Genomic DNA, 230,686 nt, shown 5'->3' on the forward strand with positions numbered 1-230,686 from the left:
GAGCGTGTCTACCTTACTGGTGAAATATCCAATTATCGTCCGCGTCCGGGCCATCAATACTTCAGCCTGAAGGATGACCATGCCGTCATCTCAGCAGTGATGTACAAAGGCAGATTCGACAAGTTGGCCTTCAAGCCCAAGGAAGGGATGAAGGTGATGCTCATCGGACGGGTGAACGTCTACGAATCGGGCGGAACCTACAATATCATGGTCGAGCATATGGAACCGGATGGGGTCGGTGCTTTGTACCAAGCGTTTTCGGAACTGAAGGAAAAATTAACGCGTGAAGGGTTGTTTTCCCTGCCTAAGAAAAAGCTGCCAGTTTTTCCGAAACGCATCGCCATTGTGACTAGCCCAAGCGGTGCGGTCATCCGGGACATCATGACGACTGTGAAAAGAAGATACCCAATCGTCCAGCTCGTGCTCTATCCGACCATTGTGCAAGGAAAGGATTCCGCTGCCAACATCATAAAGAATCTTAAGGCAATTGAGCAAAAAGGGGATTTTGATGTGGTCATCGTCGCAAGGGGGGGCGGCTCCATAGAGGATCTTTGGTCCTTCAATGAGGAAACAGTCGTCCGCCAAATCGCGGCCATGAGTGCCCCGGTCATCTCTTCCGTAGGGCATGAAACGGATACGACGTTGGCTGACTTTGTTGCGGATGTCCGTGCCGCTACTCCAACAGCGGCGGCGGAGTTGTCTGTGCCGGTGTTGAGCGATGTCATCCGTTATATCCATCAGATCGACAACAGGCTCTATCAAAAGATGCGGCATCTGCACACGCTGCAACAACAGCGATTGAATCGCGCCATGCAATCCTATATCTTCAGACAACCGGAGCGGATGTATGAAGGTTATGCCATCAAAGCGGATCAGGTGCAACAACGCCTGGCGAATCAGATGCAGCAGCAGATCCATTTGCGCTCCAATGAGCTGCAACGGCTGCAAATGCGCCTGGAAAACCGCAATCCTGCAAGGGACGTGCAGCTGGCAGGAAATCGCAGACAACAGCTTGGCGATGAACTGAAAAGGGCCATGGATCGCTACCTGTTACAGAAAGGGATGCGCATGACATCGGCTATGCAGTCGTTGGACTTGTTGAGTCCATTGAAGATCATGTCGCGCGGGTACACTTATACGACAAGGGACGGGAACATAGTCGCATCCGTCAAAGAGTTGCGCAGCGGCGATAAATTGAAAGTGAATTTTTCGGACGGTTATGCCGAAGCAGAAGTAAAACATGTGGTGGAGGAAAAATGATGAAGGCCGAAAAGAAAGTAAGTTTTGAAGAAGCGATGAACCAATTAGAAGCTATTGTAACAAGACTGGAAGCAGGGGATGTCCCATTGGAAGAGGCATTGGAGCAATTCAAGGTCGGGATGGATCTCAGCAAGTATTGCCAAGACACTTTGAACAATGCTGAAAAAACGCTGACGAAAATCGTCAACCCGGATGGTTCGGAAGCGAATTTTGAAGAACCGGCAACCCAAACCGAAGGAGAATGACAAGCATGAATCTCAGCGAATTTCAATCGGAATGGATGCCTCGATTCGATGCTTTCCTCTACTCGGAATTGGATGAACGTGTGCCTTCGCAAGAAAATCTGCACAAAGCGATGGCGTATTCTTTAATGGGGGGCGGAAAAAGAATTCGCCCTCTTTTAGTGTTGGCGACCCTTTCGTTGGCAGACAGTGAAATTTCGGATGGCTTCGCAGCCGCAGCCGCTTTGGAATATATCCATACTTATTCCTTGATCCATGATGATCTGCCGGCTATGGATGACGATGATTACAGACGGGGGCGCCTGACTTCCCATAAAGTATTCGGAGAATCCACCGCAATCCTTGCGGGTGACGCGTTGTTGACGGCTGCCTTCGAAATCCTTGCGGAATCCTCCGTCATTTCGGCAGTCAAAAAAATCAAACTGATCGGCTTGTTGGCGAAAGCCTCGGGTCCGAACGGAATGATCGCCGGCCAGATGGATGATGTAGAGGGCGAAAAGAAGACACTGACACTAGAAGAGTTGAAGCAAGTGCACGATAAAAAGACCGGCGCATTGATAAGATACGCTGTCACAGCGGGATGCCTCATCGCGGAAGCGGATGAACCATTCACAACCGAGATGGAAGGATTCTCCAGACACTTGGGTTTGGCTTACCAGATCCACAACGATCTGAAGGATGTCGTGTTGGATGAGGCCGAAACGGGCAAAACCATCCATCATGATGCCGCATTGAACAAAAATACATACCCATCCTTATTGGGTGTCACCGGATCCATCCAGGAACTGAACGGCGTCATCCGCCAAGCGGAAGACTGTCTGGACCGAGTGGCACTGTCCAATGGCGATGCGGAGGATAAAATAGATGTATTCCGCCAATTGTTGGATTACGTCAGAATATAACGGGAGATTACCATGGAAAAAGAAAGATTGGATTTACTTGTAGTACAACAAGGCTTGACAGATTCCCGTGAAAAAGCCAAAAGATTGATCATGGCCGGGCAAATCTATGACGAAAACAACCAGCGTTACGACAAACCGGGCGAAAAGATTTCCGTCGAGAAAACCCTCCATATAAAAGGAGAAACATTGAAATACGTGAGCCGTGGCGGATTGAAACTTGAAAAAGCCATCGCTTTATTCCAAGTGGATCCCAAGGACAAAATCTTTTTGGATATCGGCAGTTCAACGGGCGGCTTTACGGATGTCGCGCTCCAAAATGGGGCAAAGCTATGTTACGCACTGGATGTCGGCTACAATCAATTGGATTGGAAGTTGCGCCAGGATGAACGCGTCGAGGTCATGGAACGGGTGAATTTCCGTTACAGCAAACTGGAGGATTTTGAAAAAGGGCAGCCGGAGATGGCTTCCATTGATGTGTCCTTCATTTCGCTGAAACTGATTTTGCCGGTTCTGAAGGAAATCATCGCAGTCGGCGGAGACGTCGTTGCGCTGATCAAACCGCAATTCGAAGCCGGAAGAGGGAAAATCGGCAAAAAAGGCATAGTCAGTGATCCGGCAGTCCATAATGAAGTGTTGCGGGATATCCTGGATTTTGCTTCCCTGACCGGATTCGATGTGAAAAATCTGAGCTTTTCGCCTATCACTGGAGGGACCGGAAACATTGAATTTTTGGTCCATTTACAGGCCAATGCCCATGTACCGGGTATCGTCTCTCCAGAAATCGACAGCCCGCAGATCGTCAAAGAGGCTTATCTGCAGCTGAAAAGCAAATCAATCTCAATTTCCGATAAATAGGCGTTTAAGGAACTGTTGCGAAGGGGAATGCGGAATGTTACAGGAGTTGTCCATTAAAAATTTTGCAATAATTGAAAATCTTCAAGTGAGTTTCGACGAGGGGATGACCGTGCTGACCGGGGAAACCGGAGCAGGGAAATCCATCATCATCGATGCCGTCGGTCTGTTGGCCGGCGGGAGAGGATCCAACGATTTGATTCGATACGGCGAAAACAAGACGGTCATCCAAGGGCTTTTCAGTATTCCCGAAAACGCCAAGACAGTGGCTGTGTTGGAATCGTATGGAATCGAAGCGGACGGGAACCAAGTTCTGCTGCAGCGGGAACTTTCCCGGAACGGTAAAAACATTTCCCGGGTCAACGGCACAATCGTAACGGTTGCGACTCTGCGCGAAGTCGGCGAAACGCTGATCGATATCCATGGGCAGAACGAGCATCAAGAATTGATGGATCCGCAAAAACATATCGACTTGCTGGATCAGTTCGCCGGGAATGAACTGGAAGAAGTCAAAATGGCATATCTCAATACTTATGCCAAATATGTGGATACACGCAAGCAATTGATCCAATTGAAGACAGACGAGAAAGAAACAGTCCAAAGAATCGACTTGTTGACTTTCCAAATCCAGGAAATCGAGCAAGCTCAGTTGAAGGATCCTGCAGAGGATGAAAAACTGGAAGAAGAACGTAACCTGCTCGTCAATTATCAAAAAGTCATGCAAGCTTTGACGAGCGCGTACGATTCAATGCAGAACAGTGAAGAGAACGGCATCGACAAAATCGGTCTCGGCATGGCGGCGCTGGAAAAAGTGCAGGACATCAATCCAGTCTACCAGGCAATCGCATCCTCGGTCTCGGCAGCGTATTATCAACTGCAGGAATGCGCCGCTGACATCCTGTCGGAGATCGAGCAATTGTCCTACGATGAAGGGCGCTTGAATGAAATCGAGAACCGATTGGAATTGATCCGCCAGTTGAAGCGGAAATACGGGAACACAATCAGTGAGGTGCTGGGGCATTACGAAAAAATTTTCCAAGAACTCGATTTGATTGAAAACCGAGAAAGCTACCTTGAGAAACTAAACGTGGACTACAACAAGGCGAAAGAAGAGATTCTTGCAATCGGCAAACAACTGACAGCCATCCGCGGAAAAGCTGCAGTCGTTCTGGAAGAACAGATTCAACTGCAGTTAAAGGAACTGTACATGGAAAAAGTCCTTTTCAAGACTGTTTTCCATGTACAACCAGGGAAGATTGCGATTACGGATAACGGGTTGGATCACGTGGAATTCTATATCGCGACGAACGTCGGCGAACCCCTGAAAGCCTTGGCCAAGGTGGCCAGCGGCGGCGAATTATCACGGATGATGTTGGCCATGAAAGCCATTTTCACCAAAACGCAAGGCATCACCAGCATCATCTTTGATGAAGTGGATACCGGCGTTTCAGGCAGGGTAGCGCAAGCGATAGCCAATAAGATCCACTTGGTGGCCAGCTACTCGCAGGTACTCTGCATCACGCATCTTCCGCAAGTGGCAGCGATGGCGGATCAGCATCTCTATATAGAAAAAGAGATCATCGCCGAGCGGACAAAGACACACGTCAAACCGCTGTTCGGGGCTGAACGCATCAACGAAGTCGCACGCATGTTGGCGGGCACCGACATAACGGAACTTTCTCTGGCCCACGCCAAAGAATTGCTGGAGTTGGCTGATACCGAAAAAAACAAAGCTTGAAGGAAAAACTGCGCAGAGGAGCAGAACGGAAGGGTTGGGGAGATTGGCACACACTAAAATCATCGCGCACAGGGGCAGTCGCGGAACGCATCCAGAAAATACGCTGGAGGCCTTTCAGGAAGCTCTGAAAGTTGCAAGCGACGGCATAGAATTGGACGTCCATCTGACTAAAGATGGTGAAGTCGTGGTCATCCATGATGAGACAGTGGACCGCACGACATCCGGAAAAGGCTATGTCAAAGAGATGACGCTGGAACAATTGAGAAAATTGGATGCCGGCAGCTGGTTCGATCCGAAATACAGCAACGCCCGCATCCCGACACTCCAAGAGGTGTTGACCCTTTTGGCGGATAATCATTTTACAGGCGTCCTTAATGTTGAATTGAAGACGGATGTGTTCCAATACCCCGCAATCGAAGAAAAGGTGCTTGCTTTGACAGAGCCTTATCTTGACCATTTTTCGGTCATATATTCCAGTTTCCATTATGAAACCTTGAAAAAAATCAAGGCTTTGCGCGAGGACTCAAAAATTGCCCTGCTTTTCAGCAAGAAAGGCAAGCAACAAATGGAGCTGGGTGAAGGCATCCCTGTAGAGGGTTGGCATCCGAAATTCTCGATTCTGCGCAGTCTGCCGCCTTTCGAACAATCCAAGATCCCGCTTCGCGTTTGGACGGTGAATCGAAAGGTCGAAATGCAAGTCTGTCTGCGCAAAAATATCGATTCGATCATCACGGATTATCCGGAACGCGCACTGCAAATGAGAAAGGTGATTCAGGGTGTCTGAAACAACAAAGGAAAAATTAGCTAAAATCATGGTCATTGTCGGTCCGACAGCAGTCGGGAAAACCGCGCTGAGCATCCGACTGGCAAAAAAATACAACGGTGAAATCATCAACGGTGATTCCATGCAGGTATACAAAGGCTTGGACATCGGGACCGCGAAGGTGACTGAGGAAGAGGCGGAGGGCATCCCGCATCATCTGTTGGATATCGTTCCGATTGAGCAGGATTACACTGCGTCCGACTTCAAAAGGGACGCAAGACTGGCCATCGAGGCGATCATCGCAAAAGGCAAGCTTCCGATTGTGGTCGGGGGTTCGGGCCTTTATATAGAAGGACTTTTGTTTGATATGCAGTTCGGCGGGGTGGCTGCCGAAGACCCTCACTACCGGAAACAGCTAGAAGCTGAATTGGAACGGACCGATGCCATGCATATATGGAAGCAATTGCAGGAGCAGGATCCCAAAGCGGCTGAACAGATCCACCCGAACAACAGCAGAAGGGTCATCCGTGCTTTGGAAGTGATCCACTTCAGCGGAAAACGCTTCTCGGATCAGACCGATCGGGAAGCAGATCCTCATTATGACGCACTGCTGATCGGGCTTGATACCGAGCGAAGCATTCTTTACGAACGCATCAACCGGCGCGTTGATCTGATGGTCGCAGGCGGACTGGTTGAAGAAGCAAAAGCACTCTTTGACAGGCAATTGCCTGCCAAGACGCAGGCGACAAGAGGTATCGGATACAAAGAATGGTTCGCTTATTTCAATGGGGAGGGCACATTTGAAGAAGCTATAGAACTGCTGAAGCAAAATTCAAGGCGCTATGCCAAAAGGCAGTTGACCTGGTTCCGGAACAGAATGAGCGGCATCCATTGGTTTGATCTGGTTCAGAACGATCAAGAGATGCAGAAAATCGAAGATTTAGTCGACTCGTTCTTAGCCTAATCGATGAGTATGAACGAAAAAAGAAAGTTGGAAATTTTATGGAAAATAAGAAAGAAAAAGTTATTCTGGTGAATGTTCAGACGAATCAAACAGATGAAGCCTTTGAATATCAACTGAGAGAACTGGCGGAATTGACCGAAACCGCGTTAGGGGAAGTTGTCGGCGTATTGACACAAAAGAGGGACCGCAAAGACTCCCGGACGGTCATCGGCAAAGGCAAAGTGGAAGAGCTGGTGAATTTGTGTGCAGAACTGGAGGCGGATACCGTCATTTTCCAACAAGAACTCTCCTCTAAACATGTCCGCAATATCCAAGAGAGTGTTGATTGTAAAGTCATCGATCGCGTTCAACTGATATTGGACATCTTTGCGATGCGCGCCCGCAGTAAAGAAGGTAAACTTCAGGTAGCCTTAGCGCAGTTGAGTTATCTGTTGCCGCGTTTGATGGGCCAAGGCGCCAATTTATCCCGTCTGGGCGGGGGAATCGGAACAAGAGGACCAGGTGAGACAAAACTCGAGACCGATCGCAGACACATTCACAGTCAAATGCAGGAAATCAAGAAGACATTGGAAGAAACAGAGTTGCACCGCCAAAGGGCACGAGAAAAACGCCATGCCAGCGAAGTCTTCCAGATCGGTTTGATCGGTTATACGAATGCAGGAAAATCCACGGTCATCAATCGATTGACCGACGCAGCAACCTTGGAAGAGGATAAACTGTTCGCGACTCTGGATCCGTTGACAAGAAAGCTGACCTTGCCGAATCAATTTCAGGCTACGATAACCGATACTGTAGGCTTCATCCAGGATCTTCCGACACAGTTGATCCATGCTTTCCATTCAACATTGGAAGAGAGCCGCAATATGGATGTATTTTTGCACGTGGTTGATGCTTCAACCTCCTTCATAGATGAACATGAAAAAACCGTATTGGATCTATTGAAGGATTTGGATATGGATAAGACACCTATGTTGACGATCTACAATAAACGCGATCTTGCCGGTCCGGATTTCCAGCCGCGCCTATTTCCGAATATCGTCATTTCAGCACTTGATGATGACGACATCAACCGATTGAAGGACTTCATCTGGGATGAAATCGCTAAAATGTTGGTTCCTTATACAAAAGACCTTGATGCAAGTGGCCCTGAAGCCCGCACGATGAATAAAATGCAGCAAGAGACCTTTGTGGAATCCATCGAATATATAGAAGAAACAAACGCCTACCGCTTAAGAGGGTACGCTAAAAGCAATTCAAAATGGTTAGGGGACAAAGCAACGGATGCAAGCGACGAATAAAGAAGCAAGGCTGACCGGGTTAGTCGAAAAAGTCGACAAAAAAATCCAGCCCGTTTTTAAAGGGATACAGGAAAAGGCTTTGTTTAATCAAGGCAAGGTGTTGGAAGCTTTCCGAAAGCACCGCGTCAGCGATTACCACTTCAACCCGAGCACGGGCTATGGCTATGACGATGATGGCCGCGATACGCTGGAAAGAGTCTATGCGGAGGTTTTTCAGGCTGAGGCTGCTTTGGTCAGGCCGCAAATCATTTCCGGAACACATGCGATCTCAACTGCGCTCTTCGGAGTGCTGCGGCCCGGGGATGAATTGATGTATGTGACCGGAACACCATACGATACCCTTTTGGATATTGTTGGCCTGACCGGGAACGGAATCGGCTCTTTAAAGGAATACAATATCGCTTATCAGCATATCGATCTGTGTGCAGACGGCAAAGTGGATATTCCGACGGTTCTGGAGAAAGTCAGCCCCAAAACAAAAATGATCGCGATTCAACGCTCCCGCGGCTATGCGGCCAGACCCTCCTTTACGATCGATGAAATTAAAGAGATGATTGCGGCAATTCGGCCACATGTGGGACCGGAAACCGTCTTTTTTGTCGACAATTGCTATGGGGAATTTGTCGAAACGCTGGAGCCGATTGAAGTCGGAGCCGATTTGATTGCCGGCTCCCTCATCAAAAATCCGGGCGGCGGAATCGTGAAGATGGGCGGTTATCTCGCTGGTAGGGAAGACCTGATTGAACGGTGTGCCTATCGCCTGACAACTCCGGGGATCGGCCGTGAAGCTGGAGCCTCCTTATACAGTCTTCTGGAAATGTACCAAGGTTTGTTTTTGGCGCCCCATGTTGTCGGTGAAGCGGTGAAGGGTGCGGTCTATACTGCTGGACTCTTGGAAGAATGCGGCGTATCTTCCACCCCAGCTTGGGACAGCCCGCGCACTGATCTGATCCAAATGGTCGCACTGCCGAGCAAGGAAGCGATGATCGCTTTTGCTCAGACGATCCAGAAATATTCCCCCGTTAACGCAGCGGTCAAACCGATTCCGGCCTATATGCCCGGTTACGAGGATGATGTCATCATGGCTGCCGGAACCTTCATTCAGGGCGCAAGCTTGGAATTGACGGCAGATGGTCCGATACGACCGCCATATTTACTTTACGTACAAGGCGGACTGACCTACGAACACGTCAAATTGGCAGTAACAGCAGCAGTGAAGGATACGTTCTTCGCAGAATAATTTGTGATTCCGGGCTGAATAGTTCGCAGATTCAGCCCGAAAATCACATTTTTTGGAAATAGGCAGCCCACAAAATGTGGCAATTCAAAACCTTCCCGCGAAAAAGTGTTGACTTTAAGCTGGTTTCCGCCTATACTATTAAATGTTGTGAGTCATTCAGACGGCTCAAATTTTTGTCTCAATAGCTCAGCCGGATAGAGCATTCGCCTTCTAAGCGAACGGTCGGGAGTTCGAATCTCTCTTGAGACGTCATATCTTTTCCCAGGTTCATAAGTCCATGGCAAAGAATCGGTTGCATCCGCGAAGAAGCGGATGCGACGTTTTTTTTCTCATGACAGACCTATGGACCGGTTGACAGATGGAAAGGCGGCGAAATTGTCCGTTTATTGCGATGGTGAAACATTTTTTGAGAAAAAGCCAAAATCATGGTGACAATTTAAACGATTTGCTGTATAATCATTTCTTGTGACACCGCTTTGGAACGGATCCAACCTTGTTTTGCCTAATACTTATTTTGTCTCAATAGCTCAGCAGGATAGAGCATTCGCCTTCTAAGCGAACGGTCGGGAGTTCGAATCTCTCTTGAGACGTATTTAACACAGAAAAAGCCCGCCGCAAGGATCAGATCCTTGTCGCGGGCTTTTTTTGTGTGGCTGATTTTCAGGTTTCGAGAAATCAATCCAGGTATTCAAAAACATTTTTTGCAGTTTCGTCGAAAACAACTTCATGCGAGTCGCTGTTGTCGATTTTCTTTAATGGGAAATTGGTGCGGTAGATACTCTGATCAGGGAACTGCTCCAAATAAATGACGAAATTCTTCGGATAGAAACTTACCATTTTCGTGAATACGTGATCTTGGTCGATGATGACAGTCTTCACTTCAGCCATGCTTTTCACCCAGTAAGTATCCACATTGAAATATTCACCTGGATGAACCGTGTATTCATATTTCAGTATCGTAATAAGGTCATTCAACATCATAAATCCCTCCTAAGCAGAATGTTAAACTCTTCACATCCTCATTATACCTCATTGCATACAGATAATTAATACATTTTTGAAATGAAATTGCGGACACGAATCAATAATTTGAAAGTTATATGCCGATATTAAAGGCAATAATTGAAAATATAGGCTAAATCATGAAAAGTGTGGTATACTACTACTTGTAAGTCTGTTGCAGTTCCTGGTTCTTAAAAGTGAGGCGATAATGGAAATGGTACGAAATATTACTAACGAAACGAAAACCATGATTGAGAGCGAATTACGTAAAGGTACGAGCAACTCACGTATTGCGAATCTGCTTGGCGTGTCGTATGAGCAGGCTTTGGAGGTCGTTGAAGCCATCAAGGAATCTATACGTCCTGAAATTGGTGATGAAATAAAATTTACATTCCGCAAGCAAGAAATGGTAGGGGTAATCCGAAAATTATTGACAAATAGCGCCGTCGTTGAAATTTATTGGGATTTATCCTCCGGCACGATGAAGGATATCTGTGAGGATAAAACGATTGTGAATTTCAAAGACATTGAAGAGTTTGTTAAAGTTGATTAATACATATATGGAAAGAAGCGGCGCTCATCGTCGCTTCTTTTTGTTGCGGCAAGCTGTATAAAGCAGGTTGTTTATCCTGCAGTTCAACGAAACCGTTTTAATATAGTAGGGAATCAATGAATCTTGCAGCACCGGAAGATATAACAGAAAAATTATTATCGAAATGCTTGACAGGTTGTATAAAATTTTATATAGTTTGAAAGTCGAAAGGTTTGAACATCAAACTATTTTGACCTTCAAACGAATGTGGTTTGATTGGGCATCGAAAGGAGGAGAGCTATCTTTGGATCATTCCATAGATAAAATTAACTCATATCTCGTAGCTGTCTTCAATGAAGTGTTGGATATCGAAGAACGTGCATTGCGTGTCAGTACATTTTCTGATTTATCCATCAAGGAGATGCATACAGTCGAGGCAATCGGCATGTATCAAGCTCATACAACTTCTGAAGTAGCAAAAAAATTGAACATAACTGCGGGAACTTTAACGGTGGCCATAAACGCTCTGGTAAAAAAGGGGTATGTCGAACGCATTCGGATGGAGAAAGACCGCAGAGTCGTAAAACTAGGATTAACCAAAAAAGGACGCTTACTGTATCGTCTTCATGATAAGTTCCATAGAGAGATGGTAAAGAATACCATTCGCGATATGGAAGATCAGGAAGTGAAAGTTTTGCTGAAAGGCCTAAACAATCTTCACGGTTTCTTATTTGGGTTAGTTCAAAATATCAAGGAACAGGGTTGATGGAATTGGGTTCAAAAATAAGCGCAACAGGTCACTATCTTCCTGAACAGATCATCACGAACGATGATCTGTCTAAAATCATGGACACGAGTGATGAGTGGATCAGCAAAAGGACAGGCATCCGCAGTCGACACATTTCGAAGGATGAAAATACTTCCGATCTGTCAAGCAAAGCGGCCTTCAGAATTTTGCAAAACGGCAACATCACTGCAGACCAACTGGACTTCATTATAGTAGCAACAATGACGCCGGATGCTCTTAGCCCATCGACTGCTTGCTTAGTGCAAGAAAAGATAGGTGCAGTAAATGCTTTCTGTTTCGATATCAATGCAGCTTGTACCGGCTTTGTCTACGCATTGTCTACCGGACTCCATATGATGCAGAGCGGTCTATATCAATATGGTATGATCATCGGTGCTGAGACAATGTCAAAAGTCGTCAACTGGGAAGACCGTTCAACGGCTGTCCTGTTTGGGGATGGCGCTGGCGGCGTGTTGTTGGAACGAACGGAGGACGATTGCTTCGTTGCAGAAGCGCTCCATTCTGATGGTGGACGTCATATGGCATTAGTGGCGAACACAATGAAAGTAGAAAACCCGTATGGAGACTCCTCTCAGGAGGAACAAGCTTTCCTTACGATGGATGGCAGAGCCATCTTCGATTTTGCAATCCGCAGTGTGCCAAGCATCATACGTGAAGTGATGGAGAAAGGAAATCTGTCTGAAGGCGATCTGAAGAAGATTTTGGCTCATCAAGCGAATGTACGCTTATTGGAGGCAATCAGCAAAAAAGTGAAAATGCCATTTTCATTGTTTGCCACAAACATTGCGGAAACGGGCAACACCTCAGCAGCAAGCATTCCGATATTGTTGGATCAGCTTGTTCAAACCAAGGAAATTCAACTCGGCACCAAAGATAAGGTGCTGATGACAGGATTTGGTGGCGGCCTCACTTGGGGAGCCATCGTAATATCATTAAACTAAAAAAAACATATTTGGAGGAATTTATTATGACATTCGAAAAAATCAAAGCAATCATCGTGGACCAATTGGACAAAGAAGAAGAAGAAGTACAATTAGCAACTAACTTCAGAGAAGACTTGGATGCTGACAGCCTGGACTTATTCCAAATCATCAATGACATCGAAGACGAATTTGACATCAAAATCGAATCAGACGAAGGCATCAACACTGTTGAAGATTTAGTTAAATACGTTGAAGCTCAATTAGCAGAATAAGCAGTAGAAGGAAAGTAGGCCTTGTATGAAATCAGAATTATGTGAATTATTAGGTATTCAATATCCCATCATTCAAGGGGCAATGGCGTGGGTAGCGGATGCTGATTTGGCAAGTGCCGTTTCTAATGCTGGTGGTCTTGGTCTTATAGGGACTGGACATGATAGTGTGGATGTAGCGAATGAAAAAATTTCGAAAATGAAAGCATTGACGGATAAGCCTTTTGGCGTGAACATCATGCTTTTGAACCCGCAGGTCGATGCTATTGTTGAAGCAGTGATCGCTTCTGGCGTTAAGGTTGTCACGACCGGAGCCGGAAGTCCAGCCCGCTATATGAACCAATTCAAAGAAGCAGGCATCAAAGTCATTCCTGTTGTGGCTTCCGTAGCTTTAGCGAGAAGAATGGAGAAAGACGGCGCACACGCTGTCGTTGTCGAAGGCATGGAATCCGGTGGACACATCGGAAAAACAACGACGATCGCCCTGGTTCCTCAGGTTGTCGATGCTGTTTCCATTCCTGTCATCGCTGCCGGCGGTATTGGTGATGGACGCGGAATGGCGGCTGCTTTCATGTTGGGCGCATCTGCTGTTCAAGTCGGGACCCGTTTTGTAGTTGCCAAAGAATCCAATGCCCATCAAAATTTCAAGAATGCCATCCTTAAAGCGAAAGACATCGACACAGTCATTACCGGTCAGATTACCGGACATCCTGTTCGTGTGTTGCGCAATAAATTGACCAGAGAATATCTGCAAGTCGAGAAAGAAGAGACTAGCAAGGAAAATCCGGACTTCGCAAAACTTGAAGAAATGGGCAAGGGCGCTCTGAGAAGAGCGACTGTCGATGGTGATAAAGACTACGGTTCGATGATGGCCGGCCAGATTGCCGGTTTGATTTCGAAGGAACAGACGTGTCACGACATCATACAAGAGTATATGACGGAATGCAAAGAAGTTATCTTGGCCCAAGCAAAATTGTGGGCTGAGTAACAAATATATAGAGGTGAAATAATGGCAACAGCTTTTGTCTATAGTGGTCAAGGTGCGCAATATTTCGGAATGGGTCAAGAACTTTATAACGAGTATGCCGTTGTGCGCACTGTTTTTGATGAAGCTTCAGCAACGCTTGGTTACGATGTTGCTGAATTATGTTTCCAAGAGAATGACAAGCTTCATTTAACTGAATATACACAACCAGCAATCTTAACGGTTAGCTACGCCCTTGATCAATTACTAGCTGAAAAGGGAATTCAGCCAGATTTTGTTGCAGGATTGAGCCTCGGAGAATATACAGCACTGGTGAAAGCCAATGCTTTTTCTTTTAATGAGGCTATTTCGCTCGTAGCGAAACGCGGCAAATACATGAGTGAGGCAGTGCCGGCCGGCCGTGGCAAAATGGCCGCCGTCATGAATGCAGAACGCTCTGTCATCGAAGAATCTTGTCGGGAAGCAAGCGAGACAGCTTATGTCGCGCCTGCCAACTACAATATGCCGACGCAGATCGTCATCGGCGGGGAAATCGAAGGCGTCAATAAAGCCATCGAAATCCTTGAGTCCAAAGGCGTGAAACGCATCATCCCGTTGAACGTCAGCGGTCCTTTCCATACAGCTCTGTTGCATCCTGCAGCGGAAAAGTTGGAAGTGGCTTTGGCCGAGGTGACTGTGGCTGAACCGAAGATACCGGTCGTAGGCAATACCGAAGCGACGATTGTAGCGAAAGACGCCATCAAGGGCCTTTTGGTGCGCCAAATCGAATCGCCGGTTTTATGGGAAGACAGCGTCCGCAAACTGGTTGAACTGGGTGTGGACACCTTCGTGGAAGTCGGCCCAGGCACGACTTTAAGCAAATTCATCAAGAAAATCAATAAAGAGGTCTCAGTATACAACGTAGAGGATTTAAAATCCCTCAACAAGACCCTTGAAGCGTTACAAAAATAAAGAGATCTGACAAGAAATGAGGGATAGTCTTGGATTTAAAAGGAAAGACGGTCATCGTCACTGGTAGTTCAAGAGGAATCGGGGAAGCCATCGCTGAAGCGTATGCGAAACGTGGAGCCAATATCGTTCTGAATGCACGCAAACCGATTGCTGAAGAAAAAGTTGCGCATCTGGAATCTTTCGGTGTCACTGTCAAAACACTCTTAGGCGATGTCAGCGATTTTCAGACTGCCAAAGAAATCGTCAGCCAAGCCAAAGAACTTTTCGGCTCCGTTGATGTTTTGGTCAACAATGCAGGGATCACCCGCGACAAATTGATCATGCGTATGGACGAAGAAGACTTCGATGCCACTTATCAAGTGAATCTGAAGGGTACTTTCAATATGATCCGCCACGCTTTGCCGCTTATGCTGAAGCAAAGATCCGGCAGCATCATCAATATCTCAAGCGTCGTCGGTGAAACCGGAAATACAGGGCAGGCCAACTATGCTGCCAGCAAAGCCGGAATCATCGGATTGACGAAATCTGTCGCCCGTGAAGCTGCGACAAGAGGCATTACATGTAATGCCATTGCTCCAGGATTCATCGAAACGGAAATGACGGATGTTCTTTCAGAAAAGATTCAGGAACAAATGTTGACTCAAATCCCATTGAAACGATTTGGAAAAGCCGAAGAAGTGGCAAACACTGCTGTCTTCTTAAGTGAGAATACTTACATCACCGGCCAGACCATCAGTGTCAATGGCGGAATGTACATGTAAGACAGGAGGATAAATATGAATCGCGTTGTTATTACAGGTATGGGTGCTATCACACCTTTAGGAAATACAGTCACTGAATATTGGGACGGCATCAAAAACGGTAAAAACGGTATTGCTGCCATCACTAAATTTGACGCATCCGAAACGGGCGTTTCTGTCGCAGGCGAAGTGAAAGACTTCGAGGCGACTTTATACATGGACCGCAAAGAATACAAGCGTATGGATCTGTTCTCGCAATATGCGGTAGCAGCCTCTGCTCAAGCCGTTGAACAAAGCGGCATCGACATGGAAAAAATCGATGCGGATCGCTTTGGCGTTACCATCGGTTCTGGTGTCGGCGGTTTCATCACTATGGAATCCGGCATCATCAAAATGCATGAAAAAGGACCGAAACGCGTACCGCCTATGTTCGTTCCGATGGCGATCGGAAACATGGCGGCAGGAAATACAGCCATCAAATTCGGCGCTAAAGGACCTAGCATGGACATCGTTACTGCTTGTGCTTCTGCGACGAACTCAATCGGAGAAGCTTTCCGCAGCATCAAGCATGGTTACGCAGACTTGATGCTTGCAGGCGGAGCAGAAGCAACGGTATGTGAAATCGGCATCGCTGGTTTCGCGGCATTGACTGCTTTGTCCACAAGCACTGATCCGGATCGCGCTTCCATTCCTTTCGACAAAGAAAGAAATGGTTTTGTAATGGGTGAAGGTGCCGGCATCTTGATGCTTGAAAATCTTGATCACGCATTGGAACGCGGCGCAAATATCTTGGCTGAAGTTGTCGGATACGGCGTCACTTGTGATGCTTACCATATGACGGCTCCATCTGCTGATGGAAGCGGAGCTGGCAAAGCGATGCTTCAAGCAATGAAAGAAGCAGGCATCACTCCGGCGCAAGTCGATTACATCAACGCTCACGGAACAAGCACAGCAGCAAACGACTCCGGCGAAACTGCTGCCATCAAATACGCTTTCGGCGAAGAGGCGCACAACGTCGCTATCTCAAGCACAAAGAGCATGACTGGTCACCTACTGGGCGCTGCCGGCGGTATCGAAGCTGTTGTCTGCGTAAAAGCCATTCAAGATGACTTCATGCCGCCAACAATCGGGTTCCAAGTGGCTGATGAAGGCTGCGATTTGGACTACATCCCGAATGTCGGTCGTGAAAAAGAAGTCACTTACACATTGAGCAACTCTTTGGGCTTCGGCGGCCACAATGCCGTACTATGTTTCAAAAAATGGGAGGCTTAATACGTGAATATTGAAGATGTAAAAAGCCTGATTTCCTTGATCGATGAATCAACCTTGACTGAATTGCATTATCAGACAGGCGACTTTCAACTTTTGTTGTCCAAGAACAAGTTGGTTCAATCGAACCAGCAATCAAACGACAGCGTTCCGGCAGCAGCTCCAACTCCAACAGTGACTGCTCCGGTCCAAAACATCAAAGAAGCCGTTTCTGAAGCGACTGCGAAAAAAGAAGGACAGATCATTACTTCTCCGATTGTCGGTGTTGTTTACCTAGCACCGACTCCGGATGCGAAACCGTATGCCACTAAAGGCCAGAATATCGCTAAAGGCGACGTTGTCTGCTTGGTGGAAGCAATGAAACTTATGAATGAAATCAAAAGCGAATTTGATGGGGAAATCGTTGAAGTGTTGGTTGAAAACGAACAAATCGTTGAATACAACCAACCGCTGTTCCGCATCGTCTAAAAAAAGGAGACTATTAATATGAGTTTATTAAGCGCACAAGAAGTTATGGCTATCATCCCGAACCGCTACCCAATTTTCTTCATCGACAAAGTTGAAGAGTTGACACCAGGCGAACACATCGTCTGCTACAAAAACGTAACAATCAACGAACCGTTCTTCCAAGGGCACTTCCCGGGCGAACCAGTAATGCCAGGCGTATTGATCGTTGAGGCATTGGCTCAAGCAGGATCTATCCCATTGTTGACATTACCTGATTTCGAAGGACAAACAGCTTACTTAGGCGGATTGAATAAAGTCAAATTCCGTCAAAAAGTTGTTCCTGGCGACGTTTTGCGTCTTCAAGTGGATATCATCAAATTGAAAAAATTTGCAGGTATCGGTTATGGACAAGCTTTTGTCGGAGACAAAAAAGTTTGTGAAGTTGAAATGACATTCATCATTGGTAGATAATATGTTTACGAAGGTATTGATCGCAAACAGAGGAGAAATAGCTGTCAGGATCATTCGTGCTTGTCATGAATTAGGAATCCAGACGGTAGCGGTCTATTCTGAAGCTGACCGCGAAGCGTTGCATACTCAGCTGGCCACCCAGGCCATTTGTATCGGCCCTGCAAAAGCGAGCGAATCCTATTTGAATATGACAAGCATTTTGAGTGCGGCAGTCGTTACAGGAGCCCAAGCCATCCATCCAGGCTTCGGTTTCCTCTCGGAAAACAGTGCATTCGCCACGATGTGCGAAGAAATGAATATCCGATTCATCGGACCTTCTTCCACCATCATCGACCTGATGGGCAACAAAGCAAACGCCCGCAAAACAATGATTGCAGCAGGCGTGCCTGTGACCCCGGGAAGCGAAGGCTACATCTCTTCATACGAAGAGGCAGTGCTGCAAGCAGAGAAAATCGGTTATCCAGTCATCCTGAAAGCTGCCGCTGGTGGCGGCGGTAAAGGGATGCGGAAAGTCTACCAAGAAAACGGTTTGGAGGCAGCCTTCAGCCAAGCGAAGGCGGAAGCTAAGGCTGCCTTCGGAGATGACCGCATGTATCTTGAAAAGATCATCACACCGGCTCGTCATATCGAGGTGCAGATTTTAGGGGATTCATTCGGCAATGTTGTCCATCTGGGCGAACGCGATTGCTCCCTTCAGCGCAATCATCAGAAAGTGCTGGAAGAGAGCCCGTCCACATTCATCTCTGAAGAGACACGCAAAGCGATGGGGGACGTCGCCATCCGAGCGGCTAAACATGTCGGCTACACGAATGCTGGCACTATCGAGTTTCTCGTTGATGCGGACCAACGTTTCTATTTCATGGAAATGAATACACGTATCCAAGTGGAGCATCCGGTAACCGAAATGGCGACTGGCATCGATATCGTCAAAGAACAATTGCGCATCGCAAGCGGTGAGCCTTTGTCCTTTACGCAAGATGAGGTTGTCATCACCGGTCACACGATCGAGTGCCGTATCAACGCTGAAAATCCGGCTTTGGGCTTCCGCCCTTCATCCGGGAAAATCGACTACCTGTTCTTGCCTAGCGGCGGGAATGGACTGCGTGTCGAAAGCGCCATGTATGGAGGATATATGATCCCGCCATTCTATGACTCGATGATCGCCAAAATCATCACAAAAGGCGACAACAGAAGTGAAGCCATCGCCAAAATGAGGCGTGCGCTTCAGGAACTGGTCATCGAGGGAGTCGACACGAACCAATTCTTCCAGGAAGATATTCTGCAGGATCCTAATTTCATTTCCGGAGATTACGATACGGAATATCTTCAGAATGTGTTCCTGAAAACGTGGGCACCTGAAGAAGAGGAAAGTGTATAAATCAATTAGTCAAGAAGTCACACTAGAGGTGAGGAAATGAAATTATTTCGTAAGCGTCCTTACATTCCGATAGCTCAAGTTCCCGCTTCAAAAGCAGACGATCAGAAACCGATCGTTCCTGAAGGCTTATGGGAAAAATGCCCGAATTGTCAAAAGACGATCTACAGCAAGGATTTAGGGAAAGATAAAGTATGCCCGCATTGTTCCTATAATTTCAGGATTTCGGCATATGAACGCATTTCCAGCATTGTTGATGAAGGTTCTTTTGATGAATGGAACGCGCTCATGCCCGAAGAAAATCCGTTGGCTTTTCCAGGGTATGAGAACAAACTGAAGATTGCCAAAGAAAAAACGGGACTTGACGAGGCGGTTGTAACCGGCGCGGCATTCATCAATAAGCATAAAGTTGCTTTGTGTGTGATGGATTCGAACTTTATCATGGCAAGCATGGGGAAAGTTGTCGGCGAGAAGCTGACGCTCGCGTTTGAACGCGCAACGTCAGAAAAGCTCCCGATCATCGTCTTCACGGCTTCGGGCGGCGCCAGAATGCAAGAGGGCATCATGTCCTTGATGCAGATGGCGAAAGTCAGCGTTGCGGTCTCCAATCACAGTAAAGCAGGGCTGTTGTACATCACAGTCCTGACCGATCCGACGACTGGGGGCGTAACGGCCAGCTTTGCGATGCAAGGGGATATCATCCTGGCGGAAACTGGCGCAACTGTCGGTTTCGCCGGCAAACGCGTCATCGAACAGACAATCAAAGCGAAATTGCCTGAAGGCTTCCAGACAGCTGAAAAGGTGCTGGAAAACGGCTTTATCGACAAAATTGTAGCCAGAAAAGATTTAAAGAGAGCATTGCAGCATCTTTTGCTGTTGCATGCTCCTGCAGAAAAGGCGGGTGAAGTGCAGTGAAGGATGTCAAAGAAATTATCACATCTGCAAGAAGCATCTCCCGTCTGACGGCGACAGAAATGATCCATGCCATCTGTGAAGGTTTTGTTGAATTCCATGGCGACAGAAAGTTCGGTGACGACCCTGCTATCGTCGGCGGGATTGCATTGCTGGATGACATGCCGGTGACCGTCATCGGAACCCAAAAAGGCCATGATGTGACTGAAAATGTCTATCGGAATTTCGGATCCCCACATCCGGAGGGCTACCGGAAGGCGATCCGTTTGATGAAACAGGCGGAGAAATTCAATCGTCCGATCGTAACTTTCATCAATACCTCAGGCGCTTTTTGCGACGTCGACTCTGAGGATCGAGGCATCGGTGAAGCAATCGCTGAATCGCTTTTGGTGATGAGTCAATTGACGGTTCCTTTCATCGCCGTCTTCATCGGCGAGGGAGGCAGTGGCGGTGCCTTGGCGCTGGCAATGGGTAACGAGGTATGGATGTTGGAGAATACCATGTATTCTGTCCTGTCCCCGGAAGGCTTTGCCTCCATTTTATGGAAAGATTCTTCACGATCCGATGAAGCAGCGAAAGTAATGAAGTTGACGCCTGATGATCTTTTTTCATTGGACGTCATCGACAAAATCATTATGGAAACCCGCAGGAAAGTGGCCCGTAAATCGGATGATGTCATGCTGGAACTGAAGCGGGAATTAAGTGCCAAGCTGAAAGAGCTGAAGCAACTGACTCCAGCTGAATTGGTCGAGCAACGACAAAAACGATTCCGCAACTATTGATTCAAGAACAGCTATCGACCGTCCGCACAGCAGCAGCTGTGTGGGCGGTTTTTTTCGCGTTCGCTTTTGTGTTATAATGACCTAACAGGAAAATCAGCGTAGATTGGGGTGATGGAAATGGGAGAAAAAATTGTTTTTCCATTAAATTACGAAGGATACTTGAAAAAGGGATTGTTGGCATTTGAAGAGGGGAATCTGCAGCTTGCGGAAGAATGGATCGGCAAGGCTGTTGCCATCAAAAAAGCGGACGATATCCTCCCGCTGTATCTCATGTTGCTGCAGGAGACCGATCAAGCAGAGAAGAGTCTGGAAATGATAACTGAAATGCGTCCGGATATTGCTTCCTCCATTTCGGTGGACGACATCGATTTCCTTTACTTGAAAGGCTTGTCGCATTCCGGATCATTCGACATGGCCCGCGAGCAAATCGAAGCACGCAAAAATGCTTTCGGTCTGTCGATGGAACATCAATTCGCTTTGGAGCAATTGGAGGCTGAAGTCGAGAAAGTTGAACTGAAGAATTTGGAGAAAAAACTGAAAAAAAGTTCAGAAATCCTCCAAGCCGAAAAAACCATCGATAAACAACCGTTCCACAAGCAACAAACATACGCGCAACAATTGAAGGAATTGGAGGATGACCAATTCGGCAAGATAGCGCAACGCTTGCTCATGAACAATAATCTCCACCGGATGCTCAAGACAGAAATCATCCATCAATTTCTTGCGCGCGGACTCCATCCGACGGTTACTGTCAGATTGGACGGGAACGAAGAAAAATTGGATCTGGCTGGAGTCGTCCCGTTGATCGACTCGAAAACGTACAAAGAAGGAATGGCGTATATCCGGGAAGAAATTGCCAATAAAAATCCGACTATGGCAGATGCCATGGAGAATGCCTTCTTCATGCAACTTTCCCTCCTTTATCCGTTCGAAGACAGGACGATTCCGTCCGTTTCGGAATGGTTGGAGGTGCTCTACCGCATTTACAACGGGGCCGGATCGACGGGCGAGCCAAGCGAAAAGAGCATCCGCGATGAAATTGAACAACTGGAAAATAAGCTGGCCGAATTTTTCGGGTTTTTTGAATAAGTGACAGTGAAGCTATCAGAATAATTGACTCTATAGGGATTCCTCTCTATAATGGGGGTAACCCGTCTTTGTGAAAGCAGTTCCAAAGAAATGAGTGTTGAAGGAGGATGTACAATGGAATTTGGCAAAGTAAAGTGGTTCAATAATGATAAAGGGTATGGTTTTATTGAACTCGATCAACAGGATGACGACATTTTCGTACATTTTACCGGTATAGCTGGAGAAGGCTTCAAAAGACTTGAAGAAGGGCAACGCGTTCAGTTCGATATCGCTGAAGGCGTAAGAGGACCACAGGCCACTAATGTGATCGTCATGGCAGAATCATAAAAAAGTACAGTAAACCGCAAAGGTGAGGGGAATCCGTTCAGGATTTTCTTTCACCTTTGTTTTTTAGGATGTGGAACATTTGATAAAATTATTTGTGGATGGGGCGGCCACCGGAAAAGAAGGCTATGCAGCCATCGGGATTTTGATCGTTGAGGACGGCGTACAAGAGCAGATAGGCCTGCCTTTAGAGGACAGAATGGACAATCATCGGGCTGAATTCGAAGCGCTTCTGTATGGATTGCGTCATCTGAAAAAACACAGCAAACAGGATCAGCTCGTCTTTTGTTACACCGACAGTAAACTCGTTGCCGAATCAATCAGGAAAAAGTATACCAAAAAAACGGAACATAAGCTTTTGCTGGAAGAGACCTTGCAGGATTTGGCTGCGTTCACGAATTTTTACTTGGAATGGATTCCGGAAAAGGAAAATAAAGGGGCCGATAACCTCGCCAAAAAAGCGCTCTATCAGCTCACCAAAAAGAAAAAATGATTCTGGATGGGCTATCTTCCGGAATCCAAAAAAGCATTTATCATCACTCAATTAAGCCCCTCTCCGTTCTCATTTTGAAACGGGGATGGCTTTTTTTGTTAGCCGCCAGTCGCTTTTTAGTGCATACGAGTCATAGATTATGCTTGACTTGGAGTCCACTTCAAGGAGTATACTTTCAGCAACATAGTGAATTTCTATGTCATCAAATTTGAACTGGAGGAAAATATTGATGGAATATGTAACTTTAAATAATGGTGTCAAGATGCCAATTTTAGGCTATGGCGTGTATCAGATACCTGATGCCGCAGAATGCGAACGCTGTGTGCTGGATGCGATCGAGGTAGGCTACCGCTCGATCGATACCGCCCAAGCATATGGGAACGAAGAAGCGGTCGGCAATGCAATCAAAAAAAGCGGTGTCGCACGCGAAGAACTATTCATTACAACAAAAGTCTGGATATCGAATGCCGGGTATGAAAAAGCCAAAGCTTCGATTGCAGAATCGCTGCAGAAACTTCAATTGGACTATCTGGATCTGGTTCTGATCCATCAGCCCTTCGGTGATTACTACGGGACCTACCGCGCCATGGAAGAATTGTATGAGCAAGGCAAAATCCGTGCCATCGGCGTGAGCAACTTCTACCCTGACCGGTACATCGATCTGGTTCGTTTCACAAATGTCGTACCGGCCGTCAACCAAGTGGAGACCCATGTATTCAATCAGCAACTGGATGCGCATGAAATCATGGAGAAATACGGCACACAAATCGAATCCTGGGGTCCTTTTGCTGAAGGCAGAAATGAACTGTTCACGAATGAAACGCTACAAATGATCGGCGACAAATACAACAAAACGACGGCTCAAGTCGCGCTCCGCTATTTGTTGCAGCGTGACGTCGTGGTGATTCCGAAAACGACGCATAAAGAGCGAATGATCCAAAATTTGGATGTCTTTGACTTCAGTCTGACTGAAGAGGATATGGAAACGATCAAGGGACTGGACAAAAAAGAGAGCGCCTTCTTCTCGCACTACGATCCGAAGTTGGTCGAAATGCTGGTGAACCGCGGTTAATGCCAGGCAGATGAGTTGATTAAACAGGCATGGACTGCGATCGAACGGCAGTGGTCCTATCCTCAAGAAATGGAGAGATGATGATGGATTATGTGAAATTCGGCAATACAGGGATGGATGTTTCACGGATTTGTTTGGGAGCCATGGGATTCGGCGATCCGAACAGCGGCTTCCATAATTGGGTTCTGGAAGAAGAAGAAAGCAGAAAAGTCATAAAAAGTGCGTTGGATTTGGGGATCAATTTCTTCGATACGGCAAACATCTACTCATACGGAGCCAGTGAGAGCATCCTTGGGAAAGCGTTGAACGATTACGCCAACCGTGATGAGATCGTGGTGGCTACAAAAGTACATCAGAAGATGCGCCAGGCACCGAACGGAGGGGGCCTTTCCCGCAAAGCGATCCTGACTGAAATCGACCACAGCTTGGAAAGGTTGGGCATGGACTATGTGGACCTTTACATCATCCACCGCTGGGACTACAACACACCGATCGAGGAAACGATGGAAGCTCTGCATGATGTCGTGAAATCCGGCAAAGCCCGCTATATCGGAGCGTCCGCCATGTTCGCATGGCAATTCGCCAAAGCGCAAGCTGTTGCCGAAAAAAACGGCCTGACAAAATTTGTTTCGATGCAGAATCACCTGAATCTGCTGTACCGGGAGGAAGAACGGGAAATGCTGCCGTTGTGCGTGGATCAAAAGATTGCCGTGACGCCATACAGCCCGTTGGCTTCAGGAAGGCTCACCCGTGATTGGTCGGCCACTACGAAACGCTTCGAAATGGACCAGGTGGCGAAGCATAAATATGATACGACCGAAGCACAGGACCGCGTCATCGTGGAACGGGTTGCAGCGATTGCCGAAAAATATGGTGTCGAGAGGGTTCAGGTTGCTTTGGCTTGGCTGCTGCAGAAGGATCAAGTCGTTGCACCGATCATCGGAGCCACCAAAGAAAGCCATCTGACCAGTGCCATTTCGGCTCTCGACTTCAAGCTTTCTGCGGAGGATATCCTATCTCTGGAAGAACCATACATCCCTCATCACATTATGGGCCACAACTGAAAAGATTAGAGTTTGAAAATACAAATAAGCCCGAATGGATTCCTGCAGACAGGTGATCCATTCGGGCTTTCTTTTATTGGATTATTCTCTATGTTCAGCGGTTATTTCCTTTGTTCGGGTGAAAGGGATTATTCCTTGTAGTCCGTCGAGGCGGCCAATTCAGTTTGCGTCCGGAAATCGGCTAAGCGCTTCTCGAGCGTAGCAATGGTGCTGGCCAGCGCTTGCGAGCCGAGGACCATGCGAAGCGGCGCGGGTGTGACATCCACGCTTTCGATGATTCGTTTTGCCATTTCCGCAGGATTTCCGGGGGCCAGTACATTTGTTGAATCAAGCATCGCAAGAAAGCTGTGCGCCGGGTTGCCATCGTATTCAGGCATCAGGTCAGCGACTTGCGCGCTGCCGTAGCGGAATTCAGTTCGTGCGCCGCCTGGCTCTACAATGGTAACGCCAATATTGAAGGGTGCCACTTCCTGGGCGACGGATTCGCAGAAGCCTTCGATCCCGAATTTCGTGGCATGGTACATGGAATTACCCGGGAAAGCGACTTGTCCGCCATAGGAAGATATTTGGATGATGCGGCCGTGACCTTGTTTGCGTAAGAACGGAAGGGCGGAACGAATCATCTGGATGGAGCCGGTCAAATTGGTTGCGATGATGAGATCCACTTGCTCGTCGCTCAACTCTTCTGCAGCACCGAACAGGCCATAGCCTGCATTATTGATGATGACATCGATTGCTCCGTGTTTTTCAAAAGCTTCCTTCACAACTTGATGTACCTTGGGCGTATCGGTCACATCAAGAATCTGGCAATCGAACAGTGTCGGGTACTCCGCAATCAAATCAGAAATTTTGGCTTTATTGCGCACCGTTCCGATCACCGTATCGCCTTTATCCAACAACTGCCTGGTCAGCTCGTAACCAAAACCACTGCTCACCCCTGTAATCAACCATGTTTTGCTCATCATTTTTGCCTCCATTTCATTTCTATTCTGACTATAGCTCTTGGAGTGAACTCCAAGTCAAGCGCTTTGTTTATGAAATTTGGACAGGGCTTCATTTGCTTTGTTTGATTTTATTATACCGTTACGGTTATGTATTGACCATTTAAAGGCTGGATTCATTGCCGAGAAAAAAAGATGACCGTTCATGGTTGACTTGGAGTGAACTCCAAGTGTTACCATGATCGTATCAAACAGAAATATGAGGTGGATATGATGACAAAAATAGTGATTATCGGCGCAACCGGTTCAGTCGGTCGCGTAGCAAGACAACTTTTCCTTGAAAAAACAAATGATGAACTGACCCTTTTTTCGCGACGGCCGGATAGACTCAAGCCAATTGATTCAACGAGAGAGGTTGCCGTTTCGGGCGATGTGATGAACGCATCCGACCTTGACAAGGTCATTTTAGGCCAGGATGTTTTCTTTGCCTCTTTGACAGGGAATCTAGGGAAAATGGCCAAGGCGATTGTGGGATCGATGAAACGCGCTGAAGTCAACCGTTTGATTTTTATCATTTTCCGCCAGAAGACTCCCACCTCAAGAAATGGAAAGGGCATTGCCAATGAGTAGGGGGGAGATGAATGGCGATAGGCGGTAGCCTACATTTTCTTTCTAAGGTATTCTTTGCCTGCTGCACACCTCCCCATTTGATAAAGAACGTTTGTTCGTGTATCATATACTGTAGATGGAGGTGAGAAACAATGCTCGTCAACAAAGCATACAAATTCCGTATCTATCCCACCAAAGAGCAACAAATACTGATTGCGAAGACCATCGGCTGCTCCCGTTTTGTGTTCAACCATTTCCTGTCCGAATGGAACAAAGTCTACAAAAATACGGGAAAGGGACTGAGCTACGGCACTTGTTCCGCCGGGCTGCCTGCGTTGAAAAAGGATCCGGCAACCGCCTGGTTGAAGGAGGTGGATAGCATCGCCCTGCAATCAGCCGTGCGGAACCTGAGCGATGCCTATGACCGGTTCTTCAAGAAACAGAACGATGTCCCGCGGTTCAAAAGTAAACGGAACCCGGTCCAGTCCTATACGACCAGACAGACCAACGGGAACATCGCCGTTTTGGGGAACAGGTTGAAGCTGCCTAAGTTGGGACTGGTCAGGTTCGCGAAGTCCAAAGAAGTGGACGGCAGAATCTTGAGCGCCACTGTTCGGCGGAATCCTTCGGGCAATTACTACGTTTCCCTTTTGGTTGAGACTGAGGTTCAGCTATTGCCGAAAACGGGATCCGTTTGTGGGATCGATGTCGGCTTGAAGGATTTTGCCGTCGTTTCCGACGAAACTGTCTATGGAAACCCAAAGGTTTTCCGAAAACTGGAGCGGAAACTGACCAAAGAACAGAAAATCCTTTCCCGGCGTATGGAACAGGCCACAAAGGACGGACGCAAGCTTTCCGAATCGAAAAACTATCAGAAGCAGCGTGTCAAAGTCGCCAGAATCCATGAACGAATCAGTAATGCCAGAACCGATTACCTGCAAAAGATTTCTACCGAAATCGTCAAAAACCACGACGTCATCGGTATCGAAGATCTGCAGGTGTCCGGCATGCTGAAGAACAAAAAGCTTTCCAAAGGAATAGCGGAAGCATCCTGGGCGCAGTTCCGGACAATGCTGGAATACAAAGCGAAATGGTACGGCAAGCAAGTCGTCGCCGTCGCCCGGAACTTTCCTTCTAGCCAACTCTGTTCGTGCTGCGGCTACAAAAACAAAGACGTGAAGAATCTCGTTGTCCGGGAATGGGATTGCCCCCAATGCAGTGCCCACCATGACCGGGATTTGAACGCAAGCATCAATCTCAAAAATGAAGCCCTGAGGCTTCTAACCGCAGGAAGCTGCGGGGATAGCCTACTAAGATAACCGGGGGATACTCCGGTGTTCGTAGGAATCTCCCACCTCTAAGCGATAGCGTAGGTGGGGGTAGTTCAAGTCCGTGAAAGTGTCGGCATCAATCGCCCGGAATGATCCGACTTTAAACCAAAAGCTTTACCCACGCAAATAGGGTTACTAACCAAAAAAAGCAGTCCGAACGCCCCGCTGATGCGGGTGTCCGGACTGCTTTTTATTTACAAAAATTATTTTTCTTTGGTTTCGCTGGCGTCAAGCTCTTTTTTGATTCTTGGCGGGCGCGTTCCCCAATATTGGAAGAAGTCGGTACGCAATCTTCCGTTGTAGAGTTTGCGTTTTTTCGTGGCTCTTTCGCCGTAGAATTCTTCGAAAAGCAATTCGCTCGTCAGGATGTATTTGCTCCATGTCTTCAATGGACGAAAAACTTGGCCCATCTCTTTGTAGAGTATCTCGATCTCTTCCTGATCGGAAAGACGCTCACCGTATGGCGGGTTGCAGACGATCGTGCCGTATTCCTTGGTAGTCGTGAAGTCGGCCAAAGCCAATTGTTTGAAAGTGACATAATCCGCAACGCCTGCTTTTTCGGCATTGCTCTTCGCGATGGCGATGACGTGCGGATCGATGTCCGAACCTCCGATATCCAGCTTCACATCGAAGTTGGCGGCAGCTTTTGCTTCATTGCGGATGCGATCCCATAAACCTTCTTCAAAAATGTTCCATTCTTCGGAAGGGAATGAGCGCTTCAAGCCTGGAGCGATGTTCAGCCCGATCAAGGCCGCTTCGATCGGAATCGTGCCGGAACCGCAAGTCGGGTCATAGAAGGGACGGTCAGGGAACCAATTGGTCAACATCACCAAAGCGGCTGCCATATTTTCCTTCAATGGTGCGCCGCCTTTTTCGGAACGGTAACCGCGTTTGAAAAGGCTGGAACCGCTCGTGTCGATCGTCAGGATCACTTCATCCTTGTTGATGGCCACTTCGATCGGATAGAGTGCGCCGGATTCAGGCAAACGGGTACGGCGGTGGTAGTATTCGCTCAGGCGGTTGACGATGGCCTTTTTGACGATCGCTTGGCAATCTGGCACACTGTACAAAGTCGATTTTTGCGATTTCCCGGAAACAGGGAATTCCGCATCCATCGGTAGGATTTGTTCCCATGGCAAAGCTTTCGTTTGTTCGAAAAGATCATCGAAAGTTTTTGCTTCGAATTTGCCGAATACGATTTTGATGCGGTCAGCGGTGCGCAGCCACAGGTTGGTGGTGATGATATCCGCTTCCGTACCGGAGAAGTAGGCTTTGCCGTTCTCGACCTGGACGTTGTAGCCCATTTTTTTCAGCTCATTGCCGGTGATGGCTTCGATGCCGCTTGCGGCCGTAGCCATTAATTGATATGTTTTCATGTATTGCTCCTTATTGTTTTGCCTTAGAAATTGCCGGATTATGCACGAAAAATGGGACAAAAATTAGCTTGTCCCATCCTCGATCGTATTCTTTTTGAAGAAAAAAAGCCTGATTTGTAAATTTCTGTAAGCCATGTTCTGTCGCGCCACCGGAGCCAGGCCTCTGATGGCGGAGGTAATTATCTATCTGCATTTCTGCCTCTTTCCCTCGTTCATTTCCTTGGAAAGAGTGCCCCTACCAAAGTTTGGGTTGCTCGCTCGAGGGGTTTACCGCGTTCCACCAGAAAGGTTTCCCCGTCTGCTTCGTCACTGTGGCACTTTCAAGAATACTCAGGCATAGGCAGAGCCCTTAGCCTTTTTTTCTGCCGTCAATCTATCGATTGCCTTAGCTTATGGTTTCGCTAAGCACGAACACTACAAGCATCTCAGCTTGTGCGAGCATGGACTTTCCTCAGCCTCCATGAAGGAGACCGCAATTACCCGAAATTTACAAATGTTTTTTTGATGCTAGTTTGCTTCTTCGTTGGTTTCATCCAGTTTTGAACCGAATACATGTTTCTCCAAGTTGGAAAGGCGTTTCAGAATATCAAAATTCGTTACACCGCTGCCGACTGATGATGCGTTCGATTGGGTCGGCTTAGCTAAAACTGCTTGCTTCGTCAACTCATCCACACGGCTCATCAGACGTTCATTTTCGCTTTGAAGATAAGAAAGATCTTTTTGATAAGATTCATAATCTCTTATGATCATATCCAGATATTCATCGACTTCTGCAACATTATAGCCTCTCATAGCGCTTTTGAATTCTTTTTGCAGAATATCTTTAGTTGTTAGATTTTTATCTGCCATATTTGCACACCTCGTTAGTTGTCCTTGTTACCTAAACAGTATAGCATAAAATCGCAATATTAATAAGCAAATATTCTAATCAACATCATATCAGGCTTTTCGCATAAACTCAACCTAATTTTTTATTGTCCCCGCCGATGTTCAGGAAAGACCTAAGTGATCGGAAAGCCTAATAGGGCATGGCTCCTTGGAAATTGATGATGATGTAGTGCTTATTTCCGGAGTTGGTTGTCGTGATGGATAAATTTTCATTAAGAACAGGCTGCTTGCCGAATATTTCCAACAGAAAACTCTTGAAGACTTTATCCGTTTTGGATTGCAGGACCTCTTTGAAGAGTTCGCTTTTTGTGGCGGGATCGATGCCATCCTCGAAAATGATTTTTTCATCCGCTGTAAGGTAATCATCTTCCATCACTATTTCAGCCCTTCGACCGAATGGAATCTGGACTTTCAAACTTTCTTTGTATTCTGTTTTCTGGTAATCACGGGCGATGCGCGTCACTAAGTAATCGATGGATTGTCTGATCTCTGATTGTTCTGTCATGAAATATCCCTCCAACTTTTTTCCTGACCTAAATATATCACAAACCGACCCTTTTATAAATCGTTCCTTGCACGGCGCGTGCCGTTTTTAGGTAAATGACCAGCTGATGCATAGCCCGGAATATATCTTTTTCCCGTTTTTTGCTACAATGGATTGAGAGCTTCATCCTGCGGCCGTACACAGCCATTAAGGTACTGCCGAAACGAAGATACGAGGAGGAAGAAAATGGACAAAAGTATGATCGACAAAATCCACGAAGAATTGGAAGAGCAACACTTGCCTTGCGAATGGCGATTGGAGTGGCATAAACCCTTCCATACAGTCGAAATTGTGTTATTATTAGAAGTCAGTTATCCTCCAGACAACAGTATTTCTGATATATTCGGCCATTCGAATCATGAAGATCGGTTCGTTTTTGAAGATTCCGTTTTATTCTATGATCGTGCATCCTCAAAAATCAAAACGGAGGAGTATTTGACCGGCATCCCATTCGATCGGAAAAAAGGGATCCAAGGCGGATTGGCCGAAGCAGTGGTCAAGAACATACGCCTGACGGTCGGCGAAGCTAACAGCAAACTCAGGGATTTTCTGAATAATGAAGGAGACTCCAGCTTCGAATTGCATTGGAATGAGCTGAATTTTATGCAGACAATCGAAACACTGAAGGAATTAGGAAGATATGATGAAACGTATTATCGTTATCCTTGATGATAGGAAAGGTGATTGCAAATGGAATGGAATGAAGTAAAAGTTGTGACTGCTACCGAAGCGGTTGAGGCTGTATCGAATATATTGATGGAAGCAGGTGCGAAAGGCGTCGCGATAGATGACGAATTGGACTTCGTCAATCTGAAGGATGACGGTTTCGGCCAGATAAAAGAGGAGCGTGCGTTGCCTGAAGAAGGGCATGCCGTCTACATCATGGCTTATTATCCGAACAATGCGGGGTTCCAGGACACTGTGTTGTTCATCAAAGAACAGCTGGCGGAGCTGGAAAAAATTGATCTGAAAATAGGGAAGAATGAGCTGCAGATCAACCAAGTGAAAGAAGAGGATTGGGAGAACTCCTGGAAGGAATATTTCCATCCGATCCGCTTGACGCGTTTTCTTACGATCGTACCTTATTGGGAAGAATACACGCCGGAAGATGAAAAAGAAATGCTTATTCTATTGGATCCGGGGATGGCCTTCGGTACCGGCACGCATCCAACGACGCGTCTGTCGATCGAAGCGCTTGAAGCAGTGATGCGGGGGGGCGAAAAAGTGATCGATGTCGGAACCGGGTCGGGCGTTTTGAGCATCGCAGCCAAGGCAATGGGCGCGGACACTGTCTATGCCTACGATATCGATGAAATCGCCACACGTGTTTCCAAAGAGAACATCGCTTATAATGCCTATGCTTCGGACGTCATCGTGAAAGAGAACAACCTTTTGGTAGGGATCGCCGATCAGCAAGCGGACATCATTGTTGCGAATATCCTGGCGGAAATCCTGCTGCTGTTGCTTCCCGATGCCTACAAGAACCTCAAGGATGATGGCTATTTCATCCTTTCGGGCATCATCGATTCGAAGAAAGAGGAACTGATCGCAGCTTTGATCAGCAATGGCTTTGAGATCGAGCAAGAAAAGCAAATGAAAGATTGGGTTTGCCTGATCTGCACAAAAAACGTGGAGGATTGAACCATGCAACGATACATCATTCCGCCTCTAGCAAAAGATTATCAAACGCAGCCGATCATTTTGTCGGATGATTTCCATCACCATATGGTGCATGTGATGCGCATGAAGCAGGGAGAGCAGGTATATTTGGCCGACAACTCCGGCATTTCATTCGTTGCGGAAATCACCGATATATCCGCAAGTACGGTCGGATTAAAGTGGGTGGCCGATGAAGACCGCTCCACGGAATTGCCGGTCAAGATTACGATCGCCTGCGGATTGCCGAAGGGCGACAAGCTGGAATACATCGTACAGAAGGGCACTGAGTTGGGCGCGGCAGCCTTCATCCCTTTCGCAGCCAAAAATGCGGTTGTGAAGTGGACGCCGGACAAAAGCGCAAAAAAACAGCAGCGCCTGCAGAAAATTGCAAAAGAGGCAGCGGAGCAATCGCACCGCCAAAAAGAGCCTTTTGTGCATCCTGTCCACAACCTCAAAGAGTTGCTGGCGGAAGCGGCAAAATACAGCAAAGTGTTGATTGCCTATGAAGAGGATGCAAAGGCCGGTGAAGGCAGCATCTTGGTGAACACGCTGGAAAATCTTGAACCGGGCGATTCGTTGTTGTTTGTGTTCGGGCCCGAAGGCGGATTGGCGCCGGAAGAACTGGCGGCATTCAGACAAGCCGGCCATCAGAGCTGTGCTTTGGGGCCGAGGATTTTGCGGGCTGAAACAGCCCCTTTGTATGCGTTGGCGGCAGTATCCTATGAAATTGAATTAAGAAAAGGAGCGGATAAGAATGGTTGAAAAATTAAACAAATATATCGATCACACTTTACTAAGACAAGATGCAATAGAGGAGGAAATCAAAGCCCTTTGCGAAGAAGCGAGGGAATATGACTTCAAATCCGTTTGTGTACAACCCTTCTGGGTCAAAAAGGTTGAAGCTTTCTTGACCGGTTCGGATGTGCTTGTCTGTACCGTCGTCGGTTTTCCGCATGGCGCCAATACGGCAGAAGTGAAGACTTTCGAAGCGAAACAGGCGGTGCAGAACGGTGCCGATGAAGTCGATATGGTCATCAATATCGGAGCTTTGAAGGATGGCAATTACCAAACAGTCGAACATGAAATCGCAGCTTTAGTCGAAGCCGTCAAAGGCAAGGCGATCCTTAAGGTCATCATCGAGACGTGCCTGTTGACTGATGATGAAAAAGTCATCGCTTGCCAGTTGGCTCAAAAGGCAGGCGCCGACTTTGTCAAGACATCCACCGGTTTTTCAACAGGTGGCGCAACATTGGAGGATATCGCACTGATGCGCAAGACAGTCGGCCCTGTGATGGACGTTAAAGCAAGCGGCGGAGTGCGCACGTATGAAGATGCTTTGGCTTTCATCGCAGCCGGCGCAACGCGCTTGGGCACTTCCAGCGGCAAGAAAATCGTCGAAGGTTGGCTTGCGGCAAAGTAAATGTTAGGGATGCTCCGATTGCATCCGAATAATCGAATGACCAAGAAAACCTTGAGGGCCTTCTTTTTTAGGAAGCTGTCCTTCAAGGTTTTTTTATGGTTTGAGGTTGAAAAGAGAGAACAAATGTTGATGGCGCATCGTTCCGATTTAAAGTATAATAAAGGGAAACATATTTTCTTTTTTGTTTGCAAAATATGATATATTCAGCAGCTTTTCCGTTTGCGGACGGAATTGCAGTAAGTAAATACATAATCTTAAGAGTCAGGAGTGACAACATGCCGAAAATCAAAACCTATTCACCTGAAGAGGTTGTGCAACTATGCGCGGAATATATGAATGAAACCCATGTGGCATTTGTCCAAAAAGCGTGTGATTTTGCCAGGGAAGCTCATAGCGGACAGATGCGGAAGTCCGGCGAGGAGTACTTCGTTCATCCGACCCAAGTCGCAGCGATATTGGCAGATTTGAAATTAGATCCAGAAACGATTGCAACGGGATTTTTGCATGATGTTGTGGAAGATACAGAATATACCTTAGAGGATATCGAACGGGAATTCTCCAAAACCGTAGCCATCCTGGTCGATGGCGTCACGAAATTGGGGAAGATCGAATACAAGTCGCATGAAGAGCAACAGGCCGAAAACCATCGCAAGATGTTGATGGCCATGGCGAAGGACCTGCGGATCATCATGGTGAAGCTGGCGGATAGATTGCACAACATGCGCACGCTGAAATACCATAAGCCGGAGAAACAACGGACCATTTCCAATGAGACGCTGGAAATATACGCCCCCTTAGCCCACCGCTTAGGGATGAACCGGATCAAATGGGAATTGGAGGATACGTCGCTCAGGTATCTGAATCCGCAACAATATTACCGGATCGTTCATCTGATGAACAGCAAACGCGATGAACGGGAACTGTACATCAAGGATACGATCAACAAAATCAAAGATTCGATCGATGAATTGGAAATTGAAGCCGACATCTACGGCAGACCGAAGCACATCAACTCCATCTACCGAAAAATGAAGGACCATAAGAAACAGTTCACGGAAATCTATGATTTGTTGGCTATCCGTGTCATCGTCCATTCCATCAAAGACTGTTATGCCGTTTTGGGGGCCATCCACACTAAATGGAAACCAATGCCGGGCCGATTCAAAGACTATATCGCCATGCCCAAAGCGAATATGTATCAGTCGCTGCACACGACCGTCATCGGGACGCAGGGAACGCCTGTCGAAATCCAGATCCGGACAATCGAAATGCACCAAGTCGCGGAATATGGGGTTGCGGCTCACTGGGCATACAAAGAGGGCATCACCAAAAAAATCGATCCGGATAAAATGCCCCATCAGATCGATTGGTTCCGCGATTTGATCGACTTGCAGGATGATTCCAAAAATGCCAGCGAGTTCGTCGAAAGCGTCAAGGAGGATATCTTCAAGGATAAGGTTTATGTTTTCACTCCGAAAGGCGATGTCGTTGAATTGCCATCAGGTGCCGGCCCTTTGGATTTCGCCTATAACATCCATACCGAAATCGGACACAAAACCATCGGGGCGAAAGTCAACGGTAAGATTGTCCCTTTGAATTACAAGCTGCAGAATGGCGACATCATCGAAGTGATGACATCCCCGAACTCATTCGGTCCGAGCAGGGACTGGGTCAACTTGGTTTCCACCAGCAAGGCAAAAAATAAAATCAAACGCTACTTCAAGCTGCAGGACCGCGATGAACATGTGATCAAAGGCCGGGATATGCTGGAAAAACAATTGACGGAAATGGAATTCTCGCCGAAGGAATTCCTGACGAAACTAGCGATCAAAGATTTGTTGAATCGCTTCAATGTGAATTCAGAAGATGACCTCTATGCCGCCATCGGCTTCGGCGAACTGTCTGCGTTCATCGTATCGAACCGTTTGACCGAAAAAGCCCGCCGTGAGCGGGACAAGCACAAAGCGGAACAGCAGCTGGACACGATTGAGCAAAAAACGAAAAAAGATAATCCTAAAATGAAAATCCGCCATGAAGGCGGCGTAGTCATTCAAGGAGTGGACAATCTGCTGATACGCATCAGCCATTGCTGCAATCCGGTCCCGGGTGATGAAATTGTCGGCTACATCACAAAAGGGCGCGGCATATCGGTCCACCGGAAAGATTGCCCGAATGTTCAGGTATCCGGTGAGCACGGCGACCGGCTGATCGATGTCGAATGGGAAGATACCGGCACCTCCAATATCGATTACGAAACCGAATTGACGGTCGAGGGCTACAACCGCTCCGGTCTGCTGAACGAAATTTTGCATGTGGTCAATACGATGACCAAGAATCTCAGCAGCGTAAACGGGAAAGTCGACAGCAATAAAATTGCGGTCATTACGTTGAAGATCGGGATACAAAACTTGAGCCAACTGGACAAAATCGTCGATAAAATCAAAAATATCCCGGACGTCTACACTGTCAGAAGGGTCACATCCTAATCAAAATGAATCGAGGGCAGATATGCGAGTTGTTGTGCAGAAAGTGACGGAAGCATCCGTCTCGGTTGATGATGAAATCATCGGGGAAATAGGTGAGGGCTTTATGCTTTTGGTCGGTATCGGCAAGGATGACACACAAGACGATGTGCTCTACCTCGTCCGTAAAGTTTCGAATCTCCGGGTTTTCGAAGACGAAGAGGGCAAAATGAACCGCTCCTTGAAGGATGTGGATGGAGCCATCCTCTCCATATCCCAATTCACTTTGTTCGCTGACACCAAAAAAGGGAATCGCCCAAGCTTCACCAATGCGGCCCCTCCGGAAACCGGGGAGGCACTTTACCAAGCGTTCAACGAGCTGTTAAGAGCGGAAGGTTTTCCTGTGGCATCGGGTAAGTTCGGTGCACACATGTCTGTCCGTTTGAACAACGATGGACCCGTAACCATCCTCATCGATTCCAAAAACAAATAACAGAGCCGGCAGCTTGAACCATTCGAGGTTCAAGCTGCCGACTCTGTTTTTTATTCAGTGTTTTTATTTATTGGAAATATTCGGTCAATGCTTGGTAGACGCTTTCCGCCACCAAGGAGCGATAATAATCGGAATTGAAGGTCTTGACGTCGGAGTCATTGTTCATATAGCCGAGCTCCAACAACAAGGAGGGTTGCTCATTTTCGCGTGTGACCAAGAAATCGCCGAATTTGGAACCATTGTCCTGCAACGGTAAAGTATCGGCCAGGTGATCATCGACCAGATTTGCCAACGGAATATCCGCATCAGCATAATAATACGTCGTGAAACCCGTCGCGGAAGTACCGCTTGCGGTGGAATCATAATGCAGACTGATGAACAGATCGGCGTTGTTGACATTGCTCATTTCTGCCCGATCTTCCAAGGTTACGTAGACATCAGAGGTGCGCGTCAATATGACGTTGGCTCCGGCACTGCGTAATTTTTCAGCCACCGCTTCAGCGGTTTTGAGTGTGACTTCCTTCTCGTAAATATAAGTCCCTTCCGCTCCCGGGTCTTCTCCTCCGTGGCCCGGATCGATTACGATGGTCGCTTCGGCTAACGTGGTGGTGGATGACGCAGTGACGGGAGTATTGAGCGACTCGGATGTTTCCACCAACCAGGAGGCGACGTAGCCTTCCTTATTTCCCTCATAAAGGATCTTATAGAAATCACCGGATTGGCTGATCAGTTCGTACTCTTCGCCTTTTTCAGCAATGAACAGGATATCACTGCCTGTCGAAGCCCCACTGCGGACATTTACGCCATCCATCGTGATGATGACTTTCGGATTGGCATCGTCTGCAACCACTGCTGTGGTATCGACTGTTTCCGGCGCCAATTGGATGCTGCCTGGTGAAATTTCGATCAGCTCCGACAAAATCCAAGCGACTTTATTGTTGTACTGGATTTGGCTCCAGCCGTTCTCTTCATACAACAGAGCAAATTTTTCACCTTCACTGGCTGTTCCAACGACTTCAGCTGTTTCATTGTTCTCTTGCCGAACGTTGGCGGAGGGCACCAGTACTGTAGCCAACAATTCGGATGTTGCCGCGATTTCGGTGTTGTTGATCAGCCAACTGGCTACCCAACCGATTCTTCCGTCCGAAAGCCGGACTTTATACCATTCATTCTTGTCAGCCAAAACATTGACTGAGGAACCGCCTTGTATTTGCGTCATAATGTCGTAGGATAACCCTGGACCGGACCGGACATTTACGATGCTGGCGGAGATGCTGACCGTAGTATAGTTGGCTAATGCTACCGTACCGAAGGAGCCCAATCCGACAAATAGCAGAACAAGCGCCAAGAAGAATAGATGTCTATTTTTTGCGATAGTCTTCACTGATTGTCTCCTTTCTGGTTTGGGATGCATAAAATTTACAAAAATTGTTCAATTCTTCTATCATTATAGCAAAGATACGGCATCCAATGCAAAGCCTTTTCAGAAATTATGGATCTGTTCCCTATATGGACAAAGCTGAACCGCGACGCAGCCATCCGACACAGAATATGCGATTGACTATGCTGGCCCGGAAAGTGAAAATATGATGAAAACAGTATTGACAATTCGGTGCTTATCTTGTATCGTTAAGGAAATTATAAATGTCCAGTGAAGATCGAAGTAGAATAGATTGGTTTGATTCAGAGAGGATTGCCACGGCTGAGAGCACTCCCAAACGTTTATTCGAAAGACAGGTTGGAGGATTAATAGTGAAAAGCTATTACGCCACGAACGTTACTCGTTAAAGGAAAGCTATGCTTTCGAATAAAGGTGGCACCACGTCTGACTAATCGTCCTTTTCCATGATGGAAAGAGGGCTATTTTTTTGCTTTTTTTCAGACAGAAAACAGTATGAAGCGAAAGGAATGGTTATAAAAAATGATACAAAAACCAAAAGGGACTGCCGACATATTTTTGCAGGAAGCAGAAATTTGGCAATACGTGGAAGAAACAGCCCGGATCTTACTGCATGACTATCAATTTTCAGAAATCCGCACCCCGATGTTCGAAAGTTATGAACTGTTCTCCAGAGGGGTCGGCGACACGAGTGACATCGTATCGAAGGAAATGTACGACTTCTATGACAAGGGCGAACGACACATCGCATTGAAGCCTGAAGGAACGGCTCCAGTGGTCCGGGCTTACGTCGAAAACAAGCTGTTCGGTCCTGAACATCCGAAACCGCTGAAAGTCTATTACATCAGCCCGATGTTCCGCTACGAAAGACCACAGGGCGGACGGATGCGTCAATTCCACCAACTGGGTGTCGAAGTTTTCGGAAGCGTGAATCCGGCGACCGATGTCGAAACGATGGCATTGGCATGGGATATCCTGAAGGAATTGGAATTGAGCGATCTGAAATTGGTCATCAATTCGTTGGGCAAAACCGAAGATCGGATCAGATACCGTGAAGCGCTGATCGCCTACTTGGAGCCTTTCCATGATGAATTGAGCAAAGATTCCCAGACCCGTCTCCATAAGAATCCGTTGCGCGTGTTGGACAGCAAAGACAAGCGCGACAAGGAAATCGTTGCCCAGGCACCGAGCATCTTGGAGTTCCTCTCGGATGATTCAAAGAAACATTTTGAATCGGTTCAGGAAATGCTTCAGGCATTGGAAATCCCGTTCACTATCAACAGTAATATGGTCCGCGGACTCGACTATTATCAGGATACCATCTTTGAAATCATGACCTCATCCGCAGTCTTCGGGGCGGAAACGACCATCTGCGGCGGAGGCCGCTATGACGGCTTGGTCCAGGAAATCGGTGGGCCGGAAGTGCCTGGTTTCGGCTTCGGAATGGGCTTGGAAAGACTGATCCTTTTGATGAAGGATCAGCAAGTCGATGTACCGAAACTATCCGAGTTGGATGTCTATGTTGTCGGTTTGGGAGAAGCTACGAACATCGAAACCTTGAAATTGGTCCAGAATGCGCGCCAAGCAGGGTATTCGGCTGATCGGGACTTCCATGACCGCAAAGCCAAAGCGCAATTCAAAACCGCCACGAAAAATGGGGCGAAAGTAGTGCTGACCATCGGTGAAGATGAGTTGAACAACAAGCAAGTGCAATTCAAAGTGATGTCGACCGGCAAGGAGCAGAAAGTGGCGTTGACTGAGATTTACGCGGATTTTGATAAAGTGTACAAAACACAGACAGCCGATATGACGGCTTTCAATGAATTTTTCGGAAAAGAAGACTAGAACATACAGAAAAGGGTAGTGAAAATGGATAGAAGAACAGAGTATTGCGGATTATTGACGGAAGCATCCGTTGGACAGACTGTCGTCGCCAATGGTTGGGTTAACAAAAGAAGAGACTTAGGCGGATTGATCTTTATCCATCTGCGTGACCGTGAAGGCATCGTCCAAGTCGTTTTCAACACAGAATTCAATGAAGAAGCTTTCCGTATTGCGGAAACGATCCGTGGGGAATATGTCCTGCAGGTCAAAGGTAAAGTAGTCCTTCGTGAAGCAAATCAGATCAATCCGAACATCGGCACAGGTACGATCGAAATCGAAGCGGAATCCGTGGAAATTTTGGCGAAAGCGAAAACGCCGCCGTTCTATATCGAAGGCGATCTGAACGTGTCCGATGAATTGCGCATGAAATACCGCTACATCGATTTAAGAAGAGACAAAATGATGAACAACATGAAAATTCGCCACCAAACGACGCGCACTGTCCGCAACTATTTGGATGACTTGAATTTCATGGACATCGAAACGCCTTATTTGACGAAATCGACTCCGGAAGGTGCGCGTGACTATATCGTTCCGTCCCGTGTCCATCAAGGCGAATTTTACGCGTTGCCGCAATCACCGCAACTGTTCAAACAGATGCTGATGGGCGCAGGCTTTGACCGCTATTATCAGATCGTGCGTTGCTTCCGCGATGAAGATCTGCGCGGTGACAGACAGCCGGAATTCACCCAAATCGATATCGAAACCAGTTTCCTGTCTGCTGCTGAGATCCAGGAAATCACCGAAACTATGCTTCAGAAAGTCATGAAGGACGTTTTGGGTAAAGACATTCCGGCTCCATTCCCCCGCATCTCCTACGATGAAGCGATGAACCGTTACGGCAGCGATAAGCCGGATACCCGTTTCGCATTGGAATTGATTGATATGAATGAATTTGCGAAAACTTCTTCATTCAACGTATTCAAAGCGACCAGCGAAAGCGGCGGCCAAGTCCGTGGCTTGAACGTCAAAGGCAAAGCCGATGCCTATTCGCGTAAAGACATGGATAACCTGATCGAGTACGCCAAACAATACGGCGCAAAAGGCATGGCTTGGATGAAAGTCGAAGAGGACGGACTGAAGGGCGCCGTGGCAAAATTCTTCACCGAAGACAGCGAAGAATTGATCAGACTGATGGATGCGGAGCCTGGCGACTTGCTGGTGTTCGTTGCTGACAAAAAAGAGATCGTCTATCAAGCATTAGGAGAGCTGCGCCTGAAGTTCGGCCGCGATCTTGATCTGATCGACAAATCCCAATTTGCTTTCGTTTGGGTTGTGAATTGGCCATTGCTTGAGTACGATGCGGACGCAAAACGCTACACTGCAATGCACCATCCGTTCACTCGTCCTAACGATGAAGATCTTGTCAAATTAGCCGATAATCCGGAAGAAGTCTATGCGCAAGCCTACGATATCGTCTTGAACGGTTATGAAATCGGCGGCGGATCTCTGCGTATCTACACAAGGGAAGTACAGGAGCAGATGTTTGCGGCACTTGGCTTCAGCAAAGAAGATGCCGAAGAGGAGTTCGGTTTCTTGTTGGATGCCTTCGATTACGGTTTCCCACCGCATGGCGGCATCGCTTTAGGACTGGATCGTTTGGTCATGTTGTTGGCTGGCGAATCAAACATCCGCGAAGTGATCGCGTTCCCTAAAAACGGGAAAGCTTTCGACCCGATGACGAACGCTCCAAGCGAAGTGAGCGCAGCTCAGTTGAAAGAATTGAGCCTGAAAATCGCTTCATTGGACTAACATCGGACTAACAATTGCACTAAAAAGAGCATCTGATGGTAAGGAAAACAGGCCTTATGATACAATAATCGTATCATAAGGCTTGTTTTTTTCGTCTCTTGTTTTGGAGAAGACGGAATTGCTTTTTAGGATAATACACAATAAAAGGGTGAAGATATGTTAAAGATAGGTTCACATGTTTCTATGGGCGGTAAAAAAATGCTGTTGGGTTCAGCAGAGGAAGCAGCATCGTACGGTTCTTCGGTATTTATGATCTACACAGGCGCTCCGCAGAATACCCGGAGAAAAAGCGTCGATGAGATGAATATTCCGGAAGGCATGGACTATATGGCCAAGCACGGTCTGGTCGAGCTGGTCGTTCATGCACCCTACATCATCAATTTGGCCAACACCACAAAACCGGATCATTTTGAGTTCGCCATCGGATTTTTGCGCGATGAAATCGTGCGGGCGCAAGCGCTGGGCGCAAAACAGATCACGCTGCATCCAGGTTCGCATGTCGGCGCAGGTTCTGAGATAGGCATCAAACAGATCGTCAAGGGCCTGAATGAAGTGCTGGAGCCCAGCCAGACTGCGCAGATTGCGTTGGAAACGATGGCTGGAAAAGGCACCGAGATCGGCCGGACGTTTGAAGAGTTGGCTGCCATCATGGATGGTGTAGTTTATAACGATAAGTTGTCCGTAACGTTGGATACGTGCCATACGAACGATGCGGGCTATAACGTCAAAGAGGACTTCGATGGTGTGTTGGAAGAATTCGACCGTATCATCGGCTTGGAACGTTTGAAAATGATCCATATCAACGATTCGAAAAACGAGAGAGGGGCCCACAAAGACAGACATGCGAATATCGGCTTCGGCACCATCGGCTTCGAAACTTTGAACAAAATTGTTCACCATCCGCAACTGCAAGATTTGCCGAAAATATTGGAGACGCCGTTCGTCGGCGAGGACAAAAAGAACAAGAAGGCGCCTTACAGATTCGAATTGGATATGCTGAAGTCGCAGACATTCAATCCGCGCTTGTTGGAAGATATTCTGAACCAGTAAGAAATACATCTTTGGATGGATGCGGTTTTGCCGAAATTCAGGGATAATTGTATGTAAGCAAATAATGAAAAATAAAGGAGATGGAAAGATGAAAGGTTGGTTGAAAGGCTTAATCGGAGTGTTTATTGCGGTGCTGCTGTTGGGAGTGCCATTGATCAGCTCCTATAATGGTTTGGTGACGGAGGAAAGCAACGTCGATGTGCAATGGGCGAATGTGGAAACCAAACTGCAAAGACGTTATGATCTGATCCCCAACTTGGTGGAATCGGTAAAAGGCGCCATGGAACAGGAACAGGAAGTATTCGGTGCAATCGCTGATGCCCGTGCCAGAATCGGCAGTGCCCAGACGACCGAAGAACAGGTTACAGCCAGCAACGAAATGGAATCCGCGCTTTCGCGCCTGTTGGTGATTGTCGAGAACTATCCGGAACTGAAATCGAACGAACAAGTGACGGCTCTGATGGATGAGTTGGCGGGTACCGAAAACAGGATTTCGGTCGAAAGGGATCGTTACAATGAAGCGGTCCAACAGTACAACAACAAAGTCAAACGCTTCCCTGGATCGCTCATGGCAGGGCTTTTCGGATTTGATGAAAAATCTTATTTTGAAGCGGTCAGCGGCGCTGAAACTGCTCCAAGTGTAGACTTGAATACAGACGATGAATAATTGAGGGGCTGATGATGCTTTGTTTCAAATGAGAAAAAAGACGCGGTGGCAATTGCTTGTGGTTTTGGGGTTGTTCTTCTTTTCGATGGCGTTCGCGCCTTCCAAGCATGCGCAAGCGTTGCCTGATCCGACAACCGAATTTTATGTCTATGATCCAAGCGGCACGCTCTCCGAAGAAACGAAATCATTCATCCTGAGCGTGAATGAGCAATACGAATTGACGGAGGAAAAACCCCAAGTTGTCGTGGCGGTGGTCGATTCGCTGCAGGGTGAGACAATCGAGGAGTATTCTGTCGACCTGTTCGAAAAGTGGGAAATTGGCCAGGCGGATGCCGATAACGGCGTGCTGATTTTGTTGGCGCTGGAAGAAAGGGAAATCCGCTTCGAAATCGGATACGGTCTGGAAGGTGCCTTAACGGACAGCAGGACAGGCAGAATTCTGGACAATCATCTGGAGTATCTTTCGGCCAATGACTTCGATGGCGGTCTGAAAGAAATTTTTACAGAAGCGGCGGTTGTCGTCAATGAGGAATACCAATATGATGACGAAGTGATATTCTCCGGCTATCCCGTTGATACAACGCAATACTCTGAAGGCGATTCATCGTTCTTCGCGTCTATCGTCCAATTCCTGTTCATCCTTTTAGTGTTGTCCTTCTTGTTTGGCGGCAGAGGCGGACGCGGTGGACGTGGCGGCGGAATGAACCCGTTGTGGTGGTTGCTTCTTAGCGGAGGCGGTGGCGGTTACCGAGGCAACAATCATCGTGGAGGATACGGCGGTGGCGGTTTCGGTGGCGGTGGCTTTGGCGGAGGAGGCGGCTTCGGAGGCGGAGGTTCTTCCGGAGGCGGGGGATCCAGCAGAGGGTTCTAACGCACCTGTTGCAGCAATGGATATAACTACAAAAGAAGAGGGCCCGAATTTTGATCCGGGTCCTCTTCTTTCGATTTCAGGTAATGATGGTTGTGTCTGAGATTTCGATGCTGCTCATGATGATGGCGGCTGTTTCTTCTATGGAACGTTTGGATACATTGATGACGATGCAACCCAATTTGTTGTACAATTCATAGGCGTATTCCAGCTCAGCCCGGATGCGGTCCATGTCCGAATAAATGGTTTCCGGTGATAATCCGTAGGCAATCATCCGCTCCTTGCGGAAATTATTCAATACCTCTGCATCATTGGTCAATCCGACGATTTTTTTCGGATCCACTTGCCAAATTTCGTCAGGCACTGAGGCTTCCGGCATAATCGGCAGGTTCGCCACTTTGATGGTCTTGTTCGCCAAAAACATGGATAGCGGCGTCTTTGAAGTGCGGGAAACGCCCAGCAGGACCAAATCGGCATCCAAGAAACCCTTTGGATCTTTCCCGTCATCGTATTTGACTGCGAACTCGATGGCGCTGATCCGGTTGAAGTATTCATCATCCAAACGATGCAGGGCGCCTGCTCTCCGGATGGGCTGCTGCCCGGTCTTTCCGGTGATATCACTGACCAATGCTTTCAATATATTATAGCAAGGCAAGTCCTCCGCAGCGCAGAAGCTGTCCGTGTATTCACTCAAATCCTCGACGACCAAAGTATGGATAACAAATGCTTTCAGTTCTTTGGCCTCTACCAATACAGGCTCTAAATCTTTCATTTTTCTGATGAATGGATAATGATACATATGAGCAGTTATCGATGGAAATTGTGCCAATACGGCCTGGAGGACTTTCCTGGCGGTGTCTCCTACCGAATCGGATATGATGACAAAATGCAGGTCATGTGGCTCTTGTTGTTCCATATAATCTCGTCCTTCCTGAATCTTAATGATTGCAATCTCACTAATAATATACTATAGTCAATTTGAAATTGATAGAGTCGGGAGGGAAAATGATGCCGGTAGATACCGTAACCATTGCACTGCAGCAATTAAAGAAACAAGGTTATAAATATACCCAAAAAAGAGAAGATATCATTACGGTTTTTGTGGAAGCTAACCGCTATCTGTCTGCAAAAGCAGTTCTGCATGCGTTGCAGGATGAATATCCGACACTCAGCTATGACACGATATACCGCAACCTGTACACTTTTGTGGAAGTTGGGATCCTGGAAGAGACAGAATTGAACAACGAAAAACTGTTCCGGATCACATGTTTGCACGAGGGTCACCATCATCATCACTTCATTTGTCAACAATGCGGAATGACGATTGCTTTGCAGATGTGTCCGATGGATTTCTTTGAGCAACAGTTGGAGGGATGCCAAATTTCGTCCCATCGCTTCGAAATATTTGGTGTTTGCAAGAATTGTTTGGCGGATGCGTAGTGCTGCGTGACGGCAGCCAGACCGACGCTTTAGCCCAGTTTGATCATTCACTATTTTGTTTTGCAATAAAACGTTGCAATTGCTTCCTCCTATGATATAATATCAAAAGAACAATTTCATTTTGATTTCTTATAATTTCAAAAGGAAACGTTACTTTTAACGCTCGGAGGGAGGGAATATTTAATGTCAAAAACAGTTGTTCGTAAAAACGAATCTCTTGATGATGCTCTTCGTCGCTTTAAACGTACTGTTTCAAAAACTGGAACTCTACAAGACGCTCGTAAACATGAATTTTATGAAAAGCCAAGTGTGAGACGCAAGAAAAAATCTGAAGCTGCCAGAAAACGTAAATTCTAACAGCCAGATGCTTGCTTTCTAAAATTCTTAGAGACTAATCAATAAAGAATGGGATGATCTCCGTATCATTCCATTTTTTTTGTCGTCCAGAAAAAGCGCCTCGAATACAAGGGGGATAAATATTTTCATAAGCCATGCCGCTTTATGTTATACTATTAGCAATAAGCAGTGAAAAAAATCCCCAAAAAGAGGAGTGTAGCTTGTTTGACCGATAAAGTGAATAAAACAGAGAAAATTGAAGTGATGGATGCATCCGTTTTGCCTCAATTATTTGGATCGCAAGACAAGCATCTGAAGATGTTGGAAGATGCTTTGCATGTGACCATTACAAGCCGCGGCATGAAAATCGAAATCAGTGGTGAAGAGTCGGCTGTCGACAAAGCCCGTTCCCTGTTGAAGCAACTTTTGGAATTGTTAGCGCGCGGCATCCCTATTTCACAAACAGATATCGTCACAGCTATAAAAATGTCGGAACGCGGAAGCCTTGATTTTTTCATCAACCTTTATGAAGAGGAAATCGGCAGGTCATACGCAGGCAAGCCTATCCGGGCGAAGAATTTCGGCCAAAGGCAATATGTGCAGGCCGTCAAGAAAAAAGATGTCGTATTCGGAATAGGGCCTGCCGGAACCGGAAAAACCTTCTTGGCCGTAGTGATGGCTGTGGAGGCCCTGAAGAACGGAAAAGTAAAAAAAATCATCTTGACCCGCCCGGCTGTTGAAGCTGGAGAAAACCTCGGCTTCCTTCCCGGAGATTTGAAGGAAAAAGTTGACCCGTATCTGCGCCCGATTTATGACGCGCTTTATGCCATCTATGGCGTCGAGCACACAACACGCTTGATGGATAGGGGAGTCATCGAAATTGCGCCGCTCGCCTACATGCGCGGACGGACGCTGGAAGATGCCTTCATCATCCTTGATGAGGCTCAGAACACGACTGTCGCACAGATGAAGATGTTCCTGACGCGGCTCGGGTTCGGATCGAAAATGATCGTCAACGGCGACAAGACCCAGATCGATTTGCCAAAAGGCGCCCTATCAGGATTGATCGATGCCGAGAAGAAACTTCAGGGCATCCCGGACATTACTTTTGTCACCTTTGATACTTATGATGTCGTGCGCCACCCGGTTGTTGCGAGCATCATCAAAGCATACGATGTCAAAGAGGAAACAAAACACAACATAGAAAAGTGAGCGATTATATGGAAATAGATATTTTTGATGAAACCGAATCTGTACAGAATGAGCACACCGAATTGGTCCATTCCTTGATTGCTTTTGCGGGGGAGTATTTGAAGTTGGCGCCCGATACCGAATTGTCGATCACTTTTGTGGACAATGAGCGCATCCGGGAGATCAACCGGGAATACCGCAACAAAGATCAGGCCACGGACGTCATCAGCTTTGCGCTGAACGATGACATGGATGACGACTTCCCGATCAATATGGAAAGCATAACCGGCGCCTTTCCGACGAATATCGGTGACATCATCATCTCGACCGACAAAACCGCTGAACAAGCGGAGTCCTATGGCCACAGTTTCGAGAGAGAACTAGGCTTCCTTGCGTTGCATGGTTTCCTGCATTTGAATGGTTATGATCACATGACGGAAGAAGACGAAAAGGAAATGTTCGGTCTTCAGAAAGAGATACTGGATGCTTATGGACTTAAAAGAGACGAGTAGGGAAAAGTTGGGGAAAATCGGAAAGAATCCAAGTTTTTTTGCTTCAGTGAAGCACGCTTTGGACGGCATCGGCATTATCCTCAAAGAAGAAAAAAACATGCGCAGTCATGCTTTGTTTGGCTTGATACCGCTCTTGTTGGCTTGGTTCTTCGGATCGAGCACAATGGAATGGATCGTGATCATCTTCTGCATATTTTTGGTCATCATCATGGAGTTTCTGAACACGATATTCGAAAATGTGGTCGATTTGGTGACTGATTACGAATATCATCCTCTGGCAAAGAAAGCAAAAGACATCGCTGCCGGAGCGGTCTTGGTTACGGTGTTCTTCACCATCCTAATCGCGGCCATCATTTTTTTGCCCAAGTTCGTGGAATTATATTATAAGTTAATTTGAGGAGTTTTATATGAATAAAAAAGAAGGTTTCAAATCAGGATTCGTCTCCATCATCGGGAGACCGAACGTAGGAAAATCAACACTTTTGAACCGCATCGTCGGTCAAAAAGTCGCCATCATGAGCGATGTCCCGCAAACAACCCGCAACAAGATCCAAGGCGTAGTCACTTCGGATGATTCCCAGATCGTCTTCATCGATACGCCCGGAATCCACAAACCGCAAACGCGCTTGAACGATTTTATGCTCAAGAGCGCTTACAGCACGTTCAATGAAGTGGATTTGGTTTTGTTCATGGTGAATGCGGCAGAAAAAAGAGGAGCGGGCGACAATTTCATTCTTGAGAAACTCAAGAATTTGCGCACGCCGAAATTTTTGATCATCAACAAAATCGATCAGGTCAAGCCGGAAGAATTACTGAAAATCATAATGGACTACACTTCAGACAACGAGTTCAATGAAGTGGTCCCGATTTCTGCCATTCAAGGGAACAATGTCGATGAGATGATGGCCACCATCAAAAAATACATGCCAGAAGGGCCACAATTCTATCCGGACGATCAAGTCACGGATCACCCGGAATACTTCGTCGTGTCCGAGTTCATCCGCGAAAAGATCCTTCAGTTGACCAAAGAAGAAGTGCCGCATTCCGTGGCAGTCGTTGTGGAATCGATGCTGCGCAACGAGGACGATAAAGTCCACGTCCATGCAACCATCATCGTCGATCGAGCCAGTCAAAAAGGCATCATCATCGGCAAGGGCGGGAAAATGCTGAAAGAAATCGGTGTCCGGGCACGTCGGGATATCGAAGCGATGCTTGGTGATAAAATTTACCTCGAACTTTGGGTGAAGGTCCAAAAAGATTGGCGCGACAAGCAGAGTTATCTGCAGGACTACGGGTATCGCCAAAAAGATTACGATTGATCAGCTAATGCTCAATTGGTACATGAATAGCAATCAGTAAGAGTTTGGGAGGCTGCCTTCCGGACTCTTCTCTTTTCGAAAGGGTGCGACATGGAGACATATCAGGAATTTGATGGCATCGTCTTATCGATCCGAAAACACAGGGAAAAGGATGCTTTGGTAAAAATATTTACGCGTAATCATGGAAAACGGATGTTTTTTGTGAAGAACATCAAAAATCCGAACCATTCCTTGAAAGCTGCGCTCCTGCCATTCACGAAAGCGACTTATCTGGGCCGCATCAAGGATGACGGCCTCAGCTTCCTGCAGGACAGCCGCGAAATCATCCACTTTTCCAAAATGCAGACGGATATCCATCTGAACGCCTACGCGACTTATTTGAACAACCTGGCTGATGCGGCCATCAACGATGCCATCAAGGCAGCCGACCTCTACGATCTGTTGGAGGAATCCTTGGTCGCCATGCAGAACGGGATGGATGCGGAAATCGTAGTGAACATTTTCGAAATGCGGGTGCTGAAATATTTTGGTGCAGCACCGCAATTGCAGGAATGTGTCATCTGTCACAGCAAGCAGGAACCTTTCGATTTTTCGGTCAAATATTCCGGGGCCCTGTGTCAGGAGCATTATGGGGAAGACCCCAGGAGATCGCATGCAAGCCCTGCAGCTGTCCATTTTGCCCGGATTTTCCAGTTGGTCACGCCGAAGCAAGTCGGGAATATCCAGATCAAAGCCGAGACGAAACAGGCGCTCAGAGCCTTCATCGATGAATTATATGAAGAATATGTCGGGATCCGCCTGAAAAGCAAGAGCTTCATCGATCAGATGTACGCTTGGGAGACAAAGGTTGAGATCCCATTCCGTTCCGCTTCCGAACCGGAGCCAAATAAGCCGAGCGAAAGCGGACAGTCCGATCCAAGTAGTTCTTGACATTATGCAGGAACAAGGCTACTATTGAGAAGAACTAAATACTGGACGTTGAAGATAAAAGTACCTCTGGTCAGTACCGAAAAGCGAATTTGGGATAGTGTGAGCCAAAGCGGGAGACTATTGCGGAAAGGCGTATCCGAGTCCTGTAACGAAGTGCCGGCAATTGCCGGAATTAGGGTGGAACCGCGAAAATATTCGTCCCTATGTTTCAAGGAGACTTGATGCATAGGGACTTTTTTTATGTATTATTTCAAGTGGAGGAGATTTATGATGGAAAACAAATTAACTGTGCAAAAAATGATTCAATCGCTACAAAATTTTTGGGCAGATCAAGGCTGCCTCTTGATGCAGTCCTATGATACTGAAAAAGGTGCCGGAACAATGAGCCCGTACACTTTCTTGCGTGCAATCGGCCCGGAACCTTGGAACGCTGCCTACGTGGAGCCTTCGCGTCGTCCTGCTGACGGCCGTTACGGTGAAAATCCCAACCGTCTGTACCAACATCACCAATTCCAAGTGGTCATGAAGCCATCACCGGACAATATCCAGGAACTTTATCTGGAAAGTCTGAAAGTATTGGGCATCAATCCGATTGAACATGATATCCGCTTTGTAGAAGACAACTGGGAAAACCCTTCATTGGGTTGCGCAGGCTTGGGCTGGGAAGTCTGGTTGGATGGGATGGAAGTCACCCAATTTACCTATTTCCAGCAAGTGGGCGGTTTGGAATGCAGCCCTGTCACAAGCGAAATCACCTATGGTTTGGAGCGTCTGGCTTCTTATATCCAGGATGTGAACAGTGTCTATGATCTTGAGTGGACAGAGGGCGTGAAATACGGCGAAATCTTCGGCCAGCCGGAATATGAACATTCCAAATATTCATTTGAAGAAAGCAACGTCGATTTGCTGTTCCAACTGTTTGATTCATTTGAAGCTGAAGCGACGAAACAGATCGAGAATGGTCTCGTGCATCCGGCTTATGACTATGTCCTGAAGAGTTCGCATGCCTTTAACCTTTTGGATGCAAGAGGTGTCATTTCTGCGACTGACCGCGCGGGGTATCTCGCACGAATCCGCAATATGGCGCGCCAACTGGCGAAAGCTTTTGTCCAAAAAAGAAAAGAACTGGGTTTCCCTTTGCTTTCGGATGATCAAAAAGAACTTGCCCTGAAGGAGGACTAAATTGATGAGTCAAACTGTATTATTAGAAATCGGACTTGAAGAAATGCCTGCGAAATATGTGCGCAGCAGCAGTATCCAACTGAAAGAAAAAATGGCCGCTTTTTTTGAAGAAAACCGCATCGGCTTTGATGCTATCGAAATGTATGCGACGCCGAGACGTTTGGCGGTCATCGCCAGCGGAGTCAGCGAGAAGCAGGCGGATTTGGCGGAAGTCGTCAAAGGACCCGCAAAAAAAATCGCTTTGCAGGCGGACGGCACTTGGTCAAAAGCTGCACTGGGCTTTGTCCGCGGGCAAGGCTTGACTCCTGAAGACATCTTCTTTGATGAACTGAAGGGTGTGGAGTATGTTTTCGTCAAGAAGGAAATCAACGGAAAAGCTTCATCCGAAGTGCTGAAGGAATTGAATACAGTCGTTGAGTCTTTGACTTTCCCTGTTTCGATGCATTGGGGCAACCATCATTTCAAGTACATCCGACCGATTCATTGGATTGCGGCATTGGCTGATGCTGAAATCATCCCATTTCAAGTCTTGGATATCGTTTCAGGCCGGACCACACGCGGTCACCGTTTCTTGGGCGAAGAAGTGACGTTGGCGCATGCAGGCGAGTATGTGGAGAAATTGGCGGAACAACACGTCATCTCCGATCAGGAAAAAAGGAAAAACATGATCTGGGCCCAATTCCAACAGATTGAAGCTGAAAATGGCTGGATTATCCCTAACGACGAAATCTTATTGGAAGAAGTCACTTCTCTGGTCGAATACCCGACAGCCTTCTTCGGTGAATACGACAGCAAATATTTGACATTGCCGGCAGATGTATTGATCACATCGATGAAGGACCACCAACGCTATTTCGAAGTGAAGGACAAATCCGGCAAACTGTTGCCGTATTTCATATCCGTCCGCAACGGGAATGGCATATTCATCGATAACGTGAAAAAAGGCAACGAGAAAGTCCTGACAGCAAGGCTTGAGGACGGCCTGTTCTTCTTCAACGAAGACCAACGCATCACCATCGCTCAGTCGGTCGAAAAATTGAAGAAAGTCACATTCCATTCGAAAATCGGCTCCATTCATGATAAGATGGACAACACAGCGAAAATCGCTGCCCATCTTGCTGATGTGCTTGATCTGGAAGAGGACGACAAAACACAATTGTTGCGTGCGGCTTCCATCTACAAGTTTGACTTGGTGACCAACATGGTTTCCGAGTTTACGGAACTGCAAGGCATCATGGGTGAGGTCTATGCGTTGCAACAAGGCGAAACCTCTGCTGTAGCAACCGCAATCCGCGAACATTACTTGCCGGTATCCAGTGAAGGCGAATTGCCGGGAACCCAAATCGGAGCAGTTTTGGCGATGGCGGACAAATTGGACAGCATCATCAGTTTCTTCCTGCAGGGTATGGTTCCGACAGGATCGAACGACCCGTATGCTTTGCGCCGTCAAATGATCGGGGTCATTCAGATCATCGAGAAATACCAATGGTCATTCTCGTTGGATGAATTGTTGTCTGCCTTGTTGACGGAGGTTTATGCGGTTGAAGATGCAGAATCGTTCGATAAAACAATGAATGAACTTGCCGTTTTCGCAAATGGCCGTATCCAACAGAAACTTCAAACCTACGGCATCCGTTATGATATAGTGGAAGCTGTGCTGCAATCCGGCGAAAAAGACGTCAACACCCTATTTGCTAACGCCAAAGTATTGCAGGCGCACAGTGAAGAGGAATCATTCAAGGCGATCATGGAAGCTCTTGCGCGCGTCGTAAACATTTCCGGAAATCCTGATGAATCGATTCCCGTCCAGAAAGATCTGCTGGAAACAGCCAGCGAGAAGAATCTGTATGTGCAGATCAACCATCTCGATTTGGCTCTGTCCCACGGCGATCCGGAAGCGGATTACGCTGCATTGGCTGCGATTTCGCCATACATTGAAGCTTATTTCGATGAAAATATGGTCATGGTCGAGGATATTGCTATCCGCAGCAACCGTTTGAATACGCTCGGCAACCTGACCTTGAGCATTCTGCAGTTTGCTGATGTCAGAAAATTGATCCTTAAATAGTGAAGTGATGGAGGCGGGGCTAACATTGTTTACTCCCGGCTCCATCATTTTGTCTTCCGCCGGGTGCGGGCTGGATCAATACCTTCAAGACTGTATTTTCTTTTCGTTTTTTGGTTAATATGGTAAATTAAGAGGGAAGAATGAGCGCTTCAATCGTCGGAGCTCAAATTATTTGTTAAAGATACTCGTCCGAATTATTGACTGCGGAAGCGCATTTGAAAAAGGTGGACCAATCGAATCATTTTGTTCGGCATAAAGAATGCCGAACAGTTTTCCAAGGGGGAAAAAAGATGTCAATGTTTTTGGATCATGCAAAAGTGCATGTAAAAGCCGGTAAAGGCGGCGATGGAATGGTAGCGTTCCGTCGCGAAAAGTATGTTCCCGATGGGGGTCCTGCAGGTGGCGATGGCGGCCGTGGGGGAAGCATCATATTTGAAGTGGATCCAGGTCTGCGCACGTTATTGGATTTCCGCTATAACCGTAATTTCAGAGGTAAGCCCGGCGAAAACGGCATGAGCAAAAGCATGTTCGGCCGCGGCGCAAAAGACACAATCGTAAGGGTTCCGCCTGGCACGATTGTACGCAATGCGGAAACAAAAGAACTCATCGCTGATTTGACCGAACCTGGGCAACAGGCTGTAGTCGCAAGAGGCGGACGCGGCGGACGCGGGAATAACCGTTTTGCCACTGCGAGAAATCCTGCACCCGAAATCGCCGAAAATGGTGAACCTGGGCAAGAGCTGGAGTTGGAGCTTGAGCTGAAAGTCATCGCGGACGTCGGTTTGGTAGGCTTCCCGTCAGTAGGTAAATCGACATTGCTGTCGATCGTGTCAAAAGCGAAACCAAAAATCGCAGCCTATCACTTCACTACGCTTGTGCCTAACTTAGGTATGGTACAGACACGCAGCGGAGAAGAGTTTGTCATGGCCGATTTACCGGGATTGATCGAGGGCGCGTCCCAAGGCGTCGGTCTGGGGATCCAATTTTTGCGCCACATCGAGCGCACAAGAGTCATTCTGCATGTCATTGATATGGGCGGCACAGAAGGCAGAGATCCATTCGATGACTATGAAAAAATCAATAAGGAATTGGAAAGTTACCAATTGCGTTTGCTGGAAAGACCGACCGTCATTGTAGCCAATAAAATGGATGTGGCGGAAGCGGAAGATAATCTTGAAATCTTCAAACAGCAAATCGCCGAAAAATTCGGTGATGACGAAGCACCAAGGATTTTCCCGATTTCAGCCTGGTCGACCACCGGCGTAGCCGAATTGTTGGATTACACTGCTGAAGTTCTGAAGGACACGCCTGAGTTCCCATTATTCGATGAAGAAGAAGTCGAATCATCCGTCCTTTACAAATTCGAAGAAAATCAAGAACAGTTCACTATCGGACGCGATCCAGATTCCACATGGGTATTGGGCGGCGAAAGACTGGAAAAACTATTCAACATGACCAATTTTGCTCATGACGAAAGCATCATGCGTTTCGCGCGTCAATTGCGTTCCATGGGCGTAGATGAAAAACTGAGGGCTAAGGGAGCGAAAGATGGCGACATGGTCCGCATCATGACCTACCATTTTGAGTTCGTCGATTAAAAAGCAACACCAGTATCATTAAATGGGGGATAATTATCGTGACATTACAGACACGCTCCGTTCCATTGGATGGGATGCGGGCGCTTGCGATTCTTGCCATCATTTTCTATCATTTGATGCCTCATGTTTTGCCTGGCGGCTACTTGGCAGTAAACATCTTTTTCGTCCTGACTGGTTATTTCATCACAGCGTCTGTGATCGAAGAATACGGCCAAAAGGAAAAATTGGCTTACAAGCGCTATTTGGCCAGAAGGTTCAACAGATTGTTCCTGCCGTTGCTGGGGATGTTGGTTTCGGTGACTGCCTATATCACTTTGTTCCAAAGGGACTTATTGCTTAATTTGCGGCCTTGGCTCCTTACGTCATTGGGGATGGTCAACAACTGGTGGCAAATTTCTGTTGGCGGTTCGTATTTTGAACAATTCTATGTGCAATCACCTTTCCTGCATCTCTGGTTCCTTTCGGTTATGAGCCAATTCTATGTCATCTGGCCTTTGGTTGTGCTGTTGCTGTTGGCACTTTTCAAGGATAAACGGATCATCCTTTACACAGCGGTCGGACTTTCTTTGTTTTCTGCCCTTACGATGGCCATGCTGTATGTACCAGGAGAGGACGCTTCTCGCGTCTATTATGGGACGGATACGCGCTTGTTTTCATTTATGATCGGCAGTGCGCTGTCGGTTGTTTGGCCGTTAGCGAAATTGAACGAGCCGGTGTCGAAACGAACGAAGCGAAGATTGACGCTTGCGGGCTTTTTCAGCTACGCTGTTCTCGGTTTGATGTTCAGCAGGATGCTGGATAGCCAGTCATTCACCTACAGAGGCGGAATGTACCTTAACAGCATCATTATCGGCGTTGCGGTAGTCTTAACAGCGCATCCGGCAACGAGCCTTTCAAGAATGATGCGGTTCAAACCGATTCAGTGGCTCGGCAGGCGGAGTTTCCTGCTGTATCTCTGGTACTATCCTGTCATTTCCCTTTATCAAGCGAAAGTAGTCGATACGAGCGTTGATCCCGGACGGCATATATTGATCCAGCTGGCAATCATGCTGAGCCTTTCCGAAATAGGCTACCAAATATTCGAAAAAAAGCGTTGGAAGATGACGTCCGTGCAGTCTTGGCGACCTGCCGATACGATTGCCCGAATGAAGGCTTCAGGATCCGAAGGTTCAACCAGGCCTTTTTCGTTAAACCTTGCGGCATTCGTCGGGTTCTGCTTGTTGCTGACCGCTCTGACGGGATTTGTCCAAGCACGATCCGGCGAGAATGCCGCTGTGCTGGAACTGCGTGAGCAGATCGCTGCCAGCCAAAGCAAAATGGAAGAGATCAATCGCGACGATTCCACCCGCAGCAGGGCCATCAACAATATCGAAGGGCTCGAACGAGAGACTGTTTTGTTTGCTCACGGCGCGGATATTACCTTCATAGGCGATTCCGTGCTGCTTTCCGTCGCGGATCAGCTGGTTACGATTTTCGGTCGGGCAGTTGTCGAAGGTGCAGTCAGCAGGCAGCTCTACCAAACCACTGAGGTGATTGCTGACTTGGAAAAACGGGAACAATTGCATGACACAGTCGTGGTCTTTCTGGGTTCCAACGGGACTTTCACTCAGACGCAAATGGAAACTTTCATAAAGGAAATCGGGACAACCCGAGATCTGTTTTTCCTCACGACGAATGTACCGCGAATCTGGAAGGACAGCGTGAACGAGCAGTTGGCGCTTGCCGAAAGCAACCATTCCAATGTCCACATTTTGGATTGGAATGCCTACAGCAACGGACACGACGAGTGGCTTCTGGAGGACCAGGTCCATCCGAATCCGATGGGCGCGCAACAATTGGCCCTTTTTGTGGCAGAGGAAATCTATCAAGAATTAAATGATGAAAATGGGAGCAACTGATTATGAAAATTCAATTTTTAGGCACCGGAGCGGGTGTTCCTTCCACCAGCAGAAATCTTTCCAGCATAGCATTGAAATTGTTGGATGAACGCAATGCCATCTGGCTTTTTGACTGCGGAGAGGGGACACAGCAGCGTGTGCTCAAAACAACGATCCGGCCCAGGAAAGTCGAAAAGATCTTCATCACCCATCTGCATGGAGATCATATATTCGGCTTGCCCGGGTTCTTGAGCAGCCGGGCTTTCCAAGGCGGAAATACGCCTTTGAACATCTATGGGCCTGTGGGAATCAAGGAATTTGTGCTGACCAGTCTGCGCATATCCCAGTCCCACCTGCGCTATCCGATCTTCTTTCATGAAATAACCGAAGATGGCGTAGTCTTTGAAGACGAGCAGTTCCGTGTGAGTTGCGCAAGACTGAATCACGGCATCGTTTCTTACGGGTACCGTGTCGAAGAGGCCGACTATCCGGGCGAGCTGCAGGCCGATAAGCTGAAAGAGATGGATGTTCCCGCGGGACCTCTCTACGGAAAGCTGAAAAATGGGGAGACCGTTGTTTTGCCTGACGGGAGAACCATCAATGGGCTGGATTTTATCGGGAAAACGACTAAAGGACGCGTCGTAACGATTCTGGGCGACACAAGGAGAACGAAAAATACGGTCATTTTGGCAAAAAATGCCGATGTGTTGGTTCATGAGAGCACCTTCGGGAAGGAAGACCAAGCGATTGCGTCGGATTATTTCCATTCCACCTGTATCGATGCAGCCAACGTGGCCAAAGAAGCAAACGTCAACCAACTTTATTTGACTCATATCAGCGCGCGTTACCTCAACGGCAATGCGCATCAGTTGCAGCGGGATGCCCGCAAAGTCTTTCCCAACACGAAACTCGTCAACGATTATGATGAGTTCGAGATAGCCTTAACGAAACAATCGTAAAAAAATTATGTTGATTTGAGAATCGGATCGCATCTAAGCGCTATAAGTTGACTAGGGAACTGCAAAAAGATGATAATAAGGGTGGGAAATATCAAAATGAGTGGGGCGATTGTAATGAAAAATCAATGGAGATTAGTAGCGGGCATTATTTTGATCATCATCATTGTGTTGTTTGCCGTTTTCAATGTCGATTCTGTGCCGGTCAATTTTGGTTTCGCTGTTGTGGATGGACCCCTTATCATCGTCATCCTGGTTTCTCTCCTGATGGGCTCGCTCATCACCTTGCTGGTTGCGACAGGCAGTGCAACGAAGAAGAACAAGGAATTCAAACAGATGCGCGCTGAAATCAATACAAAAGGTAAGGAAATCCAAAATGCAGTCGATGCGACGAAAGTCGGGTATGAACAGCAAATCGCTGATCTGCGGACGGAATTGACTCAGAAAGACAACAAAATCAATTCGCTTGAAGAAGAATTGATCAAGAAGTTTACTGGGGGAAGCCCGGATCAGCCAAGCGGTGTTTGAAGAAAATAGAGCGGCAGATCTTCCTGATCTGCCACTTTCAGTTGCAAAGAAAAGACTAGAACGAGTTCAGCTTCTAGTCTTTTTTGGATTAGTGGGAGCCTCCGTGCGCCTGCATAGTTTATATAGTTAGGAGTCGGTAAATTGTTATCGTCAAAGATGAATTGGAAAATACGCAAATCAGAAATTGATGATTCTGTGAGCAAGGAAATCATTCAGGCTACAGGTTTATCAGAAAAATTCGTCGTGCTTTGCATGCAGCGAGGATTGGAAACAAAAGAACAGATCAAAGCTTTCATTGATGGCGCCGAAATGGAATTCCATGATCCATATCTACTGCACGATATGGATAAAGCGATCCTTCGCTTGACTGAAGCCATTGAAGCTGGAGAAGAAATCGTCGTATATGGGGACTATGATGCGGATGGCATCACAAGCACTAGCATTCTTGTGGAAACGATCGAAGTGCTGGGCGGCAATGTCGGCTATTATTTGCCGAACCGCTTCACGGACGGCTATGGGCCGAATGCTGCTGCGTTCAAGAAATTGATCGAAAACGGGGCGCAACTGATCCTGACATGCGATAACGGGGTTTCCGGCCACGAGCCGATAGCGATGGCTAAAAAAATGGGCGTGGATGTCATTGTTTCCGACCATCACGAATTGCCTGATGTCTTACCTGATGCGTATGCCATCATCCACCCGAAAAATCCGGCAGGATCCTATCCTTTCCCGGATCTTTCCGGAGCTGGCGTCGCCCTGAAAATTGCGGCGGCCCTTCTGGGGGAAATGCCTTACGAATCGCTCGATCTGGCCGCTATCGGTACGGTCGCGGACTTGGTCAGTTTGACAGGCGAGAATCGTTGGATCGTGAAGCAGGGACTGCAAGTCATGAAACAAACGCATCGACTCGGGTTGGCTGCGTTGATGGAAGCCGCGGGAATAGATGCGGCCAATTTGGACGAGGAAAGCATCGGTTTCATCATCGGTCCGCGTTTGAATGCTGTCGGTCGGTTGGAGGATGCGGGTCCCGGCGCTGAACTGATGCTGTCATTCGACGAAGAAAAAATAGCTGAACTGGTTGCGTACATACAGGAGAAGAACGTCGAGAGGCAAGGCATTGTCCAATCCATCCATGAAGAAGCCAGTGCCGAACTGGCGAAGAAAGACAGTATGCCGGATGTTGTCGTGTTGGGCAACAAGAACTGGCATGAGGGCGTTCTCGGCATCGTGGCCAGCAAGCTGGTCGAGGAATTCGGGCGCCCGACAATCTTGTTCCGCATCGACGAAAAAAGCGGCATCGCGAAGGGATCGGCCCGCAGCACGGAAGCGCTGGATATGTATACTGCATTGACCGATTCAAAAGCCCTTCTCACGAAGTTCGGAGGGCACAAAATGGCTGCAGGCATGAGCCTTCCCGCTGCCGATTTGTCAGCCTTCACTGAAAAGATAAACAGCTATGCGGCTCTTTATCACGATGCCATCGTGTTGGGCGAATCCATTTACATAGATGCCATGCTGCCACTTGCCGATGTCACGCTGCCGTTTTTGAAGGAATTGGAATTGCTTAAACCTTATGGGACCGATAATCCAAAGCCTATATTCGGCTTCCAAAATGTACCTTTGACGGACATCAGACAAATCGGTGCCGACAACAAACATCTGAAGTTCAAACTCAAGGACAAAAACCTCTTTCTGGACGTGATCGGCTTCAACAAGGGGAGCATCAGCAACCACTTGAACGAGGCGGATGTCGTTTCCCTCATCGGGGAGCTTTCGATCAACGTTTGGCGGGACAGCGCGAAACCGCAACTGCAGCTGAAGGACATCAAAAACAAGCATGTCCAGTTTTTCGACAAAAGGAGTTCGGTCATCCAAGAATCGGTATTGGCTGTGGAAGATGCCTTGTATCTATTTTCGACTTCCGGCATCATGAAACAATTTTATGAGCGCATCCCTAACAGTTCGAACGCCGCGTTGCTCACTGACAATACAGCGGACGCCTTGCAGGATGTCAGCGCCAGCAACCTCGTGCTTTTCGAATGTCCTTTGAAGATGGGCTTGCTGGCTGATCTTTTGAAGAGCAATCAGTTCGAAAATGTGTATGTCGTCTCTCATGAATCAAACAGCGTTTACGCAGACGGAATCCCTCCTAAAGACCAGTTTGCAAAGTTCTACCAATATATCCGTTCCCATAAGGATATCGATGTGAGAAATCGGTTAGATGCCTTGGCAAAATACTTAAAAATCAAAAAAAATCTTGCCATTTTTATGATTCAAGTGTTTTTGGAGGCGGGATTTGTTACAATAGACAATGGTTTCATCAATGAGGTCCAAAACCCTGTCAAAAGGGCTTTGGACGACACCCAGATATACAAAGATCGCCTGCAGAAAATGGAAGCTGAAAAGGTATTCATCTACAGCCCGTTTTCGCAGTTGACGAAATGGTTGAATGAACAGATGATGGTACAATAATTAGGAGGAACACAAAATGGACTTGAAACAATATATTGCTGATGTCAAAGATTTCCCGGAGCAAGGCATCATTTTCCGCGATATTTCACCCTTGATGGCGAACGGTGAGGCTTACCGCTATTCGATCAAAGAGATTGTGAAATATGCCCAGGACTTGAATGTCGATAAAGTAGTCGGACCCGAAGCGCGTGGATTTATGGTTGGTTGTCCGGTCGCTGTGGAATTAGGCTGCGGATTCGCAATGGCCCGCAAAAAAGGCAAATTGCCGCGCGAAACAGTGGAAGTATCCTACGGACTGGAATACGGAAAAGCAACGCTGCAATTGCATCAAGATGCTATCCTGCCTGGTGACAAAGTGTTGGTATGCGATGATTTGTTGGCCACTGGCGGGACAATAGCCGCAACCATCGAATTGGTGGAAAAATTAGGCGGAGAAGTCGTCGGGTTGGCTTTCCTGATCGAGTTGCTGGATTTAAAAGGCCGTGACCTGGTTCAAGGGTATGACATCTTCACACTGATGGAATACTAAGAACAATTAATAATCCAAATATGGATGCACATGCAAAAAGGCTGCCAATAGTTGGCAGCCTTTTTGTAGCAGACGGGGGAATATCCGTCATATGATGTGGTTCCGGTACAGACCGACTACTTTCCCCAGAATGATGACGGAATCCAGGATGATCGGATCCATGCTCGCATTTTCCGGTTGTAGGCGATAATAGTTGTTTTCTTTGTAGAATCGTTTACAGGTCGCTTCATCATCATCCGTCATGGCTATGACGATATCGCCGTTTTCAGCCGTGGCTTGTTTTCTGATGATGACTGAGTCGCCATCGAATATGCCGGCGTCGATCATGCTTTCTCCGCGGATTTTCAGCATAAACAAGCTTCCGGAAGAGGATTTCAGATCCGGCGGAACCGGGAAATAATCTGTTGCTTCTTCGATAGCCAGGATAGGGGCCCCGGCTGTGACGGTACCCAATAAAGGCATTTTATCCGACATGATCCCGAGTTTGTCCAGACCCGCTTGAGTCAGTTCGATCGCACGTGGTTTTGTAGGGTCGCGTTGGATGAAGCCATTTTTTTCAAGCCGCGACAGATGGCCGTGCACTGTAGATGTTGAGGAAAGTTTGACTGCATTCCCGATTTCCCTGACGGTCGGCGGATAGCCTTTTTCTTGGACTTCTTCATAAATGTATTGAAGCACTTCAACTTGGCGTGAATCTTTATTTTTAACCATGAGATCATCATCTCCGTAATCCTATATTTATAAGTTTAGGATACCATTAATCATCCAAAAAATCAAACAGATGTTCGCATATTCTTGGGGATGACGCAAGAATATGCCCAAAATTGTCCCGAAACCGGCAACGGCTGAAGCGTTTTCGAAAAATCACTAAATTTATCCGTGATTGCTATTTCTTTTTCGCATAATCTTTAGTACAATTAATGAATGAATGCTTTGGAAAGGGGGATGAATACGTGTCAACAACAGCATGGGTAATGATGGTCATTTTAGGAATAGTAATAGGCGCGGTTGGCGGATTTTTCCTTGCAAGACGTTATATGGTAAAATATTTTGAAGAAAATCCACCGATCAATGAAGAAATGTTGCGCTCTATGATGATGCAGATGGGTCAAAAACCATCCGAAAGAAAAGTAAAACAGATCTTGGCTTCTATGAAAGCACAATCAACAAAGAAAAAGAAATAGACTAATGAAATAATATACAAAATGTGGATCTCTACGGTTCCACATTTTTATTTTGTCTGAATACAGGTAAGAAGGGAGTAATATACGTGAGTATTTTCAAAAAATTGAGTTGGTTTTTCCGTCAAGAATGGAAATCGTATTTTGTGGGCGTCTTTTTCCTGATCATTGTGGCTATACTTCAGGTTGTTTCGCCGCGCGTTGTCGGAATCATCATCGATGAAATTGCCTTAGGGACCTTAACGATGGCTTCTTTGTGGAAGTGGTCGGCGGTCATATTGATTGCGGGCATCCTGCAGTACCTCTTCCGTTACATTTGGCGGATGAAGATATGGGGCACTTCGGCAGAGTTGGAAAAGATACTTCGTTCACGATTGTTCAAGCATTTCACCGAAATGGACGCTGTCTTTTTCCAGAAATACAGAACCGGCGATCTGATGGCGCATGCGACGAATGACTTGAATGCGATCAGGATGGTCGCAGGCGCAGGCATACTGACATTGGCGGATTCGATTTCTTCAGGCGGGATCACGCTTTTCACAATGTTTTTCTTGATCGATTGGCGTTTGACGCTCATCGCCATGATTCCGCTGCCGGCTTTGACGCTGGTGTCGAGGATCCTCGGACAGAAGATGCACAAGCGTTTCCGCAAGGCACAAGCTGCTTTCTCTAATCTGAATGACAAAACGCAGGAGAGTGTATCCGGCGTGAAAGTCATCAAGACATTCGGCGAAGAAGAAGAGGATATCCATGATTTCGAGGCGATGACGAAGGATGTCGTCGCGAAAAATAAAGCTGTCTACTTGGTCGATGCGTTGTTTGATCCGGCGATCCAACTTATTTTGGGGCTTTCTTTCGCATTGACGATCATCTTTGGTGGCCGTTTTGTCGTGGAGGGCAGCATCAGTATCGGTCAGCTGGTTTCGTTCATCAGTTACATCGGAATGATGGCATGGCCGATGTTGGCAGTGGGCAGATTGTTCAATGTGCTGGAACGAGGCAGTGCCAGTTACAGCAGGATCGATGAGCTTCTGAAGGAAAAATCAACGATTCAGGAGCAGAAGGATGCTATCCGGACTCCGGTTACAGGCGATTTGGATTTTCAGGTGTCCTCATTCGGTTACCCGAACAGCGAAGAAATCAGCCTCCAGGACGTCAACTTCCATTTGGAGCGGGGACAAACGTTAGGGATTGTCGGCAGAACCGGATCGGGCAAAAGCACGATTTTCCGTCTGCTATTGCGTGAGTATGACCAATATGCCGGCAGCATCAACTACAACGGGATCGATATCCGTGATTATTCATTGGATGCATTGCTGAGCGGAATCGGTTACGTTCCCCAAGACAACTTCCTGTTCTCTTCTGACGTCAGGGAAAACATCCGTTTCGCTGACCCATCCATCAGCCAGCAAAAGGTAGAGGAGGCAGCGCGCTTGACTGCCATCCATCAGGATATCCTCGGTTTTCCGGATGGCTACGATACGTTGGTCGGTGAAAGGGGCGTTTCCTTATCCGGTGGACAAAAACAGCGGATTGCGATTGCGCGGGCATTGGTGACCGAACCTGAGCTGCTCATCCTGGATGATTCCCTATCCGCGGTGGACGCGAAGACGGAGGAAGCGATCCTGACGGGGCTTAAGGAAAAGAGAGCCGATCAGACAACAATCATTGCGGCCCATCGGATCAGCAGCGTGATGCATGCGAATGAGATCATCGTCCTTGATGAAGGGCGCATTGTCGAACGCGGGACGCATTATGAGTTGATGGAACAGGACGGCTGGTACCGCAGGATGTACGAAAAACAACAACTCGAAACCAAATTGGAAGGGGCGGATGAAGCATGAGTGGATCAGTATGGTCTAAGACAATCCCATTGAAGGAACAACTCCGGGTAATCAAACGCATCTTCCGATTTGCCCATCCTTTCCGCTATAAATTTTTGATGGCTTTACTTTTCAGTATCGCGTTGTCGTTGGTCAATGTGGTGGCACCGCGCATCATCCAAATTTATATGGATGATTATCTGGCTGTTGGCACTGTCACGACCAACATCAGTGTGCTATTTGCGCTGGCTTATGTAGGAGTCGTCCTGCTGAAGATGTTGGTCACGTATCTGCAGCGCTATATTTTCAGCATGGCGTCTGAACAAACCGTTGAGAATATCCGCAATGCCGTTTTCCGTAAGATCAATCAATTGGGGATGCGCTATTATGACACGACGCCGGCCGGATCGATCGTTTCGCGCGTCACGAATGACACAGAAACCATCAAGGAATTCTGGAATGTATTTTTGGCCTTGGCAGAGGGAATCTTCAGCATCATCACAGTGTTCATCGCTATGTGGACATTGAATAAGCAGATTTCCCTTCTGTTTATCGTTTTTGTCCCGATCATGGCCGGTCTGATTTGGTATTATCAAAAGTACAGCACGCGCGTTTACCGCACCATGCGCGAAAGGCTGAGCCAACTGAACACGAAATTGAATGAATCGATTTCCGGCATGGCAATCATCCAGCAGTTCCGCCAAGAAAAACGTCTGCGCGCAGAATTTGATGCGATCAATGACGATTACAGCAAAGGCCGCGTGGCGATGGTCCAGATGAACGCCTTGATGTTGATGCCGATCGTCAATCTGTTGCAGGCAATTGCGTTGGCGATCGTCCTTTGGCTGTTTGGCTATCAGACGTTGAATGGCGTCGTGGAGCTGGGGGTCATCTATGCGTTCACTACCTACATCCAAAATTTCTTCCGTCCGATGGGGATGATGATGGATAACCTCAGCGCCCTGCAGGACGGCATCGTCTCCAGTTCACGGGTACTGAGCGTATTGGATAATGCCGAATTGGCGCCAAGCCAACCCGAAGATTCGGAATTGGAGATCCTCCAAGGCAGGATCGAATTCAAAAACGTTTCCTTCTCTTATGACGGCAAGCAGGATGTGCTTAAGGACATCAGCTTTACAGCGAATCCGGGCGAAACGGTCGCGCTGGTAGGCCATACAGGCAGCGGCAAAAGTTCCATCATCAATGTTTTGCTGCGTTTTTACGATTTCGAGAAAGGCGATATTCTGATTGATGGGAAATCAATCAAGACGTATCCGATCGATGAGATCCGCTCGAAAATAGGCCTGGTCCTGCAGGATTCCTTCCTTTTCTACGGCGACATCTCGCACAATATCCGTTTGATGAGCAAGGATTATACCGACCGCGATATCGAAGGCGCGGCTGCCTTTGTGCATGCCGATTCATTCATCGAGTCGCTGCCGGGAGGCTATCATGCAAAAGTGATCGAGCGCGGAGCCAGTTATTCAAGCGGTGAGAGACAATTGATTTCGTTTGCCCGAACCATTTTGCGGGATCCGAAAGTGCTCATCCTCGACGAGGCGACGGCCAATATCGACACCGAAACGGAACTCCTGATCCAAGAAAGCATGCGGAAGATGCGTGAAGGCCGAACGACGATTGCGATCGCGCACCGTCTGTCCACTATTCGCGATGCCCATCTGATCCTGGTGCTTGACAAAGGCCGCGTCATCGAAAGAGGCACACATGAAGAGCTGATCGCCAAACAGGGAACCTATTATGACATGTACATGCTCCAATCGATGAACGACTGATTGAGTGATTAATGGATACGGCAGCAATGCCAAAAAAGCAGCGCCGGAATTTTCCCGGCGCTGCTTTTTTTTTTGAATTTGTAAATGATGCTTCTGGACAATGCCGGGGCATCATTTTGCTATGTAGACAAAATTCGGATCGATTTCCTGATCCAATTGGCGGAAAGTGGTTCCGAGCAGTTCGTCATAGGCAGCAAGTTCATCTCTCGAAATCCGCTTTTCCTTTGGCAGGTAGATGGGCTTGCCGAAGCGGACAGTCGCCTTTTTGCGTTTCAGGAGATCCTTGAGTGTGAGCGGGCCTTGATAGACAACCGGAAGGATCGGAACGTTGGCCAGCTTGGCGATGGATGAAGTGCCGCCTTTGATTTCTGCGGAATGCCTTGATCCGGTCGGGAAAATCAGCAGGTTGGTTTTGCCTTCCTTCAGAATCGAAACAGGTTGCTTTAGGGCGCTCGGACCCGGGTTTTCGCGATTGACAGGGAAAGCGTTCATGTGAGTGAGCAGCCAATTCATGAATTTCCCCTTGAAGAGTTCTTGCTTCGCCATTGATGAAAATTCGTGTGGATACACGCCAAACGAAATGAAAATGGGGTCCAGCAAACTTCTGTGCGGTGCTGCAAGGATATAGACTGTGTCTTTCGGAATGTACTCTTTGTTTTGGATTTCGGTCTTGCCGTTCAGGATACGGACCAGAAATCTGACGATGATGACGACTGTTTTAAAAAACATGACAGGGCTCCTTTTGCTTTGGCATTATGCTAATCAGTATGAGATAGTTTGTCGAATATTTCAAGTTAAATATTCCGTTCCGGCCTCCATCAAAGGGGAAGAAGGTATATTTTTCGACGAAATTGCAGTACAATAAAGGATGGACAGCAAGAAGCAGAGGAAGTGATAGCGTGAAATGGAGTATGCCGGACAAGTTGATACAAGAGGGACGCGAATATGTGAATGAGGATCGCGTACTATCCGTGCAACCGGATTTTCACAGCCAGGTTTGGCATTGTGAGGTGCTCGGCAGTAAAATGTATCATGTCACCTTAGACGGGACAGCCAAGGAACAGGATGTATGTCAGTGCAAGTACTGGAAAAATCATCAGTATTGCAAGCATACGATCGCTGTTGAATTGTATCTGAAGGAGAAATGCGGCACCCGTATTCTGACGGAAAGCAGCGCTGAACAGTTTCAGGTCGATGCGGAAACTGCCGGTCAAGAATTTGTGAACGACTTGACGCAGATTTTCTTCCAAGAAAACAAAGGCGCCCAGGGCCTGAACACCCAAGCAGATTTTATAGTGCAGTATACGCTGCAGGTTCTGCGCATGAAACCAAATAATCTGATGCAAAACACAGGTGAGCATGTATTGGCTCTATCCTTGCGTGCAGGGGTCGATAAACCCTACATGGTCACCAATATCGAACAATTTACGGAACAATTCATCAAACAAGAAAAATGGGAATACCGTCTCGGCGATGGGATCGATTTCCGGACAGTGAAGATACAGGAAATGGACCAGCCCATCATCTACCGGTTGCATAAGTTGCTTGAGGAGCAACCCGCTGCCTTGAATAAGCAATTGCTGAATGTTACGGCCAGAAAATTGGATTCCTATCTGATCCTTCCGCCGAGTGCAGCGCACTCCATCTTGGAGGATTTGATCCAAACCGGCCGGGTCGAATGGATCGCCGGCGAGCAAACGTATCCGGATGTACAGATCAGTCCCGAAAAACCGGGCTATCAATTCCTTTTGGGAAAGAAAGGCAAGGGAATAGAACTTCGCATCCAGTGTGACAATATCATCCAGCTGTTGGATTATGACTGGCTGATCGAGGGCAACAAAGTTCACCCACTCAGTGTGCAGCAACATAAACTGTTGGGGTACCTCTCGTTCTTTGAAAAACGTTTTGACGACTCAAATGTGATCGGAATCGAAGAACCTGATGTATCGGATTTGCTGACTTATGTCATCCCGTTGCTGAAACAAATCGGAACGGTGCACTTCAGTGAAGAACTGGAGCGCAACATCATCGATGAGCCGTTGACTGTATCCATCCAATTCCGTGGTCCGGCGAAGCGCATAAAAGGGGAAATTTTCTTCAAATACGGGGAAACGGTCTTCCGACAGAACCGCGCCTCGAAAACAGAGTCCCAATTTCTGATCAGGGACACAATAGGGGAAGAGCGGATCCTGCAGGTATTGGAAAATCTGGAATTCAACATAATCGAAAACCAAGTATCCTTTCTGGCTTCGAAGGATGTGGATCTATTCAGCTTTCTTTACAGGAAAATACCTGTTTTGCGCCGTTATGCGGAGGTCGAATTAAGTCCTGACCTGCAGAATCTGATAGTGGAAAATACTGAAGTGTCAACTTCGGTCCAACGCAGAACAAGGGATTCCTTTTTGGATATCCGTTTTGATGTCGGTGGCATTTCGGAAAATGAAATAGACAGATTGTTGAACAGCCTCAAAAAAAATGACGCCTACTACAAGACGGAAGACGGTCGCATTTTATCTTTGGAGACGGAAACAATGAGAGAGATGAATCGTTTCCTTTCATTGATCAAAGATGAGTCCCAGCTTCACGACGGGACACTCTCCATGCCGATGATCAAGAGCATGACGCTCGAAAAAGAAATCAATGACCTGAACCCTGAGCTCGGCAGCCAAGATTTTCTGAACGAACTGTATCATTTCATCAAGCACCCGAACGAGTTTCCTGCTGAACTGCCGAAAACATTGCAGGCGGATTTACGTCCGTATCAAGTGACCGGCTTCAAATGGCTGAAATTCCTTTCCAACTACGGTTTAGGCGGTATTTTGGCTGATGAAATGGGACTCGGCAAAACGCTCCAGCTGATCACTTTTCTGCTCAGCGAAGTTGAGGAAGGCAAAAATGATGCCAAACCCGCTTTGGTCATCGCACCGGCTTCTCTGATCTACAACTGGAAATACGAATTCCAAAAATTTGCGCCATTGCTCAAGATAAGCGTCATCAGCGGCGTGAAAAAGGAGCGGGATGAGCAGTTGTCCCAGTTGCCCGAGAACGGCATTGCGATAACCTCTTACCAAAGTTTCCGGCAGGATATCGAGTCCTACCAAAAATGTGATTTCTACGCGATGATCCTGGACGAGTCCCAATACGTCAACAATTACAATACGAAGACGTTCCGTGCCATAGCGAAGATGAATGCCCGGGTCAATATCGCGTTGAGCGGTACACCGATTGAGAACAGCGTGACGGAATTCTGGGCAATCTTCCAATTGATTTTGCCGGGATTGTTCCCGAAACTGCAGGAATTCAAAAAAATGTCACTCGAGGACATTTCGAAAACAGCCAAACCCTTCATGTTGCGCAGGCTGAAGGCCGATGTTCTAGGCGATCTTCCGGAAAAATCCGAAGCCGATATCTACAGCAGCCTCAACCGCGATCAGAAAATCATGTATTTGGCCTATCTGCAGCAACTGCAGGAAAAGGTATCTGATTATGACAGTGAAGATTTCCAACGGAACCGCATGGAGATCTTGGCCGGTCTGACCCGCCTGCGCCAAATCTGCTGCGATCCCCGTTTGGTGGATGCAGCCTACGAAGGCGGTTCGGGGAAATTGGAGCAACTGGTCGAAATATTGAAAAATGCCCAAGAGAACAACCAGCATGTTTTGGTGTTTTCACAGTTCACTTCCATGCTGAAGTTGATCGAAGCAGAGTTGGCCAAGGAAAATTTAAGCCATCTCTATCTGAGCGGAAAAACCCCTCCCGCCGAAAGGATTACGTTGGTCAATCAGTTCAACGAAGGCCACACGGATGTCTTTTTGATTTCCCTGAAAGCGGGCGGCACCGGATTGAACCTGACCGGCGCAGACACCGTCATCCTATTCGATCTATGGTGGAACCCGGCAGTAGAAGAGCAAGCTGCAGGGCGAGCACACCGCATCGGCCAAAAGAAAAACGTGCAAGTGTACCGTTTCATCGCGGAGGGAACCATCGAGGAGAAAATCAACCAATTGCAGCAGGACAAAAAGATGCTCTTTGATCAGTTGATCGTATCCGAAGGGGAAGAGGCGCTCAGCCGACAACGGTTGACGAACGATGACATCAAGCAGATTTTGGGGATCCAATCCTGAAATAACCAGTAATGAGGCTTTTTGATAGCCATTTTCTGAAAAAACACTTGCTTCTTTCAGTATAATTCGATATAATTATCAACGGTGCAAAACCACATTTCACACCTTGATCGATACGGCGGACGTTGCTTATCGTAAGATGAGTTTCTGCTGTAGAAGAAATCGGGGGAGGAAAATAAAAACAAACTTGGAGGAAACAAACATGGCAGTAATTTCAATGAAACAATTATTGGAAGCAGGCGTACACTTCGGTCACCAGACTCGTCGTTGGAACCCAAAAATGAAGAGATACATCTTTACAGAAAGAAACGGTATCTACATCATCGACTTGCAAAAAACTGTAAAATTAGTCGACGAAGCATACAAATATATGCTTAACGTTGCTGAAGAAGGCGGCGTAGCTTTATTCGTAGGGACTAAGAAACAAGCGCAAGATTCAATCAAAGACGAAGCTATCCGTTCAGGTCAGTTCTTCGTAAATCACCGTTGGTTAGGTGGTACTTTGACTAACTGGGATACTATCCAAAAACGTATCAAACGTTTGAAATCAATCGAAGCTATGTCTGAAGACGGCACTTTCGAACTACTTCCTAAAAAAGAAGTTTCTATCTTGAAAAAAGAACAAGAACGTTTGGAAAAATTCTTGGGCGGTATCAAAGATATGCCTAGAATCCCGGATGTAATGTTCATCGTTGACCCAAGAAAAGAAAGAATCGCTGTTCAAGAAGCTCACAAATTGAACATTCCTATCGTCGCTATGGTTGACACAAACTGTGATCCAGATGAAATCGACGTAGTAATCCCTTCAAATGATGATGCTATCCGCGCAGTTAAATTGATCACTGCTAAAATGGCTGATGCTTTCATCGAAGGCAACCAAGGAAAAGACCAAGCTGAAATTTCTGTTGAAGAAACTTTTGCAGCTGAAGCTGACGAAGCAACTTCATTAGAAGAAATCGTTGAAGTTGTAGAAGGCAACAACGAATAATATTTCCTATTTAGTTTGAAGCAACGAGCTGTCTCAGAAAAGAAGAAAGATATAGCCGATTTGGCAGCCGACATCTTTTCTATTCTCTTTGGGACAGCTTTTTTTATGAAAAAGAATATTCAGGAGGAATCATAGAATGGCACAAGTAACAGCAAAAATGGTTAAAGAATTACGCGACATGACAGGCGTAGGCATGATGGATGCTAAAAGAGCTCTAGTAGAAGTCGATGGCGACATGAACAAAGCGGTTGACTACCTAAGAGAAAACGGTATGGCTAAAGCAGCTAAAAAAGCTGACCGTATCGCTGCTGAAGGACTTGCAAACGTATATGTTGACGGGAATACAGCCGTAATCGCTGAAATCAATGCAGAAACTGACTTTGTTGCGAAAAACGACAAATTCCAAAACTTAGTAGCTGATATCACAGCAATCATCGCTAAAAACAAACCAGAAACTGTGGAAGCTGCTTTAGCAATCGAAACTGCTGACGGTACATTAAACGATGTTATCTTGAACGCTACTACAGTAATCGGCGAAAAAATTACTTTGCGTCGCTTTACTATCGTTGAAAAAACGGATGCTGATGCTTTCGGCGCTTACCTGCACCAAGGCGGACGTATTGCTGTATTGACATTATTGGAAGGATCTGCTGATGCGGATGCTGCTAAAGACATCTCTATGCACATCGCTGCCATCAATCCTAAATATGTTTCACGCGACGAAGTTTCTGCTGAAGAACTTGAACATGAAAAGAAAGTTCTGACTGAACAAGCTTTGAACGAAGGCAAACCAGCCAACATCGTTGAAAAAATGATTGTAGGCCGTTTGAACAAATTCTTGAGCGAAATTTCATTGAACGATCAACCTTTTGTTAAAGATCCAGATCAAACAGTTGGACAATTTGCTGCTTCTAAAGGCGGCGCTGTTAAATCTTTCGTTCGCTACGCTGTAGGCGAAGGCATCGAAAAACGCTCTGTGGACTTTGCTGAAGAAGTAATGAGCCAAGTTAAAAAATAATGAAAATTGCCCCTTAATTGGGGCTTTTTTATCATAGTCATAAGCCTGATTGATCAGGGGTCAGCCAATTACGGAGGGAAATATAGAATGAGTGAACCAAAATACAAACGCGTTGTTTTAAAACTAAGCGGTGAAGCTTTAGCGGGCAACACTGGTTTCGGAATCAATCCGCCGACGATCGAAGAAATCGTTAAAGAAATCAAAGAAGTACATGACTTGGGCGTAGAAATGGCTATCGTTGTGGGCGGCGGCAATATTTGGCGCGGCACGACAGGCGCTGAAATGGGCATGGAGAGAGCGCAAGCCGACTATATGGGTATGCTTGCGACTGTCATGAATTCTTTGGCTCTGCAGGATGCATTGGAGAATGCCGGCGTGCCGACCCGTGTTCAGACTTCCATCGAAATGAGACAGATTGCCGAACCTTACATCCGCAGACGTGCTGTCCGTCATCTTGAAAAAGGACGCGTTGTGATCTTTGCTGCCGGTACCGGCAATCCTTACTTCTCTACTGATACGACAGCAGCCCTTCGTGCCGCTGAAATCAATGCTGACGTTATTTTGATGGCTAAGAACAATGTTGATGGGGTCTATTCATCCGATCCGATGAAGGACTTGAACGCAACAAAATTCTCTGAATTGACTCATTTGGATGTTATTTCCAAAGGACTGCAAGTAATGGATACTACAGCAAGCTCATTAAGCATGGATAACGACATCCCGTTGGTTGTATTTAACTTAAACAGACAAGGGAATATTCGCCGTGTTATACTTGGAGAAGATATCGGAACGACTGTTAGGGGGAAATAATCATGGTTAAAGAAATCCTTGATAATGCGATCGACAGAATGAAAAAAACGGAAGCTGCATTGATCCGCGAACTTGGCTCTATTCGGGCAGGCCGCGCGAATGCAAGTTTATTGGACCGTATCGAAGTGGAATACTACGGAACGAACACGCCAGTAAATCAATTGGCTTCCATCACGATTCCTGAAGGACGCATGTTGTTGGTGACGCCTTACGATAAATCCAGTATCGGTGATATCGAACGTGCGATTTACCAAAGCGACCTGGGCATCAACCCAGCCAATGACGGTAACGTCATCCGTTTGGTTATCCCGGCACTGACTTCAGAGCGACGCAAAGAGTTGGCGAAAACTGTCGGCAAAGAAAACGAAGCGGCTAAAGTCTCTATCCGTAATATTCGCCGCGATGCCATCGAAGCGTTGAAAAAAGCAGAAAAGAACAAAGAAATCACAGAAGATGAGTTGCGCACTTACGAAAAGAAAGTGCAAGAGTTCACCGACAAATCTTCCAAAGAAATCGACAAAATAACAGCGGACAAAGAAAAAGAAATTTTGGACGTTTAAAATTTCATCCGCAGAAAAGTAGCCGGGGCACAAATCATTTCGAATGATTTGTGCCCTGGCTCTTTTTAAAATAGTGGCCACACTTAAAAATTTTATAAATTCCTGTTAATCATAGGAATTCAAGCGGGTTTTTGTTAAAATATAGAGAGTTATGAAAAAGTGAGGGATAAAGCATGGCTCTATTCAAGAGTGAGAATCCAAAAACAGAATTGCCGTTCGATGAGAACGGCATCGTTCCAGCCCATGTCGCCATCATCATGGACGGGAATGGCCGTTGGGCAAAGAAAAAATTGATGCCGCGGGTCTACGGACACAAAGAGGGCATGAACACCGTGAAAAGGATAGCCATAGAAGCAAGCCGCCTTGATGTGAAGGTGTTGACGCTCTATGCCTTTTCGACAGAAAATTGGAAACGTCCGACTGATGAAGTCAATTTTTTGATGGGTTTGCCCATCGATTTTTTTGATGTGTTCATGCCGGAATTGATGCAGAACAACATCAAAGTGACGACCATCGGCTGGATCGATCAATTGCCCGAAAAGACGCTGAAGGTCGTGCAAAATGCGATCGAAAAAACGAAAGACAACACCGGCTTGATTCTGAATTTCGCTCTGAATTACGGTTCCAGGGCAGAAATCCTCCAAGCGACAAAAATGATTGCGCGCGATGTCGCATCGGGAAAACTCTCAGAAGACGACATCACCGATGAAGTATTCGCCGGATACCTATTCACAAGTGGACTTGGCGAATGGCAAGATCCCGACTTGCTGATCCGCACCAGCGGGGAAATCCGTTTGAGCAACTTCTTGCTTTGGCAGGCTGCGTACAGTGAAATGTACTTCACGGAAGAATTTTGGCCTGATTTTTCAACAGCCAGCTTGCAGGCTGCGCTAGCAGAATATCAGCATCGCAATCGCCGCTTCGGCGGCATATAGGGAGGATACCATGAAGGAAAGAGTAATCACAGGCATAGTGGCTGCCGCCGTTTTTATCCCATTCTTATGGATTGGGGGACTGGCGCTGCAACTGCTCATGACAGCAATCGGCTTGATTGCCGTCCAAGAACTATTAAAGATGAAAAAGCTGACCATCTTCAGCATGGAGGGAATCATCACCGCTTTGGCGACCGTCCTTTTGATGTTGCCGGAATCCTACCTGCATTTCATCCCAGACGGCATCGATGCGATGCTTTTGATTTATTTGGAAGCATTGATACTGTTCGTATTCACAGTGTTCTCAAGAAATGATTTCACCTTCGACGATGCAGCTGCTTCCGTGCTGACTTCCCTTTATGTCGGGAGAGGTTTCTATTACTTCATGCAGACAAGGGATATCGGATTTTGGATGGTTCTTTTAGTGCTGTTCATCATCTGGGGGACGGATATCGGCGCTTACATGATCGGAAGAAAAATAGGCAAGAACAAATTGGCACCGGCAATCAGCCCCAACAAAACGATCGAAGGCTCCGTCGGCGGATCGATCGCTGCTGTGCTGATCGCTATCGTATTTTTCCATTACTACAATCCGTTGGAGTTATCGATGGGCCTCCAAATCATGCTGACAGTCCTGCTTTCGGTCTGCGGGCAGATGGGTGATTTGGTCGAATCGGCATTCAAGCGCTATTTTGGCGTCAAGGATGCCGGGAAGATATTGCCCGGACATGGCGGCATGCTCGATCGTTTCGACAGTACGCTTTTTGTGATGCCTGTGTTCCATATTTTTCTGCATTTCATATTTTAAGAACAGCAAGGCAAGATACAGAAAGGGAGGGATCACATGTTTCAGACAATCATAACATTCATCATCGTGTTCAGCATATTAGTGATCATCCATGAATTCGGCCATTTCTATTTTGCGAAAAAAGCTGGTATTTTGGTTCGTGAATTCGCAATCGGAATGGGACCGAAAATCTTCTCTCATCGCAAAAATGGAACGACCTATACGATCCGGATGCTGCCTATCGGCGGCTATGTGCGGATGGCAGGCATCGGGGATGAGGATACCGAGTTGAAACCCGGTATGCCGCTTAACATAACCATGGATGAGGCACAACAGGTCACTCAAATAGATTTAAGCAACAAACAGCATCTGCATGCTGTTCCGATAGAATTACTGGAAGCTGATCTGGAACAGGCTCTCTTCATAAAGGGCATCATTCCGGGAAGTTCGGAACCCGTTACCTATGAAGTCAAACGCGATGCGACAATCATCGAAGCGGACGGGACGGAGCTTCAGATCGCTCCCATCGATGTGCAATACCAATCAGCGCCCTTGCTGAAACGGATGATGACAAACTTTGCCGGACCGATGAATAATTTCATTTTGGGTATTGCGGTGTTCATCACGATTGCGTTCATTCAAGGCGGCGTTACGGTCAACGATAATCGCCTAGGTGAAATCCAACCTGACAGCCCTGCGGAAGCAGCCGGTTTACGTGCGGATGATGAAGTCCTGGCTGTGAACGGCGAAGAAATCGCTGAATGGACGGAACTGGTTGCCGCCATCCAAGCCAATCCGGGCAACGAAATCACACTCTCTGTCGTGACTGACGGCCAGGAAGCGCGCGATGTCCTCGTCACGCCAGACACGAAAACCGATGAACAAGGCAATGACTATGGGCTGATTGGTGTCGCTCCCCCGATGGATCGCACCTTGATGGCTAAACTCAGTTACGGCTTCGAAGAATTTTGGTTGATAGCCACTTCGATCTTCGGATTGGTCTTCTCCATGTTCAGGACCGGCTTCCAAGCCGATTCATTCGGAGGGCCTGTCGCCATCTATGCGGCAACGGAACAAGTCGTTGATTATGGCTTTCTGAGCGTGCTCAGTTTCCTGGCCTATTTGAGCATCAACCTTGGTGTCGTGAATCTTTTGCCGATTCCGGCATTGGATGGCGGGAAACTGCTGCTGAACGTAGTGGAAGGAATCCGAGGCAAGCCGCTGGACCCGGAGAAGGAAGGCATCATCACAGCTATCGGAATGGGGCTGTTGCTCCTGCTGATGGTCATCGTCACTTGGAACGATATCCAAAGATTTTTCTTTGGCCAATGATAGGAAGAAAATAGGAAGATTCAAAGAAAGGAAAGCTCATTCTTTGGATCTTTTTGTTTGTTAGTTGAGAAGGAGAGATCAAATGGCATTATCGAAACATGAATTGTTCCAGCAGATGCTGGAACAGATAAATCTGCATCACAAGCCGGAGTACCTGCCGTATTTTGAAAACGGGGAAATCGAACAGGTCATCGTGCATAAAAAGTCCAAATTATGGTCATTCCAGTTCGTTTTTGACAACGTCCTGCCTTTCGAAGTGTTCAATGCTTTGATGAACCACATGAAAATAAAATTCCAATCTATCGCCACGATCGATTTTCAGATCAAAACAAGGAAACCGATCCTGACCAACGAGAGCATCCTGGATTATTGGGAAACGGTCGTCCAGCGCAGCAACATATCCTCGCCGCTGGTCCAGACGCTTTTTGCTAAACATACGCCAGTCGTCTTGAACAACAAAGTCGTGATCAATGTTGAAAATGAAATAACCAAAAATCATTTGGCGGATAACTACCTATCGGTGATCCAACAGAATTATCTGGTCTTGGGGTTCCCCAGTTTCCAAATCATGATTGAAGTGGACGAGGAAGCATCCGAAGCCAGAATGGCGCAATATCTGGCAAGGAAACAAGAGCAGGATGAAATGTTGGTCAAACAAGCAGAAGAAGCCATCAAACAAAACCAACAGGACAGACAACGCAGTGACGGCTCGCAATCGAAAGCAGGCAACAACGGCCCCTTGCTGATCGGCAGACAGATTTCAGGCAAGGAAGAAATCAAACAGATGGCTTCGATCACTGAAGAAGAGCGTTCCGTGGTCATTGAAGGCTACATTTTTGACAGCGAAATCCGGGAACTGCGCTCCGGCCGGAAACTGCTCGTATTCAAAATGACGGATTACACTTCCTCGTTTTCAGTGAAGTTGTTCTCGTCGAATGAAACAGATGAACAGAATTTCGAGTTGGTCAAAAAAGGCATCTGGGTGCGCGTCCGCGGGAGTGTCCAAGAAGACACGTTCATGCGTGACTTGGTTGTGAATGGCCGCGACGTCAATGAGGTGGCGCATGCGGAACGGAAAGATCGTGCGCCCGAAGATGAAAAAAGAGTCGAATTGCATCTGCACTCAAATATGAGTCAGATGGATGCCACCAATGGCATCGGCGATTTTGTCAAACAAGCAGCCAAATGGGGACACAAAGCCATCGCGCTGACTGACCATGCCGCCGCGCAAGGCTATCCCGACGCCCATGCAGCCGGAAAAGCGAATAATGTGAAAATATTGTACGGTATTGAAGCGTACGTCGTCGATGACGGTGTTCCGATTGCCTATAATCCGGTCCATGAAGATCTCAGCGAAGCAATCTATGTCGTATTCGACGTGGAAACGACGGGCTTGTCTGCAGTTTACGACAAAATCATCGAGCTGGCTGCCGTAAAAATGTACAAAGGAAATGTCATTGAGACATTCGAAGAGTTCATCAATCCGGGTCATCCGTTGTCGCAGACGACCATCCAATTGACCGGCATAACCGATGACATGGTGCGCGACTCCAAACCGGAAAAAACGGTGTTGGAGGCATTCACGGCATTCTCTGAGGGTTCCATTCTCGTAGCCCATAATGCCAGTTTTGACATGGGCTTCCTGAACAACAGTTATGAACGCCATGGCATGCCAGAAGCGCCGCAACCGGTGATCGACACCTTGGAGATGTCCCGTTTCCTGCATCCGCAATTGAAATCCCATCGTTTGAATACATTAGCGAAACGCTATGGTGTCGGCTTGGAACAGCATCACCGAGCAGTTTATGATTCCGAAACAACAGGGGCACTCTGCTGGATATTCCTGAAGGAAGCACGCGAAGATCATAACATCCTGTTTCATGATGAACTCAACAAATACATTGGCGGCGGCGATTCTTATAAACGGGCACGGCCGTTCCACGCAACAATTTTGGCAAAAAATCAAGATGGATTGAAGGACCTGTTCAAAATCATTTCCGCTTCGAATATCGAGTATTATTACCGGACACCGCGCCTTCCGCGCAGCGTCCTGCAAGCAATCCGGGGAAACTTATTGATCGGTTCTGCCTGCAGCGAAGGCGAGATATTTGAAGCGATGATGCAAAAAGGGGCAGAGGTAGCAAAAGAGAAAGCCAAGTTCTACGATTACATCGAAGTCATGCCGAAAGAGGTTTATGCCCCGCTCATCACGAAGGAATTAGTCAAGAATGAAAGCGACCTGGAGGAGATCATCACCCAAATCGTCGCCATCGGGGATGAACTCGGCAAGACGGTCGTCGCAACCGGAAATGTCCATTACCTGAACAAAGAGGACGCCATCTACCGGGAAATATTGATCGGTTCCCTGAAGGTGAACCAAGGCAAGATCCTGCATATGCCGGAAGCCCATTTCCGGACGACAGATGAGATGCTCGACTGCTTCTCCTTCCTGGGCAAAGAAAAAGCCAAGGAAATCGTTGTTTATAATACCCAGAAAATCGCTGACAGCACGGAAGTGATCGTGCCGATCAAAGACCAATTGTATACACCCAACATGGAAGGTGCGAATGAGGAAGTCACGCGACTTTCCTACGATGAGGCTAAGCGTCTATATGGCGAAGAACTTCCTGAGCTGGTCGAAAAGAGACTGGAGAAAGAGCTCAACTCGATCATCGGCAACGGCTTCTCGGTAATCTATCTGATTTCCCAAAAATTGGTGCTGAAGAGCAACCAGGACGGTTACTTGGTAGGGTCCCGGGGCTCGGTAGGCTCAAGTTTTGTAGCCACCATGACCGGGATAACGGAAGTCAACCCTTTGCCGCCGCATTACCGCTGTCCGGAATGCAAATATTCCTATTTCTATGAAGATGGATCGATCGGTTCCGGCTACGACTTGGAAAAGAAGGACTGCCCGAAATGCGGGGCGGACATGGACCGCGACGGCCACGATATCCCATTCGAAACGTTCCTTGGTTTCTACGGAGACAAAGTACCCGATATCGACTTGAACTTCTCAGGGGAATATCAAGCACATGCCCATGCCTACACGAAGGAGCTCTTCGGGGAGGAGTATGTGTACCGTGCCGGGACGATAGGTACGGTAGCGGACAAGACGGCCTTTGGATATGTGAAAGCCTATGAGCGGGATCACAACTTCAGATTCTCATCAGCGGAAATCGATCGGTTGGCAAAAGGCTGCACCGGCGTCAAACGGACGACAGGACAGCATCCCGGCGGCATCATCGTCATTCCGGACTATATGGATGTCTACGATTTTACGCCCATCCAGTTTCCGGCCGATGCCCAGGATTCTGAGTGGAAAACGACCCACTTCGACTTCCACTCGATCCATGATAACGTGCTGAAATTGGACATACTTGGACACGATGATCCGACCGTTATCCGGATGCTGCAGGATCTGTCCGGGATCGATCCGCAAACAATCCCGCCCAATGATCCGGATGTCATGAAAATATTCAGTGGCACCGAGGTGTTGGGCATCACGCCGGACCAGATATTCAGTAAAACCGGAACACTCGGAATACCTGAATTTGGAACGCGCTTTGTCCGGGGGATGCTTGAGCAGACGAGTCCGAACACCTTTGCGGAGTTGCTGCAGATTTCGGGCCTTTCCCATGGGACCGATGTCTATCTGGGCAATGCCGAAACGCTTATCCGCGAGAACAACATCCCGCTGGCGGACGTTATCGGCTGTCGTGATGACATCATGGTATATCTGATCCATCACGGTATGGATGACGGTCTGGCCTTCAAAATCATGGAGAGTGTCCGTAAAGGGAAAGGAATCCCTGATGATTGGCAGGCGGAGATGCGTGCTAAGGAAATACCTGAATGGTATATCCAATCGTGCCTGAAGATCAAATACATGTTCCCGAAAGCCCATGCGGCGGCGTACGTACTGATGGCTTTGCGCGTCGCTTATTTCAAAGTGCACCAGCCGATCCGTTATTACTGTGCTTTCTTCTCCGTGCGCGCGCAGGACTTCGATTTGGTCGCGATGACGCAAGGGAAAGAAATGATAAAGACCCGCATGAAAGAAATCATGGATAAGGGTTTGGAAGCTTCGGTCAAGGAAAAAAGTTTGCTGACCGTATTGGAATTGGCGAACGAAATGGTCGAGCGCGGTTTCACCTTCAAGATGGTCGATCTCGATAAATCGCACGCCAATAATTTTGTGATCGAAGGGGATACGCTGATTGCGCCATTCCGGGCCATCCCGGGATTGGGAGGCAACGTGGCGAACCAGATCGTTCAAGCGAGGGAAAACCAACCGTTCCTGTCCAAAGAAGACTTGGCAACGAGAGGGAAGGTTTCGAAGACGATCATCGATTACATGAATGAAAATGGCGTGTTGAAAAACTTGCCTGACGAAAATCAACTTTCTTTATTTGATTTTTAGGGGAAGGCTATTCCAAAGCCATTAGATTGGTAAGTCCTTGCATTTACTGACACAATGGTGTATGATTATATGAGAATAAGTCGTCGGATGGAGTGAGCGGAAACGCTCACTCTTTTTACGCAGTCAGCCAATGTATGACAGTGGTGTAGGATTGATAAAGGAGGATTTCTGTGAGTCGTGTAGTAGATGAAGTTCGGGTAGTGGTTCAACCAATAGTTGATGAACAGAATTTAGAATTAGTGGATATGGAGTTTTTGAAGGAAGGGAAAAACTGGTTTCTCAGAATCTATATAGATAAACCAGGCGGCATCGATATCGAGGAGTGTGCATTGATCAGCGAAAAAGTCAGTGAAGCTTTGGATGCCATCGACCCGGATCCGATCCCGCAAGCGTATTTCCTGGAGGTGTCCTCACCAGGCGCAGAGCGTCCATTAAAGACTGAAGCAGATATGCAGAATGCCATCGGTAAATACGTGCATCTGTCCTTCTATCAAGCAATTGATGGTGAGAAGTTCTACGAAGGAACGTTGAAGGAATTAAATGACGAATCCGTCGTATTGACGATCAGAATCAAAACAAGAACAAAAGATATCGAAATCGAAAGAAAACAGATCGCAAACGCAAGATTGGCTATCCAATTTTAATCATTTTTTGAGATAGGAGTGAAGAAATAATATGAGCAAAGAAATGTTAAGTGCTCTTGAAGTGTTGGAAAAAGACAAAGGTATTTCAAAAGAGATTGTCATCAGTGCGTTGGAAGCTGCGCTTGTGTCTGCATACAAACGTAATTATGGTCAGGCCCAAAACGTTGAAGTGGAATTCGATACGAAAAAAGGGGACATCCATGTCTACGCTGTCAAAGAAGTAGTGGATATGGTGTTTGATTCGACTTTGGAAGTAAGTCTGGAGGATGCTCTGCAGATCAACAAAGCATACGAATTAGGCGACAAAATTCGTTTTGAGGTCACTCCCAAAGATTTTGGACGGATTGCCGCTCAGACAGCTAAGCAAGTCATCATGCAGCGTATCCGTGAAGCGGAACGCAGCATCGTCTACAATCAATTTATCGCATATGAGAATGACATTTTGACGGGTGTCGTCGAAAGAATGGACAGCCGTTACATTTATGTGAGCCTTGGGAAAATTGAAGCGGTATTGTCTAAGCAGGAGCAGATTCCGAATGAAACGTTCCAGCCGCACGACCGCATCAAAGTGTACATCACAAAGGTCGAAAACACTTCAAAAGGGCCGCAAGTTTTTGTCAGCCGCAGTCATCCCGACTTGCTGAAGCGCTTGTTTGAGCAAGAGGTTCCTGAAATCTTCGACGGCGTTGTCGAAATCGTCTCGATCGCACGTGAAGCCGGAGACCGTTCAAAAGTAGCCGTGCGCTCCCGCGATAAGAACGTCGACCCTGTCGGCACCTGCGTAGGCCCAAGAGGCCAACGTGTCCAAGCGATCGTAAACGAATTGCGCGGAGAAAACATGGATATCGTTGAATGGAACGAAGATCCGTCGATCTACATTGGAAATGCATTGAATCCGGCACAAGTCGTGAAGGTGGATTTCCATCAGGCAGACGGCAGTTGCACAGTCATCGTTCCTGATTATCAGCTATCATTGGCAATCGGTAAAAAAGGTCAAAATGCGCGCTTAGCGGCTAAATTGACAGGCTATAAAATCGATATCAAGTCCGAAACAGAGTATAATAAGTTATTGATGGAATCCGGTGCTCAAGAAGTTGCAGCAGATGAAGAAGACGCTGATGCAATCCATTCCTTCGCTGGCTTGGATAAGATATTTACGGCTGAGGAAGTCGCTGAAGATATCGCTGTTCCAGCTGACGAAACGGATTATACGGAAGAATACGAAAACGATGAAAAAATCCTTGATCCTGAAGATGTAGAGCAGCTGATCTCGGAAGTCGAGACAGATCCGGAACAAAGCTATGATGAATTAGCAGAGGACTATCAAGACTAATCAGTGAGGTGAAGGTTAATGAAGACAAGAAAAGTTCCGATGAGGAAATGCGTCGTCTCCAATGAGATGAAACCAAAAAAAGAATTGGTCCGAATCGTAAAAAATCAAGCAGGTGAAATCGCCATTGACCCTACCGGCCGCATGAATGGCCGTGGAGCCTATGTCTCTCTGGAACCTGCATTGGTGCAGAAGGCTTGGAAGCAACACATTTTGGACAAACACCTCGAGACCGCGATCAGTGATGCGTTCTATCAAGAGTTGTTCGATTATGTCGAACACCAAAAAGCAAGGAGCTTATTATGACACCTGAAGATAAGATGTTGAATTTGCTGGGGTTGGCATTGCGCGCCGGCAAACTGATCACAGGTGAAGAAATGACCATCAAATCCATCCAAAAAAATGAAGCAGTCTTCGTCCTCTGTGCGACGGACTGCAGCGATAACACCAAAGAAAAATTAGAAAACAAATGCCGCTATTATGAAGTCCCGTTCCTGGTGCATTTCACTTCGGAACAAATCAGTCAAGCAATAGGCAAGTCCCGTTCCATTTGCGCCTTGACAGATAGAGGATTCGCCAAAAGTTTCATGCGGCTGAAAGGAACAAAGTAATGAGATAAGGGAAGGTGATGACATGGAAAAAAAACGTGTCTACGAGTATGCAAACGAACACAAAATATCCAGCAAAACGGTGTTGGATAAAGCAAAACAATTGGGGATCGATTATCATAGCCATATGTCAACCATGGAAGACGGAGACATCAAAAAGTTGAACCAATCCATCTCTTCCACTGCTGGGAATCAGGTTGCCAAGCCAAGTGCACCGCAATCCAATGCGACACAGAAAAAGCAACCAGCAGACAACAAAAAGGCGCCTGCAACCGGAACACATAAACCTACTGATAAGAGTGAACTGAGGAAAAAAACAGACATGAAAAATAAACCATCGAATCCTTCTCCGAATCAAAAAAACGGTTCCGAAAATAAAGGACAAACAAGAAATACTGCAGAAAAGAATACAAATCGGCCGGCGCAAGCCACAAGCCAAGCTGGACAAAATCGTCCAAATACTAAAATGAATCGAGTTGACTCTGTTTCGCCAAACAAATCAAATGACAAACCAGTGCAGAAAACTGCAAACACGAATACTACTACCAATGCGCCAGCCAAATCAAGCCGTCCATCATACGGTCAAAATTCAGGCGGTTCCAATCCGCGCAGTCAAGGAAATCAAGGGAGAGGCAACAATCCCTACAACAAAAACAAACGTTCGAAGTTCAAAAAAGGCACGGCTAAGCAAGGACCTGCAGTACCACCACGCAAATTCCGTGAGTTACCGGAAACATTCGTCTATACAGACGGCATGAATGTAATGGAAGTTGCCAAAAAACTGCACCGTGAGCCGGCTGAAATAATCAAAAAGTTATTCCTGATGGGCATCATGGTCACGCAAAACCAAGCATTAGGAAAAGATGCTTTGGAATTGTTGGCTACTGATTATGGCATCGAAGCCGAAGAAAAAATTGTTCAGGATATTTCCGATTTGGACAGCTATTTCGAAATCGAAGAAAATCCGGAAGAATTAGTTGCAAGACCTCCAGTTGTCACTATCATGGGTCACGTCGATCATGGTAAAACGACGCTTTTGGATTCACTGCGCAACACGAACGTAATCCAAACCGAAGCAGGCGGAATCACGCAGCATATCGGTGCATATCAGGTCAAAATCGATGGCAAGCCGATCACGTTTTTGGATACACCAGGACATGCTGCCTTTACGACGATGCGTGCCCGCGGAGCGGATGTCACAGATATCACGATCATCGTTGTCGCGGCTGACGACGGAGTGATGCCACAGACAATCGAAGCTATCAGCCACGCAAAAGCGGCTGATGTTCCCATCATCGTTGCCGTAAACAAAATCGACAAACCAACAGCAAATCCAGATCGCGTAATGCAAGAATTATCCGATCAAGGTTTGGTTCCGGAAGCTTGGGGCGGCGAAACGATTTTCGTCAACATCTCAGCTAAATTCGGTCAAGGGATCGAAGAATTGTTGGAAATGATCTTGTTGGTTGCTGAGGTCCAGGAATTGAAAGCTAATCCGAATCGTTTAGCGATTGGTTCTGTTATCGAAGCCCGTTTGGATAAATCAAAAGGACCGATCGCTACCGTCTTGGTGCAATCAGGTACTTTGAAAATCGGCGATCCGATCGTAGTCGGTAATACGCATGGCCGTGTCCGCGTAATGACCAACGATCAAGGCAGACGCGTGAAAACGGCTGGACCTGCAATGCCAGTCGAAATCACAGGTTTGAATGCAGCACCGCAAGCCGGGGATCACTTTGTTGTCTTTGAAGATGAGAAGACAGCGCGTCAAGCCGGTGAAGAACGTGCGAAACGTGCCCTTATGGAGCAACGTTCAACGCAGAATCGCGTGACTTTGGACAACTTGTTCTCCAGCTTGAAAGACGGAGAACTTAAAGACGTCAATGTCATCATCAAGGCTGACGTGCAAGGTTCAGTTGAAGCCTTGGCTGCGAGCTTACAAAAAATCGAGGTAGAAGGTGTCCGCGTCAAGATCGTCCACTCGGCAGCAGGCGCAATCAACGAGAGTGACGTTACCTTGGCGGCAGCCAGCAACGCAATCATGATCGGATTCAACGTCCGTCCGACGCCTCAAGCGAAGATCCAAGCGGACAACGAGAATGTGGACATCCGTCTGCACCGTATCATCTACAATGCCATCGATGAAATCGAAACAGCGATGAAGGGCATGCTGGATCCTGAATTCGAAGAGCAAGTAACCGGTCAAGCGCTTATCCGTGAGACCTATAAAGTTTCTAAAGTCGGCACAATCGGTGGAGCTTTCGTAACCGATGGCTACATCGGAAGAAGCAGCAGTATCCGTATCATCCGCGACAACATCGTCATTTTCGACGGCAAACTTGCCAGCTTGAAACGATTCAAGGATGATGCCAAAGAAGTTAAAAAAGGCTTCGAATGTGGTGTGATGATCGAAGATTACAACGATATCCGCATCGATGATGTCATCGAAGCGTACCATATGGTTGAAATCAAGAAATGAAGCGCCACAAAAATCGAACTAGTGAGAGGTGAACCGAAATGGCTAATTTCAGAGCAGGAAGAATCAAACAAGAAATACAACGCGAAGTGAATGATATCCTGGCTAAGCGTGTAAAAGATCCGCGTGTTGCGAACGTAAACATCACTGATGTGGAAATCACCGGTGACTTGCAGCAAGCAACCATCTATTACAGTACATTGTCGGAACTTGCAAGCGATCGTGAAAAAACGCAACTAGGATTGGATAAGGCTACTGGCCTTGTCCGCAAGGAACTTGGAACGCGTCTGACCCTTTACAAGACACCGGAATTGATCTTCAAACGAGATGAATCGGTGGCTTACGGCAGTAAGATCGATGAATTGATCCGCAAAATGCATGAAGACGAAAAGAAATAAATTCCGCTAGTGTTGAAACAAATAAAAGAATAGGGTTCCGGGATAAAACCGGAATCCTATTCTTTTATCTGCATTTCTGCCTGATCGGGCGTCTCAGCCGCGATGTAGATGGCTTGTTTGCCCATTTGTTCCCAAGCCAGGGTAAAGTTCCGCCTGTCGACTTTCTGGTCCTTTTGGCCGTAGGGATTATTTATGTAAAGACTATCGGCGTCGTACCCGACAACCACAACGCTGTGCATGATGTAGCTGATGTTGACCGGGCCTGTCGGCGTTTGCCACACTTCCAACGCATCATCGGGCAGGAAAGTTGTCGTCGTGACGACCCAAACAGGAAAGCCTCGGTCAAGGGCAGCAATGACAGAAGAGAAGTCCTGTCCGCTGATATCCTCCACGTGATTGGATGGGATGTATTCGGCTGCCAATGACGCGATCGGGCCATGGTAGACGCAAAAACCGTAGTCCGATCCGGTCACATCGCCGACAAACCCCTTATTTGGATTGCCGTGCAGCCCGTTTTCGTAGTAGATCGGAACCACTGGGAGCCTGTCGGCGAGATCGTTTTTCGTGACCGGTATTTCGTTGTACTGCAGGATCATGGCAAGGGCGGTGACTTCGCAGCCGAGCAGCAGGGCAGGCGGATCCAATTGATTCAGGAGCGGCACATCCAGCCGCACTAAAACCGCAGGTTCGGTTTGCAGGGGCATGGCGGATTCTGCGGTCACTTCTTCGGATTCATCGGGTCTCATTGGAATGAGACTCAGCGGTAAAAGAGTGAGTAATATGCCAGAAAATAGCGTTATGTTGTTGAGCCTGCCTTTTTTCATCCTGATTCTCCTTGTCCGGCATGCCTGGCTGCGCTTTTCAATCCTCTACACACTTATATTTTAGCATATTCCGCGATGCAGACCGATTGAAATGTCCTGTTGCGACAGCGTGACAGTAAAGCATATGGGCCATGCGTTCGCCGGATGGCAAATGCCATAAAAAAATGATTCGCGTGCCTGAAAGGCTTGACCTAGCCTAGCTTTTTTGGCAATAATGAAAGCAGTCAGATTGAAGAGGAATGGACAACAGAAAGGTTGTCTGATGGAGGATATAAAATATGATTTGGAGTAAAATGAAGCAGCAGTTGGAGAATTTCCTCGCGCCGGCGTTGGCGGGCAGAGTGGGGTATTTATCCACCAGCTATCGCTATACACCCGATAAAAACGGCCAGTGCTGCATCGCCGTGGACAATAAAAAAATCTTCAATATGAAGGACGGAACAACAGGAATAAAGTGGTACCAGTCGGAACAGGATATCAAAAATGATCCCGCACTCGTAATTCCACTCAGTGACGCCGAAATTGAGCATATCCGGATGGAAACCGGCGGAAAAGTCCCGGAAGAACGGTTGGCAGTGATTGCGAGGGACCGCAAACTGTTGGCCTACGCGAAGGAAACAATGGCTGCCCAGGTGGCCTTAAGCAAAGCCGATTTCTACAAAACCGCAAATGTTTTTCTGACCCAACCCATCGAAGCCAGCCTTGCCAGCACGGACATCCTGTTGAACTGCTTGGCCTTGCTGGACAGGCGCGTCGGCAAAAAGCGGATCATGGATATGGAAAAATCAGTGAAAATGAAGCATCCGATTGTGCAATACTTCTATAGGTTAAGGCGCAATACTATATAGTCTCAGTTGGAGAATCCAATATCCATGCATGCCATCGGGAAAAACAGCTGTCAGATACAAAAAAGGAGCCGCTCAGGTGATTGGCCTGAGCGGCTCCTTTTTTGCGTCTATGCGTTTAAAAGTAACGTTTATAAATTATTTTCAAGCGACAATTCTGCCCGTTTCCTTTCGAACCTCTGGTAAATGCTGCTGCCGAGAAGCCCGAACAAAATCGGTCCAATGATAAGCAACAATGCTTGGACATATTCTCCGGTATGGAACGGCTGGTAGACTTGGAAGGTGATGGCGATCAAGGTAGCCGTACAGACGCTCAGTGAGCAAAGGTACCCTTGCCAGTGCGAAGCAATCAATGAATGCTTCAGCAGCCCAGGGTTCTTGATGCGATAGAACGGATAACTTGCGGCTACGACGAAATACGGAATGGCGCGGGCTACATTTGTCATATAGGTTAATTGATTGAATAATGCGCCTAAAATGGTACTATTTAAGGATAATCCTATGATGCACACAGAAACGACTGCGGCTTGGATCCATAGAGCCGTTTGAGGCATTTCTTTCTGATTGATTTTTGTCAGGAATTGCGGCCAGATTTCCTTCGGCGTGCCCTGAATCAAACTTTTTAACGGTGTATAGGTGATGGACGACAACAACCCGATATAGGCTACGAACAAGGTGAATGCGGTATAGCGTATGAACGTTTGATAAAGGAACGTTTGAGCAGCTGCGGACAAACCGAATGTAACACTGATGTTATTGGCTAGGCTGCCCATCAAGCCGTACATCAGATTGCCGAGGTGGAACTGATCGGTTTCGCGAAGCACATTCAAGTTATTAGCGCCGCTCCAAAGCATGATGCCACCGAAATAAAGGACGACGATGATCACGGCACTGATGATCAGTGCTTTAGGAAATTTCTTTCTTTGTTCGCCGGATTTGTCGACTAGGCTGGCGATTGTGTCGAGTCCGCCGAATGCGGTGATGGCGAAAATAAAGAAGGGCAACTGCGAAAGGAATGAGTCACTGGTTCCCTTGAAAAAACTCGGGGCAGCCAGGCTTTGCTGCACATTTTGCATGATGAGCTGCGGATTGTTCACCATCAGCAACAGATTGCCGATCCCAGAAATGAGCAACAGACCGACCATCGCGTAGCTGCTCGTCTTCAGAAATGAAAAGACGGCTTGGTATCCACGGTTGATCACCCAAGTCATGCAAAATACGGCGAAAAGCGAGAGCACCATGATCCAGTAGGATGTGTCGATCCCAAACCATTGCTCAGCAGAAGTCAAGTCCTTTCCGAAAAGCATGATGGTGAAAGGAATCAACAATTTCATGAAAAGGCTGATGATCCAGGTGAAGTAGCTGCAGTACCACAGGAAAGCGGTAATGAAAGCGATACGCGGCGAGAAAGCATCCTTCAGCCAATCATAGATGCCGCCTGTGCGATTCGAATAGCTGCGCGTATATTCTGATACAATAAGGGCATAGGGGATAAAATAAAAAAACGCGCTGATCAAAAACCAAGGGAATGATTTCAGACCCATCATGAAAAAAGAGGACGACATACTTGAAAAAGAGTATACTGTCATAACGATGATCAGAACCAGATTGAAAAATGATAGACTTTTGATTTGTTTCATAATAAACTCCTTAATAAATAATTTGCTTCCGACATTTGGTATCATCATAGTAACTTTTTGGATAAAGGGCAATAGAAATACATAGATTTTGAAAAATATAGGGAATTGGAGTAGTGAACAATGTCACAAACAAATTTGTGGTTGGAAGAGAAAAGAAAGGAATGGCAGGCGGATTTTTTAGGATTGGCTCAGGATGTTGCCCCGCCTTGCCAGCAAACCGAACTGCGCTGGACGCATGTAGCCGGAAACACAAGCGATCACTACAAAACCATCCGCCTGCGGATCGGTAAAGGCATCGCCGGCGAAGTTTGGCGCACCGGCAGGGAACAACGCGCCACTGAAATTCAATCAGACAGCCAGAATCTTTTGAATTATCCAATCGCAAGGCTCGAGCAGCTCGATATGACAATCGGCATTCCGATAATGAAGAACGGCATCATCCGAGCGGTCTTGTTGCTGGGATACCGCCATCCGATCGATTCTGCCATGGCCGATGTGACCGCTGTCTACGCAGCTTTGCCAGGCTTAGCGGCCCTATTGGAAGAGGAGGAGCACAAAGATGGCTGATCCGAATGAACGCATTTCCAAAATTTTGCCCCAACCGACTTGGCTCATGGATTCTGACTACATTGTAATCGACAAGAATGCACAGGCAGAAAAGTTCGAGAAAGATTATGTCATTTCAATGGAATATGCGGTACAGGTGGCCAAGGGCACTTGTTGCGCTTTCCATACCGATAAAACAGCATGCAAAAACTGCCCGCTCGAGAATAAATGGGCTGCTTCGGATGGTTTTCCGATCACTTTTATGGGCCGCGACGGAGTGTCCTATGAATTTTTCGGGAAACTAGTGAAAAGGGAACACATCTGGATGCTGGAGATCCGCTATATCGATAAGCCCTTCGAATCAGAGGGGAAAAGCATGCTGACATACTTGAACGAGGCACGAGAGAGTGAGCAGAAAAGGATTGCGCGTGAACTCCATGATGGGATTGCCCAGAGCATCTACAGCTTGATGCTTGAAACGAGAGGGCTGAAGTGGACACCGGTTGAGGAGCATCAGCAGAAGCTCCAGGCGATCGATCGGCATTTTGCGGACGTACTTTTGGAAATCAAGAGTTTGGCTACCGAATTGCGGCCGAGCATTCTCGATGATGTCGGGCTTATCCCGGCGATAAATCAGTTTGTCGAACAGACAATGGAAATGACAGGATTCATCATCCATGTTATCGTAGACGGGGACAGAATCGAGCTAAGCAGCCGAGGGAATGTCGTCATCTACCGCAGTATTCAGGAGGCAATCTCGAATGCTCTGAAATATTCCGGAGAGAATGAAGCGTCCATAACCCTTGATTTTGGCCAAAATGGACTGCGCGTCACGATTGCGGACGATGGAAAAGGGTTCATCTACGATCCTTACCATCTCGGATTCGGTCTGCTGAATTTGCGGGAACGCGCCCACTCTGTAGGCGGGAAAATGGAAGTCGATACAGGTATAGAAAAAGGGACACGCATCACATTGATCGTGCCTTATAAGGAGGGCTTGGCATGAAAATCATTATTGCAGACGATCATGCATTGGTGCGCAACGCGCTGACCTTCATGTTGAATGCGCAACCGGACATGGAGGTCGTCGGGGACGCCGCTGACGGCAACGAAGTCTTCATGAAGCTGGAAAATACGCAGGCCGATCTGGTGCTGATGGACATCAGTATGCCTCCGGGGGAAAATGGTTTGCATACGACGCGCCGGATCAAAGAGACACATCCGGAGATCAAAGTGATCGTATTGACGATGCACGATGAGGAAAGCTACGTGAGGGAAGCATTGAATGCAGGTGCCGATGGTTTCATCCTCAAAAGCACGACCGACGACATCTTGTTGGAAGGCATCCGGAAAGTCCATGCAAATCAGCGCTACTACAGCGGATATACAAGCGACAAGTTGGATGAGATGGACACTTTTGAGGGTGACAGCCTCTATGCCAGTCTTTCGAAACGGGAAAAAGAGGTATTGCCGCTCGTCGCTTTGGGCTACAACAACCGGGACATAGCCGAAAAACTGTTCATTTCAGTCAAAACGGTAGAAGTGCATAAAGCGAACATCAGAAAAAAACTGAAGGTCGACAGCTACGCCGATCTTTTGCGTTATAGTGTGAAAAATCATCTGGTCGATTTCTAGGAGGAATAAGATGAAAATAGGAATCATGTACGTGCTTCACGGCAGAAAAACCAGCATCCCGCAAAAACTTTTGAGTATCGTCAAAGATTTCACCGATACATTGGACCTGCCGCAGGCAATCGGCATGCTGGAAGGTCAACAGCAGACGTTGGAGGATGCAGTCAAAATGCTTGAGGAACAGGCAGTGGAAAAGATATTCGTCGTTCCAGTTCTCCTTTTCCCGGCCACGCACGCTCGGGAGGATATCCCGCAGCGCATGCAGGCATGCGCTGCGGTTCCGTTTGAAATCAGCGAGACACTGGGGACAACGAAAGCTGTATACGACTGGTTGAAAGACCGGTTGCAGGAAGCTGCAGAGACACACCCGACGTTTCCAATCATGCTGGTCGCGCACGGAACGACCCATTATCCGGAACCTGGCGAACAACTGGAAAGGATTGCGGCTGCCTTGAGATCCGATTTGGGTCGCGAAGTCTTCGCTACCAATCATCTGGGCGAACCGCATTATCAAGCGATTTCCGGAGAACTGCCATACATCGTGCAACGGCTGTTCTTTACGGATGGATACTTGGCAAAAAAAATTGGTTTCTGGTTCGAAAAAAACCGGCCTCAGGATGTGTTGCTGGAACAATTGCTCGATGCAGAAGCCGTCCATACAGCCCTTAAGGAACGGTTGGAGGATGCCGGATGTATCCGATAATGGTCGACATCAGCAAACGGAAAGTTGTGGTGGTCGGCGGCGGAAAAATCGCGACGCGGAAATTGCAGGAATTGATCCGTTGCGGTGCCCAGCCGACCGTCGTCGCTCCTGCCGTCAGCCCGGAAATCCTGGAGTGGGCTGAAAGCGGCAAAGCATTACTGGACAGGCGGGCATACAAATCCGGCGATCTTGATAATGCAACCTTCATCTTCATCTGCACGGATGACCCGGCTACAAACAAAGCGATAAGGTCGGAAATCGGACCGCATCAGTTCCTGAACGACACGACCGACCGCAGCAACAGTGACTTCATCAATCTTGCGACGCTGCGCCAGGATGACTACCTGGTGGCTGTCTCCACGTACGGGAATGATCCGCGGAAAGCCAAACAGATTCTTCACGAAATAGCCGAAAAAATAAATCCGACTCAAGCCTAGTGCTTGAGTTTTTTTGTTTCGGCAGTGTTGCTATATCCGGCGCTGACTGAGGAACAATTTTGGTTCGAAGACCGGAACTCCGACGAGCGCCCCTTCGCCGGAGGTAACGGCGCTTTTACGTGCTGTCCTCCGTCGAAGGCTGCTTAATCGGACCTGAGCATGGTGAACGCGACACTACCTCCGACCGGCTTGCCTTTGACCGGAGGTAGGCAGCTCTTACCGGAGCCGGATTCTCCATTGCTTTCTCCGTTGCGTCCGCGCATAACGTTTTTGTCCAAATTATGGCATTACTCAAAACATAGGCGTTTCCCTAATATTAAATGATTCACAAATCCTTTATTGTGAATTTTATAACAACGAATAGAAGAGGGTGCGCAAATGAGAGAACATTTGGTCTTGATCGGAAACGGTATGGCAGGGGTTCGTTTGGTTGAAGAAATTCTGGAAAGGGATCCGGAACGCTATGATATCACCATCATCGGGAAGGAATGCTACCCGAATTACAATCGTATCATGCTGTCCAATGTGCTGCAGAATAAAATGACGGTGGATGAAATCATCACCAATCCATATACATGGTACGAAGAGAACAACATCACACTGATCAATGAGGATCCGGCGGTAGGAGTCGATACAGCGAACAAACTGGTCACAAGCGAAAAAGGGCTGAAGATACCTTACGATAAACTGGTTTTTGCGACAGGTTCCCATCCGTTCATTTTGCCGATACCCGGTTCGCAGAAAGACGGCGTAGTCGCCTTCCGAACCATCGATGATACGGCTGAAATGATGGAAGCTGCAGGCAAGCACAAGAAAGCTGTCGTCATCGGCGGCGGTTTGCTTGGCCTGGAAGCCGCGAAAGGCCTTCAGCTGCAGGGAATGGACGTCACCATAGTCCATTTGGCCAAATGGTTGATGGAAACGCAATTGGATGAAAGAGCAGGGAAATTGTTGCAGGGGGATTTGGAGGCGCAGGGACTGAAATTCCTGCTGGAATACGCGACAACCGAAATATTGGGTGACGAGCGCGTCACCGGCCTGCGCTTCAAGGACGGCACCACGATCGATACGGATCTTGTCGTCATGTCGATCGGTATCCGACCAGCTGCCGAATTGGCGCGCGAAGCCGGTCTGGAAGTAAACCGCGGGATTGTCGTCAATGACTTCATGGAAACCAATTTGCCGGCGATATACGCAATCGGTGAGTGCGTGGAACATGACGGGAAAACCTACGGATTGGTTGCCCCCTTGTTTGAACAAGGAAAAGTGCTGGCCGATGTATTGACCGGCATCGAAGCCAAACCATACCAAGGATCCAAGACGTTCACTTCCTTGAAAGTTTCCGGATGCGATCTTTATTCAGCAGGGAACATCATGGACACTGAAGGGATGCAGAGCATCGAAGCATTCGATGGCGTCAACAGGAACTACAAAAAAGTGTTCATCAAGGACAACCGCATCGAGGGGATCGTCCTCTACGGCGAAACAGCGGACGGAAACCGATACTACAACATGATGAAAAAAGGCCAGGAAATCGCTGATCTGCAATCAATCGCGATCCTGCAGGCCGCAGGTGAAGAGGCAGGAAGCGACGATGTCGTTGCTTGGGATGATGACGAGACCGTCTGCGGCTGCAACGGCGTCACGAAAGGCGACATCATCAGAGGCATCCGCGACAAAGGCTTGACAAATGTAGCTGAAGTGGGAAAAGTCACCAAAGCCGGAACCAGTTGCGGAAAATGCAAGCCACAAGTCCAGACATTATTGGAGCACGAACTGGGCGAGGGCGTCACGGCTTCAACAGGCATCTGTTCCTGCACGGATTTGAACAGAGACCAGGTCATGACGCAGATCTATGCGAAGCATCTGACGACAAGCTCGGATGTATTCAGGGAACTTCACTTTTCAAATCCTGAGGGCTGCGCGAAATGCAGACCGGCAGTCAATTTCTATTTGAATGTTGCCTTCCCGACTGAACACAAAGATGAGCGCCAATCACGCTATGTGAATGAGCGCATGCATGCCAATATCCAAAAGGACGGAACGTTCTCTGTCATTCCGAGAATGAGGGGAGGCCAGACGAATCCACAACAATTGCTGCAAATCGCCAAAGTAGCCGAAAAATACAGCGTGCCATTAGTGAAAGTCACCGGCAGCCAAAGGATTGGCCTGTACGGCGTCAAGAAGCAGGACCTTCCGGCCATCTGGAAAGAATTGGACATGGTTTCAGCACAGGCCTATGCGAAAGCTTTCCGTTCGGTCAAAACTTGCGTCGGGAAGAACTTCTGCAGATTTGGCACCCAGGATTCGATGGGGCTTGGCATCAAGTTGGAAGAACGCTTTGAATTCATCGACACACCGCACAAATTCAAAGTTGGCGTATCGGCTTGTCCGCGCAGCTGCGTAGAATCCGGAGTGAAGGATTTCGGCATCATCTGTGTGGAGAACGGCTATCAAATCTATATCGGCGGAAATGGCGGTACTGAAGTCAAGGAAGCACAGTTGCTTACGACCGTGGAAACGGAAGAAGAAGTCATCGAATATTGCGGCGCTTTGCTGCAGTACTATCGCGAAACGGGCATTTATGCCGAAAGGACTGCTCCTTGGGTTGAACGTTTAGGATTTGATGCTGTTAAACATATCCTGAGCGATGCTGCAAAACGGAAAGACTTGATTGAGGCATTGGATGTGGCAACAGCAGTGAAACGGAAAGATCCATGGCATGAAATTGTCGGCGATCGCGACATCCAGGAAAAATTGTATTCGATAGACAGAAGAGAACTTGTGACGGTGGGTGATTAAGATGACAGAAAAAATATTTTTGACCACAACAGATGCTTTGCTTCCGCAGATTGGACGATCCGTATCGATCGGGAACAAAAAGATTGCCCTTTTCCAACTATCAGACGGCCGCATCACGGCCATCGAAGATTTTTGCCCTTTGACTGGCGGACCTGTTCTGGAAGGGACCGTATCGGGTGAATACCTCTACGAACCGCTGCGGGATTATAAAATATCCTTGCTTGACGGGCGCATCCAGGACCCTGATGAAGGCCAATTGAAGGTATATGAGCTGTTGCTTGAAGACGGGGACATTTACCTGAAGGGCGCTTTCTTATGATCCATTTCGTAGGTGCCGGACCGGGCGATCCGGAATTGATGACTGCAAAAGGTGTGCGGCTGTTGCAGCACGCCGATGCGGTCATCTATGACCGGTTGGTTAATCCCTTGTTGCTCTTTCATTGCAAGGAGGATTGTCTTTTCATCTATGTCGGCAAAACACCTGATCGGAAATCGACCAAGCAAACAGAAATCAATGCGAAACTGATCGAAACCGCAACAGCCCATGATTCTGTCGTACGTCTGAAAGGCGGCGATCCAGCCATCTTCGGACGTATGACGGAAGAATTGGAAGCATGCGAAGAGGCGGGGGTCCGTTTCGACATCACTCCAGGAATCACTGCCGCCAGCGGAACAGCCAGCTACAGCGGGATTTCGCTGACGCAAAGAGGCATAGCCACTTCGGTGACTTTCACGACAGGCAGACTGATCGATAACGAGAAAAACACTTTCCAGCAATTATTGAATGGCCAGACCGTCTGCCTTTATATGGGTGTGGAGGCGCTCGACCGCTTCGTGGAGGCTGCCTTGGAACAAGGGCTGAAAGTGGAAATGCCCATCCTGATAACCCAATGGGGGACATACGGCAGACAGTCGAAAATACAAGGAACGCTTGCAGACATCAGGCAAAAAATCAGCGAAACCAAAATCGAGAATCCGGCCATGATCATCCTGGGCGAAGTCGTCCACGCCGGGGAACGCTTCGACTGGTTTTCTGACTTGCCTGAAAAAGGCGACTCTAAGCTGTACGTCTCAACCCGGAAACCAGTTATGGAAGCCTTGCTCGAACAGACGCAAAAGGGCGCGGATGTCTGGTGGATGCAAGTAGGCGAAAAGCGCGACTGTCGCTTTGATGAGGTAAACAATCACTACTTGGCGGAACAGCATTTCGATACCATCATCTTTGATGATGAGACAGCAAAAAATATATATGAAGCGGAAAAGGTGAAGCCATTATGGGAGCATTGAGCCCGAAAGAATTATTAGAAGAAGCCATTCTAAGAGGCAAACATAAAGCCGATTACAGTATCATGACGATGGCTGCATTGGGTATCATGGCCGGCGTCTTCATAGGACTGGCGGGCGTTGCGATGATCCGCACAATGGGATCGATGCCAGCTGAGTGGGGTACGCTCGTCAACTTGTTGGGGGCGATGGTTTTCCCGGTCGGACTCATCTGCCTGTTGTTGGTGGGCGGTGAATTGGTGACAGGAAATATGTTGTCCGTGTCGCTTGCGTTGTTCGCAAAAGAAATATCCGGAAAATCATGGTTGAAGAACATGGCGGTCGTCACACTGTTCAACTTGATTGGAGCCCTTTTTGTAGCTTACTTCTTTGGCTACTTGTCCGGCACGCTGCAAGGAGCGTTTATCGATAGGACGATTGCTGTCGCCAGAGGCCGTATCGATGTGGCACCCGTTCAATTGTTCTTTTCTTCGGTTGCCTGCAATATCCTGGTCTGCACAGGCGTTTACATGAACTATGCAGCCAAGGATTTCATCGGGAAAATCTTCGGCACTTTTCTGCCGATCATGGCTTTTGTGATTGCTGGTTATCAGCATGTCGTTGCAAACATGTTCTTGATCCCGGCAGGAATTTTTGCCGGTGGGGCGACTTGGGCGGAATTTATTCTGAACATCAGCATCGTCTGGATCGGGAATCTGGTAGGAGGCGGTTTCTTCATGGGCGGGCTTTATTTCATGGCGTACAGAATCGGTATGCAGAAGTGAAGATATCCGTTTGATTACAAGCGAAAGTCCTCTATAATAGTGAAAGAAGGGAGGTCGCTGCATGAAGACACTAAAAGTAGGGACGCGCAGTAGTGCGTTGGCCCTGAAACAAACCGAACTGGTCATTGAGGCCCTGAAAAGAGTGGATCCCGCGGTGAATGTCGAGGTTGTCGGCATCACCACCAAAGGGGATAGGCTGGTGCATGTGCCCTTGACGCAAATCGGCGGGAAAGGCGTATTCGTGAAGGAAGTTGAGGCCCAATTGTTGGACAAGACAATCGATTTTGCTGTGCACAGCCTCAAGGACGTGCCTGCCCGGTTACCGGAAGGATTGACGATCGTTGCCACACCCAAACGGGCGAATCCGCTCGATTGCTTGATCTGGAACGACGACAAACCCTTTTCAGGGACAACAGCGCCTTTGGTGATAGGCACGAGCAGTGTGCGCCGGATCAACCAATTGAAGACTGCATTTCCTAACATGTCGTTTGTGCCGATCCGCGGCAATATCGAGACCCGCCTCCGCAAGATGAAGGAAGAAGGCTTGGACGGCATCGTACTGGCAGCAGCCGGGCTTGAAAGGATGGACTATCTGAAGGGGCTGCATACGCTCATGCTTGAACCGGAAGTCTGTGTTCCGGCAATCGGGCAAGGGATCATGGCTGTCCAATGCCGTGAGGAGGACAAGCAACTGATCGAACTGCTTAGTGGCATCAATGATGAAGCTGCTTCGTTGGCTTGTCTTACCGAGCGTACCTTCCTGCATCGCGCAAATGGCAATTGCGACTTGCCGATAGGCGGCTATGCGCATCGATTGGATGATGGGAAATGGGAATTTTTGGCGTTCTTGGCTGGTTCCATAGATGAAACCGGAGTCACGAAACGTTACATCGGAGAAGATCCGCTGAAGTTGGCGGAAACGGCAGCGGACGAATTGTTGCCATGACAAAAGCGATACTGTTGACAAGGCCGCTAGTCATGAATGCCGCAGATCAGATCCGGTTCCGTGCGCAAGGGTTCGGACGGTTTTACGAGATTCCTTTATGTGAAATCAAACAGTTGCCGATAACGGAAGCCATCAGAAGAGAAATCAATGCGGCCGAGTGGCTTTTCTTTACGAGTCAAGCGCCTGTAGCGAGTGTTCTGGCCGTCATCGAAAAGGGAAGGCGCCCGTTGATTGCCGTGATCGGCAAAAAAACCGGGGAAATGGTCCGATCTTGCGGATTTGAGGTGGCTTTCGTCAGCCCGCAGGAAACAAAAAAACAGTTTGTTTCCGCTTGGCAGAAAAGTTTTCCGGCGAGAACATCGATTTTCTATCCGAAGAGCCAGCTTGCCGATGATGCCATCGAACAACTCCTGGGGATTGGAAACGTAGTAACCAGTTCGGTCCTTTACCACAATGTCTTCCTTTGGGAACGACAAGCGGAGTTGACGGAGCTGCTCAATAAGGGCGAGCTATCCGCTGTTTACTTCGCCAGCCCATCGGCATGGAAAAGATTCCTTTCGGTCTACATCAAAACCGAAAGAAAGCCGCTCGTTTTCTATGCTATAGGTGATACGACAAAAAAAGCCATCAATGACAGCGGCTATGAGGCAGTTCTAATCCAACGATAAGCAAGCAGGTGCAAAGATCATCCCGATCTCCGCGCCTGCTTTTTTGTCGACTCAGCCTGATATCCGGATACCCTACATTGAAAAAGGCCTTCTTGCTATACGATGCGGTGCGGAAGTTGTAGAATGTATATAAAAGGTATGTTAGGCACCGTAGAGAATACGTTCTGCAGAAAGGAGAAACGAGATGGGGAATCTGTACAAGGATAAATTAAGCGGCAGTCGGATCGGCATCGTTTTCGGAGCCTTCGCGCCTTGCCATATCGGCCATTTGGAAGTCATCTTGGAGGCAAAGAAGGAGAATGACGGTTGCGTCGTGATCGTCTGCGGCCAGGAGGGCGATTTCGGCGAACCTTTCGGTCTGGATGTCTACAGAAGATTCCGGTATATGCGCGAATTGTTTGCGGATGATAACCAGATTTATGTCGTGATGGCAGCCGGCCAAGGTATTCCGAATAAGGAAACCGACTGGGAACCATGGTTACAAATCATCAAGCTCAAGATAGCCGATTCGCTTCAGCACAGCGATGCGCAAAAGATATGGTATACCGGGAAAACAGCGCAGGCTGAGGCATTGGGAAAAGAGTCCGAGGATGAAGTCCATCTGGTGGACACCAGCCTGTACCCGATCACCGGCCTGAATATCCGCAATGATGCCTTGCGCCATTTTAACGCCATCGCTTTGCCTTTCCGGCGCGCGTTCACGAAAAAAGTGTTGGTTTTGGGCGCCCCGAGCGGGGGGAAAACGACGCTGGTCAAGGATTTGGCGAAACTGTATTCCTGTCCCTATAGTTTCGAATATTCACGCCAGTACCAAGAGGAATCGAATGTGAATGATTTTGAACTGGATGGCATGGATTACCAGCGGTTGGTCACCGGTCAGTTCCAGCTGAACCGGGATACCATCGCGGATCCCGCCAGTCAAGGGATGGCCATTTTGGACACGGATGTGATGGTCACAAAAGTCTACGCACGCCTAGGTGCTGAGGATGCGGATTATGCGATCACTTCGGAAGAGTATGCAATCGTGGAGCAGTCGGCCAACGCCTTCATTGCGCGACAATTGTGGGATTTGATCCTAGTCGTGCCACCGACTCTGAAATATGTCGACGACGGCTACCGCAATATGGAATTTTCTGAGGATGCCTTTTTGACGACCATCCACGAGATGATGCTGGATGAAATCGCAAGAAGCGGAAACTTGGATAAAGTCGTCATGCTGGATGCAAAAGGCATCGGCGATAAGGATGAATTCAGTTATTATGCCCGTTACAAACAAGCAAAAGAAGCGATAGACAAGTTGATGGGGCATCAATAATCGTGATGATAATTTTGACAGAAAAAAGACAATCATTGTTAAAATGACCGAATTACACCGGACAAGGGCCAATTTTTTTACTTGTATTCGACAAAAACCTCGATTTTTTCGTCCGTATGTTGAATATAGCTAGCGTTCATCAAACTTTTTATTTGAACAATCACCATCACAAAAAAATTTCGCGCGGGTTTCTTTGCTGCGCTTTTTTCGAAAATATTCCCTTGAACATCGAAGGCGCATAATCATTTCGAAGTACCGACCGCCGAGAATTTGGTGTAAATAATTGGAACTAAATAGCGATAGGCAATGAAAGAAGCGGCCAGATCCTTGGAGGACTCAGCCGCTTCTTTTTGCGTCTATTATTTGGCTACTATTTATTAGTTCTGAAATATATTTTGATAGGCCCGATACCTTCGATGCTTCTTTTAACGCATTGTCAATTTTTTCCTTACTCATTAAATATTCACATACAGAGACAAGAGTTTTCGAATCTTCAACTTCAGTGGTAATGATTTTATATTCGATAATTTCCGAAATATCCTTAATTTCGAAAAAAACAGCCAATTTCTCAATTGCAGTTATATCTATCATTTTTCTGTTATGTTGATTTACATAAGCGTTCAACATAGCAGGACGCATACCTATTAGACTGGCAATAGTTTTTTGAGGAATTTTATATTTTAACTAATTCGGGGACTTATAATCAAAATTCGACTCGTTTACGTTTCATGACTTATATAATATCCCTTTCTATCACATCATATACTATAAATATTGTCAGAATAGCATGATTACGAATAAATAAAATGCCGTAGAAGTGAAATTTTAGTTAAAACGATAAAATAAATCAGCATATTTAATCAAAAAAATGATTGACAGTCAAATGAACGGTACGTTAAGGTTAAAATAAATATAATTAGACGTAATTACGAATTAACAAAATTTAAGCGAAGATTGGAATTGGAGGAAATAGTGCATGAGGCAAAAAAAAAATAAGTGGTTATTTGTTGTCATTCCATTTGTGATGGTGATAATATTGGGAATGAGTTTCATTACGACGGAGATAGAAAATGTGGTTGAAGACGGACTGAATGAAAAATCCGTTCAAGTTATCGAAACATCAATACGAGAACCCCAGACGGAAGCACCGCAAGAATTCGAATCTTCCGAATTAGCATCGAATGGAGAATTTATAAAACCGCTTCAGTCGACAGGGGTTTTCGAAGGCATCGGATTACCAGAAGAAGACGACTACATGAATGCCATCCATAAAATGACACATCAGAAGGTTCATGCGTTCGCGAAGTGGGGCGTAATCCAAATGACCGATGAAACAATCGATGAAATGCTTCGTGTGTTGGACGAAGCTAATTATGAACACGAAACGTTCTATCGTGAAACACTGGAAGCGTGGATGAATGGGGATTTCTCGAATGCGGTGGACGTACACAACCAGCTTTGGGAAGCGCAAGGAGGTACAATTGGCAAGGCAAAACGATTGTTGACACCGGAAGAAGAAGCGGAATTCATCAAAAATAACCTAAAGTAATAACGAAAGGTGTCGAAGAAATTTCGGCTTTTTTTTTGCGCCAATTTTCTTTTGGGCATTTCGATAATTAACAAGGGTGTTCGGGAAAACCGATCACCCTTGTTCGTTTATGTCTGATTTTCACAGAAGCTTTCGCGTGTTATGCTACCCATATCAACCAAGGTCAGAGAAGGAACACCATTCTCGAATTTTGGCACATACAATCGTACATAACAAACTTAACGGGGGAATTAACATGGCTAAAATCGTATCGTCAGTAGCAGAGTTGATTGGAGATACACCGATCATCAAATTAAGCAAAGTCGTGCCGGAAGGCTTTGCCGATGTCTATTTGAAATTAGAGGCGTTCAATGTAGGAGGCAGCATAAAGGATCGCATCGCCTTGAATATGATCGCGACAGCGGAAGAAGAAGGAATCTTAAAGCCAGGCGACACGATAGTAGAGCCGACCAGCGGTAACACCGGCGTAGGCTTGGCGATGTTGGCGGCAGCGAAAGGCTATAAAGCCATCTTTGTGATGCCGGATACGATGAGTATCGAGCGCCGTCTGTTGCTTTCGGCTTATGGCGCCGAACTCGTGTTGACTCCTGGGGCAGAAGGGATGCCTACAGCGATTGCGAAAGCCAAAGAAATTGCCGCACAACCCGGACATTTTCTGCCTCTTCAGTTTGAAAACCCAGCCAATCCGGCTATCCATGAAACGACTACCGGCCCGGAAATCATTGCAGCTTTCGACGGGATCGGCCCTGATGCTTTCCTATCGGCTGTCGGAACAGGCGGAACGATCACTGGGGTAGGAAGAGCTTTACGAAAAGCAAATCCGGATGTCGGCATCTATGCCTTAGAACCTTCCGAGTCAGCAGTATTGAGCGGTGGCCAAAAAGGACCGCATAAGATCCAAGGAATCGGTACCGGCTTCATTCCGCAAGTATTGGACACGGCAGTTTTCGACGGCGTGTTCCAGGTTTCCAGTGAAGAAGCTTTCGAAATGACCCGCAGATTGGCCAAAGAGGAAGGCATTCTTGTGGGCATCTCCAGCGGTGCAGCAGTGGCAGGAGCCATCGCCTTGGCCGGTCAACTGGGCGCAGGCAAGTCGGTAGTGACAATCGCACCGGACAACGGCGAAAGATACCTTTCCACACCAGTGTTTCAAAATTAGCAATATAACGAATAATGATAGTGCCCCAACCACAGCAGGAGCGGTTCCTGTGGTTGGGGAAATTTTTTGTGCGTTCTGCTTTTTATTAGCCGGTACTGATTCAGTCGTTCACTCTAAATAGTGGCGCTTCCGGCCTTGGAGAACTATAATATAGGTAATGGATTCAGTGAGATGAGGTGTAGTGCATGTTTACGGATAAACGACTGACGGAGGCCTACGAAAAAGCCAGGGTCGAATACATCGACGAAACATCAAATTATGTTTTTTTGAGTGACTGTCACAGAGGCGATGGGAGCCTTTCTGATGAATTCGCACGGAACAAAAACATGTTTTTGCATGCGATGGAATACTACTATAAGAATGAGTTCATATACGTTGAAAACGGGGACGGCGATGAATTGTGGGAGCATCACGAATTCAAGCACATCAAAAATGCCCATCCGGAGGTATTCACTGTCCTGAAACGTTTCTATGACGAGAAGCGCTTGATCATGATTTACGGTAACCACAATATCTATCTTAAAAACCAATGGTATGTAAAGCAAAATTATTACCGCAACTACGATGAGTATACCGAGTTTTTCTATGATTTCCTCCCTGGGATCCGGCCAATCGAAGCGTTGGTATTGAAGGACCGGACGACGAAACAGGAAATATTCGTCGTCCACGGCATGCAGGGCGATCTGCCGAACGATCAACTCTGGTACCCGACGATGCTTTCCCTGAAGTACTTTTGGCGCTTCCTGCACGCATTCGGCGTCAAGAGCCCTACAAGTCCCGTTAAAAATATGAACAAACGGCATAAAATCGAAAAAAACTATGTGAAGTGGATCCAGAAGCATGAAAAAATGCTGATTTGCGGCCATACGCACCGCTTTAAATATCCGAAGACCAAAGATTTGCCTTATTTCAATTCGGGCTGCTGCATTTATCCGACAAGTATCACCGCCATCGAGATCACTGGTGGACAGATCCAATTGGTCAGATGGAAAACGCGCGTGAATGAGGACGGCCTGCTCCAGATCAAACGGGAAGTCATGCGTGGACCGGATCCGATCGGAAAATTCGATATCCGGGCGAGTGTAAAAAATGAAACAGCAACTGAATAATATTGCCCAACCGACTCTTCTTGCCTTACTGAAGAGTCTTTTTTTTTAAAACAATAAACTGCAAAAGTTAATGGAAATGTGTTCGCTCTTTGCCGGAATTTGGTTTGCACTCCTAATGGTTGACTGATAGAATGTAGGAATGCGTTCATTGGATGAAGCCGTTCTTTATCCAGATGGAACGACTTTTCAATTCTTAACAGTGGGGGAAGAAATGGCAAAAAGAAAAATATCAGGCAAGCACAAACTGGTGCGGCTGCTGTTGCTGTTTACCTGGTTTCTCATCCTTACCTGGATCGAGATTCATGAGGGAGTCGATCCGACTTCAAACCAGGATGGCACAAGCAACACTTCAGTTATCCTTTCGGCGGATGATGCGCCTCAATATACGGGTCCGGACTTTCTTGAAATTAACGGTGGTAGGAGCACCTTTGATCCTTCAGAATTACACTTTGAAGGTTCAGGTTGGATCAGATACGGTGATTTGGATGAGCTGAACCGTGTCACCACAATGGACGCCCTGATTACGCCGGAAATGTACCAGACGGGAACCGATGCAGACAGCAGCATCCTGCCGACTGGCTGGTCGAAAAGCAATCAGAATGAATCGAATCCCAAACAGCTGAACCGCGGCCATCTGTTGGCGGATGTGCTCGGAGGAAGCGGTGAGGACTGGCGCAATCTGGTGACGTTGTACCGCAACGCGAACTATCCGGCTATGTATTTCGCCTCGGAATTCATTGTCAGTGAAGCGATCCAATCGGGCACTACGGTCCGTTATCGGGTAACGCCCCTCTTCAAAGACGATGAATTGATCTGCGAAGGGCTGCACATCATGGCTAAGAGTGTCACTGATGATTCGGTCGACCTGAACATCTATGTCTTCAACGAGCCCAAAGACGCTGTCGATTAGGAATGCGGTATAGAGCTTCAATCATTTTAAAACAGGCATCCATCAAAAAGACGGATGCCTGTTTATTTTTTGCTGTAAATCGGATTTTGACGCGCCATCATCCGCTGCTTCCATTCATAAAGCATGATGCCGGTCAGTCCGCCTGCTGTATCGATCAATACATCGGAAAAGACCGGACCTCTTCCCGGAATGAAGGATTGATGAAATTCGTCCGATGAGGCATACAGAAATACGAACAGAAACGCATAGAAAGCTGATTTTCCCGATGATCCTTGTTCTTTCCGATAACGTAAAAACAGGACAGCCAAAATCAAGTATTCGCTGAAATGGCCTGCCTTACGGACCAGGTAACTGAGTGCACCTTGAACGGAACTGCCGGGCCCGATCCCAATAAATTTCAGCAATTCCAACAGGATGCCGCTTGTTTCGGATGAATCCTGACCATTTTGGTGCGACAGGAGAAAAATGACGCACATCCAGAGGCATAAAACTGTAAATTTGGTGTTAAAAGTAAACCGCATGCTCGTTAGTCCCTCCATCCTATTGCATCAGTATAGCGCAGCAATCCATGCCTGAAAAGTGGATAATGATTTTTTGCGAAATAATCACTGGTGTAATAATCAAATCAAAAAGGAAAACATTCCACATCCCAGCAAAATTGTTATACAATAGAGTTGGAGATTGACAGCGCTTACGATTCGGCGTCAGGAGATGACTTTTGCCGGCTCAAATAGCGCAATCCAACAGTAAAGGAGTCCTTTGCATGTCACTTGAAGAAAAATACCGTATTCCGGTCGAGAAGCTGCGCTGGAGCTATCTGCATACCGGCGAACTGAATTTTTGCGAATCATCCAGGGATGTCCCTCCCTTGCAGGGCATCATCGGGCAGGATCGGGCCGTGAAATCGTTGGACTTCGGGTTGGGAATGACTGTGCCTGGCTACAATATTTTCGTTTCCGGCCCGCCTGGAACCGGAAAGAGCACCTACGTCCAGACCGTAGTGTCCAGTTTGGCCGAGAAAGGCAACACGCCCGATGATTGGTGCTATATCTATAATTTTACCGATCGGGACAAACCGATTGCAGTGTCGCTGCCTGCTGGGCAAGGCAAAATATTCCGTAATGACATGACCGAGTTCGTAGAGGACATGCGCAGCCTCATTCCGAAAACGTTCGAGAGCAGTGATTATGATCAACAGAAAGGTACCATCATCCAAGTCGTCCAGGAAAAGGTGGATGCTGTTTTTCGGAGCATCGAACAGGAAGCCCTCAATGCGGGATTCGTCGTCAGGCAAGCACCTGGACGCGTGGCCTTGATTCCGATCAAGGATGGCAAGCAGCTTTCCCCAGAAGAATACAAAGCTCTTTCGGCTGATGAACGCAAAATCATTGATGAGAATACCTACAAGCTTGAAAAGAGGCTCGATGAAATCATCCGCGGTTCCCGCGCGCTCGAAAAAGAGGCCGATAAACAGCTCAAGGAATTGGACAGGCAGATAACCCGGTTTGCGACGGAACCTCCCATCGCCAGATTAAAAGAAAAATACGCATATTCGGAAAAAATCCAGGATTACCTCGACAAAGTGCAAACGGATATCACCGAAAACAACATCATTTTTCGTTTGGCCGATGCACCGCAAGCGCAAAATCCTTTTCAACTGCCGGAAAACGACGGTGATCCCTTCATAAAATACAAAGTCAACCTCTTTGTGAACAATGAAAACAGCAAAGGCGCCCCAGCGATCATCGAGCCTTTTACGAATTATTACAATATCTTCGGGAAAATCGAATACAAAAACCAATTCATGTACACGACGACAGACTTCACGATGGTTAAGGCCGGTGCCATCCATCAGGCCAACGGCGGGTATCTGGTGCTGCAGGCGAAAGATGTCCTGTTCGATCCGTTCATGTGGGATGCCCTGAAAAAGGTGTTGAAACATCAACAAGCCCTGATCGAGAACATCGGCGAGCAGTACCGCTACGTGCCGACCGTAACGCTGAAACCAGAGACCATTCCATTGAACGTCAAAATCATTTTGATCGGTAGTCCGATATTCTACAAAGTGCTGACCTATGATGAAGATTTCAGGAAACTCTTCAAAGTAAAAGTCGATTTCGATATCAGTATGGACCGCAATGGAGAGAATATCAGAAAATATGTCTCATTTATCAGCTCAATTTGCGAGGAAACCGGAATACTCCATTTTGACCGCAGCGGCTTAGGCAAAATCATTGAGTACGGATCACGCCTTGCGGGCAACCAGACCAAATTATCCACTCAATTCAACGAAATTACGGAGATTGTCCATGAATCCAGCGCCATCGCCAAATACGAGGGGGCAACGATGGTTTCGGATATTCACGTGAAAAGAGCTCTTGCTGACAGGAAATACAGGGCAAATATGATCGAGGAAAAATTCCAGGAAATGTTATTGAGGGACAAGATCATGATCGATACTCAGGATACGGTCATCGGTCAAGTGAACGGCCTCTCGGTCATCCAGACCGAAGAATACGCTTTTGGCCACCCGACGCGGATCACAGCCCGTACCTATATCGGTTCTAACGGAGTAACAAACATTGAGCGCGAAACCAAAATGAGCGGCAGCAGCCATTCAAAAGGAGTACTGACGTTGGCTGGCTTTCTCGGCGGGCAGTTTGCCCAGGAAAAACCGCTGGCAATGAGCGCCCAATTGACTTTTGAACAGAATTACGGAGGCGTCGACGGAGACAGTGCCTCCAGTGCTGAACTGTATGCGCTCCTGTCCAGCCTTGCTGATGCGCCGCTGAAGCAGAATCTTGCTGTCACGGGTTCCATCAATCAGAAGGGTGAAATCCAACCGATCGGCGGCGCCACCGAAAAAATCGAAAGCTTTTTCGATCTTTGTGAGGCGAAAGGTTTGACCGGAGAGCAAGGGGTCATCATTCCGAATCAAAACGTGGACGATCTGATGCTGAAGGAGGAAATCATCGAGGCAGTGAATGCTGCCAAATTCCATATCTATTCCGTCAAAACAGTCGCGGAAGGGATCGAACTGTTGACCGGAATGGATTGCGGGAAACGCGAATCGGACGGAAATTTCACGGAAGGAAGCGTTTTCCAGAAAGTCCATCTGAAACTGGAAAAATACAACAAGAGCATTGAAGCCGCTCAGGCTGCAAGTGGCCGGTACGGCAACAGCAGCAGCGACGAGTACGACTTAGAATGATGTAACCTTGCCGTAATGTACTCGTGTATTTAGCTGAAAGGAAGAGTTGAGCAGGGAGCCGATCGGTTTCAGCTCGGCTCTTTTGATGTGTCCGGCAGCCAATTTTTCAATAAAAGGCAGGAATTTGATGAAATATATTGAAGATACAAAATATATTGATATACTAGAAGTATAAAGATGATTTTCGAATCGCCGGCCTCAAATTTTTGCGTAAAAATGTAAGCCTTTACAATATCGAATGGATTGATGGGGTAAGTCATGAAAAAATTACGTAAAGTCAAATCTCAATGGTGTGCCATTATGGTTTGCGGTCTGTCTGCAGCCATGCTGACTGCGGCACCGGCACCCTCAGTTTTTGCGGAAACTACCGACACGAATGCAAGCAGTTCCAGCGGGAGTGCGTCTTCCCAAACTGAAACACCGGATATAATTGAGCAATCATCCATCCTCAACGAGTATACAGACAAAGCTGCTGATGTTCCGCCAGAAGAGCAGGTGACTGGAACACCGGACCTTACAGAGGTTGCGCCATCGGATAACACTTCGGAGGCACCTGAAGAAGTGGTGCCTGCAAGCAACGAGGACATTCCTCCGGTGACCGGATCGATACCAGATGTTACCGAAGCCGACCCTCAACCAAGCGCTGATACTCCGCTTGAGTCTGCACCCGCAGTGGGAATTACTGCAGCGGCTGTTACGTCACTCCCTGAAGTGATGGAAAGTCCTTCTGACGTTGCCGTTTCCTACACAGCTGTCATTGCAAAAGGGGACTTTACGCTCGACAGTCTTCCTTGGGGCTACTCAGGCTATGCATTCCGCTACATGACGAACGATTTTGTAGGTCAAAAAATCGAGGTGATCAGAGAATCGCAGAACGGTCTTTACGCATTGGCAGTGCTGAACGGAGAAAAGTTGGGTTGGATCGACAAGCGTGCCTTATCCGATATTGTCATCATCCCTAAGGTACAGGACCTTGATTCAGCGATTGCCGTTGATTACACTGCACGTATCAGCGGGACAGATTTTTCGATTGATAGTCTTCCTTGGGGATACACTGGCTACATGTATATGGGAACGAGCACAGCTTATTTGGATCAGAAAATACAGGCTGAAAAAGAAACCGCAAATGGGCAGTACGTGTTGATTTCCCTCAATGGCGAAAACTTGGGTTGGATCGACAAGCGCGCTCTGTCGGACATCTACAGTCCGCCTAAAGTGCTGGATATTGCCTCAGCGCTGACGGTGGACTATGTTGCCCGAATCGGTGCAGCCGGCTTTTCCATCGACAGTTTACCGTGGGGCTATGCCGGATATGCTCAAATGACAACAAGTTCGGCTTACTTGAATCAAAGCGTACAGGCAGTCAAGGAGACCGCCAACGGCCTCTATGCTCTGATCGCACAGAACGGCAACAGCTTGGGATGGATCGATAAACGGGCACTGACGGATATCTACATCCAGCCCAAAATACAGGAGCTGTCAACGGGGATACCAGTGGATTATAAAGCAACTATAGCAGTAGCCGGCTTTTCCATCGACAGCTTGCCTTGGGGATATTCCGGGTACGGGCAAATCGACACGACCAGCAACCATACCGGAGAGCGAATCCAGGCAATCCAAGAGTCGCCGAACGGATTGTATGTTTTGATTTCTTCCAACGGGACCCGATTGGGATGGGTCGATAAGCGAGCGCTCACAGATATCGCGCTTCCGGCAAAAGTCCAGGATGTAGCTTCCGCAGTCGTTGTCGCCTACACGGCAGCCATCACTTCGCCGGGCTATTCGATTGACAGTCTGCCATGGGGTTACGCTGGCTATCAGCAGATGGCAGCTTCGACGGATTATCTGGGACAACGATTTGAGGCGGTGAAGGAGACAGCAAACGGGTTGTACGTGCTGCTTTCGCTGAACGGCAAAAAAATTGGTTGGATCGATAAGAAAGCTTTGGGGGATTTCAGTTACAGATCCCAGGCACAAAATATTTCCGGTGGAACCGTCGTGAACTACTCACCAACAATCGCGAAAGCCGGTTTTTCAGTCGACACTTTGCCTTGGGGTTATCCTGGCTACCAATGGCGGACAAGCACGGACAGCTACGTCGGTCAGCAAGTCGATGCTGTAAAGGAATCAGCCGATGGTCATTACGTTCTGATTTCCCTGAACGGCAGCTATATCGGTTGGGTGGACAAAGCAGCACTTTCGGGATTGCCGACCTATGCAAAAGGGCCGGACTGGACAGTGATCAACGGATATTTCCGCAGCATTTCCGGAGTCAATTATTACATCGGCAACAGCTACATCATCGTCAGCTTGAGCCAACAAAGCGTATGGGCCTATAAAGGCGAGACGATGCTCGTTTCCGCTCCGGTCATCACCGGCAAACCATCGGCGAATAACGCCACGCCGCGAGGCTTGTTCTATATCCAGCCGTTTAAACAATCGCCATCCGTCCTGATCGGCGAGGACTATGCTTCGCCCGTCAGCTTCTGGATACCGTTTGTGGGCAACTCGGTCGGTTTGCACGACTCGCCTTGGCAGACGCATGGCTATGGCGGTGATATCTACCTCTACTACGGTTCGCATGGTTGCGTCAATACGCCATATGAAGCGGTCCGGACACTTTATTACAGTTATCCGGTCGGGACACCGGTCGTAGTCTACTAGCATCGAAAAGCAGGGACGGGCCATTCAGCCGTCTCTGCTTTTTGTGACACTTCGTCGGTAAAACGTTATACTGATAAAAACAAACAGGAGGGTGATGGGGATGGAGATAGCCTTGCTTCAGATGATGGTCACAGCGGATAAGGGAGCGAACCTAAAACGGGCAGAGGCATTGGTCAAGAAAGCGGCAAAGGGTGGAGCGGATATGGCGGTGCTCCCGGAAATGTTCAATTGTCCTTATGATAATGCCTATTTCAGAGAATACGCTGAGCCGAAAGGCGGGGAAACCTACAGAAGGCTCTCGGAGATGGCGAAAGAAAATGCCATCTATGTTGTCGGCGGATCGATTCCCCAGATCAAGGAAAATAAAATATACAATACAAGCTATACGTTCAATCGGCAAGGTAACGAGATCCACGACTACAGCAAAACGCATTTATTCGATATCCAGGTCGACGGCGGGCAAGCTTTTAGAGAATCCGATACGCTGACGCCAGGGGACGGAATGGGCGTGTTCCAGACCGAATTCGGCCTCTTCGGCTTGGGCATCTGCTTTGACGTCCGATTCCAAATCGACTGGGAGCTGCTCCAAAAACAAGGAGCGCTTGTCTGCATTGTGCCCGGCGCATTCAACATGACGACTGGCCCGGCACATTGGGAATTGCTGTTCCGGGCGCGCGCAGTCGATAACCAGCTCTTCATGGTGGGGGTCAGTCCTGCCCGCGATCTCGATTTCAGTTACCATGCCTACGGCCATTCGCTTGTGGCGGATCCCTGGGGAAGCGTTCTGGCCCAACTTGGTTTTGAGGAAGAAATGACGATCGTAACAGTGGATCTCGATCGTGTCGCCTCAGTCAGAAGGCAAATTCCTATCCTCACTCCGCCAGGTACGGAGTGAAATGATTTCTGCGACTATACAAAATGAAATAGCTGATTAAAGCATAAAGAACCTTTAAGCTTTCGGAAATTCGGGAATAAACGTCTTTCTTTGTGTACCGGAGCACTTACTTTTTTGCTATAATAAAATCACACGAATGCACCAGCTCGTCATTTTCTGCGACTTTTGGTCGAAAAACATCAGAAAAATGACCCGCTGTATGTGAACTATACGATTTGAGAGAAGGAATCCTTTATGTCCAACGAGAAAATGTATATGACTGTCGACGGCAATACTGCCGCAGCCTATACATCTTACGCCTTTACCGAAATTTCAGGGATTTATCCCATTACACCCTCTTCACCGATGGCAGATGCTGTCGACCATTGGGCGCAGGAGGGCCGCAAGAACATCTTTGGCCAAACCGTGAAAGTGACCCAAATGCAATCCGAGGCCGGAGCAGCTGGAACTGTTCACGGAGCGCTGCAAGCGGGGGCTTTGGCGTGTTCCTATACATCATCGCAAGGATTGTTGCTGATGATACCCGACCTATACAAAATGGCCGGGCAACTGTTGCCCTCCGTCATCCACGTTGCCGCACGTGCGGTGGGGGGCCATGCGCTTTCCATCTTCGGCGACCATTCGGACGTGATGGCCTGCAGACAGACGGGCTATGCTATGCTGGCATCCTCCAGTGTACAGGAAGCGACGGACTTGGCAGCTGTCGCCCATTTGGCGGCGATCAAAGGGCGCGTGCCGTTCCTGCATTTCTTCGACGGCTTCCGGACTTCGCATGAAATCCAAAAAATCGAGGTCCAATCGTATGACGACCTAGCGGAAATGTTGGATCAGGATGCTTTGAAAGCGTTCCGTGACCGAAGCCTTAGCCCGAACCATCCGACATTGCGTGGAACGGCTCAGAATCCCGACGTCTTTTTTCAGACCAAGGAAGCGGCAAACAGATATTACGATGCTGTTCCGGAAATTGTCGAAGGTTATATGGAAAAAATGAACCAGTTGACCGGCCGGGACTACCGCCTGTTCAATTATTACGGTGCAGTGGATGCCGAGCGGGTCATCATCTGCATGGGCTCCGTGTATGAAACAGCCTGCGAGACAGCTGATTACCTGAATCGCTTAGGGGAAAAAGTGGGTGTCCTTAATGTGCATCTTTACCGACCATTCAGCGTTGGGCACTTTTTGAAGGCTTTACCGGACACCGTTAAACGGATTGCTGTTCTCGACCGCACGAAAGAAGCCGGCTCCATCGGCGAACCGCTTTTTCTGGATGTCGTGGCTGCCTTCAACAATCGCCTTGACCGTCCGATGATCATCGGCGGCCGTTATGGCTTGGGTTCGAAGGACACAACACCGGAGCAGTTGTTCGCAGTTTATAAAAACCTGAAGAAAGAGGAACCGAAACATCCCTTCACGATCGGCATCAATGATGACGTCACTCACCTGTCGCTTGTGATCGATGAACAGATCGATGTCCGTCAGGAAGGCACATTTGAAGCGCAGTTCTGGGGATTCGGTTCCGACGGGACTGTTGGGGCCAACAAAAATTCGATCAAAATCATCGGAGATCATACCGATATGCACGTACAGGCTTATTTTTCCTACGATTCGAAAAAATCGGGCGGGGTCACCATTTCCGATTTGCGCTTCGGCAAAGAGCCAATCCATGAGCCGTATCTGATCGAAAAGGCTGATTTCGTGGCTTGCCACAACCATGCCTATGTAAAAAAATACGACATGCTGAAGAACCTGAAGCCAGGCGGCGCTTTCCTGTTGAATACCAATTGGCGCGCCGAGGATCTCGAAATGCGTTTGCCTGCCAAGATGAAACGGTACATCGCAAAAAACAAGATTGACTTCTATACGATCGACGCCATCAACCTCGCCAAGGAAATCGGGCTGGGGGGACGGATCAACACGATCTGTCAAGCGGCCTTCTTCAAAATCCTGCCTGTCATACCTGCTGAAGAGGCGATGCAGTACATGAAGGAAGCGGCCCGCAAATCATACGGGCATAAAGGCGAAGCGATCATTTCCATGAACGAGAAAGCGATCGATGTCGGCATGGAAGCTGTCCAAAAAATCAGCATCCCGGATAGCTGGAAGGATGCGCAGGATGAGCCGGAGGTATTGAATGACCACCCGGATTTTGTCCGCAACATCGCCAGCATGATGGAGCGGATGGAAGGCAACCAATTGCCTGTCAGCGCCTTTTTGGACCGGGCTGACGGGACTTTCCCGCAGGGGACGACGCAATACGAGAAACGCGAAATCGCCGTCCAGATTCCGATCTGGAACCCCGAGGAATGCATCCAGTGCAATCAATGCTCTTTCGTTTGTCCTCACGCCGCCATCCGACCGTTCCTGGCCACCGAAGACGAGGCAGCCAATGCCCCTGAAGGCGTGGAATTCCTGGACGGGATGCGGCCATACAAAGACTACAAATACCGGATCCAAGTGTCGTCTGCCGATTGCACGGGCTGCGGCATCTGCGTCCTGACCTGTCCCGCCCGCAAAAAAGCGATCGAAATGAAAAACCGCGAGGATCATCTGGAGGAAAACAATAACTGGGATTACATGATCCGCCTGCCGCACAAGGAAAATCCTGTCGGCATCAGCACGGTGAAAGGCAGCCAGTTTGAACAACCGTTGTTCGAATTTTCAGGTGCCTGCGCCGGCTGCGGCGAAACGCCATACATCAAACTGGTCACGCAAGTGGTGGGCGATCGCATGCAGATAGCGAATGCGACAGGCTGCTCATCCATCTACGGCGGATCGGCTCCTTCCACGCCGTATACGACAAATGAAGCCGGCTGCGGGCCATCATGGGCAAATTCGCTGCTTGAGGATAATGCGGAATTCGGCCTGGGGATGCACCATGCGACGAAACAACTGCGCCAACGGACACTGGAATTGACAGGGGAGCTCTTGAGCCTGCAGATCGATGATTCGCTCAGAACGGCCGCTACAGCCTGGATTGAGGGATTCAACGACAAAAACAGCGCCCGCAAATTAGCCGAAGCGTACATCAAGGCTTTGGAAACTGCGGACACAACGGATCAGGAGATCCAACAATCGGTAAACAATCTGCTTGGCTATAAGGACTATCTGATGAAACGCTCCACTTGGATGATCGGCGGCGACGGCTGGGCCTATGATATCGGCTTCGGCGGAATCGACCATGTTCTCGCGAGCGGGGAAGATGTGAACATCCTCGTGCTGGATACGGAAGTCTATTCCAACACAGGCGGACAGGTCTCGAAATCATCCAACCTGGGTGCCATCGCCGAGTTCGCTTCCGGCGGCAAATCCGTCCGCAAAAAAGACCTGGGCATGATGATGATGAATTACGGGTACGTCTATGTCGCGCAGATTGCTATGGGCGCGAATCCGCGGCATACGCTGAAAGTCATCTCCGAGGCGGAAGCCTACGATGGTCCTTCCATCGTCATCGCCTACTCGCCATGCATCAGCCACGGCATCACGTGCGGGTTGACCGTATCGCAGGAACACGAAAAAGATGCTGTGGATGTCGGGTATTGGCATCTTTACCGCTTCCACCCGGAAAACAAACTGAAAGGGAAAAACCCATTCAAATTGGATTCCAAAGAACCGCAGTTTGAACGTTTCCAGGATTTCCTGATGGAGGAAGTCCGCTACTCTTCATTGTATAACCTGTATGATGCTGCGCATGTGCAGGCGATCTTCGACGAAAGCCTCCTGGCAGCAAAAGACCGTTATCAGTCCTATGAACGCTTGAATTCCTATACTGACTAGCATCAACCCGGACCAGTCTTCCCTTAATTGTGGCGACTGGTTCTTTTTGCGTTTAGGCAATCCTCCAAAGGTACGACTGCGTCCGTAATGTTTTGAGAAAAGCGACCGGGAAGGCTATAATGGAGGAAAGAAAGCGCTTTTTAGTGAAAGGGTTTATTAAGGAAGCGAGGAAACGTCATGACGGCAGAAGTAGGGATATTGAATGCGAACGGATTGGTCCTGGCGGCTGATTCAGCTCTTACGATGGGGAACAGCGAACAAATGAAAATTTTCAATTCCGGCAATAAGATTTTTTCTCTCGGACCGACCCACTCGATCGGCATCATGATGTTCGGGAATGTTCAATTTATGGGGATTCCTTGGGAAATTATCGTAAAAGGCTTCCATCAGAAAATAGGTGCCCGCCCCTTGGATTCGGTCTGGAATTACTGCACGGAATTCTTCAATTATCTTGAGAGTGTGGATGAAATCTACTCCTCGATCTATACCGAAGTGCTCATCATCGGGTATGCGGAGAATGTCAGCTATATTTTGGAGAATACGACTTATGTACCATCCCCTGGGGCATTCACTTTGGCGGATTACCAAAAAGCTGTCGAAGAAAAGATTCCGGCGTTGCTGAAAGAAAGCGAAAAAATGAAAAGTATCACCAAAAAAGCGCCGATAAAAGTTTTCTCCGACCGATATGGGGAGAAAATGGATGAGGTCTTCAAGGAGCTCTTCGATACCGTATTCCTGGGCTTGAACCTCTACGATAAATTCAAGGCGGATCTTTACAAAATCGTGAGGAATTACGTATATAGCGACAGCTACTATCCCGACACGTACTCCGGCTTGGTTATCGGCGGATTCGGCTACGATGAACTATTCCCCAGCATCTATCAATACGACATATCCGGCGTCGTCGATAAAGTGATCAAGAAACGGCTTGTTGTCAGGCAAATCGTGATGAATGACTTCGCCGAAGACAGATGTTCCTCGGCCATTGTCCCGTTTGCGCAACAGGATATGGTCCATACTGTCATAAACGGCATAGCGCCGGATTTGGAGGCCGACCTCGGGGGACTGCTCCGGGCCACACTTGAAAAACTCATTTCGGAACTGACGGAGAAAAAGCTGTTGAAGGAAAGCGACGCCCCGGAAATCAACAAACTGAAGGCGATGCTGGTCGAATCGGGTCTGGATGCCTTCGACAATATGAAACAGGAACGGCATTTGACCCCCGTATTGATGACGATCGATTCGATGCCTAAGGAGGAACTTGCTCTGATTGCGGAAACGTTGGTCAACATCACTTCCTTCAAAGGGAAAATTTCCTTTTCCATGGAAACGGTCGGCGGACCGATTGATGTGCTCCTGATCACGAAAGGCGACGGCCCGGTCTGGGTAAAGCGGAAAAACTACTTCAATCCCGACATCAATCGCCTGCGATGATAGGACAGAAAATTTTCCGAAATTCCCGGAATTGGTGTAAAATGAATGAAATGAGCTTTATGGAAGGTGTTATTATGTACCTGAATATTCAAGAAACGGCCGATTATCTGGAAGTGCCGATCAGCGAAATCCAGCGTTTGATCCGCGAGCGCCAAATCCGCACAATTTGCGTGGATGATGACATACTGCTGAACCGCGATCAGTTCAATTTTTTCATTGAACAAAGGGAAAAGTACAAACACGAACTGGAGGCCTATATGAACACGCCTCTGCCGGAAGATCCCGATATCAAGGACGAGGATTAAAAAAAGCAGCGAACCCTCATCAATAAGAGAGTTCGCTGCTTTTTTCGTTTGGGAAGGTAATGATTTGCGCTGTTTAGCTGTTTTGTTTGCGTCTGTATTCAGACCGCGAGAGGCCGTTTGCATCCACGTTTTCTACAGGAACTGGCTGTTCCGCTGAGAAGACAGGTTTCGTTTGTTTGGCCGACTTTACAGCAGCGCGCTTCTTGGCTTTGAAATTTCCGGATTTTAATAGGTCCAGCGCCAGAAAAACTGCGGCTGCGATGAAGAGACCGAACGAAAGGGTGCCCATCCAACCGGAAACACCCAATAGGTCATCCAGCGTTGTCCGGAGATGGATGTATCTAAACAATCCCCCAAAACCTGCGCACAGAATCGCCCGTTTGCTGTTGCCGCTGGTCACTTTTAAGCGTTTGTTGCCCTCCATAAGCATGCTGAAGACGGCAATCGCATAACTGACGAGTGCGGCGTACAGAAGCAGGCCGTTCTGCCCGGTGGTGTTCGCTAAAAAGTCGCCGGCCAGCGTTTGTGTATCCAGAAAAAGGAAAACTGTGCCGAACAGCGCGCCGATCACACCGTTTCTAAAATGAGTTCCTTGCTTCTTCAGGAGTTTGTTCAAGTTGGCTGAAAAGGACAGGGCCGCCAGAGCGTAACAGCCAATGGCCAAATAGAGTGTCAAATCAGAAATGCCTGTTCTGGCAGCTATGAGTTGATCGCTGGCTGTTTGGTTGTGCAGATAGAGGAAACCGGTCCCCAGGATCAAGCCGGATACGCCGCTGCGGAATCGGGCATTCGCTTCGCGTTTCTGCTTGCTTTTTCCAACCAGGACCTTGAGAGTGGCTAGGCCTAAAAATGCGAGCGAAAGGTAAAAACCAAGGTCCGGAATGCCGCTGATGCTGCCGATAGCAGTAGCCTGCTGTAGGTATCCGAATAGTACGCCGAGAAATACTGATGTGAATGGAAATCTGGCTGCCTTGCCGTTGCGTTTTTTCATGATATGGATAAACGTCAGGACAAGAAGAAAAGCGATGATGATCGGGTAGGTCATACAAATCCCCCTTGCATATGTCAATTTGCTCAGAACAACCGTTGCTAAGAAACTGCTTTTGTTGTTCAGGAGCATTCAATCGACATCATAACACAGATTTATGATGGATTTGTTTCGGAATGACGATTCTTTTGTTAAGAAAGTATGACCGGGAAAATTTATTGTTTGAGATAGAGCGCGTATAAAATAACAATTGACACAGAAACAGCAGACCACTTTTTACGGGTGGCCTGCTGTAATTTTTTGAACGTTCAATAATTGGGCGGCGAATCTTCCGTTTCATCAGGCAATGCATCATCCCAGCTTGCATCGATCGCATATTCTGACCCAAAGTCTTCATATTCCGTGTCGAAAATATCCGAGTCGCCCAACTGGGATAATGCGAAGTTGATCAAACGGATCAACTCTTGTGTGTCCGTCAGTTTCAATTTATCCCGATTCTGTAGAATCGTGGTGCGGTCTTCCATTTCGTCGGGACTGGCATTTTCCGCGGCTACACAAATCGGATAGCTACAATCTTCTCGCGGCACAACCATCTCCGTGAGGTGGATATCCACTTCAATGACGGCATCCGTGAAATAGATGTAGGTCGCCGCATCATCGATATCGGTGAAAAATTTCTGCAGCGTTTGGTCTTCATTTTCCGCGCTGTCGTCTTCATCGTAATAGTCGTAGTCATTTTCTTCGATTTCATCCACATCTTCACGTTCCTCATCGGAATATTCCCTGAGGTCGCTCTCGTCCGTATAATCTTCCAAGGTGTCCAACGGTGTCTCCTCAATGATGATGGGAAGTAGGTCTGTGCCCCCGGAGCGCGTGATTTCAAAACGGTGTTCGAAAAACCCGCTCCAACTGAATGCTGCTTGGATGATGCTGTTGAAGTCGTAGAAAGTCTCATCGCTGTTCACCTGGATATCCCGCCAAATTGGCACGCCGATGTCGCGGACAGCAATCCTGAATTCATAAATCATCTTGACCACCCCTGTTCTCTGCTTTACTTAAGTATAACCCTTTCTCAACGGTGCGAGCAAAGAATAACGCACAGATTGTGAATCGAAAGTCCAAAGGTCGAGCAATCAATATTCCATCATTAGAAATCTATGGTACACTGATATTGTCGTTTGAATCAGCTTTGATTTCATCAAATTACTAAATCATCATTAATTTTTCTTTCAGAAACGGAGAGGATCAGTTGGGGAATTTTTCCATTGCGGTGAATGCAGTTATGCCTTTATTGTTGTACATGTTGATCGGACAAGGATTATTGCGGGCCAAGCTGTTGGACGGCATGACTTATCAAAAATTGAATAATGCCATTTTTCGGTTCTTTTTGCCGATCAACCTCCTTATGAACGTTTACGAAGCGGATGTCAGAAGCACCTTCAGAGTGGATGTGCTCTTTTTCGCTGTCGGACTTACTTTAAGTTTCTTCTTGCTTTTTGCTTTATTCATTCCGCGGATCGAAAAGGACAATGCCAAACGCGGGGTGATGCTGCAAGGGACATTCCGTTCCAATTTTGTCCTGTTCGGGTTGCCGATTGCTACTTCGTTGTTGTCGGAAAGCCAGTTGGGGATGACATCGATACTGATTGCGGTCATCGTTCCTTTGAATAATGTTCTGTCCGTCGTGGCGCTTTCCATCTATTCGGATCATAAAATCCAACCCGGTCGCATCCTCTTGGATATCCTTAAGAATCCGATGTTCATCGGTACGATGGTAGGGATCCTGATCAGCCTTTCCGGATTGAAATTCCCTCTGTTCCTCGACGATACGCTGAGCGGCATCAAAGGGCTGGTCACACCGTTAGCGCTGATTGTCATGGGCGGTACTTTCCGCTTTGATGCCTTGAATAATGCGCGGCTCCAACTGGCGATGACTGTATTCTTCAAATTGGTTTTGATCCCGATAATCGGTCTGACGCTGGCTGTCCTCTACGGATTGACCAGAGAAAATTTGGTGCCGATGATGACGATGCTGGGCGGTCCAACAGCCGTATCCAGCTACACGATGGCGCAACAGATGGGCGGGGACCCGGATTTGGCGAGTCAAATCGTCGTTTTCACTACCATCTTTTCGATGTTCAGCTTGGTTGTGTTCATAACGGTCCTGAAATCATTATTTTTGATTTGAATACAATGTAAGGAAACGAGAGCCTGCCGCTGAAGCAAATTCTTGTTTCCTTTTTTATCCATTCGCGTTCGCCTAAGCTCCTGTGAAAGCTTATAATGGATGTAGAAGGAACACAACCATCACATATGACGGGGGACGATAAAGATGATCATCATCGGGATTACCGGAGGCTCGGGAGCCGGCAAAACAACCGTTGCAAAGACAATCGCGAAAAGACTGGGCAAGGGCAATGTCGTCTATGTGTCGCAGGATTGGTACTACAAGGATCAAACGCATCTGAGCGCAATTGAGCGCGAAAACCTGAATCTCGATCACCCGAATGCTTTCGATAACGAATTGTTGATAGCTGATTTGGCAAAACTCCGTTCCGGACAAGACATCGAGGCGCCAATCTACGATTTCGGTCTGCAAGCGCGTTCGAAAAAGACGACCCCGATCGAGTCGAAGCCGGTCGTCATCCTGGAAGGGATCCTGATTTTGGCCATACCCAAGTTGGTATCCATGATAGACATCAAAATATTTGTCGATGCCGAACCGGACATTCGCCTGATCAGAAGAATCGAAAGGGATATCCGCGAACGGAACAGCACGTATGAGAGTACGATTGCCCGCTATCTGACGACCGTCAAACCGATGCATGATGCCTTCATCGAGCCCTCCAAAATCCAGGCCGATATCATCGTGCCGCGCGGAGGCCAGAACGACATCGCCACTGATATGCTCGGGGACTTGGTTGAACACTACAGCCATCACCATGTCTAAAGAGCGGTACGTTCCCAATAGATAAATCCCAAAAAAACATTTCATGAAAAAAGCATTAGAAATAGACAAGAAAACGGAAATGGTATATAGTGTTCCTATGCAGTAATACTACTGACAAAAAGCAGAACACGCATTGAAATGGGAGGATTTATTCAGTGGATAACACAGAATTGTTGACGCGATTTAATCTGACCAGGCATGAAGCGACGATCTACCTGACCTTGCTTTCGGACGGGGACCTGAATGGTTATGAAGTATCAAAAATAACCGGTATTTCGCGCTCGAACGCCTATGCATCATTGGCTTCGTTGGTTGAAAAAGGAGCGGCCTTCATCATCGAAGGGGAGACGACCCGCTACACTCCAGTACCTGTGGAGGAATTCTGCGGGAACAAAATCCGATCCCTTCAGGAATCTAAGCAGGAATTGATAAAGAATATCCCCCAAAGAAGAGAAGATGCGGAGGGGTACATAACCATCACAGGCGAACACCGCATAATGGACAAAATGCGCAATATGATTTCAGAATCGAAGTCACGCGTCTACTTGTCCGTTTCCGGGAATATCCTGCCGGAACTTTTGACAGAAATGCAGGCAGCACATCAGCGCGGCATAAAAATGGTTGTCATAACCGATACGCCATTCCCGCAGGATGGGATGACTGTCCATGTTTTGGAGAAGCCGAAGAAACAAGTACGGATCATCGTGGATTCCACGACCGTTCTGACTGGTGATATCGACGAGGGCGAGTTTTCCACTTGCCTGTACTCCGGGAAGAAAAATGTAGTTGATTTATTGAAAGAATCGTTGCAGAACGAAATCAAAGTAGTCGAAATGATGAGAGGATTTGAAGCGAAATGACAAAAAAAGTATTTGTTGAAAAAGAACAATTGGAAGAAATCGTACAACAGTATCCGACGCCCTTCCATTTATATGATGAAAAAGGTATCCGTGAGAATGCGCGCAAATTGAATGCGGCTTTCTCCTGGAACAAAGGCTTCAAAGAATACTTCGCTGTGAAGGCAACACCGACACCGGCCATTCTGCAGATTCTGAAGGAAGAAGGCTGCGGCGTCGATTGTTCGACTTATACAGAGCTGATGATGTCCGATGCACTCGGCTTCAAAGGCGATGAAATCATGTTCTCTTCGAACGTGACGCCTAAGGAAGACTTCCAATTTGCCCGCAAACTGAATGCGACCATCAATTTGGATGACATTACCCACATCGATTTCCTGGAAGAAGCAGCCGGATTGCCGGAAACGGTCAGCTGCCGATTCAATCCAGGCGGTGAGTTCACGATCAATAATGAAATCATGGACAAACCCGAAGACGCAAAATACGGCTTCACTCGTCCGCAATTGACGGAAGGCTTCAAAAAGTTGATGGCAAAAGGCGTGAAACACTTTGGCCTGCATTCTTTCCTAGCCAGCAATAACGTAGCGGATGAGTACTATCCGATCCTTGCAGGCATCCTGTTCCAGACTGCCGTTGAACTGAAGGAAGAAACAGGCGCGGATATCACTTTCATCAACCTTTCAGGCGGAATCGGAATCCCTTACCTACCGGAACAAAAAGCTGCGGATGTAGCTAAAATCGGCGAAGGTGTCCGCAAGGCGTTCGAAGAGATCTTAGTACCAGCCGGCCTTGGCGATGTTGCGATCTATACGGAGCTGGGCAGATTCATGCTTGGGCCATACGGTTGTTTGGTGGCGACGGCCATCCACGAAAAGCACATCTACAAAGATTACATCGGTCTGGATGCCAGCGCAGTCAATTTGTTGCGTCCGGCGATGTACGGTGCTTATCACCACATCACCGTGATGGGCAAAGAAAATCAGCCAGCAGACCACTTGTATGATGTGACCGGAGGATTGTGCGAAAATAACGACAAATTCGCCATCAACCGCATGTTGCCTAAAATCGACATCGGCGACTTGGTCGTGATCCATGACACAGGAGCGCACGGCTTCTCAATGGGTTACAATTACAACGGAAAATTGCGTTCGGCCGAAATCCTGTTGAAGGAAGACGGTGGCACGGAAATGATCCGTCGCGCGGAAACACCAGCGGATTACTTTGCAACGTTCGACTTTACGGGTCTTTTCAAAGACGTGAAATAAACGGAATCAAATAAGAGGGCCAACGAGCACATAAACTGTTCGGTGGCCCGTCTTTTTTTGCTTCGCTTCAATAAATTGATCTGACTGCATGATATAATGTTCCCTGGATGAACAAACGAGGGGTGAAATACATGTTCCGAAAAGAAACGATCAAGGAAAGCGTATCGGCGCTTCAGTTGAAGCCGGGAGACTATTGCGTCATCACCGGAACGGCACTGGTTATGCATGGCATAAAAGAGGAAACAAAAGATATCGACATCAGCTGCACAAAGGAAGCGTTCCATACTTTAGCGGCTCAAGGATACCCAATCAAACAAGGCGACTTTGCCCGCAAAGTGATCTACAGCGATGATGTGGAAATTTTCGAGGATTGGCATAGAGGGGATATCACGATGATCGAGGAGGTTCCGGTCGCGAGCCTGGAATCAGTCATCGTTATGAAGAAACAGCTGGGCAGAGAAAAAGATTGGATCGACATTGCCAAAATTGAAGCGCATCTGGCCGAACAATAACACCAGCAAAAAAAGCTGAAGAATGCCATTATAGAGGCGTTTCTTCAGCTTTTTGTATTATCTGATTTAAACCAACAGTAGTTGCAGCCAAGAGGGGGCGAAATACGCTACGCCCATGGCAATGAGAAAGAATACTTTCCAGATGATGGTAGGGATATATGTTTTTGTCGCCAAGGCTGTTCCGTCCCAATGGCTGTCATTTTTCAAAAGCAAAACAATGAAAAATTGATGGGCCAAACCAAGCATATACCAGACGACGAAACCGATTGTGATGACGTCAACGGATTGATAAATCCGCAACAGGAAGCTGTAGTTGTTACGGTAAACCAGAACAGAACTTCCAATCACAATCAGGATAATCAGGTTCTGCCAAAAACTCTTTTCCTTCGCCAACAAATTGGTTAGCAAATAGATGCCCAAAAAAAGCGGAATAATCCACAACAGCAGTCCCTGTAAATAGAGATAGGACATTAGAACAAAGAACAATGCCTGCGAAATATAACCGCCCAACAGGCTAAAGAACATCCCCAATCCACTGCGGTATCCAATTTCGGCCAAACCGAGGATGCCGCCGCTTTTGACGATTGAGGGAAGGACATTGAATTTTATCGACTGAATGCTTCCACCCCATAAGCGCGCCGTCAAAGCATGGCCGCATTCATGGATGATGACGTTGGGGAGGTCCAGATAAATTCCGAACGTATACGCAAGTATGCCGCGGCTAGAAAAGGTGAAATAGGCCACCGCACAAAAGAGAGCAATCAACACGGGAAGGTCCATCATACGAGTATCCTCCTTTCTATAAATGCATCAATACTCATACAAGAGGATAACATGCAAATTGTATTTTTTTGTGAAGATAACAGGGAATTATCATGATTGATTCCAATTGAATCCCTAAACAGCAAGAAGCCTTCCTTTCGATAAAATCAGAAAGGGAGGCTTCTTTTACATGCAACTAATGGTTCTTCAATTATTCCGTTTCAGTTGTTGTGCTGTCATTCCCGCCGAAAAGGTTCGAGAAGAATTGGACGATGGATTCCCATATGCCCATGCTGTCTTCCTTCAGTTGTTCCTGATCGACATTGCTCCAGGCCGTTTTTGCCTGTTCGAACAATTCTCCTCCGGTTGCCTGCAGTTCCTCACCGAAAGCGGCAATCTGTTCTTTCTGCGCCGCAGTAAGATTGATGTCGCCGAAATTGATCATCAGGTTCTGGATGTTCGTGATGTTGTCTTGGGAAAGGATGTCGTCGAGATTGTAGTTCTTCAGCACATCCTCAACTATTTGACGGATGTCGTCAGCGCTGATGTTACCGTTGTTCGCATCCTTGGCTTCTTGGATGTCCTGTTTCATTTCCACGATTGCAGCGTTCATCAATTCATCCGAATAGCCGCTGTCGGCTTGGTTTTCCTCGGTTACTGCAGAAGTGACAGCCAATTCTTCCTGGGCGACTTCCACAGCTGCTGCGTCCAGTGTGTTTCCTGAATCAGCAAAAGCTTTGTAGACACCGGCCAATGCGCCGGATCCGTCAACCGTTACAGCGGACGCTACCTTGATGTCCACATCCACTGCGCCCGCTGTGATGGCGGCATTCTTGTATTGCGCCTCCGTGATTGCGGTGATGGTTTCAGGAGTCAGGATTTCCACCGAAACAGCACCATCGCTGTCGGCAGGCGTGATGTACGTGCTCGAATAGACTTGGCTATAAGGATAATCATCCTGCAGCAAGCCGTTCAGTTCATTGACGGCCACGACCAGCTCGTTCGTCCCCTCGGCTACTCCCAGTGTTTTTCTGGTTTCCTCCAGTTGGGCGGCATTCAGACTTTCGCCGTAAGTGAAAATCGGTTCGATTGCAACTTTATCGGCGAATGCTGCCGGAGCGGTAATTCCCAATAAGGTCAACGAAGCCAGACCTACTGTCATAAATTTTTTCAGTTTCATGGTTTAACCTTCTTTCTTTCGTAGCATGCTTGCATTGTATCAAAGATAACCTACGAAATGTATTATGATTTCTTTAATTAATTATGAAGCTTCCGTGACGCAAAGTCAAAGTATTCCCATAGATGAGCCTGTCGTGCCTTTTCGCGCACCGTTGGCCGCAGTCATGCCCGAAATCGTCTCAAAAGTCGTTTCTGCAGCCAATCAAAAGATGGGATTGAGATACCAAATGGGGGAACACATGTATAATTGTGTTCCTCATAAAACATTGATTTATCAATGCCAAAATGGTATGCTTTTTTAAGCGAAAACAACAGAAATCATCCCATTATCAGAGGGCAAAAATAGAGGAAACAAGAGGTCATTTCAGTGAATACCACCCATGCAATCAAAGACATCCGCCAAATCCAAACATTGATGGACGTTTATCCGCCTCATTCGAAAAATCGCCTGCTGCTTGAGTATGCCATCCGTACCGGGTTGCGCATCAGCGACATCCTGAACGTGAAGGTAGGGCAAGTACTGGGGAAAGAGTCGTATCAGATCGTCGAGATGAAAACGGGCAAGAAGAAGGAACTGGCCATCCATGACCGCCTGAAGCAATCCATTTCGGATTATGTGGAAAGGGAGGGGCTGGCTGCTGCTGATTATTTGTTCTATTCCAACGCCGACAAGAACAGCCACATCAAGCGCACGCAGGCACACCGCATCATCGCGCATGCCGGGGATATGATCGGCATCACCTTGAGCGCCCATTCGCTGCGGAAGAGCTTCGGCTATCATTCCTACAAGCAGGGCGTCGACATTTCCTTGCTCCAGACAATCTTTCAGCATTCATCGCAGGCGGTCACGCTCCGCTATATCGACATCACCCAGGAGAACATCAACAACGTTTACAAACGGGTCGATTTCGGATTTTAACGCCAATAAAAAATAACGCGTTTTGAGAGAGTTTCGTGATGGTGGGTACACATTTCCGGTTGAAATCGCCTCAAAATGCGTTTCAGAAAAATCAGCAAAAAGTGCACCTTGCCATCCAAAACCGGCAGGGTGCACTTTATTTAATTTGATGGGATTTACAATCCCATATCTTTTTTCATTTGCTCAAGCTCATCTTCGACAGATGCCGAGCCTTGACTGGCGTATTTTTCTTCCAGCGCTTTCGCTTCATCGATCGGTGTCATGTTCAGCTCGGACATCGCATTCGCTTCGTCCAACATTTTGTCGGCTTTTTCTTCCATGCGTTCGAAGGAGGTCATGGCACCTTTCGTGCTGGCGATGGAATCTGTCGCTTTGTTGAGTGTTTCCTGGGTTTTGGCGACTGCCATCTTGGATTTGATCATTTCGCGGCGGGATTTGAGCGTTTCGATGTCGGTTGCCAATTTATCATGCATCTGGCGCATCTTGACGGCATTTTCATGAGCCGAGGCGTATGAAGTCGCCAATCCTGCACCGACATTTTCCAATTCTTGCTTTTTGGTCAGGAAGATGCGGGCGTCGTTCTCGTTGCCGGCTTCCAAGGCTTTTTTGGCATAATCGGTGTATTTGATGACTTCCGCCTGGTTTTCATCGACTAAACGCTTGGTCCGGGTCTCTTCCGCCATGACGCCGGCTGTGCTTCTTTTGACCTCGGCCAAATCTTCCATCATGTCGCGCAGGTATTGGTCGATCATTTTGGCCGGATTTTCCATTTTGTCGATCAAAGCATTGATGTTCGCACTGATGATATCCGAGAATCTTTCCAGTATTGCCATTTCAGTTTCCTCCTCATGGGTTCGTGTCTTCCTTGGTTTCTTCTTCTGCCTGCGGGGTAGGGCTGGTATCGACTTGCTGCGGGACATCGGCCTCATATTTTTTCGTGAGTTCTTCCGCCTCGGTGTTGCCGAACGTATCCAACGGCGTCTTCAGAATTTCTTCGGTTTGCTGCGCCTCCAGATTCTTTTGTTTTTTTGCATGCCGCCACCACAAGAACAGAAGGGCGAGCAGGATGACGACACCGAAAATAATCAGAATGGCAATCCATGGGGACCGTGTGACTTCCATGATGCGATCAGCTGAATCCCGGAATGCGTCGCTGAAAAATTCTTCATCCGTTCTGTTGTCATCATAATAGTAGGAATCGATGTAATCAAGCAAGACATCTCCAGCCTCGGTATCGATGACAGTCGCAGCCTGCGTACCGACCACATAATAATCCATATACATGCTGGATTGATATTCGAAGAAGACCAACAGCAGATGGGCTTCGTCTGCAAATAGTTCATCATACTTTTCGTTCGCGAAGCTTTCCAAATCCTCCATCGAAGGATTCGTCGACCCGTTGATGTCATCCGTCAAGTACAGATAGGGTTGCACGCCGGTTTTTTCGTAGAAATGCCTCATCCCCGAGGTCAGCTCAGAGCGGTTCCCGATCCAACCGATCGTGTCTGTGTAATAATCCGTTTCCGTGACCGAACCATCCGGAAGAGGCTCCCGTTCCACAGTCGAAAGGGTGATTTCGTTGTTCCCACCCGACCCGGAAAGGGAAGATCCCGAATTGAAAGAGAAAATCAAACCGAAAACAATAGCCAGAATGATCACAACCAATGCGATCGTACCGCAGCCTAAACCGCAGCCCGGAGCACCTCTGAAACCGCCGCCGGAATAATTGGGACCGCCGGATGAGGGTCCTCTGATAATGGGTCCACTCCGGAAAATCGGACCGCTTGAACCGGAACGGGGGATATTAAACCCACCGCCTCCGAAAGATCCGCCCCGGCCTCCGCGACCGCTTTTACTGCCGCCGAAGGAACCGCCTCCAAAAGAACTGCCGCGACCACCACTGCTACGGCCTCCGCCACCACGACTCCCGCCGAAAGAACCACCACCTCCCCGTGATCCGCCACCGCCTCCTCTTGCCATACATACACCTCCTTGAGTACTTATTCGCCTCATCAAAGTCAATCTATCATAGTGCGTAAGCGCTGTCAATTTAAAGCCATTGGATAAATATGACAACACTTACAGCCCTCAGAAAAATCCATGTCAGATTTTCTGACGAATAATGTAACGATATCATCGACAAAATCAAAAAGAAACGGTAAGATATTCTTACATAGAGTCAACAAATTGTGTTAATTGTACGGCAAACTGCATCAGGAACAACCTGTTGCGGGAAAATGCGGAAGGGGTGGGCCAAGTGAAGTTGACCGAAGGAACAGAAATAGACGATTTTTTATTTTTGACGAAGAATGGGAATTGTGAAAGTTTCCGATCTCAGCTGAAACGTGATTTCACTGCGGTGATTTTCCTGAGACATCTGGGCTGCGGCATGAGTCAGTTGGACATGCTGAAATACCGGGATGCCTATCATTTCCTCAAAGATCAGGGGATCGAGATCATGATGGTGATACAAGGTGCAGAAGCCGCTGTTTCCGAAAGAACAGCAAAAATGAAAATCCCATATACCGTCATAGCAGATCCTGACCAGTCCTTGTATGAACACTTTGATATCCCTTCATCGGATTCGATGCGCAATCTTGTTTACGGCGTCTCCGAAGAAAAACTGCTGGAATTCGAATACTATGGGATCGAATGTCAACGTTTTGAGGGGAATGAACTGCAACTGCAAGCGACAATCGTTGTCGATAGAAAAGGGCAAGTGGTTTTAAGCCATTACTCCGAAAACATAAGCGACGTGCCATCTCCATCAGAATTGTACCAAATGCTGCAGGCTGTGCCTGTAAGAAGCTGAAAATAATAAACAGAAGCGAATGCGACCATTTCCCTGGAGAAGGAAAGGGCACATCCGCTTTTTTATTGTCTAACCTCCAAACGCTATCATTCGTCCAATCAGCTCCCAAGGTGGTAATATATAGGTGTAAACGACACTGGTAGCCTGTCTGGAGCGAGGAGTGGATGGTACTATGAAAAACGTAACAGTCAACAGATTGAAATTGGAGCAATTTTTGCTGGTTCTGAAAGAAAGGGTGGCTCCGGAATACAAGAGTCAAACGGAACAAGATATCCTGACCTTCATGGAAGAAATCGTAACCGAGCAAAGAAAAAACGTGAATTATGATGATTTGATCAGGAAGGTTCAGTCCTGTTCAGGTTGTAATCGTGCTTATCTGGAAGCTGGGCTCGACATCCGTATGAACAAATTTCCCCATGGCTCTTTAGCCGAACTGGTCCTCAACAGCGTGGATACGGATGATTATCTCACATTGCTGGAAATCGAAAATCCTACTGCTTCAGATTTGGAATTTCTTGAGGAAGTCAAAGAAAAGCTTTTTGCGTATTTCGATTGACAACTATACTATAATGTTTGTTCAGGCTTATCTGTGATTCGGGCGGGATTTTATCCCGTTCGTGCAGCCCAGATAAGCCGATTTGTATTTCAGGCCCATACTAAGACCCGTTCGTTATATGGAAGCTCCCATTACTCAAGCCAAATGATCCAAATACCAGTGCAAACCTTCCTGTGCCTTAAGATTCCTTCAATCGCGGCTCAATAACTTCAATCAGCTGGCCCTTCAACAATAATTATCTGCTGCGGCCTGATTATGTTCATGTCAATCTAATCCATAAATGCTTGTAATGGCTGACTGTCCAGCTGATTATTTTGTTGGATTGCCGGCATTTATGGCTTGATTACCCCTGAAGCAACGAATCCAACGGATGAACATGAAAAATAATGTTTTTGTTGCCAATAATTATCAATAGATAACCTGAGGCGATTTTGGACCTATAAAAACCTGAAAAACGGGGGGTTAAGACCGCATCAGATCGTATCCGGGAAAATCCTATATTCTAGTTTACATAATATATATTATACGAAGTTAAATATAAAAGTGATAAGAAACAGCAATAATCAAATTCATCCTGATCACACCGCATAAAAATAGCAAAATTGCGAAATGATCATTCTTATCGCAATTTTGCTACATTATGTTAATTATTCGTTATTTTAACTTATTCCGTGCCAACTTCATCATGCATCGAATCAATCGCTGCATACAAGATTTCTTCCGCAATCAAATCTTTTGACCGCACCGAAATTTGGATCGGTTCTTTATCCGCTTGGTAAATGATCACTTCGTTTGTATCTTTGTTGAATCCTGCATATTCTTTTGAAACGTCGTTCGCTACGATCATGTCCGCGTTTTTGCGTTTCAGCTTGTCCAGCGCATAATGTTCGACTTCATGCGTTTCAGCCGCAAAACCGATCAAAAATTGACCCGTTTTTCTTTTCCCGAGTTCAGCTAGGATATCCATGGTTTTCTCCAAAACCAACGTCAAATCCTCGTTCGTTTTCTTGATTTTGACTGACGCTTGCGTTTTGGGCCTGTAATCTGATACAGCAGCTGCCATGATGACCATGTCGATATTGTGAAATTTATCTAAAACTGCCGTTGCCATTTCTTCGGACGATTGTACGGATATTGGTTCGACCCCAAACGGAATCGGCAACAGATTCGTTGCGGTTACCAATGTCACTTCAGCGCCTAAGTCACGGGCGGCTTTCGCCAAACTGTAGCCCATTTTGCCGGAAGAATCATTGGTGATGAATCTGACCGGGTCTATGCGCTCTTTTGTTCCTCCCGCTGTGATGAGCACCTTTTTGCCTTTCAAAGGCAGTTCTTTGGCGTTATTCAGAACGACTAGCTGCGCTGCCTCCACAATTTTATCCGGTTCAGGCATGCGCCCTTTGCCTTCATATCCTTCAGCCAAAAAGCCTGTGTCAGGTTCCATGATTTCATAGCCGTAACTTTTCAGAGCTTCCATATTCCGGACTGTAGCCGGATTCTCCAGCATATGCTGGTTCATGGCTGGCACGATCAGCCGTGGAGCCGTCGTAGCCAATAGCGCTGTCGACACAAAATCATCGGCAATGCCGTTCGCCATTTTGGCGATGATGTTTGCTGTTGCCGGCGCTACGACGGCAAGCTCAGTCCAATCCGCCAAATGGATATGGCTGACGAACTGTGCATCTTTTTCATCGAATGTGTCTGTGTAGACGTCGTGCTTGCTCAATACCTGGAATGTCAACGGCGTGACGAATTCCTGGGCCGAAGCGGTCATCGCGACTTTAACTTCGGCGCCCGCTTTGATGAATTTTCTGACGAGATCGGCTGCTTTATAGACTGCAATGCCGCCCGTTACATAGATGGTTACTTTCTTGTTTGTTAACAAATTATACGCCCCGCTTACATTCGACTATTTTCCTTGCTTGTTGCCCTCTTGGCTAGCGATGAAGGCTCTTGCCCGGCTGATGAATTCTTTCAGCACTTTGATCCGGGCATATTCTTTTTGGGTCCCTTCGACAATGATCCACGGAGCATCTTTCGTGTCCGTCCTAGCGACCATTTCGTTCATTGCTTTTTCGTATTGCTCGAATTTTTCGTGGTTTCGCCAATCCTCGTCGGTCAGCTTGTGATTCTTCTCCGGGTCGTTTTCCCGGTCTTTGAAGCGTCGTTTTTGCTCTTCTTTGTCGATCACAATCAGGAATTTAATGATCAACAAGCCATCATGGACCAAGTTGTGTTCCATTTCATTGATTTCATCATAGGCAGCGGCCCAGCGGTGCTCTGGCGTGAAACCTTCCACCCGTTCAACCAATACGCGGCCGTACCAGCTTCTGTCATAAATGGTCATCTTTCCTTTTACCGGGAAAGTCTGATAGAAGCGCCAAAGATAGTTATACCGGCTCTCGTTTTCCGTAGGTGCGGCTGTCGTGGCGACATCATAACTGCGGGGATCGATCAACCTTGTCAATCTGCTGATTGCGCCACCCTTGCCGGCTGCATCCGTCCCTTCGAACACAAGGATACACGGGATCTTTTTCAGCCACATTTCGTAGACCAATTCACCCGCTTCTTCCTGCAGTTTCGCTAGCTGCGCTTCATACTCTTCTTCCGTTATGGAAGCTTTCAAATCGATTTTAGCCAGTGGCTTTTCCTTCAGGCCGGAACGTATCGGCGCCGGTGGTTTCTTTTCAGTTTGCTCGAGGTGGCTCTTCAAAGTGCTGCTCGCGATGCTTATCGCTTCTCGGGAAGCGTCTTTCAGATCCTCTGAAGAAATCACGTGCCACGGAGATGACTCGAAATTTGTCATTTCCAAAATTTTGTCGAAGTGTTTCAAATATTTAGTGTATTTTTTAAGTTGTTTTTCATCGTCTTTCGTGATGAGGAATTCTCTGTACGGATCTTCTTTCAGTTTCGCAATCCGTTTTTCCATCGTGTTTTCCGAGTGGTGAAGAAACAGTTTCAGGACAATTGTGTTGTCGGCAACCAGCATCCGCTCCAGAAAACTGATATAGCCGAGGTGATGTTCCAGGCGTTCATCCTTCACTTTCAGATCGTTCATAAGTTCAGAATAGAAACTCCGATCAAAAAAAGCAATCCTTCCTTTTCCGGGCAAATCCCGTGCGAAGCGCCACAAAAACGGACGCTCTGCATAATCGTCCAAGGCATCATCGAAGACGCTTACTTCGAAAAAACGCGGGTCCAATTCCCTCGTCAGATCCTTCAATATATGCCCTTTACCTGAGGATTCCCAGCCGTCGACGATGATCAGCATGGATGAATCGCTATCGACCAGTTTTCTTTGCAAAGCGGCCAATTCACTGCCGAGTTCGGACCTTTTTGTGCCGGATAATGTCGTGTTTTTTTTGTCAAAATCGAAATCTTTTAACATACGCTACGCCACCTTTTCTGCTTTTCACTATTTTATCACAAAACAGACTGATGCAAAGGGATACGGATTAGCTGCCGATTAAAGCAAAGGTTCTGAAGGTAATAATTATTCTGCGTACGGGACAACTTCCAGCGTGATGTGATTATAGTCGCCGATGATTTTTGAAACAGGACAGCGTTTGTGGGCTGATTGCGCAAGTTTCTCGACATCTGCCAACTCCATGCCTTCGACCGAAATAAACGCCTTCAAATCGAAATAAAAACCTTTTCCGTCTTCTTCCCTGCAGAAATCGACATGGACCTCCGCTTTGCTTCTCGCCTCGGCTTTCCTCGCTTTAAGCAAAGACTCTATTGTAGCATTCAAGCAAGTAGACCATGATAATCCGAATAATTGTTCCGGATTGAAGCCGGCTAAATCCTTCAACGGGTCTGAAGTTTGCAAGGATTCCCCATCCGAAACAGATACGGTCCCGTTCAATCCCTCATCATTGATGATTTCCGTATGATATAACGATTTGTTCATTTTTAAAAAGTCCCCTTTCCAGTCACAAAAATTGTTGCTGCTTTCCTCTATCTTAACATGATTCACCGCATTTGGCTGAAAAAAAACAGCACCGGATATCCCCTAAAGGGAAATCTGGTGCTGTCGGATGTTGCGTGATTAAGCGGTGATCAACTGTTCAAGCAAATCGGGTCTGAAGCCGAAAAACGGCTCCACGCCATCAAAGACGACTACAGGCAAAGATTGGAAACCCAACTCTTTGACTTCCGCTAGGGCCACTTCGGATTCCTGGATGTCTTTGATTTCATAACGGATGCTGTTATCATCCAAAAATTTCTTTGTGAAATTGCACTGCATGCAATTCGGTTTCGTATATACTGTGACATTCTTGTTAGACATAATAGTTTCCCCCATTGGTTATCCGATAAGAATTTTCTTTTCGAATAAAGCTTATGGATACATCATACAGTATTATTTTGTAAAAAACAAACCATATATAGTGATTCGGAACGTGAATAATCAGTCCAGATCGATGGAAAGTTCCTGAGCAGCTGCGGAAGCTTTAAGTTTTTCATAGATAAAATTCATGCTTGGCGGGAAGAAAAGCATGCTGAGGATGGTCCCTTCACGCACAGTGATGGCCGTGTCAGTTGAGAATGCGATCAGCAATGCGGATGCGATCAACAGCACGTCGACCATTTGGCGAACTTTCCCGAAGTTAAGGCCAAAACGATTACTGAAGGCCATACAAGCGCCCTCCAACGGCATATTGATGTAATTCAAAGCCATCATCGATCCGACACCGATTGCGGCTATGATGCCCCCTAAAATGACCATCGCAATCTTCACCCAGTATTGATCGATCGCTACGCCGGAAAATACCGTATAAAGCATCAGGTTCATCACTTGGCCGAGGATCAATGTGACAGGAATCTGAAACAATTGTCTGAGCGAAAAATCTTTTTTCATTAATAGCCATTGGATCACGACACATATGACATTCAGGATGATTGCCAGCGTTCCGATTTTGATGCCGGAAAGTTGGTTGATGCTCATGTTAAGGGCTTCGTAGGCACCCACGCCCACGTTGGCTTTCACCGTGATGCTCGCACCGATAGCGGTTATGATGACCGCAACGATGACCAATAACATGTTTTTTAAATGTTTCGTCATTTTTTCACCTATCCATTCATTATTCTGCTAAGTCATTATAAAGAAATAAGCAACGAATTGCAATTCGTTGCTTACTCCGGATCTTCTATTTATTTTGAGTAGACGACTTTTCCGTCCACTAGTGTATAAAGCGTTTCGCCTTTTACTTTCCAGCCGGTGAATGGTGTATTTGTCGCTTTCGAAAGGAAGTCTTCGCTGCGGATTTCGTATTCGTTGGCCAAGTCGAAGATGGCGATGTCCGCTTGGGAGCCAATATCCAGTGTTCCTGACTCCATACCGAACAATGCTGCTGGCTTGATGGTCATCCAATCAACCAGTTGTTTCAAGGTGAAGACGCCGCCTAAGACGAAGTTGGAATACATCAGTTGGAAAGCAGTCTCGATGCCGACGATGCCGAATGGAGCGCCGACCATACCGCCTTGTTTCTCTTCTTCGCCGTGCGGTGCATGATCAGTTGCGATGCAGTCGATTGTGCCATCCAACAAACCTTCGATCAAGGCTGCACGGTCTTCAGCGCCGCGCAACGGCGGATTCATTTTGTAGATGGCAGTATCCGTTGGGATCGAACCATCGATCAGGATCAGGTGATGCGGTGCTACTTCGGCAGTGACATGGATCCCAGCGCGTTTGGCATCACGGATGACGCGCACGCTCTCTTTCGTGGAAACATGGCAGACATGGTAATGACAGCCTGTCGCTTCCGCCAAAAGCACGTCGCGGGCGATTTGGGTCGATTCCGTCACACTCAAGATGCCCGGCAGATCCAATTCGTCGGAACGGGTGCCTTTATGCATCACGCCTCCGAACAACAGCGAATCGTCTTCTGTATGCGCAACAAGAGCGACATTATTCTTTGCGGCTTCCTTCATCGCCAAATACATCGTTCCAGCTGTTTGGACACCTACACCATCGTTAGTGAAAGCGAAAGCGCCGGCTTCCAATAATTGCTTCTGATCGGTCAGGACATCACTGCGCAAGTTCTCGGTGATGGGCGCGTACTGCTTGACTTTGATGATGGCTGTGTCTTTGATCAGCTGTTGGATTGCAGCGAATTTATCTGCTGTGTCCGGAACTGGATTCAGGTTCGGCATCGCGCAGACAGTTGTGAAACCTCCGCGAGCAGCTGCTTGTGTTCCTGTTTCAATTGTCTCTTTATAGGTGAATCCTGGCTCGCGCAAATGTACGTGCACGTCGATCAATCCTGGAGTGACCAAACCACCCTTGGCATCGATGACTGTCGCATCCTTAGCCGTTCCTTGCAGATCCTGGCCGATTGCGGCAATTTTATCGTCTTTCACATATATCTCTACAGGAATAAGTTCCTCTTTTTGACCCAACATTTTCGCATTTTTTATCCAAACTGACATGTTATCCCTCCACTGGTGAATTGTTATTGTTATACGTTCGTCGTTCTTCCGTTTACGATGGCTTCCAATATGGCCATTCTGGCAAAGACGCCATTTTTCATTTGCGTCACGATCCGTGAGCGGCGGCATTCCACTAGGCTGTCCGCCAATTCCACATCGCGGTTGACAGGAGCGGGATGCATGATGATGGCTGTTTCCTTCATGCGTGCTTCCCGAGCGACAGTCAGTCCGAATTGATCCAGGTACTCTGCTTTTGTATAGCGCATTGCTTTACCGCCATGGCGTTCCGTCTGGACGCGGAGCAGCATCATGACATCGACTTCTCCGATGATGTCATCAATGTCCATGTGCGTGCCGTATTGGTCGAAAGTAGGATCGTACCACTCTTCCGGACCCGTGAAATAGACGGTTGCTCCAAGTCGTTGCAGCATCTGCATGTTTGTTTTGGCGACGCGCGAGTGCGACAAGTCGCCGCAGATGGCCACCTTCACACCGCTGAATGTATGGAACTCTTCGTAGATCGTCAACAGGTCAAGCAAGCACTGGCTCGGATGCTGGCCAGCGCCGTCTCCGCCGTTCACGATGGACGCGGTAACCCCTGGGCTTTCGATCAACTCTTTGTAGTAGGCTTCTGCACTGTGGCGGATAACGACCACATCGACACCGATCGCCGATAAGGTCAGGACTGTGTCATAAAGCGTTTCGCCTTTGGTGACGCTGCTGGTCGAAGTGTCAAAACTGATGACTTTCATCCCCAACTTATGTTCCGCCATTTCGAAACTTTTGTGTGTGCGTGTGCTATTCTCGAAAAACAAGTTCGAAGCGTAGATTCCCTCAGTCAAAGTCCTGTCAGGTTGGACGCCGCTTTTGAATTCGGATGCGCGCATGATCAGCGACATGATTTCCAGATTCGTGAGTTCCTCGACACTTACAAAGTTTTTTAATGCGATCTGATTTGTTGTCTGCATCATTTTAAAGCCCTCCAATTAGTTTTTTTGTGAATGGAGGCAAAAAGAACCCGAAGAATTTGTAAGCTCTTCGGGTTCTAGGCCAGCCGCTCCCGGATTTGGATACAGAGCGGCCATCTAGTGACCTTGCGGGCCTCACAGGACCCCCTTAAAGTCTCACATTCGCTATTAAATTGTGCGATAGGATAAATCTCCAGAAAAAAAGCCCATGGTCAAAGAGACAATGGGCATAAAGTCATGATGAAGGCGCAGTACGCCTGATATGCTCCTTAGTAGTCTCTCTGGACTCTCGTTAAAGGAAATTCATTCTGTTGCTAAAATAATAACGCGCATAGACACTTTTGTCAATGATGACTAAACGGATGTTGTGTTTTTTCGCAATCAAGCAAGAAACATTTCCTTCAGCCTATACGTATCGGCTTGGAACGGTCATCATGTCCGATGAAGTCCGTTTCCCATACCGGGAACCCATACCGTGAAGCATAGACACGGCACACAGCCAGAAAAGCAGCCGTTTTTCCATCCAAAGCCAATTGCGTGAATTGCCCGATGAGCATACCATTGATTTTTTCGAACGCGCCCAATTGTTCCAGTTGCGCCAACCCGCTGCACATCGCTTCGTATCTGCCGCCTGCCGATTCGAGGACCAACACTTTATTTTCCAATTCCGGCCAATAAGGGGTCCCTGCCAGCTTCAGGAAACAGCGTAGATTCCCGCCTGCAAAAACTGCCGAAGATTGCTCAGAGGTACTGTTTCCGCTTATTTCGAACGTGCTGGTCCAGTCTGCGTCATTACCGCTGGATAAATCACGGAGGGCTTGTGTTTGGAATGCTTCCTCCCGGCTCACGAGCACTTTGGGATTATAGAGGATATTTGGGATGCCGGTTTTGGCTTGGATCGCATTTACGATCACGGAATTATCGCTGTAGCCGAAATAAGGCTTGGGATTGCTTTTGATGATCCCGAAATCGAGATGAGGCAATATTTCGTTTGCCAAATCCCCGCCGGATAAGTCAAATATCGCTTTTACGCTCGCGTTGGAGTAAAGGGACAACAAAGCCCCTGCACGGGATGCAGGGGCCTCGGTTTGCTGTGTCTCTTTATCCAGGAAAAGTACGTCACTCATTACGGTCTCAAGGCCAAAATCATTCTTGAGTTTCCGGCTTAGTGATGACACAATTTCCAACGAGCGATCATTATTCGTCAATCCGTTCGAACAGCTGATGAAGCCGATCGCATCTCCCGGATGCCACATAAAGATCACTACCTTTCTGTCAGACCAAGATATCTTGGATGGATAATTCCTGAAGTTCAGCAAACACTTTTTCGGGCGTCAATGTTTTCTTCGTTTCAGCGTCGTAATCGTTCATGATTTGACCGTGATGCAGCACCAGCATACGATTGCCGTACTGGATGGCATCTTGGAGGTTATGGGTGATCATGATGCTGGTAAGGTTGTTGTCGACCACTTGTTGATTCGTCAATTCCAGAACCAATTTAGCCGTTTTCGGATCCAATGCTGCTGTATGTTCGTCAAGCAGCAGGATATCCGGTCTTTTCATCGTTGCCATCAGCAGAGCGATCGCTTGTCTCTGACCACCGGACAAGAGCCCGATTTCTGAGCCCATCCGGTTTTCCAGGCCTAAGCCCAATTTTTTCAGTTCCTCTTTGAAGAATGCTTTTTCTTCATGCGAAGTCCCGAAGCGCAGCGTCCGTTTTTGGCCTCTGCGGTATGCCAAGGATAAATTCTCCTGCACCGTCATCCGTGGGGCGGTACCCATTTTTGGATCCTGGAAGACCCGGCTGATGTAAGGCGCCCGTTTGTCTTCTTTGAAGAAGGTAACATTTTGTCCGTTCACGATGATATCGCCTGTATCAGGCAGGAAGTTTCCGGAAATGGCGTTCAACAAGGTTGATTTGCCGGCACCGTTGCCTCCGACCAAAGTGATGAAATCGCCTTGTCTGACCGTCAGATTGACGTCCTGCAGTGCGTTGACCTGATTGGGCGAACCAGGGTAGAACGTTTTGGAGACATGTGACATCGTCAACATCGCTTCCTGATTAGTCATTTCGCTTCACCTTCTTTCGCAATGAGTACATATAGTAGGTTTCCTTGATTTTCGGCAACGCCAAGAAGAATGTCAACAATACAGCTGAAATCAACTTGAAGTCATTCGGGTTCATGCCGGCTTCCAATACCATGACCATGATCAAGCGGTACAGGACAGAACCGAGCATCAGGCAAACCAACCGCATCTTGAAAGAGACATTCGTGAACAATACTTCACCGATGATGATCGAAGCAAGACCGATGACGATTGTTCCGATACCCATACTGATGTCGGCGTAGCCGTTATCCTGGGCGATGATGGATCCCGCCAAAGCGACGATCCCGTTCGAAATCATCAAGCCGACGATTTTCATCGTGTTCGTGGAAATACCCAATGAGCGGGCCATTGCTTCGTTGTCACCCGTTGCGATGACAGCTTGACCGAATTCCGTTTTGAAAAAGATGACGTAGAGCCCGATGATCAGGACGACTACCAGCAAGCCCAACATAATCGTGTCGAAATGTCTGGGAAGATTCATATTTTCGAAAACCGTGAAAATCGTATTCTTGCCCAACAGACTGATGTTTGCTCTTCCCATCACGCGCAGGTTGATGGAATAGAGGCCGGTCATCGTCAGAATACCTGCCAAAAGGCTGGGAATCTGCAGTTTTGTGATCAGAAAACCAGTGATCAGTCCGGCTGAACTGCCGGCAATGATGGCAAATATAATCGCGATATAAGGATTTGCCCCTAATGTGATGGCTTGTACAGCCACAGCTGCACCGAGGGGAAACGCCCCCTCGGTTGTCATGTCGGCCAAATCCAAAATGCGGAAACTTACAAATAAACCAAGTGCCAGAATACTCCAAAGCAAACCTTGGGAGACGGCGGAAATAATCATGTTCATTAAATCTACTCTCCTTCTCCTACAAAGATGGCATTTTGTGCGACATCATCGGGAATCGTGATGCCCAATTGGTCGGCTTTCGCTTGATTGATGACCAGTTGAATGCCAGTCGCGTATTGTACTGGGTAAGTAGCGGGATCTGCTCCAGCCAGGATATCAGCCGCCACAGCACCAGTCTGGGTACCCAATGCATATTGATTCAAACCGATAGTCGCCAATCCACCTTCTTCAACCATCGTGTCCACAGCGGGGAATACCGGGATGTTGTAAGAATCCGCAACCGGGATCAATGTCGCTAATCCGCTTGCGATTGTGTTGTCTGTCGGTACGTAGATGGCATCCACTTCGGAAGCAAGGCTTTCAGCGACCTGCGCGATGTCATTCGTTGAAGTGACTGTTTTCGTGACTGTCTTCAAGCCTAATGAAGCAGCAATTTCTTCAGCCTCTTTAGCGGAACTGATTGAATTGTCCTCTGCGGATGAGTAAAGGATACCGATTGTTTTGGCGTCAGGAAGCAATTGTTGAATCAAAACAAATTGATCGCGGGCCGGGGTTTTGTCGCTGACGCCGGTGATGTTGCCGCCTGGTTTTTCCATTGACTCCACAAGGCTGGCAGCCACCGGATCCGTGATGGCTCCCAAAATGATTGGAATATCGCTGGATGCGTTCGCCAAAGCTTGTGCTGCAGGGGTAGCGATGCCGATCATGATATCCGCGTCATTCGAAACGAACCGCTCCGCTATCGACTGCATATTTGACTGGTCGCCTTGCGCATTCTGGAAATCGATCGTTGCCGTTTCACCATCCACATAGCCGGCTTCTTCCAATTGGTCGATGATGCCTTCCCCGATCTGATCGAGTGCCGGGTGGGTAGTCAATTGCATGATGCCAATGTAAGGCAAATCCGGATTGATGCTGTCGGTGGAGCTTGCAGCGGAACCGTCCGAAGAGGTGTCCGAATTATTGGCATCCGAATTGCCGCATGCCATCAATACTGTCGCTGCCATTAGGGCCAAGATACTTGCGCGTGCTCTGAATAATTTTTTCATTTCTGATTCCTCCAATTTTTCTGCTTCTTATTCTGTAAAAAGGTGATAAAAAAAGCCGCCATCTGAACCAAGTATGGCGGCTGAATACAGAAAACGCCACACAGACCGATATTGTCTATGTGGCGGCTTAAATATCTTTAGTAATCCACATAGATACTGTTCAGATGCTTCATCTGAGGCTGTATCTACGGACAATCAATACGTCACAAAGAACAACCTACTCCACGTGGCTTTGCCAATCGAAAAAATTCAATTTGGAAACGCGAGTATATGCAGACATGCTTGATTGCTCCTTTTTGATTGATAATTTAATAGTAACCAATGCGAAAAATAAAGTCAAGAGTTGGATTAGAAAAAGATGAGGTATTCTCATATAACCTTCCGCTTCCTTTCCGCAAAACAAAAAGCATGAACAAGGAACTACCTTGTGATCATGCTTTTTCGCTTTGATCATCCCAAAAAAACTTCGGGGGAAGTCCACATTGGCTTTCAAAATGATTTCACCTATTCTGCGTATACGTGTAATCGAAGGGTGCTGAATAAAGGATGGATATGCATTGAATAATGGCAGTATACGTTTGCTGATGAAGCTTATGAAAAATTGAGCAAAACACCATACTTTGCAATCTTGTTGATTCATCCATTACGTACTCCATTCCCCCAAGGTTATCCTCATCACCATGCCCAGCAATGAGATTTTTAATAAGCGACAAGCCCCAAGTTGAGTTGTCGCGATGGATTCAGTTTGGATATCACAAGCCTTTTCTTCTGCAACACCGCATGACGCGTAGTTGATGACTTTCTGCTGGTGCTTATGAATGAACAGCAGGCCCCCATTATGATGGGCTCCAATCACAGTGGTGCTGACATTCAAAAAACACAACGGCAAGCAAGTTGCAACCGCTTCCATGTTTCGATTACTTCCTTAGTATAAGTCACCTTCGTTTTAAAAGCAACATTTTTATGTAAAATTGTTATCTTATTTATTTTTGAGTGTAAAGACCCATGTAATCCCCGTCCTAAAATAATTTCCAGTCGTGTAAATTGATGGAATGAACTTCCAAAATCGTTCACCAAGGATCCCAGGGTAAAACACTAAAAATACCTATGTATAAGCATTTCATCATACTATATTTACACTCTGTTCACGAGGACTTTACATTTTTTGAATGAGATATCCGACACAACTTGCATTGTTGTTTATTAAAAATTGGCAAACTCTGAAAATTAAATATAATGTCATTATGTTGATTGTTCACTTGGGAAACTAACAGTATTTTGTTTTCATCCACCCCCCCTCCCGAATTTTAGCAGCAACTGGAGCCCCTCGTCGAATTGATACTGTTTTTGTTTTAAAATCGCTCGTTTGGAACATGTGTTTATTTATAAATCTACTTGTTTTGGAAATATAAAAGTAAAAACCCGAATATTTTTGCATGTTTCTTCTTTATTCTGATATTATACGAACTAAAAAAACTTATGTTTGTGTATTTTGTTCGTTTTTAGGTTTGAATATTGCCTTCTTGCATGCCGTTTTGGGTATCTGCCATCCGGTGAATGACACTCTAGATACATACCAAGTGCGTCTTCCCTTATGGTTTGCACCAAAATATGACACAGAGAAGAAACACGCCAGACGCCGGAGATGATATGGTATAATGAAAGGCGTATATTGACATGTACTAGGAGGTGTTCTCATGTCTTTTGATGGTGTATTTACACGTGCCATGGTCAAGGAATTGAACCGCGACCTGGAAAACGGCAGGATCAGTAAGGTCTATCAGCCGTTCCAGCACGAAATTATTCTTACCATACGAGCCAATCGGAAAAACAAACGGGTATTGCTGTCAGCTCACCCATCCTACGCTCGGATACAAGTAATCAATGATAACTTATCCAACCCCGATTCAGCGCCCAATTTCTGTATGGTGCTGCGCAAAAATCTGGAGGGTGCCTACATCGAAGACATCAAACAATTGGGCAACGACCGGATCATCATTTTCTCGTTCCGGAATTTCGATGAACTCGGTGACCAGCGCCAGATGGAATTGATCATCGAATTGATGGGTCGCCACAGCAACATCTTTCTGATCGATAAGCAAACCAGGATGATCATCGATTGTCTGAAGCATGTGCCGTTTTACCAAAACAGTTTCCGGCCGCTGCATCCAGGCGTCGCCTATCAGTTGCCGCCCCATCAGGACAAAGCGAACCCTTTTGAGATGGAAAAGGAGGAACTGGCATCTGTCGCAGCCACATTCAGCGATGAATTACCGCTGTTCAAATCATTTCAAGGAGCTTTTCAGGGCTTAGGTAGCGATTCCGCAATGGAAATCAGCTACTACACGGAGCAAGATGGATTATCTGCAGCGGATGCGATTATCGCATTTAAACAACAGTTGGAAACAGCTATCCCTACATTGACCGAGGAATCCGCGAAGAAACAACATTTTACCCCCTTCCCGTTCCGGAGTCTTCCGGGAGAAAAAAGGCATTACGACAGCCTCAGCGAATTGTTGGACGCCTACTATGATGAAAAAGCATCCCGGGACCGCATCAACCAAGTGGCTTCCGAGTTGCTCCATATCGTCAACACGGAACGCAAGAAGAATCAGCTGAAGCTGAAGAAGCTGGACCAAACGCTGTTGGAGACGGAAAAAGCTGATGTCTACCGGATCAAGGGAGAGATCTTGACGGCCTATCTTCATCAAATGAAAAAAGGCGATATGGAAGTGACGCTCAACAACTTCTACGATGATGAGAATCCGATCACGATTGCTTTGAATCCAGCGCTGACCCCTTCCCAGAATGCCCAAAAATACTTTTCCAAATATCAGAAGCTCACCACTGCCGTCGCATACGTGAATGAGCAGGTCGAACATACCCATGCGGAGAACGAATATTTGGAATCCATCGAAACGCTGATCCAACTCTCCGACCCGCAGGACTTGGAGGACATAAAGGACGAGCTGCGCGAATCTGGATATTTGAAGAAAAAGTACAAAGGTAAACAGAAAAAACACAAAACCAGCAAGCCCCACAAATTCCTGTCATCGGACGGCACGACCATCCTGATCGGAAAGAACAATGTGCAGAACGACCAGCTGACGCTGAAGACGGCAAAAAAATCGGATATTTGGCTTCATACGAAAAACATACCCGGTTCGCATGTCATCATCGAAAGCAATCACCCTTCCGAGGAGACGCTCTTTGAAGCGGCGACCTTGGCCGCTTATTATTCCAAGTTCCAGAATTCTTCGAACGTCCCTGTCGACTACGTTGCGGTCAAGAACATCCGCAAACCAAATGGCGCGAAACCCGGCTTCGTCATCTACGAAGGACAAAAAACCCTTTATGTAACGCCGGATAAGGAACTGGTCCGGACGCTGAAGGCCGATTGAGAGCAGGTTACCGTTGCATCGCAAGATCAACAATACAAAGTCCGCTTCTCCTAAAGCGTGCAAAGAGGCCCGAGAAATATTTCTCGGGCCTCTTCATATACCTGCGCGATTTTCGTATTTGTGCTGTGCGGATCGTCGGGCTGCCTCTAAATGAGGCAGTCATTTTTTTTGCATCCGGTTTCCGTTCAGAATGTGTTGATAATGTTCCCCAGAAGATTGGCTCACCGATCGACATCATTATGTCCTTTTTCTTTTTGAACTGGAGGGTATGCCCAAACCCATGCGGTATTTCGCCACCGTCCTGCGGGAGATATCGATCCCCTGCGCGGTGAAATGATCGGCAATCATCTGGTCGGAAACCGGCTTTGCCTTTTCTTCGCGGCCGATCATTTCCTTTATTTCGGTTTCGATGACGATGGATGAGATGGCTACCTGATCCCCGTCATCCTCTTTCATAAAACCGCTCCGGAAGAAAAAGCGCAATTCAAAGATGCCTTTCGGGGTCGCCATGTATTTATCGTTCACGACCCGGCTCACCGTCGAAATACTCAGGTCCGTCAGTTTGGCGATGTTTTTCATCGTCATAGGCTTCATCGATGAGACTTTTTCCAAGAAATAATCCGCCTGCAGCTGCAGGATGGCTTCCGTTATTTTGATGACGTTCTGTGTCCGTTGGAGAACACACTGCTGGATCCAGGAAATTTCTTTCTTTTTTTCTTCCAGATAACGTTTCATATCTTTATCCGCCAATGCCAACAATTCACTGTAATAGTCTTCGTTGAACGCAACCGATGGCAGGCCGCTTTGATTGAACGAGACGTCCAGTGTATTGTCCTCGACTATGGCTACATGGATGTCCGGTTCGATGAAGACCGTCTCCTCGAATGTGGTCTCCCACTGCAGCTTCGTCTTCAGCTTGCTCATGTAGGTGATGATTTCGATCAGTTCGTCATGGTCGATCTCTTCGGCGTCCGTAATCGACTCCAAGCGATAGGTAGACAGCTCCTTGAAATAATTTTCCAGTATGTAATAAGCCAGCGGGGGCGACTGTTCGTCCCTTTCGGTCTGCAGCATCAGAAACTCCTGCAGGTCGCGGGCACCGACACCGGGAGGATCCAACTGCTGCAACAGCGTCAAGGCGTCCAACACTTCCGTATCCTCGGCCGAAGTTGCCTCCGCAACCTCTTCCAGCTTGATATCCAAATAACCGTCATCGGTCACATATCGGATGAGGAACAGCACCAACTGCCTGAGCGGCGTGTTTTTCATGTTCAAATAAATTTGTTCATGCAGAAAATCATAGAGCGACTGATTTTTGCTTTCCATCCGCTCATACCAGGGCGTCTGATTATCCGCTGTGTAAACATTGGAGACAGCCACACTGCCTGTGCCCGATTCCCGCTTTTTGATGTCCATCAAGGGATTCCCCAATGCCTTGTCATCAATGTAGGCGGAAAGTTCCGACATGGGCATCTGCAAAATGTGCAATGCCTGTCGCAGCTGCTGCGTCATCCGGATCGATTGTTGCTGCGTTTGTTTCAGTTGGAATTCCTGCTTCGCCATCATTTTCACCTCTTTTCGTCCTTGTCAAAAAACATATGCAAACAGTATACCACCATTAGAGCGCTTACTTGCAAAAAATTAATGAGAAACCCCCGCAAACAAGATTCAAGCTCTTGTTTGCGGGGGTTTCTCATTATATTCATTTTAACGTGAGTTTAGCCCTTGAACCAGTTCTCAGGGTCTTTGCTCCAGTCTTTCAACAAATCCAGTTCAGCTTCGGAGATGTAGTTTGTTTCATGGGCAACTTCCAGCAGTGTGCTGTAGTTGGATAAGGTGTCGATCGCTAAACCGGCATCGGCGAAGTTTTTCGTTCCTTTAGCCAATTCATAAGTGAAGATGGCGACGCAGCCTAATACGTTTGCGCCTTCCAGTTCAGCTGCTTTGGAAGCTTCGATGACGCTGCCGCCTGTGGAAATCAAGTCCTCGACTACGACCATTTTTTGGCCTTCGGTGATTTTGCCTTCGATTTTGCGGCCTGTTCCGTGGTCTTTCGCTTTGCTGCGAATATAGACCATCGGCAAGTCCAAAATGTCAGCGATCCAAGCTGCGTGCGGAATGCCTGCAGTCGCAGTTCCAGCAATCACTTCTGCATCCGGATATTTCTCTTTGATCAGATCAGCCAATCCTTGCGCGATCTGTTTGCGCACAGCCGGGAAGCTCATAGTCACGCGGTTGTCGCAGTAGATCGGGCTTCTCAAGCCAGATGCCCAAGTAAAAGGGTCTTGCGGGCTTAAGCTCACTGCTTTGATATCCAATAATGATTTTGCTACTTCTTTTGCTATCGTCATTTTATTCCGCTCCATTCCATTGGTTCTTGATTTCGTGATAGGCTGCAACCGGATCGGCTGCTTGGGTGATCGGACGACCGACAACGATGAAGCTTGAGCCGATTTCTCTTGCGCGGCCTGGTGTAGCGACGCGCTTCTGATCCCCAACCGCACTGCCGGCTGGACGGATACCCGGTGTCAAGCAGATGAAGTCTTCGTTCGTGTGGTCCTTGATCATGCGCGCTTCCCATGCGGAACAGACGACGCCGTCGAGTCCGGATTTGCAGGTAAGGTCTGCGTAATGCAGGACGCTCTCCTGCAAGCTGACTTTGATCAACTGCTCCGACTGCATCGCTTCTTCGGAAGTGGAAGTCAATTGCGTGACCGCGATCAGTTTCGGAACGGCGCTTCCTGCCGGCGTGCCGGCAATCAGGCCTTCTTTAGCGGCTTTCATCATTTCCGAACCGCCTGCTGCATGGACATTGACCATATCGATATCCAAAGCGGCCAAGCCTTTCATGGCGCGGTGCACAGTGTTCGGGATGTCATGCAATTTCAGGTCCAGGAAGATTTCGTGGCCCATTTCCTTGATCTTTTTCACGATTTCCGCTCCGTGTTGGTAATACAGTTCCATACCCACTTTTACGTAAAGCGACTCATCTTTGAATAACAAAAGGAAGTTCTTGATTTCTTCGCTCGTTGAAAAGTCCAACGCTATTATCGGTTTATCGTTCATTGAGGATGCCTTCTCTCACTTCATTGATTAATTCCTGCAGGCTGTTGATGCCCAATTCGTCCATGCGTTGTGGAAGCTGTTCGATCAGTTTCGGGCAAACGAAGGGATCGGTGAAGTTGGCCATGCCGACGCCGACTGCGCTTGCTCCAGCCATGAACATTTCCAGCACATCATCCACCGTATAGACGCCGCCCATCCCGATGATCGGAATATTGACTGCGCGCGCCACTTGATAGATCATGCGGATCGCTACCGGTTTGATGGCAGGACCGGAAAGTCCGCCCGTCTTGTTGGCGATGACCGGTTTGCGCGTGTGCAAATCGATGCGCATGCCCACCAAAGTGTTGATCATCGAAATGCCGTCCGCTCCGGCCGCTTCAACCGCTTTGGCGATCTCAACGATATCCGTAACGTTCGGTGATAATTTGACGTAAACCGGAACGGTTGCGCCTTCTTTGGCCGCACGCGTGACGGCAGCTGCCATCTCCGGATCGGTGCCGAACTGCAGCCCGCCTTTGTGGACGTTCGGGCAAGAAATATTCAATTCGATCGCTTTGACGTTCGGTGATTGGGAAACTGCTTTGCAGACTTGGTAATAATCATCGACTGTGTTTCCGGCAACGTTCGAAATCAAAGGCACATCGTATTTTTCAAGCGCCGTGTGCTTCTGTGCAACAACAACCTCAACACCTGGGTTCTGCAAGCCGATGGCATTCAGCATGCCGGATGGCGTTTCCGCCAAACGCGGCGTAGGATTGCCTCTGCGGGGCTCCAGCGTCGTCGCTTTCGTCATGATGGCGCCCAACAGGCTCAAGTCGTAGAACTTGCCGTAATCCTCGCCGAAACCGAAACATCCGCTTGCAGGGATGATCGGGTTTTTTAATTCCAAACCGGGTAAACTGACTGCTAATCGATTCATAATACTATCTCCTCTGCTCTGAAGACCGGTCCTTCGACACAGACTCTGTAATTATCGTAAGCTGATGTGCTGTTTTTCTTGTCGCAGACGCAACCATAGCAGGCTCCGATACCGCAGGCCATGCGCTCTTCCAGCGAAAGGTAAGTTTTGCTCGGGTCGAATGTCTTCGCTACCGCCACCAACAAGCCTTTCGGACCGCAAGCGAAGACTGCGTCCGGAACAAAGCCGTCCAGTTCATCGAAGTATTGCGTCACGAAGCCTTGCTTGCCGTAGCTGCCGTCATCCGTCGCGATGTTCACTTTGCCGAATGCCGCGAATTCTTCCTCATAGAAGACTTCCTCTTTGTTTTTGAAACCGAAGCAGCTCACCACATTGACGCCTTTCGCATGCAATTGTTTCGCCAATTCATAAAGCGGAGGAACGCCGATGCCGCCACCGATCAGCAGAGCATTCTGACCTTCTTCGAGCATATCGATCGGATAACCGTTGCCCAATGGCCCCAGGATATCCAATTCGTCGCCTGCCGTAAGCTGGCTGATGATTGTGGTGCCTTTTCCTTCGGTACGGTAGATAATGACGCATTCTTGCTTTTCGGCATCGATTGAAGCGATGCTGATGGGGCGTCTCAAAAGCAGTTCATCCCCTGGGACACGGATATGCAAAAACTGATCCGGTGCTCCCATCTCATTCACTAATGCACCTTTCAGGCGCAATTCGAAGATATCTTTTGCGATTTCTGTCTGACTGACGACTGTCATCATAGCTTGACTCATAATTATTTTCCTCCTTAATTTTGACAAAATAAGGTGATCTAAAAAAATGCGATGGAGCAAGCTTCAAAGCAAATTCTTCTGTGTCTCTCGGGACACAGTTAAAGAATCACCGACCTATTTTTTTATGCTCTGATCAATGTAACTTTTTCGATGCCGTCGACTTCATCCAAACGGACGGAAATCTGTTCTGCCTGGGATGTCGGAATGTTCTTGCCGACATAATCTGCTTTGATCGGCAATTCCCGGTGTCCTCTGTCGATCAGGACTGCGACCGTGATCCGTTTCGCTCTCCCGAGATCCATCACTGCATCCATGCCTGCCCTGATCGTGCGGGCGGTGAACAGCACATCATCCACCAGCACGACATGCTTGCCGGTAACCGAAAACGGAATGTTCGTTTCGTGCAGCACCGGGTTGGCATTCGTATCGCGGTGCACATCATCGCGGTACAGCGTGATGTCCAATTCCCCCACCGGAACCTCGACACCTTCAAAATCTTTGATCCGTTCAGCGATGCGCTGGGCCAGGTAAATGCCGCGCGTCTTGATGCCAACCAAAATCAGATTCTTTGTACCATCGTTCTTTTCCAATATTTCATGTGTGATGCGGGTCAGCGCGCGTTTCATTGTCTGGGCATCCATGATTTCAATTTCTTCTGCCATGTCCACTACTCCTTCATCGTCAAAATGAAAAAAAATACCCTTATGCATGTGGGCATAAGGGTACAGTCACGTGACGCTATACAAAATGTGATGCACCTTTTAGCCTCTCTGGACTATTTTAAAGGTTCCTTCAATATTACTGTAATGATAACCAATAGCGCCGTTGCTGTCAATCAGTTTTTGCGCAGCTCCGCCAATTTTTCGCTGTAGAAATCCGGCAATGGTGCTTCGAAGCGCATTTCCTTGCCCGTCGTCGGGTGGATGAAGCCCAAAGTCGCCGCATGCAAATATTGTCCATGGCCGCTGAGCGTTTCAGCCGGTCCGTACATAGGGTCTCCGGCAACTGGATGGCCAATGTATTTCATATGGACACGGATTTGGTGCGTACGGCCGGTTTCAAGGTGCAATTTCAGCAAAGTGAAGTCACGGAAACGCTCGATGACATCAAAATGCGTCACTGCCTTTTTGCCGCCGTCAGCAACTGTGCGTTTTTTGCGGTCGATCATCATCCGGGCGATTGGCGCATCGATAGTGCCGTCATCGTGCGGGATCACACCATGGACCAAAGCAAGATAGGCACGCTCCATCGTGTGGTTCTCCAACTGCTCCGCCAATTTCTGGTGGGCTTCGTTCGTCTTAGCGACGACCAATAAACCGGATGTATCCATATCGATGCGGTGAACGATTCCCGGACGGATATTAGCCGTGCCATCGGACAGGGAGTTTACGTGAAACAACAAGCCATTGACCAGGGTGCCGGAAAGATGCCCTTTGGATGGATGCACAACCATACCTGACGGCTTATTGACGACCAATAGCGCCTCGTCTTCGTAGATGACATCCAATGCAATATCCTCTGGCGTGACGTTGATCTGCTCCGGTTCCGGAATCGTCAATTCCAGAAGATCCCCTTCTTGGACCTTATAATTCGATTTGACGGGTTTATCGTTCACCATCAGATTGCCGTCTTTGACCCATGCCTGAATCTGCGAGCGGCTTGTGCCGGTCATGAAATCCGCCAAGATCTTATCGATTCTACCGGTTTGACCATCAATATTAAAAACGATTTTTTCTGTCATTTGAATCCCACTTTACTTTAGCTTATTTTTTGAACTTATTTTTTCTTCTTCCTCTTCCATGAAAAGGATATAGATCGTCATCAGGATGACGCCTATCGTCAAACAGACATCAGCCACATTAAAAATCGGAAAATCGATAAAATCCAGGCGGAACATATCCACCACATATCCCAAACGCATCCGATCGATGAAATTGCCGAGAGCACCGCTCAAAAGGAAAGCGTAACTGATGCCCACGATTTTTTTGTCGAAGCCTTGCTTGTGTGCATTATAGACCATCGCGCCCACAACAACTACGGTAATGATGAAGAAAAAGAACATTCTTCCTTCAAAAATCCCCCAGGCAGCGCCCTCGTTCTGAATGTAGAACAGGGACAAAATGCCCGGCAGCACTTCCTTTACTTCGTGCAATGCAAAATTATTTACGATGGCAATTTTGCTCCATTGGTCCAGGACCAACAGCAAGATGGCCAATATATAATAGATAATCATCCGATAGCCTCACTTATTCTGAAATTAACGTTTTTCCGTATCTTTTGCCTCTATCTATTGTAAACTAATTTTCAAAATTGTATAGTCATTGATTCCGGCATTTCCGCTTGAAGCCTTATTTGCCTTACACATCAGGTAAGTTGTGACTATCATTTTAATGTATCTTTAACAATTTTCTGCATATAGCGCAATCGACCTTGATAAAGAATCCTCATTTTCGGTATAATGAAGATTGTATTGTTATATATCACGTAATAAAGGAGCTTGTTTATGTTGAGAGGTAAGAAGATTGCATTAGTTTTTACCAGTGCACTGGTATTGTCAGCCTGCGCAGATCAAGTGAAAGAAACGACAGAAACAATCACCCAGATCAGAACCGAAGAAACCGAAATTGTTGCCCAATTGAATGAGCTGCAACAATTGGAGACCGCATTACAGAAAACATTTGACGAATCGCTGGCCAGCGATGAAGAATTGAAGACTTTCAAAGACGGATCGGCAGCCGTGTTCAGCAACCTGGAAGAACGCCGCACTTTAGCCGATTCGATTGAAAGCGCTTTGGAGGGATTGGCCGAAACGAAAGCCGACTTTGTTGCCTTCGACGAAGAGACCTTGCCGCTGGATCAGATGCAGGCAATCGGCGAAACGTTGGATTTGTTCAGCGAAAATTCGTTGACTTACTTGGCTGCCTATAGAGACAGCTTGGACAAGGAAGAAGAACTGTTGACCGGCTTCGGAGCAGATGATGCCACTTTTGATACGTTCTTTGCAGGCATCGAAGCGATCAATCTTAGCGCCGAAACAAACCAAGCCAACCTCGCTCCAGTCGCTGAGAATTTGACGACATTGGATGCGCAATTGATTGAATTGGAAGCAGCCATCGCCGCAATCGGTACGGAAAGAAGTGCAGAAGCCGATTCTTCTGCCGGCACTGCGGAATCCTCTGAGGCTGCCGCTGCAGAAACGCCAGCAAAAAAAGCAGAGCCCGTCAGCTATGAATACCGCATCAATCCAGAGATTTCCACTGTCCAACCGATTGCTGAGGACGGCAACACGCAGGTCGCTTTGTTGACTTTTGATGATGCGCCGCAGCAACCGAACAGCTATACCGTGGAAATTGCCGAAACCGTCAAATCGAAAGAGGCAAATGCCATTTTCTTCGTGATGGGGCAATTCCTTACGAACGAACAAGCGCGCGAAGACATCAAGACCGTCTATGATATGGGCTTCGAAATCGGAAACCATTCCTATTCGCATCCCGATTTCCAATCTTTGACCTACGATGAGCAACTGGAAGAGATCAAATCAACGAATGACCTGATCGAAGAGATCACCGGCGAGCGTCCGCGCTTCCTGCGCGCGCCTTACGGACAGTACAATGACGACACCATCGCAATCGCCGCAGCGGAAGGCATGACGATCATGAACTGGACCTACGGCTATGATTGGGTGGAGGAATTCATGGAAGGCACTGCTTTAGCCGACGTCATGGTGAACTCGCAGTACCTGGGAGACGGCGCGAACTTGCTGATGCATGATCGCCCATGGACAAACGACGCGATCGGCGCCATCATCGATGGCCTGCGCGCGAAAGATATCACAATCGTGGACCCGAACGTAATCGAATCGCCTGAACGGGAGGAAATGTAATGATGACATATTTTAAACAGACACTCGCTGCCGCCAGTTTATTGTTTTTCCTATCAGGCACGACAGTTGCATCGGCCAGCGAAACCGAAAGCTCAGTTTCCAGCGATAGCGCTACTGCAGAAACGACAGTAGCCACTAGCACGCTTACACTGCGCCAAGGTGCCCTTTTGAAGACACCTACCGCCAAGGAACTGCCGAAGAAATTCTTCTACGACAGCGGCGTCGAAATCGCCTATCCGGCTGACGGCGTCAAAGGGATCTATGTGACGGCCTACTCGGTCGGCTATGAAGAAAAATTCAACAAACTAGTCGATTACGTCGATTCGAACGATCTGAACGCGATGGTCATCGACATCAAGGATGATATGGGCGTCGTGACGGCGGATTTCAACTCCGCTGATTCGCATATTCAAGAAAACACGGAAGAGTATATCCCAGATGTCCATGAACTGATGGACGTGATGGAAGAGAAACAGATCTATCCGATCGCTCGAATCGTTACCTTCAAGGACACCTTGTTGGCAAACGAACAACCTGAAATGTCATTCACCAACAGCAACGGCAGCGTTTGGAAAGCTTCCAACGGTGAATCATTCATCAACCCGTTCCTGAAGCAGACTTGGGATTATGCAGTCAATGTCGGAATAGAAGCCGCTAAAGTCGGATTTAAGGAAATCCAGTTCGACTATGTCCGTTTCCCGGAAGGCTTTGAAGTCTGGGGAGACACACTGAATTACGACATGGGCGAATACGCGGATCTTGATATGACCGACGACGAAAAACGCGTGAAGGCCATCACCGACTTCACCGCTTATGCGAAAGAAAAACTGATGCCTTACGGCGTGGATGTATCCGTTGATATCTTCGGCTATACCGCTTCTGTCGTCGAAGCATCGGGCATTGGCCAGAACTTCCCGCAGATTTCCGAGAATGTCGATGTCATCTCGTCGATGATCTACCCGAGTCACTGGGGCACCGATTACTTCGGCATCTACAAACCGGATCTGTACCCGTATGAACTGGTCGCCGAATACATAAAGGTCGAAAATGAGTTGCTTGCAACCCTTGAGACACCGCCTACTAGCCGACCATGGTTGCAGGACTTCACCGCTTCCTATCTAGGGTCCGGGTTCTACCAAACCTACGGCAAAGCGCAAGTCGATGCACAGGTTCAGGCGTTAGCCGATGCCGGCGTCAACGAGTTCCTGTTGTGGAATGCGCTGAATAACTACACTTACTAAAAATGCATAACAAAAAGCTCGGCCGGGAAATTTTCCGGGCCGAGCTTTTTTGCCTTTGATAGATTCCTAAACAATTCGTGTCCCGTGTACTTCGGTGAATTCCAAAACCTTTTCAAGGTCAGCGAGATTGTCTTTCGTAATGCCGCCACCCGGCATGATCGTAATCTCAGGACTGATTTTCGCAAGTTCGGCAATGTGGGCTGCATTATCGAAAATCGTGTTTTCTGTTGGACCGCCATGCGTCAAAATCCGTGTAAAACCAATTTCTCCCAACCATAATAATGCGTCTCTTTGCTTCTCTTCCGGTATTTGATCAAATGCCATATGGAAAGCAAGCTCGGTTCCATTATCGCTGGCCAGCTTGGCGAGTTCTTCCAAAAATGGTTTATCCAATTCGTTGGCTGCGGTTAAAGCTCCTACCGCAATACCATTGGCATGCAAGGCTATTATTTCTTCTAAATCACGCATCATGATGGCTTTTTCCATAATGGAATAAACAAAATCTCCGCCTCGTGGCCGCAGTATCACGATGATGGACACAGCTTTGTCGGAACAATACTCCGTCGCAATTTTGATGACGCCAATGCTGGGTGTCGTTCCCCCTACTGCCAAGTTGTCACACAATTCAATCCGTTTAGCCCCGCGTTCGATGACTCCTGGGATGTTCGTAAAATTTTCTACACATGCTTCTTTTAGCATTCTGTCACCTCATGGATAGTATACCGTTCCGTCTAAAAATAAAGAAGGCACAAGGCGCTGTTCCATTCGCTTTGTGTCTTCTTTTAATATGGGCTCACACTAATCCTTCTTTTTTCAGCACTTGCATGAGATCTACTTTATTGTCAGCGACGACCTTCCGGATATCCAAGTGGATGCCCTTATAGTTCAAGTACTCAAAAGCCTGAATATCGCGTTTATCGACCGCTACTGCGTTTGTGATCATCTTCTTACCATCCGAATAGCTCATGCTGCCGATATTGACGGAATCAATTTGAACGCCACTTTGCACGATTCGTGCGATATCGGTAGGATTCGTAAACAAGAGCATCGCGCGGAATTGATTGTGTGTATCATCAAAGTAAATTTCGATAAATTTTTCTACCGGAATCACATTGACCTTTACACCTGGTGGAGCGACCTGACGCAAGAGCGTCTTTCGCAGATGATCCTGCGCCACCTTATCACTGATGACAATAATCCGCTCTGCTTTGCTTTGCTTTGTCCACACGGTTGCCACCTGTCCATGAATCAAACGGTCGTCGATTCGGACTAATCGAATATCCATTACCACCTTAGAACCTCCTTAAATCGCTCATCCAGCAACCGTCCACCGTATGCATCTTAGTTAATTGCCGCCGCAATTCAGGATGCTTTCTTTTTGAACATTTGCTTGAAGGCATTCTTCAAAACATCGAAGAAACCCAATGATTGAACCATGTGATCTGGACTAACGTAGATGCGGATCGCACGTAACACGTCCTTGGGATTTTTGGCTGAAAAAGTATACGTACCATCTTTCTTTGTTTGAAGCGCAAACCGTGGAATCCATTTTCCTTTGAACATCACGGATGCCAAGACATAATCGACCTCTTCCCAAGGGATTTGAATGAACTTTCGGGGGTCACGATGATGATAAAACTCAAACGCTTTATCTCCGATCATAATTTTCCCATAGTCCGTCAACCCCATATAAGAAGTACCATCCACTGCCATATCAACCTTTGCATTCAGGGATTCAACCATTGCATATGCCCCTCTCTCTTTTCGTCTGGTTTGAGTATAATATACACTCTTTGCTTTTTACAAGAAAAACAAGGCTCAGGCTGGTTTGCCTGAGCCTCATAATCGTCATTTTTGATGCATTCGGGAATTATAGCAATCCGATCAAGCGTCCGCCGATACCAACAACGAACAGTCCAAGAATGATCACGATTGGAGAAACTTTCTTCTTCAACAACCACATGCAAAGGAATGTCAACAGCAACGCTGCCAAGCCAGGGATCAATTGATCCAAGTTATTTTGCAAGGTTGTAACTTTTGTGTCGGTCAGTGACAAGCCAGAAGTATACTGTGTCAGGGCTTCCTGGATACCGGCAGTGCCAGTAGGCAGGTTTTCCCAGTCGATAAATGCGCCTTCTGAAAGTTTCACTGAAGAAACGGTTGGAGCAAACGAGATGGATACCCAACGTTGCACCAAGGCAGCCAATACGAACATCCCAAGAATGGAAGCTCCTTTTGTCAAATCCTGCAGTATTCCGCCAGACAAATCCTCAGTGATCTTTGATCCAGCCTTATAACCGAATTCTTGGGTATACCACATGAATCCCCAGCGGATAGCGTTCCATGCAACAAAGAATAAGATAGGTCCTAAGATGTTTCCTGTTAAGGCCAAGGATGCACCTAAAGCCCCCAGAATTGGACGGACTGTAAACCAGAACACTGGGTCACCAACACCGGCAAGAGGTCCCATCATTCCGACCTTCACACCTTGAATCGTAACATCATCCACTGGAGCTCCGTTTGCGCGTTCTTCTTCTAGAGCCAGCGTTACTCCTAATACTGGAGATGCCACATATGGATGTGTATTGAAGAATTCCAAGTGGCGTTTCAATGCTAGGACGCGATCTTCTTTTTCTGGATAAAGTTTCTTGATTGCTGGAATCATTGCGAAAGCCCAGCCACCGTTTTGCATCCGCTCATAGTTCCATGATCCTTGAATGAAGGTGGAACGCCAAGCAACTGCTAATCGATCTTTTTTAGTTAATACGAATTTTTTATCTACCGTATTTTGTGCCATGTTTGCAGTCTCCTTTCCTAATAGTCGTTGAGTATTGAATCAAGTGGATCGCCAGTATTGCCAGAACCGCCATTACCGGAACCGCCCATTTTAGAAAGGTTCAAGTAGATCAAGGCCATTGCAACACCTAGGGCTCCTAATGCGATCAACGTCAATTGAGATACAGCGGCAACAACGAAACCAATGATGAAGAATGGCCATACTTCTTTGGTGGCCATCATATTGATTACCATTGCATAACCAACGGCTACGACCATACCGCCACCGATTGCCATTCCATCAGTCAACCAACCCGGCATTGCTTCCAACCCAGAACGGACAGCGTCTGCAGGGATGAACAGTAGCAAGGCAGCAGGAATTGCGATACGCAAACCTTGCATAGCAATAGCCCCAATTTGAAGCCATTCAATCTTGCGATAGTCGCCTTGTTCTGCAGCTGCGTCCATCAAATGAACGATAGGAACAGCGAGCGTACGAACGAACATTGTCAAAACTAATCCAGCTACAGCCAGAGGAATCGCAATGGCGATTGCGGAAGATACGCCATTTACACCTTGTCCACCCAAAACCAAAATAATTGCCGATGCAACAGAAGCAAGTGCTGCGTCAGGAGCTACAGCTGCTCCGATATTTGCCCAACCTAATGCGATCATTTGTAATGATCCGCCAAGAATAATACCAGCTTCAAGATTACCTGTGACAAGTCCGATAAGTGTACATGCAACGAGCGGTTGATGGAATTGGAATTCATCTAAAATGCCTTCCATCCCGGCAAAGAATGCCACGATGATGACTAGAATAATTGAAACGACTGACATAATATACCTCCTCTTTTCTTGTTATGCCTTTGCTAATTCTTCTTTAGCTTTTTTCAGCAACGAATCCATTTTTTCCGATGAATCATTCGGAACTTTCCGGACATCAAATTTAACGCCTTTTGCTTTCAATGTTTCAAATGCTTTCACATCTTCAGGCCCCATTGACAAGACCTTATTTACAACAACCTTGCCGACTGAGTGGGCCATTGACCCGACATTCAATTCCTCAATCTTCACGCCGCCATCAATTACCCGAACGACATCTTGCACATTTTCAAAAAGTAAAAGAGCATGCGTATTCCCAAATCGTGGATCCTTGGCAATTTCAATCATTTTTTTGATTGGAATTACATTGGCTTTAACTCCTGGAGGAGCTGCTTGCACGATCAGGTTTTTCCGTAATTCATCTCTTGAGACATCATCAGAAACCACAATGATTCGATTTGTTCCGGCTGATTTCGCCCACGTTGTTGCCACTTGTCCATGAAGCAACCGTGAATCCAACCGAACCAAAGCTAACTTGATTTTGCCATCGCCCACGACTGTCCCTGCAGGAAGGCTGCCTGTTAGCTGTTGCCCCTTAGAAGCCGCTTCCACTTTCTTTGGCTCTAAACTTTCAGGCTTAGCTCTTACGCCATCCTTCGCTGCTGGAAGAATTTGCGCGGCAATCTTTTGTGCCGACTCACTGCTTAGGCGCGCAGCATACGCTTCGATGACCATTGGAAGGTTCATTCCAGCGATGATTGCCCATGTGTCTTTATGCGCTTCAAAAAGGCTGTTGGCCTGATTGAACGGTGTTCCGCCCCATAAGTCCACTAAGAACAACACTTCCTCTGGGTTGTCAAAAGATGCGATAGCCTCTTGCATCTTTGCTTTGACATCGTCAGGCCCTTCGCTAGGCGCCAAGGTCACTGCTGTGACATTTTCTTGTTCGCCGAAAATCATCGAAGCAGATTGCAGAATGCCTTCAGCGAAATCCCCATGACTTGCTAGGATAATTCCTACCATTTGTATACCTCCTATTGAATGTATTTTATGACTGTTTGGATAAATAGCTTGGTAGGCTATTTGCCAGACACTTAACTATATGCAAAAAGCGTGCCAACTTAGTGTATGGCTCATTCTCTCGGAGAAAAAAATAATAAAAATACACTAAAACCCACAGTGTTTTAGTGTATCGTTTTTATTTATCATTAGTGTATGATACAGTGTATCGTTATTCTTGATAGGCCAGCAGTTGCTGCAGATAGTATACTTCATCTTTCGGCATTTCAATTTGAAAGGTGCCGCTCAGGAGATTTAAGGACTGTTCCAGCTGCTTAAATGTTTCTGTCTGTTCGTTCGTTTCCAACTCTTCTTGCGGCGCGATCAATGTATCTTGGCGCAGTGACCGCTCAAACATTCCCGCGAGGTGCATCAAAAGATTGATTGCTTGGGAATAATTCTCTTCATTCTTCAATAGGGAAGAACTAAACTTCCACAAAGGTTCGATCAGCTTTTGCGGATTCAAGAAAGTAAAGCTTTGCGTCATGTATTCCACGCATATCTGCTTTGCCTTTTCCAATGTCAACTCGCTATCATCATAGGATTCGGACTCTTCCACTAAATAGTCCAATACTTTTTCGGCATCTCCGTTGAAGAAATTTTCCATTGGAATGTAAACGGCATCGATTTTTGGTTTGACGATTCCTGTTGTCGCCAGGATTTCATACTGCTGTTGCAAGTTGACCAGCTGCTCATCCATTTCGATCACCGAGATCGGCAGTACCTCGATTTCCACGTCAAAATATTTCTCTAAATGCTTGTCGATGAGCTCTTTCATCTTTTGCGCGGTTCCTTCACCCGAGGCGCAGATCGCAATGATTGCCTTTTTGCGCTCTAAAGTGTGCCCGTTCTCTTCTCTCGTGGTCACGGTGGTGCCTGCATAACCACGAAAAGATTTGAGCGATCGATAAATTTCATCAAGTGTCGTTTCAACAAGATTCGTCTTGCGCACCGTCTCCAAAACGATTGGGGTCGTGACCATGTCGATCGTTTTGACCTCAATTCCGGTTTTTTCTGTGATTTTTTCCGAAAAGGTCGTCAGCGAGCCCATATCGACCAGCAAAATGACGCCGCTCCCTCGATCGATTTCTTGGACACAATGAATAATTTTTTCGAGGGCCACTTGGGGCTTCATCTCAAGAGGCATATCTACAGCGCGAATATTGTCGACCCCCAACAATGTCGTCACAACCTCCGCCATGCTCGTTGCTGTACTCTTGCCATGGGCTGCAATCACAACACCCACTCGCCCGGTGACCTTGTCTTGCTTTAATGAAACCAGCAACAAAGTCAGATAATAGGTCTCCACCTCAGGGATGTTGATGCCGTATTCTTTTTGCAGCTCCTGTTTCATCCATTTTGCGACCGTAAACTCTTGAGGATAATCTTCCACCATATTTTTGATGCTTGCATGGAGTGTCCGGCTGCTTTCCCCTAATTGAATCCGCTTTAAAAACGAACTGATATGAAGACTCATCGCATAGACGAAATTCCGTTGGATGTGATAATCCAAATGATCTTGCGCATACTCAAACATATCTTTTGCAAAGCGAATAATGCGTTGATCAATGATTTCGGAAAGCTTTTTCTCCGTGTCAAAGGTCAAACCCGTATCACGATAAAAAGACTTCAGATGGACATTGATGTCGGTCGTGATGTAATGGTTAATGGATTCCTTATCTAGCCCCTCTTCCCGCAGCAGCGCGGCCTTATTCCCGATAATTTCATATAAATTATAAGGAAGCTCATAGGAATCGTCTTTCAGCGGGCTCTCCGCTCCTTCATTCGGCACCAACGTCAGCACGGGCTCCAGCATCCGAGTGAGCTCATTCAAGCGTTCGCGATGATTATTCGCCAGATTGAGCAGGCCGTTTTGGATCTCTGGAGTCAGCTCATCCAAGGTAATCGATATTTCACTTGAATTCATATAGTTCAAAAAAGCTCGCGCACAAACAAGCTGGACATTCGATTTCAGCTGCCCGACATTTCCGTAGGTTACGCTGCCGATCAAAGCCTTCACTGCGTCCTGTTTCACATGGATACTTTTTTGGATTCGATTGGCTTCGATCGAGACCATCCGCTTCAACAAATCCACCTGTTCAGCGATTGGACGCTCCGAAAATTGCGGTAATTTAATGACGATCGGGATACGTCGCACAAAGGTCTGGAGCAAACTGGAAGCGGGATCTTCCGTCGTTGCACAAACAAGACGGACATTGACTTTATTGGCTTTATCGGTTTCGCCCAATCGATTATAGGTGCCGTGATCCAGAAGATAAAAAATCATTTCTTGCCCTTCAGGCGGCAGGCGGTGCACTTCGTCCATAAAGAGCATGCCGCCGTCTGCCCGTTGGATCAAGCCGTCCGTCGTTTCCGTCGCTCCTGTAAAAGCACCCTTGCGATAGCCGAACAAATGAGCCATCAATAATTCGGGATTGTGCGCATAGTCGGCACAATTGAACACAACCAGCTCTTTATCAGCTGCAAAAACTTGATTTGCTTGCGCAAAACGAAACATCGCATGAACAAAAAAGGTTTTCCCGCTCCCTGTCGGTCCAGTGATCAAGCAGCTTAACCCCTTAGGCGGATAGAGAATCGCTGCCTTTGCCTGATCAACTTGAGTCCGCATACTGTCTTTTGAACCGATTACATTCGCAAAAACCTCATTATTTGTTTCCCGGCTGCCCGCATGCTTTCCTTCCCGGGTTGCGGGGACACGAGAAATTTCAGAAACAGGGCCGCGTTTTTCGCTGGTTGGCCTTGCTATTGGCTTGGGTTGGTCTTCTTTATATGAGTGCATCTTTTTTTGTGGTCGCTCAGGCCATGCCAAAGAGTGATCCGCATATCTGACCGGTCGACCAGAGGATTTGATCAGTTTTCCCTGACGCACGAGCTCATTTAAGTCGCTGCTTGCATTGGGCCGTTTGATCTCGAGCTGCATCACGACATCCTGAGTCGTCACGCCTTCGTCTCCCTGCTCAAAAGCAGCTTCTGTCCACTCCTGCGAGCGGATTTTGATATACTCGTAGATTCTGTCAATTCGTTTCACCCGGATTCCTCCTTTTACTTCATCACCCTAAAAGTACCATAGTCCCGAAAAAAACGAAAGAGTAAGCTTACGAAAAGTCCTATTTAAAAGAGCCTTTAAGAGGAAGCTCAAAAGACACTTATGCAATAGCCATATAATGATTTCCAAAATACTTAAACTATTTATGAAAATACTTCTTACACGCTTTCTACATTTGTGATACCATGGTTGACGTTGCACAAAAATAGAAGGAGTGTTTATATGCCCACAAACAAAAAAGAAGGAATTATTTTTACAATGATAATGTGCTCTATGATGGTGTTAGGAATGAGCCTTTACAATCTGCAGTTACATGACAATTTAGCTCTTATGCCGCTTGTGGCAGGCTTAGTACCCGGTTTTGTTGTTGCCTTTGTTTTAGACGTATTCATTGTAGGAGTGATCGCAAAGAAAATTGCTTTTCGACTACCCATCAAAAAAGAAAATAAGGTGCAGTTAATTTTGACAATCTCCAGTTTGATGGTTCTAGGGATGGTCACTTTCATGTCATTATTCGGTGTTCTTATGGAAGGCGGCATCCCTGATAATTTATGGGCGGCCTATAGCGAAGCGTGGAAAATGAATGTTATTGTCGCTTTGCCGTTACAATTGTTGGTTGTTGGACCTATTTCTCGGACAATTCTTGGTAATATCCAAGCCAATAGTCAGCTTATTTTGGAATAACCCTTAACGCACGATTGTTGAAAAATCAGAAAAAGGTGGAGTATCCTGGATTTAATCCTTGGATGCTCCACCTTTTTCGGTTTAATTTAAACGGAAATATTCGTATGGTTCGAAAGCAGCGCGATGTATGCCGCACTGACTGGTTTCTGACGGATGGTCTCGAGGCCCTTCTTGTACAGGTTCATCTGGCCGCGGTACTTGTCGACGATGTTCTCGGGCAATACCGGAGCTTGATCGCCCACGAAATCGGTTTTGAAGTCGTAGAGGACGATGTGATCGTCGTACTCGATGAAGCCGTCGATGATACCGTGGATCAGCAGATTGTCAGTTGAGTCTTCCGGCATCTCAGCGAATATCCGACTTGCCGGAATCAGCAACGAGAACGGCATTTCCCGTCTCACTCTGTCGGCATTCGCCTGGATTTCCTGCCCCAAATCGGTTTGGAAGAACAACGCGATCTGTTCCGCGTCCAGCTTCTCCGCAACAGCCTTCTCCAGCAGTCCATCATCTACCAATTCAAGCAACAATTTCGCCACATAGGCTGCGGTGATTTCCTTTTCCAGATCCACGGACTGCATTACAAAGTGGGTCGCTGTACCGATTTCGGCGCTATTCGGCATCACCATCTCCTGCATGAAGCGCGGGCGCGGGAATTCGGGCTCCACATAGCGGGAGACCCGTTTGGTGTCGGAAAGGTCCAGCTTCAGCATATGGCTCTCGTCCGGATCCTCGAACAGCCGCTTGATCTCGGAAACGGACTGGTAGCTGGTGGTCGTCGTTGCCGCTTCATAAGGATATTTCGCCTCCATCAGGGCAACGGCCAGCTTCATCTCTTCAGCCAAAGAATGCTCATGCGCCTCGACTTTCGCCGTCGCCATCTGCTCGATTTCGTCTTTCCACTGCGATTCGTTGATCTCCTCCATGGCGACCGGGATGTAGGACAACAGGTCTTCCTCGCGGAAAGTCTGGATGCTGAAATGCACCGGGTAATGCGTCAGTTCGCCGCGGTACTCCTTATGGAAATGGTCGTTCTCGGCGTCCTCATGACGGTAGAGACACATGCCGAGCCATTTCATCATCGAGCTAGCCTGTAGGCGCAGGTAATCCGGCAGCAGTTTCCCGCTTGTTCCGTCGGCCACTTGCCAATCGGCCCAAAGCTTCTCTTCGGATTTGTAGGAGCCGACCAGGAACAATTTCTGTTCGGCGCGGGTCAGGGCCACATAGAGCTTGCGCATCTCTTCCGCCAACAGTTTCTTTTTCTTTTCAATCGCCAACGCTTGGCGCGCCAAGGAAGGGTACTGGACCCGTTGCTGGACGTCGAAATAATCGGTCCCGAGGCCGTGCGTCTCCGAGAAGATGTATTTGCTTTGGGTATCGCTCAGGTTGAACCGCTTTGACAGATCCATGAGGAAGACGACCGGGAACTCCAGGCCTTTGCTGGCGTGGATAGTCATGACCCTTACGGCATCCTCATCGTCGCTGAAGGAAGTCGGCTCAGCCAAATCCTTGTCGCGCTGCTGGATCTTCTCGATGAAGCGGATGAACTGGAACAGCCCTTTGTAGTTCGTTTCCTCGTACTTCTTGGCCCGCTCATAGAGAGCGTGGAGATTGGCCGTCCGCTGTTTGCCGGCGACCATGCCGCCGACGTAATCGAGGAAGTGGGTGTCGTTGTAGATGGTCCAGATCAGGGTGACGAGACTGCTCCGTCTGGCCGTGTTGCGCCATTCGTGCAATCGTCCCATGAACAGCGCCAGTTTGCTGTGCGCGTCCTTGATTTCCGCAGTCTGGTCGATTTCAGTTGCTTCGCAGATTTTGATGAAATGCTGCACGGCTTCATAGAAATCGCCGTTCTTCTGCTGGATGCGGATCAGCGCCAGCTGCTTCTCGTCCAAACCGACAATTGGCGAACGCAGCACTGCCGCAAGCGGGATATCCTGGCGCGGGTTGTCGATCACCTTCAGCAAGGACAGGATGATCGAAACCTCGGTGCGCTGGAAATAACTCTCCGTGTCGTTCAGGATGAGCGGTATCTGGAAATCCTTGAAGATCTCCAGGATGACAAGGTTGTTCTTCTTCGTCGGCGTCAGCAGCACGATGTCCCGGTAGGAAAGCGGCCGTTCTTCCTTGTTCTTCTTATCGTAGATCAGGAACTTCTCATCAATCAGCGCCTTGATCTTCTGCGCGACCATCGTGACTTCCCCGGCTGTCTTGTCGTCGATCGTCAGGTCGGCTTCGAGATCGTTCTCCGGCGTGAGTGTTTCCTCGCCGTTGTCGGCATCCTCGGACAGGTAGATCAGCAGTTCGGTCTGGTTTAGCTCGCTCTCCGGAAAGGATTTGTTGCCGGCCTGGAGCTTCGCGGCTTCGTCGTAGTCCATCTGGCCGACTTTTTCGTCCATCAATTGCTCGAAGATGAAATTCGTGAAATGAATGACCTCTGCGCGCGATCGGAAGTTTTCCGCCAGAATGATCCGTTCCCCGCCGTTTTTGTCGGCAAAGGCCGCGTATTTGCGCAGAAACAGGCTCGGGTCGGCCAAGCGGAAGGCGTAGATGGACTGTTTGACATCCCCAACCATGAACAGGTTCTCGGTTTCCGGCTGATGCCGCGTCACCCAGTAGAGGATGCTCTCCTGCAGCTGGTTCACGTCCTGGTATTCGTCGATCAGCACTTCTTCGAATTTGTTGCGGTAATAAGCGCTCGCGTCGCTCATCTTGCGCTCCCCGTCCTCGGCGATTGGCGCCAGAATCTGCAGTGTCAGATGCTCCAGGTCATTGAAATCGAGCACATTATCGTCCAATTTCCGTTCCCAATAGGCTTCGGAAAAGCGTTTCGTCACCCGGGCCATCTCTTCGGCATACGGGTGGATTCCCCGCAGGACTTCCTCCTGTTCCGCAAGTGGCCGGTTGAGGTATTGTGCGCTCAATGAGGCGAAATCCTTCTTGTATTTGTCGCGCAGGTTTTTCAGCAGTGCTTTCTGATCCTTCACTTCATCAGGATCGGCCTTCTTGCTGCTTGGCCAACGCGCAAACTGCAGTTGTTCGTTCGCGATCGTGTAGGCCAATTCGTAGTCATCCTGCTGAATAGCTTCCAACAGGCGATCGGCATAGCCCTGCTCGGTTTCGAAAATTTCCCGCTGGGCAGCCGTCTCCACGTTTTGTCCGGCCAGATGCCGAGCTTGATCGATGTCATAGCGGATGCCTTCGATCAGGCTCAGCAGCTGCGGCTTCAGCAATTCCTGATAGAGGACGCTGTTCGTCAACCCGTCTTCGGTGTTGTATAAAGACGGCAAGGAATCCAACCATCGGTAAGGGATCGGATTCGCGCGCGAAAAGTCGTAGAGCGAGAAGATCAGCTTCATCAGATCGTCGTCGCTGCGGTCCTTCGAATAAGCCTTGGCCAGATTCTTGAAGTGCGTATCCGGCTCCCCGTAGAGTTCCTCCTTGACCTCTTCCCAGACGTCCTCCTTCAGCAGCTCGACTTCGATCGTGTCGGCCAACAAGCGGAAAACCGGATCCAGATCGATCAGGTAGAAATAGCGCTGGATGACCTTCAGACAGAAGGCGTGGATCGTCGAGATGTTCGCCTGCGGCATCAGCGAAAGCTGCTTGATCAGGTGCAGGTATTGCTCTAGTGACTGCGCTTCGTTGATGGCGGTCTGGATGGCTCCTGTCATGCGCTCCTTCATTTCCTTGGCGGCGGATTCGGTGAAGGTGACGACGAGAAGTTCATCGACGTTCGTCCCGCCCTTCACTTTTTCGATGATCCGCTGAATCAGAACGGTCGTTTTGCCGGAACCTGCCGAGGCGGAGACGAGGATGTTGTCCCCGGTCTGGTAGATCGATTGCCATTGCGTTTCCGTGAATTTTTCATTGGGTGTGCGTGCCGGTATGCCCGTCATCATTGCTCATCCCCTTCCTCGTTGGTTTCTTGATTATTCCCGGCATGCCCTTCAATTTCTTCCTTGATCTTCGAAAGGACATCTTCCTTGCTCAGTTTGATGTATTTGCGGTAGCGGTTCTCCGGCAAAGTGTTGTCGAACTGCGAGATGGCGCGGTAAGGCCCGCTGACTGTCGGCGTATACGGCCGTTCCTTGATCGGGTCAAGCTTCAGGTCGCCGGACAGGATCTTCTCGCCGGCTTCCACCATATTCGCCCGGTTCTTGGCGATCAGATTGTGGAAATCATCCAGCGTGATCAATTCGTCCTTTTTGCCCAAATTGCCGGCCTTCAGTTTGTTGAAAGGGAAGATTTCCGAAGACTTGCCGCTTTCGACAGACGGATCGATTGTGTCCAAAACGGCCGTGTCGTTCAGCAACAGCCCTTTCAGCTTGTAATCGGTGATGATCGTCTTCTGGTAATCCTCGAGCGTCATGAAGCTGTTCTGCTTGATGAACGGGTTTTTGACGTGCAGATAGAACGCTCCTGCCGGCAAAGTCTTCCCAGCCAGCAGCTTGTCGGCGTTCAGCAAAGCCACGTCCAGATAAGTGATCATCTGCATCGCCAAGCCGTAGTAGGCATCGGAGAAATTGAAACTGTGCGCGCTCGACTTGTAGTCGAGGATGGTCAAGTAATTCTCGTCCCCGGCATTGACCAGATCGATCCGGTCGATCTTTCCGCGGATGTGCAGGGTGCCGCCGTTGTTCAGCGGCATGTCCAATCCGTCCAGCATCTGTTCGCCGCCCATTTGGCCGAAAACCGCTTCGGTGCGGATGTTCTTCAGCGCCGTCCGTCGGCTGTGCTGGTTGAGCACCCAAGCCATTTTCTGGATCGTTTCGCCCAACTGGTCGCGGATGAAGGCCATCCGGTTGGAGGTCCTCAGAATTTTGAATTTTTCGCTCCCATAGAGCTCATCCAGGACGGCATCGGCAATCTGTTTGACCGTCTCCTCACTCAAATCAGCGGTGTCGATGAGCCTGCTCTTCAGCTGGTTGACGATCTTTTCCAAAGCTTCATGGAAAAATTCGCCCGTGCCGGCTGCGGACAGCTCGTATTTCGCCCGTTCCTTGAGCTTCAGGCCGTATTGAAGGAAATGGCTGTACGGATCTTCGAAATAGCGCTCGAGCTGCGAGACCGACAGATACAGGTCTTTTCCGTAAAGCTGTTCGGCGACAGGAGCCGTCAGCTTGCTCGGCACGTTCTTGTGCCAAAGGCTGGCAAAAACCTGCTGCATGATCCGTTTTGCTTTTGGATCCTTAGAGATGTACGCCAAAATATATTTCCACAGCGTCGGCACCGGCTCATTCGTCGTGCGCTGGTGGCGCAACAGATGAACCAGTTGGCTGATGTTCTGTTGTTTGCTGCCGAGGAAGGCAGTCGTATCCTCTGCATCGGCGATGTCCTGGTGCTTGATTTCGACAGGGATCTGCAGCGCATTGGCTACGCGCGACACATAGGGCGAAATCTTCGGCGATTTCTTGCTGTCGTCCGCACTCATCGGATAACTGAAGATGACCTTCTCCGTCCCCGATAGGAAAGCCTGGTAGGCCACATACGGTTCGGCGGCCATCGATTCCGCGGTCGTCGGGTGCAGGTATTTCTCTTCATTATTCAACGAACCGCTGAGCCGCTCGCGGTCCTCTTCCGTAAGCAAAGATTTATTGTCCTTCTGCGCAGGCAAATGGTCCTGGGTCATCCCCATCAGGAAGACCACCTTCGCCGGTTCGAAGCGCGCGCCCTCGATGCTCGAGAAGACGACCTGATCGATGCTCGGCGGCACCAGACTGAAGGTCGCGTTCTGGAAACCGGTCAAAAGGATCTCATGGAAAGCTGCCGCCTGGAAAGGGCTGTCGCCCAAAATCTCGACGTATTCATCCAACAGGTTCAGGAAAACTTTCCAGATCTGTTCCTGTTGCCTTGCTTGGATCAGGTCCCCCTGCGCCAACGCTTCGTCGCGCCAGAAAAGCATCTGTTTGTCAACCTTGGCGGCGATCAGGAAATTGTACAGGTTCCTCGCTGCTTCCCGGCCGGTCTTGGCCTTCGCCATCTTCTGGAAAAACGGCAGCAACAGATCCCTCAGATAATTGCGGACTTCGTTGGAAGTGTCCTGCATCCGTCTGTCCTCGGCGCTCTGGTTGTTGTTGCCGTTCTCGTCCCTGAATGTCGCAAAATACCAATCATCCTTTGAAAGCCAACTGTTGCCTTCATAGCCGTATGCCAGCAAGACATTCTCGATCACATCGACCTGTTCGCGGAAGCGCAGCACGGCTGCCGACGTTTCCTCAAGCCCTTGCGGATTGTCATGGTTGGCCGGCATCAACAGTTCCGTGCGCAGCAAGCGCATAATGTCCGGATAACGCCAATGATGGCGGCGGATGCGGAACAGCGCGTCAATGAAGTCCATGAACGGATGGTGCTTCATGGCGTCCGCTTTGTCGTAGAATACGTCCATCCCGTCCTTGTCGAAGACCGGCTTCACCATCGTTTCGTATTCCTCGACCGTACGCGCCAAAATCAGGATGTCCTTGTAGCGGTAGCCGTCCTCTGCGACCAGTTTTTTGATTTCATTGGCAACGTGGAAAACTTCCGCCTGTTTCGTTTCGCAGCCCCAGACCCGGATAGCTTCCTTCTGATCTGCAGTCAGCTCGAACGAGCCTTGGACTTTGTTGGCTGTGGCATCCGTGGACGCGATCCAATAATTCTCCAGCACCAAAAGCGCATCCTTGTAGCCGTCCGTATCCTTCGCAACCCAATGGTCCTTCATGACCTGAACGCGCAGGCTGCGCGCCAAATGATAGAGCGTGTGGTAGGTCGATCCTGCGGTATAGAACAGCTGATGCATAGCCGGCGGTTCGTCGACGTAAGCTTTGTCCAACGCCAACGTGATCGTTACCTGTTTCGCAGAGCGCAGCAGCGTCGTGACGATCTGCAGCTCGCGGGCCGTGAAACGGTAAAAACCGTCGATGAAGACATAGGTGTTCTGCATATCCAGTGTTTCGATGACGCCTGCCAATGCCTCAAGGATGACTTCCTTCTCGAGGTACTTGTCCAGCAGCGCTTCATTGAAGGCACGGTAAAGCTCCTTCAATTCCGTCAGCTTCAGCTGGAAATCGGCCTCGTTGCCGGATTCGGCTTGGTTCGCCAGGATCCCCTGCAGGTCATCCTCTTCGATGCGGCCGCTGCGCAGCTCCAGAAACAGATCAGTCAGCTGCTTGATAAAGCCTTCTTTGTTGGCTTCCCGGCGGAAAAGGATCAGTTCCTGCTCCTTCTCCATCAAAATCTTCCGCACCAGCATGCTGAGGCCGGCTTCCGACAATTGCTGCTGTTGGAAGATCGGCGACTTCTTCAGCAAATACCACGCCAAACGGCTGAAACTGAACGTCTGCAGATTCATCGACCCCATCATGTCCTGATCGCGGAAAGCCTCGAATTCCCATAGCTTTTCCAGGATCGACATCTCCGCCTCGAACTTCGCGTGCTCCGGAACCAGCACAAATACCTCCGCATCCGGCTCCTCCGTCATGATCCCCGAAATCCGCTCATATATCGCTTGTTTCTTGTCCGCTGATTCCTTGCCTAAAATAAACTGCAACCCCATCGGATCGCCTCCTGTTCGTGTAAGTCAATATGGTTATTTTACCATACAGGGGTGGTGAAACATTGGGTTGAAGGGTAAATAAAAAAAGCGGAAATCCTCAATCAGGATTTCCGCTTTTTATGTTATTGGCACAATTTCTTCTACACACCTATTTTTTCACAGTTCAAAATTTTTTTATCTATAGTATCAATTTGTTTGAAAATCTCTTCCAAGATAGGCACAACTATACTATTACCGGCTAATTTATACAATTTAGAGGGACTCAAAATACTTCTGCTTTTCGTAATTAAGGGGTTATTCTCCAATAATAAGTCATATGATTCTTCATTAAAACCCATTAACAAGAAGCACTCTCTTGGAGTTAGGTTTCTATACTTCGCGCCATCAACCAAATTAATATCTCTGAATTCGATTAGACCTGAGTTAGGATTCCTATCCTGTTTTGTAGTTACAGTATTCGCAATCATGGTATCATTCGACACATTATCTACAGCCAATATTTTATTTGTCTCAAAAATCTTTACTCTTGATGGTGTATAGTTCGGAGTACTTTCAATCGCTTCTCGTTTGTATGTAGCATTAGAATAGTCTAATCTTAAAAATTTTCCAATAGGATGGATCTCGTTATCATCCAAACAAATATTTTCAAGATTATTTTCAAAAAAGTATTCTTCAACTGCATTTCGTTTATTAGTGTCTTCTCCCACTAATACACTCACCATGAATGTTCGTTGTCTATTTTGAGGAATGTGAAAGTTTTTGGAATTTAATGTGTATACCTGATTAATATAACCTAAATTTTCAAGAAAAGACTGCCACATTCTAAAATTGCCTATATTTCGTTTGGATAAAATAGCACTAACATTTTCCATTAATAGAAATTTAGGCATTTTTTTTCCAATGTTGCAATAATCTTTCAACAACCTTTCAATTTGCCACAATAAACCAGATCTATTGTTGGCATCCTTATCTATCCCACTTGAATTATTGTGCCAAAAGCTGCCGATAGATAAATCTTGACAAGGGAATGAGTATGTTAAAACATCTACATCATCAGGAAGTTCTTCTGCTGTTACATTAGAAATATCAATCAAATTATTGGTTCTCTCAATAGAAGCGTATATTGATTTCAACTGTCCCATAGGCATTTTTGTTAGCGCTTCGTTAGACAAGTGCTCTTTGCCATCTGTGCTAATATTAAATTTCAATAATTCTTGGACTAACGAGTCTTTTGTATGGAATCTATAATCTTTTAAATATTGAGGACCGTTGTGCAAAATATCATAAGCATACATTGCACCAACTTCCCACTCCACTATTGCAGGAATATTATGCTCAATTTTTGCATTTTTAAGTGCTTCAGCTTGGCTGCCTATCCCACTAAATGCTTCCACAACATTTAACATAAAATCCCCCCTTTTTTTACTGCTTGAGTCATTATATAACTTTCTTTTCAAAATAAGCAATCGTTTTTCTACTTTACAGAAAAATCCAGTAAAAATTGATCCCCATTTAATTTGTAAAAATCAACTTTGGTTCTGCCATAACCATAAAAATCATCATAAGATATTGCCCTATCTTCCTTTATTCCTAACCTAGTTGAAAAATATTCATAAAAATTCATTCCTTCAACAACTATTAAATATTTTCCGTATTCACCTGCTCGCTTAACTATCCATTCCTTATTATCATCCGAAATTAATTGAATATTGATTCCCCTTGGAAAAAAATCTAATTTACTATCCCCTAGTTTATTAGTCCTATCAATGTCAATGTATGAATTTTCCTTGGTATTATTAGGTCTAGTCCATATATTCAAGGATTTAGATTCCCAATGCGGATCATCTTTAAGCATCAATTCAATGGTTACATGATTGTAAGGCGTTAAACGTAGATTATTCAATAATAGCCTTTTTAAATCCACTTTATTATGAGCATAATCCCTGAAATTCTCAGAAATATTTTGATTATTAACTTTTTTCGGTGATTGCTCTTTAAAATTGATTAATTCATTGTTGCATTCTCTTTCGGAATCTAATGCATTACCTTCTTCATCATACAAAGGAATCTTATTCAATACTTGTTCATCTAAACAAAACATTGACTTTAATAGTACCTCATCTATCAATTTTGAAAAAATATCTATCACTGGGGATAGTATTTCCTTTTGTCCAAAAAAACCTGTTTCAGAGAAATTAGCGGATCCTATAAATGAGACCCCTGGCTCTCCACTAACATACCATTGATAAATTTTCATATGTGTCGGCGGTGATTCTATTTGATAAAAAACTTGAACATTGGCAAATTTCTTACAAATTTCTCTGAAGGCCTGATGATTTTGCATTGATATACCTTGAGTAGCCATCCCAATAATTAAAGTTATTTGATAATCAGGAAAATCATCTGTTACTCTCTTCAAAAATTTAGCTGAAGCATAGCCACTTATTATTTTCAATTGATTAAAGTGTATAGCCGGATCTTCTATGACTCGTTTGTATAAATTTTCTGTATAAAATACCATAACTTAACGCCTCGAGTTTTCAACATCTCTAAAAATGTTGGCTACGTATGTTTCTATTCCGCCTTTGAATAATTCAGGAGATAAGGTTACAGAACGAGCTGTATTCATTATCAATACTCTACGGAATAGCAATCTCGAATCATTTGACCCGTCAACGAACTGACTATATTTTTTCATTATTTCTCTAAAAAGTGCTATATCATATCCTAACCCAGGTCGCTCTACGAGATTCATAATCGTATCGGTGGTGTTATTTTTCAGTATCTCGTGGGTTAATGTTTTATCTTCATTCCAAGATAAGTGCACATACCACCATAAAGTTTTTAGCCAAATTCGCCTGTTGGTTTTGTAAAACCTTTCTTCATTTAGTTCCCAACGACTAAATACAACATCCGGAATTATTTGTATTTGCAAAAAACGCCAAATATCGTCATTTGATGCATCTCTAAATTTAAAATCGAAATGATTATTTAAAATATCGTACATTTCTATTCCAAACGTCAAGTCAAAATTGTATCCCAGCTTGTCGCTAGTATCAAAGCCATTTGCATCAAACACTTCATCTCTAGCACTTATTAATGAATTACGAAGAGTCAAATATTTATCAGAGACTTCAATATTTTTTAATTTATCGATTGTCAATTTATCAAAATCTTGGCGCGCTTTTTCAGAACTATACTTTATTTCATCCCAAATTATCATTGCTTCCTCCTATCACATAAAAAGTGGTTCTATTTTATCACGTAACGAATAATTAATTGCTTCCAAAGAAGCTACGTTGACTTCAAATGTCAGTATCCAATATAAGACAACACTTGCTATGCTACCTGGTATAAATTCTCCGTCCATTTCGAAGTCATTATCATTTACTACTTGAAATATTATTTGAGATATTGCATTTGAGAGGACCTCAACTAATAAATATTGTGACGGTTTAGTCGATTTATATATATAGTCGTACATATGATGTTTACTATTAATTTCAATTCTCACATTGTCCGTGTCAAACGTGTCACTATTGACATCAGTCCAATTAGTAATCACATTCCATAAAGGTTCTCCGCTTTTTTCAACTTCTACAACCGGAAATATTGATCCATCACCATCCACAATAATTTTAAAGGAAATTAGTTCTCCCAATCGTATGCCTGGAATGCTAGCAAACATTGGAATATTCTTTATATTATTAGCAAGATATATAAAAAAGCTAAAAATGACTTCTCCCTTTATCTCTGCAGGCTGAAATACATGCCTGAATTTAACTAAATGGTTTATACTGAATTCAGTAATTGCTACAGTTAACGGAATCGTTGTCTGGAAATTTGAACTTCTACTATATATATGGACACCAATACCAAGCTTTCCTTCATTGGTGGTCACGCCATCAATTCCAAAAAGGGCTTTTGGATTATTAATGACAAATGATCTTTCAACTATCAAATCGTTTGAATTAGGATCCCAAAAGCTATCTGATTTACCCATATAGTAAGACTCAGTATCATCTTGGTTTTCCAATAATATAGGCACCTCGTCATCACCTTCGGTGGAATAGAATGAAGTTTCAAAAGAACTTAACTCTAATTTTTCAAGAGTTGAATGGTTAAGCGTTCGGTACAAAGAAATAATATTATTTGCCATTTTTTATTTTACCTCACAAACTACTAATGTTGGTTGCATCAAACCATCATTTACTTTCATTAGTAACTTTCCTTGAATATTTAGAATTTCTGTTCCCAAATTATTTTTCACTCTAAACGAGCTTAAATTACCGAATGATGTAAAATGAATCGATAGCCGTTCATCTACTAATTTGTCACTATATAATTGAATATCAGCATCGTTTATTTTTTCGACAAATATACTTTGTATTGAAAAAGGATACATTACATCGTTACCCATATCCTTTTTCCAATTATTCTCGTCATAATTTTTTGTTCCAATTCTAACGTCTACAGAAACCTCGGCAACGATTGCTTGTTCAATGCCTAGGTTAAAAAGAACTATCAAGTCATTAGATTCATTCGTTTCAACTCCTATAACATCTATGCTGGCAGTACGTTTTTTCCCTGTCTGTCCTGTGCTCCCTTTAGATCCTATCCCAGTTGGCCCGACGGAAGATTTACCAACGACTTCATTTTTGGGAAGAAGTTTATCACCTATTTTTTTCCCTAAAACTGATGCCATAGAATGGTGTATTTCTTCTTGAGAACCATTGTATTTTTCATCTATTACTTTTGAATTGTTCCGCTTAATTCTTTCTATAATAGTAACTTTTGTATTATTTAGCGGAATGTCTTCCCATTTTGCGTGATCAGACTTCTCTGTTTTTCTGAGATAATCTTCCAATGTATTGATATCTTTCTCCCTATATTGCTCATATAGCAGCCCTTCACTATTGGGTATAAAAAATGAGAATAGAAATTTATCATCAAATGGTTGTATATCTTTTGACCAATCGCCGTTAATGTCATATTCGACTATCATCCCCGGTTTGCGAGCATAGGCAACTATTTTTGTATTTGTTTTTTCAAGCGCGCTGACATCACCATAACCAAAATATTCTAACGGGTGACACTCATTATCTGGCGGCAACATTTTTAAATTACTATTATCATAGGCTCCATAAGATATCCACCCAACTATCCCATTATCAGAGCTTAATCCTCTTCTGCTCAATTTGATTGGCTCTACATTTACATCGCCATAACTTTCTTTTTTTATTCCTTGTAAATATAAATCATAGAATATTTTAAAAAATGGTTGGAATTTATCTGGACTTAAGATATTTCCGTTAATCGATGGAATTAAATACGCTCCATCAAAATATGGGTTTAGGATTCTTGGCGCGTACCATTTTTGAATTGCTATTTCAATTGCACTTTCTAAACTAGTTTCCCACCAATTTAACGCCTTGCATTCATCTTCATGTTTAGGTAAAAGTTTTTCTTCATCTATAAACGGAATAATAATTGTAGTCCCAGTTTCTCCATCTATATAAGGCTTAATTCCAAAAACATCTAAAACTGTGAGTATTTGATTATGATCAGTAAGTGGATATGTAGAATCAAATTCGTCAGTTTTATCTTTATCCTTTCTTCCCCACCAAGCTATACCACGATTATTATCTAATAATCTATTTTCTTGAGTAGAATCTTCTATAAGAGAACCCGCAAGTCTTTCTTCATAAGTTCCATCATTTAATTGTACTCTTGAATAATAAAGCACAATTCCATTTCCTAAACGAAAATAACTAGTTTTCCCAAGCCCCCATGATCCACCAGCTCCTGCTTGCTCTTGATTCTTTTGAATTGTGTAAATCAAATTATAGATATTGCCTTCTTTCGTTCTTACATCACCAATTAATCCCATCGTATTTTTATCAGAGATATAGATAGCTTTCGAATTATTATTAGCATATCTTTCAATTAATACTGTAGTTAGGCCTTCCAAATGTTCAGCTAATGATTTTACGTCAAATTGGCATACACCTACATTAACGTTGGTTGCTTTTACACCTGGAATCGTAGCATCTAAACTATTTTGAAAAGCTTCTCTAATCAACAAATCTACCAAAGGTAATGTATCATTTTGAAGAGAGCGCAGAACTCCTTTACCTTCGACACCCATTCTCTCTTGCTTCATCAATTCAATTTTCAAAATTCTTCCTCCAAATCAGCATTGCTATCATCAGGCTTTAGATGAACCATCAGTGATGTAGCAACATTTTTCCCTTTTTTCATACCCGGAATCATTAGGCTTATACCAATAATATCTTGTGAAAAATCTAGCGGAATACGTCTACTCTTCTTATTATTTATCACAGTTGGTTTTGAATCTTTGTCTATTCGGTAAATCACTAATTGAGGGACGTCCGAAAACCCGTGTTCTTCACGAATTATACGAACTTCTTCAATTTTTTTAGTTCCTTTAATTTCGTCATCATTTAGTTCAATTATATCGGATAGCAAATCTTTAGGCGATCTAAGTGCTCCTATACTAATAGTTTTACCATCACTTTGCCCTTTCCCCAATATCGTACGCGAAACTTTTGCAACATTAAATCCATGTATTTTCCATGTGTTATTCTCATCTTTATTTTCAATAATATTTCCTTTTGAACTTAAAACTACACTCCAGTTTGCCAATAAATTATCATTATCGACTGTATCACACCACTCAATAAATGCCTTTAAATTACTAAACATTAAATCTTTATCCGAAGCAATGTATTTACTGAAAAATTTTTCTTTAATAATTTGATAGTCTACGCCAGTCCAAACCAACCTTGATTCATTAACGATAGGAGTTTGTAGACTATTCAAAAATTCTTCAGTGACAATAATATTACTGTTTAATTCATCATAATCATCTTTAAATAGGATTGTTTGTTTTTGAATTCCCTCAAAATCCAATTCTGCTGCTATTGCACTTTGCATCTTATTTTTAGACGTAACCTGAATAAACGCATTGTTCGGAGAGTTTTTAACTCTTACTCCAAATTCCTTCGGAGTTTTTCCTAATCTGCTAAATCCTTCAATATCATCACGTAATTCTTCATCAAGTTGAGTAACGAATTCAAATCGTTCTTTTACTACTTCATTTAACCAAATTCTAGGATATACCTCATAGCCAATTCTGTAACCAAACCATCTTCCCATTTGCATTAAGGTATCTGATGCAATAGTGTTTCTCATGAAATATGAAGTAGTAAGGCCTTCCAATGTTAAACCCCTCGAAAGTGTATTACCACCTATAACAATAAATGTGGTCGCAAAGCCTGGGTCATTAGATTTATCTGGATATACTAATCTGACGAATTCATCATCAGATCCTGAAGACTTACTATTATCAATACACAGATGGATTCCTTTAGTATACTTTTTTGCCCCATCCTCATCTAATTTTATTCTCGTTAAATATTCTGATTTGTCTCTCGCTAATAGTGCTCTCAACCCTTTTTCAATTACGTCCCATTCAGGATAATCTGATACATTTTCTGTCGAAATGCTGTATTCTGGCATACCTGTTAAAAAATCTTTTTTTGTAAAGTCAATTGATTCAGTTAAATACAATTTTTCACATTGTTTTAAAAAACCATCAGAGTCTACATCTCTAATATGCTTAAGATAATTTTTAATTACTTCTTCGATTCTTTCATGTTCGCTGACTACGTGACTAGTGTGAACAAGCATACTAATTGGCCTTTTATATCCTCCATTTTTCATAGCCACACTTGTCATCAAAAACCATTGTATTGCCTTTATAAGACTCATTGGCGCTTGAAAGTACTCTTCTTTGTGAATTTGGTTTAGCAATTCAGTATCTGTTTTCGTAATTTCTCTAACAATGTCTAATGAGGGATTCTGCTCTGGTTCAGATAATCCAAAAATCTGTTTTGGCCCGATATAATTTTTGGAAGTGGGTAAGGAAATAATAAAATCTTTCGGATATAGCGAATAATTTGACGATTCATTTAGTACATTTGCATAGGGTGTAGCTGTATAACAAATGTAATTAACTGCTTTTAATTTTTTGTCATCGTATCCATTTACTAAATTCATTATATGGTTATTAATTGCTGTACGCTCTTGTTTCTCTTTTTCCGATAAAGTTATATCCATTCTCTTTGTATTTATACTTGCCTGATCTGCTTCATCATCGATAATCAGTATCTTTAATTGCTTTATTTTGGATTCGTTTGAATATAAGTACTTAACTAACTTTTCTAACCTAACACTATTTTTTAAAACTACACTCAAATGTCTTCTACCACCCGAACTATCTTTACTTAAATTTAATCTATCTATCTGATCAGCGGGTGTAGAAAATTTAGTTGGGTGAGGGTTTTTTATAATTTGCCAATTAATATTCCCTGGAGAATTTAAATCATCGTACAATCTTTTTTCTGTTTGTTCACGCAAATTATCAATCATACCAGAAAGAACGATAAAATAATTAAACCCATAATCAGCTGCCATTGCAATTAACCCAGCCATGTTGGCTGTTTTACCAGATTGAACGTTCCCTAAAACAAGTCCTTTAACGGGCTCTATTTCTTCAGTATTTTGACTTAACATTTGAAGTATTTGAAAAGCTGACTTTTCAATATTGTTTATTGATTCTACATCCCACTTTTTTGAACTTAATCTTTTTCTATATAGTTGCCAAGCTGAATGTGATGACTTTGAAATCTGGGCATCATTCTTTGTCCCTTCAGCTAATTTATTCAATTCATTTATAATAGGGCTCTCAAGCTCTCTTAGGTAGTTTACTAATTGGCACCATTCATCCATTGTATATTCATACTTCGAAGAAATTATTGTAATCAACAGTTTCATCTTTGTATCAAAAGCAAGGTCATCACCCAATAGAAAAGATAGCGATTCTATTTCTTCCCATGTTTTATTCTCTGTTCTCCATCCTTCAATACTAGCTATAGATTTATCGTGAATATTATCTTTAAAATCCATCTCTGTCTCCCCCTATATTCATAATTCAATAATTATTAATTGCTAATCTGGTACTATAAGTAATAAATATTTAAACTCGTTACATTACTTGGGAATATTTCATCACTAATTATAGCATTTTTTATAAGTAATTTTTCTTGTTTTCTAACAAAATATTACAAACCTAATATTCTAAGAATATTAGGTTTGTAATATTTTTACCTCAACAACTTTTCGTGAATATAATTAAAATACGATGATTAAACAATAGTAATTCGGTATTCCTTATTTCTTGCAAGGCAAAATTCATCTATTAGATTATAAATCAAGAAAGTATCATTATAAGTGACTTCTAGTTATAATTATTTTAGGAAGGTGAACTCGTATGGCTGATAAAATCACTTCTGAACAACGTAGCGAAATTATGCGAACTATTAAAGCACAATCACATTTAGAGAATACCGTTGCTAAGGAACTTTATAGGCGTGGCATTCGTTATAGAAGAAACAACAAGAAGTTAATGGGGAATCCTGATATTTCCATCCAAAAGTACAAGGTAGTTATTTTCATTGATTCCTGCTTCTGGCATTGTTGCCCTATTCACGGTAATATACCTAAAAGTAATATTGAATATTGGGTGAGAAAATTAGATAGAAACGCAAAAAGAGATATTGAAGTGAACAAATATTATGTGGATAATGGGTGGTACATCCTCAGAGTGTGGGAACACGATTTACAAAATAATTTTGAATCTACAATTGAGCGGATTATTGCCTTCGTGAAAGAAGCAAAAATAAGTCTTATCTCAAGAAAATTATAAGAATAATTTTGCTAGCACCACCGTCTTACAATAACTGTGATTCCGAAATTACATTCCGTGCATAATTACCCTACTGACAAATTTTTAAGATATACCCTTTCGGATAGCACATTATCAAAAAAATTTTACTGATATTTTAGTATAATTATTAGCAGTATACGGGTGTGTCATCAATGTAATTCAAATGCATATTTTAACTCTTGTTAAAGTATGTTCCCAGATCTTATGAAAAATTAGAAAACGTAAAGAGGCTGGTGTTTGAATTGGTCATTTAAAAATTGTTTTCACGGTATGCAATATTTAGTTATTTCCTTTAACTTAATTATCTTAATAGTCATATATTTATTCAATCTACTTTAAAGATTGCATCGCAAAGGCAGAAGGCTTATTTAAATTTTATTTTTTTAAAGAAAGTAGAGAAAATACAAAACTCTTTACGATTCGTTTCAGTCTATTATTTTTTGACACTCATTAACCGATTGGTTCCTTTTACCAAGTATTTGACCTGACTTCATACTCTTTAATACTTGATAATGCAAAAGCGCGAAAATCCCCAAAAAATGAGAATTTCCGCGCTTTTGGATTGTCGTAGTCTGATAATGAAAGAGAATAATACTACGAAATCCAGTAATTTTATTGTTTAGCCACCACGTGATGCTTAGGAACCTACTTAAAACTATATGCTGTATCTTTAGTATTGTAGGCCAGAAAATATATCCTGCCTCTAAACAATTTACAAGCCATTGTTTTGAATGACGTTTTTGTACCAATCAAAAGATTTCTTTTTCATTCTTTTCATTGTGCCTTCGCCGAGATTGTTTCGATCAACGTAAATAAATCCGTATCTTTTTTCCATCTCGCCGGTTCCTGCTGAGACAATATCGATGCATCCCCAAGGTGTATAAGCAATCAAATCGACACCATCTTCGTTAATTGCTTTTTCCATTTCAGTGATGTGTTGGGTAAGGTAATTAATTCGATAATCATCCTGGATCGAACCATCTTCTTCGATTTTATCGTAAGCCCCCAACCCATTTTCAACAATCATCAACGGAATTTGATAGCGATCATAGAGATAGTTCAAGGAAATTCGTAAACCTACCGGGTCAATTTGCCATCCCCAATCATTCGATTCCAAATAGGGATTTTTCAGGCCGCGATCCATCAAGTTGCCCCCGTCTGCAACTTCTCCAACTGTTTTATCTGCTGCTGCAGTAATGGACATATAATAAGACAAAGCCAAAAAGTCAACTTTTCCTTCCAGCAATATTTTCTCATCTTCTGGTTCCATTACGATTTTTATATTTTCTTTTTCGTATTTCTTCAGTTGGTATGACGGATAATATCCTCTGCATTGAACATCCGAATAAAAATAATAATCATGCGTTTTATGCAAAGACTCCAATACATCGTTAGGGTTGCATGAGTACGGGTAGGTCAACAAATCCGCCAACATCATGCCGATTTGGAAATCTGGATTTATTTCATGTCCAATTTTGACAGCTTTTGCACTGGCTACGAATTGGTGATGCGCAGCTTGTGCTTGAATTTGTTTATTTGAATGTTTTACACCTCCTGCAACGTAAGGCAAAATCCCCATGCAATTGATTTCATTAAAAGTCAGCCAGTATTTGACCAGATTCTTATAACGTGAAAAGACTGTTTCGCTATATTTTGCGAATAAGTCAACCAATTCACGGCCGGCCCAGCCATTGTAATGTTCGACCAAATAATACGGAGTATCGTAATGGGAAAGCGTTACGATTGGTTCGATGTTATATTTTTTGCATTCTGAAAACAGATCTTCGTAAAACTGAAGTCCAGCTTCATTGGGAGTTTCTTCCATTCCTGTCGGGAAAATTCTTGTCCAGTTGATGGAAGTGCGGAAGGATTTGAATCCCATCTCAGCAAACAACTTGATATCCTCTTTGTAATGATGATAAAAATCAATTGCTTCCTGATAAGGGTAAAACAGATCTTTCTCTATCTTATCTGTTGCGGTTCGCGCAACACCATGTTTGGCTGCTGGCAGCATATCAGCAGAAGAAAGACCTTTACCATCGACATTATATGCTCCTTCACTTTGATTAGCAGCTACTGCCCCACCCCATAAAAAATCTTTTGGAAAACTCATCAATTCTTTCCTCCTCTTATAAAACTACAGTTAATGCTTTTTCATCATCTTGGTGTGCTAATACATCTAAATACTGCGAAGTATTGGTAATGACAACCATAGTGGTCGTGTCATATCCGTCTTTTTGAATTGCCTTCAAATCAAACTCAATCAGTAACTGTCCTTTGGTGATTTTCTCATTCATAGTTACATGATTAGTGAAATGTTTACCGCCCAATTGGACTGTGTTAATTCCGACATGAATCAGAATTTCAATACCTTCATCAGTCGTTATCCCAATTGCATGCTTAGTTGGGAAAATAGCACTTATACTGCCTGATACTGGCGATAGGACCTTGCCTTCACTCGGAATGACCGCGAATCCTTTTCCTAATGCCAGTGAGGAGAATGCACTGTCGTTTACATCCATCAAGTCAATAATTTTACCTTTAACAGGACTTGCTAAATTCATTTCTTTAACCAAAGATTTGTCGATTGTAACCACAGGTTGTTGTTCTACATCCACTATATCTTCAAACCCGATCACATAGGCTGCTGCGAATGCAACACCATAACCGAGAGCACATGTCACAATAGCATTAATAAAGTTTGTGGTACTGGCAAGATAGCTTGGAAGCGCAACTAATGAGGAAACCAAAGCATAGGCTTTTAGTCCTGAAATCCCCGCATAAAGTCCACCAGCAGCACCACCAATCATTACTGCAACGAAAGGTTTTTTCAATCTTAAGTTGACCCCATACATCGCTGGCTCCGTCACACCCATTAAGGCGGTAATTGCCGAGGAGCTAGCTAATTGTTTCATTACGCTGCTCTTTGTTTTCAGAGCGACAGCTGTTGCTGCACCCGCTTGTGCCATATTTGCAGCGAGCATTCCTGGTACGACCAACATATCATAACCATTTGTTGCAAAAGCGGTCATTAACATTGGGAATAATGCATAGTGCATACCCGCCATTACTAACACTGGTGAGAAAGCACCCATTACTAAAACTGCAGCCCAACCTAAGTTAGCTTGTAAAAACTCTAAGAACATTGCTAAATAATTACCCACCGTAAATCCTAGTGGCCCTAAAACGATTAGTGTCAATGGCACTGCAATCATTATCATCACAAGCGGTTTCAAAACAAACTTCAAAGAGTTCGGAATAAATTTATCTGCCGCTCGATCCAAATAGGACATTGCCCAAACACCTAAGAAGATAGGCAAAACACTTGAACTATACGTAATTGCTTGTAACTTGAAGCCAAGTAGCGTTATGCCTCCTTCTTGAGTCAGTAATGTACTCATTTGAGGGATCAACAGCACACCCGCCAACAGCATTCCTAAGAATGGGTCAATTCTGAATTTCTTCGCTACTGAATAGCCTAGATACATTGGAATAAAATAAAATGCCGCTTGAGAAACCTGAGCAAAAATCAGGTAAGTGTCTGATGTTTCCGAAATGAGTTTGAATGTCACTAATAACGACAGGACGACTTGAATCATACCACCAGCAGTAATAACCGGCAGGACTGGCGTAAATGAACCAGCGATATAATCCAACACGGTATTTAAAATACCTTTAGCTCCTTTTGATTCATTTTTAGTTTGGCTGCTGTCAGATGACACACCCAATTTTTGGAATTCGCGGTAAACATTTGCGACATCTGGTCCAATAATGACTTGGTATTGCCCACCGCCTTTGACTAAACCGACTACACCAACACTATTTTCGATTGCTGCATCATTGGCTAAGCTTTCATCCTTTAGATTAAACCGTAATCTCGTTGCACAGTGGACCAGTGACTGAACATTTGCAGGGCCACCAAGATTTTCTAATATTTTTTTAGCTGTATCTGTATAATTCATAATTGCTACCTCCTGGTATCTTGTCTTTGGGTTACACGCATGACATGCAGAGTAAGATAGACATCTTCGTCATTGGACATCAAAACTTGATGCTTATTGTAGATGTACACTTTGATTTTTTGTACGCACTGGAATGCTTCTGGATAGAGCGTTTTCACTTGCATATAAAGTTCATTCTCTTGCTGTTCATGAAGATCATGTGAGACGATGCGTTGCGCAAAATACTGTAGATGCGTAATGAAACGAGCGTAATTCATGGAGTTTTCGTCCAAGGTTATTTTATATTGATACTTAACAATATTTAAAATATCCTGAACCATTTCTGTAATCGCTAATGTGGTTTCCATATCTTGTTTATTGGTTTGAATATTAACGAAATGCAGCGCAATTGAGACAGCCTCATCATCATTCAAAGTTATTCCGGTTTTGCTTTGGATGATTTTTAAAGCGTTTAGGCCAATGTCATATTCTTTTTTGTAGAATTTTTTTATTTCCCAAGCAAGTGGACTCTTTAAAAAATACCCATCCTTGCTTCTTTTGAGCGCAAATTCGATATGATCTATCAATGTTAGATAGATGTAATCATTGATGATCATCTTATGATTTCTCGTAGCATATTCTACAATTTCATCGATCATGTATATATGTTCGGGTGGTATCTTTCCGAGCAAGTAGCTAAAATGCTCGACCATTTCATGAGTATCCAGAACAAATATTTTATCGACTTCTTCCTCGTTGACAAATTGGCCTATCTTCCTCTTAAATCCAATGCCGTTAGCCAGAACTATGAGCTCATTTGTCCCTTTTTTCACCAACACTGCATTGTTATTAAGTATCTGCTTTATCTTCATATTCTTCACCACCTTAAATTTTCACCACAAAAAGACCTAAGATAAATTTTTCACACCAAATAAAGGTATAAAAATTTTATCTTAGGTCTGCCTGTTTCCAGTAACACTCCTAGTTATTGCGAATACTATATCGCAACCGCTCTCATCTACTCCAACATTCTACAAAACGATTTATACTTTGTCAATAATTTTCTTTTTCATAAAATTATACCTAAACAAAAAGATGCTCTCGATTAAGAGAGCACCCTTTCAAATCTCGTTCAGATAACAATTTTTGATTATATATAGGTCGTTAAGCCCTTTTGAGCTCACGTTTCCTTAACGTTACCGCGAAGAAGAACGATGCTAAGCATACAACCATGAAGGCGATGCTGACGAGGATTGTCGTGTTGTAGCTGCCGCTTGCATCATAGAAGTAGCCCAGCAGAGGGCCGCCCAAAGCTAAACCCAGGCTGCTTGCTGTCGATAAGATGCCCCAAATAGCAGTGAATTCTTTTTTCCCTAAAATATCAAACGTCACTAATTGGTTCATTACGGCAGGAACACCTGTGCTGACTGCATAAATCATCGCTGCTCCGGTTAAGATAGTGATGTTATCCGTTGCGGCAAAGATGCAGAATGCTAGGATATAGATAATCGTGAAGATGTAGAAAGCTTTTGTTGCACCCAACTTGTCACTGGCGATGCCCATGATGATCTTGGAAGCGATCATGACGATGGCCGCGATCGACAAAACCATACCTGCTTGAACATCAGTCGCACCTTTTGTCGTAAAGAAAATCGGAATCTGTTGGGTGAATGTGGAAATCATTGCGAAACACACGAATGACAAGGCCAATAAGTAGAATACTGGCGAACGCAATGCTTGCGCATAGGTCATATCCGTATCTTTATGGTTGGTGTGAACCGTCGAAGAATCATTCGTTGCTTGTTCTGCTACAGCTGCATGTGAATCTTCCGTCACGCCATAAGGCAACATGCCGACGTCAGCGGGCTTTTCGATCAACAGGAACGCTCCCAGGAACAATGCCACAGCGTACATGCCGCCCAATAATAAGAATCCTTTTTCCCAGCCATAATTTTGAATGAAAGATGGGACAATTGCACTGGTAATCGCCGTGCTTAAGCCGATTGATGCAGCAACGAGTCCCATAATCAAGCCATGGCTTTTGCGGAACCAATTATTCACAAGCGTTACAGAAACGATTGCTGTTGACGACATCATAAATATGCCGATGACGATTGCCCCCAAGTAGAATGCAAGCAAGGATTTACCGTTGGACAACAGGAAGAATCCTAGCGCTCCGAAAATACCACCTAAGATAGATGTTTTCCGCAAGCCAATTTTAGGCAGCAAAAATTTGGTGACTAAAGGTACCGCTACAATCCCGGTCAAATTAAGGAAGCTGCCCACCAAACTAAATTGAGAAACAGAAAATCCGGTTGCTTCTGTTACCGGTTTGAAAAACGATGCCAACCCATTCATCGGAATCCCTACACCAAGCATCAACAGCATACCGGCAATGATAATCCGTATATATTTTTTCGACAAAATAAAACGCTCCTCACAATTTTATATTTTTGTGTTGTTCAAAATTAATCCACCATTTGTAACTGGATATATACTCTCTCACAGATGGTGGTTCATCCTGTAATGTAAATATATTTATCCACACCAGAAATACCGCTTTCATTTATGGGACATTATTCACATATGTTCTCATTTGAATGCAATTTTTCAGGTAGTTAGCAAATGGACTCAGACTGATTAACTGTTATTTGTTCAGATTAATTATCAGAATGCATCCGTACCAACATCCCTCATTATAAAGAGTCCATCTGACAAGTCAAACGGGAAAAATTCCACAGAATCCGCTTTCCACCTTGCAACAACAACGTTTTTCTGAAATGTTGTCCAAATTTCAACTTTTTATTGAATTCTATATAAATTGCATTATAATCCGCTATATTATCTTTTTTATTAACAGCATTACGGATCTATTTTCACAATATTCGATCGAGAAATACAAAAAGGCCGGAACCGAAGTCCCGACCTTTTTGTGTATTGGGGATACTATTATCGCTGACTAAGACGACAATTGCATCTCTTATTATTGATTTATCAGGACGGATGCAGGATCAATATCGGAACTGAATGCTGGCGCTAATGTCTTCTCGTATGCCTCTGCGATAAAGCCATTTTCGTTCAACGTGTCAATTTCTTCATTCACCCATTCCAACAAAGCGGCATCGCCTTTTGCTACTGCAGGTGCAATGGTATCTTCGTTTCCTATCGCTTCAACCCCTGCCACAAAGCCAGGATTTTCTTTGATCCATCCGAAGATCAAGGTATTGTCGTGTGCCAGAGCTGCACCACGGCCATCCAATAACGCTTGGAACGTTTCTGTATTTTGTTCATAGACCAACAGCTCGATATCAGGATAATTTTCTCTGAAGTAAGCTTCAGCAGTTGTTCCTTTGTTGACGATCAGCTGTTTGCCTTCCAATTGGGAAACATCGGTGATGACTTCACCTTCAGGAGAGACGATCCCGATGGATACTTTCATGTAAGGATTGGCGAAATCCACTACTTCTGCTCGTTCAGGTGTGACGGTGAAGTTAGCCATCATCAAGTCAACCTTCCCTGTTTCCAGATATTCCACACGGTTTGCCGCTTCTGTGATGACCCATTCGATTTTTGAAGAATCACCCAGCAGATCTTCTGCGATTTTTTTGGAAATCTCAACGTCGAAGCCTTGGTTGTCTCCGTTCGCATCCACATAACTGAACGGCGGTTTGTCGCCGAAAACACCGATGCGGATGACATCATTTTCTTTGATTGTGTCCACTGTTGTTTTATCTTCAATATTGGCAACGGAGCCTTCTGAAGAATCATTTGTTGCACCCGCGCCGCAAGCCGCTAAGCCCACTGTCGCTGATAATATAGCCAATGATTTGATAAATTTGTTTTTCATTTTTCATTCCTCCAATGTTTTTTCCTATATATTGTCTTTCTATTGAAACCTGAATGTGTTGATGAATTCGTTAGCCCTTTGCGATTGTGGCTGCTTGAAAAAAGCTTTCGGATCCTCAGAAATTTCAAAAATGTTCCCTTTTTCCATAAAGACGATTTTATCGCTGACTGCCTCAGCAAAAGCCATTTCATGGGTGACGATCAGCATCGTCATGCCGTCTTTTGCCAGATCGAGGATGACGTTCAGGACTTCCCTGATCATCTCGGGATCGAGCGCCGCCGTCACTTCATCGAAGAGCATGATTTCCGGGTGCGTCATCAACGCACGCACGATTGCAACCCGTTGCTGCTGCCCGCCGGACAACTGCCTCGGGAAGCTATGCGCTTTATCTTCCAGACCAACCCGTTTCAGCAACGCAATGGCTTCTTCGGCTACCTCCTCTTTCTTGCGTTTTTGAACTTTTAAAGGAGCCAATAGGACATTATCAAGAACTGTCATGTGCGGAAACAGATCATACTTTTGAAAGACCATTCCGATTTTCTGCCTGACTTCTTTCCAATTCGTCCCTGCTGCGGCTATCTCTTTTCCATCCAGCAAGATGCTGCCGGACTGAATTTGCTCCAGACCATTGATGCAGCGCAGGGCAGTCGATTTGCCGCAACCTGATTGTCCGATGATGGTCACAACTTCTCCTTTGGCTACATCCAACTGGATATCAGCCAAGGCCTGAGTTTCTCCGTAATATTTATTTACATGTTTCAGCTTTAATATTGGACTTTCCAATGTTTCTTCACCCCTTCTCACTCTTGCCATTTCAATTCCAATTTTTTGGATAATTTCGATAACGGGTAACAGACGATGAAGTACAGGAAGAAGATCAACCCATAGATCCAGAAGGAAGCACTCGGATAGTCCTTCACGGATACTTCAATCACTTGCTGTCCGACCTTGATGACTTCAATAATCCCTATCAACGGCAACAGCGCTGTCGTTTTCACCATCCTGGTAGCCAAGTTGATGGCCGGTGGAACGATGCGCCGGACGGTCTGAGGAATAATGACATACACATAGAGTTGCCCTGCAGTCAATCCTAATGCCTGTCCGCTTTCCCATTGGATTTTTGGTATGGACGTGACGGATGCTCTGACGATGTCGGCCATTTCAGCCGTACCCCAAAAGGTAAACACGAAAATGGCGATCACTCGATTATCAATATTAATGCCTGTCCAACGTGTAAGGCCGAAGTACAGGATATACAGCATCACCAATACGGGGACAATCCGGACGACTTCGAGGTAGAGCCTTGTGACGAACCGAACAACGATATTTCTGCTTGTCATGAGCATTCCGACCAAAAGTCCCAGTATGAATGAAAGTACGACTGATATGATTGCGACAAAAACCGTTTGCCCAAGGCCTTCCAAGATACGTTGCAGATTTTGACCTTCGAATAAAATGTTAATTCCCGAATCCTGCAAAACGCAACCTCCTTTCGATGAAATGGATCAAAAGGGATATCGGCAATAAAAACACCAGATAAGTTGTGACCATCAAGAATAGCGCTTCATTGGTCTTGTAATACAATCCCATGATATCTTTCGCGACAAAAACCAGGTCGGCTAACGCGATTGCGCTAAAAATGGAGGTTTCTTTCAGCAAAAAGATGATGTTCGCCCCAATGCTGGGAAAAGAATTTGCGATTGCCTGCGGGAAAATAACGTACAGGAAAATTTGAGTGTTTGACAATCCCAGACTGGACGCTGATTCCATCTGTATATTCGGGACGGATTCCAAACCACCTCTTATCGCTTCCGCAAAGTAACTACCTCCCAAAAAGGTTAACCCTAATATGCCACAGACTTCAGCGCTCAAGTGGATACCAACCTGCGGCAAGCCAAAATACAAGAAAAACAATTGTATCATCAAGGGCGTATTGCGGGACAATTCGATGTATCCTTCAAAAAACTGCGACAACACAGGCAATTTATAATAGCGCACGATACTGACAATTAGGCCGATGATAAAGGCAAAGATGATCCCAATCCCACCCAAGCGCAACACAAGGAAGGCCGCTTCCTGGTACATGGGGATAGCCTTTCTTATAAAATCCAAGTCCATTGTTTTCCTCCAATCCTTTATGGCTTTTTCCAGTTTCTGATCATCGCCTCACAAATAAAAAACTTCCCGATATTTTAGGAAGCAACGATTACTTTATCGCCTTTGTCAGCTTTTACTGTTTGCTTGTATCAATATACCAAGACATTATTTCTGTAAAAAGAAGATTAAACCAGCAATTTTCTGTCGTAATTTTTCCATTGAATTTCTATTCACATATGGTATCATGACTGCCAATAAATGAATATTATGTAGAACCGAACACAGTTGATAGGTTTTTCCGAACAGTTAGATGCTATTTTGATCATCTTTTTGGTAAAGTGAATAGCTGAACGTAGCAAAAAAGACTTGACCCTTCGGCAAGTAAAGGTTCAAGTCTTTTACATACATTATGATTTATTCATTCTCAAATGCCTAAGCCATCAAGGATATCTTGATGTTCTATCATTTAGTTATCGAATTTGTCGTCTGACCGCTAAGAGTACAGTTCACACCTCCTATAACGACACTATCGACAACAAAAGTGAATGTTCGTAGTTCCGGTGACTGGACTAATTTCTCGGATGTGAATGAGACTGTCCCGTTTGCTCCGGTATTTCCTGAGTTAAGGATTGTTCCTTCTTCCCAGTGGCCGGTGAGAGTTGCGTCAGCTACTTGGGCACCGGCTTCCATGACCTTCACTTTAGCTGTTGCCCATACATAATTAATTTTGTTGATTTTTCTGGTTGTAGCGCTCATCTGCACAACCAAATCAACTGTCCTTGCAGGAGCAACTGTAGGTTCAACATTTACGGCTACTGTTGCAGTGGCAGTAGAGCCTGCGCCGTCTGTTACTTCATACGTGAAGTTATCTACGCCAGTGAAGTCAGGGTTCGGTGTATAGGTGATTTCTGATCCCGAGCCACTCACAGTTCCGTTTGCCGGAGCTGATGCAATCGTATAGGTCAGCGGATCACCATCCGGATCTGCAGCGATTAGCGTGATAGCTACAGGGGTGTTTTTCATTGTATTTACAGTCTGATCATACGCGACAGGGGGATTATTTACAATCTGCCCGATCCCCAGAGCTGAGGAAGCGTCCACTAATCCGTAACCGTATAATTTATCCTTACCGATTTCCCCCAAATCCAGAGCTGTGCCATTAATTTTCTTGCGGACTGCCTCCGCAGTATAGTTCGCATCAGATGCCATCAGCAAAGCTGCAACACCTGCGACATGAGGTGCAGCCATTGATGTTCCGTTTGCTTCAATGAAGTACTCGCCTACGTAACCTGCAAACGAAAATGGCTGCGGGCCCGCAAAGTTGGTGCTGTCTTTCCATGTCGACAGAACGGATACCCCAGGCGCAGCTATTTCAACGTCCGAGCCCGTACTGGAAAAACTGGCTCGCAGATTGTTTTTGTCGAGAGCCGCAACTGCTACTACCGATTCATATCTAGCAGGATAACTGACATTATTACCGTTGCCCGCAGCACTCCCGTCGTTGCCTGCAGAGCCTATATGCAGAACCCCGGAGCTGGCCAACACATCAAAAGCTGCCTCAAGCTGTGACGAATTGGATCCGGTGCCATAACTGTTATTTGTGATGCGTATCGGAGAATCGGGATGCGCGGCATTATAATTCTGAATCCACTGCAGCGCTTCAATGATCCTGCTTGAGGTACCTTCCCCATTGTCATCCAGAACTCTGAGTGCCACTATCTGTGCATTTGGTGCAACACCGACAACCCCAAATCCGTTGCTCGCTGCAGCAAGTATTCCTGCTACATGGGTACCGTGTCCATAAACATCCTCGGGGAAGAAATCATCCGAAACAAAATCGTAGCCCAATTCATTTGCGGATAAATCAAAATTATCTATCAGGTCAAAGTGATTGAAATTCACTCCGGAGTCCAAGACGGCAACCTTGACCCCTTCGCCAGAATACCCGGCTGCAAGAGCGGCATCGGCATTGATATGATCCACACCCCAACTATTTCCAAGTTCGTTTTCTGCCGAATATTCAAGTGCTTGCACGGAATAATCCAATTCGACTACTTCCACTTGAGGATTATTTTTAAGGGCTTCGATGGCTTTCGCCGGAAGTTTTCCTGAAATCGCGGGAATGATAGTGAAAACATTGCTGACTTCGCCACCCAGTCCCTTAAATGCATGCAATTCTGCCTGACCCGGTTTGTCTTTAAATCTTACAATTACATCCTGAAAATCGGCCGAGTTATTCGGGGTTGCTGTTGTCTCGGATGATGATTGGGATGCCATTGCCTCAGTGGTTATTGATGTATAGCTAAAAATGAATAAAGATGTTAATACGACTGCATAAAATCTTTTCGAAACCATATCATTTCCCCTTTCTTGATAAAAAAATCGAGCGTGTATAGTCGGTTAAGCCACAAATAAAGAAATTATGAACAGAGCTATGATCTGCTTAAATCTCAGCGATTCAAACATTTAGTTTACAGTACAATATTCTTCGATTGTATACCGTTGCATTGATGATGTACAAGAAGAAGTTTCTTTTTATCGAAATTATCTTTTAAAAATTGAACGTGATCGTGCTGTTGTGGTAGATTGGTTCAAAAACATTCAATGCTAATCTCTTGACTGGTCTCAACCGCAGGAATAATATGAAATGGAAAATGGATATTTAATGCTGAAAATACATCAAAAAATAAAAAGGAGAGCAGACAATGAACTTTGATAGCGGCGACTTACGTTTCTACAAAAAAGACGAAAACGAAAACTTAATCTGCGAAATAACCTATTCTCTTGCAGACAGCAGCATGATCAGCATCGACCGTACCTATGTGAATGACGATTACCGTGGCCAGGGAATTGCCGCACAACTGGTTGATCGCGTGGTCGAAATGGCCAGAGAGGAAAACAAAAAAATCATACCTCGCTGCCCTTTCGCCAAGGGCATGTTCGAAAGAAACAGCTCGCTCTACGCAGATGTAATAGAATAGATTCAAAAAGCGGAATGACTGTGTATTGAAACAGTCGTTCCGCTTTTTGATCAGACTTCTAGACTTAAAGTTCGTGGCGGAATTCCCCGCAAAAATGGTTTTGACGAGGAATCTTGTGTTGTCCGAGGGCGTTTTTCCCCGCCAAGGTGGTTTTCGCGGGTTTTCTGACTGTGGTTTGAACGGAAATAGCCCGCCAAAATGCTTTTGGCGGGCTATTTCTGCCTTCATATAGTCAATTCGGATGCTACTTTTTCTGTACTTTCTTGCCGACAGCCGCCAGGAAGATCGTGAATTCATCTTCGCTGTCCAAGTGCAGCAGCTCGTCGACCATGTCCTGATCGTAGATGCCCAATGCGCAAGTGCCGGCATCGATCGATTCGCTCGTCAGGTACAAGTTTTCCATGACCGCACCGATGTCGATCAGGATTTTTTTGTGCGCGGTGATGTCGTATTTCCACTCGGAACGGTAAGGGATGCAGCTCCAGGAGAAGATGACCGATGCGCGTTTGGCGAAGTTCGGCACGAATGGCTGATCGAGCGTCATTTTGTCGACTTGTTCATCGATATCGTTGACTTCGCTCAGGTACAGCAGTTTGTGGCAATCCGCCAAATAGCGGTATACGCCCTTCTTCAAGCCATCTACATTGAGGATGAACAGATAGGTCTCAAAAGAATGCGTTCCGCCACTGCAGGGAACAGTGCGGAAAGTGATGCCCGATCTGTTGGTGCCAGTGATGGCTTGCGTGCTCCACAACAGGTAGGAAAGTTCGTCCAGCGTGAGCGCGTCTTTCGCATAATGGCGGACGCTTCTTCTTTCCTTGATGATTTCGTAGATGTTTTCCTTCTTCACAACTCCTCCATCGACGGCAGGCAAATCCACGATTTCTGCATCCGCATTGTAAGCTTTTACGTTCGGCGGTTGCGGAATCCCTTTCTGTTTATCCGTTTCGATCGCGCTGAATGTTTTGAAATCCGACTTCAGAAAATTACGTTGTTCTTCATATCTGGCCATGGTGAACCTCCGTTTTTTTTACTATTTTACCACGGATTGTGAATGTTCGCACTATTACAGACTAAGGGTTTCCCCTGTATTTTCAGGTCATTCTGACGCAGAACCGCTATTCCTCTTCTTCATCCTCTCGGTATTCCAGAATGTCGCCGGGTTGGCAGTCCAATGCCTTGCAGATGGCTTCCAAGGTCGAGAAGCGGATTGCCTTCGCTTTTCCGGTTTTCAGGATGGACAGATTGGCCATCGTGATGCCGACGTGATGCGACAGTTCGGTGACGCTCATTTTGCGTTTTGCCAACATGACGTCTATATTGATGATTATTGCCATTTTACGCACCTCATATCGTGTAGTCGTTTTCTTGCTTGATTGCGATCGCATTTTGCAGGAGTTTCTGAAGGACAGCGGCAAAGACCGCAATCACCATGCAGGCGAAAATGATGATCAAGCCGATCAGGACGAGGCCGGGAGCGTCATCCAAATCACCCATCATAAAAATGAGCGGCATGAACAAGATAAACAATGCGCCAATCGCAGCAGCACAGCGTTTGATGTTCTTCAGCACTTGCACCGTCAAATCGGAAAATGCCAAGTCCTGATCGATGTAACCCAGCAGCTTAAATACTTGGTACAGAGCGACAAAATAGATGCCGGCAGATGCGTACAGTCCGATCATGAATGGATATTGCAAATACGACAAGCTTGGGACCAGTTCGACCAAGAAGGCCGCAATTTCCGGAATAATAAAAATACACAGCGCCACTACCGGCAGTCCCATCAGAACGACGACCGCCTTCAAAAAGAATGTTTCTCGTTTCATGTCTACAACACCTCATTTGGATTTGTTACTGTTAGTTTAGTCTTTTATTTATCGTTTTACAATAAATATTTATTCTTTTAAGCAATTCTTAACTAACACGCTCCACCGCTACAGACGCGAATTACCGGTAAGGACTTCCTCACCGGTAATTCTGACTTCATTTGGCGGATAATTCCCGGTGAAGCCGCCCTCGCCGGGAATAAGGTCTTCATTTGGCGGATATTGCCCGGCGAAGCGCTCCTCACCGGGTAATATCTGTGTAGAAAAAAAGCCAGCCATCCAAATTTAAGGATGCGGTCTGGCTTTTCGGTTTATTCTGGTCTCACAAGTATCTTTCAAGCATATGGGCGATGCCGTCTTCGTTGTTGGACAACGTGATTTCGTTCGCGCTCGCCTTCAGAGCGTCGATCGCATTGCCCATCGCAATACCTACACTTGCGTAGGCGATGATGGAAGCATCGTTCTGGCCGTCCCCGAATGAGATGACCTGCTCAGCATTGATCCCCAATGGCCGCAGGGTCTTGTCCAATGCATAGGCTTTATCGATGCCTTTATCGGCAATCTCAAAATAGAAAGGCGCCGAGAAAAAGCCGTTGATCCGTCCTTCGAACGGTCGCATGATTGCTTGCCAGTGCTGTGCCAAGTAATCCGGTTCCCCCGCGATCAAAATCTTATGCAGAGGGAAATCGACAAAGTCCGCCAGATGTTCCACTTCGCATAGTTTAAAGTCTCCGCTACGGGACTCGTACTCGATGATGTTTCGCAAGCCGTGTGGCGGTGCGGTGATCATGCAATCATACACGTTATTCACATACATGTAATCCTTATGCGCGATCATCGGTTTTACCTCGAATTGCTCCAGGTGGGCCAGCAGCGCTGCGCCTATTTCTTCGGAAATGCTTTGGCTGAAGAGCATCTCATCCGTTGCACAATCCGTCACACAAGCCCCGTTATTGGAAAGCAGCAAGCCATGATAGTGGTCCATCTTCAGTTCTTTTGAGAATTTCAGCATCGCTGGCAAGGGCCTACCGGATGCCAGCACAAGTTTCACGCCGGCTTCTTGAGCCCGCAATAATGATTCTCTCGTCTTTGGCGTGATTTCTTTCTGGTCATTCAGTAATGTGCCATCGATGTCCAGCACAATCGCTTTGATTGCCATTCAGTTCACCTCATATTTTATTGTCAAATCGTGATTTCGACTCTGTTTCCTTCCGGATCGCCGATGACGGATTCATAATAGCCGTCGCCGGTCACTCTGCACGGGCTCAACAAAGGATAGCCTGCATCCACCAATTTTTCCGTCAATGCATCGACTATTTCCTTGCTGCCGACCGCGATGGCCAGATGCGCAAAGCCTAATATTTCATTAGTATGGGAGCCTTTGATTACATCTTCGCGATGCATGATCTCTAGTCTGGCACCATCCGCGAAGGATAAGAAATAGGATTGGAATCCTGATTTCTGATTATGGTACTTTTCACCCGCTGTAGCTTTGAAGTAGTCACAGTAGAATTCTTTCATTTTTTCCAAATCTGCAGTCCAAAGACCGATATGTTCTATTTTCATTTGAAAACCTCCTCGATAACTAACGTTAGTATATGCCATTCATCCAAAAATGACAGGCGAAACGCTTCGATTGAAATAAATTTGTCTATACACTTACCCACAGAAAACAAATTTATGAAACATTCCTTTCAAAATATCCGATTGCCTCTTAACTGGGTGATATGGTACTTTACAGAAAGAAGGATTTTTGATTGGAGGCGAATCGCATCAATATCGAAAAAATCAAATACTATATAGACTTGGTGGAATGCCGCAGCTTCACGGAGACGGCCAAGCGGAACTATGTGTCGCAGACCACCATCAGCCAGACTGTAGCTTCGTTGGAGGAGACGTTCCAGATCCGGTTGATCAACCGCAAAAAGACACCGATCGAGCCGACGGAAGCTGGCCAGCTTTTCTATGAGGAAGCGTTGGTGCTTTGGAAGCAATACCAGGGCATGCAGCAGAAAATGCGCAATTTCCAAGCCAATCAGCGGGAAACCTTGTCGATCGAATATTCCGCCATGACGGATATCCAGACGCTGCTTTCAGTCATCCCGGCTTTCCGGAAAGAAAATCCGCTGGTCGAACTGAATCTGAACAAGGTGCTGTTGAAGAACATTTCCGATTATCTCGTAAAAGGCATCTATGATGTGGCCATCGCTTTCGATTCCGAATTCGAAGGCAAAAAGGACATCACGACAGTCCCTTTGTATGCCGGTAAATACCAGGCCGTCGTCAGTGCAGGCCATCCCTTGTTCGACAAAACGTCGGTTACCCTTGCTGAACTGTATCAGCACCCGCTCGTCATGCTGGACCCTTCCGTCATCGGCGCATCCTACGATTTAATGGTGCAGCATGCCCAAAAGGACGGTTATCAGCCCCAGATCGCCAAAACAGTGGACGATGTCGAAACCGAATTGTTCGCAATCCGGACCGAAAACCTGATTGGCTTCTTTCCGGACAACTACAATCTGAACTACTCGTCAGACGAAATCCGCATGATCCCGATCGAAGGCTCCTTCCATACATTCGTGATTGCCTTGGGATATTTATCCGTCAATGCAAAGCCAAGCATTCAAGCGCTGATCCGTTCCATCAAAGCGCATTATTCGATTTCCGGATAACCCATTCGCTTTTTGTATTGGAGTTTGCTCTTTGTTTCACATATCATGAAGATAGTTAAAAACAGACAGGAGACGATACAAATATGGGTAAATTATTATTGACAGGCGTGGACGGAAACCTTGGAAATCAAGCGGCAGAATATCTTTTGGATTTAGTTGAAAAAGACCAACTGATTTTCTGCGCATACAGCGAGGCTGCTCTAAAGAAATATGCAGACCTAGGGATTGAAACACACGTAACAAACTTTAATCACAAAGATGGCTTGGCTGAAGCATTCGCAAATGCCGATAAAGTTGCGCTGATTTCGATGCCTTTCGTCGGCGAAAAACGCCAAAACGCACATAAAAATGTTGTGGATGCCGCCAAAGAAGCTGGCGTTCAGCAGATCATCTACACTTCATTGGTCAACGCGGCTGATGAATCCAACCCAAGCGTCGAAAAAATCGACCACATCTTCACAGAGGAATACATTAATGAAGCCGGGATGGATCATATTTTCCTGCGTAACTCCCAATATGCCGAAGCCATGGTAACCAACTACTTCACATTCGTAAAAATGGGCGGCGTCATGCAGAACAACCAGGCTGACGGCAAAATGGCCTACATTTCCCGTAAGGATTGCGCCAAAGCGGTTGCGCATGCATTGGCTACCGACAAATACCACGATGCGGTTCTGAACATCAACGGACCTGAGCTGATGACCATCACGGACTTCGTGAATTACGGCAATGAAGCGACCGGCAACAACGTCAGCTATCAAGCCATCTCCGATGAAGAAAACTACGCCATCTTTGATGCGATGGGCGTTCCGAGAACGACTGAAGGCGCATTCAAAAAAGACTCCGAAGCACCCTTCTCTTCTGAAGGCATGGTCACTTTCGGAGAAGCGATCCGCTTAGGAAAAATGGACAACTTCACGGATGACTTCAAACAATTGACCGGCGAAGAAGCCATCACAGTGAAATACATGTTTGAACATGCTGACGATTTCCAGGTCGGCGAACGCCATTCGGAAGATAACTAAATCCGATAACAAAAAAATAAGGGATACTATCAAAGTCATTTGAAATCGACTTTGATAGTATCCCTCTTTGTGTGATTTTTCAGCATAGCTTGGAGTACCTGATTACAGCATAAGAAATGTGCCTACTCGGCGTTGATTCTCACTAGTAAGTATGTTAATAGAACTCGATTTTAATATCTTCGTATCCATTGGAGCTATAATGAGAATGCAACAACAACTCTGCTCTTTTGTCTGCCTCATCCAAAAAGCCTTGGCTAATTTTTTCTTCTTCAAGTTGCTTTTTATCAGCATTTATTTCGTCAATGATGATCTGAGTGGGATAATCCGAAAAAATGTTTCCTTTAACATCTTCCACTGTCATTTTTTCGGTCTCAACAACATTATCGAGTATATAGGATTTCGGGACTTTGACTAATAATATTTCGGAAACTTCATCATACGTTTGTTGAACCTTGGAAAAATCTGTTCCTGCCTTGAGATACCCAGAATATTCAATCAGCCTGATTGCCTCTGCAAAATTAAAATCAGGAAAGACAGGCACTGATATGCTTCTATCCGTGCGGCTTATTATGACATTGCTGTACTCATACTTTAGCGTTGCCAATTCAGACAGTTCCACTAATTTTTCCTGAGTCAAAGCTGCTTCTGAGGATTTATTGGTCTGGATGGCGAATATTTCAGTTTTATTAAGCATCAAAAATCCGACTGTCCCAATCGACCATATTGAAAGCATTGACACTAGAAATACTTTAAGTTTTTTCATAATAAAAATACTCCTCACATTTCAAGTTTGAGATGTCCTCTTCATTTTAAGTGTGTCATCCCAATAAATTCAATTATTGTGCACTAAAATAAATGGTAGCCGAAAAATTTTCGGAATAAGAAATCAGGAAGTTGTCCCCTGTCGGAGCGTATTTAACGACACGGCCAGATGCCTCTGCTCCTGGGAAAAGATCGGTGTAGCCAAAACTATTCCCGTCCAGAGTCCCATAGGTATCTTGTGCAATCTCGCTACCAGAAGAGGAAATGATGTCGAAGGCCGATGATGTTGTATAAGCTGCGTCTTGGTTTCCGTCCAACAATTTCATCGTTACATCAAAAATGACCCATTCCATGCCTTCAGGAGGTGCTTCGTTAAATTGGTTTTCAGCCATTAGAGTGTCCAAGGCAGCCTGACCTTTTGTGATGCCATTGATCTGAAGGGAAATGGTTCCTTCATAGTTTTCCGTCCAATCCTCATTGGAATACGCAACCGGAATTTCAACGGCTTGACCTAAAGGCACTGGATTACTTCTTTTTCCTGCTGCTGAGGACTCGGCAGCCGAATCTTCTGTGCGGGTTTCATCGACTGGCTCGGTTTCCTCAAAAGCACCCTCCAATTCGGTGCTGAGGGACATAAAGCCTGACATGACGACATCCATCATTTCATCAGTAATTTCCGTGATATACCACTCGTTGTCCTCTTTAACTAAATCGATTTTCAATGTAGTTTCTTTGAACGTTTCCGAAACGATCTCTGACTGTTCCTTCATCGTATCAGCAAACATCTGATTCGTTTCCGCTTCGGTCATTTCCGTACCGCTGAATGCCAAAGGTAACATTTTCATGAATGCAGAACTGATTGTTGCTTTAATCAGGGGTGCACCGTCAACATATTTCGCGTTCATCGTCACGACTGCTTTGTCGCCGTCTACTTCACTTCCGGTTACTTCATAAGTCATTTTTTCAGCATTAGTTTTGAAATATTCCAATAGATATTCATTCGAATCATCGGTAAGCAGTTCTTCCGGATCCGTCACTTCTTCCTCATTCGTGGAAAGGACAGCAGCTGCCATTGCTTCGGTATCAAGTTGTTGCCCAGCCGTAAAAAATTCCTCGACCGTCGATTCAGGTTTTGCGCCACTACATCCGGCCAATAAAGCTAGTGACAGCATCGATACTGCAATTGTTCTCCATTTTCTCATTCTCTTACTCCTCCAATTTTCGAATTGTGATCCTTAGCATTCTTCTATAATAAATACTTACGGATTACCCAATTGATAAAGCAAATGGTTCTGTGACTAAAGTATCTCCCAGTGATCGAGGCCAGCATCTGATTGCCGGTTGCTCAAGAGGCTAGCATTCTGGATCATGCCAATAGAGGGATATTTATTTTAATATAATTGTACCACTATGCGGATGTTAAGCAACATTATTCAAACAAACTTTTTCCAGAAGTCCGCAGGAATTTAAAGGAGCGTATCAATACCTCATTCCGGCAATCTGTGTTATAACTATATTCGAATGATTTTAGAGGAGGTCACTATGCTTAAACGTTTTTTCGGCTATTATAAACCCTACAAGCAGCTGTTTATGCTTGATTTTTGTTGCGCTATTTTGGCGGCCGTGCTGGAACTTTCATTCCCGGTCGTCGTCAACAGCGTCATTGATTCGATTTTGCCTTCCGGGCAGTGGAATTTGATCCTATTGGTTTCGCTGGGTCTGTTGGTGTTGTACATCGTCAACACAGCGTTGCAGTATATCGTCGTCTATTTCGGGCACGTGCTGGGCGCCAACATCGAAACCGACATGCGCCGGGAACTTTACGGCCATATGCAGAAGCAGCCTTTCAGCTACTACGACGACCAGCAGACCGGCAAATTGATGGCACGGCTGACGACGGATCTGTTCGAAATCTCCGAAGTTGCGCATCACGGACCGGAGGATATCTTCATCACCATCATCACCTTGTTGGGATCTTTCCTGTTGATGCTGCAGATCCATGTGCCGTTGGCGATCGCCACTTTCGTCATGATTCCCTTCATTACGATTGCGCTCGTCTTTTTCAACAAGAAAATGACCAAGATCAACACCCGCATTTTTGAAGAGCTGGGGGAATTCAGCGCGGGGATTGCAGCATCCGTCAGCGGCATCCGCGTCGTGCAGGCATTCGCAAACGAAGCCTATGAAGCGAAACGGTTCGAAGGATTGAACCAGGCCTATCGCCGTTCCAAAATTGCCTTCTATAAAATGATGGGCATCAGTTCTTCCTATAACTATCTGCTGATCCGGCTGATCAACCTATTTGCGCTGTTCTTCGGAGCCTACTACACGATCCAAGGCCAGCTTTCCTACGGCGAGTTCGTCGGTTTCATCCTCTTGTCCAACATTTTTGTCCGTCCGATTGAGAAAGTGAACACGATGATCGAAAGTTATCCGAAAGGCATCGCCGGTTTCAGACGCTTCACCGAAGAGTTGGACCGTTCGCCGGATATTCTGGATAAACCCGGTGCCATCGAAGCGAGCCATCTGAATGGCGATATCGTCTACAGCCAAGTGTCATTCGGCTATGATGGTTCCAAAAAAGTTTTGGATGGGATCGATCTGCAGATTAAGGCCGGCGAGACAGTCGCTTTCGTCGGTCCAAGCGGCGCCGGGAAAACGACCTTGTGCAACCTCCTTCCCCGCTTTTACGAAGCTACTGAAGGGACCATCACAGTCGACGGCATCAACATCCAGGATTTGACGCTCCGTTCCTTGCGCAACCAAATCGGTGTCGTGCAGCAGGATGTCTTTCTCTTCCCAGGAACCGTCAGGGAAAACATCGCCTACGGGAAATTGGATGCTACCGATGCCGAAATCGCCCAAGCAGCCCAGATGGCCAATCTCGACAAGGTCATCGCGGAGATGCCGCTTGGATTCGATACGATGATCGGAGAACGCGGCGTCAAATTATCCGGTGGGCAAAAACAGCGGCTTTCGATTGCGCGTATGTTCCTGAAAAATCCGCCAATCCTGATTTTGGATGAGGCGACTTCCGCGTTGGATACCGAAACCGAACAAGTCATCCAGGAATCATTGGATAACCTGTCGAAAGGTCGGACGACTCTGATCATCGCCCACCGTTTGACGACCATCAAGCATGCCGACAGGATCATCGTCGTCGATGAACAAGGGATTTCCGAACAAGGCTCGCATAAGGAATTGCTGGCTCAGGACGGAACCTACCGTCGTCTCTACGAGGCCCAGTTTTTGGGAATCGACCAGTGATCCTCAAAAGTAACTAAAGAAAAAACAAGAACGGCAACCCAGCGATTGGGTTGCCGTTCTTGTTTGTTATCGGTGATCCATTTATTCCATTGATTGAACGTAGCTAGCGGATTGTACCCCGGCTTGGCGTCCGAATACGATGATGTCGGCTACAGCATTTCCGCCGATACGGTTGCTGCCGTGTACGCCTCCGGTAACTTCGCCGGCAGCGTAAAGGCCTTCGATGACAGTTCCTTCCGTGCTGATGACTTGTGCGTTGGCGTTGATCTTCAATCCGCCCATTGTATGGTGGATTCCAGGTGCGATTTGGATTGCGTAGTATGGTGCAGCTGCTAATGGGTTAACCATACCTGTTGTACGGTTGAATGCGCCATCCACTTGGGAAGCTACCATTTCGTTCCATGAAGTCAACGTTTGCGCCAATGTTGCGCTGTCGATTTCCAATTGACCAGCCAAAGCTTCGATTGTTTCATCCGATTGGACAAAGCCTTTTTCGATGTACGTGTTGACTGCTTTCACGCGATCTTTCACGCCTGCATCAAAAATCAGGTAAGCATAGCCTTCTTCCAGAGCATTGATCGCTGCCGAAACAGTGTCGCGGGTTTCCATTTCATTGACGAAACGTTCGCCTTGTTGATTCACAAGGATGGCGCCTTCGCCACGGATCGCTTCGGTGATCAGGTAAGATGATTCCTGATGAACGGTCGGGTGGATCTGGATTTGATCCATGTCCACGACAGCGGCTCCGATAGCTTCCGCCATTTTGATGCCGTCGCCTGTCGAGCCCGGTTGGTTAGTTGTGACATAGCCTTCAAGTTGCGGTGCAAGTTCAGTGACCATATCAAAGTCGGCACCGAATCCGCCGGTTGCGATGATGACTGCATCAGATTGAACCGTGATTTCGCCTTCGTTGTTGAAGTCGACTTTGACGCCGCTCGCTTTATCATCCGTCATGACGATTTCAGTCACATCTGAATTCACGAACACAGGAATTTCGCGTTCCATGATGTTCGCGTATAAGCCTTCTACCAAATATTGACCGACTGCAGAACCATCGGATGGACGGTGGGTACGGTTCACGCTCATGCCGCCCGTAACGGTGATGTTGTTCAACGTGATGCCCATTGTGTCCAACCAGTCGATTGCAGGACCAGAATTTTCGACAAGATAGTGCAACAATTCTGGATCGTTTGTATTTTTTCCGCCTGCTAATGTTTCGTTATAGAATAATTCATTTGAATCTGCGATGCCTTGTTCCGCTTGGAATTTCGTTGCGGATGCATTCATACCCGCGGATGATTTGATTGTGTTTCCGCCGTGGACCGGCATTTTTTCGAAGATAACCGGATTCAAGCCAGCATCTTTCGCTGAAATCGCAGCTGACATGCCGGAACCACCGGAACCGATGATAATGACGTCATAGCTTTCTTTCAGTTCTTCCGGATCGGAATAGGTAACCTCTGATGCGCCTGTCACAGCCTCCACTGATTCAGAACTTGCAGCAATCGATTCCTCGCTTTCAACAGCAGCGCTTGAGTCAGCTGAGTTGTCCGTGTTCGCTCCACAACCAGATAACAACATAAACATACTTAAAGCAGAAAATAAGCCAATTCTCTTCTTCATTTTTTACTCCCCCATTTCTTCTACTTACTTTAATATTGTATTTTTTTTATCATGATTTGTACAGTAATAATTTTACAAATATGGCTTTCTGATAATATTCTTATTTATTACCGAGAGGGTCCATCGGAAAGTTTTATATTTTATGCACAATCTTTTCAACTGTGAAGGCAATGCTAAAAAAACAGTGGCGAACCCAATATGCAGATACTTGGGTTCGCCACTGTTTTCTAGCGAGTCAGATGCTTCATTTCGGAAAAACCGCCAGCCTGTCCTTGGACATGCGGATCATCTGCACCGGTTTTTCGTAGAAATCATTCAAGATTTCCTCTTTCAGCAAGTCGCTTGTTTTGCCTGTTTTATGGATGGAACCGTCCTTCAGCAGCATCAGTTTCTTGAAGCAAGGCAGGATTTCCTCGGTGTGGTGGCTGACGTAGATCATTGTCGGCCCTTCAGGCTCATCGGCGATCCGCTGGATATCCTCCAAAAGTTTCTCTTTTGCGAACAGGTCCAAGCCGTTGCAGGGCTCGTCCAAAATCAGAATTTCCGGATCGGCCATCAGAGCGCGGGCGATCAAAATGATCTGCTGTTGCCCTTGGGACAGGATGCCGTAGCGAAAGCCAATCAGTTCTTTGCCGCCGCATTTGATCAAAAGATCCAGCGCCTGTTGTTTTTCGGCTTCAGTGGGGACGGTCCAGACGCCGATCGAAGCGAACTTCCCGCTCAATACGATGTGCTCGGCGATGTCGTTGGGGTTCAGCTGTTGCTGCAAGGCCGAGCTGACCCAGCCTATCCGTTTGCGCAAGTCGGGGATGGCGGTCTGCCCGAAAGTTTCGCCCAACACGACCAGTCTGCCGCTGCTGGGCCACAGATAGCCGTTCAGGAGTTGCAGCAAGGTTGTCTTGCCGGAGCCGTTCAAGCCGAGTATGGCCCAATGCTCGCCTTTTTTTGCGTGCCAATTGATGTCGTTCAAAATTTTCCGGTTATCGCGAATGACATTCACGTGGTCGAATCTGATCATTCCATCACCCCATCTAAAGTTTTGTGGTTCTTGGGTATCTTTATTGCGAATATACCACATCTGCCGCGTGCAGAAAAGGCTTTCGCCATCGCACACCATACACAGAAAAAAATGAGAAAAGCATCGCATCACACCGCAATGTCATCTATACTATAGAGTGAGGTGGAAAATGTATGGACCAAAACAAAGAAAAAGTATCCTTGATCATTGAAGGAGGCGCCATGCGGGGCGTCTTTTGCGCAGGAGTCATCAGTACCTTGCTGCGTCAAGAAATCTACTTGGATTATGTCATCGGTGTCTCTTCCGGATCGGCCAATGGCGTCAATTATGTCAGCCGAGACCTGACCCGCACGAAAGCTTCATTTGTTGATATCGCCGCCAATCCGGCCTTTTCGGGAATGAAATATCTGCTCAACGGGCAAGGTTATTTCAACACAAAATATATTTATGAGGATGCAATCACGACCGATATCCCCTTTCAATTCGAGTCATTCAAGCAAAATCCAACTTCCATGAAAATCGTTGTCACGGATATGGAAACCGCAAAACCTGTTTATTTCGATAAGGATGACATCGCAACCAGTGCAGAATTGGGCCTCAAAATCAGGGCCTCATCCACTGTACCGTTGCTGATGCCCCCTACCCAAATCAATGGCAAATTCTATCTGGACGGCGGCATCGTCGACTCGCTTCCGATCGAACAAGCGATCTCAGACGGCAACCAAAAGCACGTGATTCTCCTTACGCGCCCGCGTGGCTACATCAAGGAAAAGCAGCGCTTCAGCGCCATTATCCGGCGCCATCTGCGGGCTTATCCCGAAGTTATTGCAGCCATCGAACAGCGGCACATAGCCTACAACCGATCGATGGCGTTGATCGAGCAACTGGAAAAGGAAAACAAGGCGTTTGTCATTGCGCCCGATCAGCTTTCCATAGGCAGGATGGAACGGAACGTGCAGCGTCTGGATGCTTATTATCAGTATGCCGAAAGGGCCGCGGAAAGGCAGTTGCCTGAGTTGCAGGACTTTTTGTCAAGGCGCTGATTCGCACAAAAGAATCATCCGGCACGTTCATTTTGGGCAATTATTAGAAATAAGTGAAAATAATATGAAAATTACCGTTGACACTCTCATGTAAATCTTATATGATTATATCAATCACTTAAGCAATAACAAATCCATATAGAAATCAGGTATCCCATATGAAAACGATGAATCCACTAAACATTATTATCGTCTTAATGATCTAGGAGTTAAACACTGTAGAAATTTTTTGCAGATTGTTTAAGTCCTATTTGTGGTAATCAAATGGGATGAAGCATCCCATCATTGATTGATGAGGATGCTTTTTTTTATCCATATTGCAAACGGACAAAGGAAAAACGAGAAACGGGGAGATTAAAATGGAATCTGAAATGAAAACTAAAACAAAAACTGGCGTAACCCTTCTTGTTGAAGCGTTGAAAAATGAAGGTGTTGAAGTTCTGTTCGGCTATCCAGGCGGAGCGGTCCTGCACATCTACGATGAATTCTACAAATCCGAATCGAATCACGTATTGACAAGGCACGAACAAGGCGCTGTCCATGCGGCTGACGGCTACGCCCGCGCAACCGGCAAGCCGGGCGTCTGTATCGTTACAAGCGGTCCCGGAGCAACAAATGCTTTGACCGGTATCGCAACCGCTCAAATGGATTCCATTCCATTGGTTGTAATCACTGGCCAAGTGCATGAAGCAGGCATCGGCAAGGATGCTTTCCAGGAAACGGACATGATCGGCATGACGACACCTGTTACGAAATACAACTACCAAGTGCGTAATGCCAAGGATATCCCGCGCATCATCCACGAAGCTTTCTACCTTGCGAATACAGGCAGAAAAGGACCGGTCGTCATCGACATCCCCAAAAACATCGGTGTCCAGGAAGTCTCTTATGAAGAGTACAACCAACCCGACAAAAATCTACCGGGCTACAAACCGGAATGTCTGCCTGTTCCTGAACAGATTGCTAAAGTGAACGAAGCGATTGCTGCAAGCAAAAAACCGATCATTTTGGCCGGTCAAGGCGTCATCCATGCCCAGGCTGAAAAAGAACTCATGGCCTTCGCGGAATACTACCAAATTCCCGTTGTAAACACGCTGTTGGGTCTGGGTAGCTTCCCTATCAAACATGAGCTGGCATTGGGCATGGGCGGCATGCACGGCTCCTACGCGTCGAATATGGCTTTGATGGAATGTGACTTGCTTCTCAACTTCGGGGCACGCTTCGATGACCGTGTCGCAAGCGACCCTACCAATTTTGCTCCCGAAGCCGTCATTGTCCATGTTGACATCGATAATGCCGAAATCGGCAAAATCATGCACACTGATATCCCGGTTTTATCTGATGCCAAATTGGCTCTGATCATGCTGAACGACACGAAATTGGCTGAAGTGCCCGACCACTCCGTTTGGTTCAGCCATGTGATGGACAACAAAAAGCAACACCCTTTCGGTTACGAAAAATCCGATACGTTCATCAAACCGCAACATGTAATCGAGCAAGTCGGCGAATTGACTCACGGTGAAGCCATTGTTGTAACCGACGTTGGCCAACATCAGATGTGGGCGGCTCAATATTACCCGTTCAAGTACGGCAAGCAATTGCTGACAAGCGGCGGCTTGGGAACGATGGGATTCGGCATTCCGGCAGCTATCGGTGCAAAAATGGCCTATCCTGAAAAAACGGTTGTCTGCTTCGTCGGAGACGGCGGCTTCCAGATGACCAACCAAGAATTGGCGATCCTGAATGCCAATAGACTGGATGTGAAGTACTTTATTCTCAACAACGAAGTACTGGGCATGGTTCATCAATGGCAACATCTGGCCTACGACGGCCGCTTCTCCCATTCCGAGATTCCGGATTCGCCTGATTTCGTTAAACTTGCTGATGCTTACGGCGTCACAGCTGCAAGGGTATCCGATCCGGACAAAGTGGATGAAGCGATTCAGACAGCTTTGAATTATCCTGGTCCTTATGTCTTGGATATCCTGATTTCCAAAGATGAATTGGTACTCCCTATGGTTGCCAGTGGCAGGCCAAATAACGAAATGAAAGGTGTGTAGGACGATGCTTAGATTAATCCAAACCAAAGTCGTGAATAAACCCGGCGTATTGAACCGCATCACGCAAGTTATCCTGAAGCCGCAATACAATATCGATACTTTGACACTGACCGGTACGGAAGATTATGACGTATCCTTGATCACTGTCGGCATCAACTTCGATACGTTGGATGCAGCTGAATTATTGACGAAACAGTTGGAAAAACAAGTCGACGTCATCAGCGCAACCGACATCACCGAAAAACGTTTAGGCCTCAGAGCTTAAATCCAACCAACCGCACTACCCTACTGACCGAATCAAATTGCTTAAAAAGCATTGAGAATATAAAAAAAATAAGGAGGTCATTTTAATATGACTAAAGTATACTACGATCAAGACGTAACAGTAAAAGCACTAGAGGGCAAAAAAATCGCCGTTATCGGATATGGTTCTCAAGGACATGCACATTCACAAAACCTACGCGACAACGGTAATGATGTCATCATCGGAATCCGTGCAGGTAAATCTGCAGACAAAGCAAAAGAAGACGGATTCGAAGTGTTCCCTGTTGCTGAAGCAACAAAACAAGCTGACGTAGTAATGATCCTTATCCCTGATGAGCAACAAGCTGAAGTTTATGCAGCTGAAATCGCTCCTAACTTGGAAGCTGGAAATGCCATCGCATTCGGTCACGGATTCAACATCCATTTCGGTACGATCACACCTGCTGCTGATATCGATGTATTCATGGTTGCTCCAAAAGGCCCAGGCCACATGGTTCGCCGTCAATTCGCTAAAGGATCTGCAGTGCCTGCTTTGTTCGCAGTCTTCCAAGATGCAACAGGCAACGCAAAAGATATCGCTCTTGCTTGGGCACAAGGAGTCGGCGCTACACGCGTAGGCGTTTTGGAAACAACATTCAAGGAAGAGACTGAAACTGACCTATTCGGCGAGCAAGCTGTATTGTGCGGCGGAACAACTCACTTGGTTCAAGCTGGTTTCGAAACATTGGTTGAAGCTGGCTACCAACCAGAAATCGCCTACTTCGAAGTATTGCACGAATTGAAATTGATCGTTGACTTGATGTACGAAGGCGGCATGGAAAAAATGCGCCACTCTATCTCAAACACAGCTGAATACGGCGACTACGTTTCCGGACCTCGCGTCATCACTTCTGATGTGAAGGACCGCATGAAGGACGTCTTGACTGACATCCAAACAGGCGCATTCGCTAAACGCTTCACTGACGATTACAAAGCTGGCTTCCCTGACTTCCACGCAATGCGCGCTGAGCAACAAGGCCACCAGATCGAAGCAGTCGGTGCTGAATTGCGTAAAATGATGCCTTTCGTGAATGAACAACAATAATGAATCAGATGTAGGTTGAGAGCATCCTTATTTTTAAGCCTTCTCTCTTCATCATTGTATTCAATAGATTAGGAGCAGATAGAATGACGGATGAGTTAGTGAACAAAGAAGACGTGCTTAAAGCATATAAAGTACTGCGCAACGTGGTCAAGCAGACACCTTTGCAGCATGATGCATATCTATCGCAGAAGTATCATGCCAACATCTTTTTGAAGCGGGAGGACCTTCAGATCGTCCGCTCCTTCAAATTGAGAGGCGCTTATTATGCCATTTCGCAGCTGAGCGAAGCCGAAACGGAGACCGGGGTAATCTGTGCCTCCGCCGGAAACCATGCGCAAGGGGTAGCTTATACCTGCAACCATTTGGCTATCAACGCTACCATCTTCATGCCGTCGACAACGCCTTCCCAAAAAATAGACCAAGTCCGTTATTTCGGGAAAGAGTATGTTGAAATCAAACTGATCGGCGATACCTTCGACGAATCGAATGAAGCCGCCCATGCCTATGCGGATGAACACAACCTGACTTTCATTGAACCTTTCAATGATCGCAATGTGATCGCCGGGCAAGGCACTTTGGCAGTGGAAATCCACCAGGATCTCGTTGCTGAAGGCGAAACGGCTGACATGGTATTCGCGGCAATCGGCGGCGGCGGTTTGATTTCAGGCGTCAGCAGCTACATGAAGGAAGCCATGCCCGAAACAAAGATCATCGGTGTGGAGTCCTTGGGCGCCCCTGGCATGAAAGTTTCGCTTGATGCGAATAAAGTGACGACTTTGACTGATATTGATAAATTCTGTGATGGGACAGCCGTAGCGACTGTCGGTGATTTGACTTTCAGACACTGCCAACAAAATGTCGATGACATCCTGATAGTGCCTGAAGGACAAGTTTGCGGAACCATCATCGATTTATACACTAAACAAGCTATCGTAGCGGAACCATCCGGCGCACTCTCCGTTTCTGCCTTGGAACAATACAAAGATGAAATCAGAGACAAAACGGTCGTCTGCATCGTCAGCGGCGGTAACAACGATATCAATCGGATGGCTGAAATTGATGAACGCTCCCTACTCTATCAAGGTCTGAAGCACTACTTCATCGTGAACTTCCCGCAGAGGGCCGGCGCGCTGAAAGAGTTCGTGAATGACATATTGGGCGGCAACGATGACATCACCAAGTTCGAATATACGAAAAAAGTCCATCGCAGCGAAGGACCGGTACTGATCGGAATCTTGTTGAAAAATAAGGATGATATCGAAGGTCTGCTCAGCAGGCTGGAAAAATTCGATCCGCATTACATTTCGGTTAACGAGAATTCCAAACTGTATTCCTTCCTGATCTGATCCGGACCAATTCCATAAAGTAACTTAAAACCTGACGAGAGCCACTTGAGAGGCTTGCGTCAGGTTTTTTGATTTGGTTGATTTGGTTGGATGTTACGGGTGGCGGACTGGTGCGGCCGAAAACCATGAATAACCGCGAAGTATTCATCTTTTCGGCCATGAAATCATCGGGTAACATGGATATCCGCTGAGAATTCATGGTTCCAGACCAATATGTTACCGAAATGATGAATAAAACCAAGGTATTCATCTTTTCGGCCCCGAATCCGATACCACCGCTAAGTATCCATGTTCCCCCACGCTCTCTTGAAACCCAAAGAAGGGCCGACTCTCAACCGAGTCGGCCCTTCTTTGGGTTTTAAACATTCTTATTCTTCGATAGACGCTCTGCTCAGGTCAAATTCATTCCCAACGGAATTGAAGATGATGCCTTCAACATTAGCGTTTCTGAGTTGTGTTTCTGCTTCCTGGTAAAGCGGGATGATCGCTGCATCTTCCATGATCAGCTTGTGGGCAGCCATCAGGTCAGCCCAGCGCGCTTCAGGGTTGTTTGCGTTTGTGGTTTTTGAAGAATCGATCAAAGCATCAAATTCCGCATTCGCATATTGCCCTTCGTTGTAGGCGGATGTGCTGTAAAGCAAGTCCATGTAGTTGATAGCGTCGGCAAAATCCGCTCCCCAACCGGTTTGCAACAAGTCGAATTCATCTTGATTCGCCAATTCCAAACGGTTTTTCTTCGGTACGTTGCGCAATTCTACAGTGATGCCTTCCAAGTTGTTTTGGATTTGGCCTTGGATGTATTGGCTGATTTTTTTGTTCTTTTCATCGTCATCCCCAACCAAGGAGAAAGTGATTTCTTTTACGCCCAATTCAGCTTTAGCTTCAGCCAAAAGAGTTTTTGCTTGTTCCAGATCATACTCCAGGTAAGAGCCTGCTTCAGCGGCAAAGTCGTCGCCGGTCGTAGGGTTGCTGACAAAATCAGCCGGCAGGAAACCGCCGATTGCAGTCGAACCGTCGCCGATGACGCTATCGACCAATTCATCGCGATTGATGACAAGTCCGATGGCTGCTCTCAGCTTCGCATTTTGCAGGTAGACATTGTCGTGGTTGAATTCGATGTACGCTGTGCGGGCTTTTTTCTGAACGACTACGTTAGGATCAGTCGCCAATTGTTTAACCAATTCGCCTGTCACTTGTGCGTTGTCGACTGATCCTTGTTGGAACAGATTCACGACCGTGCTCGTTTCTTTGATTACTTGAACGTTGACTTCTTCCAACTGGACTTCGTCGGCTGCATAGTAATCTTCGTTCTTCACAAGATCCCAAGTCAGGCCAGTGCCGTCCCAGTTCTCGATAGTGAAAGGACCGTTAGCCAAAACATTTTCGCTGCTTGTTCCGTATTTATCGCCTTTTTCAGTGACAAATTCCTCGTTTTGCGGGAAGAATGCGCTGAACGCCAATAATGATTCGAAGTACGGAGTCGGTTGCGTCAACTCGATTGTGATTTCAGTGTCGCTTACTGCCGTTACGCCCAACTCTGCAGGGTCCATTTCTCCGGCCATGATCTCATTGGCGTTCTTGATGGTCTCAGCCAAGTAAGCGTAGGATGCGCCCGCTTCCGGATCCACCAATCGTTGCCAAGCGAATACGAAATCGTTCGCTGTCACTGGCTCTCCGTTTGACCAGACAGCATCATCGCGAAGTTTATAGTTATAGGTCAAGCCATCTTCCGAAACAGTGCCGGCTTCGGCAGCGATTGCGGGAACGGGCTTTCCGTCTGCATCGATTTTCAATAAACCTTCGATTGCGTGGCTGATGTAGTTCGAACTGTTGATGTCCGTCATCAGCGTTGTATCCAATGTCGCCAATTCTGTAGGTGCCGTATAATTGACAACTTGTCCGTCTGCGCCCTCACTTGCTGTATTTGTTGCGCCGTCTCCTCCGCAAGCAGCCAAGATGACAGCTGTTGTAGCTAAAATGAAAGAACTTTTCAATCTCCTCATGTAACTCTCCCCTTTTTCTTTTCGTATTTTAATATTATACTATAAATAATCAGAATATTCCACAAATAATGGGGATTATTATCATATAAATTTCATAAACTCTTCATTTCATTAATTTTCTATGGCAAAAAAAGCCCGGAACAAGTTCCGGACTTTTTTTATTAATAATTTTCGTATTTTGCTTTCAATACGGGAACATCGGACTCGCGGCAGTAAACAAAGTGCCCTGGAACGATTTCTCTCATTGCTTCCGGCTCACCATTCTCTTCACGCGGAACATAAGTGAAGCGGGTGCGGTTGCGCTCATACACCGGATCCGGCAGCGGTATGGCCGATAACAGGCTTTCCGTATAAGGATGTAAAGGTTTGTTGTAAACTTCGTCTGCGGGCGCTAATTCGACCAATTTGCCGAAGTACATAACGCCGATGCGGTTGCTGATGTACTTGACCATCGACAGATCATGCGCGATGAACAAGAAAGTCAGTTTTTGTTTTTTCTGCAATTCCATTAGCAAGTTTACCACTTGCGCCTGAATGGATACGTCCAAAGCGGAAATCGGCTCATCGGCAATGATCAGTTTTGGATTTACCGCCAGGGCTCTGGCGATTCCGATACGCTGTCTTTGACCGCCGGAGAACTCGTGCGGATAACGGGAAGAATGGTCTTTGTTCAATCCGACCAGATCCAACAATTCCGCAACCCGGTCATCGACTTCCTTCTCGGTTGTCGCAAGGCCATGAATCTTCAAACCTTCAGCAACGATGTCGCGGACTTTCATACGGGGATTCAAGGATGCATACGGATCCTGGAAAATCATCTGCATGTCCTTACGGAAAGCCAGTTGCTCTTTTCTGTCATGCAGCGTATGAATTTCGGTGCCATCAAAAAAGATTTCGCCGGAAGTTGGGTTGTACAAGCGGATGATTGCGCGACCGGTAGTCGTTTTTCCGCAACCGGATTCGCCTACCAAGCCGAGTGTTTCGCCTTCATAGATATCAAAGGAAACATCATCAACAGCACGGACTTCATTCTTTGTGCCGACGTTGAAATACTGCTTCAGGTTTTTTACTTCCAGAATCTTTTTCTGTCCTGTTGTGTCATACATTACAGCAGTCCTCCTTTCTCTGTGATTTTCGGATCGATGGCCGGGCCTTTACCGTGAGGCAATACAGCCGGTTCCTTATCTGCGGTGTCCATCTCTTTCAGTTCATCGGAAGGAGCGAGTTTCATTTCTGAGAAAGTCGCCTGTCGGTTCACGATGCCCTCTGGAGGATTCACGGAAGGTGCGTCAGGATGCAGCAACCAGGTAGCAGCCGAATGGGTATCAGATACCTTAAAGAACGGCGGATCGTACAAGGTGTCGATCTTCATTGCGTATTCGCTCCGGGGCGCAAAAGCATCCCCAGTCGGAGGATCCAATAAATCTGGGGGTGTCCCTGGGATTGCATAAAGCGATCCTGCAGTGTCCAATGTAGGCATCGAGCTCAACAATCCCCATGTATAAGGGTGTTGCGGATTGTAGAAAATTTCATCGACAGTCCCTACTTCGACGATTTTGCCGGCATACATGACGGCTACTCGGTCTGCAACGTTCGCAACTACACCCAAATCATGGGTGATGAAAATAATCGAAGTCTTGATTTTCTGCTGCAGATCCTTCATCAACTCCAGGATTTGCGCTTGGATCGTAACGTCAAGAGCTGTTGTCGGTTCATCCGCAATCAGAATATCCGGGTTGCAGCCCAAAGCGATCGCGATGACGATCCGTTGGCGCTGACCGCCTGAGAATTGGTGCGGGTACTGTTTCATTCTTTTGGCAGGGCTCGGGATGCCTACAAGCTGCAATAATTCTTCAGCTTTTTTGTAGGCTTCCTCCTTACTGATGTTTTGATGTTTGATGATCGGTTCAGCGATCTGCTTGCCGATTTTTTGAGTCGGATTCAAAGAAGTCATCGGATCCTGGAAAATCATTGCGATTTCCGAACCGCGGATCTTCTGCATTTGTTTTTCGGTTTTGTGCACTAAATCTTCGCCCTTGAACAAGATTTCACCGTGTTCAATGTTGGCGTTGTTCGCCAATAGACGCATAATGCTGCGGCTAGTCACTGATTTACCAGAGCCGGATTCACCAACGATGGCTAATGTTTCACCTGGCTTCAGGTCAAAACTGACGCCTCGGATAGCTTTTACTTTACCTGCATAGGTATCAAAAGTAATTTGTAGGTCTTTTACTTCTAATATATTTTCCATCTGGTTACCTCCTAATCTCTCATTTTTGGATCGAACGCGTCACGGAGTCCATCAGCCAATAAGTTGAAGCAAATCATGATGACGCTCATGATTCCGGCTGGATACCACATCAGATGCGGCAAGAAACGGAATGTCTTGTAACCATCGTTGATCAATGTACCAAGCGATGCATTCGGAGCAGGAATACCGATACCGATAAAGCTCAGGAATGCTTCGAAGAAGATCGCTGATGGGATCGAGAACATAACTTGAATGATGATGACACCTGCCAAGTTAGGCAGAATGTGTCCGAAAGCAATTTTCATCGGTGATTGACCCAACGTGCGGGCAGCCAGGATGTATTCCTGGTTTTTCAACTTCAGTGTTTGCGCTCTGACGACACGCGCCATCGAAAGCCATTCAGTCAATGCCAAAGCAATGATGATGGAACTGATGCCGGGTTTCAGAACAAGCAACATCAGGATAACGACTACCAAGTTAGGCACGCCGGAAAGGATTTCCAGGATACGTTGCATGATGTTATCGACTTTTCCGCCCAACCAGCCGGATGTCAGACCATAGACAACGCCGAGTGTCAGGTTGAATAAGGCTGCCATGAACGCGATGAATAAGGATACGCGGGTACCGTACAGGATCCGCGACAACAAATCGCGTCCCAGGCTGTCCGTACCGAGGTAGTAGTAAACATCCTCAGGAACGTTGGACGCCTCGTACTTATCGATGACGACGCCATTCTGCTTCACTGTTCCGTTCAAACCGTTGATGTCGATGCCGGGAATCTTTGGTGGCATATTTGCGTATTGGACAGTTTGCGCATTCGGGTCATGCGGTGCGATGACTGGAGCAAACAGACTGGACATAGTGATGATGATCAAGATGACCAAACTGACCATGGCAACTTTATTTTTCTTCAGACGGCGCCAAGAATCTGCCATGAAGCTTAGGGAAGGCGCTGAGATTTTTTCTTTATCCTGCATGCTTGACTCGGATGCCGTTTCGAAAAGATCTTTCGTGATTGTCGGCATCGCTGTTGTATTGCGTAATTCATTTTCACTCATGCTTATTCCCCTCCTTCTGTAGCGACTCTGATACGAGGGTCGATGATTCCATAAAGGATGTCAACCAACAAAATGACGATGACCAACATGGTCGAATACATCATCGTGACGCCCATGATTGTCGGATAATCATTCGTCAGGATGGATTTTACGAATTGTTCGCCGATGCCAGGGATGGCAAAAATATTTTCCACAACCATCGAGCCTGTCATCAAACCGACTGTCATCGGGCCGATGATAGTGACCAAAGGAATCAACGCATTACGGATACCGTGTTTGAACGCGACTTCCCAACGGCTCAGACCTTTCGCTCTGGCGAGTTCGACATAGTCGCTGCCCAATACGTCGACCATTTCGGTTCGCATGAACCGGGCCGAATCGGCCAGCGGGGAAATGCTCAACGCGATCGTAGGCAGAATCGAAGAACGGAAACCATCATTCCACAAGGCGATCGGCAACACTTTCAGCCATACGCCGAATACCAATTGAAGAATAACTGCAAAAACAAAGTTAGGGATCGAACGGCCGACGATGGCTGTCAAAGTGGCAACTGTATCCACCCAAGTCCCCTGTCTCATTGCTGCGATCACACCCAGCACAATACCGAGAATTGTCCCTATGATAACTGCTTGAAGCCCTAATTGCATGGAGGGCCCAATTCTGCTGCTCAACAAATCCGTAACCGGAGTATTGTTGAACTGGAACGAAACACCCAAGTCTCCACGTACTAGTCCAAATATGTAGACTGCGTATTGGACCAGAATCGGTTTATTCAGTCCATACTTTTCATTCATGATAAAAATTTGTTCTTCAGATAACTTGTCTTGGTTACTGTATGGTGTACCCGGCAAAGCTTTCATCAGAAAAAAAGTTATCGATGCAATCAAAAACAACGTAATTGCCATATATAAAATACGCTTGCCGATGTACTTTGCATAACTTTTCATCGTTTGTCATCCTCCATTGTATAGTTATTTTGTAAATAGCACCTGATAGTATATCATATTTAAATATACAAAAAAGAAAATGAACACAAAATCAAATCATATTTTAATTGAGTTTTCTTTCTTTTTTTTGTACATTTAAAATTGAGAAAACAAAAAGGGGCCAAAATAAGTGAATCTCACAAAAAAAAACGTGCTTGTTTCATTATTCATTTTTGTATGTGCATTGGTTTATCAACTGATTAAATTTGGATCCTTAAGTTGGACCGAAACATCCAACATCCTGTTCATGGTAGCCGGCCTATTATTGATCATCGGTTTGTCCGGACTCGTGTTGGCTTCCGGAAGTTTCGACTTCTTTCACTACAGCGTCAGAAAAACGCTCAGAAGAGAGCCTAAGGAGGATGGCTTCAAAGAACCATTGAATCCGCATGCTTTATCATCTTCCGTCGGGAAAAGTTATCAAAATGTCCTGACTATCGGTCTGTTGTTGTTGGGGATCAGCATTGTCTGTCTCTGGGATTATATTTTATAAATAAAACATCCATCCGGCATGAATGTATGCCAGATGGATTTTTTATTGCCTTAATTAATCCACGTTCTGTGTTCCAGAATTTGAAGCCCATTTATAGGAGTAGTCAGCACCGACTAAGTGCTCGCCCAAATCTGTTACATACGGTTTTTGCAGAACTGCGTAAGAACGTTGATACAGAGGTGCGATACCCGCATCTTCCATCAAGATCTTTTCAGCAGCAAGCAGGCTAGCCCATCTTGCATCAAGGTCAGTCACGTTTGTGCGTGCTTCATCGATCAAAGCATCGTATTCAGCGTTGGAGTAACCGGATTTGTTGTTGCCGTTTTCTGTCTGGAACAATTCCAGGAAGTTGATCGGGTCAGCATAGTCAGCTCCCCATCCAGCTAATTCGATATCGTATTCGCCGGCGGTATCAGCTTCAAGACGGACTTTGAAAGGTACATTACGCAAGGTTACAGTCAAGCCAGGCAGGTTTGTCTGTAATTGGCTTTGCAGGAATTCAGAAGAACGTTTCGCATTTTCTGTGTCATCGCTCAATAATTCCAAAGTGATTGATTCAACACCCAATTCAGCCAAGCCTTGTTCGAAGTATGTTTTAGCTTCTTCAGCATTGAAAGTCAGAAGATCACCATTTTGTTCACGGTAGTCTTCGCCTGTTGAAGGATCCAAAGCAAGTTTTTCAGGAACCAATCCGTTTGCAGGGATAGAACCGTTTTGCAATACAACATCAGCATAAGCTTGTTTGTCGAAAGCCATAGCTAAAGCTTTACGGATGTTGGCATTCTCTAAAGGTGTGCCTTCTCTTTGTTGGTTGAATTTCAAGTAGAATACAGAAGAAGTCGGCATTGTGTGCACTTCAGGATCGCCGGTTCTTTGTGCTACGTATTCACCAGTCAAGATCATGCGGTCGATTGCGTCTGTATCATACAGATTCAAAGCAGTGGAAGTTTCTTTGATGACTTCCACGTTGATTGCTTGCAATTTTACAGCTTCTTTATCCCAATACTCTGCATTAGGTTCATACGTCCATGATAAGCTCGCTGCATCCCAGTTAGCTAACACGAATGGTCCGTTGTACAATAAAGCATCGCTGCTTAATGCATATTGGTCGCCTTGTTCTTCAACAAATGCTTGATTTTGAGGGAAGAACATAGCCAATGTCAAAAGATCTTTGAAGTATGGCACTGGAGAAGTCAATGTGATTTCCAGCGTTTTTTCGTCGATCGCTTTCACGCCTAATTCTTCAGGCCCAACTTCGCCAGCCATGATTTCAGTTGCGTTAGCGATAACGCCGTCCATCATGTAAGAGTATGAAGCAGCCGATGCAGGATCAACCAATTTGCGCCATGAATAAACAAAGTCTGCTGCTGTTACAGGCTCGCCGTTTGACCAGTTTGCTTCATCACGGATAGTGAAAGTGTAGACCAAACCGTCTTCGCTGACTGTAGGATCTTCTGCTGCGATCCCTAATTCAACCGTTCCGTCCAAACCTTGGCGATACAGACCTTCGTTTACGTTGCTTAAAGCAGTGAACGCAACTGTATCTGTAGCCTGCACAGAATCCATTGTAGGAATTTCAGCGCTTTCAACCAGATTTAACACCTGACCACTGCCGTTCGCACCTGCAGACTCTGATGAATCGGCCGTGCTTCCCTCTCCGCCGCATGCAGCTAATACAAGTGCGGAGCTTAAAGATAATAACACTAAAGATGATAGTTTCTTGTTGCCCATATTTCTTTTCCCCCATTCCCTCTGTTTCTATAATTTCTATAGTAAGGTTAATTATAGTTCTGACTGATATTAAAATCAAGTTTGGGAATTTAATAAATTAATTAAAATTAGATTAATATATTCATATTTTCACTTTTTTTGAGTTTATATATCGATATTAGATATATATTGAGAATCTCACACAGCATGTCAGAACATCCGAAAAATAATGAGAGCGGAACCAAACGTTGTCAAAACGGCAAAAACATCTGGTGAACATTTGTTTATTAAGAAACATTGATTTAATATGCAGATATTGATATATTTGCATGATAAAGAGATATTCAATCGTTTTCACAAAAAAATACACGAAACTCTCTTTAAAAATCGTTATAATTCTGGTTTTCTGCGTATAACACGGTCGTTGTATGGGCTTTGACCAGGATTTTCTCCATCGCGGCAGCTTCGGCTTTTCGATCCAGGAAGACCTGGTTGTCTTCGACAAGGATGGCATACTTTCCCTTCTCCATCCGGAAGATCGTATCGCTTCGGTTCGCATTGAAAACGACGATGTACTTTCCCCCTTCGTTCTGCAAGGCAAAGGCAACGATGTTGAAATTTTCGCTGAGCGTTGTGAAATGAGCATCAATTTCATCGAGGGTATGCATCCTGAACAGATACTCCCTTTTGCGCAACGCGATCAGACCTTTCACGTAGGCCACTGATTTTTGGAACGTCGTAACCCGTTCCCATTCAAACTGATTGATTTCGTCAGAGGACTTGTAGCTGTTGGCGTCCCCTTCCTTTGTGCGCAAAAATTCCTGTCCGCCATGGATGAATGGGACACCCTGCGCCAGTAATATGATGCTGGTTGCCAGCGTATGTCTTTTTATGCGCACCTCTTCGCTGTCATTCGGGTTCGAACGCAATAATTTATCATAGAGCGTCAAATTATCGTGCGCCTCCACGTACTGGATGACTTGTTCCGGATCGACATAACTGCTGTGGCTAGAAAGATGCATGCCGCCCTTTATGTTCCGGATCAACAGATCTTCCTGATAATTTTTGCCGCTGATGAAGCCCCTGTCCGTTTCGTCGCCAAAATCGCTGCCTTTCAAAGCTACCCGGATCGAATCGTTGAAATGAGCGATCCTCGGCATCGCTTGCGCATTTTTCTGGGAAGCTTTCAATTCCTCGGGGAGCGGTGTACTCATTTCCCATCCTTCACCGATAATGATGATGGATGGATCGACTTTATCCAGCGCTTCCCGGATCGCGTTCATCGTGACCGAGTCGTGGATGCCCATCAGATCGAAGCGGAAACCATCGAGATGGTATTCTTTTGCCCAATACTTGACGCTGTCGATGATGTACTTGCGCATCATATGCCTTTCCGAGGCTGTGTCATTTCCGACGCCCGTACCGTTCGCCAGCGAGCCATCCTCGTTGTAGCGGTAAAAATACCCCGGGACCGTCCTTTCCAAAGCCTGATCTTTCGGATCGTAGACGTGGTTATAGACGACATCCATGATCACCCTCAAGCCGTTAGCATGCAGTGTTCGGATCATTTCCTTCAATTCGATGATCCGGTTGAATGGATCAAAGGGATCCGTTGAATAGGAACCTTCCGGCACGTTGTAGTTCAGCGGATCATAGCCCCAATTGTATTGCGGTTCCGTCAGATTCGCCTCATCGACTGTGGCATAATCGAACATCGGCAAAACCTGGATATGGGTGATGCCCAAATCAATCAGATAATCCAAACCCGTGCTTATCCCGCTGGGGTTTTTAGTGTTTTTTTCGGTCAGGCCAAGGAATTTTCCTTTATTCGTTATCCCGCTCGTTTCGGAAATGGAAAAGTCCCGGATGTGCAGCTCGTAGATGATTGCCTCTTCCGGGAGACCGAAGGCAGGCAGCCGCTCCCCCCACCCGTCAGGATTCGTCCTGAGCAAGTCAGTAATGACCGATTTTGCACCGTTCACTGTCGTTGCTCGAGCATAAGGATCAACTGTGATCGTTTCGCGGTTATTCAGGAATAGAATGTTATAGACATATATGGTACCATGCTGATCACCTGGCAGGTAAGCTTCAAAAATCCCCTTGGGTTTCTGCACCATCGCCATTTTTAAGGACGGCTTCTTGATGGAATCGTCCGAATAGGTCCAAACTTCCACAAATTTGGCAGTAGGGGCCCATAGCCTCAAAAGCGTGCCTTCTTTTTCATATAGCGCGCCCAGTTCACCGTCATAAGAAAAGTAGTTGTCAAAATCATTCGATCTGACGAACAGAAACATTTCTTTGTCGATTGTTTCCTTATCCCTTTTATCGCTGAAGAGTTTTTCCAAATCGTAGCTCTCCAACCAACTCTGGAAATCCTCCACCATCTCGCATCACCTCCTTCATATAGTATACCAACCAAGGCTGATTTCCTGTACTCAAAAGGCACGGCAAAAAGCGCAACCGGATGAATTAATTGCCGGTTACGCTTCCTTGTGATGCCACCTGCCTCTGTTCACCTTCCATGTCAGAAGTAATCTTTCTTCTTCAGCCAATAGACCGTTAAGAAGCAGAGGACGATTGTGATCAGACTGGTGATGCCGAACGCCCACGGATGATTTTCGAAGGGCAGGTCGACATTCATGCCCCAGAAACCTGCCATGATGGTCGGGATCGTCAGGACGATGGTGATAGAAGTCAATACTTTCATGATATTGTTCAAGTTGTTTGTAATCACGCTCGAAAATACTTCGCTCAGCTGATCGATCATCTTGCTTGATTCGGTGACCATCACTTCGGCTTGGTTTGAGATATCGATGATATCGTGCAGCAATTCCTGGCTTTGCGCATCATCTCCTAGCACCGACTCATGGATGGACTCTGTTATCAAAGGATGATTTTTGTTGATGGATGTCTCAAAATATACCAAGCTCTTGTGGAGGGCAATCAGCTTGTAAAAATATTCATTATGGGTGGCACTGGTGATCTGAATCTGCAGGTCCTCGATGATGCCATCGATTTCCCTCAAATGATGAACAAAACTCTTTGTCAATTCCCATAATATATACAAAATGATGTGATGTTGAGTTGTTGCTGGTTCATTTTTGAATGACTCGTTCTTCATGATGCGTGTCAAAAAGGAAGGCGTTTCTTTGCAGACAGTGATCAGGGTCCCATTGACCGTTATGATCGATAAGGGGTACGTATGGAACTCCGTATATTTTTCCTGCACCGAGCGCAGTTGAGGGAAGAGAACGATCAGAAGATTGACGTTGTCCCCTGCACCACTTTTGACTTTCTCTTGTCGCGGGATCTCATACTCATCCAACGAGTCCATGATATAATCCTTCGGGATGCCAAAAATAGTCATCAGATCCTCAACGTCATCGGCGCTCGGATTCTCGATATGAATCCAATCAGCCGCTTTCCAATTCTTCGTCTGCGTGTAAACCCCTTTATCTGACAAGTCGAATGCTCTCATTGAACTCCACCTCTAACCTGTTGTATTATTCTGAATGTGCGTGCCTACAAGATAAGCATAACTTATTTTTGCCAAAAGGAAAGCGATAACCATCTCGCAAAGGTTGTGCCCTTTCCGGTCACTAAACCACTAGAGGCAAAGCTGCCGATTACACGTCAACCATGATTTCTTCCATAGTATAGGCCATTTCGATGTAAGGGTCCTCCGTATACCAATGCCGCGCACTGCCGAGGCAGGCGCAATAGAAGGTTGTACCATTCTCCTGCAGTATTTTCCGGAAGTGGACATGGCCCATGATGCTGTGCGTAATCGGATAGCGGTCATACACTTGCATATAGCTTTTGCTGCCGAGGAAAGCATTGTAGTAATCGTATACCTTGTGCGGGAGCGGGATGACGAATTGCGGATGCGTCACAACATGTGTCATCATGATTATTTTCCGGTCGCTGACGGCTCTCAGGTCGTTTTCCAGTTCCTCCTGCATGGCAGCTGCAACCGAGCGATCGTCGTTCTGCCAATGCACATACTGGCGGTCATTCCAACCGCCGACTTTCAGCTTTTTTCTGGAAAATTCTTCTATTGTATAGCGGTCACTGGCGAACCCATAATCATACCAGCCCGGATTCCCCACCACTGCCCAATCCTTTCCGATCAGAAACGGATTTCCGACAGGATTTTCATCCCGCTCCTTGAACAACCGATAGATGCGGTCCGTATCCTCTTCATGGTTGCGGATGGACCAAAAATCATGGTTTCCGGGTACGAATTGGATTTTCGAAACGTTGTGATCCCGCATGCGGTCCAGGAAAGCAAAGGTATCGTGGTAATCGGAAGAGACATCCCCCGCCAACAAAAGCAAATCGATTTCTTGATTATAGAGCAGCTCCGCCAAGAGATGGTCATACGTCTGACCCGGCGCCAGCCTTTTCGCGTTCGAGTCGATATGCAGGTCCGACAATACCCCAATTTTCACGTCCTCACCCCCCTTCTGTACTTTGCTTTCGGTGTGAAAAAAAGCGAAGTTGCATATCAGATTAACTGAGTTGCAGCTTCGCCCTTATACAGTGATTATTTTGAGAATGCTTCCGTCAGTGGCGGCACTACTTGTTTTTTGCGTGAAACAACACCAGGAAGCAATGCAACATTCTCGTTCAACGAGACGCCGAATGCTGCTTCGACTGTGTCCAAATGCGAACCGACAGCCAACAAAGCCGAATCGCTGTCGATGATGTTTGTGATCACCAACAAGAAGACATCATACCCTTGCGTACCGTTTTCAGCTTCCATAGCGGCAACAAGCTCAACTTGTCTATTCAGAACATCTTGAACGTCGACGGTATTCACTTGTGCGATGCGGACGTTTTTGTCGCCCATCGGGAAGGATTTCGCGTCCAAAGTCAACAATTCAGCAATCGATTTATCGTCCAGATTCGTTCCGGCTTTAAGCATTGCAAGGCCATATTCATTCAAAGAAACACCGGCGATTTCCGTCAAAGCTGCTGCCGCTGCTTCATCTTCCGGCGTGCATGTCGGCGATTTGAACAACAACGTGTCGGAAATGATGGCAGAAAGCATCAGGCCGGCGATGTCGGCAGGGATCGCGATGTTCTTTTCTTTGTACATTTTGTAAAGGATCGTATTTGTGCAACCGACTGGTTCCGCACGGTAATACAACGGGTTGGCCGTTTCGAAGTTCGCGATGCGGTGGTGATCCACGACGGCATACACTTCGACCTCTTTGATGTCGCTGACGCTTTGTTGCGCTTCGTTATGGTCGACCAAAGCAACCGTATCCGTTTCGTTTGCCGCAGTCGCGATGACGCGCGGAGCCTCTGTCTTGAATTGGTTCAGAGCGTAGGCTGTTTCCTCACTCGGCAAGCCAAGCGCCACGGCTTCGGCTTCGATTCCGTTTTGATTCAGATAGTAAGCATATGCGATAGCGGATGTAATCGCATCCGTATCCGGATTTTGGTGCCCAAAAACTAACAGTTTGTTCATTCAATTCACTCTCTCTTCCATTGTCTAAAATTATCATAATAAAAAAGGAAGAAAAGAGCAATGGCAATTCTCTTTTCTTCCTTGAAAAATAGTATTATTTTACAGATCCAAATAACCTTTGTAGTCTTCTGTATGCAGAAGTTTTCTGGCATTTTCGACGCGCTCGGCGGTAGGTGGATCGATACCCTCCAATTGATAAGGGATTCCCAATGTTTCCCACTTGTAGACGCCCATTTTATGGTAAGGCAGAATCTCAACTTTGACGATATTTTTCAATGTTTTCAGGAAAGCATCCAGACGGATCAAGAAATCATCATAGTCTGTCCGCTCCGGAATCAGCACGTGGCGGATCCAAACCGGCTGATTGATTTCCGATAAATATTTCGCCAGTTCGATGATGCTTTCGTTCGGCCACATCGTCAATTCTTTGTGCTTCCCGCTGTCGATGTGCTTGATGTCCAGCAGGATCAGGTCTGTCACAGCCAACAGTTTGTTGAATTGGCTGAAGAAAGGCTCGTCATAAGTGAATGGCAAGCCGCAGGTGTCCAAAGTCGTATGCACGCCCTGGGCTTTGGCTTTCGTGAACAATTCGATCAAAAAATCGATCTGCAGCAACGGTTCGCCGCCACTGACGGTGATGCCGCCTTTTTGCCCCCAGAAGGGCTTGTATTGCAGGGCCATGTTCAGCAATTCATCGCTTGTCATCTCGTTGCCGCCACCGATGTTCCAAGTGTCCGGGTTATGGCAGAATTGGCAACGCATGCGGCAGCCTTGCATAAATATAATAAAACGGATTCCTGGTCCATCAACGGAACCGAAACTCTCTGTTGAATGCACAAATCCTTTTAAGGGTTCAGTCATTTCAAAAAACTCCTCTGTCGTTTATTTCTTAACTTCATTGTATATCGCGTAAGGAATATTTCCTATCAAAAAGAGCGAAAGTTCGCTCCCTTTGATAGAAAACGGATGAATCAAATGATCCATCCGTTTAAATTTATACGATTACTATGCAAGTTGGAGCAAATTACATCATTTCGTGCATTGTACGGTTGATGACGTCCATTTGTTGTTCGCGAGTCAACTTGATGAAGTTAACAGCGTATCCGGAAACACGGATCGTCAATTGTGGGTAGTTTTCTGGGTGATCCATAGCGTCAAGCAATGTTTCACGGTTGAATACGTTAACGTTCAAGTGGTGGCCGCCTTTAGTGATGTAGCCATCCATCATTGCAGTCAAGTTTTCTTTTTGGACTTCTTCTTCACGTCCCAAAGCTTTAGGGATGATTGAGAATGTATTTGAGATACCATCCAATGAATATTTGTAAGGGATCTTAGCTACTGAAGACAAACTTGCCAAAGCGCCGTGAGTATCTCTTCCGTGCATTGGGTTAGCACCAGGTGCGAATGGTTCGCCGGCTTTACGTCCGTCTGGCGTGCTACCAGTTTTCTTGCCGTAAACCACGTTTGAAGTGATTGTAAGGATAGAAGTTGTCGGGATAGAGTTGCGGTATGTTTGGTGTTTCTTGACTTTGCCCATGTATTGTTTCAACAAGTCGATACCGATTTGGTCAGCGCGATCGTCATTGTTACCATATTTAGGGAAGTCGCCTTCGATTTCGAAGTCAACAGCAATGCCGTTTTCATCACGGATCGGTTTAACTTTTGCGTATTTGATAGCAGAAAGTGAATCGATTGTAACAGAGAAACCAGCCACACCAGTTGCCAATGTGCGGACAACGTGTGTATCATGCAAAGCCATTTCCAATGATTCGTATGAATATTTGTCATGCATGTAGTGGATAACGTTCAATGTATTCACATACAAAGCTACGATCCAGTCCATCATTACATCGAATTTTTCAGAAACTTCAGCGTAATCAAGGTATTCTGAAGTGATTGGTTGCAATTTAGGTCCAACTTGTTTTTTCTTCGTTTCGTCAACTCCGCCGTTGATTGCGTAAAGCAATGTTTTAGCCAAGTTAGCACGCGCTCCGAAGAATTGCATTTGTTTCCCGATTCTCATCGCGGATACGCAGCAAGCGATACCGTAGTCGTCGCCCCATTCAGTGATCATGATATCATCATTTTCGTATTGGATAGCGCTTGTTTCGATAGACATTTTAGCACAGTATTTCTTGAATCCTTCAGGCAATTTAGTTGACCAAAGTACTGTCAAGTTAGGCTCTGGAGCTGCTCCTAAGTTAGTCAATGTGTTCAAGAAACGGAAGCTTGATTTTGTGACCATTGAGCGGCCATCATGTGCCATACCCGCGATTGATTCAGTAACCCATTGTGGATCTCCTGAGTACAATTCTTGGTATTCTGGCGTACGTGCAAATTTGATCATACGTAATTTCATTACGAAGTGGTCAACGATTTCTTGTGCTGTTTCTTCAGTCAATGTTCCGTTTTCAAGATCGCGTTGGATATAGATATCCAAGAAAGTTGAAGTACGGCCTAATGACATTGCTGCACCATTTTGTTGTTTAACAGCAGCCAAGTAACCGAAGTATAACCATTGGAAAGCTTCTTGAGCGTTTGTTGCTGGTTTGGAAATATCGAAACCGTAGATGTTTCCTAATTCTTTCAATTCTTTCAAAGCGCGGTACTGTTCGCTGAATTCTTCTCTCAAACGGATGATTTCTTCAGTCATCGTGCCGTCGCCGATTTTAGCGAATTCATTTAATTTGTCTTGCATCAGGAAGTCCACACCGTATAAAGCTACACGACGGTAGTCGCCGATGATGCGTCCGCGGCCGTATGCATCCGGCAAGCCAGTGATGACGCCGGTTGTTCTTGCTGCACGCATTTCTGGAGTGTAAGCGTCAAATACGCCTTGGTTATGTGTTTTTCTGTACTGGCGGAAAATCATTGAAACTTCTGGGTCTACTTTGTAGCCAGCTTCTTCACAAGCCTGTTCGCTCATGCGGATACCGCCGAAAGGCATCAAGCTGCGTTTAAGTGGTTTTTCAGTTTGGAAACCGACGATTTGCTCTTTTTCTTTGTTCAGGTAGCCTGCTGAATGAGATGTGATGGAAGATACAACTTTTGTATCCATGTCCAATACGCCGCCAGCTTCTCTTTCTTGCTTAGTAAGATCCATAACTTGATCCCATAATTGAGTAGTGGTTTCAGTAGGACCAGCCAAGAAGCTTTCGTCGCCTGTGTATTCAGAGAAGTTGTTGATGATGAAGTCTCTTACGTCGACTTCGTCTTTCCAAGTTTTTCCTTTAAACCCTTGCCATTGTTCCATTATATATTCCTCCTATAAAGTGCTTTCACATTGTGATATGTGTAACAGGTTTCTACATGAATATTATAACACGCACAGTGGAAAGTGCAACAACTATCAATCTTTTTTTTGAACTTTTTGTAAACTTTTTGAAAATTATTTATAAACACCGTCATATCAACGTTTATAAAATTAAAAAAATGATTCCGGCTTCCGATTAGTTAGTGAAACCTTTATTTTGTCAAAAAATCTGTTTCATAAAAAAACGGAAACTGTACTATTACACAGTTTCCGTTTTGGCTTTTTGTTTATAACAGTTAATTAGAAAATTCTAATTTGTGAAAAATCAAACTCTTTCTCGATGTCCGATACTTCGCCATCCGTCTTCTCGTTGATTGCGAAGCTGCCGTTGGAATACCTTGGACTGAACGGTATTTCTTTGCTTTCCGCCACGACGCTGTTGCCAGCTGTGGTGCGGATTGCATAACGGTTGGGCAATGATAATTCGCAATCCATGAAGATGATGCGGTGCGGTTTGGCCTTCAATTCCTTCAGAAGCATCAATCCCCGTTTCGCGCGGCCCAAAATCGGGACTTCGCCGGACTTGAATTTTTTGATGTTCCCTCTTTGCGTGATTACCAGGACAGGGAATTCCTCATCCCCTTCTTTAAAGGCTGCACCCCCGACCACAATGTCACCGTCCTTCAGATTGATTGATTTGACTCCGCTGGCCCGGGTTCCGATGATGCCTACTTCATTCACGGCGTAACGCAGGCTGAAGCCGAAATGCGTCACAAGGAGCACATCGTAGTTTTGTTTATCCTCCAAGCGTTGGATGGAGACAATCGCGTCCGTCTCGCTCTTCAGCTTCATGGCGACCGCTTTTTTGTTTCTGTAGCCGCGGAAAGTCCGGAAGTCGCTCATCAGTGTCTGTTTGATGTAGCCTTCTTTTGATACGAAAAGGATTGTCCCGGTTGGTTCGCTGTTGTTAGGGAGAATCTCTACGCTGATGATCTTTTCTTCCGGAGCGAAAGGAATGTTCTGCGAGATATGGTGCCCCGTATCTTTCCATTTCAATTCCGGCAACTCGTGGATAGGGAAGTGAAGGTAGTCTCCCTTGCTGGTGAACATCACGATCGCATCAAGCGTCGAAGCTTTGCCGACAAAAAGCGGTTTATCCCCTTCGCGCAATCCGATTTCTTCGATAGTCGAGGCTCCGAAAGAGCGCAGGCTCGTGCGCTTGTAGTAGCCCTCTTTTGTGACCACGACAACGACTTCTTCCACCGGCACGAGAACTTCCGTATCGATTTTGATTTCCTCGATTTCATGCTGGATCGTAGTCCGGCGAGGGTTCGCGTATTGTTTCTTGACTGCGGCGAGCTCTGTCTTCATCACAGCGTACAACGTTTTTTCCTGCTTCAGGATTTCTTGGTAAGTCGCAATTTGCTCATTCAGTTCCAACTTTTCGTTCTGCAGGGCGGTGATATCCGTATTGGATAAACGGTACAACTGCAGGGAAACAATCGCTTCCGACTGTGGTTCCGAAAAAGCATACTGCTTCATCAGATTCTGTTTTGAGTCCTTTTTGTCTTTACTGTCGCGGATCAATTGGATGACTTCATCGAGAATCGAAATGACTCTGATCAAAGCATCGACAATATGCAGGCGCGTTTCGGCCTTCTTCAGGCTGTA

The 230,686-nt window shown here is 46.4% G+C and carries 205 protein-coding genes, 2 tRNA genes and 1 other RNA gene (2 of these 208 only partly in view); 122 read left to right on the top strand and 86 right to left on the bottom strand.

The genetic code is table 11. The features are described from left to right. The 11 genes from xseA to PH235_RS00355 all read left to right on the top strand — a co-directional run. Positions 1–1,260, top strand: the 3' portion of a protein-coding gene (xseA, locus tag PH235_RS00305) for an exodeoxyribonuclease VII large subunit (protein WP_272160460.1). The gene continues 75 nt to the left of window position 1, outside the view; 1,260 of the gene's 1,335 nt are visible here — the last part of the coding sequence; its start codon lies off the left edge, out of view; it ends in the stop codon at positions 1,258–1,260. Beyond that, positions 1,260–1,505 carry an exodeoxyribonuclease VII small subunit gene (locus PH235_RS00310; RefSeq protein ID WP_106449411.1) on the top strand — a complete coding sequence of 82 codons (246 nt, stop codon included), beginning with the start codon at positions 1,260–1,262 and terminating at the stop codon, positions 1,503–1,505. The genes xseA and PH235_RS00310 overlap by 1 nt, the downstream gene beginning before the upstream one ends. Positions 1,506–1,510: 5 nt before the next feature. Further along, positions 1,511–2,404 carry a polyprenyl synthetase family protein gene (locus tag PH235_RS00315; protein WP_272160462.1) on the top strand — a complete coding sequence of 298 codons (894 nt, stop codon included), beginning with the start codon at positions 1,511–1,513 and terminating at the stop codon, positions 2,402–2,404. Between the two features lie 12 nt (positions 2,405–2,416). After that, positions 2,417–3,259 carry a TlyA family RNA methyltransferase gene (locus PH235_RS00320; protein ID WP_272160463.1) on the top strand — a complete coding sequence of 281 codons (843 nt, stop codon included), beginning with the start codon at positions 2,417–2,419 and terminating at the stop codon, positions 3,257–3,259. A 34-nt stretch (positions 3,260–3,293) separates the two neighbouring features. Beyond that, positions 3,294–4,994, top strand: a complete 1,701-nt coding sequence (gene recN / locus PH235_RS00325) for a DNA repair protein RecN (protein WP_272160464.1) — start codon at positions 3,294–3,296, stop codon at positions 4,992–4,994. A 43-nt stretch (positions 4,995–5,037) separates the two neighbouring features. Next, on the top strand, positions 5,038–5,778 hold the full coding sequence (locus PH235_RS00330; RefSeq protein WP_272160465.1) for a glycerophosphodiester phosphodiesterase: 741 nt from the start codon (positions 5,038–5,040) through the stop codon (positions 5,776–5,778). Positions 5,779–5,806: 28 nt separating this feature from the next. Next, a complete protein-coding gene (gene miaA, locus PH235_RS00335; RefSeq protein WP_272161024.1) occupies positions 5,807–6,721 on the top strand; it encodes a tRNA (adenosine(37)-N6)-dimethylallyltransferase MiaA in 915 nt (304 codons plus the stop codon). Between the two features lie 38 nt (positions 6,722–6,759). Next, positions 6,760–8,019, top strand: a complete 1,260-nt coding sequence (gene hflX / locus PH235_RS00340; RefSeq protein ID WP_272160466.1) for a GTPase HflX — start codon at positions 6,760–6,762, stop codon at positions 8,017–8,019. Beyond that, positions 8,003–9,259, top strand: coding sequence for a methionine gamma-lyase family protein (locus PH235_RS00345; RefSeq protein ID WP_272160467.1), 1,257 nt, complete (start codon positions 8,003–8,005; stop codon positions 9,257–9,259). Before hflX ends, PH235_RS00345 begins: the two co-directional genes overlap by 17 nt. Positions 9,260–9,434: 175 nt before the next feature. Next, positions 9,435–9,508: transfer RNA gene (locus tag PH235_RS00350), tRNA-Arg, on the top strand. 267 nt (positions 9,509–9,775) lie between these two features. Then, positions 9,776–9,849 (top strand) — tRNA-Arg (locus PH235_RS00355). Positions 9,850–9,934: 85 nt separating this feature from the next. Here the strand turns inward: PH235_RS00355 and PH235_RS00360 are convergent. Further along, entirely contained in the window at positions 9,935–10,240 is a 306-nt protein-coding gene (locus PH235_RS00360; RefSeq protein ID WP_272160469.1) for a hypothetical protein, read from the bottom strand. A 235-nt stretch (positions 10,241–10,475) separates the two neighbouring features. On the opposite strand from PH235_RS00360, the gene PH235_RS00365 reads away from it, so the two are divergent. The 18 genes from PH235_RS00365 to PH235_RS00450 all read left to right on the top strand — a co-directional run bounded on the left by PH235_RS00365 (position 10,476) and on the right by PH235_RS00450 (position 24,767). After that, positions 10,476–10,814 carry a DUF2187 domain-containing protein gene (locus PH235_RS00365; protein ID WP_106449575.1) on the top strand — a complete coding sequence of 113 codons (339 nt, stop codon included), beginning with the start codon at positions 10,476–10,478 and terminating at the stop codon, positions 10,812–10,814. 283 nt (positions 10,815–11,097) lie between these two features. Further along, on the top strand, positions 11,098–11,559 hold the full coding sequence (gene fabT / locus PH235_RS00370; protein WP_168173158.1) for a fatty acid biosynthesis transcriptional regulator FabT: 462 nt from the start codon (positions 11,098–11,100) through the stop codon (positions 11,557–11,559). Next, positions 11,559–12,542, top strand: coding sequence for a beta-ketoacyl-ACP synthase III (locus PH235_RS00375; protein ID WP_272160473.1), 984 nt, complete (start codon positions 11,559–11,561; stop codon positions 12,540–12,542). Before fabT ends, PH235_RS00375 begins: the two co-directional genes overlap by 1 nt. 26 nt (positions 12,543–12,568) lie before the next feature. After that, the gene (locus tag PH235_RS00380) at positions 12,569–12,796 is read left to right on the top strand and encodes an acyl carrier protein (RefSeq protein ID WP_086627800.1); all 228 of its coding nucleotides are present in this window, start codon (positions 12,569–12,571) and stop codon (positions 12,794–12,796) included. 25 nt (positions 12,797–12,821) lie between these two features. After that, the gene (gene fabK, locus PH235_RS00385) at positions 12,822–13,781 is read left to right on the top strand and encodes an enoyl-[acyl-carrier-protein] reductase FabK (protein WP_272160474.1); all 960 of its coding nucleotides are present in this window, start codon (positions 12,822–12,824) and stop codon (positions 13,779–13,781) included. 21 nt (positions 13,782–13,802) lie between these two features. Then, a complete protein-coding gene (fabD, locus tag PH235_RS00390) occupies positions 13,803–14,729 on the top strand; it encodes an ACP S-malonyltransferase (protein WP_272160475.1) in 927 nt (308 codons plus the stop codon). 29 nt (positions 14,730–14,758) lie between these two features. Beyond that, complete coding sequence (fabG, locus tag PH235_RS00395) at positions 14,759–15,490, top strand: 3-oxoacyl-[acyl-carrier-protein] reductase (RefSeq protein WP_272160476.1); 732 nt, start codon at positions 14,759–14,761, stop codon at positions 15,488–15,490. 15 nt (positions 15,491–15,505) lie between these two features. Then, entirely contained in the window at positions 15,506–16,741 is a 1,236-nt protein-coding gene (gene fabF / locus PH235_RS00400) for a beta-ketoacyl-ACP synthase II (RefSeq protein WP_272160477.1), read from the top strand. 3 nt (positions 16,742–16,744) lie between these two features. Beyond that, positions 16,745–17,206: an acetyl-CoA carboxylase biotin carboxyl carrier protein gene (accB, locus tag PH235_RS00405; protein WP_086627807.1), complete on the top strand. Its 462-nt coding sequence runs from the start codon at positions 16,745–16,747 to the stop codon at positions 17,204–17,206. A gap of 18 nt (positions 17,207–17,224) precedes the next feature. Further along, positions 17,225–17,656, top strand: a complete 432-nt coding sequence (fabZ, locus tag PH235_RS00410) for a 3-hydroxyacyl-ACP dehydratase FabZ (RefSeq protein ID WP_086984727.1) — start codon at positions 17,225–17,227, stop codon at positions 17,654–17,656. Between the two features lies 1 nt (position 17,657). Then, positions 17,658–19,034: an acetyl-CoA carboxylase biotin carboxylase subunit gene (locus tag PH235_RS00415; protein ID WP_272160479.1), complete on the top strand. Its 1,377-nt coding sequence runs from the start codon at positions 17,658–17,660 to the stop codon at positions 19,032–19,034. A 36-nt stretch (positions 19,035–19,070) separates the two neighbouring features. Beyond that, positions 19,071–19,946 (top strand): acetyl-CoA carboxylase, carboxyltransferase subunit beta, encoded by an 876-nt coding sequence (gene accD / locus PH235_RS00420; RefSeq protein ID WP_272160480.1) that lies wholly within the window; start codon positions 19,071–19,073, stop codon positions 19,944–19,946. After that, entirely contained in the window at positions 19,943–20,725 is a 783-nt protein-coding gene (gene accA / locus PH235_RS00425; protein WP_272160481.1) for an acetyl-CoA carboxylase carboxyl transferase subunit alpha, read from the top strand. Before accD ends, accA begins: the two co-directional genes overlap by 4 nt. A 117-nt stretch (positions 20,726–20,842) precedes the next feature. Then, positions 20,843–21,814 (top strand): hypothetical protein, encoded by a 972-nt coding sequence (locus PH235_RS00430; RefSeq protein ID WP_272160482.1) that lies wholly within the window; start codon positions 20,843–20,845, stop codon positions 21,812–21,814. A 114-nt stretch (positions 21,815–21,928) separates the two neighbouring features. Continuing rightward, a complete protein-coding gene (locus PH235_RS00435; protein WP_272160484.1) occupies positions 21,929–22,141 on the top strand; it encodes a cold-shock protein in 213 nt (70 codons plus the stop codon). A gap of 79 nt (positions 22,142–22,220) precedes the next feature. Further along, positions 22,221–22,631, top strand: coding sequence for a ribonuclease HI family protein (locus tag PH235_RS00440; RefSeq protein ID WP_272160485.1), 411 nt, complete (start codon positions 22,221–22,223; stop codon positions 22,629–22,631). A gap of 229 nt (positions 22,632–22,860) precedes the next feature. After that, positions 22,861–23,703 carry an aldo/keto reductase gene (locus PH235_RS00445; RefSeq protein WP_272160486.1) on the top strand — a complete coding sequence of 281 codons (843 nt, stop codon included), beginning with the start codon at positions 22,861–22,863 and terminating at the stop codon, positions 23,701–23,703. An 83-nt stretch (positions 23,704–23,786) separates the two neighbouring features. Continuing rightward, entirely contained in the window at positions 23,787–24,767 is a 981-nt protein-coding gene (locus PH235_RS00450; protein ID WP_272160487.1) for an aldo/keto reductase, read from the top strand. 128 nt (positions 24,768–24,895) lie between these two features. On the opposite strand, the gene PH235_RS00455 is transcribed toward PH235_RS00450, so the two are convergent. Next, positions 24,896–25,729 (bottom strand): SDR family oxidoreductase, encoded by an 834-nt coding sequence (locus PH235_RS00455; protein ID WP_272160488.1) that lies wholly within the window; start codon positions 25,727–25,729, stop codon positions 24,896–24,898. A gap of 252 nt (positions 25,730–25,981) precedes the next feature. Between PH235_RS00455 and PH235_RS00460 the strand changes: the two genes are divergently transcribed. After that, entirely contained in the window at positions 25,982–26,338 is a 357-nt protein-coding gene (locus PH235_RS00460; RefSeq protein WP_272160489.1) for an NAD(P)H-binding protein, read from the top strand. A 131-nt stretch (positions 26,339–26,469) separates the two neighbouring features. Further along, the gene (tnpB, locus tag PH235_RS00465; protein WP_272160490.1) at positions 26,470–27,636 is read left to right on the top strand and encodes an IS200/IS605 family element RNA-guided endonuclease TnpB; all 1,167 of its coding nucleotides are present in this window, start codon (positions 26,470–26,472) and stop codon (positions 27,634–27,636) included. Between the two features lie 215 nt (positions 27,637–27,851). On the opposite strand, the gene PH235_RS00470 is transcribed toward tnpB, so the two are convergent. From PH235_RS00470 to PH235_RS00485, 4 genes are all read right to left on the bottom strand, one after another. Then, a complete protein-coding gene (locus PH235_RS00470) occupies positions 27,852–29,024 on the bottom strand; it encodes a THUMP domain-containing class I SAM-dependent RNA methyltransferase (RefSeq protein ID WP_272160491.1) in 1,173 nt (390 codons plus the stop codon). A gap of 122 nt (positions 29,025–29,146) precedes the next feature. Next, positions 29,147–29,512, bottom strand: an RNA gene (rnpB, locus tag PH235_RS00475) — RNase P RNA component class B. A gap of 19 nt (positions 29,513–29,531) precedes the next feature. Continuing rightward, entirely contained in the window at positions 29,532–29,873 is a 342-nt protein-coding gene (gene gpsB / locus PH235_RS00480; RefSeq protein ID WP_086627826.1) for a cell division regulator GpsB, read from the bottom strand. 169 nt (positions 29,874–30,042) lie between these two features. Beyond that, positions 30,043–30,417 (bottom strand): hypothetical protein, encoded by a 375-nt coding sequence (locus PH235_RS00485; RefSeq protein ID WP_272160492.1) that lies wholly within the window; start codon positions 30,415–30,417, stop codon positions 30,043–30,045. Positions 30,418–30,642: 225 nt separating this feature from the next. Here PH235_RS00485 and PH235_RS00490 point away from each other — a divergent pair, with 225 nt between their 5' ends. The 6 genes from PH235_RS00490 (at position 30,643) to dtd (ending at position 36,490) form a co-directional block, all read left to right on the top strand. Next, positions 30,643–31,125, top strand: a complete 483-nt coding sequence (locus PH235_RS00490; RefSeq protein ID WP_106449439.1) for a DUF3013 family protein — start codon at positions 30,643–30,645, stop codon at positions 31,123–31,125. A gap of 21 nt (positions 31,126–31,146) precedes the next feature. Beyond that, positions 31,147–32,097 carry a 50S ribosomal protein L11 methyltransferase gene (gene prmA / locus PH235_RS00495; protein WP_272160495.1) on the top strand — a complete coding sequence of 317 codons (951 nt, stop codon included), beginning with the start codon at positions 31,147–31,149 and terminating at the stop codon, positions 32,095–32,097. A gap of 3 nt (positions 32,098–32,100) precedes the next feature. Beyond that, the gene (locus tag PH235_RS00500) at positions 32,101–32,877 is read left to right on the top strand and encodes a 16S rRNA (uracil(1498)-N(3))-methyltransferase (RefSeq protein ID WP_272160497.1); all 777 of its coding nucleotides are present in this window, start codon (positions 32,101–32,103) and stop codon (positions 32,875–32,877) included. Continuing rightward, entirely contained in the window at positions 32,870–33,535 is a 666-nt protein-coding gene (gene deoC / locus PH235_RS00505) for a deoxyribose-phosphate aldolase (protein WP_272160499.1), read from the top strand. The genes PH235_RS00500 and deoC overlap by 8 nt, the downstream gene beginning before the upstream one ends. Before the next feature lie 275 nt (positions 33,536–33,810). Further along, complete coding sequence (locus tag PH235_RS00510; RefSeq protein ID WP_272160500.1) at positions 33,811–36,021, top strand: RelA/SpoT family protein; 2,211 nt, start codon at positions 33,811–33,813, stop codon at positions 36,019–36,021. Positions 36,022–36,043: 22 nt separating this feature from the next. Next, positions 36,044–36,490, top strand: a complete 447-nt coding sequence (gene dtd / locus PH235_RS00515; RefSeq protein ID WP_272160502.1) for a D-aminoacyl-tRNA deacylase — start codon at positions 36,044–36,046, stop codon at positions 36,488–36,490. Positions 36,491–36,557: 67 nt separating this feature from the next. On the opposite strand, the gene PH235_RS00520 is transcribed toward dtd, so the two are convergent. Continuing rightward, entirely contained in the window at positions 36,558–37,874 is a 1,317-nt protein-coding gene (locus tag PH235_RS00520) for an N-acetylmuramoyl-L-alanine amidase (RefSeq protein ID WP_272160504.1), read from the bottom strand. A gap of 537 nt (positions 37,875–38,411) precedes the next feature. On the opposite strand from PH235_RS00520, the gene hisS reads away from it, so the two are divergent. The 5 genes from hisS (at position 38,412) to PH235_RS00545 (ending at position 44,113) form a co-directional block, all read left to right on the top strand. Continuing rightward, complete coding sequence (gene hisS, locus PH235_RS00525) at positions 38,412–39,734, top strand: histidine--tRNA ligase (RefSeq protein ID WP_272160506.1); 1,323 nt, start codon at positions 38,412–38,414, stop codon at positions 39,732–39,734. A 24-nt stretch (positions 39,735–39,758) separates the two neighbouring features. Next, complete coding sequence (gene aspS, locus PH235_RS00530) at positions 39,759–41,525, top strand: aspartate--tRNA ligase (RefSeq protein WP_272160507.1); 1,767 nt, start codon at positions 39,759–39,761, stop codon at positions 41,523–41,525. 156 nt (positions 41,526–41,681) lie between these two features. Next, complete coding sequence (locus PH235_RS00535) at positions 41,682–42,575, top strand: deoxyribonuclease IV (protein ID WP_272160509.1); 894 nt, start codon at positions 41,682–41,684, stop codon at positions 42,573–42,575. An 88-nt stretch (positions 42,576–42,663) separates the two neighbouring features. Beyond that, the gene (locus PH235_RS00540) at positions 42,664–43,242 is read left to right on the top strand and encodes a LemA family protein (protein WP_086627846.1); all 579 of its coding nucleotides are present in this window, start codon (positions 42,664–42,666) and stop codon (positions 43,240–43,242) included. 28 nt (positions 43,243–43,270) lie between these two features. Next, on the top strand, positions 43,271–44,113 hold the full coding sequence (locus PH235_RS00545; protein WP_272161025.1) for a TPM domain-containing protein: 843 nt from the start codon (positions 43,271–43,273) through the stop codon (positions 44,111–44,113). Between the two features lie 76 nt (positions 44,114–44,189). On the opposite strand, the gene PH235_RS00550 is transcribed toward PH235_RS00545, so the two are convergent. After that, the gene (locus PH235_RS00550) at positions 44,190–45,026 is read right to left on the bottom strand and encodes a pyruvate, water dikinase regulatory protein (protein ID WP_272160513.1); all 837 of its coding nucleotides are present in this window, start codon (positions 45,024–45,026) and stop codon (positions 44,190–44,192) included. A gap of 92 nt (positions 45,027–45,118) precedes the next feature. Here PH235_RS00550 and PH235_RS00555 point away from each other — a divergent pair, with 92 nt between their 5' ends. The 15 genes from PH235_RS00555 (at position 45,119) to PH235_RS00625 (ending at position 61,048) form a co-directional block, all read left to right on the top strand. Beyond that, positions 45,119–45,550, top strand: a complete 432-nt coding sequence (locus PH235_RS00555) for a Fur family transcriptional regulator (protein ID WP_272160515.1) — start codon at positions 45,119–45,121, stop codon at positions 45,548–45,550. A gap of 183 nt (positions 45,551–45,733) precedes the next feature. After that, positions 45,734–45,907, top strand: coding sequence for a 30S ribosomal protein S21 (gene rpsU, locus PH235_RS00560; protein ID WP_068559653.1), 174 nt, complete (start codon positions 45,734–45,736; stop codon positions 45,905–45,907). Positions 45,908–46,150: 243 nt separating this feature from the next. Continuing rightward, complete coding sequence (locus PH235_RS00565; RefSeq protein WP_272161026.1) at positions 46,151–47,098, top strand: PhoH family protein; 948 nt, start codon at positions 46,151–46,153, stop codon at positions 47,096–47,098. An 8-nt stretch (positions 47,099–47,106) separates the two neighbouring features. Next, positions 47,107–47,589 (top strand): rRNA maturation RNase YbeY, encoded by a 483-nt coding sequence (ybeY, locus tag PH235_RS00570; RefSeq protein ID WP_272160519.1) that lies wholly within the window; start codon positions 47,107–47,109, stop codon positions 47,587–47,589. Further along, the gene (locus tag PH235_RS00575) at positions 47,561–47,986 is read left to right on the top strand and encodes a diacylglycerol kinase family protein (protein WP_272160521.1); all 426 of its coding nucleotides are present in this window, start codon (positions 47,561–47,563) and stop codon (positions 47,984–47,986) included. Before ybeY ends, PH235_RS00575 begins: the two co-directional genes overlap by 29 nt. A gap of 10 nt (positions 47,987–47,996) precedes the next feature. Then, on the top strand, positions 47,997–48,908 hold the full coding sequence (era, locus tag PH235_RS00580) for a GTPase Era (protein WP_272160522.1): 912 nt from the start codon (positions 47,997–47,999) through the stop codon (positions 48,906–48,908). Between the two features lie 90 nt (positions 48,909–48,998). Beyond that, positions 48,999–49,838: a DNA repair protein RecO gene (gene recO, locus PH235_RS00585; protein ID WP_272160523.1), complete on the top strand. Its 840-nt coding sequence runs from the start codon at positions 48,999–49,001 to the stop codon at positions 49,836–49,838. A 270-nt stretch (positions 49,839–50,108) separates the two neighbouring features. Beyond that, positions 50,109–51,020 (top strand): glycine--tRNA ligase subunit alpha, encoded by a 912-nt coding sequence (gene glyQ / locus PH235_RS00590; RefSeq protein ID WP_272160525.1) that lies wholly within the window; start codon positions 50,109–50,111, stop codon positions 51,018–51,020. A 4-nt stretch (positions 51,021–51,024) separates the two neighbouring features. Beyond that, a complete protein-coding gene (glyS, locus tag PH235_RS00595; protein ID WP_272160527.1) occupies positions 51,025–53,088 on the top strand; it encodes a glycine--tRNA ligase subunit beta in 2,064 nt (687 codons plus the stop codon). A 290-nt stretch (positions 53,089–53,378) separates the two neighbouring features. Beyond that, positions 53,379–54,686, top strand: a complete 1,308-nt coding sequence (gene obgE / locus PH235_RS00600; RefSeq protein WP_086627856.1) for a GTPase ObgE — start codon at positions 53,379–53,381, stop codon at positions 54,684–54,686. Positions 54,687–54,724: 38 nt separating this feature from the next. Further along, positions 54,725–56,584, top strand: a complete 1,860-nt coding sequence (locus tag PH235_RS00605) for an acyltransferase family protein (protein ID WP_272160528.1) — start codon at positions 54,725–54,727, stop codon at positions 56,582–56,584. 2 nt (positions 56,585–56,586) lie between these two features. Next, complete coding sequence (rnz, locus tag PH235_RS00610) at positions 56,587–57,522, top strand: ribonuclease Z (RefSeq protein WP_272160529.1); 936 nt, start codon at positions 56,587–56,589, stop codon at positions 57,520–57,522. 114 nt (positions 57,523–57,636) lie between these two features. Beyond that, entirely contained in the window at positions 57,637–58,047 is a 411-nt protein-coding gene (locus PH235_RS00615) for a lipopolysaccharide assembly protein LapA domain-containing protein (protein ID WP_272160530.1), read from the top strand. 141 nt (positions 58,048–58,188) lie between these two features. Beyond that, positions 58,189–60,519, top strand: coding sequence for a single-stranded-DNA-specific exonuclease RecJ (gene recJ, locus PH235_RS00620; RefSeq protein ID WP_272160531.1), 2,331 nt, complete (start codon positions 58,189–58,191; stop codon positions 60,517–60,519). 16 nt (positions 60,520–60,535) lie between these two features. Continuing rightward, entirely contained in the window at positions 60,536–61,048 is a 513-nt protein-coding gene (locus PH235_RS00625) for an adenine phosphoribosyltransferase (protein ID WP_272160532.1), read from the top strand. Between the two features lie 87 nt (positions 61,049–61,135). On the opposite strand, the gene lexA is transcribed toward PH235_RS00625, so the two are convergent. Next, on the bottom strand, positions 61,136–61,759 hold the full coding sequence (lexA, locus tag PH235_RS00630) for a transcriptional repressor LexA (RefSeq protein WP_272160533.1): 624 nt from the start codon (positions 61,757–61,759) through the stop codon (positions 61,136–61,138). A 242-nt stretch (positions 61,760–62,001) separates the two neighbouring features. Between lexA and PH235_RS00635 the strand changes: the two genes are divergently transcribed. The 3 genes from PH235_RS00635 (at position 62,002) to PH235_RS00645 (ending at position 65,845) form a co-directional block, all read left to right on the top strand. After that, positions 62,002–62,232: a YneF family protein gene (locus PH235_RS00635; RefSeq protein ID WP_170100217.1), complete on the top strand. Its 231-nt coding sequence runs from the start codon at positions 62,002–62,004 to the stop codon at positions 62,230–62,232. A gap of 86 nt (positions 62,233–62,318) precedes the next feature. After that, a complete protein-coding gene (locus tag PH235_RS00640; protein WP_272160534.1) occupies positions 62,319–64,073 on the top strand; it encodes an ABC transporter ATP-binding protein in 1,755 nt (584 codons plus the stop codon). Next, entirely contained in the window at positions 64,070–65,845 is a 1,776-nt protein-coding gene (locus PH235_RS00645) for an ABC transporter ATP-binding protein (protein WP_272160535.1), read from the top strand. Before PH235_RS00640 ends, PH235_RS00645 begins: the two co-directional genes overlap by 4 nt. A gap of 111 nt (positions 65,846–65,956) precedes the next feature. Here the strand turns inward: PH235_RS00645 and PH235_RS00650 are convergent, their stop codons facing one another. After that, complete coding sequence (locus tag PH235_RS00650; protein WP_272160536.1) at positions 65,957–66,574, bottom strand: lysophospholipid acyltransferase family protein; 618 nt, start codon at positions 66,572–66,574, stop codon at positions 65,957–65,959. Positions 66,575–66,744: 170 nt separating this feature from the next. On the opposite strand from PH235_RS00650, the gene PH235_RS00655 reads away from it, so the two are divergent. The 15 genes from PH235_RS00655 (at position 66,745) to rbfA (ending at position 86,272) form a co-directional block, all read left to right on the top strand. After that, the gene (locus PH235_RS00655; RefSeq protein WP_272160537.1) at positions 66,745–69,969 is read left to right on the top strand and encodes a DEAD/DEAH box helicase; all 3,225 of its coding nucleotides are present in this window, start codon (positions 66,745–66,747) and stop codon (positions 69,967–69,969) included. 202 nt (positions 69,970–70,171) lie between these two features. Next, on the top strand, positions 70,172–70,957 hold the full coding sequence (rpsB, locus tag PH235_RS00660) for a 30S ribosomal protein S2 (protein WP_272160538.1): 786 nt from the start codon (positions 70,172–70,174) through the stop codon (positions 70,955–70,957). Between the two features lie 136 nt (positions 70,958–71,093). Then, entirely contained in the window at positions 71,094–71,975 is an 882-nt protein-coding gene (gene tsf / locus PH235_RS00665; RefSeq protein WP_272160539.1) for a translation elongation factor Ts, read from the top strand. An 87-nt stretch (positions 71,976–72,062) separates the two neighbouring features. After that, positions 72,063–72,785 carry a UMP kinase gene (pyrH, locus tag PH235_RS00670; protein WP_086627869.1) on the top strand — a complete coding sequence of 241 codons (723 nt, stop codon included), beginning with the start codon at positions 72,063–72,065 and terminating at the stop codon, positions 72,783–72,785. 2 nt (positions 72,786–72,787) lie between these two features. Further along, positions 72,788–73,345, top strand: a complete 558-nt coding sequence (gene frr / locus PH235_RS00675; RefSeq protein ID WP_086627870.1) for a ribosome recycling factor — start codon at positions 72,788–72,790, stop codon at positions 73,343–73,345. Positions 73,346–73,518: 173 nt separating this feature from the next. Further along, positions 73,519–74,280, top strand: a complete 762-nt coding sequence (locus tag PH235_RS00680) for an isoprenyl transferase (protein WP_272160541.1) — start codon at positions 73,519–73,521, stop codon at positions 74,278–74,280. Between the two features lie 10 nt (positions 74,281–74,290). Then, positions 74,291–75,085 carry a phosphatidate cytidylyltransferase gene (locus PH235_RS00685; RefSeq protein ID WP_272160543.1) on the top strand — a complete coding sequence of 265 codons (795 nt, stop codon included), beginning with the start codon at positions 74,291–74,293 and terminating at the stop codon, positions 75,083–75,085. A 36-nt stretch (positions 75,086–75,121) separates the two neighbouring features. Beyond that, positions 75,122–76,396 (top strand): RIP metalloprotease RseP, encoded by a 1,275-nt coding sequence (gene rseP / locus PH235_RS00690; protein ID WP_272160544.1) that lies wholly within the window; start codon positions 75,122–75,124, stop codon positions 76,394–76,396. An 82-nt stretch (positions 76,397–76,478) separates the two neighbouring features. After that, positions 76,479–80,816, top strand: a complete 4,338-nt coding sequence (locus PH235_RS00695) for a PolC-type DNA polymerase III (RefSeq protein ID WP_272160546.1) — start codon at positions 76,479–76,481, stop codon at positions 80,814–80,816. A gap of 170 nt (positions 80,817–80,986) precedes the next feature. Beyond that, positions 80,987–81,460, top strand: a complete 474-nt coding sequence (gene rimP, locus PH235_RS00700; protein ID WP_106449472.1) for a ribosome maturation factor RimP — start codon at positions 80,987–80,989, stop codon at positions 81,458–81,460. Between the two features lie 31 nt (positions 81,461–81,491). Beyond that, on the top strand, positions 81,492–82,793 hold the full coding sequence (nusA, locus tag PH235_RS00705) for a transcription termination factor NusA (RefSeq protein WP_272160549.1): 1,302 nt from the start codon (positions 81,492–81,494) through the stop codon (positions 82,791–82,793). 18 nt (positions 82,794–82,811) lie between these two features. Then, positions 82,812–83,096, top strand: a complete 285-nt coding sequence (rnpM, locus tag PH235_RS00710; RefSeq protein WP_106449474.1) for an RNase P modulator RnpM — start codon at positions 82,812–82,814, stop codon at positions 83,094–83,096. Further along, the gene (locus PH235_RS00715) at positions 83,093–83,401 is read left to right on the top strand and encodes a L7Ae/L30e/S12e/Gadd45 family ribosomal protein (RefSeq protein ID WP_086627878.1); all 309 of its coding nucleotides are present in this window, start codon (positions 83,093–83,095) and stop codon (positions 83,399–83,401) included. The genes rnpM and PH235_RS00715 overlap by 4 nt, the downstream gene beginning before the upstream one ends. Positions 83,402–83,423: 22 nt before the next feature. Continuing rightward, entirely contained in the window at positions 83,424–85,877 is a 2,454-nt protein-coding gene (infB, locus tag PH235_RS00720; RefSeq protein ID WP_272160552.1) for a translation initiation factor IF-2, read from the top strand. Positions 85,878–85,915: 38 nt separating this feature from the next. Further along, positions 85,916–86,272 (top strand): 30S ribosome-binding factor RbfA, encoded by a 357-nt coding sequence (rbfA, locus tag PH235_RS00725; RefSeq protein WP_086627880.1) that lies wholly within the window; start codon positions 85,916–85,918, stop codon positions 86,270–86,272. A 56-nt stretch (positions 86,273–86,328) separates the two neighbouring features. On the opposite strand, the gene PH235_RS00730 is transcribed toward rbfA, so the two are convergent. Next, positions 86,329–87,018, bottom strand: coding sequence for a C39 family peptidase (locus tag PH235_RS00730; protein ID WP_272160554.1), 690 nt, complete (start codon positions 87,016–87,018; stop codon positions 86,329–86,331). 356 nt (positions 87,019–87,374) lie between these two features. Here PH235_RS00730 and PH235_RS00735 point away from each other — a divergent pair, with 356 nt between their 5' ends. Then, entirely contained in the window at positions 87,375–87,944 is a 570-nt protein-coding gene (locus tag PH235_RS00735) for an SF0329 family protein (RefSeq protein ID WP_272160555.1), read from the top strand. Between the two features lie 128 nt (positions 87,945–88,072). Here PH235_RS00735 and PH235_RS00740 read toward each other — a convergent pair whose 3' ends face one another. After that, a complete protein-coding gene (locus PH235_RS00740) occupies positions 88,073–89,581 on the bottom strand; it encodes an amino acid permease (protein ID WP_272160557.1) in 1,509 nt (502 codons plus the stop codon). A 120-nt stretch (positions 89,582–89,701) separates the two neighbouring features. Here PH235_RS00740 and PH235_RS00745 point away from each other — a divergent pair, with 120 nt between their 5' ends. From PH235_RS00745 to PH235_RS00800, 12 genes are all read left to right on the top strand, one after another. After that, positions 89,702–90,148 carry a GAF domain-containing protein gene (locus PH235_RS00745; protein WP_272160558.1) on the top strand — a complete coding sequence of 149 codons (447 nt, stop codon included), beginning with the start codon at positions 89,702–89,704 and terminating at the stop codon, positions 90,146–90,148. Continuing rightward, positions 90,141–91,133: a sensor histidine kinase gene (locus PH235_RS00750; protein WP_272160560.1), complete on the top strand. Its 993-nt coding sequence runs from the start codon at positions 90,141–90,143 to the stop codon at positions 91,131–91,133. Before PH235_RS00745 ends, PH235_RS00750 begins: the two co-directional genes overlap by 8 nt. Further along, a complete protein-coding gene (locus PH235_RS00755) occupies positions 91,130–91,762 on the top strand; it encodes a response regulator (RefSeq protein WP_272160562.1) in 633 nt (210 codons plus the stop codon). Before PH235_RS00750 ends, PH235_RS00755 begins: the two co-directional genes overlap by 4 nt. Positions 91,763–91,772: 10 nt before the next feature. Further along, positions 91,773–92,462, top strand: a complete 690-nt coding sequence (locus PH235_RS00760; RefSeq protein ID WP_272160563.1) for a sirohydrochlorin chelatase — start codon at positions 91,773–91,775, stop codon at positions 92,460–92,462. Further along, complete coding sequence (locus tag PH235_RS00765) at positions 92,450–92,899, top strand: precorrin-2 dehydrogenase/sirohydrochlorin ferrochelatase family protein (RefSeq protein ID WP_272160565.1); 450 nt, start codon at positions 92,450–92,452, stop codon at positions 92,897–92,899. Before PH235_RS00760 ends, PH235_RS00765 begins: the two co-directional genes overlap by 13 nt. A 378-nt stretch (positions 92,900–93,277) precedes the next feature. After that, positions 93,278–95,701, top strand: a complete 2,424-nt coding sequence (gene nirB, locus PH235_RS00770) for a nitrite reductase large subunit NirB (RefSeq protein WP_272160567.1) — start codon at positions 93,278–93,280, stop codon at positions 95,699–95,701. A gap of 1 nt (position 95,702) precedes the next feature. After that, a complete protein-coding gene (locus tag PH235_RS00775; protein WP_272160569.1) occupies positions 95,703–96,020 on the top strand; it encodes a nitrite reductase (NAD(P)H) small subunit in 318 nt (105 codons plus the stop codon). Beyond that, complete coding sequence (gene cobA, locus PH235_RS00780; RefSeq protein WP_272160570.1) at positions 96,017–96,988, top strand: uroporphyrinogen-III C-methyltransferase; 972 nt, start codon at positions 96,017–96,019, stop codon at positions 96,986–96,988. Before PH235_RS00775 ends, cobA begins: the two co-directional genes overlap by 4 nt. After that, on the top strand, positions 96,976–97,749 hold the full coding sequence (locus tag PH235_RS00785) for a formate/nitrite transporter family protein (RefSeq protein WP_272160572.1): 774 nt from the start codon (positions 96,976–96,978) through the stop codon (positions 97,747–97,749). The genes cobA and PH235_RS00785 overlap by 13 nt, the downstream gene beginning before the upstream one ends. Before the next feature lie 61 nt (positions 97,750–97,810). Then, positions 97,811–98,695: a hydroxymethylbilane synthase gene (gene hemC, locus PH235_RS00790; RefSeq protein ID WP_272160574.1), complete on the top strand. Its 885-nt coding sequence runs from the start codon at positions 97,811–97,813 to the stop codon at positions 98,693–98,695. Next, on the top strand, positions 98,692–99,363 hold the full coding sequence (locus PH235_RS00795) for a uroporphyrinogen-III synthase (RefSeq protein ID WP_272160576.1): 672 nt from the start codon (positions 98,692–98,694) through the stop codon (positions 99,361–99,363). Before hemC ends, PH235_RS00795 begins: the two co-directional genes overlap by 4 nt. 184 nt (positions 99,364–99,547) lie before the next feature. Next, positions 99,548–100,678, top strand: coding sequence for an AAA family ATPase (locus PH235_RS00800; RefSeq protein WP_272160578.1), 1,131 nt, complete (start codon positions 99,548–99,550; stop codon positions 100,676–100,678). Positions 100,679–101,014: 336 nt separating this feature from the next. Here the strand turns inward: PH235_RS00800 and PH235_RS00805 are convergent, their stop codons facing one another. Beyond that, positions 101,015–101,305, bottom strand: a complete 291-nt coding sequence (locus PH235_RS00805; RefSeq protein ID WP_272160579.1) for a hypothetical protein — start codon at positions 101,303–101,305, stop codon at positions 101,015–101,017. 349 nt (positions 101,306–101,654) lie between these two features. Between PH235_RS00805 and PH235_RS00810 the strand changes: the two genes are divergently transcribed. From PH235_RS00810 to PH235_RS00825, 4 genes are all read left to right on the top strand, one after another. Next, positions 101,655–102,227 carry a DUF6241 domain-containing protein gene (locus PH235_RS00810; protein ID WP_272160581.1) on the top strand — a complete coding sequence of 191 codons (573 nt, stop codon included), beginning with the start codon at positions 101,655–101,657 and terminating at the stop codon, positions 102,225–102,227. A gap of 235 nt (positions 102,228–102,462) precedes the next feature. Then, a complete protein-coding gene (gene cysK, locus PH235_RS00815) occupies positions 102,463–103,386 on the top strand; it encodes a cysteine synthase A (protein ID WP_272160583.1) in 924 nt (307 codons plus the stop codon). Positions 103,387–103,571: 185 nt separating this feature from the next. Further along, entirely contained in the window at positions 103,572–104,495 is a 924-nt protein-coding gene (locus PH235_RS00820; RefSeq protein WP_272160585.1) for a metallophosphoesterase, read from the top strand. 211 nt (positions 104,496–104,706) lie between these two features. Further along, positions 104,707–105,405, top strand: coding sequence for a DNA/RNA non-specific endonuclease (locus PH235_RS00825; protein WP_272160586.1), 699 nt, complete (start codon positions 104,707–104,709; stop codon positions 105,403–105,405). A 62-nt stretch (positions 105,406–105,467) separates the two neighbouring features. Here the strand turns inward: PH235_RS00825 and PH235_RS00830 are convergent, their stop codons facing one another. Continuing rightward, a complete protein-coding gene (locus PH235_RS00830) occupies positions 105,468–105,926 on the bottom strand; it encodes a VanZ family protein (RefSeq protein ID WP_272160587.1) in 459 nt (152 codons plus the stop codon). A gap of 242 nt (positions 105,927–106,168) precedes the next feature. Between PH235_RS00830 and PH235_RS00835 the strand changes: the two genes are divergently transcribed. The 6 genes from PH235_RS00835 to PH235_RS00860 all read left to right on the top strand — a co-directional run bounded on the left by PH235_RS00835 (position 106,169) and on the right by PH235_RS00860 (position 117,688). Next, on the top strand, positions 106,169–108,616 hold the full coding sequence (locus PH235_RS00835; protein WP_272160588.1) for an ATP-binding protein: 2,448 nt from the start codon (positions 106,169–106,171) through the stop codon (positions 108,614–108,616). Between the two features lie 258 nt (positions 108,617–108,874). Further along, the gene (locus PH235_RS00840) at positions 108,875–111,280 is read left to right on the top strand and encodes a L,D-transpeptidase family protein (RefSeq protein WP_272160590.1); all 2,406 of its coding nucleotides are present in this window, start codon (positions 108,875–108,877) and stop codon (positions 111,278–111,280) included. Between the two features lie 100 nt (positions 111,281–111,380). Next, positions 111,381–112,175, top strand: coding sequence for a carbon-nitrogen hydrolase family protein (locus tag PH235_RS00845; protein WP_272160592.1), 795 nt, complete (start codon positions 111,381–111,383; stop codon positions 112,173–112,175). Positions 112,176–112,409: 234 nt separating this feature from the next. Beyond that, positions 112,410–115,949 carry a pyruvate:ferredoxin (flavodoxin) oxidoreductase gene (gene nifJ, locus PH235_RS00850; protein WP_272160594.1) on the top strand — a complete coding sequence of 1,180 codons (3,540 nt, stop codon included), beginning with the start codon at positions 112,410–112,412 and terminating at the stop codon, positions 115,947–115,949. 177 nt (positions 115,950–116,126) lie between these two features. Further along, positions 116,127–117,383 (top strand): hypothetical protein, encoded by a 1,257-nt coding sequence (locus PH235_RS00855; protein WP_272160596.1) that lies wholly within the window; start codon positions 116,127–116,129, stop codon positions 117,381–117,383. 74 nt (positions 117,384–117,457) lie between these two features. Further along, entirely contained in the window at positions 117,458–117,688 is a 231-nt protein-coding gene (locus tag PH235_RS00860) for a hypothetical protein (RefSeq protein WP_272160598.1), read from the top strand. Positions 117,689–117,761: 73 nt separating this feature from the next. Here PH235_RS00860 and PH235_RS00865 read toward each other — a convergent pair whose 3' ends face one another. Both PH235_RS00865 and PH235_RS00870 read right to left on the bottom strand, forming a co-directional pair. Further along, entirely contained in the window at positions 117,762–118,733 is a 972-nt protein-coding gene (locus PH235_RS00865) for a hypothetical protein (protein WP_272160599.1), read from the bottom strand. A gap of 251 nt (positions 118,734–118,984) precedes the next feature. Next, positions 118,985–119,704 (bottom strand): IS1096 element passenger TnpR family protein, encoded by a 720-nt coding sequence (locus tag PH235_RS00870; RefSeq protein ID WP_272160600.1) that lies wholly within the window; start codon positions 119,702–119,704, stop codon positions 118,985–118,987. Positions 119,705–119,925: 221 nt separating this feature from the next. On the opposite strand from PH235_RS00870, the gene PH235_RS00875 reads away from it, so the two are divergent. The 5 genes from PH235_RS00875 (at position 119,926) to PH235_RS00895 (ending at position 124,260) form a co-directional block, all read left to right on the top strand. Continuing rightward, entirely contained in the window at positions 119,926–120,864 is a 939-nt protein-coding gene (locus PH235_RS00875; protein ID WP_272160601.1) for an AEC family transporter, read from the top strand. A gap of 144 nt (positions 120,865–121,008) precedes the next feature. Further along, positions 121,009–121,626, top strand: coding sequence for a uridine kinase (gene udk / locus PH235_RS00880; RefSeq protein WP_086627909.1), 618 nt, complete (start codon positions 121,009–121,011; stop codon positions 121,624–121,626). 155 nt (positions 121,627–121,781) lie between these two features. Further along, complete coding sequence (locus PH235_RS00885) at positions 121,782–122,486, top strand: TrmB family transcriptional regulator (RefSeq protein WP_106449515.1); 705 nt, start codon at positions 121,782–121,784, stop codon at positions 122,484–122,486. Beyond that, a complete protein-coding gene (locus PH235_RS00890) occupies positions 122,483–123,748 on the top strand; it encodes a diaminopimelate decarboxylase family protein (protein ID WP_272160602.1) in 1,266 nt (421 codons plus the stop codon). Before PH235_RS00885 ends, PH235_RS00890 begins: the two co-directional genes overlap by 4 nt. Positions 123,749–123,879: 131 nt before the next feature. Further along, complete coding sequence (locus PH235_RS00895) at positions 123,880–124,260, top strand: hypothetical protein (protein WP_272160603.1); 381 nt, start codon at positions 123,880–123,882, stop codon at positions 124,258–124,260. 66 nt (positions 124,261–124,326) lie between these two features. On the opposite strand, the gene PH235_RS00900 is transcribed toward PH235_RS00895, so the two are convergent. Further along, positions 124,327–125,043 carry a M50 family metallopeptidase gene (locus PH235_RS00900; protein WP_272160604.1) on the bottom strand — a complete coding sequence of 239 codons (717 nt, stop codon included), beginning with the start codon at positions 125,041–125,043 and terminating at the stop codon, positions 124,327–124,329. 190 nt (positions 125,044–125,233) lie between these two features. Next, a complete protein-coding gene (locus PH235_RS00905) occupies positions 125,234–126,202 on the bottom strand; it encodes a DUF1002 domain-containing protein (protein ID WP_272160605.1) in 969 nt (322 codons plus the stop codon). 64 nt (positions 126,203–126,266) lie between these two features. On the opposite strand from PH235_RS00905, the gene PH235_RS00910 reads away from it, so the two are divergent. Together PH235_RS00910 and PH235_RS00915 are read left to right on the top strand one after the other, a co-directional pair. Next, entirely contained in the window at positions 126,267–126,503 is a 237-nt protein-coding gene (locus PH235_RS00910; RefSeq protein ID WP_272160606.1) for a hypothetical protein, read from the top strand. A gap of 65 nt (positions 126,504–126,568) precedes the next feature. Further along, entirely contained in the window at positions 126,569–127,120 is a 552-nt protein-coding gene (locus tag PH235_RS00915) for a tyrosine-type recombinase/integrase (protein WP_272160607.1), read from the top strand. A 155-nt stretch (positions 127,121–127,275) separates the two neighbouring features. Here the strand turns inward: PH235_RS00915 and PH235_RS00920 are convergent, their stop codons facing one another. Continuing rightward, positions 127,276–127,953 (bottom strand): PspA/IM30 family protein, encoded by a 678-nt coding sequence (locus PH235_RS00920; protein ID WP_272160608.1) that lies wholly within the window; start codon positions 127,951–127,953, stop codon positions 127,276–127,278. A gap of 13 nt (positions 127,954–127,966) precedes the next feature. After that, on the bottom strand, positions 127,967–129,100 hold the full coding sequence (locus PH235_RS00925) for a hypothetical protein (RefSeq protein WP_272160609.1): 1,134 nt from the start codon (positions 129,098–129,100) through the stop codon (positions 127,967–127,969). Positions 129,101–129,377: 277 nt separating this feature from the next. Here PH235_RS00925 and PH235_RS00930 point away from each other — a divergent pair, with 277 nt between their 5' ends. Further along, entirely contained in the window at positions 129,378–129,932 is a 555-nt protein-coding gene (locus PH235_RS00930; RefSeq protein WP_160117098.1) for a redoxin domain-containing protein, read from the top strand. A 172-nt stretch (positions 129,933–130,104) separates the two neighbouring features. Then, positions 130,105–130,488, top strand: a complete 384-nt coding sequence (locus tag PH235_RS00935) for a hypothetical protein (RefSeq protein ID WP_272160611.1) — start codon at positions 130,105–130,107, stop codon at positions 130,486–130,488. Between the two features lie 664 nt (positions 130,489–131,152). On the opposite strand, the gene coaBC is transcribed toward PH235_RS00935, so the two are convergent. The 12 genes from coaBC to PH235_RS00995 form a co-directional block, all read right to left on the bottom strand. After that, positions 131,153–132,373, bottom strand: a complete 1,221-nt coding sequence (coaBC, locus tag PH235_RS00940; RefSeq protein ID WP_272160612.1) for a bifunctional phosphopantothenoylcysteine decarboxylase/phosphopantothenate--cysteine ligase CoaBC — start codon at positions 132,371–132,373, stop codon at positions 131,153–131,155. A gap of 24 nt (positions 132,374–132,397) precedes the next feature. Continuing rightward, a complete protein-coding gene (locus PH235_RS00945; protein ID WP_272160614.1) occupies positions 132,398–133,876 on the bottom strand; it encodes a phosphate:AMP phosphotransferase in 1,479 nt (492 codons plus the stop codon). Positions 133,877–133,981: 105 nt separating this feature from the next. After that, entirely contained in the window at positions 133,982–134,398 is a 417-nt protein-coding gene (locus PH235_RS00950; protein ID WP_272160615.1) for an OsmC family protein, read from the bottom strand. 138 nt (positions 134,399–134,536) lie between these two features. Next, positions 134,537–134,776, bottom strand: a complete 240-nt coding sequence (gene nrdH, locus PH235_RS00955) for a glutaredoxin-like protein NrdH (RefSeq protein WP_068559518.1) — start codon at positions 134,774–134,776, stop codon at positions 134,537–134,539. A 120-nt stretch (positions 134,777–134,896) separates the two neighbouring features. Beyond that, positions 134,897–135,550: a YczE/YyaS/YitT family protein gene (locus PH235_RS00960; protein WP_272160618.1), complete on the bottom strand. Its 654-nt coding sequence runs from the start codon at positions 135,548–135,550 to the stop codon at positions 134,897–134,899. A gap of 89 nt (positions 135,551–135,639) precedes the next feature. Continuing rightward, positions 135,640–136,917: a dihydroorotase gene (locus PH235_RS00965; RefSeq protein ID WP_272160619.1), complete on the bottom strand. Its 1,278-nt coding sequence runs from the start codon at positions 136,915–136,917 to the stop codon at positions 135,640–135,642. 29 nt (positions 136,918–136,946) lie between these two features. Further along, entirely contained in the window at positions 136,947–137,888 is a 942-nt protein-coding gene (locus PH235_RS00970; protein ID WP_272160621.1) for an aspartate carbamoyltransferase catalytic subunit, read from the bottom strand. Positions 137,889–138,286: 398 nt separating this feature from the next. After that, positions 138,287–139,141, bottom strand: a complete 855-nt coding sequence (locus PH235_RS00975; protein WP_272160623.1) for an LD-carboxypeptidase — start codon at positions 139,139–139,141, stop codon at positions 138,287–138,289. Positions 139,142–139,160: 19 nt separating this feature from the next. After that, entirely contained in the window at positions 139,161–139,955 is a 795-nt protein-coding gene (locus PH235_RS00980) for an ABC transporter ATP-binding protein (protein WP_272160624.1), read from the bottom strand. After that, positions 139,948–140,844, bottom strand: a complete 897-nt coding sequence (locus tag PH235_RS00985; RefSeq protein WP_272160626.1) for an ABC transporter permease — start codon at positions 140,842–140,844, stop codon at positions 139,948–139,950. The genes PH235_RS00980 and PH235_RS00985 overlap by 8 nt, the downstream gene beginning before the upstream one ends. A gap of 5 nt (positions 140,845–140,849) precedes the next feature. Next, positions 140,850–141,893 (bottom strand): tryptophan ABC transporter substrate-binding protein, encoded by a 1,044-nt coding sequence (trpX, locus tag PH235_RS00990; protein WP_272160628.1) that lies wholly within the window; start codon positions 141,891–141,893, stop codon positions 140,850–140,852. A 643-nt stretch (positions 141,894–142,536) separates the two neighbouring features. Beyond that, positions 142,537–142,803, bottom strand: coding sequence for a hypothetical protein (locus PH235_RS00995; RefSeq protein ID WP_272160629.1), 267 nt, complete (start codon positions 142,801–142,803; stop codon positions 142,537–142,539). Between the two features lie 787 nt (positions 142,804–143,590). On the opposite strand from PH235_RS00995, the gene PH235_RS01000 reads away from it, so the two are divergent. Continuing rightward, a complete protein-coding gene (locus tag PH235_RS01000; RefSeq protein ID WP_272160631.1) occupies positions 143,591–145,294 on the top strand; it encodes an NFACT RNA binding domain-containing protein in 1,704 nt (567 codons plus the stop codon). Between the two features lie 237 nt (positions 145,295–145,531). Here the strand turns inward: PH235_RS01000 and rpoN are convergent, their stop codons facing one another. From rpoN to lspA, 8 genes are all read right to left on the bottom strand, one after another. Then, a complete protein-coding gene (rpoN, locus tag PH235_RS01005) occupies positions 145,532–146,860 on the bottom strand; it encodes an RNA polymerase factor sigma-54 (RefSeq protein WP_272160633.1) in 1,329 nt (442 codons plus the stop codon). 152 nt (positions 146,861–147,012) lie between these two features. Continuing rightward, the gene (pyrE, locus tag PH235_RS01010) at positions 147,013–147,645 is read right to left on the bottom strand and encodes an orotate phosphoribosyltransferase (protein WP_106449535.1); all 633 of its coding nucleotides are present in this window, start codon (positions 147,643–147,645) and stop codon (positions 147,013–147,015) included. A gap of 1 nt (position 147,646) precedes the next feature. Next, positions 147,647–148,360: an orotidine-5'-phosphate decarboxylase gene (gene pyrF, locus PH235_RS01015; RefSeq protein WP_272160636.1), complete on the bottom strand. Its 714-nt coding sequence runs from the start codon at positions 148,358–148,360 to the stop codon at positions 147,647–147,649. Next, positions 148,350–149,279 carry a dihydroorotate dehydrogenase gene (locus tag PH235_RS01020; protein WP_272160637.1) on the bottom strand — a complete coding sequence of 310 codons (930 nt, stop codon included), beginning with the start codon at positions 149,277–149,279 and terminating at the stop codon, positions 148,350–148,352. Before PH235_RS01020 ends, pyrF begins: the two co-directional genes overlap by 11 nt. Beyond that, the gene (locus tag PH235_RS01025; protein ID WP_272160638.1) at positions 149,276–150,052 is read right to left on the bottom strand and encodes a dihydroorotate dehydrogenase electron transfer subunit; all 777 of its coding nucleotides are present in this window, start codon (positions 150,050–150,052) and stop codon (positions 149,276–149,278) included. Before PH235_RS01025 ends, PH235_RS01020 begins: the two co-directional genes overlap by 4 nt. A 122-nt stretch (positions 150,053–150,174) precedes the next feature. Beyond that, the gene (gene pyrR / locus PH235_RS01030) at positions 150,175–150,714 is read right to left on the bottom strand and encodes a bifunctional pyr operon transcriptional regulator/uracil phosphoribosyltransferase PyrR (protein WP_086627932.1); all 540 of its coding nucleotides are present in this window, start codon (positions 150,712–150,714) and stop codon (positions 150,175–150,177) included. A gap of 173 nt (positions 150,715–150,887) precedes the next feature. Then, complete coding sequence (locus tag PH235_RS01035) at positions 150,888–151,793, bottom strand: RluA family pseudouridine synthase (protein ID WP_086627933.1); 906 nt, start codon at positions 151,791–151,793, stop codon at positions 150,888–150,890. A gap of 12 nt (positions 151,794–151,805) precedes the next feature. Then, positions 151,806–152,285, bottom strand: coding sequence for a signal peptidase II (gene lspA / locus PH235_RS01040; RefSeq protein WP_107995266.1), 480 nt, complete (start codon positions 152,283–152,285; stop codon positions 151,806–151,808). A gap of 270 nt (positions 152,286–152,555) precedes the next feature. Here lspA and PH235_RS01045 point away from each other — a divergent pair, with 270 nt between their 5' ends. Beyond that, positions 152,556–153,935, top strand: a complete 1,380-nt coding sequence (locus PH235_RS01045; RefSeq protein WP_272160639.1) for a polysaccharide deacetylase family protein — start codon at positions 152,556–152,558, stop codon at positions 153,933–153,935. Then, positions 153,935–155,176: a putative glycoside hydrolase gene (locus PH235_RS01050; RefSeq protein ID WP_272160640.1), complete on the top strand. Its 1,242-nt coding sequence runs from the start codon at positions 153,935–153,937 to the stop codon at positions 155,174–155,176. Before PH235_RS01045 ends, PH235_RS01050 begins: the two co-directional genes overlap by 1 nt. A gap of 66 nt (positions 155,177–155,242) precedes the next feature. Here PH235_RS01050 and PH235_RS01055 read toward each other — a convergent pair whose 3' ends face one another. The 7 genes from PH235_RS01055 to PH235_RS01085 form a co-directional block, all read right to left on the bottom strand. Next, complete coding sequence (locus tag PH235_RS01055; RefSeq protein ID WP_272160641.1) at positions 155,243–155,875, bottom strand: copper homeostasis protein CutC; 633 nt, start codon at positions 155,873–155,875, stop codon at positions 155,243–155,245. A gap of 94 nt (positions 155,876–155,969) precedes the next feature. Further along, on the bottom strand, positions 155,970–156,467 hold the full coding sequence (locus PH235_RS01060) for a mannose/fructose/sorbose PTS transporter subunit IIB (RefSeq protein ID WP_272160642.1): 498 nt from the start codon (positions 156,465–156,467) through the stop codon (positions 155,970–155,972). Positions 156,468–156,538: 71 nt separating this feature from the next. Further along, positions 156,539–156,919 carry a DUF956 family protein gene (locus PH235_RS01065; protein ID WP_272160643.1) on the bottom strand — a complete coding sequence of 127 codons (381 nt, stop codon included), beginning with the start codon at positions 156,917–156,919 and terminating at the stop codon, positions 156,539–156,541. Positions 156,920–157,046: 127 nt separating this feature from the next. After that, entirely contained in the window at positions 157,047–157,973 is a 927-nt protein-coding gene (locus PH235_RS01070; RefSeq protein WP_272160644.1) for a PTS system mannose/fructose/sorbose family transporter subunit IID, read from the bottom strand. A 17-nt stretch (positions 157,974–157,990) separates the two neighbouring features. Next, positions 157,991–158,791 (bottom strand): PTS mannose/fructose/sorbose transporter subunit IIC, encoded by an 801-nt coding sequence (locus PH235_RS01075; RefSeq protein WP_106449545.1) that lies wholly within the window; start codon positions 158,789–158,791, stop codon positions 157,991–157,993. A 21-nt stretch (positions 158,792–158,812) separates the two neighbouring features. After that, a complete protein-coding gene (locus PH235_RS01080; RefSeq protein WP_272160645.1) occupies positions 158,813–159,799 on the bottom strand; it encodes a mannose/fructose/sorbose PTS transporter subunit IIA in 987 nt (328 codons plus the stop codon). A gap of 208 nt (positions 159,800–160,007) precedes the next feature. Continuing rightward, positions 160,008–162,884 carry a sigma 54-interacting transcriptional regulator gene (locus PH235_RS01085; RefSeq protein ID WP_272160646.1) on the bottom strand — a complete coding sequence of 959 codons (2,877 nt, stop codon included), beginning with the start codon at positions 162,882–162,884 and terminating at the stop codon, positions 160,008–160,010. A gap of 240 nt (positions 162,885–163,124) precedes the next feature. Between PH235_RS01085 and PH235_RS01090 the strand changes: the two genes are divergently transcribed. Continuing rightward, on the top strand, positions 163,125–163,586 hold the full coding sequence (locus PH235_RS01090) for a DUF2798 domain-containing protein (RefSeq protein WP_272160647.1): 462 nt from the start codon (positions 163,125–163,127) through the stop codon (positions 163,584–163,586). Between the two features lie 86 nt (positions 163,587–163,672). Here PH235_RS01090 and addA read toward each other — a convergent pair whose 3' ends face one another. The 8 genes from addA to PH235_RS01130 form a co-directional block, all read right to left on the bottom strand. Then, positions 163,673–167,485: a helicase-exonuclease AddAB subunit AddA gene (gene addA, locus PH235_RS01095; protein ID WP_334223626.1), complete on the bottom strand. Its 3,813-nt coding sequence runs from the start codon at positions 167,483–167,485 to the stop codon at positions 163,673–163,675. Beyond that, a complete protein-coding gene (locus tag PH235_RS01100) occupies positions 167,482–171,117 on the bottom strand; it encodes a PD-(D/E)XK nuclease family protein (RefSeq protein WP_272160648.1) in 3,636 nt (1,211 codons plus the stop codon). Before PH235_RS01100 ends, addA begins: the two co-directional genes overlap by 4 nt. Before the next feature lie 140 nt (positions 171,118–171,257). Then, positions 171,258–172,523 (bottom strand): DNA (cytosine-5-)-methyltransferase, encoded by a 1,266-nt coding sequence (gene dcm, locus PH235_RS01105; RefSeq protein WP_272160649.1) that lies wholly within the window; start codon positions 172,521–172,523, stop codon positions 171,258–171,260. Between the two features lie 68 nt (positions 172,524–172,591). Beyond that, a complete protein-coding gene (locus PH235_RS01110; protein WP_272160650.1) occupies positions 172,592–173,638 on the bottom strand; it encodes a restriction endonuclease PLD domain-containing protein in 1,047 nt (348 codons plus the stop codon). A gap of 3 nt (positions 173,639–173,641) precedes the next feature. Then, the gene (locus PH235_RS01115; RefSeq protein ID WP_272160651.1) at positions 173,642–174,340 is read right to left on the bottom strand and encodes a hypothetical protein; all 699 of its coding nucleotides are present in this window, start codon (positions 174,338–174,340) and stop codon (positions 173,642–173,644) included. 12 nt (positions 174,341–174,352) lie between these two features. Then, positions 174,353–175,276: a hypothetical protein gene (locus tag PH235_RS01120; protein ID WP_272160652.1), complete on the bottom strand. Its 924-nt coding sequence runs from the start codon at positions 175,274–175,276 to the stop codon at positions 174,353–174,355. A gap of 3 nt (positions 175,277–175,279) precedes the next feature. Beyond that, positions 175,280–177,295: a hypothetical protein gene (locus PH235_RS01125; protein WP_272160653.1), complete on the bottom strand. Its 2,016-nt coding sequence runs from the start codon at positions 177,293–177,295 to the stop codon at positions 175,280–175,282. Continuing rightward, the gene (locus PH235_RS01130; protein ID WP_272160654.1) at positions 177,292–180,108 is read right to left on the bottom strand and encodes a Z1 domain-containing protein; all 2,817 of its coding nucleotides are present in this window, start codon (positions 180,106–180,108) and stop codon (positions 177,292–177,294) included. Before PH235_RS01130 ends, PH235_RS01125 begins: the two co-directional genes overlap by 4 nt. 364 nt (positions 180,109–180,472) lie before the next feature. Here PH235_RS01130 and PH235_RS01135 point away from each other — a divergent pair, with 364 nt between their 5' ends. Then, entirely contained in the window at positions 180,473–180,907 is a 435-nt protein-coding gene (locus tag PH235_RS01135) for a very short patch repair endonuclease (protein WP_272160655.1), read from the top strand. Between the two features lie 733 nt (positions 180,908–181,640). Here the strand turns inward: PH235_RS01135 and PH235_RS01140 are convergent. The 9 genes from PH235_RS01140 to PH235_RS01180 all read right to left on the bottom strand — a co-directional run bounded on the left by PH235_RS01140 (position 181,641) and on the right by PH235_RS01180 (position 193,168). Further along, the gene (locus PH235_RS01140; protein ID WP_272160656.1) at positions 181,641–183,041 is read right to left on the bottom strand and encodes a glycoside hydrolase family 1 protein; all 1,401 of its coding nucleotides are present in this window, start codon (positions 183,039–183,041) and stop codon (positions 181,641–181,643) included. Between the two features lie 16 nt (positions 183,042–183,057). Continuing rightward, complete coding sequence (locus PH235_RS01145; protein ID WP_272160657.1) at positions 183,058–184,890, bottom strand: beta-glucoside-specific PTS transporter subunit IIABC; 1,833 nt, start codon at positions 184,888–184,890, stop codon at positions 183,058–183,060. A gap of 5 nt (positions 184,891–184,895) precedes the next feature. Beyond that, positions 184,896–185,741, bottom strand: a complete 846-nt coding sequence (gene licT, locus PH235_RS01150) for a BglG family transcription antiterminator LicT (RefSeq protein WP_272160658.1) — start codon at positions 185,739–185,741, stop codon at positions 184,896–184,898. Between the two features lie 292 nt (positions 185,742–186,033). Further along, complete coding sequence (locus tag PH235_RS01155; RefSeq protein WP_272160659.1) at positions 186,034–187,293, bottom strand: MFS transporter; 1,260 nt, start codon at positions 187,291–187,293, stop codon at positions 186,034–186,036. Positions 187,294–187,852: 559 nt separating this feature from the next. Further along, positions 187,853–188,716: a cysteine ABC transporter substrate-binding protein gene (locus PH235_RS01160; RefSeq protein WP_272160660.1), complete on the bottom strand. Its 864-nt coding sequence runs from the start codon at positions 188,714–188,716 to the stop codon at positions 187,853–187,855. 39 nt (positions 188,717–188,755) lie between these two features. Further along, positions 188,756–189,499: an amino acid ABC transporter ATP-binding protein gene (locus PH235_RS01165; protein ID WP_272160661.1), complete on the bottom strand. Its 744-nt coding sequence runs from the start codon at positions 189,497–189,499 to the stop codon at positions 188,756–188,758. Positions 189,500–189,516: 17 nt separating this feature from the next. Then, positions 189,517–190,194: an amino acid ABC transporter permease gene (locus PH235_RS01170; protein WP_272160662.1), complete on the bottom strand. Its 678-nt coding sequence runs from the start codon at positions 190,192–190,194 to the stop codon at positions 189,517–189,519. Further along, positions 190,175–190,834 carry an amino acid ABC transporter permease gene (locus PH235_RS01175; RefSeq protein WP_272160663.1) on the bottom strand — a complete coding sequence of 220 codons (660 nt, stop codon included), beginning with the start codon at positions 190,832–190,834 and terminating at the stop codon, positions 190,175–190,177. The genes PH235_RS01170 and PH235_RS01175 overlap by 20 nt, the downstream gene beginning before the upstream one ends. 441 nt (positions 190,835–191,275) lie before the next feature. Continuing rightward, complete coding sequence (locus PH235_RS01180) at positions 191,276–193,168, bottom strand: S8 family peptidase (protein ID WP_272160664.1); 1,893 nt, start codon at positions 193,166–193,168, stop codon at positions 191,276–191,278. A 350-nt stretch (positions 193,169–193,518) separates the two neighbouring features. Here PH235_RS01180 and PH235_RS01185 point away from each other — a divergent pair, with 350 nt between their 5' ends. Further along, complete coding sequence (locus PH235_RS01185; RefSeq protein ID WP_086941468.1) at positions 193,519–193,794, top strand: GNAT family N-acetyltransferase; 276 nt, start codon at positions 193,519–193,521, stop codon at positions 193,792–193,794. Positions 193,795–194,038: 244 nt separating this feature from the next. Here PH235_RS01185 and PH235_RS01190 read toward each other — a convergent pair whose 3' ends face one another. The 5 genes from PH235_RS01190 to PH235_RS01210 all read right to left on the bottom strand — a co-directional run bounded on the left by PH235_RS01190 (position 194,039) and on the right by PH235_RS01210 (position 197,187). Beyond that, positions 194,039–194,806, bottom strand: coding sequence for a SagB/ThcOx family dehydrogenase (locus PH235_RS01190; protein ID WP_272160665.1), 768 nt, complete (start codon positions 194,804–194,806; stop codon positions 194,039–194,041). Between the two features lie 106 nt (positions 194,807–194,912). Further along, positions 194,913–195,131 carry a helix-turn-helix domain-containing protein gene (locus PH235_RS01195; RefSeq protein ID WP_272160666.1) on the bottom strand — a complete coding sequence of 73 codons (219 nt, stop codon included), beginning with the start codon at positions 195,129–195,131 and terminating at the stop codon, positions 194,913–194,915. 10 nt (positions 195,132–195,141) lie between these two features. Continuing rightward, the gene (locus PH235_RS01200; RefSeq protein WP_119092951.1) at positions 195,142–195,621 is read right to left on the bottom strand and encodes a DUF2975 domain-containing protein; all 480 of its coding nucleotides are present in this window, start codon (positions 195,619–195,621) and stop codon (positions 195,142–195,144) included. A 322-nt stretch (positions 195,622–195,943) separates the two neighbouring features. Continuing rightward, positions 195,944–196,780 carry a Cof-type HAD-IIB family hydrolase gene (locus tag PH235_RS01205; protein WP_272160667.1) on the bottom strand — a complete coding sequence of 279 codons (837 nt, stop codon included), beginning with the start codon at positions 196,778–196,780 and terminating at the stop codon, positions 195,944–195,946. Positions 196,781–196,803: 23 nt separating this feature from the next. Then, positions 196,804–197,187, bottom strand: a complete 384-nt coding sequence (locus PH235_RS01210; RefSeq protein ID WP_272160668.1) for a VOC family protein — start codon at positions 197,185–197,187, stop codon at positions 196,804–196,806. Between the two features lie 191 nt (positions 197,188–197,378). Between PH235_RS01210 and PH235_RS01215 the strand changes: the two genes are divergently transcribed. Both PH235_RS01215 and PH235_RS01220 read left to right on the top strand, forming a co-directional pair. Further along, positions 197,379–198,293, top strand: a complete 915-nt coding sequence (locus tag PH235_RS01215) for a LysR family transcriptional regulator (RefSeq protein ID WP_272160669.1) — start codon at positions 197,379–197,381, stop codon at positions 198,291–198,293. 83 nt (positions 198,294–198,376) lie between these two features. Then, the gene (locus tag PH235_RS01220; protein ID WP_272160670.1) at positions 198,377–199,318 is read left to right on the top strand and encodes an NmrA family NAD(P)-binding protein; all 942 of its coding nucleotides are present in this window, start codon (positions 198,377–198,379) and stop codon (positions 199,316–199,318) included. Positions 199,319–199,472: 154 nt separating this feature from the next. On the opposite strand, the gene PH235_RS01225 is transcribed toward PH235_RS01220, so the two are convergent. Both PH235_RS01225 and PH235_RS01230 read right to left on the bottom strand, forming a co-directional pair. Continuing rightward, entirely contained in the window at positions 199,473–200,081 is a 609-nt protein-coding gene (locus PH235_RS01225) for a DUF4230 domain-containing protein (RefSeq protein WP_272160671.1), read from the bottom strand. Between the two features lie 73 nt (positions 200,082–200,154). After that, a complete protein-coding gene (locus tag PH235_RS01230; protein WP_272160672.1) occupies positions 200,155–201,282 on the bottom strand; it encodes a hypothetical protein in 1,128 nt (375 codons plus the stop codon). Positions 201,283–201,622: 340 nt separating this feature from the next. Between PH235_RS01230 and PH235_RS01235 the strand changes: the two genes are divergently transcribed. After that, the gene (locus PH235_RS01235; RefSeq protein WP_272160673.1) at positions 201,623–203,347 is read left to right on the top strand and encodes an ABC transporter ATP-binding protein; all 1,725 of its coding nucleotides are present in this window, start codon (positions 201,623–201,625) and stop codon (positions 203,345–203,347) included. Positions 203,348–203,428: 81 nt separating this feature from the next. Here the strand turns inward: PH235_RS01235 and PH235_RS01240 are convergent, their stop codons facing one another. Both PH235_RS01240 and PH235_RS01245 read right to left on the bottom strand, forming a co-directional pair. Beyond that, a complete protein-coding gene (locus PH235_RS01240; RefSeq protein WP_272160674.1) occupies positions 203,429–204,970 on the bottom strand; it encodes a flavocytochrome c in 1,542 nt (513 codons plus the stop codon). Between the two features lie 244 nt (positions 204,971–205,214). Beyond that, the gene (locus tag PH235_RS01245; RefSeq protein ID WP_272160675.1) at positions 205,215–205,988 is read right to left on the bottom strand and encodes an ABC transporter ATP-binding protein; all 774 of its coding nucleotides are present in this window, start codon (positions 205,986–205,988) and stop codon (positions 205,215–205,217) included. A gap of 173 nt (positions 205,989–206,161) precedes the next feature. On the opposite strand from PH235_RS01245, the gene PH235_RS01250 reads away from it, so the two are divergent. The 5 genes from PH235_RS01250 to ilvA all read left to right on the top strand — a co-directional run bounded on the left by PH235_RS01250 (position 206,162) and on the right by ilvA (position 211,785). After that, positions 206,162–207,031: a patatin-like phospholipase family protein gene (locus PH235_RS01250; protein WP_272160676.1), complete on the top strand. Its 870-nt coding sequence runs from the start codon at positions 206,162–206,164 to the stop codon at positions 207,029–207,031. Positions 207,032–207,390: 359 nt separating this feature from the next. After that, positions 207,391–209,091, top strand: coding sequence for a biosynthetic-type acetolactate synthase large subunit (ilvB, locus tag PH235_RS01255; protein WP_272160677.1), 1,701 nt, complete (start codon positions 207,391–207,393; stop codon positions 209,089–209,091). Positions 209,092–209,095: 4 nt separating this feature from the next. Then, a complete protein-coding gene (gene ilvN, locus PH235_RS01260; RefSeq protein WP_119092963.1) occupies positions 209,096–209,356 on the top strand; it encodes an acetolactate synthase small subunit in 261 nt (86 codons plus the stop codon). 87 nt (positions 209,357–209,443) lie between these two features. Continuing rightward, positions 209,444–210,439, top strand: a complete 996-nt coding sequence (ilvC, locus tag PH235_RS01265) for a ketol-acid reductoisomerase (RefSeq protein ID WP_086627982.1) — start codon at positions 209,444–209,446, stop codon at positions 210,437–210,439. Between the two features lie 83 nt (positions 210,440–210,522). Next, positions 210,523–211,785 (top strand): threonine ammonia-lyase IlvA, encoded by a 1,263-nt coding sequence (gene ilvA, locus PH235_RS01270; RefSeq protein ID WP_106448554.1) that lies wholly within the window; start codon positions 210,523–210,525, stop codon positions 211,783–211,785. 368 nt (positions 211,786–212,153) lie between these two features. Here the strand turns inward: ilvA and PH235_RS01275 are convergent, their stop codons facing one another. The 5 genes from PH235_RS01275 to opp3b form a co-directional block, all read right to left on the bottom strand. Beyond that, a complete protein-coding gene (locus PH235_RS01275; protein ID WP_272160678.1) occupies positions 212,154–213,788 on the bottom strand; it encodes a peptide ABC transporter substrate-binding protein in 1,635 nt (544 codons plus the stop codon). Between the two features lie 161 nt (positions 213,789–213,949). Beyond that, positions 213,950–214,894, bottom strand: a complete 945-nt coding sequence (locus PH235_RS01280; RefSeq protein ID WP_272160679.1) for an ABC transporter ATP-binding protein — start codon at positions 214,892–214,894, stop codon at positions 213,950–213,952. Then, positions 214,894–216,039, bottom strand: coding sequence for an ABC transporter ATP-binding protein (locus PH235_RS01285; RefSeq protein WP_272160680.1), 1,146 nt, complete (start codon positions 216,037–216,039; stop codon positions 214,894–214,896). The genes PH235_RS01280 and PH235_RS01285 overlap by 1 nt, the downstream gene beginning before the upstream one ends. A gap of 11 nt (positions 216,040–216,050) precedes the next feature. Then, a complete protein-coding gene (opp3C, locus tag PH235_RS01290) occupies positions 216,051–217,097 on the bottom strand; it encodes an oligopeptide ABC transporter permease (RefSeq protein WP_407702558.1) in 1,047 nt (348 codons plus the stop codon). Positions 217,098–217,099: 2 nt separating this feature from the next. After that, positions 217,100–218,044 (bottom strand): oligopeptide ABC transporter permease, encoded by a 945-nt coding sequence (opp3b, locus tag PH235_RS01295; RefSeq protein ID WP_108032494.1) that lies wholly within the window; start codon positions 218,042–218,044, stop codon positions 217,100–217,102. Between the two features lie 169 nt (positions 218,045–218,213). Between opp3b and PH235_RS01300 the strand changes: the two genes are divergently transcribed. Next, positions 218,214–218,576: a DUF3899 domain-containing protein gene (locus PH235_RS01300; protein WP_272160681.1), complete on the top strand. Its 363-nt coding sequence runs from the start codon at positions 218,214–218,216 to the stop codon at positions 218,574–218,576. A 54-nt stretch (positions 218,577–218,630) separates the two neighbouring features. On the opposite strand, the gene PH235_RS01305 is transcribed toward PH235_RS01300, so the two are convergent. From PH235_RS01305 to parC, 8 genes are all read right to left on the bottom strand, one after another. Continuing rightward, positions 218,631–220,307, bottom strand: coding sequence for a peptide ABC transporter substrate-binding protein (locus tag PH235_RS01305; protein WP_272160682.1), 1,677 nt, complete (start codon positions 220,305–220,307; stop codon positions 218,631–218,633). Between the two features lie 359 nt (positions 220,308–220,666). Next, positions 220,667–222,670 (bottom strand): type I pullulanase, encoded by a 2,004-nt coding sequence (gene pulA, locus PH235_RS01310; RefSeq protein WP_272160683.1) that lies wholly within the window; start codon positions 222,668–222,670, stop codon positions 220,667–220,669. 140 nt (positions 222,671–222,810) lie between these two features. Continuing rightward, positions 222,811–223,764, bottom strand: coding sequence for a magnesium transporter CorA family protein (locus PH235_RS01315; protein WP_272160684.1), 954 nt, complete (start codon positions 223,762–223,764; stop codon positions 222,811–222,813). Between the two features lie 148 nt (positions 223,765–223,912). After that, positions 223,913–224,737, bottom strand: a complete 825-nt coding sequence (locus PH235_RS01320) for a metallophosphoesterase (RefSeq protein WP_272160685.1) — start codon at positions 224,735–224,737, stop codon at positions 223,913–223,915. A gap of 95 nt (positions 224,738–224,832) precedes the next feature. Beyond that, positions 224,833–225,762 (bottom strand): manganese-dependent inorganic pyrophosphatase, encoded by a 930-nt coding sequence (locus tag PH235_RS01325; protein WP_272160686.1) that lies wholly within the window; start codon positions 225,760–225,762, stop codon positions 224,833–224,835. A 99-nt stretch (positions 225,763–225,861) separates the two neighbouring features. Continuing rightward, positions 225,862–226,623: a pyruvate formate-lyase-activating protein gene (pflA, locus tag PH235_RS01330; protein ID WP_272160687.1), complete on the bottom strand. Its 762-nt coding sequence runs from the start codon at positions 226,621–226,623 to the stop codon at positions 225,862–225,864. Between the two features lie 163 nt (positions 226,624–226,786). After that, the gene (gene pflB, locus PH235_RS01335) at positions 226,787–229,015 is read right to left on the bottom strand and encodes a formate C-acetyltransferase (protein WP_272160688.1); all 2,229 of its coding nucleotides are present in this window, start codon (positions 229,013–229,015) and stop codon (positions 226,787–226,789) included. A gap of 300 nt (positions 229,016–229,315) precedes the next feature. After that, positions 229,316–230,686, bottom strand: the 3' portion of a protein-coding gene (gene parC, locus PH235_RS01340; protein ID WP_272161029.1) for a DNA topoisomerase IV subunit A. It continues 1,065 nt past the right edge of the window; only the last 1,371 of its 2,436 coding nucleotides appear in the window; its start codon lies beyond the right edge, outside the window; it ends in the stop codon at positions 229,316–229,318.

Source organism: Trichococcus sp. K1Tr, assembly GCF_028309625.1.
In the GTDB taxonomy this organism is placed as follows: domain Bacteria; phylum Bacillota; class Bacilli; order Lactobacillales; family Aerococcaceae; genus Trichococcus.

Excerpts from the sequence above, each read along its gene's own strand:
- PH235_RS00835 (WP_272160588.1), top strand. The coding sequence starts at position 106,169 with ATGTCACTTGAAGAAAAATACCGTATTCCGGTCGAGAAGCTGCGCTGG.
- deoC (WP_272160499.1), top strand. The coding sequence starts at position 32,870 with ATGGTTGAAAAATTAAACAAATATATCGATCACACTTTACTAAGACAA.
- PH235_RS00975 (WP_272160623.1), bottom strand. The coding sequence starts at position 139,141 with ATGTGGCATCCGGGAGATGCGATCGGCTTCATCAGCTGTTCGAACGGA.
- PH235_RS01115 (WP_272160651.1), bottom strand. The coding sequence starts at position 174,340 with ATGATAATTTGGGATGAAATAAAGTATAGTTCTGAAAAAGCGCGCCAA.
- PH235_RS00925 (WP_272160609.1), bottom strand. The coding sequence starts at position 129,100 with ATGGCAAGAGGAGGCGGTGGCGGATCACGGGGAGGTGGTGGTTCTTTC.
- PH235_RS00490 (WP_106449439.1), top strand. The coding sequence starts at position 30,643 with ATGGACAAAAGTATGATCGACAAAATCCACGAAGAATTGGAAGAGCAA.
- PH235_RS00870 (WP_272160600.1), bottom strand. The coding sequence starts at position 119,704 with ATGATTTATGAATTCAGGATTGCTGTCCGCGACATCGGCGTGCCAATT.
- cysK (WP_272160583.1), top strand. The coding sequence starts at position 102,463 with ATGGCTAAAATCGTATCGTCAGTAGCAGAGTTGATTGGAGATACACCG.
- pyrR (WP_086627932.1), bottom strand. The coding sequence starts at position 150,714 with ATGGCAGAAGAAATTGAAATCATGGATGCCCAGACAATGAAACGCGCG.
- fabD (WP_272160475.1), top strand. The coding sequence starts at position 13,803 with ATGGCAACAGCTTTTGTCTATAGTGGTCAAGGTGCGCAATATTTCGGA.
- gpsB (WP_086627826.1), bottom strand. The coding sequence starts at position 29,873 with ATGGCAGATAAAAATCTAACAACTAAAGATATTCTGCAAAAAGAATTC.
- PH235_RS00905 (WP_272160605.1), bottom strand. The coding sequence starts at position 126,202 with ATGAAACTGAAAAAATTTATGACAGTAGGTCTGGCTTCGTTGACCTTA.
- PH235_RS01075 (WP_106449545.1), bottom strand. The coding sequence starts at position 158,791 with ATGTCAGTCGTTTCAATTATTCTAGTCATCATCGTGGCATTCTTTGCC.
- udk (WP_086627909.1), top strand. The coding sequence starts at position 121,009 with ATGATCATCATCGGGATTACCGGAGGCTCGGGAGCCGGCAAAACAACC.
- PH235_RS01160 (WP_272160660.1), bottom strand. The coding sequence starts at position 188,716 with ATGAAAAACAAATTTATCAAATCATTGGCTATATTATCAGCGACAGTG.
- ybeY (WP_272160519.1), top strand. The coding sequence starts at position 47,107 with ATGGAAATAGATATTTTTGATGAAACCGAATCTGTACAGAATGAGCAC.
- PH235_RS00890 (WP_272160602.1), top strand. The coding sequence starts at position 122,483 with ATGACAAAAAAAGTATTTGTTGAAAAAGAACAATTGGAAGAAATCGTA.
- PH235_RS00455 (WP_272160488.1), bottom strand. The coding sequence starts at position 25,729 with ATGAGCAAAACATGGTTGATTACAGGGGTGAGCAGTGGTTTTGGTTAC.
- PH235_RS01205 (WP_272160667.1), bottom strand. The coding sequence starts at position 196,780 with ATGGCAATCAAAGCGATTGTGCTGGACATCGATGGCACATTACTGAAT.
- hflX (WP_272160466.1), top strand. The coding sequence starts at position 6,760 with ATGGAAAATAAGAAAGAAAAAGTTATTCTGGTGAATGTTCAGACGAAT.
- PH235_RS00920 (WP_272160608.1), bottom strand. The coding sequence starts at position 127,953 with ATGGCAATACTGGAAAGATTCTCGGATATCATCAGTGCGAACATCAAT.
- PH235_RS00840 (WP_272160590.1), top strand. The coding sequence starts at position 108,875 with ATGAAAAAATTACGTAAAGTCAAATCTCAATGGTGTGCCATTATGGTT.
- PH235_RS00645 (WP_272160535.1), top strand. The coding sequence starts at position 64,070 with ATGAGTGGATCAGTATGGTCTAAGACAATCCCATTGAAGGAACAACTC.
- rpoN (WP_272160633.1), bottom strand. The coding sequence starts at position 146,860 with ATGATGGCGAAGCAGGAATTCCAACTGAAACAAACGCAGCAACAATCG.
- PH235_RS00960 (WP_272160618.1), bottom strand. The coding sequence starts at position 135,550 with ATGACGAAACATTTAAAAAACATGTTATTGGTCATCGTTGCGGTCATC.
- tnpB (WP_272160490.1), top strand. The coding sequence starts at position 26,470 with ATGCTCGTCAACAAAGCATACAAATTCCGTATCTATCCCACCAAAGAG.
- PH235_RS00680 (WP_272160541.1), top strand. The coding sequence starts at position 73,519 with ATGGCTCTATTCAAGAGTGAGAATCCAAAAACAGAATTGCCGTTCGAT.
- PH235_RS00735 (WP_272160555.1), top strand. The coding sequence starts at position 87,375 with ATGATTTGGAGTAAAATGAAGCAGCAGTTGGAGAATTTCCTCGCGCCG.
- PH235_RS00320 (WP_272160463.1), top strand. The coding sequence starts at position 2,417 with ATGGAAAAAGAAAGATTGGATTTACTTGTAGTACAACAAGGCTTGACA.
- PH235_RS00650 (WP_272160536.1), bottom strand. The coding sequence starts at position 66,574 with ATGTTTTTTAAAACAGTCGTCATCATCGTCAGATTTCTGGTCCGTATC.
- PH235_RS00860 (WP_272160598.1), top strand. The coding sequence starts at position 117,458 with ATGTACCTGAATATTCAAGAAACGGCCGATTATCTGGAAGTGCCGATC.
- PH235_RS00755 (WP_272160562.1), top strand. The coding sequence starts at position 91,130 with ATGAAAATCATTATTGCAGACGATCATGCATTGGTGCGCAACGCGCTG.
- trpX (WP_272160628.1), bottom strand. The coding sequence starts at position 141,893 with ATGAAAAAATTATTCAGAGCACGCGCAAGTATCTTGGCCCTAATGGCA.
- PH235_RS01195 (WP_272160666.1), bottom strand. The coding sequence starts at position 195,131 with ATGGCAATAATCATCAATATAGACGTCATGTTGGCAAAACGCAAAATG.
- PH235_RS00345 (WP_272160467.1), top strand. The coding sequence starts at position 8,003 with ATGCAAGCGACGAATAAAGAAGCAAGGCTGACCGGGTTAGTCGAAAAA.
- PH235_RS01130 (WP_272160654.1), bottom strand. The coding sequence starts at position 180,108 with ATGGATTTTAAAGATAATATTCACGATAAATCTATAGCTAGTATTGAA.
- PH235_RS01110 (WP_272160650.1), bottom strand. The coding sequence starts at position 173,638 with ATGGTATTTTATACAGAAAATTTATACAAACGAGTCATAGAAGATCCG.
- PH235_RS00535 (WP_272160509.1), top strand. The coding sequence starts at position 41,682 with ATGTTAAAGATAGGTTCACATGTTTCTATGGGCGGTAAAAAAATGCTG.
- PH235_RS00820 (WP_272160585.1), top strand. The coding sequence starts at position 103,572 with ATGTTTACGGATAAACGACTGACGGAGGCCTACGAAAAAGCCAGGGTC.
- PH235_RS01225 (WP_272160671.1), bottom strand. The coding sequence starts at position 200,081 with ATGAAAAAACTTAAAGTATTTCTAGTGTCAATGCTTTCAATATGGTCG.
- PH235_RS00775 (WP_272160569.1), top strand. The coding sequence starts at position 95,703 with ATGACAGAAAAAATATTTTTGACCACAACAGATGCTTTGCTTCCGCAG.
- prmA (WP_272160495.1), top strand. The coding sequence starts at position 31,147 with ATGGAATGGAATGAAGTAAAAGTTGTGACTGCTACCGAAGCGGTTGAG.
- PH235_RS00805 (WP_272160579.1), bottom strand. The coding sequence starts at position 101,305 with ATGTTGAACGCTTATGTAAATCAACATAACAGAAAAATGATAGATATA.
- PH235_RS01140 (WP_272160656.1), bottom strand. The coding sequence starts at position 183,041 with ATGAGTTTTCCAAAAGATTTTTTATGGGGTGGGGCAGTAGCTGCTAAT.
- accD (WP_272160480.1), top strand. The coding sequence starts at position 19,071 with ATGAAATTATTTCGTAAGCGTCCTTACATTCCGATAGCTCAAGTTCCC.
- PH235_RS00575 (WP_272160521.1), top strand. The coding sequence starts at position 47,561 with ATGCTTATGGACTTAAAAGAGACGAGTAGGGAAAAGTTGGGGAAAATC.
- lexA (WP_272160533.1), bottom strand. The coding sequence starts at position 61,759 with ATGGTTAAAAATAAAGATTCACGCCAAGTTGAAGTGCTTCAATACATT.
- PH235_RS00365 (WP_106449575.1), top strand. The coding sequence starts at position 10,476 with ATGGTACGAAATATTACTAACGAAACGAAAACCATGATTGAGAGCGAA.
- recO (WP_272160523.1), top strand. The coding sequence starts at position 48,999 with ATGGAGACATATCAGGAATTTGATGGCATCGTCTTATCGATCCGAAAA.
- PH235_RS00760 (WP_272160563.1), top strand. The coding sequence starts at position 91,773 with ATGAAAATAGGAATCATGTACGTGCTTCACGGCAGAAAAACCAGCATC.
- PH235_RS00415 (WP_272160479.1), top strand. The coding sequence starts at position 17,658 with ATGTTTACGAAGGTATTGATCGCAAACAGAGGAGAAATAGCTGTCAGG.
- nirB (WP_272160567.1), top strand. The coding sequence starts at position 93,278 with ATGAGAGAACATTTGGTCTTGATCGGAAACGGTATGGCAGGGGTTCGT.
- PH235_RS01175 (WP_272160663.1), bottom strand. The coding sequence starts at position 190,834 with ATGGACTTGGATTTTATAAGAAAGGCTATCCCCATGTACCAGGAAGCG.
- rpsB (WP_272160538.1), top strand. The coding sequence starts at position 70,172 with ATGGCAGTAATTTCAATGAAACAATTATTGGAAGCAGGCGTACACTTC.
- PH235_RS01200 (WP_119092951.1), bottom strand. The coding sequence starts at position 195,621 with ATGAAACGAGAAACATTCTTTTTGAAGGCGGTCGTCGTTCTGATGGGA.
- PH235_RS01035 (WP_086627933.1), bottom strand. The coding sequence starts at position 151,793 with ATGACAGAAAAAATCGTTTTTAATATTGATGGTCAAACCGGTAGAATC.
- PH235_RS01190 (WP_272160665.1), bottom strand. The coding sequence starts at position 194,806 with ATGGCCAGATATGAAGAACAACGTAATTTTCTGAAGTCGGATTTCAAA.
- PH235_RS01000 (WP_272160631.1), top strand. The coding sequence starts at position 143,591 with ATGTCTTTTGATGGTGTATTTACACGTGCCATGGTCAAGGAATTGAAC.
- PH235_RS00450 (WP_272160487.1), top strand. The coding sequence starts at position 23,787 with ATGGATTATGTGAAATTCGGCAATACAGGGATGGATGTTTCACGGATT.
- rseP (WP_272160544.1), top strand. The coding sequence starts at position 75,122 with ATGTTTCAGACAATCATAACATTCATCATCGTGTTCAGCATATTAGTG.
- PH235_RS00545 (WP_272161025.1), top strand. The coding sequence starts at position 43,271 with ATGAGAAAAAAGACGCGGTGGCAATTGCTTGTGGTTTTGGGGTTGTTC.
- nifJ (WP_272160594.1), top strand. The coding sequence starts at position 112,410 with ATGTCCAACGAGAAAATGTATATGACTGTCGACGGCAATACTGCCGCA.
- PH235_RS00740 (WP_272160557.1), bottom strand. The coding sequence starts at position 89,581 with ATGAAACAAATCAAAAGTCTATCATTTTTCAATCTGGTTCTGATCATC.
- PH235_RS01325 (WP_272160686.1), bottom strand. The coding sequence starts at position 225,762 with ATGAACAAACTGTTAGTTTTTGGGCACCAAAATCCGGATACGGATGCG.
- PH235_RS00730 (WP_272160554.1), bottom strand. The coding sequence starts at position 87,018 with ATGAGACCCGATGAATCCGAAGAAGTGACCGCAGAATCCGCCATGCCC.
- dcm (WP_272160649.1), bottom strand. The coding sequence starts at position 172,523 with ATGTTAAATGTTGTGGAAGCATTTAGTGGGATAGGCAGCCAAGCTGAA.
- hemC (WP_272160574.1), top strand. The coding sequence starts at position 97,811 with ATGAAGACACTAAAAGTAGGGACGCGCAGTAGTGCGTTGGCCCTGAAA.
- PH235_RS00945 (WP_272160614.1), bottom strand. The coding sequence starts at position 133,876 with ATGTTAAAAGATTTCGATTTTGACAAAAAAAACACGACATTATCCGGC.
- PH235_RS00435 (WP_272160484.1), top strand. The coding sequence starts at position 21,929 with ATGGAATTTGGCAAAGTAAAGTGGTTCAATAATGATAAAGGGTATGGT.
- PH235_RS00615 (WP_272160530.1), top strand. The coding sequence starts at position 57,637 with ATGAAAAATCAATGGAGATTAGTAGCGGGCATTATTTTGATCATCATC.
- PH235_RS00360 (WP_272160469.1), bottom strand. The coding sequence starts at position 10,240 with ATGATGTTGAATGACCTTATTACGATACTGAAATATGAATACACGGTT.
- PH235_RS00500 (WP_272160497.1), top strand. The coding sequence starts at position 32,101 with ATGCAACGATACATCATTCCGCCTCTAGCAAAAGATTATCAAACGCAG.
- ilvA (WP_106448554.1), top strand. The coding sequence starts at position 210,523 with ATGACGGATGAGTTAGTGAACAAAGAAGACGTGCTTAAAGCATATAAA.
- PH235_RS00825 (WP_272160586.1), top strand. The coding sequence starts at position 104,707 with ATGGCAAAAAGAAAAATATCAGGCAAGCACAAACTGGTGCGGCTGCTG.
- PH235_RS01065 (WP_272160643.1), bottom strand. The coding sequence starts at position 156,919 with ATGGTTGAATCCCTGAATGCAAAGGTTGATATGGCAGTGGATGGTACT.
- PH235_RS00810 (WP_272160581.1), top strand. The coding sequence starts at position 101,655 with ATGAGGCAAAAAAAAAATAAGTGGTTATTTGTTGTCATTCCATTTGTG.
- ilvB (WP_272160677.1), top strand. The coding sequence starts at position 207,391 with ATGGAATCTGAAATGAAAACTAAAACAAAAACTGGCGTAACCCTTCTT.
- PH235_RS01275 (WP_272160678.1), bottom strand. The coding sequence starts at position 213,788 with ATGAGGAGATTGAAAAGTTCTTTCATTTTAGCTACAACAGCTGTCATC.
- PH235_RS00765 (WP_272160565.1), top strand. The coding sequence starts at position 92,450 with ATGTATCCGATAATGGTCGACATCAGCAAACGGAAAGTTGTGGTGGTC.
- PH235_RS00445 (WP_272160486.1), top strand. The coding sequence starts at position 22,861 with ATGGAATATGTAACTTTAAATAATGGTGTCAAGATGCCAATTTTAGGC.
- ilvN (WP_119092963.1), top strand. The coding sequence starts at position 209,096 with ATGCTTAGATTAATCCAAACCAAAGTCGTGAATAAACCCGGCGTATTG.
- PH235_RS00785 (WP_272160572.1), top strand. The coding sequence starts at position 96,976 with ATGGGAGCATTGAGCCCGAAAGAATTATTAGAAGAAGCCATTCTAAGA.
- PH235_RS00995 (WP_272160629.1), bottom strand. The coding sequence starts at position 142,803 with ATGGAAGCGGTTGCAACTTGCTTGCCGTTGTGTTTTTTGAATGTCAGC.
- PH235_RS00845 (WP_272160592.1), top strand. The coding sequence starts at position 111,381 with ATGGAGATAGCCTTGCTTCAGATGATGGTCACAGCGGATAAGGGAGCG.
- PH235_RS00900 (WP_272160604.1), bottom strand. The coding sequence starts at position 125,043 with ATGATGGACCTTCCCGTGTTGATTGCTCTCTTTTGTGCGGTGGCCTAT.
- obgE (WP_086627856.1), top strand. The coding sequence starts at position 53,379 with ATGTCAATGTTTTTGGATCATGCAAAAGTGCATGTAAAAGCCGGTAAA.
- PH235_RS01285 (WP_272160680.1), bottom strand. The coding sequence starts at position 216,039 with ATGGAAAATATATTAGAAGTAAAAGACCTACAAATTACTTTTGATACC.
- PH235_RS00715 (WP_086627878.1), top strand. The coding sequence starts at position 83,093 with ATGACACCTGAAGATAAGATGTTGAATTTGCTGGGGTTGGCATTGCGC.
- PH235_RS01240 (WP_272160674.1), bottom strand. The coding sequence starts at position 204,970 with ATGAAGAAGAGAATTGGCTTATTTTCTGCTTTAAGTATGTTTATGTTG.
- PH235_RS00510 (WP_272160500.1), top strand. The coding sequence starts at position 33,811 with ATGCCGAAAATCAAAACCTATTCACCTGAAGAGGTTGTGCAACTATGC.
- PH235_RS01135 (WP_272160655.1), top strand. The coding sequence starts at position 180,473 with ATGGCTGATAAAATCACTTCTGAACAACGTAGCGAAATTATGCGAACT.
- rnz (WP_272160529.1), top strand. The coding sequence starts at position 56,587 with ATGAAAATTCAATTTTTAGGCACCGGAGCGGGTGTTCCTTCCACCAGC.
- PH235_RS01020 (WP_272160637.1), bottom strand. The coding sequence starts at position 149,279 with ATGAATCGATTAGCAGTCAGTTTACCCGGTTTGGAATTAAAAAACCCG.
- PH235_RS00750 (WP_272160560.1), top strand. The coding sequence starts at position 90,141 with ATGGCTGATCCGAATGAACGCATTTCCAAAATTTTGCCCCAACCGACT.
- PH235_RS01045 (WP_272160639.1), top strand. The coding sequence starts at position 152,556 with ATGTTGAGAGGTAAGAAGATTGCATTAGTTTTTACCAGTGCACTGGTA.
- PH235_RS00895 (WP_272160603.1), top strand. The coding sequence starts at position 123,880 with ATGTTCCGAAAAGAAACGATCAAGGAAAGCGTATCGGCGCTTCAGTTG.
- PH235_RS00800 (WP_272160578.1), top strand. The coding sequence starts at position 99,548 with ATGGGGAATCTGTACAAGGATAAATTAAGCGGCAGTCGGATCGGCATC.
- PH235_RS00375 (WP_272160473.1), top strand. The coding sequence starts at position 11,559 with ATGGAATTGGGTTCAAAAATAAGCGCAACAGGTCACTATCTTCCTGAA.
- era (WP_272160522.1), top strand. The coding sequence starts at position 47,997 with ATGAATAAAAAAGAAGGTTTCAAATCAGGATTCGTCTCCATCATCGGG.
- PH235_RS01305 (WP_272160682.1), bottom strand. The coding sequence starts at position 220,307 with ATGGGCAACAAGAAACTATCATCTTTAGTGTTATTATCTTTAAGCTCC.
- PH235_RS00830 (WP_272160587.1), bottom strand. The coding sequence starts at position 105,926 with ATGCGGTTTACTTTTAACACCAAATTTACAGTTTTATGCCTCTGGATG.
- lspA (WP_107995266.1), bottom strand. The coding sequence starts at position 152,285 with ATGATTATCTATTATATATTGGCCATCTTGCTGTTGGTCCTGGACCAA.
- PH235_RS00935 (WP_272160611.1), top strand. The coding sequence starts at position 130,105 with ATGAAAAACGTAACAGTCAACAGATTGAAATTGGAGCAATTTTTGCTG.
- PH235_RS00950 (WP_272160615.1), bottom strand. The coding sequence starts at position 134,398 with ATGAACAAATCGTTATATCATACGGAAATCATCAATGATGAGGGATTG.
- PH235_RS01050 (WP_272160640.1), top strand. The coding sequence starts at position 153,935 with ATGATGACATATTTTAAACAGACACTCGCTGCCGCCAGTTTATTGTTT.
- PH235_RS01180 (WP_272160664.1), bottom strand. The coding sequence starts at position 193,168 with ATGGTTTCGAAAAGATTTTATGCAGTCGTATTAACATCTTTATTCATT.
- PH235_RS00685 (WP_272160543.1), top strand. The coding sequence starts at position 74,291 with ATGAAGGAAAGAGTAATCACAGGCATAGTGGCTGCCGCCGTTTTTATC.
- pyrE (WP_106449535.1), bottom strand. The coding sequence starts at position 147,645 with ATGACGATAGCAAAAGAAGTAGCAAAATCATTATTGGATATCAAAGCA.
- PH235_RS00980 (WP_272160624.1), bottom strand. The coding sequence starts at position 139,955 with ATGACTAATCAGGAAGCGATGTTGACGATGTCACATGTCTCCAAAACG.
- PH235_RS00555 (WP_272160515.1), top strand. The coding sequence starts at position 45,119 with ATGCCGGTAGATACCGTAACCATTGCACTGCAGCAATTAAAGAAACAA.
- PH235_RS00855 (WP_272160596.1), top strand. The coding sequence starts at position 116,127 with ATGACGGCAGAAGTAGGGATATTGAATGCGAACGGATTGGTCCTGGCG.
- PH235_RS01080 (WP_272160645.1), bottom strand. The coding sequence starts at position 159,799 with ATGGTAGGAATTATCCTAGCAAGTCATGGGGATTTCGCTGAAGGCATT.
- PH235_RS00380 (WP_086627800.1), top strand. The coding sequence starts at position 12,569 with ATGACATTCGAAAAAATCAAAGCAATCATCGTGGACCAATTGGACAAA.
- pflA (WP_272160687.1), bottom strand. The coding sequence starts at position 226,623 with ATGACTGAACCCTTAAAAGGATTTGTGCATTCAACAGAGAGTTTCGGT.
- fabZ (WP_086984727.1), top strand. The coding sequence starts at position 17,225 with ATGAGTTTATTAAGCGCACAAGAAGTTATGGCTATCATCCCGAACCGC.
- nusA (WP_272160549.1), top strand. The coding sequence starts at position 81,492 with ATGAGCAAAGAAATGTTAAGTGCTCTTGAAGTGTTGGAAAAAGACAAA.
- hisS (WP_272160506.1), top strand. The coding sequence starts at position 38,412 with ATGATACAAAAACCAAAAGGGACTGCCGACATATTTTTGCAGGAAGCA.
- PH235_RS01070 (WP_272160644.1), bottom strand. The coding sequence starts at position 157,973 with ATGGCACAAAATACGGTAGATAAAAAATTCGTATTAACTAAAAAAGAT.
- PH235_RS01025 (WP_272160638.1), bottom strand. The coding sequence starts at position 150,052 with ATGAGTCAAGCTATGATGACAGTCGTCAGTCAGACAGAAATCGCAAAA.
- tsf (WP_272160539.1), top strand. The coding sequence starts at position 71,094 with ATGGCACAAGTAACAGCAAAAATGGTTAAAGAATTACGCGACATGACA.
- PH235_RS01090 (WP_272160647.1), top strand. The coding sequence starts at position 163,125 with ATGCCCACAAACAAAAAAGAAGGAATTATTTTTACAATGATAATGTGC.
- frr (WP_086627870.1), top strand. The coding sequence starts at position 72,788 with ATGGTTAAAGAAATCCTTGATAATGCGATCGACAGAATGAAAAAAACG.
- PH235_RS00485 (WP_272160492.1), bottom strand. The coding sequence starts at position 30,417 with ATGACAGAACAATCAGAGATCAGACAATCCATCGATTACTTAGTGACG.
- PH235_RS00910 (WP_272160606.1), top strand. The coding sequence starts at position 126,267 with ATGATTTCTTTAATTAATTATGAAGCTTCCGTGACGCAAAGTCAAAGT.
- rbfA (WP_086627880.1), top strand. The coding sequence starts at position 85,916 with ATGGCTAATTTCAGAGCAGGAAGAATCAAACAAGAAATACAACGCGAA.
- PH235_RS00470 (WP_272160491.1), bottom strand. The coding sequence starts at position 29,024 with ATGAAAACATATCAATTAATGGCTACGGCCGCAAGCGGCATCGAAGCC.
- PH235_RS00865 (WP_272160599.1), bottom strand. The coding sequence starts at position 118,733 with ATGACCTACCCGATCATCATCGCTTTTCTTCTTGTCCTGACGTTTATC.
- opp3b (WP_108032494.1), bottom strand. The coding sequence starts at position 218,044 with ATGAAAAGTTATGCAAAGTACATCGGCAAGCGTATTTTATATATGGCA.
- PH235_RS00625 (WP_272160532.1), top strand. The coding sequence starts at position 60,536 with ATGGACTTGAAACAATATATTGCTGATGTCAAAGATTTCCCGGAGCAA.
- PH235_RS01055 (WP_272160641.1), bottom strand. The coding sequence starts at position 155,875 with ATGCTAAAAGAAGCATGTGTAGAAAATTTTACGAACATCCCAGGAGTC.
- addA (WP_334223626.1), bottom strand. The coding sequence starts at position 167,485 with ATGATGACGGGCATACCGGCACGCACACCCAATGAAAAATTCACGGAA.
- PH235_RS01315 (WP_272160684.1), bottom strand. The coding sequence starts at position 223,764 with ATGAGAGCATTCGACTTGTCAGATAAAGGGGTTTACACGCAGACGAAG.
- pflB (WP_272160688.1), bottom strand. The coding sequence starts at position 229,015 with ATGGAACAATGGCAAGGGTTTAAAGGAAAAACTTGGAAAGACGAAGTC.
- fabK (WP_272160474.1), top strand. The coding sequence starts at position 12,822 with ATGAAATCAGAATTATGTGAATTATTAGGTATTCAATATCCCATCATT.
- PH235_RS00745 (WP_272160558.1), top strand. The coding sequence starts at position 89,702 with ATGTCACAAACAAATTTGTGGTTGGAAGAGAAAAGAAAGGAATGGCAG.
- opp3C (WP_407702558.1), bottom strand. The coding sequence starts at position 217,097 with ATGAGTGAAAATGAATTACGCAATACAACAGCGATGCCGACAATCACG.
- pyrH (WP_086627869.1), top strand. The coding sequence starts at position 72,063 with ATGAGTGAACCAAAATACAAACGCGTTGTTTTAAAACTAAGCGGTGAA.
- PH235_RS00550 (WP_272160513.1), bottom strand. The coding sequence starts at position 45,026 with ATGGAACAACAAGAGCCACATGACCTGCATTTTGTCATCATATCCGAT.
- PH235_RS01210 (WP_272160668.1), bottom strand. The coding sequence starts at position 197,187 with ATGAAAATAGAACATATCGGTCTTTGGACTGCAGATTTGGAAAAAATG.
- nrdH (WP_068559518.1), bottom strand. The coding sequence starts at position 134,776 with ATGTCTAACAAGAATGTCACAGTATATACGAAACCGAATTGCATGCAG.
- PH235_RS01250 (WP_272160676.1), top strand. The coding sequence starts at position 206,162 with ATGGACCAAAACAAAGAAAAAGTATCCTTGATCATTGAAGGAGGCGCC.
- glyS (WP_272160527.1), top strand. The coding sequence starts at position 51,025 with ATGAGTCAAACTGTATTATTAGAAATCGGACTTGAAGAAATGCCTGCG.
- infB (WP_272160552.1), top strand. The coding sequence starts at position 83,424 with ATGGAAAAAAAACGTGTCTACGAGTATGCAAACGAACACAAAATATCC.
- PH235_RS01245 (WP_272160675.1), bottom strand. The coding sequence starts at position 205,988 with ATGATCAGATTCGACCACGTGAATGTCATTCGCGATAACCGGAAAATT.
- miaA (WP_272161024.1), top strand. The coding sequence starts at position 5,807 with ATGGTCATTGTCGGTCCGACAGCAGTCGGGAAAACCGCGCTGAGCATC.
- PH235_RS00695 (WP_272160546.1), top strand. The coding sequence starts at position 76,479 with ATGGCATTATCGAAACATGAATTGTTCCAGCAGATGCTGGAACAGATA.
- PH235_RS01120 (WP_272160652.1), bottom strand. The coding sequence starts at position 175,276 with ATGGCAAATAATATTATTTCTTTGTACCGAACGCTTAACCATTCAACT.
- pulA (WP_272160683.1), bottom strand. The coding sequence starts at position 222,670 with ATGGTGGAGGATTTCCAGAGTTGGTTGGAGAGCTACGATTTGGAAAAA.
- pyrF (WP_272160636.1), bottom strand. The coding sequence starts at position 148,360 with ATGAACGATAAACCGATAATAGCGTTGGACTTTTCAACGAGCGAAGAA.
- ilvC (WP_086627982.1), top strand. The coding sequence starts at position 209,444 with ATGACTAAAGTATACTACGATCAAGACGTAACAGTAAAAGCACTAGAG.
- PH235_RS00315 (WP_272160462.1), top strand. The coding sequence starts at position 1,511 with ATGAATCTCAGCGAATTTCAATCGGAATGGATGCCTCGATTCGATGCT.
- PH235_RS01145 (WP_272160657.1), bottom strand. The coding sequence starts at position 184,890 with ATGAATTATACAGATACAGCTAAAAAAATATTAGAAAATCTTGGTGGC.
- PH235_RS01280 (WP_272160679.1), bottom strand. The coding sequence starts at position 214,894 with ATGTATGACACAACAGGACAGAAAAAGATTCTGGAAGTAAAAAACCTG.
- PH235_RS00970 (WP_272160621.1), bottom strand. The coding sequence starts at position 137,888 with ATGATGCAGACAACAAATCAGATCGCATTAAAAAACTTTGTAAGTGTC.
- PH235_RS00965 (WP_272160619.1), bottom strand. The coding sequence starts at position 136,917 with ATGTCAGTTTGGATAAAAAATGCGAAAATGTTGGGTCAAAAAGAGGAA.
- rnpM (WP_106449474.1), top strand. The coding sequence starts at position 82,812 with ATGAAGACAAGAAAAGTTCCGATGAGGAAATGCGTCGTCTCCAATGAG.
- PH235_RS00565 (WP_272161026.1), top strand. The coding sequence starts at position 46,151 with ATGGATGCATCCGTTTTGCCTCAATTATTTGGATCGCAAGACAAGCAT.
- PH235_RS01235 (WP_272160673.1), top strand. The coding sequence starts at position 201,623 with ATGCTTAAACGTTTTTTCGGCTATTATAAACCCTACAAGCAGCTGTTT.
- cobA (WP_272160570.1), top strand. The coding sequence starts at position 96,017 with ATGATCCATTTCGTAGGTGCCGGACCGGGCGATCCGGAATTGATGACT.
- rpsU (WP_068559653.1), top strand. The coding sequence starts at position 45,734 with ATGTCAAAAACAGTTGTTCGTAAAAACGAATCTCTTGATGATGCTCTT.
- PH235_RS01185 (WP_086941468.1), top strand. The coding sequence starts at position 193,519 with ATGAACTTTGATAGCGGCGACTTACGTTTCTACAAAAAAGACGAAAAC.
- recN (WP_272160464.1), top strand. The coding sequence starts at position 3,294 with ATGTTACAGGAGTTGTCCATTAAAAATTTTGCAATAATTGAAAATCTT.
- PH235_RS01220 (WP_272160670.1), top strand. The coding sequence starts at position 198,377 with ATGGGTAAATTATTATTGACAGGCGTGGACGGAAACCTTGGAAATCAA.
- PH235_RS00795 (WP_272160576.1), top strand. The coding sequence starts at position 98,692 with ATGACAAAAGCGATACTGTTGACAAGGCCGCTAGTCATGAATGCCGCA.
- dtd (WP_272160502.1), top strand. The coding sequence starts at position 36,044 with ATGCGAGTTGTTGTGCAGAAAGTGACGGAAGCATCCGTCTCGGTTGAT.
- PH235_RS00310 (WP_106449411.1), top strand. The coding sequence starts at position 1,260 with ATGAAGGCCGAAAAGAAAGTAAGTTTTGAAGAAGCGATGAACCAATTA.
- PH235_RS01100 (WP_272160648.1), bottom strand. The coding sequence starts at position 171,117 with ATGGGGTTGCAGTTTATTTTAGGCAAGGAATCAGCGGACAAGAAACAA.
- PH235_RS00460 (WP_272160489.1), top strand. The coding sequence starts at position 25,982 with ATGACAAAAATAGTGATTATCGGCGCAACCGGTTCAGTCGGTCGCGTA.
- PH235_RS00540 (WP_086627846.1), top strand. The coding sequence starts at position 42,664 with ATGAAAGGTTGGTTGAAAGGCTTAATCGGAGTGTTTATTGCGGTGCTG.
- glyQ (WP_272160525.1), top strand. The coding sequence starts at position 50,109 with ATGGAAAACAAATTAACTGTGCAAAAAATGATTCAATCGCTACAAAAT.
- licT (WP_272160658.1), bottom strand. The coding sequence starts at position 185,741 with ATGAAGATAAAGCAGATACTTAATAACAATGCAGTGTTGGTGAAAAAA.
- aspS (WP_272160507.1), top strand. The coding sequence starts at position 39,759 with ATGGATAGAAGAACAGAGTATTGCGGATTATTGACGGAAGCATCCGTT.
- PH235_RS00430 (WP_272160482.1), top strand. The coding sequence starts at position 20,843 with ATGGGAGAAAAAATTGTTTTTCCATTAAATTACGAAGGATACTTGAAA.
- PH235_RS01230 (WP_272160672.1), bottom strand. The coding sequence starts at position 201,282 with ATGAGAAAATGGAGAACAATTGCAGTATCGATGCTGTCACTAGCTTTA.
- PH235_RS00985 (WP_272160626.1), bottom strand. The coding sequence starts at position 140,844 with ATGAACATGATTATTTCCGCCGTCTCCCAAGGTTTGCTTTGGAGTATT.
- fabF (WP_272160477.1), top strand. The coding sequence starts at position 15,506 with ATGAATCGCGTTGTTATTACAGGTATGGGTGCTATCACACCTTTAGGA.